This window comes from Nostoc sp., from assembly GCF_036917465.1.
GTDB lineage: Bacteria > Cyanobacteriota > Cyanobacteriia > Cyanobacteriales > Nostocaceae > Nostoc.
The window spans coordinates 1-219,636 of record NZ_JBALDL010000020.1; the positions used below are offsets into that span (position 1 = coordinate 1).

At 41.0% G+C, this 219,636-nt stretch carries 166 protein-coding genes, 1 tRNA gene, 13 pseudogenes and 1 CRISPR repeat array; of the genes and pseudogenes, 93 read left to right on the forward strand and 87 right to left on the reverse strand.

Features of this window, described 5'->3' with window-relative positions; genetic code table 11:
* Positions 1-345: 345 nt before the first annotated feature.
* Positions 346-702 carry a hypothetical protein gene (locus V7K38_RS03885; protein ID WP_334855599.1) on the forward strand — a complete coding sequence of 119 codons (357 nt, stop codon included), beginning with the start codon at positions 346-348 and terminating at the stop codon, positions 700-702.
* On the opposite strand, the gene V7K38_RS03890 is transcribed toward V7K38_RS03885, so the two are convergent.
* The 8 genes from V7K38_RS03890 to V7K38_RS03925 all read right to left on the reverse strand — a co-directional run bounded on the left by V7K38_RS03890 (position 688) and on the right by V7K38_RS03925 (position 6,813).
* Positions 688-903 (reverse strand): hypothetical protein, encoded by a 216-nt coding sequence (locus V7K38_RS03890; protein WP_334855601.1) that lies wholly within the window; start codon positions 901-903, stop codon positions 688-690. The two genes, V7K38_RS03885 and V7K38_RS03890, sit on opposite strands and share 15 nt — an antisense overlap.
* A 623-nt stretch (positions 904-1,526) precedes the next feature.
* Positions 1,527-2,255: an ABC transporter ATP-binding protein gene (locus V7K38_RS03895; protein ID WP_094332788.1), complete on the reverse strand. Its 729-nt coding sequence runs from the start codon at positions 2,253-2,255 to the stop codon at positions 1,527-1,529.
* An 86-nt stretch (positions 2,256-2,341) separates the two neighbouring features.
* Positions 2,342-2,566 (reverse strand): indolepyruvate ferredoxin oxidoreductase subunit alpha, encoded by a 225-nt coding sequence (locus V7K38_RS03900; RefSeq protein ID WP_334855603.1) that lies wholly within the window; start codon positions 2,564-2,566, stop codon positions 2,342-2,344.
* Positions 2,567-2,728: 162 nt separating this feature from the next.
* On the reverse strand, positions 2,729-3,937 hold the full coding sequence (locus V7K38_RS03905) for an ATP phosphoribosyltransferase regulatory subunit (protein ID WP_334855606.1): 1,209 nt from the start codon (positions 3,935-3,937) through the stop codon (positions 2,729-2,731).
* The gene (locus V7K38_RS03910; RefSeq protein WP_334855608.1) at positions 3,937-4,893 is read right to left on the reverse strand and encodes a J domain-containing protein; all 957 of its coding nucleotides are present in this window, start codon (positions 4,891-4,893) and stop codon (positions 3,937-3,939) included. Before V7K38_RS03910 ends, V7K38_RS03905 begins: the two co-directional genes overlap by 1 nt.
* Before the next feature lie 78 nt (positions 4,894-4,971).
* Positions 4,972-5,784, reverse strand: a complete 813-nt coding sequence (locus V7K38_RS03915; protein WP_334855610.1) for an inositol monophosphatase family protein — start codon at positions 5,782-5,784, stop codon at positions 4,972-4,974.
* A gap of 31 nt (positions 5,785-5,815) precedes the next feature.
* Positions 5,816-6,361 carry a thermonuclease family protein gene (locus tag V7K38_RS03920; protein WP_334855611.1) on the reverse strand — a complete coding sequence of 182 codons (546 nt, stop codon included), beginning with the start codon at positions 6,359-6,361 and terminating at the stop codon, positions 5,816-5,818.
* Between the two features lie 83 nt (positions 6,362-6,444).
* Positions 6,445-6,813, reverse strand: a complete 369-nt coding sequence (locus tag V7K38_RS03925) for a 2Fe-2S iron-sulfur cluster-binding protein (protein ID WP_334855612.1) — start codon at positions 6,811-6,813, stop codon at positions 6,445-6,447.
* Positions 6,814-6,920: 107 nt separating this feature from the next.
* Here V7K38_RS03925 and V7K38_RS03930 point away from each other — a divergent pair.
* Positions 6,921-7,007, forward strand: a tRNA-Ser gene (locus V7K38_RS03930).
* A 497-nt stretch (positions 7,008-7,504) separates the two neighbouring features.
* Positions 7,505-8,278 carry an AIM24 family protein gene (locus V7K38_RS03935; protein ID WP_334855614.1) on the forward strand — a complete coding sequence of 258 codons (774 nt, stop codon included), beginning with the start codon at positions 7,505-7,507 and terminating at the stop codon, positions 8,276-8,278.
* 58 nt (positions 8,279-8,336) lie between these two features.
* Here V7K38_RS03935 and V7K38_RS03940 read toward each other — a convergent pair whose 3' ends face one another.
* Both V7K38_RS03940 and V7K38_RS03945 read right to left on the reverse strand, forming a co-directional pair.
* Complete coding sequence (locus tag V7K38_RS03940; protein ID WP_334855616.1) at positions 8,337-9,176, reverse strand: LssY C-terminal domain-containing protein; 840 nt, start codon at positions 9,174-9,176, stop codon at positions 8,337-8,339.
* A gap of 497 nt (positions 9,177-9,673) precedes the next feature.
* Positions 9,674-16,267 (reverse strand): PAS domain S-box protein, encoded by a 6,594-nt coding sequence (locus V7K38_RS03945; RefSeq protein WP_334855617.1) that lies wholly within the window; start codon positions 16,265-16,267, stop codon positions 9,674-9,676.
* Between the two features lie 354 nt (positions 16,268-16,621).
* On the opposite strand from V7K38_RS03945, the gene V7K38_RS03950 reads away from it, so the two are divergent.
* From V7K38_RS03950 to V7K38_RS29545, 4 genes and pseudogenes are all read left to right on the forward strand, one after another.
* On the forward strand, positions 16,622-18,412 hold the full coding sequence (locus V7K38_RS03950) for an ATP-binding protein (protein WP_334855618.1): 1,791 nt from the start codon (positions 16,622-16,624) through the stop codon (positions 18,410-18,412).
* 12 nt (positions 18,413-18,424) lie between these two features.
* Positions 18,425-19,582, forward strand: coding sequence for a hybrid sensor histidine kinase/response regulator (locus V7K38_RS03955; protein WP_334855620.1), 1,158 nt, complete (start codon positions 18,425-18,427; stop codon positions 19,580-19,582).
* Positions 19,583-19,596: 14 nt separating this feature from the next.
* Positions 19,597-21,234 carry an ATP-binding protein gene (locus V7K38_RS03960; RefSeq protein WP_442940745.1) on the forward strand — a complete coding sequence of 546 codons (1,638 nt, stop codon included), beginning with the start codon at positions 19,597-19,599 and terminating at the stop codon, positions 21,232-21,234.
* Positions 21,235-21,304: 70 nt separating this feature from the next.
* Positions 21,305-21,457: pseudogene (locus tag V7K38_RS29545) on the forward strand (ISKra4 family transposase); the annotation flags it as partial.
* A gap of 387 nt (positions 21,458-21,844) precedes the next feature.
* Here V7K38_RS29545 and V7K38_RS03965 read toward each other — a convergent pair.
* The 7 genes and pseudogenes from V7K38_RS03965 to V7K38_RS03990 form a co-directional block, all read right to left on the reverse strand.
* Positions 21,845-22,138, reverse strand: a pseudogene (locus V7K38_RS03965) (transposase); the annotation flags it as partial.
* On the reverse strand, positions 22,051-22,482 hold the full coding sequence (locus tag V7K38_RS03970) for a diguanylate cyclase domain-containing protein (RefSeq protein ID WP_334855854.1): 432 nt from the start codon (positions 22,480-22,482) through the stop codon (positions 22,051-22,053). The gene V7K38_RS03970 and the pseudogene V7K38_RS03965, both read right to left, overlap by 88 nt.
* A gap of 9 nt (positions 22,483-22,491) precedes the next feature.
* Positions 22,492-22,689, reverse strand: a pseudogene (locus V7K38_RS03975) (response regulator transcription factor); the annotation flags it as partial.
* A gap of 97 nt (positions 22,690-22,786) precedes the next feature.
* A complete protein-coding gene (locus tag V7K38_RS03980) occupies positions 22,787-23,953 on the reverse strand; it encodes a hybrid sensor histidine kinase/response regulator (RefSeq protein WP_334855622.1) in 1,167 nt (388 codons plus the stop codon).
* Positions 23,946-24,077, reverse strand: a complete 132-nt coding sequence (locus V7K38_RS29550) for an ATP-binding protein (RefSeq protein WP_442940748.1) — start codon at positions 24,075-24,077, stop codon at positions 23,946-23,948. The genes V7K38_RS03980 and V7K38_RS29550 overlap by 8 nt, the downstream gene beginning before the upstream one ends.
* Positions 24,078-24,260: 183 nt before the next feature.
* The gene (locus V7K38_RS03985) at positions 24,261-24,425 is read right to left on the reverse strand and encodes a hypothetical protein (protein ID WP_334855623.1); all 165 of its coding nucleotides are present in this window, start codon (positions 24,423-24,425) and stop codon (positions 24,261-24,263) included.
* A gap of 53 nt (positions 24,426-24,478) precedes the next feature.
* Positions 24,479-24,703, reverse strand: a complete 225-nt coding sequence (locus tag V7K38_RS03990) for a hypothetical protein (protein WP_334855625.1) — start codon at positions 24,701-24,703, stop codon at positions 24,479-24,481.
* A 21-nt stretch (positions 24,704-24,724) separates the two neighbouring features.
* Here V7K38_RS03990 and V7K38_RS03995 point away from each other — a divergent pair.
* A pseudogene (locus V7K38_RS03995) lies at positions 24,725-24,947 on the forward strand (ABC transporter ATP-binding protein); the annotation flags it as partial.
* An 833-nt stretch (positions 24,948-25,780) separates the two neighbouring features.
* Here the strand turns inward: V7K38_RS03995 and V7K38_RS04000 are convergent.
* Positions 25,781-31,219: a trifunctional serine/threonine-protein kinase/ATP-binding protein/sensor histidine kinase gene (locus V7K38_RS04000; protein ID WP_334855627.1), complete on the reverse strand. Its 5,439-nt coding sequence runs from the start codon at positions 31,217-31,219 to the stop codon at positions 25,781-25,783.
* 340 nt (positions 31,220-31,559) lie between these two features.
* Entirely contained in the window at positions 31,560-32,543 is a 984-nt protein-coding gene (locus V7K38_RS04005; protein WP_334855629.1) for a hypothetical protein, read from the reverse strand.
* A 788-nt stretch (positions 32,544-33,331) separates the two neighbouring features.
* On the opposite strand from V7K38_RS04005, the gene V7K38_RS04010 reads away from it, so the two are divergent.
* A complete protein-coding gene (locus tag V7K38_RS04010; RefSeq protein WP_334855631.1) occupies positions 33,332-33,949 on the forward strand; it encodes a hypothetical protein in 618 nt (205 codons plus the stop codon).
* A gap of 116 nt (positions 33,950-34,065) precedes the next feature.
* On the opposite strand, the gene V7K38_RS04015 is transcribed toward V7K38_RS04010, so the two are convergent.
* The 5 genes from V7K38_RS04015 to ruvC form a co-directional block, all read right to left on the reverse strand.
* Positions 34,066-35,151 carry an ABC transporter ATP-binding protein gene (locus V7K38_RS04015; RefSeq protein WP_334855855.1) on the reverse strand — a complete coding sequence of 362 codons (1,086 nt, stop codon included), beginning with the start codon at positions 35,149-35,151 and terminating at the stop codon, positions 34,066-34,068.
* Positions 35,152-35,219: 68 nt separating this feature from the next.
* Complete coding sequence (locus V7K38_RS04020) at positions 35,220-36,083, reverse strand: carbohydrate ABC transporter permease (RefSeq protein WP_334855632.1); 864 nt, start codon at positions 36,081-36,083, stop codon at positions 35,220-35,222.
* A gap of 3 nt (positions 36,084-36,086) precedes the next feature.
* Positions 36,087-36,998 carry a carbohydrate ABC transporter permease gene (locus tag V7K38_RS04025; protein ID WP_334855633.1) on the reverse strand — a complete coding sequence of 304 codons (912 nt, stop codon included), beginning with the start codon at positions 36,996-36,998 and terminating at the stop codon, positions 36,087-36,089.
* Positions 36,999-37,067: 69 nt separating this feature from the next.
* Positions 37,068-38,381, reverse strand: coding sequence for an ABC transporter substrate-binding protein (locus V7K38_RS04030; protein ID WP_334855634.1), 1,314 nt, complete (start codon positions 38,379-38,381; stop codon positions 37,068-37,070).
* A 96-nt stretch (positions 38,382-38,477) separates the two neighbouring features.
* The gene (gene ruvC, locus V7K38_RS04035) at positions 38,478-38,969 is read right to left on the reverse strand and encodes a crossover junction endodeoxyribonuclease RuvC (protein WP_334855635.1); all 492 of its coding nucleotides are present in this window, start codon (positions 38,967-38,969) and stop codon (positions 38,478-38,480) included.
* A 175-nt stretch (positions 38,970-39,144) separates the two neighbouring features.
* Between ruvC and V7K38_RS04040 the strand changes: the two genes are divergently transcribed.
* Together V7K38_RS04040 and tsaE are read left to right on the forward strand one after the other, a co-directional pair.
* On the forward strand, positions 39,145-40,548 hold the full coding sequence (locus V7K38_RS04040) for a gluconeogenesis factor YvcK family protein (protein WP_334855636.1): 1,404 nt from the start codon (positions 39,145-39,147) through the stop codon (positions 40,546-40,548).
* Between the two features lie 74 nt (positions 40,549-40,622).
* Positions 40,623-41,084 (forward strand): tRNA (adenosine(37)-N6)-threonylcarbamoyltransferase complex ATPase subunit type 1 TsaE, encoded by a 462-nt coding sequence (gene tsaE, locus V7K38_RS04045; RefSeq protein WP_334855637.1) that lies wholly within the window; start codon positions 40,623-40,625, stop codon positions 41,082-41,084.
* Between the two features lie 844 nt (positions 41,085-41,928).
* Here the strand turns inward: tsaE and V7K38_RS04050 are convergent.
* The gene (locus V7K38_RS04050) at positions 41,929-43,113 is read right to left on the reverse strand and encodes a patatin-like phospholipase family protein (RefSeq protein WP_334855638.1); all 1,185 of its coding nucleotides are present in this window, start codon (positions 43,111-43,113) and stop codon (positions 41,929-41,931) included.
* A 379-nt stretch (positions 43,114-43,492) separates the two neighbouring features.
* On the reverse strand, positions 43,493-44,812 hold the full coding sequence (locus V7K38_RS04055; protein WP_334855639.1) for a dihydroorotase: 1,320 nt from the start codon (positions 44,810-44,812) through the stop codon (positions 43,493-43,495).
* Between the two features lie 488 nt (positions 44,813-45,300).
* Here V7K38_RS04055 and lepB point away from each other — a divergent pair, with 488 nt between their 5' ends.
* The gene (gene lepB, locus V7K38_RS04060) at positions 45,301-45,942 is read left to right on the forward strand and encodes a signal peptidase I (RefSeq protein ID WP_334855642.1); all 642 of its coding nucleotides are present in this window, start codon (positions 45,301-45,303) and stop codon (positions 45,940-45,942) included.
* Between the two features lie 181 nt (positions 45,943-46,123).
* The gene (locus tag V7K38_RS04065; RefSeq protein ID WP_334855856.1) at positions 46,124-46,909 is read left to right on the forward strand and encodes an MOSC domain-containing protein; all 786 of its coding nucleotides are present in this window, start codon (positions 46,124-46,126) and stop codon (positions 46,907-46,909) included.
* Positions 46,910-47,812: 903 nt separating this feature from the next.
* Here the strand turns inward: V7K38_RS04065 and V7K38_RS04070 are convergent.
* A pseudogene (locus V7K38_RS04070) lies at positions 47,813-49,511 on the reverse strand (IS1634 family transposase).
* A gap of 656 nt (positions 49,512-50,167) precedes the next feature.
* Between V7K38_RS04070 and V7K38_RS29555 the strand changes: the two are divergent.
* The 7 genes and pseudogenes from V7K38_RS29555 to V7K38_RS04105 form a co-directional block, all read left to right on the forward strand.
* Positions 50,168-50,587: pseudogene (locus V7K38_RS29555) on the forward strand (response regulator); the annotation flags it as partial.
* Positions 50,584-52,520 (forward strand): annotated as a pseudogene (locus V7K38_RS04080) (GGDEF/EAL domain-containing response regulator). The pseudogenes V7K38_RS29555 and V7K38_RS04080, both read left to right, overlap by 4 nt.
* 262 nt (positions 52,521-52,782) lie before the next feature.
* Positions 52,783-54,153, forward strand: coding sequence for a hybrid sensor histidine kinase/response regulator (locus V7K38_RS04085; RefSeq protein WP_334855647.1), 1,371 nt, complete (start codon positions 52,783-52,785; stop codon positions 54,151-54,153).
* 155 nt (positions 54,154-54,308) lie between these two features.
* Positions 54,309-55,481, forward strand: coding sequence for a circadian clock protein LdpA (ldpA, locus tag V7K38_RS04090; protein WP_334855649.1), 1,173 nt, complete (start codon positions 54,309-54,311; stop codon positions 55,479-55,481).
* Between the two features lie 155 nt (positions 55,482-55,636).
* Positions 55,637-57,370, forward strand: coding sequence for a R3H domain-containing nucleic acid-binding protein (locus tag V7K38_RS04095; protein WP_334855651.1), 1,734 nt, complete (start codon positions 55,637-55,639; stop codon positions 57,368-57,370).
* A gap of 220 nt (positions 57,371-57,590) precedes the next feature.
* Positions 57,591-58,067, forward strand: a complete 477-nt coding sequence (locus V7K38_RS04100; RefSeq protein ID WP_442940746.1) for a hypothetical protein — start codon at positions 57,591-57,593, stop codon at positions 58,065-58,067.
* 549 nt (positions 58,068-58,616) lie between these two features.
* The gene (locus tag V7K38_RS04105) at positions 58,617-59,129 is read left to right on the forward strand and encodes an ATP-binding cassette domain-containing protein (RefSeq protein WP_442940747.1); all 513 of its coding nucleotides are present in this window, start codon (positions 58,617-58,619) and stop codon (positions 59,127-59,129) included.
* Here the strand turns inward: V7K38_RS04105 and V7K38_RS04110 are convergent.
* Positions 59,023-60,216: a Coenzyme F420 hydrogenase/dehydrogenase, beta subunit C-terminal domain gene (locus V7K38_RS04110; RefSeq protein ID WP_334855653.1), complete on the reverse strand. Its 1,194-nt coding sequence runs from the start codon at positions 60,214-60,216 to the stop codon at positions 59,023-59,025. The genes V7K38_RS04105 and V7K38_RS04110 overlap by 107 nt on opposite strands.
* A 402-nt stretch (positions 60,217-60,618) precedes the next feature.
* Here V7K38_RS04110 and V7K38_RS04115 point away from each other — a divergent pair, with 402 nt between their 5' ends.
* Positions 60,619-62,259: an adenylate/guanylate cyclase domain-containing protein gene (locus tag V7K38_RS04115; RefSeq protein ID WP_334855656.1), complete on the forward strand. Its 1,641-nt coding sequence runs from the start codon at positions 60,619-60,621 to the stop codon at positions 62,257-62,259.
* Positions 62,260-62,340: 81 nt separating this feature from the next.
* Here V7K38_RS04115 and V7K38_RS04120 read toward each other — a convergent pair whose 3' ends face one another.
* Complete coding sequence (locus V7K38_RS04120; protein ID WP_334855658.1) at positions 62,341-62,964, reverse strand: Uma2 family endonuclease; 624 nt, start codon at positions 62,962-62,964, stop codon at positions 62,341-62,343.
* 239 nt (positions 62,965-63,203) lie between these two features.
* Here V7K38_RS04120 and V7K38_RS04125 point away from each other — a divergent pair, with 239 nt between their 5' ends.
* Together V7K38_RS04125 and V7K38_RS04130 are read left to right on the forward strand one after the other, a co-directional pair.
* A complete protein-coding gene (locus V7K38_RS04125; RefSeq protein WP_334855858.1) occupies positions 63,204-64,571 on the forward strand; it encodes an NAD-dependent succinate-semialdehyde dehydrogenase in 1,368 nt (455 codons plus the stop codon).
* A gap of 99 nt (positions 64,572-64,670) precedes the next feature.
* The gene (locus V7K38_RS04130; protein WP_334855660.1) at positions 64,671-66,314 is read left to right on the forward strand and encodes an acetolactate synthase large subunit; all 1,644 of its coding nucleotides are present in this window, start codon (positions 64,671-64,673) and stop codon (positions 66,312-66,314) included.
* A gap of 150 nt (positions 66,315-66,464) precedes the next feature.
* On the opposite strand, the gene V7K38_RS04135 is transcribed toward V7K38_RS04130, so the two are convergent.
* From V7K38_RS04135 to V7K38_RS04155, 5 genes are all read right to left on the reverse strand, one after another.
* Entirely contained in the window at positions 66,465-66,590 is a 126-nt protein-coding gene (locus V7K38_RS04135; protein ID WP_334855662.1) for a hypothetical protein, read from the reverse strand.
* 45 nt (positions 66,591-66,635) lie between these two features.
* A complete protein-coding gene (locus V7K38_RS04140; RefSeq protein ID WP_334855664.1) occupies positions 66,636-67,541 on the reverse strand; it encodes a polyphosphate kinase 2 family protein in 906 nt (301 codons plus the stop codon).
* Between the two features lie 218 nt (positions 67,542-67,759).
* Positions 67,760-68,224: a hypothetical protein gene (locus V7K38_RS04145; protein WP_334855666.1), complete on the reverse strand. Its 465-nt coding sequence runs from the start codon at positions 68,222-68,224 to the stop codon at positions 67,760-67,762.
* A 356-nt stretch (positions 68,225-68,580) separates the two neighbouring features.
* Positions 68,581-69,900, reverse strand: a complete 1,320-nt coding sequence (locus V7K38_RS04150; protein ID WP_334855669.1) for a proton extrusion protein PcxA — start codon at positions 69,898-69,900, stop codon at positions 68,581-68,583.
* A gap of 424 nt (positions 69,901-70,324) precedes the next feature.
* Positions 70,325-70,456 (reverse strand): hypothetical protein, encoded by a 132-nt coding sequence (locus V7K38_RS04155; RefSeq protein ID WP_334855671.1) that lies wholly within the window; start codon positions 70,454-70,456, stop codon positions 70,325-70,327.
* Positions 70,457-70,622: 166 nt separating this feature from the next.
* Here V7K38_RS04155 and V7K38_RS04160 point away from each other — a divergent pair, with 166 nt between their 5' ends.
* Together V7K38_RS04160 and V7K38_RS04165 are read left to right on the forward strand one after the other, a co-directional pair.
* Positions 70,623-70,817 (forward strand): hypothetical protein, encoded by a 195-nt coding sequence (locus V7K38_RS04160; RefSeq protein ID WP_334855673.1) that lies wholly within the window; start codon positions 70,623-70,625, stop codon positions 70,815-70,817.
* 290 nt (positions 70,818-71,107) lie between these two features.
* Positions 71,108-71,302: a hypothetical protein gene (locus V7K38_RS04165; RefSeq protein WP_334855675.1), complete on the forward strand. Its 195-nt coding sequence runs from the start codon at positions 71,108-71,110 to the stop codon at positions 71,300-71,302.
* Positions 71,303-71,340: 38 nt separating this feature from the next.
* Here the strand turns inward: V7K38_RS04165 and V7K38_RS04170 are convergent, their stop codons facing one another.
* From V7K38_RS04170 to V7K38_RS04180, 3 genes are all read right to left on the reverse strand, one after another.
* On the reverse strand, positions 71,341-71,592 hold the full coding sequence (locus tag V7K38_RS04170) for a hypothetical protein (protein WP_334855677.1): 252 nt from the start codon (positions 71,590-71,592) through the stop codon (positions 71,341-71,343).
* A gap of 241 nt (positions 71,593-71,833) precedes the next feature.
* Entirely contained in the window at positions 71,834-72,427 is a 594-nt protein-coding gene (locus V7K38_RS04175; RefSeq protein ID WP_334855679.1) for a thiamine phosphate synthase, read from the reverse strand.
* Positions 72,428-72,711: 284 nt separating this feature from the next.
* Positions 72,712-72,912, reverse strand: a complete 201-nt coding sequence (locus V7K38_RS04180; protein WP_094345289.1) for a hypothetical protein — start codon at positions 72,910-72,912, stop codon at positions 72,712-72,714.
* 416 nt (positions 72,913-73,328) lie between these two features.
* Between V7K38_RS04180 and V7K38_RS04185 the strand changes: the two genes are divergently transcribed.
* Positions 73,329-73,562 carry an EF-hand domain-containing protein gene (locus V7K38_RS04185; protein ID WP_152591366.1) on the forward strand — a complete coding sequence of 78 codons (234 nt, stop codon included), beginning with the start codon at positions 73,329-73,331 and terminating at the stop codon, positions 73,560-73,562.
* Between the two features lie 299 nt (positions 73,563-73,861).
* Here V7K38_RS04185 and V7K38_RS04190 read toward each other — a convergent pair whose 3' ends face one another.
* On the reverse strand, positions 73,862-74,053 hold the full coding sequence (locus V7K38_RS04190) for a hypothetical protein (RefSeq protein ID WP_334855684.1): 192 nt from the start codon (positions 74,051-74,053) through the stop codon (positions 73,862-73,864).
* A 96-nt stretch (positions 74,054-74,149) separates the two neighbouring features.
* Complete coding sequence (locus V7K38_RS04195) at positions 74,150-74,350, reverse strand: hypothetical protein (RefSeq protein ID WP_334855686.1); 201 nt, start codon at positions 74,348-74,350, stop codon at positions 74,150-74,152.
* A 228-nt stretch (positions 74,351-74,578) separates the two neighbouring features.
* Here V7K38_RS04195 and V7K38_RS04200 point away from each other — a divergent pair, with 228 nt between their 5' ends.
* Positions 74,579-75,217, forward strand: coding sequence for a glutathione S-transferase family protein (locus V7K38_RS04200; RefSeq protein WP_334855687.1), 639 nt, complete (start codon positions 74,579-74,581; stop codon positions 75,215-75,217).
* 117 nt (positions 75,218-75,334) lie between these two features.
* Here the strand turns inward: V7K38_RS04200 and V7K38_RS04205 are convergent, their stop codons facing one another.
* Together V7K38_RS04205 and V7K38_RS04210 are read right to left on the reverse strand one after the other, a co-directional pair.
* Positions 75,335-75,625: a hypothetical protein gene (locus V7K38_RS04205; RefSeq protein WP_334855689.1), complete on the reverse strand. Its 291-nt coding sequence runs from the start codon at positions 75,623-75,625 to the stop codon at positions 75,335-75,337.
* 49 nt (positions 75,626-75,674) lie between these two features.
* Positions 75,675-75,848 (reverse strand): annotated as a pseudogene (locus tag V7K38_RS04210) (transposase); the annotation flags it as partial.
* 595 nt (positions 75,849-76,443) lie between these two features.
* On the opposite strand from V7K38_RS04210, the gene V7K38_RS04215 reads away from it, so the two are divergent.
* The 5 genes from V7K38_RS04215 to V7K38_RS04235 all read left to right on the forward strand — a co-directional run bounded on the left by V7K38_RS04215 (position 76,444) and on the right by V7K38_RS04235 (position 87,407).
* On the forward strand, positions 76,444-81,897 hold the full coding sequence (locus V7K38_RS04215) for a trifunctional serine/threonine-protein kinase/ATP-binding protein/sensor histidine kinase (protein WP_334855691.1): 5,454 nt from the start codon (positions 76,444-76,446) through the stop codon (positions 81,895-81,897).
* Positions 81,898-82,402: 505 nt separating this feature from the next.
* The gene (locus V7K38_RS04220) at positions 82,403-83,677 is read left to right on the forward strand and encodes a DUF4331 domain-containing protein (RefSeq protein ID WP_334855693.1); all 1,275 of its coding nucleotides are present in this window, start codon (positions 82,403-82,405) and stop codon (positions 83,675-83,677) included.
* A gap of 5 nt (positions 83,678-83,682) precedes the next feature.
* Positions 83,683-85,095: a tetratricopeptide repeat protein gene (locus V7K38_RS04225; RefSeq protein ID WP_334855695.1), complete on the forward strand. Its 1,413-nt coding sequence runs from the start codon at positions 83,683-83,685 to the stop codon at positions 85,093-85,095.
* Positions 85,092-86,573 carry a nickel/cobalt transporter gene (locus V7K38_RS04230; RefSeq protein WP_334855697.1) on the forward strand — a complete coding sequence of 494 codons (1,482 nt, stop codon included), beginning with the start codon at positions 85,092-85,094 and terminating at the stop codon, positions 86,571-86,573. The genes V7K38_RS04225 and V7K38_RS04230 overlap by 4 nt, the downstream gene beginning before the upstream one ends.
* 60 nt (positions 86,574-86,633) lie before the next feature.
* Positions 86,634-87,407, forward strand: coding sequence for a hypothetical protein (locus V7K38_RS04235; RefSeq protein WP_334855699.1), 774 nt, complete (start codon positions 86,634-86,636; stop codon positions 87,405-87,407).
* A gap of 305 nt (positions 87,408-87,712) precedes the next feature.
* On the opposite strand, the gene V7K38_RS04240 is transcribed toward V7K38_RS04235, so the two are convergent.
* A complete protein-coding gene (locus tag V7K38_RS04240) occupies positions 87,713-89,893 on the reverse strand; it encodes an AAA family ATPase (RefSeq protein WP_334855702.1) in 2,181 nt (726 codons plus the stop codon).
* Positions 89,894-90,309: 416 nt separating this feature from the next.
* Positions 90,310-90,474: a hypothetical protein gene (locus tag V7K38_RS04245; RefSeq protein WP_334855704.1), complete on the reverse strand. Its 165-nt coding sequence runs from the start codon at positions 90,472-90,474 to the stop codon at positions 90,310-90,312.
* 128 nt (positions 90,475-90,602) lie between these two features.
* Between V7K38_RS04245 and V7K38_RS04250 the strand changes: the two genes are divergently transcribed.
* The 3 genes from V7K38_RS04250 to V7K38_RS04260 all read left to right on the forward strand — a co-directional run bounded on the left by V7K38_RS04250 (position 90,603) and on the right by V7K38_RS04260 (position 94,748).
* Positions 90,603-90,836 (forward strand): hypothetical protein, encoded by a 234-nt coding sequence (locus tag V7K38_RS04250; protein ID WP_334855705.1) that lies wholly within the window; start codon positions 90,603-90,605, stop codon positions 90,834-90,836.
* Between the two features lie 208 nt (positions 90,837-91,044).
* The gene (locus V7K38_RS04255) at positions 91,045-92,187 is read left to right on the forward strand and encodes an alkaline phosphatase family protein (protein WP_334855706.1); all 1,143 of its coding nucleotides are present in this window, start codon (positions 91,045-91,047) and stop codon (positions 92,185-92,187) included.
* A 647-nt stretch (positions 92,188-92,834) separates the two neighbouring features.
* Positions 92,835-94,748: an alkaline phosphatase family protein gene (locus V7K38_RS04260; protein ID WP_334855707.1), complete on the forward strand. Its 1,914-nt coding sequence runs from the start codon at positions 92,835-92,837 to the stop codon at positions 94,746-94,748.
* Positions 94,749-95,054: 306 nt separating this feature from the next.
* Here V7K38_RS04260 and V7K38_RS29560 read toward each other — a convergent pair.
* The 4 genes and pseudogenes from V7K38_RS29560 to V7K38_RS04280 form a co-directional block, all read right to left on the reverse strand.
* Positions 95,055-95,168, reverse strand: a pseudogene (locus V7K38_RS29560) (PEP-CTERM sorting domain-containing protein); the annotation flags it as partial.
* A 360-nt stretch (positions 95,169-95,528) separates the two neighbouring features.
* Positions 95,529-95,987, reverse strand: coding sequence for a hypothetical protein (locus V7K38_RS04270; RefSeq protein ID WP_334855710.1), 459 nt, complete (start codon positions 95,985-95,987; stop codon positions 95,529-95,531).
* Positions 95,988-96,072: 85 nt separating this feature from the next.
* Positions 96,073-97,725, reverse strand: coding sequence for an iron uptake porin (locus V7K38_RS04275; RefSeq protein WP_334855712.1), 1,653 nt, complete (start codon positions 97,723-97,725; stop codon positions 96,073-96,075).
* 134 nt (positions 97,726-97,859) lie between these two features.
* Entirely contained in the window at positions 97,860-100,883 is a 3,024-nt protein-coding gene (locus tag V7K38_RS04280; RefSeq protein WP_334855714.1) for a bifunctional YncE family protein/alkaline phosphatase family protein, read from the reverse strand.
* Between the two features lie 575 nt (positions 100,884-101,458).
* Here V7K38_RS04280 and V7K38_RS04285 point away from each other — a divergent pair.
* Positions 101,459-103,315: an aspartate kinase gene (locus V7K38_RS04285; RefSeq protein WP_334855715.1), complete on the forward strand. Its 1,857-nt coding sequence runs from the start codon at positions 101,459-101,461 to the stop codon at positions 103,313-103,315.
* Between the two features lie 205 nt (positions 103,316-103,520).
* Here the strand turns inward: V7K38_RS04285 and V7K38_RS04290 are convergent, their stop codons facing one another.
* Positions 103,521-104,396, reverse strand: a complete 876-nt coding sequence (locus V7K38_RS04290; RefSeq protein ID WP_334855716.1) for a hypothetical protein — start codon at positions 104,394-104,396, stop codon at positions 103,521-103,523.
* Between the two features lie 346 nt (positions 104,397-104,742).
* Here V7K38_RS04290 and V7K38_RS04295 point away from each other — a divergent pair, with 346 nt between their 5' ends.
* The 3 genes from V7K38_RS04295 (at position 104,743) to V7K38_RS04305 (ending at position 109,392) form a co-directional block, all read left to right on the forward strand.
* Positions 104,743-106,803 (forward strand): tetratricopeptide repeat protein, encoded by a 2,061-nt coding sequence (locus V7K38_RS04295; RefSeq protein ID WP_334855717.1) that lies wholly within the window; start codon positions 104,743-104,745, stop codon positions 106,801-106,803.
* Between the two features lie 14 nt (positions 106,804-106,817).
* Positions 106,818-107,798: a magnesium transporter CorA family protein gene (locus V7K38_RS04300; RefSeq protein ID WP_334855719.1), complete on the forward strand. Its 981-nt coding sequence runs from the start codon at positions 106,818-106,820 to the stop codon at positions 107,796-107,798.
* An 85-nt stretch (positions 107,799-107,883) separates the two neighbouring features.
* The gene (locus tag V7K38_RS04305; RefSeq protein WP_334855721.1) at positions 107,884-109,392 is read left to right on the forward strand and encodes an acyl-CoA synthetase; all 1,509 of its coding nucleotides are present in this window, start codon (positions 107,884-107,886) and stop codon (positions 109,390-109,392) included.
* Between the two features lie 287 nt (positions 109,393-109,679).
* Here the strand turns inward: V7K38_RS04305 and V7K38_RS04310 are convergent, their stop codons facing one another.
* Positions 109,680-110,618 (reverse strand): alpha/beta fold hydrolase, encoded by a 939-nt coding sequence (locus V7K38_RS04310; RefSeq protein WP_334855723.1) that lies wholly within the window; start codon positions 110,616-110,618, stop codon positions 109,680-109,682.
* Between the two features lie 81 nt (positions 110,619-110,699).
* Here V7K38_RS04310 and V7K38_RS04315 point away from each other — a divergent pair, with 81 nt between their 5' ends.
* Both V7K38_RS04315 and V7K38_RS04320 read left to right on the forward strand, forming a co-directional pair.
* A complete protein-coding gene (locus tag V7K38_RS04315) occupies positions 110,700-111,605 on the forward strand; it encodes a shikimate dehydrogenase (protein ID WP_334855724.1) in 906 nt (301 codons plus the stop codon).
* Positions 111,606-111,815: 210 nt separating this feature from the next.
* Positions 111,816-113,018 carry an alpha/beta hydrolase gene (locus V7K38_RS04320; RefSeq protein ID WP_334855726.1) on the forward strand — a complete coding sequence of 401 codons (1,203 nt, stop codon included), beginning with the start codon at positions 111,816-111,818 and terminating at the stop codon, positions 113,016-113,018.
* 298 nt (positions 113,019-113,316) lie between these two features.
* Here V7K38_RS04320 and V7K38_RS04325 read toward each other — a convergent pair whose 3' ends face one another.
* Positions 113,317-113,928: a hypothetical protein gene (locus V7K38_RS04325; protein ID WP_334855727.1), complete on the reverse strand. Its 612-nt coding sequence runs from the start codon at positions 113,926-113,928 to the stop codon at positions 113,317-113,319.
* Between the two features lie 134 nt (positions 113,929-114,062).
* On the opposite strand from V7K38_RS04325, the gene V7K38_RS04330 reads away from it, so the two are divergent.
* The 4 genes from V7K38_RS04330 to V7K38_RS04345 all read left to right on the forward strand — a co-directional run bounded on the left by V7K38_RS04330 (position 114,063) and on the right by V7K38_RS04345 (position 120,089).
* The gene (locus tag V7K38_RS04330) at positions 114,063-114,494 is read left to right on the forward strand and encodes a biotin carboxylase (protein WP_334855728.1); all 432 of its coding nucleotides are present in this window, start codon (positions 114,063-114,065) and stop codon (positions 114,492-114,494) included.
* A 576-nt stretch (positions 114,495-115,070) separates the two neighbouring features.
* Positions 115,071-116,354, forward strand: a complete 1,284-nt coding sequence (locus V7K38_RS04335; RefSeq protein ID WP_334855729.1) for a glycosyltransferase — start codon at positions 115,071-115,073, stop codon at positions 116,352-116,354.
* 108 nt (positions 116,355-116,462) lie between these two features.
* The gene (locus V7K38_RS04340; protein ID WP_334855730.1) at positions 116,463-118,226 is read left to right on the forward strand and encodes a hypothetical protein; all 1,764 of its coding nucleotides are present in this window, start codon (positions 116,463-116,465) and stop codon (positions 118,224-118,226) included.
* A 156-nt stretch (positions 118,227-118,382) separates the two neighbouring features.
* Positions 118,383-120,089 carry an N-acyl-D-amino-acid deacylase family protein gene (locus V7K38_RS04345; RefSeq protein WP_334855732.1) on the forward strand — a complete coding sequence of 569 codons (1,707 nt, stop codon included), beginning with the start codon at positions 118,383-118,385 and terminating at the stop codon, positions 120,087-120,089.
* A gap of 43 nt (positions 120,090-120,132) precedes the next feature.
* On the opposite strand, the gene V7K38_RS04350 is transcribed toward V7K38_RS04345, so the two are convergent.
* Positions 120,133-120,447: a helix-turn-helix domain-containing protein gene (locus V7K38_RS04350; protein ID WP_334855735.1), complete on the reverse strand. Its 315-nt coding sequence runs from the start codon at positions 120,445-120,447 to the stop codon at positions 120,133-120,135.
* 10 nt (positions 120,448-120,457) lie between these two features.
* Entirely contained in the window at positions 120,458-120,793 is a 336-nt protein-coding gene (locus V7K38_RS04355) for a type II toxin-antitoxin system RelE/ParE family toxin (RefSeq protein ID WP_334855737.1), read from the reverse strand.
* 99 nt (positions 120,794-120,892) lie between these two features.
* Between V7K38_RS04355 and V7K38_RS04360 the strand changes: the two genes are divergently transcribed.
* From V7K38_RS04360 to V7K38_RS04405, 10 genes are all read left to right on the forward strand, one after another.
* Entirely contained in the window at positions 120,893-121,666 is a 774-nt protein-coding gene (locus tag V7K38_RS04360) for a uracil-DNA glycosylase family protein (RefSeq protein ID WP_334855740.1), read from the forward strand.
* 399 nt (positions 121,667-122,065) lie between these two features.
* A complete protein-coding gene (locus tag V7K38_RS04365; protein ID WP_334855742.1) occupies positions 122,066-122,479 on the forward strand; it encodes an Mpo1-like protein in 414 nt (137 codons plus the stop codon).
* A complete protein-coding gene (locus tag V7K38_RS04370) occupies positions 122,463-123,467 on the forward strand; it encodes an aromatic ring-hydroxylating dioxygenase subunit alpha (RefSeq protein ID WP_334855745.1) in 1,005 nt (334 codons plus the stop codon). Before V7K38_RS04365 ends, V7K38_RS04370 begins: the two co-directional genes overlap by 17 nt.
* Positions 123,468-123,727: 260 nt before the next feature.
* On the forward strand, positions 123,728-124,468 hold the full coding sequence (locus V7K38_RS04375; protein WP_334855747.1) for a hypothetical protein: 741 nt from the start codon (positions 123,728-123,730) through the stop codon (positions 124,466-124,468).
* 5 nt (positions 124,469-124,473) lie between these two features.
* A complete protein-coding gene (locus V7K38_RS04380) occupies positions 124,474-125,559 on the forward strand; it encodes an aromatic ring-hydroxylating dioxygenase subunit alpha (protein ID WP_334855748.1) in 1,086 nt (361 codons plus the stop codon).
* 146 nt (positions 125,560-125,705) lie between these two features.
* Positions 125,706-126,611 carry a ferritin-like domain-containing protein gene (locus tag V7K38_RS04385; RefSeq protein ID WP_334855750.1) on the forward strand — a complete coding sequence of 302 codons (906 nt, stop codon included), beginning with the start codon at positions 125,706-125,708 and terminating at the stop codon, positions 126,609-126,611.
* A gap of 39 nt (positions 126,612-126,650) precedes the next feature.
* Positions 126,651-127,856 carry a P-aminobenzoate N-oxygenase AurF gene (locus V7K38_RS04390; protein WP_334855751.1) on the forward strand — a complete coding sequence of 402 codons (1,206 nt, stop codon included), beginning with the start codon at positions 126,651-126,653 and terminating at the stop codon, positions 127,854-127,856.
* An 18-nt stretch (positions 127,857-127,874) separates the two neighbouring features.
* Positions 127,875-128,165, forward strand: a complete 291-nt coding sequence (locus V7K38_RS04395) for a 2Fe-2S iron-sulfur cluster binding domain-containing protein (protein WP_334855860.1) — start codon at positions 127,875-127,877, stop codon at positions 128,163-128,165.
* Between the two features lie 41 nt (positions 128,166-128,206).
* Positions 128,207-128,452 (forward strand): type II toxin-antitoxin system Phd/YefM family antitoxin, encoded by a 246-nt coding sequence (locus V7K38_RS04400; RefSeq protein ID WP_334855753.1) that lies wholly within the window; start codon positions 128,207-128,209, stop codon positions 128,450-128,452.
* Positions 128,449-128,847, forward strand: a complete 399-nt coding sequence (locus V7K38_RS04405; RefSeq protein ID WP_334855755.1) for a type II toxin-antitoxin system VapC family toxin — start codon at positions 128,449-128,451, stop codon at positions 128,845-128,847. The genes V7K38_RS04400 and V7K38_RS04405 overlap by 4 nt, the downstream gene beginning before the upstream one ends.
* A 160-nt stretch (positions 128,848-129,007) precedes the next feature.
* Here the strand turns inward: V7K38_RS04405 and V7K38_RS04410 are convergent, their stop codons facing one another.
* Positions 129,008-130,132: a hypothetical protein gene (locus V7K38_RS04410; RefSeq protein ID WP_334855756.1), complete on the reverse strand. Its 1,125-nt coding sequence runs from the start codon at positions 130,130-130,132 to the stop codon at positions 129,008-129,010.
* Positions 130,133-130,268: 136 nt separating this feature from the next.
* On the opposite strand from V7K38_RS04410, the gene V7K38_RS04415 reads away from it, so the two are divergent.
* The 4 genes from V7K38_RS04415 to V7K38_RS04430 all read left to right on the forward strand — a co-directional run bounded on the left by V7K38_RS04415 (position 130,269) and on the right by V7K38_RS04430 (position 134,310).
* Complete coding sequence (locus V7K38_RS04415; RefSeq protein ID WP_334855757.1) at positions 130,269-131,303, forward strand: aromatic ring-hydroxylating dioxygenase subunit alpha; 1,035 nt, start codon at positions 130,269-130,271, stop codon at positions 131,301-131,303.
* Between the two features lie 135 nt (positions 131,304-131,438).
* Positions 131,439-132,188 carry a sterol desaturase family protein gene (locus tag V7K38_RS04420; protein ID WP_334855758.1) on the forward strand — a complete coding sequence of 250 codons (750 nt, stop codon included), beginning with the start codon at positions 131,439-131,441 and terminating at the stop codon, positions 132,186-132,188.
* Positions 132,188-132,796, forward strand: a complete 609-nt coding sequence (locus tag V7K38_RS04425; RefSeq protein WP_334855759.1) for a DapH/DapD/GlmU-related protein — start codon at positions 132,188-132,190, stop codon at positions 132,794-132,796. The genes V7K38_RS04420 and V7K38_RS04425 overlap by 1 nt, the downstream gene beginning before the upstream one ends.
* Positions 132,796-134,310, forward strand: a complete 1,515-nt coding sequence (locus V7K38_RS04430; protein WP_334855760.1) for a GH3 family domain-containing protein — start codon at positions 132,796-132,798, stop codon at positions 134,308-134,310. The genes V7K38_RS04425 and V7K38_RS04430 overlap by 1 nt, the downstream gene beginning before the upstream one ends.
* A gap of 611 nt (positions 134,311-134,921) precedes the next feature.
* Here the strand turns inward: V7K38_RS04430 and V7K38_RS04435 are convergent.
* A complete protein-coding gene (locus tag V7K38_RS04435; RefSeq protein WP_334855761.1) occupies positions 134,922-135,563 on the reverse strand; it encodes a glutathione S-transferase family protein in 642 nt (213 codons plus the stop codon).
* Between the two features lie 498 nt (positions 135,564-136,061).
* On the opposite strand from V7K38_RS04435, the gene V7K38_RS04440 reads away from it, so the two are divergent.
* Both V7K38_RS04440 and V7K38_RS04445 read left to right on the forward strand, forming a co-directional pair.
* Positions 136,062-136,325, forward strand: a complete 264-nt coding sequence (locus tag V7K38_RS04440) for a hypothetical protein (protein WP_334855762.1) — start codon at positions 136,062-136,064, stop codon at positions 136,323-136,325.
* Entirely contained in the window at positions 136,301-136,507 is a 207-nt protein-coding gene (locus tag V7K38_RS04445) for a hypothetical protein (protein ID WP_334855763.1), read from the forward strand. Before V7K38_RS04440 ends, V7K38_RS04445 begins: the two co-directional genes overlap by 25 nt.
* A gap of 675 nt (positions 136,508-137,182) precedes the next feature.
* Here V7K38_RS04445 and V7K38_RS04450 read toward each other — a convergent pair.
* Together V7K38_RS04450 and V7K38_RS04455 are read right to left on the reverse strand one after the other, a co-directional pair.
* Entirely contained in the window at positions 137,183-137,536 is a 354-nt protein-coding gene (locus tag V7K38_RS04450; RefSeq protein ID WP_334855764.1) for a hypothetical protein, read from the reverse strand.
* Between the two features lie 559 nt (positions 137,537-138,095).
* On the reverse strand, positions 138,096-138,332 hold the full coding sequence (locus V7K38_RS04455) for a hypothetical protein (protein ID WP_334855765.1): 237 nt from the start codon (positions 138,330-138,332) through the stop codon (positions 138,096-138,098).
* Between the two features lie 96 nt (positions 138,333-138,428).
* Between V7K38_RS04455 and V7K38_RS04460 the strand changes: the two genes are divergently transcribed.
* Positions 138,429-138,821 carry a hypothetical protein gene (locus V7K38_RS04460; protein WP_334855766.1) on the forward strand — a complete coding sequence of 131 codons (393 nt, stop codon included), beginning with the start codon at positions 138,429-138,431 and terminating at the stop codon, positions 138,819-138,821.
* Positions 138,822-139,102: 281 nt separating this feature from the next.
* Here the strand turns inward: V7K38_RS04460 and V7K38_RS04465 are convergent, their stop codons facing one another.
* The 3 genes from V7K38_RS04465 to V7K38_RS04475 form a co-directional block, all read right to left on the reverse strand.
* Positions 139,103-141,736, reverse strand: a complete 2,634-nt coding sequence (locus tag V7K38_RS04465; protein WP_334855768.1) for an ATP-binding protein — start codon at positions 141,734-141,736, stop codon at positions 139,103-139,105.
* Between the two features lie 249 nt (positions 141,737-141,985).
* Positions 141,986-144,832: a leucine-rich repeat domain-containing protein gene (locus V7K38_RS04470; protein WP_334855769.1), complete on the reverse strand. Its 2,847-nt coding sequence runs from the start codon at positions 144,830-144,832 to the stop codon at positions 141,986-141,988.
* Positions 144,833-145,011: 179 nt separating this feature from the next.
* The gene (locus tag V7K38_RS04475) at positions 145,012-145,305 is read right to left on the reverse strand and encodes a hypothetical protein (RefSeq protein WP_334855770.1); all 294 of its coding nucleotides are present in this window, start codon (positions 145,303-145,305) and stop codon (positions 145,012-145,014) included.
* Positions 145,306-145,533: 228 nt separating this feature from the next.
* Here V7K38_RS04475 and V7K38_RS04480 point away from each other — a divergent pair, with 228 nt between their 5' ends.
* From V7K38_RS04480 to V7K38_RS04500, 5 genes are all read left to right on the forward strand, one after another.
* On the forward strand, positions 145,534-147,126 hold the full coding sequence (locus V7K38_RS04480) for an FAD-dependent oxidoreductase (protein WP_334855771.1): 1,593 nt from the start codon (positions 145,534-145,536) through the stop codon (positions 147,124-147,126).
* Positions 147,127-147,358: 232 nt separating this feature from the next.
* Complete coding sequence (gene speB, locus V7K38_RS04485; protein WP_334855773.1) at positions 147,359-148,402, forward strand: agmatinase SpeB; 1,044 nt, start codon at positions 147,359-147,361, stop codon at positions 148,400-148,402.
* A gap of 1,012 nt (positions 148,403-149,414) precedes the next feature.
* Positions 149,415-150,866, forward strand: a complete 1,452-nt coding sequence (locus V7K38_RS04490; RefSeq protein ID WP_334855861.1) for a glycoside hydrolase 100 family protein — start codon at positions 149,415-149,417, stop codon at positions 150,864-150,866.
* Positions 150,867-151,045: 179 nt separating this feature from the next.
* Positions 151,046-152,446: a 16S rRNA (cytosine(967)-C(5))-methyltransferase gene (locus V7K38_RS04495; RefSeq protein WP_334855774.1), complete on the forward strand. Its 1,401-nt coding sequence runs from the start codon at positions 151,046-151,048 to the stop codon at positions 152,444-152,446.
* Between the two features lie 57 nt (positions 152,447-152,503).
* Positions 152,504-152,926: a tellurite resistance TerB family protein gene (locus V7K38_RS04500; protein WP_334855776.1), complete on the forward strand. Its 423-nt coding sequence runs from the start codon at positions 152,504-152,506 to the stop codon at positions 152,924-152,926.
* A gap of 40 nt (positions 152,927-152,966) precedes the next feature.
* Here the strand turns inward: V7K38_RS04500 and psb35 are convergent, their stop codons facing one another.
* Together psb35 and V7K38_RS04510 are read right to left on the reverse strand one after the other, a co-directional pair.
* The gene (gene psb35, locus V7K38_RS04505; RefSeq protein WP_322720528.1) at positions 152,967-153,194 is read right to left on the reverse strand and encodes a photosystem II assembly protein Psb35; all 228 of its coding nucleotides are present in this window, start codon (positions 153,192-153,194) and stop codon (positions 152,967-152,969) included.
* Between the two features lie 371 nt (positions 153,195-153,565).
* The gene (locus V7K38_RS04510; RefSeq protein WP_334855777.1) at positions 153,566-155,794 is read right to left on the reverse strand and encodes a transglycosylase domain-containing protein; all 2,229 of its coding nucleotides are present in this window, start codon (positions 155,792-155,794) and stop codon (positions 153,566-153,568) included.
* Positions 155,795-156,205: 411 nt separating this feature from the next.
* On the opposite strand from V7K38_RS04510, the gene folK reads away from it, so the two are divergent.
* Together folK and V7K38_RS04520 are read left to right on the forward strand one after the other, a co-directional pair.
* Positions 156,206-156,721, forward strand: coding sequence for a 2-amino-4-hydroxy-6-hydroxymethyldihydropteridine diphosphokinase (gene folK / locus V7K38_RS04515; protein ID WP_334855778.1), 516 nt, complete (start codon positions 156,206-156,208; stop codon positions 156,719-156,721).
* 68 nt (positions 156,722-156,789) lie between these two features.
* Positions 156,790-157,338, forward strand: a complete 549-nt coding sequence (locus V7K38_RS04520) for an NUDIX hydrolase (protein ID WP_334855779.1) — start codon at positions 156,790-156,792, stop codon at positions 157,336-157,338.
* A 122-nt stretch (positions 157,339-157,460) separates the two neighbouring features.
* Here V7K38_RS04520 and V7K38_RS04525 read toward each other — a convergent pair whose 3' ends face one another.
* Positions 157,461-158,330, reverse strand: coding sequence for a sulfurtransferase (locus V7K38_RS04525; protein ID WP_334855780.1), 870 nt, complete (start codon positions 158,328-158,330; stop codon positions 157,461-157,463).
* Positions 158,331-158,813: 483 nt separating this feature from the next.
* On the opposite strand from V7K38_RS04525, the gene V7K38_RS04530 reads away from it, so the two are divergent.
* Positions 158,814-159,836, forward strand: a complete 1,023-nt coding sequence (locus V7K38_RS04530; RefSeq protein WP_334855782.1) for a serine hydrolase — start codon at positions 158,814-158,816, stop codon at positions 159,834-159,836.
* A 191-nt stretch (positions 159,837-160,027) separates the two neighbouring features.
* Positions 160,028-161,032 (forward strand): 2-hydroxyacid dehydrogenase, encoded by a 1,005-nt coding sequence (locus tag V7K38_RS04535; RefSeq protein WP_334855784.1) that lies wholly within the window; start codon positions 160,028-160,030, stop codon positions 161,030-161,032.
* 298 nt (positions 161,033-161,330) lie between these two features.
* Here V7K38_RS04535 and V7K38_RS04540 read toward each other — a convergent pair whose 3' ends face one another.
* Positions 161,331-162,074 carry a M50 family metallopeptidase gene (locus tag V7K38_RS04540; RefSeq protein ID WP_334855786.1) on the reverse strand — a complete coding sequence of 248 codons (744 nt, stop codon included), beginning with the start codon at positions 162,072-162,074 and terminating at the stop codon, positions 161,331-161,333.
* Positions 162,075-162,696: 622 nt separating this feature from the next.
* Here V7K38_RS04540 and V7K38_RS04545 point away from each other — a divergent pair.
* Complete coding sequence (locus tag V7K38_RS04545; protein ID WP_334855863.1) at positions 162,697-162,918, forward strand: ferredoxin-thioredoxin reductase variable chain; 222 nt, start codon at positions 162,697-162,699, stop codon at positions 162,916-162,918.
* Between the two features lie 5 nt (positions 162,919-162,923).
* Here the strand turns inward: V7K38_RS04545 and V7K38_RS04550 are convergent, their stop codons facing one another.
* From V7K38_RS04550 to V7K38_RS04575, 6 genes are all read right to left on the reverse strand, one after another.
* On the reverse strand, positions 162,924-163,145 hold the full coding sequence (locus V7K38_RS04550; protein ID WP_334855788.1) for a hypothetical protein: 222 nt from the start codon (positions 163,143-163,145) through the stop codon (positions 162,924-162,926).
* Positions 163,146-163,360: 215 nt separating this feature from the next.
* Positions 163,361-164,152, reverse strand: coding sequence for a YdcF family protein (locus V7K38_RS04555; RefSeq protein ID WP_334855789.1), 792 nt, complete (start codon positions 164,150-164,152; stop codon positions 163,361-163,363).
* A 139-nt stretch (positions 164,153-164,291) separates the two neighbouring features.
* Positions 164,292-164,798: a hypothetical protein gene (locus V7K38_RS04560; RefSeq protein WP_334855791.1), complete on the reverse strand. Its 507-nt coding sequence runs from the start codon at positions 164,796-164,798 to the stop codon at positions 164,292-164,294.
* Between the two features lie 178 nt (positions 164,799-164,976).
* Positions 164,977-166,500 carry a bifunctional aminoglycoside phosphotransferase/ATP-binding protein gene (locus V7K38_RS04565; RefSeq protein WP_334855792.1) on the reverse strand — a complete coding sequence of 508 codons (1,524 nt, stop codon included), beginning with the start codon at positions 166,498-166,500 and terminating at the stop codon, positions 164,977-164,979.
* Positions 166,501-166,601: 101 nt separating this feature from the next.
* Positions 166,602-167,207, reverse strand: coding sequence for a 50S ribosomal protein L25/general stress protein Ctc (locus tag V7K38_RS04570; protein ID WP_334855793.1), 606 nt, complete (start codon positions 167,205-167,207; stop codon positions 166,602-166,604).
* 69 nt (positions 167,208-167,276) lie between these two features.
* Entirely contained in the window at positions 167,277-168,620 is a 1,344-nt protein-coding gene (locus V7K38_RS04575; RefSeq protein ID WP_334855794.1) for an adenylosuccinate synthase, read from the reverse strand.
* Between the two features lie 348 nt (positions 168,621-168,968).
* On the opposite strand from V7K38_RS04575, the gene V7K38_RS04580 reads away from it, so the two are divergent.
* Positions 168,969-171,158: a PAS domain S-box protein gene (locus V7K38_RS04580; RefSeq protein ID WP_334855796.1), complete on the forward strand. Its 2,190-nt coding sequence runs from the start codon at positions 168,969-168,971 to the stop codon at positions 171,156-171,158.
* A gap of 90 nt (positions 171,159-171,248) precedes the next feature.
* On the opposite strand, the gene V7K38_RS04585 is transcribed toward V7K38_RS04580, so the two are convergent.
* The gene (locus tag V7K38_RS04585) at positions 171,249-172,202 is read right to left on the reverse strand and encodes a Rieske (2Fe-2S) protein (RefSeq protein WP_334855797.1); all 954 of its coding nucleotides are present in this window, start codon (positions 172,200-172,202) and stop codon (positions 171,249-171,251) included.
* A 319-nt stretch (positions 172,203-172,521) separates the two neighbouring features.
* Here V7K38_RS04585 and V7K38_RS04590 point away from each other — a divergent pair, with 319 nt between their 5' ends.
* The gene (locus tag V7K38_RS04590) at positions 172,522-173,178 is read left to right on the forward strand and encodes a TetR/AcrR family transcriptional regulator (RefSeq protein WP_334855799.1); all 657 of its coding nucleotides are present in this window, start codon (positions 172,522-172,524) and stop codon (positions 173,176-173,178) included.
* Between the two features lie 28 nt (positions 173,179-173,206).
* Here the strand turns inward: V7K38_RS04590 and V7K38_RS04595 are convergent, their stop codons facing one another.
* Positions 173,207-173,782: a Uma2 family endonuclease gene (locus V7K38_RS04595; protein WP_334855801.1), complete on the reverse strand. Its 576-nt coding sequence runs from the start codon at positions 173,780-173,782 to the stop codon at positions 173,207-173,209.
* 124 nt (positions 173,783-173,906) lie between these two features.
* Between V7K38_RS04595 and V7K38_RS04600 the strand changes: the two genes are divergently transcribed.
* The 3 genes from V7K38_RS04600 (at position 173,907) to V7K38_RS04610 (ending at position 175,065) form a co-directional block, all read left to right on the forward strand.
* Entirely contained in the window at positions 173,907-174,152 is a 246-nt protein-coding gene (locus V7K38_RS04600) for a DUF4160 domain-containing protein (RefSeq protein WP_334855803.1), read from the forward strand.
* Entirely contained in the window at positions 174,145-174,600 is a 456-nt protein-coding gene (locus V7K38_RS04605; RefSeq protein ID WP_334855804.1) for a DUF2442 domain-containing protein, read from the forward strand. Before V7K38_RS04600 ends, V7K38_RS04605 begins: the two co-directional genes overlap by 8 nt.
* 213 nt (positions 174,601-174,813) lie before the next feature.
* Positions 174,814-175,065: a hypothetical protein gene (locus V7K38_RS04610; protein ID WP_334855805.1), complete on the forward strand. Its 252-nt coding sequence runs from the start codon at positions 174,814-174,816 to the stop codon at positions 175,063-175,065.
* An 81-nt stretch (positions 175,066-175,146) separates the two neighbouring features.
* On the opposite strand, the gene V7K38_RS04615 is transcribed toward V7K38_RS04610, so the two are convergent.
* The 5 genes from V7K38_RS04615 to topA all read right to left on the reverse strand — a co-directional run bounded on the left by V7K38_RS04615 (position 175,147) and on the right by topA (position 182,555).
* Positions 175,147-177,822 carry an HD family phosphohydrolase gene (locus tag V7K38_RS04615; RefSeq protein ID WP_334855806.1) on the reverse strand — a complete coding sequence of 892 codons (2,676 nt, stop codon included), beginning with the start codon at positions 177,820-177,822 and terminating at the stop codon, positions 175,147-175,149.
* Between the two features lie 139 nt (positions 177,823-177,961).
* Positions 177,962-178,906, reverse strand: a complete 945-nt coding sequence (locus tag V7K38_RS04620; protein WP_334855807.1) for an ADP-ribosylglycohydrolase family protein — start codon at positions 178,904-178,906, stop codon at positions 177,962-177,964.
* A 129-nt stretch (positions 178,907-179,035) separates the two neighbouring features.
* Positions 179,036-179,485 (reverse strand): type II 3-dehydroquinate dehydratase, encoded by a 450-nt coding sequence (aroQ, locus tag V7K38_RS04625; protein WP_334855865.1) that lies wholly within the window; start codon positions 179,483-179,485, stop codon positions 179,036-179,038.
* A gap of 22 nt (positions 179,486-179,507) precedes the next feature.
* Entirely contained in the window at positions 179,508-179,648 is a 141-nt protein-coding gene (locus V7K38_RS04630) for a hypothetical protein (protein WP_181154094.1), read from the reverse strand.
* A gap of 258 nt (positions 179,649-179,906) precedes the next feature.
* The gene (topA, locus tag V7K38_RS04635; protein WP_334855809.1) at positions 179,907-182,555 is read right to left on the reverse strand and encodes a type I DNA topoisomerase; all 2,649 of its coding nucleotides are present in this window, start codon (positions 182,553-182,555) and stop codon (positions 179,907-179,909) included.
* 447 nt (positions 182,556-183,002) lie between these two features.
* Here topA and V7K38_RS04640 point away from each other — a divergent pair, with 447 nt between their 5' ends.
* Entirely contained in the window at positions 183,003-183,296 is a 294-nt protein-coding gene (locus V7K38_RS04640; protein WP_334855811.1) for a hypothetical protein, read from the forward strand.
* Between the two features lie 268 nt (positions 183,297-183,564).
* Positions 183,565-183,881: pseudogene (locus V7K38_RS29565) on the forward strand (DUF6745 domain-containing protein); the annotation flags it as partial.
* A gap of 277 nt (positions 183,882-184,158) precedes the next feature.
* Here the strand turns inward: V7K38_RS29565 and V7K38_RS04655 are convergent.
* The 4 genes from V7K38_RS04655 to V7K38_RS04670 all read right to left on the reverse strand — a co-directional run bounded on the left by V7K38_RS04655 (position 184,159) and on the right by V7K38_RS04670 (position 187,467).
* Positions 184,159-184,599, reverse strand: coding sequence for a thermonuclease family protein (locus V7K38_RS04655; protein WP_334855815.1), 441 nt, complete (start codon positions 184,597-184,599; stop codon positions 184,159-184,161).
* A gap of 82 nt (positions 184,600-184,681) precedes the next feature.
* Positions 184,682-185,245 (reverse strand): HD domain-containing protein, encoded by a 564-nt coding sequence (locus V7K38_RS04660; protein WP_334855816.1) that lies wholly within the window; start codon positions 185,243-185,245, stop codon positions 184,682-184,684.
* 202 nt (positions 185,246-185,447) lie between these two features.
* On the reverse strand, positions 185,448-186,728 hold the full coding sequence (locus V7K38_RS04665; RefSeq protein WP_334855818.1) for an ATP-binding protein: 1,281 nt from the start codon (positions 186,726-186,728) through the stop codon (positions 185,448-185,450).
* Positions 186,729-187,077: 349 nt separating this feature from the next.
* Positions 187,078-187,467, reverse strand: coding sequence for a hypothetical protein (locus V7K38_RS04670; protein WP_334855820.1), 390 nt, complete (start codon positions 187,465-187,467; stop codon positions 187,078-187,080).
* Between the two features lie 304 nt (positions 187,468-187,771).
* On the opposite strand from V7K38_RS04670, the gene V7K38_RS04675 reads away from it, so the two are divergent.
* The 12 genes and pseudogenes from V7K38_RS04675 to V7K38_RS29575 all read left to right on the forward strand — a co-directional run.
* Positions 187,772-189,778, forward strand: coding sequence for an amylo-alpha-1,6-glucosidase (locus V7K38_RS04675; protein WP_334855822.1), 2,007 nt, complete (start codon positions 187,772-187,774; stop codon positions 189,776-189,778).
* Between the two features lie 217 nt (positions 189,779-189,995).
* Positions 189,996-190,562, forward strand: a complete 567-nt coding sequence (locus tag V7K38_RS04680; protein WP_334855823.1) for a hypothetical protein — start codon at positions 189,996-189,998, stop codon at positions 190,560-190,562.
* A 684-nt stretch (positions 190,563-191,246) separates the two neighbouring features.
* Positions 191,247-192,680, forward strand: a complete 1,434-nt coding sequence (locus V7K38_RS04685) for a sensor histidine kinase (RefSeq protein WP_334855824.1) — start codon at positions 191,247-191,249, stop codon at positions 192,678-192,680.
* Between the two features lie 52 nt (positions 192,681-192,732).
* A complete protein-coding gene (locus V7K38_RS04690) occupies positions 192,733-193,407 on the forward strand; it encodes a response regulator transcription factor (protein WP_334855826.1) in 675 nt (224 codons plus the stop codon).
* Positions 193,408-193,463: 56 nt separating this feature from the next.
* Positions 193,464-193,664 carry a CopG family transcriptional regulator gene (locus V7K38_RS04695; protein WP_334855828.1) on the forward strand — a complete coding sequence of 67 codons (201 nt, stop codon included), beginning with the start codon at positions 193,464-193,466 and terminating at the stop codon, positions 193,662-193,664.
* Positions 193,665-194,241: 577 nt separating this feature from the next.
* Positions 194,242-195,471, forward strand: coding sequence for a hypothetical protein (locus V7K38_RS04700; protein WP_334855830.1), 1,230 nt, complete (start codon positions 194,242-194,244; stop codon positions 195,469-195,471).
* A gap of 207 nt (positions 195,472-195,678) precedes the next feature.
* The gene (locus tag V7K38_RS04705; protein ID WP_334855832.1) at positions 195,679-200,409 is read left to right on the forward strand and encodes a GAF domain-containing protein; all 4,731 of its coding nucleotides are present in this window, start codon (positions 195,679-195,681) and stop codon (positions 200,407-200,409) included.
* A 258-nt stretch (positions 200,410-200,667) separates the two neighbouring features.
* On the forward strand, positions 200,668-201,330 hold the full coding sequence (locus tag V7K38_RS04710) for a hypothetical protein (protein ID WP_334855834.1): 663 nt from the start codon (positions 200,668-200,670) through the stop codon (positions 201,328-201,330).
* Positions 201,331-201,439: 109 nt separating this feature from the next.
* Positions 201,440-203,638: an OmpA family protein gene (locus V7K38_RS04715; protein WP_334855836.1), complete on the forward strand. Its 2,199-nt coding sequence runs from the start codon at positions 201,440-201,442 to the stop codon at positions 203,636-203,638.
* A 46-nt stretch (positions 203,639-203,684) separates the two neighbouring features.
* Complete coding sequence (locus V7K38_RS04720) at positions 203,685-204,209, forward strand: Rab family GTPase (RefSeq protein ID WP_334855838.1); 525 nt, start codon at positions 203,685-203,687, stop codon at positions 204,207-204,209.
* Between the two features lie 355 nt (positions 204,210-204,564).
* Positions 204,565-205,206 (forward strand): annotated as a pseudogene (locus V7K38_RS29570) (histidine kinase dimerization/phospho-acceptor domain-containing protein); the annotation flags it as partial.
* Between the two features lie 135 nt (positions 205,207-205,341).
* Positions 205,342-206,628 (forward strand): annotated as a pseudogene (locus V7K38_RS29575) (ATP-binding protein); the annotation flags it as partial.
* A gap of 31 nt (positions 206,629-206,659) precedes the next feature.
* Here V7K38_RS29575 and V7K38_RS04730 read toward each other — a convergent pair.
* The gene (locus tag V7K38_RS04730) at positions 206,660-207,076 is read right to left on the reverse strand and encodes an ATP-binding protein (protein WP_334855842.1); all 417 of its coding nucleotides are present in this window, start codon (positions 207,074-207,076) and stop codon (positions 206,660-206,662) included.
* A gap of 150 nt (positions 207,077-207,226) precedes the next feature.
* On the opposite strand from V7K38_RS04730, the gene V7K38_RS04735 reads away from it, so the two are divergent.
* Positions 207,227-208,417, forward strand: coding sequence for a SpoIIE family protein phosphatase (locus V7K38_RS04735; RefSeq protein ID WP_334855844.1), 1,191 nt, complete (start codon positions 207,227-207,229; stop codon positions 208,415-208,417).
* A 43-nt stretch (positions 208,418-208,460) separates the two neighbouring features.
* On the opposite strand, the gene V7K38_RS04740 is transcribed toward V7K38_RS04735, so the two are convergent.
* From V7K38_RS04740 to V7K38_RS29580, 5 genes and pseudogenes are all read right to left on the reverse strand, one after another.
* The gene (locus tag V7K38_RS04740) at positions 208,461-208,787 is read right to left on the reverse strand and encodes an STAS domain-containing protein (protein WP_334855846.1); all 327 of its coding nucleotides are present in this window, start codon (positions 208,785-208,787) and stop codon (positions 208,461-208,463) included.
* Positions 208,788-208,899: 112 nt separating this feature from the next.
* Complete coding sequence (locus V7K38_RS04745) at positions 208,900-209,598, reverse strand: PIG-L deacetylase family protein (protein WP_334855848.1); 699 nt, start codon at positions 209,596-209,598, stop codon at positions 208,900-208,902.
* Between the two features lie 208 nt (positions 209,599-209,806).
* Entirely contained in the window at positions 209,807-211,813 is a 2,007-nt protein-coding gene (locus tag V7K38_RS04750; protein WP_334855849.1) for a glycosyltransferase, read from the reverse strand.
* Between the two features lie 754 nt (positions 211,814-212,567).
* The gene (locus V7K38_RS04755) at positions 212,568-215,423 is read right to left on the reverse strand and encodes a DUF3131 domain-containing protein (protein WP_334855850.1); all 2,856 of its coding nucleotides are present in this window, start codon (positions 215,421-215,423) and stop codon (positions 212,568-212,570) included.
* Between the two features lie 57 nt (positions 215,424-215,480).
* Positions 215,481-215,627, reverse strand: a pseudogene (locus V7K38_RS29580) (phage integrase N-terminal SAM-like domain-containing protein); the annotation flags it as partial.
* 466 nt (positions 215,628-216,093) lie between these two features.
* Between V7K38_RS29580 and V7K38_RS04760 the strand changes: the two are divergent.
* Positions 216,094-216,417: a hypothetical protein gene (locus V7K38_RS04760; RefSeq protein ID WP_334855851.1), complete on the forward strand. Its 324-nt coding sequence runs from the start codon at positions 216,094-216,096 to the stop codon at positions 216,415-216,417.
* Between the two features lie 358 nt (positions 216,418-216,775).
* Positions 216,776-217,910: a CRISPR direct-repeat array (repeat unit 37 nt; unit sequence ATTGCAATTACCTAAAATCCCTATTAGGGATTGAAAC).
* Positions 217,911-218,217: 307 nt separating this feature from the next.
* On the opposite strand, the gene V7K38_RS04765 is transcribed toward V7K38_RS04760, so the two are convergent.
* A complete protein-coding gene (locus V7K38_RS04765) occupies positions 218,218-219,573 on the reverse strand; it encodes a DUF4419 domain-containing protein (protein ID WP_334855852.1) in 1,356 nt (451 codons plus the stop codon).
* Positions 219,574-219,636 lie beyond the last annotated feature (63 nt).

Sequence of the window (219,636 nt, forward strand, 5' to 3'; positions counted from 1 at the left end):
ATAGTGTTAAATTAGGGGGCATCGAACCCCCTAATTTAACCGTGCTTACATCCCCGCCCACGAGGGGACGGGGTTTTACACACGTTCAATAAACAGACTGCGACAGCTGCTTGGCAAACGGCACTGAATCAATTTGAGCAGATTCCTGGTCAAACCCTGGCAGGAAAAACTATTCAAAATCAACTAGATCATTATAAGCATGAGTTTCAGGAAGTTGTTGGATTAGCGGCGGGGAACGATCGCATCGGAGCCTTAATTACCGCAGCGCGGCAATTTTCTTGGCAAGCTGCTAAAGCTGGTCAAAATCCGCCGCATAGTGTTGCTGAATGGCGACAGATAGAAAATTTGTGGATAGAGGCAATTGAACGGCTCAAAGAAATTCCCTCAAAAGACGTGGCGGGTTATACCGAAGCACAAAAGTTATTAGCAATTTATGAGGCTAACTTGGGTCAGGTTAAAGTCAGACGACAAGCTGAGACAGATGCTGTGGAGGCTTTGGAATTAGCACAACGAGAAATCGAAAGCTTGTTGGCTTCAATTCCTGTTGATGTCCATGATGTGAGGCACAATCAGGTGTTGAGCCAATTGCAGAGTATTATTAATCAATTAGAAAAAGTGCAAAATGGCACAACAGCCTATCTTAAAGCTCAAGAGTTACTACTATCGGCAAAAAATAAACTTAGACAGCTACAGGTTCAATAAATGGTTAAATGGTGGCGATCGCTTTGGTATTGTTAATTTATCCACCAAAAATCTTTGCAATATAATGAATCGGCTGTACGCCCCTACATCTGTATCAGGATTTCCTGGTATCAGTCCATTTGTACTATGTGTTTTCTGTTTGATTTCTAGCCAGTTGTGGTGAAGCGGTGACGCTTGTACTTGTTTACTGCATTCCACCATTATCAGGTAGTTTACAGTACAGAGCATGAGCGTCAACAACTGGCCATTGGGTGGGATTTTTGAGACGGGAATCGATCCCTTGTAGAAGTTTCTCAATGTCCCAGTAACCCTGCTGATATATCAATTAAAACTGGAGCAGAAATATTTTGGATGCCAAATTGCCAAAAGCACTCAATCAATTTTGATTGGGATAAACATAGGTGTTTTTATACCATTAAGAAATACCCCAGATTCTCTCTGGAGAAGCTTTGCAGGAGTTGTTATGACTCAGGAGTATATCAAAAAGTAATGCAGAGCTTTATATATACGAAGTTTAGTTAGCCTTCTTCTTCAATTGGGATTCTGCCAAATCCAGTTAATTTGCATTTTTATAATTTTTTCATGAATGAATGTCCTGTTTTACCTTTTTACTCACTGTAGATGTGATTAGAAACGCAAGGATTATTGGGGAGAATTCTTTGAGCATCGAAAACGACGGTCGCGGCAGTGGCAGGAATCGTTATATTTTGTATTAGTTTATAGATAGCGTAGGCGCAGCCCGCCTTCGACATCGCTATCGGCTCGTGAAGTTTCCTTATTTAAAGTGGTGTTATGTTGAATAGGGGCAAGGGTAATTAAAGAAATTAATGTCTTTTACCTGCTCCTAAATATAGTTCACCCACTTTAGGATCGTTCAACAGTTCTTGACCAAGGCCAGAGATAGCATCGCGTCCCGACTCCAGTACATAGCCACGATTCGCCATCTCTAAGGCTTTACGGGCATTTTGTTCTACTAATACGATCGCAGTTCCCGCCTGATTAATTTGTTTAATCTGCTCAAATACTTGTGTCACCAAGATCGGGGATAAAGCAGCAGATGGTTCATCTAAAATCAGCAAACTAGGTTCCAACATCAAAGCTTTGCCCATCGCTAGCATCTGGCGTTCTCCTCCAGAGAGAGTACCAGCGCGTTGACGACGGCGATCGCTTAATCTTGGAAACATGGTAAATATTTTATCTTTAATTGGCTTCAGAGGAACGTTAAGCACAAAAGCACCCATCTCCAAGTTCTCTTCAACACTCAGAGAAGGGAAAACATTGGCGATTTGTGGTACATAGCACATTCCTCGTTGAACAATTTGATTGGACTTCAGCCCCACAATATTTTCACCTTTAAAGGTAATTGTGCCTGTGTGGGGGATCAAAAGCCCAAAAATTGCTTTTGCTAAAGTAGATTTACCCGCACCATTGGGGCCAATCACTGTCACTAATTCCCCTGGCGCAACCTGAAAATTCACTCCTTGCAGGATATCTACATCTTTGATGTATCCAGCGTGGACATTTTGAACATCTAGTAAATAGTCATTTGTCATTGGTCATTGGTCATTTGTCATTGGTCATTGGTCATTGGTCATTTGTCAACAGTCAAAAATAACTATTGACTGTTGACTATGGACTATTACGGGGTTTTTTGCAACTCCGGTCGTTCTTCTGGCAGAATTGCCCCTTCTACTGGGCAAACTTGGACACATATACCACAGTCGATGCAAGTGGCAAAGTCAATCCAGTACCAATCTGTTCCCTTGGCATTTTTGCCTGGGCCATCATGAATACAAGCTACTGGACAGGCTTCTACGCAGTCAGCTACGCCTTCACAGACTTCTGTAACAATTGTGTGCGGCATGTTCTCGATTCCCTCTTTTCTGTATCGGCTATTTCTAGCCTAGCAGGGGAGTGGGTAGGGAGCAGAGGGCAGGGGGCAGGAGGCAGGAAGCAAGGGGCAGGGAGAAATAATTAATTCCCAATTTCCAATGCCCAATTCCCAATTCCCAATGCCCAATGCCCACTAACGCAATGATTCGATTTTGGGCGAACCATCAGCTTTGATCCAAGCAATTTGGGCTATGCTGCGATCGCGTGCATATTGGCGAATAGCGTCTGCATCCCTTCCCCCTAAATCAATTTCTACCCGCACCAAATGGGTGGAATCTCGCAGTTTTTGCGCGTAGGCAAAGGCAGGGGCGTTAGCGCTGGCCGTCTCTGGTACTACTAACCAGTTACTCGGTGGGGTTACTTGCGGTAATTGCTGAGTAGACAACAAAACTTGGTATAAATCTTCGATATTGAGTCCAAAACCAATGCCGGGAATATTTTCTCCTTGAGGATGATATAACCCCAGAAGCTGGTCATAGCGACCACCACGCCCTAAAACTCTGGCTTGAGATTCGGTATCGTTGACGACTTCAAAGACAATACCAGTGTAGTAATCTATGGTCTGGATGAGGCTGAGGTCGAGGATTAAGGGAAATTTTCTCTCTGATTCTAGTAACTCTACTAGGGATTTGAGGTTATTCACTGCCTCTCGCTGTTCTTCGTCTAGATCCAAACTACTAACTTTTTGTAATACTTCTGCACTGGGGCCGCGAAGATCCAGCATGATTCTGGCGCGATCGCGGAGTTTGTCACTCAAGGGTAAAGTATCTATAGTAATGCAGTCGAGATGAGCGATCGCACTACGAACTTTATCCTGTAAATTAGCAGGAAATGCACTCAGGAGCGATCGCGTAATTCCTGCTTCACCTAAAATTAAGTGCCATTGCTGCAAACCCAATGCTGCTAGACAATCTGCGACTAATAACAGTACTTCCGCATTCGCCAGCAATCCGCCAGCCCCTAACAACTCCACTCCAGCTTGATAAAACTCTTGCTGGCGATTGTGTCTACTTTCCCAAGTGCGACGAAACACATTGGCGTTGTAGTACAACCGTTGCGGATAAGTTGTATTTGCCATCCGAGTGACAACGGTACGAGCAATGGATGCCGTTAATTCTGGACGTAGCCCTAATTCATCATCTTCACCTTGTAGTTGAATCACCATTTGGCGCTGAATTGCTTCCCCTGCCATCAGAGTATCCATGCGCTCTAAAGTTGAGGTGATAATTCTGTGATATCCCCAACGATGAAACACCTGCTGTAACCGATCTTCAATCCAGCTTTTTTTCTCCACATCCAAGGGCAATAAATCCCTGGCACCCAATGCTGGTTGATACACCATTATTTTTTCTTCCCACCAAACAAACCACCGAACAAACCACCACTACCAGATTTATCTGGTTGCTTATCTCCATTATTGGCGGATGAAGTCACCTTATGATCGTTAGGTTGTTGTCCTAGAGCTTTATCTATTTTAGGTTTCCATTGCAGAGCCGTTTCGTCATTGGGGTCTAATTTGAGAGCGTTGTCGAAGTGGATTTTTGCCATTTTTAGCTGATTTTGCTTCAAATACACCATTGCAATTAAGCTATGGCAGCGACTATTTTTAGGTTCCAGTTTCAGGGCATCTTGTAACTCTACCTTGGCTTGGGCAAATTGGTTTTTGTCAATCAAAGATTGAGCGCGACGAACATACTGTTCTACAACTGCGTCTTCTTTTGGTGGTGCTGGTTCTGGGGGTATATTTTGTGGTGTATTTGGCTGAGGCGTAGCTGACTGGACTTTGGGTTGAGCTGATGGCGGCGGCGCTGCGGATGGTTTGCTGGAACTCCGCATTAAATAGACTAAATTCAACTCACTAATTTGGGCAATGACTTGCTGCACTTGCTCTAAAGAATCATATTGGCTTTGGGCAAGTTTAGCGATCGCAGTTTTATAAACATGATCGAGATTAGGTGTCTGGGCTAACTGTTTAGCCAAGTCGGTGTTGAGAGTTACCGAAGTAGACTCTTGTACTAGCCGCTTGCCAATTTGCGACAAAATTAAAATGTATTCCGTGCGAGTGCGATCGCCAACGAGTTTTTCGTAAGCTGGGTTAACAAGCTTTGATAACAATTCGTTTCCTAGCTGTTTTTGTTCATCACTTTCAGTAAAACTACTATCCGGGTGTAAGCGGCGGGCTATTTGGAGATAGCGTTTCCGAATCTCTTTGACATCCGCATCAACTGGAACGCACAATACTGCGTGATGATCTATGAAATCATATTTAAATAGTCCCCGATCTATTTTTAAAGACATATAGACTTTTAGCACTAAAGGAGCGTTAGATTGCTTTTAGTTTACCCAAAGTCAGGGTGAAAGCCCCCATCCCACTTCCTATACCCAGGCTGATAGTGGCGGAACTTGTAAAAGTTCGCTACTGAGAGAGTCGTGAATATAACCATTTGTGGCCAGAATTCTACCTGACTCAATTTTGACAGGAGTGCCATCGTAGGCGGTAACTTTGCCCCCGGCCTCTTGTAACAAAATTATCCCGGCAGCAATATCCCAAGGAGAAAGCCCTCGTTCCCAGTAACCATCGACACGTCCACAGGCAACATACGCCAAATCTAGCGATGCGGAACCGCTACGTCTGACTCCCTGGGTAAGATGGGTGAGGTGACTAAATTCTGCATAGTTGTTATCAGAGGTTTCGCGGCGATCGTAAGCAAATCCTGTTACTAGTAGGCTTTTACTCAGTTCAGATGTTACCGAAACATTGATAGGACGACGATTTCGCGTTGCTCCCAAACCAGTAGCTGCACTGAATAGCTCATTGTGAAACGGGTCATAAATTACACCAAGTTCTGGAACGCCATTAATTAACAGCCCAATAGAAACGGCAAAAAATGGGTATTGATGGGCGTAGTTAGTTGTGCCATCTAAAGGATCGATTGCCCAGAGGTATTGATTTTCTTGATTACCTAATTTCCCTGATTCTTCAGCGAGGATAGAGTGCTGGGGAAAGTGGCGACGCAAAATTTCTAAAATCAACTCTTCTGAGGCTTTATCAGCAGCCGTGACTAAATCACCAGGGCGACCTTTTTCAATAATTGCGTCTTCTAACTTACCCAAGTAACCTTGCAAAATAGCACCAGCAGCCAAGGCCGCTTCTGTGGCAATATCTAGAAAAATTTGTATATTTGTCATTTGTTATGGGGCATTGGGCATTGGGCATTCTTTAAAGATTTTGGCGGCGAAACTCGGCGGGAGTGAGGCGCATGGGTTTTTCTGAGTTCCAGATGCCTTGGCCCATGAGTCTAGCCCATTGTTGGGCACGTTCTAAACGCTGGTCATATTTGTGGTTAGGCGATCGCCCAACAAACATTGCATTCCCTTGTTTCACTAATTCTTCATTCAACAACACCTTATTTTTCCATACATAAGCTAGAGTTCGTCCGATTTTGTCTTTTGTTTCTAAATCAAACTCTAGGGTTACTAATTCTTCTGCACCACCAATTAAATTCTCTAACTGTTCTTTTGCCCCTTCTCCCCAAGGTCTCTGTCGCAAATCTGGTGCATCAACGCCAACTAACCGCACTTGGGAAATCAAATTCGGTTGTTCAGCCATTCCTAACACTTCCAAACTTTGCCCACTAACTACCCGCGCTACTTTCACCTGAGCCTCATTATTTGGCAGCTGGTTTTTACTTTGGCAACTCACTAAGAGCAATAAGCAAAGCAAAATGGCTGTTTTTCGCACCCAGTTACTAAGACTCACAACCATCACAAATTCTCCTATGGTCGCTGAGAACCTCTTGCGCCCTCCTCCCTGCCCCCTGCCTCTTACCTCCTGCCTTCTCCAATTGTTTATTCCTCATCTAACGGTAAACCCGCTTTAACTTTCCCTCTAGCAAAATAACGTCCAAACTGGAGTTCGTAGACTTCATCTTCGTCTTGTGTCTCTACTTCTAAGTCAGAACGGGGATAACTGACACACAATAAGGCATAACCTTGCCGACGTAAATCTGGCGACAATCCGATCGCCTCTGGCTGGTAAATTTCTCCCGACAATACTCTGACAGCGCAAGCGGTGCAAGCCCCGTTGCGGCAGGAAAACGGTAGTTCTACGCCTTGTTTTTCGGCAGTGTGCAGAATGTAGCGGTCTTCTGGCACTTGTAGAGTATATGTTTCGCCAGTGGCGCGATCGCGAACTTTAATTGTGTATGTACGAGACATCTGGATTTGCGTTGTGGAATTAGGACTTTCAGATTTAATCTAAGAATATCTTTCTTTATCTTTGCATTTTCTGGGATTATATAGTACAATCGTAACTTGTGGCACCTGGAGAGGTGGCCGAGTGGTTTAAGGCGCAGACCTGGAAAGTCTGTAAGGCGGTAACGTCTTCCTGAGTTCAAATCTCAGTCTCTCCGTTAATCCTTACTATACAACGATTTCAGCTTACACGGTTGTGAAAAATACCGTTTTGTGAGATTAGAAGTGGAGCCGTAAGCTTTATGAACGAGAACTCAAACGGTTTTTGGCTTTGGACAAAGCAATCTCGGCTGTATTCCTCAAAGGTACGGTGCGTGGAACGGTAAAGTAGGCGATTTCCCAGATGAAGAGCGGGGTTTGTACCGAAAATACTCTTATTTTCTCTGCCCAAATGCCTTCTTATGAAAGTGGATTAACTGTTATAAATGCTGTCAGAACTTGTTACTTGACAGCAATGAATTACGTTTGTAACTGCTAAAAATAAGGTAATCAGATAATTCCGGGTTAGCATACCAGTAATGACAAAACTCTGCCCGATTGCAACCATCGATACCCTTTAGGTAACAAGTTCTGTAGTGCCTGCGGCAATCCTATTAATGATATTGCTTTTTGTCAGCCAACTGATCTATCCAAAAACTATTTACCACCTAATACTATGCCAGATTTCAGTAGCGAACCGACCCCGGAATTGAAAAATTCCCAGGAAAAATTTCATTCCGGTGACTTAATCTTAAGAATTGAAGGAGAAGTCGTGCCTGTAGTAGATGTCCATCTAGGGCAACAGCAATCGATTTACTTTGAACATCATATTCTCCTATGGAAGCACCCGAATGTTCGTCTTGGTGTCAAAGGCTTGAAAGGGGCTGCCAAACGTTTTTTTGCTGGGCTACAAATTTTTATCAGTGAAGCACATGGGCCAGGAAATATCGCTTTCTCCCGCGAGGCACCTGGACAGATTGTAGTACTACGATTGGAGCCTGGACAGACAGTAGATGTCCGCGAACATCAATTCTTACTCGCTACCAGTAATATTGAGTATAGTTTCTTTTTCCAGCGAGGGCTGGCAAACCTCTTTTTTAGTCGCAGTGGTGGTTTCTTTATTGACCGGTTTATTGGTCAGCAAGAAGGAGGGCTGCTTTTAATCCACGGTTACGGTAATGTTTTTGAAAAATACCTCGCTCCTGGAGAAGTGCTTGATGTAGAACCTGGAGCATGGCTATGGAGAGATTCATCGGTCAAAATGGAGACAGTGACAGCCTTACAATCCAGTGGCGGCATCTTCGGAGCAATTGGGGTAATGCTTGGCGGTATTTCATTCACTCTCAACCGTTTTATTGGCCCTGGTCGTTTAGGATTACAGTCTATGACTTATCACCCACCTGCTTCTGAGGGCGCAAGTCAGGTCGGTGGCAGTGGCAATCTTGGGTAAAGTTGTCAGCCATTCGCTTGAACTTCAAGTCTTTTGTAGGCTTAAACTTGATTTTGATTTAGCTTTTTAACAAGTGTCTTAGTAAAGACCACACTTGATTTTTAATCTCAACTGGTTGTGGATTGGGCGACTGACTATAGGGTTTGGTTTGTGCAATACTGTTGGTAGAAAGTACACAAATAGTTAATTCTCCGTCTGTGTAATACTTGTCACCTCCTCCATTATGAGCTTGCCATGTAGCTCCGACACCAGTCACTTGATATAAACTAACAATCTGATGTGTATAAGCAATACTTTTAATTAGGCTATCTCTTTCAAGGTCAATATTTGGATCAATGTGGTGAGTAATCTGTCCTGTATTGTGGCTAAGTTCAACGCTTTGATCAAATGTCGCTGAACCTAACCATAAAGGTCTACGATCGCTAGTCAAGTCCTTCGATTCCCACAATCGCAGATGATGTCGCTGTTTGGCACTATTGCCTACAGGGAGTTCAAAAGCCAAATCTTGCTTGCGTCTCCATAAATATAAACTACTCACAGGTGCAGTCGGGTAAGAATGTTTGAGGAGAACACTTTTAGCAATACCAGCACTTGAGCGTAAGGTGATTGGGTCTGCCGGATACCAACCTGCTGCCAGTAGCATTTGCACTACTTCTGCTGTTGTACCAACAAATCCAATATTTAGTGGATCTCCTGAGATCCCTTCTGCCGTTTGCGTCGTTTTTGGAGAATGTTCTAGCTTTGGGTTATGTTCGTAGTGATGCCACAGTGCTGGTAAAACGACATAACTCACCAGTCCATATAAGCCGAATAAACCAACTAACATTCCAAAAGCGTACCAAAACCAATGTCGATCTTTTGGACGTGTGTCATCATTCGAGTTAGAGGCTTGTTGCATTGCAATTCGAGCAAGAATTGGCAGTTTTATTTTTTAATTCATCATCCCATCATTGGAAACAATGTTTTAAAAAACTTTGAAATTGTTCATCATTTTGGCTTTTATATCTCTACATGAAGAAAAAAGACACTGATTTTTGTAGTAAACTTTGAGATTTTTTAGCCAAAACAGTAGTAGTTTCTCATGAGGTGAACTAAGAAGTTTTAAAAGTTAACTTCAGAAATTACAGCAGATTGCAGGTTTATGAGGTACAGTAGCAGCAGTTTGCAAACCAGTTTTTTAAATGTCTAGGATTGAACAAATCAAGTGGGGTTGCAATTAATGTATCGACCATTTTTGTTGTTTTTGGAGAAAACTGACGCTAATCAGGCTTTCATCGGTTAAATTACTCGCTTATGCTTCTAGACCCTGACAACTTTTGGGTCTGGTTACACTTAATGGAATTAATCTTTGCTCGCTAAATCAAAAGCGGGATGCTCCCGAAAAAACTTTATCCTTCACAGATATTTCTTCATCAAATTGATGAGATGAAATGGACTGAAGGGTTTGGTCAAATAATCATTCGCTCCAGAGGCTAAACACTTTTCTTTATCCCCCGACATGGCTAAAGCCGTGACCACCAGGATGGGAGTGCGCTTGTCTTGCTCCTGCGCTCGAATTTGGCGAATCGCTTCTAACCCATTCATATCTGGCATTTGAATATCCATTAAAATTAAGTTGAAGGAGTGCATCTGGGTCAGATGAATCGCTTGCAAACCATTGTGGGCAACCATAATTCTAAACCCTTTCAATTCTAAATAGGCTTTTAGCGTCTCAATGTTATCCAGGTTATCTTCTACAAGTAGAACGACAGGTTTCTCTGCTGTATTCCTTGTTTCTACGGGTAAGAATCGTGAAGCAGCAATTTGGTCAACAGCAACGGTGTCATCAAGAGCCTTATCTGAGTTGGGCGTGACTTGTTTCCAGGGAAGCACCACTGTAAATTGGCTACCTTGACCGACAGTGCTGCTAACCGTCACGGAGCCTTTGTGTAGCTCGATAATGCGCCGGACTAAGGCCAACCCTAACCCCGTACCAGCATAACGCCGAGACAAACTGCTATCGATTTGAACAAAGGGCTGAAACAGCTTGTCAATGTTTTCTGGATCAATCCCAATGCCTGTATCGATGACGCTGAAGCTGAATGTTTGTTCTGCTGCATTGCCTTGCAGTTTTAGGATGACAGCACCACCGTTGGGTGTAAACTTAACGGCATTGGTTAGTAGGTTGATCAATACCTGGCGGATGAGTCGTTCGTCTAACTCGATGTCAGCCAGATCAGGAGACGGCTCAAGAGTAAAACTAATTTGCTTTTTGAAGGCTTGCTGTTGGATAAAAGGAATTGTGCTTCGACAAAGTTGTTGAGCTGAAACGGTTGTCATTTGTAGATATAACTTGCCGGATTCGATTTTGGCTAGATCGAGAATGTCATTAATTAGCTCTAATAAATGCTGCCCGTTGGTTTGAATTGTGGTTAAGGTGTGGTATTGTTGCTCAGTTAAATCGCCATAGGTTCTTTCTTGCAAGACTTCAGATAGACCCAGGATGGAGTTGAGGGGAGTACGAAGTTCGTGGCTCATGTTTGCCAGAAATTCGTCTTTGAGACGAGTCGCACGGGCTAGTTCGGCATTGGCAATGGTCAGTCTTTCGTTAATCTTACGAAGTTTTTCCTCAGTCTGTTTGATTTCTGTGACATCAAAGATAATGCCAACGATATGCAGCGCTTGCCCAGTGTCGTCAGTTACGGTGCTGCCTTGCTCGAGCAAATATCGCTTTTCTGGCGTTGCGGGGATGTGAATGCAATATTCGACCTGAAAGGGCTGTTGATTGGCGATCGCAGCTTGAATTACTTCGATAACGCGATCGCGGTCTTCTGGCACAATCAACGAGTTGACTGGACAAAGATTGCCTTGATTGACGATATCTATCGGATCAAGCTGGAATAAAGTCGTTAGGCGATCGTTAAAAAAGACAAATGTATTATCTTGATCGGGATAAAGCTTGTAGACAATTCCCGGTAGGTTTTCAGCCAGGGTGCGATAGGAAAGCTCACTTGCTTGCAGCGCGATCTCAGCTTGCTTGCGGTGGCTGATATCCCTTATAGCTGCTAGAAAAGCTTTATTATCCTGCCAGGTAATTTCCTCAACGCGTATTTCAACCGTAGTCACCCCTGTTGTGGGATGGGGAATCTCCAGTTCAAATATCTTTTGCAGCGTGATGGGAATTCCCAAATCTCTACCCTGGTAGTATGGCTTTTGGTAATTGAAAATCTGATCGGCAGCTGGATTACTGAAAAGAATTTGTCCTTGGGGATTCAGAATCAGGATGCCATCAACTGTCTTAGAAATGATTTCTTTGAGGCGCTTTTCGCTATTTTGGAGTTGTCGCTCAATTTGCTTGCGATCGCTAATGTCTTCCACTACCGTTAGGTTACCGATGATTGTACCCGCAGCGTTATACAACATCGACACTGTAAGGTTGACCCATTGTAACCGACGATCTTTGCGGATATAGCGGATTTCAACGGTTATGGATGCCAACTCACCGCGATGTAAATGAGCCACCTCGCGTCGGGTTAATTCCAGATATTCTAGATGGATCAAGTCTTCCCAGGACATATCCACTAGCTCAGATTGAGTATAGCCAGTCAGATCGCAAAAGCGTTGATTGACTTCGATATAGCGTCCTGATAGGTGACATTGGCTCATGCCGACAGCTGCCTGTTCAAACAAAGCCCGATAGCGCGTCTCACTCTCACTCAATGCTGCTGTGCGTCGAGCAACTCTGGCTTCTAGCTCCTGGTTAAGCTGTTGTAGTGCCAGTTCTGCGTGTTTGCGATCGCTATCATCTGTGCCAATTGCCGTCACAAACCAGCAGCGATCGCTCTCATTCCAGCGAGACGTAAGCGTATCTAAAATCCATCGAGTTGAGCCATCTGGATGATGAAAGCGATACTCAAATGTGGTTTCGATCTCTGCTTTAATTGCTGCCAGCATTGGCTCATGGATAACTGCCAAATCTTCTGGGAAAATTCTCGATAACCAGACTTTTGCTAGAAATTCGTCTGGTCTATAGCCAAAGACTCGTTCGCATCCCCTAGAGTGATAGTCAGTTTCCCAGACACCGTTGGCATAATATCGAAAATGCCCGATTGACGCGCCCGCACTGTTCAACACATCATTCAGTTTTGCCTCTGAAGCTTGCAGAGCTAGCTCGGCTTGTTTCCGATCTTGAATATCTTGAATTAGACTAATGCAATAATTTATAGTGCCATTGGCATCACGAACTGGAGCCACAGTTACGTTGCACCAAAGGAACTCTCCGTTTTTGTGAAGTATACATTTTTTAAGCGCAAAGGAATCAATCTTGTTGGCGAGAAGCTGTTGCCAATAGCCTAAATATAGCTTGAAATCATCTGGTCTGGGTGTAAGACTCTCAAAGCTTTGCTCTAGCATTTCTGCTTCTGTATAGCCTAATTGGTCGCAAATACGGCGATTAGCCCGCAAACATCGACCCGCCACATCCATTTCTACAATTCCCACTGCTGCCTGCTCAAACACAGCACGGAAACGGGCTTCGCTCTCTTTCCGTGCTAGTTCTGCGCGTTTAAAGTCATCGATACCAGTAATTATGTTGACCCAGCCTGTAATTTTTCCTGCTAGGTTTTTGATTGGCACCCCCCGCGCTAGAAACCAGTGGTATAGTCCTTGATGATGACGGACACGATATTCGATCTGAAATAATTTACCAGTTGTAATGGATTGTACCCATTTTTGGATGGTGCGATCGCGTTCATCGGCATGAATCGCTGCCGCTCCACCCAATCCTGTTGCCTCAGCTTGACTTTGCCCCGTGTAGTCATACCAGCGCTGATTGAAGTAGTGAACGGCACCTGTTACATCTGCCAACCAGACCATCTGGGGCATTGCTTCTGCCAGGTCGCGGTAGCGCTGTTCGCTTTCTTGCAGGGCTTGTTCAGAGGATTTGCGATCGGTGATATCAGTCATAGTTCCGATATAGCCAGTCACGTTGCCAGCGATATCAGTTTCCGCGATCGCCAGACCGATCAGCCAGTACACCTTTCCATCTGCTTGTCGGGAGGGGAGGGAATGACCAGAAACCCATTTTAAACCCCCGCTAGCGCTTATCAGGCGAAACTCAGCCGTCCAAGGAGTGAGCATTGCAGCAGATTGGTCAATCAAACTCCGTACCCGCTCTCCATCCTCTGGAACGATCGCATTCCAAAGCACTTGCGCGTCGTTGAGGATTACCTCTGGGGTATGTTCGCAAAGTTTGATAATACCTTGGCTAATAAATCGAAACCTTTTTGTGCCATCCGCACAACGGCAACAATTATAAACCACTCCAGGAACTGTATTGACCACCTGACGCAAAGTTTGCTCGCTCGCTTCCAGAGCAGTTGCCATTGCTTTCTGTTCTGTAATATCTGCGATCGCTCCCACCATGCGAATCGGCTTACCAGTTTGATCGCGGATTGCCTCTCCCCGAGAGCGACACCAAATATATTCACCCGATTGCTTACGTCTGCGAAATTCTACCTCATAGGGCAAATGGTCTTCCAGGTGGCGGCGTAGTGCTGCTTGCATCAGATCGCGATCGTCTGGATGGATCTGTTCTTGAAGCACCTCATAGGCAAACTTGGGGGCGTTTTCGGCTGGGGGTAGGTAGCCTAAAATTTCCCAATAGCGATCGCTGGCAATGACGCGATTGCTGGCAATATCCCAATCCCAGACTCCTTCGCCGATACCGCGAATGGCAAGTTGATAGCGCTCTTTGACTGCGTTTAATTCCAGTTCCAGTTGTTTTTGCTCAGTAATATCGATGTTGACCCCGGCGAGGCGGTAAATCTCTCCAGTTTCGTTGCGAATCGGAAAAGTGCGATTCCAGAGCCAGCGAATAGAGCCATCCGGTCGGACAATGCGATAGCCAAGGGAGTCAACCTTTTCCCTTTGACCAGCTTGCTGGTTAAACGTGATTACGCGATCGCAATCTTCTGGATGAATGAAATCGAGCCAGGCTTGCGGATTGTCATAAGTTTGCTGCAATGGCGTTTGGTAAAGATTTTCCCAGGCTGGGCTGGTGTAAATCATCTGCTCGCCATCGAGGGATCTGAGAAAAAACACATCCTGACTGTTGTCAAAAATTTGTCGGAGTTGGGCTTCGCTTTCTCTGAGGTCAGTTTCTAGCTGGGTGCGTTCGGCTTCTAGCCGTTTTCTCTCGCTAATATCAGTGACATACCCGATAATCTGAGTTAAATTGCCGTTAGCATCTGCAAAAAACTGCGCCTGAGCTTCGATCCAGATGTAATGCCCAGCTTGATGCCGCCACCGATATTGCAAGTAGAGATTTCCCTGATGCTCAAAATACTCTGCGGCTGCCGTTTGCACTCGCTCCTCATCCTCTGGATGAATACTGGCAAACCAATCCGCCGATGTCTGGGGCATTTCCGAGGCGCTATAGCCAAACACCTGATCGGCATTGATGCCCCACGTCACATGATCGGCAGTAGTATCCCATTCATACAGTACTTGTTTAGTGGCTAGCTGGGCAGCGTGATGGCGGTTTTGCCACTCTAGCAAGATGTTGATATAGGCAACTTGTCTCGCTTGTGCTTGCTTTTTGTCAGTGACATTGCGCGCCACGCACAGAAACGATGTGATGCTTCCATCCAGATTATATTCTGGAACGACACGGGTTTGAAACCAGATGGAGCGCGAGTGAATGCAAAGTTGATGTTCAATCGTTGCTTCTTCCCCGGTTGCTACCACTTGCTGAGTTATAGTTTGCCACTCAGCAAAGTGTTCTGGGGCAAAGGTGGCAGCGAGCAGTGGTTGACCAATCAGCGATTCCGGCGCGTAGCCTAACTCCACCTCGATAGAGGCATTGAGATAGAGGTAGCGTAAGTCTCGATCTAGCCGAAAAATCACGTCAGGGGTACGATCTAGTAATGCGGTAAGCTCTTGCCGCTGTTGCCGGAATCTGGTTATCGTTTCGCTGTGTTGAATGGCGATCGCTACCTGAATGGCAAGTTGTTCTAAAAACGTGACCTCGGCCGGTTGCCAATCACGAGGTACAGCCGATTCACTGGCGCTAACGAGTCCCCAAAATTGGTTGTTAACGATCGCCGGAACTAGAACTTTGGCTCTAATCTGCAAACGCTCCAATAACTCAACATGGCAGGGGGTCATCTCTGCGGTATAAATATCAGAAACCACTTGCACTCGTCCTTTGCCATATTGCTCTGCCCAATCTGAAGCAAAGCAAGGATCGTAAATCGCTTCACTGACAAAGGAGCGTTGACCGGCGGCGAGGGACTCTGCCACAACCTGAAACTGCCCATTTTCCCAAAATTTATAGATCGACACGCGATCGCAGCCCAAAAACTGCCTCACTTCAGACACCGTAGCATCGAGTATTTCTGCCAAACTCAGCGAAGCTCGAATCCGCGTCGAGACTGCCATCAACAGCTGCGATCGCTCTGTCTGAAGTTGCAAAGCTATGATTGATGGCTCATCTGGCTGCCCACTTTCTCCAGGTTGCAGCAAACGGCATAAACTCTCGTAGGTCAGTAGCCCCAGCAATTGCCCATTGTCGTCTAATATAGGCAAGTGCTGAATGTGGTGGTGTCGTAAAAGGTTCAGGGCAATCTCAGGAGTAGTTAACTCAGATTGCCGTAAGGCGATCGCTGGCGGTTCAATCACCTCTGCTAAAGTGACTCCAGCGAGCGAACGCCCACTGGCGACTAGGCGTGTCACCGCTCGTTCGCTGAATAGTCCCACTAGTTGGTTTTCAATCACTACAGCTAAACAGTCTGTGCAGTTGGTCGTGGCTGAGTCGATCGCGGCCATTCCGGCATCATTGCAACTTGTAGGCAAAATAGAACTGGAGTTCAAAAGTGCGATCGCATCTGTCACCAGCACATCTGGCGCAACGATGATGGGCGGCGCGATCGTATTCTCTAAGGCTTGCCTTGGTAGAAATGAGTGGGGCAAGAACATAACATTTCCAACAATAGTGGGATTGATAAACATTGGGTTATTCAAGATAAAACCAGAACACCACCCAGGGATTACTCTACCGATTAAGTCTAGCCTATTCCGAAAAGGCAGTCTCTTGGCTTATACTCAAAATATCTAATTGCTTGACTTTTGCTTAGACCCTCTCTGAGTTTCTCAGTACTTCTACGAAAACAGTATTTAGCATCCAGTACTTCCCCCATTGCTAGTAAAAGCTTCCTCTTGATGCACTTAAGTAAACAAGGCAGCAAGGGCAAAATCTATTGCAAATTAAGGGATTATTCTGTTTTAAAAGCAATCTTCTCAGCCCTAATATTTAAAGAGTAGAGTTTTAAATTCAACTCCACTCTCATTGTTCAGGCTTTAACTATGACGGCAACCTACGATATTCGCCTTGTTATCCTTTCATTCTGCATCGCTGTCTTTGGTGCTTATACAGCACTCGACCTAGTAGGACGAATCATGGCAGCCATAAAACTTGAGGGAACGGCTCACTATAATTTACTCTTTATTATTGCCTCGATCCTGTTTGCCCTATGTGCTTCCATCATCGCTCTTTGGCTGACATTCAGAATTAAAGGGGAAGCAAATCCCATCAGCAAATTGCGAAAAATAAGTAGTAGCGTCGTTATGGGGGCTGCAATCTGCGGAATGCACTATACCGCAATGAAGGCTGTCTCCTTTCATCCAACAGTTCAGTCATCGATGGAGATTTCTACCAACGCGATCGATGTATCTAGTCTAGCTACTGCAATTGGTGCTGCAACGATAGTCATCTTAATCCTGGCATTAATTGCCTCATTTGTAGCCCAGCAAGTCAGCATTAAACTTGCAACTAAAGCTAAAGTACTACAGAAAAGCGAAGAACGATTCCGCTCTTTATTTCAAAATGTTTCTAACATCATTGCCACACTTGAAGCCAATGGACAAGTTACCTATGTCAGTCCCTCTATCACTCACATCCTGGGATGCAGCCCAAAGGATTGGGTGGCAGAAAATCTTGCTAAACTGGTGCATCCTGATGACCAATTTGTAGTCGAAAATCTCTTCTGCTATACCTTTAACAATCCAGCCCTTGATGTGACCACAGAATTTCGTTTGCGTCATGTAGATGGCTGCTGGCGAGACTTTGAGGTAATTTTCAAAAACCTTTTAGATGACCCTAATATAGCGGGCGTTGTCCTTACCTGTCGAGACATCACCAAGCGCAAACAAGCAGAAGCCGATATGCGTAAAGCATTAGAGAAAGAACGAGAGCTAAATGAATTGAAGTCGCGCTTTATTTCAATGGCTTCTCACGAGTTCCGCACGCCATTAGCGGTCGTGTCGTCTTCCATTGGCATCTTAGAAGACTATGGACACCGCCTCAATCCAGCCCAAAGCCAAAAGCAGTTTCAGCATGTCCAAAAGTCAATCAATCACATCACCCAATTAATAGACGATGTATTGATGATTAACCAGGCAGACCTGAACGGGCTGGAATTGAACCCAGCACCAGTTAATATCGTTCAATTTTGTCACAATCTAGTGGAGGAAATGCAGATCAGCGCCCCTGAGCACACCATTAATCTTTCTATCATTGATGAGTGCAAACAAGTTAATCGTAGCTGGTTTTATCTCACTTTGTGTTTGGCTCTCAAAACGGCGAAGTATTCGAGTCAAGCTTTGTGCGCTCCTGAGTTAATGTTTAATCCCTATACCCCGCTCTCTAAAGATTTGCTGATTCGACATAGAATCCGTCAGCATCAAAACCGTAGCAACCCTCAACTCGATGAAAAATTACTCCGAAGAATTTTGTCTAACTTGCTATCAAATGCAGTCAAGTACTCCGATCCAGGAAGCACAATCTACTTCAAATTAGTTTGGCAATCAGAAAGTATTAGCTTTCATATTCAAGATCGAGGTATTGGCATTCCCCTTGAAGACCAAGCCCATTTATTTGAGTCGTTTCACCGCGCCAAGAATGTAGGACGCATTCCTGGTACAGGTTTAGGGTTGGCGATCGTCCGCAAATGTGTTGATATACATGGCGGTGAAATCAAGGTAGATAGTCACGTAGGAATTGGCACAACCTTCACGGTTACGCTTCCCGTGAAGCAAATCAGAAAGGGTTATGAAACTAAGAACGAACCGATAAAACGTCTGGTTCTAGCAGCATAAGGAGAAATAATCATGCAATCTACTCTAAAAAAGATTCTAGTTGTCGAAGATGAACCTCAAGTTCGCGAGAATATTGCCTCAATTTTGGGATTTGAAGGATTTTATCGAACTGTGGCTGAGAATGGCTTGATTGGCTTACAAAGGGCAAAAGAAGAGATGCCCGATTTAATTATTTGCGATGTCATGATGCCTGAATTAAATGGCTACGAGTTCGTCGAATTGCTCCGTCAAGACCCGAAAATGGCAACTATTCCTGTCATTTTTCTAACCGCTAAAGCCGATCGAAGCGATGTGCGACAGGGAATGGAATCGGGCGCTGATGACTATCTCACCAAACCCTTCACTCCCTCTGAACTCCGACGAGCAATTGAGGTTCAGTTCAAAAAGCAAACGATGATTGCTCAAAAGAACCAGGTGAAATTTCAGCAGATTTGCAACACCATTACAGTGTCATTACCCCATGAACTGCATACGCCCTTGCAAAATATTATTGCAGTGCCACAGTTATTGATGGAAGACTGGGACTATACATCCGATACTGAGAAATTAGAAATGATAGAGTCAGTTTATAGATCCGGCAAGCAGCTTTATGGCTTGACCCAAAACTTTTTGCTCTATGCCAAACTGGAAGTAACCCTATCCGATGCCGAAAAAGTTGCTGGTATCCGAGAATATGCCCCTCAGACCTCTCTCAAAATGATAGTTGAAGAGACTGCATATCAGGAAGCCGAGAATGCACAGCGAAGATTAGATTTAGAACTCGATCTACAAGATGAAGCTGTACAGATTTCATCTGCAAGTCTCAAGAAAGTTATCAAAGAATTGATTAACAATGCTTTCAAATTTTCTCGGTTTGGTTCTAAAGTCAGTGTCATTGGCGTTTCGAGTAATAACCTTTATTCGCTCTATGTAATCGATTGCGGTTGTGGCATGACCTCTGAGGAAATTGCGAATGTAGGTGCTTATATGCAGTTTAATCATAAATTATACGAACAAAATGGTGCTGGGTTAGGGCTAATTATTTCTAAGCGCTTAATTGAATTGTATGGAGGAGAGTTGACGATCGAGAGTATACCTGACCAACAGACTATTATTCGGATTGCATTGCCAATCCCACTTACTTCTCAAGACGATAGCCAGATGCGAATTGAATCAGATTCAAGGAGTTAAAAAGAGGCTTCAAGATGCTAAATTTACTTCATCCCCTTTTGAATTCAAGCAGCTTTATTCCACATGGACATTGCTATCTCTGGAAACCAGCATTGGTCTCGCTGCATGTGCTTTCTGATAGTGTAATTGCATTGTCCTACTTCTCTATTCCCTGCTTGCTCGTCTACTTTGTCTCTAAACGACGCGACATTCCGTTTAACTGGATATTTCTGATGTTTGGTGCTTTCATTATTGCCTGTGGCACCGGACACCTGATGGATATCTGGACATTATGGTATCCGACTTACTGGTTGTCAGGTTTAGTCAAAGCCTTGACAGCCCTAATTTCAATGTATACAGCCTTGGAACTCATTCCTCTGATTCCTAAGGCGCTAGCGTTACCTAGTCCGGCTCAGTTAGAAGCAGCAAACCGAGATTTGGAACAAGCTCTCAAACAGTTGCAAGAGGCACAATCTCAACTGATTCAAACTGAAATTAAACTGGCCAAAACCGAGATATTACAGCAAAGCGAAGAGCGATTTCGCTCGTTGCTACAAAATGCATCGAATATCATCGCTACCTTAGAATCAGGTGGACGGGTCGTTTATGTTAGCCCTTCTTTGACGAACATTCTGGGATATCAGCCAGAAGGTTGGATTGCTAAAAATCTTCCTGAGTTAGTCCACCCAGAAGATGCTCTTTCTGCGGAAGCTCTGCTCTGTCGAGCATTTGATAATCCATCCCAAAAAACAATAGTAGAATTTCGTTTACATCATGCGGATGGTTCCTGGCATGATTTTGAGGCGATCGCTAAAAACCTCCTAGATGAGCCAAATATAGCGGGCATTGTGATCACTTGTCGAGATATCACCGAACGAAAACAGGCAGAATCCGATGTGCGTAAAGCACTGGAGAAAGAGCGAGAACTAAATGAATTGAAGTCGCGCTTTATTTCAATGGCTTCTCACGAGTTTCGCACGCCATTGGCGATCGTGTCATCTTCCGTTGGCATCCTGGAAGAATATGGACACCGCCTCAATCCAGACCAAAGCCAAAAGCAGTTTAAGCACGTCCAAAAATCGATCAATCATATCACCCAACTCCTAGACGATGTGTTGATGATTAACCGAGTAGAAGCTGGGACAGTGGAATTTATGCCAACTCCAATCAATGTCATGCAGTTTTGCCACGATCTAGTGGAAGAAATACAACTGAGTACCCCTCGCCATCAGATTACGCTGTTTATTACCGATGAACGGAACGCAGCCAGCAACAGTCATGTTCAACTCGACAAGAAGTTACTCCAATCTATTTTGACTAACTTGTTGTCGAATGCTGTCAAGTATTCGTTTGCGGGAAGCACAATTCACTTCAACCTGATTTGTCAAAATCAAGAGACGATCTTCAAAATTCAAGATCGAGGTATTGGGATTCCCGATGACGACCGAGACCACTTGTTTAAGCCTTTTCATCGGGCTAAGAATGTAGGGAATATTCCCGGAACAGGTCTAGGGCTTTCGATCGTCAAAAGATGCATTGACCTGCATGGTGGTGAAATCAAGGTAGATAGCCAAGTAAACATGGGTACAATCTTCACTGTTATCATCCCTACAAATCAAATGGAACTCATAGTTGGCAAGCCTCTGCTCCCGCCATTGCTCTGCCCACATTGAGTCCTGGGCTTGAGCAGGGCTGTTTCATTCGATATGGAAAATCTCTAGGATAAGTATTGTCAAAGCTTATCTCTGGGAACGAAGAGTTGATGATGCGATTGCCTGCTTTGCTGAGTACACGTTCAAACAAGCAGAGAATTTTTGTACTTATCTTGAAAAACATCGACACTGCATTGTCAATTATCAATATTATCAAGCCAAGCGAATTTGTTCTATTGGCTCTGATGAGATGATACCAAGAATTCTTTCGTCAACAATCCGTGTGTTCTATCACCGTCTGCTGAATTAGCTTTCTGGAGCTTGGCTAAAGATCCCATCGGCCATCAGTTGAGTAGCTGCTTGGCCCGGATTTCTCCCAAGCAGTAAAAAATCGATTTACATAACCTGATGTGAGACATTTTTTTGATACAGCATCAATTGAAATTTATGTGTGGAGGTAAAATAAGTCTAAAACCGTAGTTGTTAAGATAAAATAATCACTATATTTTTATTAGTAATGAAATCGAAATGCTCTGTTCATAACAATTTTGCATTACAAAACCAGACTTCGATAAAACCAAGCCCAAAATATCATTAATTAGAGATTCAGGAAATGCACATTGACTTGACATTAACGGGTATTCGATAGAATTTTTAAGCATCTGTAAGCCGCAGCGAAAATCTCTTTGTATGGACTTGAGCGTGTAATTACGATTAAAATCTGCCTTGGGCTTACAGTAATCAATGCTCCTAACTTCAATAACTTGGTACGAATAGTCCCAACTTGAGCATTTTGTAATTCTGTCTTCGCCAAACATTGTTTTCGTAATGCATTCATCAAAACGTAAGCAAGAGAAGAAAACCATAAACGCAATTGATTCCCGGCAAATGTATGGGTACTGGTTCTGTCACTAAAAAACTCCAAATGACAGCATTTTGCCCATCTGCTTCAATCTGGCTAATAAAAGAGCGCTCGACTTTCAGCGTATCAGTTGGGAACTGATGCAAACGGCTCAAGCAGGAGTAGCTGTTTGCAGCAAGCGATCGCTGTTGCCCAAACGCATCATTGATTTCCTTAAAGCTATCTAAGCCAACAAATAGCAGGGCATACTGAGAGGTTGTATTTATGGGTGTCTGTTGAATAAACCGATTGAGTTGCTCGATTAAGTACCGTTTGTTGGGTAAGTGGGTCAACGAATCCCAGAGTGCAGAGTTCTGCTGCGCCTGGGATGCCGCTTCCTGCTTGGCGAGTCGGGCGGCGATGGCGATCGCTGCTAATAATTCATGGACACTAAAGGGTTTCGTCAAATAATCGTCTGCACCCAGGTTCATACCCTGACGAATATCTTCATGGGTGCTTTTAGCAGTCAAAAAAATAAAGGGGACTAATACAGTATCTAGATTCTGCCTTAATGTCGATAGCACCTCGTAGCCATCTGCACCAGACATCATCACATCGCAGAGAATCAGTTCGGGATGCTGGGGTCTCGCAGAGAAGCCGAACCACTGCCTCTTGCCTTATCCCAACGACAAGTTTTTATGCCGACCTATTTATCTCTGCTATGGATTGCTCTCAAGAGTTGATCTCATTTAGTATAGTAGGAGCCAAAGCAACAGGCAGATTAGTCTCAATAGGCAGTTGAAGCGTAAACTGAGTCCAACCCGCTTTGCTACTGATTTGAACTTTACCGCTCAGTCGTTGAGCCAATTTCTCAACCAGTGTTAAGCCTAGACCATTGCCGCCTTGCTGCCATCGATCGATCTCTGGTGCCCGATAAAATGGCTGGAACAGATTGGGGATGAACTCATTCGGAATCTCTGCCTCGTTGCTAACAATAAACATAATCGTTTTACCATCTGGATTTGTTGCCTCAGATGTAGTCAAATCACAACGAGCTTCCAAAACAATCTTCCCACCGGGAGCCGTGTACTTACAGGCATTGTTGAGCAGTTCGCTCAAGATGCGCTTGAAATCTGCGGCATCGATTATGGGCATTGGTAAATAGGGTGGAATGTTGCTCCAGAGAGTTTGTTGGCGTTTTCGAGATTGGGTTTTGAACGGTTCAATGATCGCTGGAATCCAGGTTTGTAAATTCAGCTTTTCCGGTTGCAAGGGACGTTCGTTTGCACCCAAATAATACAAATCGAGCAAGTCATCGATCAGATTAATTTCGCGGGAACACTCCTGCTGCAAGCTATCGATATAGCGTTGCGTTTGCTCTGGGTTGGAGGCTTGTCGCAACAGTTTCAACGCCATTATAATATTGGTCGCCGGTCTTCGTAATTCCTGTGATGCAGTTTCGAGAAACTCGTCTTTGAGCAAATTGGAGTGCTGAAGCTGGGCAACTTTCTGATGGATCTGGACTATTGCTACTTGCTTAGTCAATCGACTTGTAATAGCGTTAAGCAACTCATCCGTCCTAAAGGGTTTTGTCAAATAATCATCTGCGCCTAAGTCCATCCCCTGCCGAACACTTTCACGAGCTGCTTTAGCGGTGAGGAAAATGAAAGGAATCAGCGCTGTGTCTGGGTTTTGTCGTAAGCTAGATAACACTGCATACCCATCAGCGTTGGGTAGCATTATATCACAGAGGATCAGGTCAGGGGGAGTTGTCTGAGCCAAATCAAGCCCCTGTACCCCATCTTCTGCTCCCATCACATCAAAACCCTCAGATTCTAATATATCGAGGATTTCTTCGCGTAGGGGTGGCTCATCTTCAATTACCAGGATCTTAGTCATGAATCTGCTCTACAAAAGCAATAGGCAAGGTTACTATGATTAGAGTACCCTGATTCTCCTGACTAGTAACATTGATTACACCTTGAAAACGATCTACACATTGCTTAACAATTGCTAGCCCTATGCCCGTCCACCGAGATTGCCAACATTGCTACCGCGATAAAACGGGATGAATAATTTGTCTTGGTCGTCTAGGGGAATACCAATGCCTTGATCTTAAATACTGGAGTTTAGACTAAGTAACACAAAATGACCCAGCCACGCTGAGTTGATAAAACACAAGCTTCAAGTATCAAAACCTTTGATATCAAGCAGATTTAGCTTGCTGTTTACGGCGCTTTGTTGTCGTTTTTTTGACTATCGGGTAGCGAATTCTACGCTGTCGTGGTTTTCCTCGTTCCCAACCTGGAGACTTTCCACGGAGTTTGGGCAAACAGGCAGGAGTACCAATACCCTCTAAAATGATCCTCATAGCCTGAGCAACCCTTCCAGGGGTCAACTTATCGACTGACTTTTGCCTTGGCGCTAGCCTCTCCCTTTGGGAGAAGGTAAAGGATTGTCAGCAACGATATCACGAGCCAACCACAATTCCCAAGTAATCATTGGCATTAAGTCGCTCCATCGCTCACACTGTTTGGGAGTACTTAGTTTAGGAAGAGTCCCGTGCAAGCGTTGCTTTAAAAAACGATACCAGTGGTCAACGGTAAATCGACGCAGATAAAGTCGCCAAACTTCAGATAGTGGAGGCATTTCTTCTCCTACCCAAGCCAAGAATCAGAGCGTTCTATTCAGCTAGCGATGCGCTCAATTTTGGGAAGCCGTACTATATACAATCATCATTGCCCACCGTCTCATTACAGTACGGGAAGCAGATAAAATTGTGATTCTGAATAAAGGTAGAATTGTAGAAATTGGTAATCACGATGAACTCTTGCGCTACAAAGGAATTTACCACCGCTTGTACTTGTACTCCTTGCAGCAAACAAACTCGTAAATAATCGGCGCTGTAGGGGCAATTCATGAATTGCCCCTACGACAGATGTGCTTTTTCGAGTTATCCATATTTAATCTTTCCTGTCAATGCGTAAATCCTAGTTTTATTACCTCAACCTTAAAAACTTCTAAAATAGTATAAATTTATACATATACATCTTTAGCAATTTCCTGAATAAATTTCTTTTAAATAAATGTCTCGACGGTTATTTAAAGGAAATATTTTTTGGTCAAATTAATTTCTACTTTAGAGTTTATTATTTATTGATAATAAAGCACAAACTATTGCACCAAGCATATAAACCATAGACACGTCAGCCTCCTTTAAAACTAGAATATAAAACATAGACAAGACAACAAAAATGAGTACTGTTATTTTTAACATAAAATGTAACAAATTCAGTCATAACACCAGGAAAATGCATTAAAGGTCTAGCTCACGTTTTTTACCATTATTGACTCTAGAAAAATATTTGAATTTCTAATAGCATTTAATACTTGAGTATGGGAAAATTATTTAATCACTGTTCTTAATATATTTCTCAAGTGCTTGTCTACCTGATTGCAACTATGACAGTTTTTTTTGTGGTAGTAACTGATCTAGACAAATGTACTCCTACCAAGTATTTTTGTAAAAACTGTTTCACAAATCTGAGCCAATTTTATTGACTAAGATTTTTCACCGAAACAGTGCTGAGTAAAAAGTAAAATTAATTGGACGGGCTAAAGCCCCGCTACCGCTAACAGCACAAAAGGTTTGTTCGCGCAGCATCCCCGATAGTTGCCCCTACCTCCAGGTATGGAAGAAAAAAAAGATTTATTTGTGGGAATTGTTCAACAAATAGGAAGAACAATCTCAAATTCAGTTCCCTCGGTGGGCTGAGAACGCACAGTTAAAGTGCCGCCATGTTGTTGGATAATGGAATAGCAGACAAATAACCCCAAACCTTGACCACGACCAACGGGTTTTGTGGTGAAGAACGGTTCAAAAATCCGCTCTTGCAGACTTACAGGAATCGTACTATTTGTATTTGCGATCGCAATTCGTAACCAATCACGATTTATCACTCCAGTACAAATCCGAATTTCTGGGTGTTCGCTGCTTTGGGGATTATCTCGAATCGCATCAATGGCATTGTTAATAATATTCAGGAAGACTTGATTCAACTGACTAGCATAGCAAGTCACCAGAGGTAGATTGCCATACTCCTTGATGATGCGCACTTCGGGTTGATTTTCACAACCTGGCAAGCGATGTTGCAAAATTAACAGCGTGCTTTCAATACCACTGTGTAAATCTACAGCTTTGATTTCAGCTTCATCTAAGCGAACAAAGTTGCGTAAACTCTGGACAATTTGGCTGATGCGATCGCTCCCCACTTTCATAGATTCTAAGATTCGATTGGTATCCTCAAACAGAAAATTGAGGTCAATTTCTTCCCGCTTATGTTGAATAGCTGGAATAGGTTGGGGATATTCCTGCTCATAAAGCATCAGCAAACTCATCATGTCTGCAATATAATTTTCTGTATGGGTGAGATTACCCTTGATAAAATTAACGGGATTGTTAATTTCGTGAGCAATACCAGCTACCAATTGGCCGAGGGATGACATTTTCTCACTGTGTATTAATTGCCCTTGAGTTTGTCGCAATTTTTTCAAGGTTTGCTCTAAATCTTGGGCTTTTTGGTTGAGAGCTTGGGTTTTGTGTTCTACTTCTGTTTTTAGGGTTTGAGAATAGTTTTCGGTTTGTTGATACAGACGGGCATTTTCCACAGAGATAGCGGCTTGGTTAGTGAGGAGTTGGAGAATCTCGATGCGATCGCCACTAAAAGCGCCTAAAATTAAGTTGTTCTCTAGGTACAAAATACCGATGAGTTTTCCTTGCCGACTAATTGGCGTACACAAAACTGATTTAGGCTGGTGAGTGATGATGTAGCGATCGCTGGCAAATTGCACTGCTTTACTCAAGTCTTCAAACACAGCTATCTCTTGAGTTCTTGCGACTGCATTAATCAAACTTTGAGGAATTTCTGAGTATTGCTCCAGGGGAATTTTTAAGGTTTTCACTTGTTCTTGATCGGCTTGAGCCACAACTAACCATTGTTCCTCTTGGCGAAGAACTAAATGACCGATTTGTGCGCCAGCATTGGCGATCGTAATCTGCATTAAGTTTGCCAACAGTTTGTCTAATTCAATTTCTTGAGAGATCGCTTGTGCAGCTTTCATCACAGCTTGGAAATCTAACCATAAATTTTGGTTGCTAGAGCTTTTAGTTACACCTCTCATCAAAGTTAAGGGGATGGTTGTCGCAGATGTCATGGCAAGATTAGCCGATTGGAGAAGGACTGTTAGTAATTGCGGATATTCTTGTTCTAAATGGACGATTTTTGCCGTTGCACCCCAATGGGCGTAGCCGTAGTAAGCTTGTTGCATATAGTCGGCGGCCACCTTCTCTTTGCCCCAAGCGAGGTAGAATTTGGCAGCCAGCTCATTGCTAAGTGCTTCTTCTTGGATATAGCCGTTTTCTTTTGCCCCCTGAATGGCTTTGTCATAGTAGGTCATTGCGTCTAAATGACCCAAAATTTTTGCCCGCTCTGCTTCAACTAAATCATATTTGTGTTGATGATTGGCAGGAGCGTGGAACGCCCACTGACTCATCAATTTCTGGTTTTCTGCAACTTTTTCTAGTGCCGATTGTTTCTCTGCTTCATTACCATTTGAACAGGTCGCCAGAAGAACGAGGGAGTAGTAGAAATTATGTTCCGCAAACTGCAAGAAGCCAACCATATTTCCCTGGTATTTTTCAGCTTCTTGAGCATGGATGAGTGCTTGCTGATAGTCCTTAAAAATGAATAGAAGAATCGTCTTTGTCAGATGCAGGAGAAACAGGAGAGTTCCGTTTTCAGTTTCAATTAAAATCGGTAGCATTTCTTGCTCATCGAAACTCTCCCCAACCAGTATTAGGGGATCTTCTGCTGCTCCCATCAAATTCAACACCAGTTGACGACAAATCTGCCCGAAGTAAATTTGATACTCTTGTTTGAATTTCAACAACAGATCGATGTATTTTTGCTGTTGCTGATTCACCTGCTCCAGTGTTTCGCCGACGAAGAAAAGATAGTTACAGTAGGAGGCGGCGTTGTAGCAGGCATATTCTACATCACCCATTTCTAATCCAACCTGAATAGCTTCACGTAGGGGAGCGATCGTTTTGCGAACGGGTTCCCGCCAGTGCCGCACAAACACATCAAAAATGTTAATCACTTTTGCATACAATTTCCTGTCGTTGAATAGCTCCAGCAATTTCAATCCTAATTGTCCAAACCGATAGCCTCTTTCAATTCCGGTTGGGCTACCACATAAAACCAGACCATAAAAGGCGTAGCCAAATGCCGAAAATGCCGAGTTGCCAAATTGAATCGATAAGTTCACTAGTGTGTAAGCAATCAGTGGTAACATCTCTGGTTTAGCGTTCAGGCTGGGAGTTACCATAGCGATCGCAATTCGCATGGCTGCTAACTTGTGCGGATCGAGCATCTCTGGCAGGTTAATTAAATCCTCGATCGCTAACTCCAGTGGGGGTTCAGTAAAGAGCGGTTCGCCCAAGAACTCCAGCACTTGCAGAGAAGTGTCGATCGCTGCCAGCATTTGATTCTGAGCAATGTAGAAATAAATCCTAATTTCATACATCTTGACCTTTTGCAGCAAATCCTGGGCGTGCTGAAGAACAATTTCGGAAAGCCGTTCTGCCTGCTGAAAATGGGCAGTCAGGTACTCAATTTCAGCCGCTTCTGTATGAAGGGCAAGGGTGAGGTCGTAATCATGTTGCCAACCGTTTTCTGGGAGCGCTGCCAACCCTGCTGTGAAGTATTTACTTGCCATTTCATAGGCGGTTGCTGCTTTGGCTTTTTGTCCTGCTTGCAGGTTTAGTTGAGCCAGATCCAATTCTTGCAGCTTGGAGATATCGTCACCATTTTGTGCATTCAATAATTCGGGAGAACTTTTTTGAGATGTCAATCTCAGACCGTAATTTAATTGATTGACAATTTCAAAAATTTTCCCTTCCCGCTTTGCTTCAGGCGTATTTGCCCACAGTTGTTGCCCGATTTGGAAGTGGGTAGACTGTTTTTGATCTTCTGGAATCAGACTGTAGGCAGCTTGTTGGACGCGATCGTGCAAGAATTTATAAGGAACGATAATCTCACTACTGCGATCGATGTTGTCTGAGTTATTGGATTGAAAGAACTTGTAGGTTTCACTAATTGGGAGAATCAGCCCTTCTTGTAACGCTATCCATAGGTTGGTCGCTATATCAACAAGTGATGTTTCAGAAACCATTGCCAAGGTCTTCAAATCAAATTGGTTGCCAATACAAGCCGCCAGTTTCAAAACCTCCTGTGTGTCCACCGGAAGTTTCTGCAACTGCAATGCCATAAACTCTACCACTCCATCGGTCAATGCTAACTGCCGCACCGAAGCCAGGTTACATTGCCAGTAACCCAGTTCTGGCTGGAACTGAATGCAACCCTCCTCGTGCAGTGCTTTGAGAAACTGGGTTGTAAAAAAGGGATTGCCTTTAGTTTTCTGATATACCAATTGTGTCAGGGGTTGAGCCAGTTCATTGGGACAACTTAAGGTGTCTGCCACCAACTGATTCACCGTTATTTCCACCAATGGTTCTAGGGTAATTGTATTGATGGTAGCTTGGGCTTGCTGAATCTGTTCCAGCGTCAGCATCAAGGGATGAGCCGGAAACACTTCATTATCTCGATAGGCACCCAGAATGAGTAAATATCCAGAATTGGCTTCACTCATCAATAATTGCAGCAAGTTGAGAGAAGCCGAATCTGCCCATTGCAAGTCATCTAGAAACATCACCAGTGGATGTTCAGGGGTGGTGAAAACCTGAATAAATTTCTGAAAGAGCAAATTGAAACGATTTTGGACAGCACTACCAGATAATTCTGGGACTGGCGGCTGTTGATCGATAATTCGTTCTAGTTCAGGAATCACATCAATGATCGCTTGTCCATTTTCACCCACAGCAGCCAAAATTTTCGCTTTCCACGCCGCCAATTGGACATTACTCTCACTCAGCAGTTGTGCCATCAAATCACGAAAGGCTTGCACAAAGGCACTGAACGGAATATTACGCTGTAATTGATCGTACTTGCCTTTGATGAAGTAACCGCGTTGTCTGACAATTGGTTTATGGACTTCATTGATCGCCGCAGTTTTACCAATCCCGGAAAATCCTGCTACTAGCATAATTTCTGAACTGCCATTAGCGACGCGCTCAAAAGCTTTGAGCAAAGTTGCAACTTCTGTTTCTCGTCCATAGAGTTTTTCGGGGATAATGAAGCGATCGCACACATCCCGTTGTCCCAGGACAAAGGTTTCTATTCTACCCGTTGCTTTCCATTGATTGAGACAGCATTCTAAGTCATACTTCAAACCCAAGGCGCTTTGATACCGATCTTCGGCATTTTTCGCCATCAACTTTAATACTATTTCTGAGGCGATCGCGGGAATTTCTGGATTAATGCTGTGTGGGGCGAGTGCGATCTTGGCTAAATGACAGTATATTAACTCCATTGGATCGTTAGACTGAAACGGTAATTGTCCAGTCAAAAGTTCGTACAATGTCACCCCGAAAGCATAGAAATCACTGCGGTAATCAATGCCGCGATTCATTCTTCCAGTTTGCTCTGGGGAAAGATAGGCAAGGGTTCCTTCCAAAACATTGGGATTTTGGATTTCCTGGGTTTCGCGCGGGAGAAGGGAGGCAATGCTGAAGTCAATCAGCTTGACTTGGTGCGATTCTGGATGAATCATAATGTTGGCGGGTTTGATATCTTTGTGGATCACTTGATGCTGGCAGATATCATGGAGAATATCGGCAATTTGTCTAGCAATTTCTAAGATTTCCCCTAAAGACAAGGAATAATTTTGGGTATAATCCCGTAGGGAAATGCCGCCAAAGTCTTCCATCACCAAGGCATAGCTGTTGCCGTAGGGTTCTAGGCTTAAGGGATGGGTGATGCCAGGAATATTGAGATTTTTGGTAATTGTATACTGGTTACGAAACTGTAATAATTCGCTAAAGGTGGGGTTGTCTAGCTGTAATAGTTTAATCACCACTGGACGCTGACTTGACTCCTGCACTGCTCGATAAACTATTGTCTGAGAACCTGCATAGAGTTCCTCAACAATGGCATAACCAGGAAGGTGCGGCAATGAATTTGAGTAGGGGATTGCTGCCAGTGTCATAGTGTCAAGTTAAAATGTCTAGAAGGTTACAAATCTAATATTTCCCAAGAATTTGGCAGACTAAACATTCCATAAATTATTTACATAATTGGTTAGCCAATACTTCACAAGAATGGTACGAGATAATGGCTCATGTAATTAATTGTTGATATATATCCTAGCCCCCAGTCCCCAGTCCCCAGTCCCCAGTCCCCAGTCCCGAAGCAGCGAACACCGCTACGGCAACGCTTATGCCGCGACAAGTTGAAGCCAGTAGGTTAGCCGTACCATTGATCCATCATAATTTGCTCACACCTTGCGATCGTTTCCTACGCCTCGGATAGTCCGAGAGCGATAAATATTAATTGCAGTTAATACCTTTTAAGTTGGGAAAAAATTCTAGAGCTGCACAAGATACCAGCATCGGATCTTCAATGGGAGGGTTTGTATGTGCAACAATGTGAGCAGCAGTAACTTGTTTCAGAATCCACGACAAATTCTCTTTTCTGGAATTAGCAATTCTTTTTACCTGAGTGTAAAAATATTCCCCACGATTCAAACGATTAGAACCTTGTTTTGCATCACAGCTATAAGTATCATGTTCATCTGAGAGAGATTTATTGTCTTTTGTACCCAAAATTATAGTCATTGGTGTGCTGAACACCGTTTTTAATTCCACAGGTGGTAGTTGATTTCCAGTCTCTTTTCTCAAGCCACAAGGATACTCCATATATTTATCAGGTATAGTATAAGAACCAGCTTCTGCAGCAACAGCTTTTCTGATCCGTGCATGAGGCATAAAAATAATCATCCGATGTACAAATTGCGCTCCAGCAGAATGACCGTATATATAGTAAGTACTTAACTGAAGTTTTTCCCTCTTCTTCACAAAATCAAAAATATTTTCAATATCTGAAAATGCCCATTGATCTTGAGATTTTAGTTGAGCAAGGGATTTTGTAAAAATATTTCCCAAATTATAACTAGCATATCCTGGAAAGTTATTTTGTGTAAATTCAGGGGCAAGTAATATCAAGTTTGTCTGCCTATCACTATAGATTTTTCTCCAATCATTTCTATAATCTCTAGCATTACGTTTTTCCCCATGCATAGCAAAGACTATTTGAGTATTTGAATCGACTTTACTCGGCAGAAAATAGTACACAGGAATAGAGAGTTTCTGAGCTTTAACTTGATACAAAAAACACCCTTCACCTTTTGTCAATAATCTTGAATGACAATTCTCTTGCTCAATTTTTGGTGAATCAGCCTGAGATACTTGAGCTAAATAAACAAAATAAAATAAAAGGAATATTTTAGTAGTAAGAGCAACAAATCGTTTCATAAATAACAATTATAAACTACGCACAACCTCTTAATTATCAAAACAAAATTCAGGAGTGAGGAGCAATGCCCTGACTTGTACTGAGCGCAGTCGGAGGGTTAGAAAATAGGCATGAATTTTGTCCGATTGGCGGACTAATAAATGGGTTTAAAACCCACGCCAAATCTACGAATTGGTGGTACAAGAATTCAGTCACGGGTCTGAATCGACTACTGAATTTATTCTGACTCCTGTTAGCAAAGTGGCGAGTAGCCCATTCTGACTTCTGAATTCTTATTCAATGCAGTCTTCTTGGATTTATTCATAGAGGATGTTTTAAAAGTGGTTGGCTGTAATTTTAGGCACTTGCTGATCCCCCCAACCCCCCTTAAAAAGGGGGGCAAAGTCTCTGAAAGTCCCCCTTTTTAAGGGGAGCCACTGCGGTCTTGGGGTCTCCCCAAGTGAAGCAAGTGGCGTGGATTTAGGGGGATCTAAAACGTTTGGCTACCAACCAGAGGACTTTTAAAACATCCTCATAATTAACACTTTTGGCGTACTTTGTAATTAGTAAGTAAATAGGCGTAATTAAATATAAGATCAAACATCACCCTCAATCCCTCTCTTTAGTAAAAAGAGGAAAGCCGGAGGCAGGGTGAGGTTTTATATTTAATTTGACTCACTTACTTAGTAATCAGTCATTATATGGTAGTTTAATGGTTAAAAATAATTTTTTAGGCTCTTTTAACGTCAGGGGTTATAAGTTCCGAATCTAATGTGCAGTCTTTCGTAAGTGATATTAAGGAAAAAAAGTGGAATTTCAGAAATTATTGTATGTTTTTACCTTAGTAAACATTGCTACCATAGCTCTAAGTGTTCCTGTATTCGCTCAAATCACACAGATTTCCTCCAATTCTTCACAGTCAAGTTGTCGTGTAACTAAAGTAGATACTCCAGTTTTCAAAGAACCTTCAACATCATCCACCGCTATCAGAATATTATCGGCAAAAACAAATATTTCTTTAGCATATATACCAGCTAGTGGAGATAAATTTGTCAGAATTAAATCTCCGACTTCAGGGTTTATTCAAACTGCTGCGTTGAAATTTTGTCAGACGAGTAACAACGCTCAAAACCTGTGGAGTAAACCTATTATTGGCAGTGTATGTCGGCAAATTGTACAAACTGAAACTATCCGTCGCCAACCAAGTACAAAAGGAGATTTTATTACGACACTTTATCCAAACACAATCGTGTTTGTGAACTTGGTTACAGGTAATGTAGTTAAGTCATACAAATCTGAAAATTACATTTGGGTAGAAATCGACCTTTCTAGAAGTTTCCCTGGAGAGTTATCCGGTAATGGTTGGATAGCCAATACTGACTTAGTAAATACTCCTAGATTAAGCAGTCTGGCTTATTGTCGTTAGTAGTTTATTTCGCTTAATATCTGCATTCGGTATGAGTTTATTGTTGAATCTCGCTCCCCAACGCTAGCTCTTAAGGGGCTGGGGGTTAGGTTTGTATTGGACTCAAGCGAGAAGCGCTATATTTGCCTCCTGACAAGAGCATCGCCAGATTGAACATCAAACCAGTGAATATCTTCAGGAGGCAATGTCAGTGTAATATCTTCACTACTCCAATTTTGGTCTGTTGGCAACAAAGCACGGACTGTAATGCCTCCAGTTTGTGAACCCTCAACCCTGACACTGACCAAATAGTGCATACCCAAGTTTTCTATTAGATACACTCGCCCTTGGATAGTTTGGATATCACCTGGTTGGGCAATGCGAACGTTTTCTGGGCGGATACCTAGCACAATCTGGGGTGGTACAGTTGGTATATCTGGCAGAGGTACTTGGAAGTTGCCTAGTATCGCGTATCGTTCCTTACAAGATAGAGTTAGCAAATTCATCTGAGGACTACCAACAAATCCAGCCACAAATAAATTAGCTGGATGGTTATAGATGATTTCGGGCGGGTCAAGTTGCTGGACATAGCCATCGTTGAGCAAAGCTACTTTCGTGGAGAGTGTCATTGCTTCTGTTTGGTCATGAGTAACATAGACCACAGGGACTTTTTGATCTGCAAAAATTTGCTTGAGGTCAGCTCGGACTCGTTCTCGCAACAGCGCATCCAAATTACTTAACGGTTCATCTAGCAGGTACACATCGGCATTACGCACTAAAGCACGACCAACCGCAACCCTCTGGCGTTGACCTCCAGACATTTGACCAGGCTTGCGGTTCATTAACTCTGCTAATCCTAAAATTTCTGCCACTTCTGCCACTCGCTGTTTAATTTCTGTAGGTGGTACTTTTTTCAGCTTGAGTCCAGAAGCGAGGTTTTCGTACACTGTCATGTGCGGATAGAGTGCATAACTTTGAAATACCATTGCGATGTTGCGATCGCCTGCTGACTTATATGTTACATCCACCTCGTTGATCTTAATCTGACCGCGAGTAGGTTCTTCAAGACCTGCAATCATGCGTAGAACAGTTGATTTGCCACAGCCAGAAGGGCCAAGTAAAGTCAGAAACTCATCGTTATCTACTGTTAAGCTAACGTCTTTGACAGGGACGACTTTGGAAGTATAGGTTTTATTCAAATTTTTGAGTTCGAGTTTAGCCATTTTTCTATTTGTCATTTGTCATTTGTCATTGGTCAATAGTTTTTCTTTCTCTGCCTCCCCTGCCTCCCCTATCCTTTAACAGCACCAGCAGTCAGACCTTGGACAATCCGACGCTGGAAAAACAAAACTAGTAAAACCAGGGGTAACGTTCCTATAACAGTAGCAGCAGCGATCGCACCGTAGGGAATTTCAAATACTGTCGCACCACCCAACTGAGCAGCAGCAACGGGAATTGTCTTCATTTCTTCACGGGTCATAAAGGTTAGAGCGAAGATAAACTCATTCCAGGCAAAAATAAAGGTGAGAATTCCAGTAGTCACTAAGGCAGGAAGGGTCATAGGTAGCACGATTTGCCACAGTAATTGAAAGGTGTTGTAACCATCGACCCTAGCAGAATCTTCTAAATCTTTAGGTAATTGTTGAAAAAAGCTTCTGAGTACTAGAATTGTCAGGGGTAAATTGATGGCAGTGTAGGGTATAATCAGCGCCAGATAATTGTTGCCCAGTCTGAGGGCTTGGATAATTTCTAACAGTCCCAGGAACAATAGAATTCCAGGAAATAAAGTCACCATCAGAATGCTAGCGAGGATAGTTTGTTCACCCCAAGGGCGTAACCGTGCTAGAGCATAAGCAGCAGGTGCGCCGATCGCTAAAGCTAAAGTTGTAGAAGTAATCGACACAAAGGCACTGTTGAAGATGTAGCGCCAAAATGGACGACGGGTGAATAACTCAATGTAATGACTAAAAGTGAATCGCGTGGGGAAATAGACAGTGGGAACGGCGGCAATATCTTCGTTAACTTTAAAGGAGGTCAGCAATTGCCATAAGGCTGGCGCTAGGCTGAATAACATTATTAATACAACCGTTATTAACAGCAAGATTTTTTTCAGAGAAAACCTAGTTTTTGCTATTGGTTGGGGAGTTGAACTCATAGCTTAAATAACTCCTGATGTTTTGGCACGGGATTTATTAAGTAAGAAACTAGCGATCGCCACCGCAGCAATTAATATTAAAAATGTCACTACTACCAGGGCTGCTCCATAACCAAAATCTAAGTAGCGCATCACCGTGGAGTAGATGTATAGCGACACCACTTCAGTTGCACCACCAGGGCCACCTCCGGTCATCACAGCAATCAAGTCGAAAATCCCGAAAGCTTGAGCAAATCGAAATAGGACTGCAATTAAGATTTGCGGTAGCAGCAGTGGCAGGGTAATATTGCGAAAGCTTTGCCAAGCATTTGCCCCATCAACAGAGTAGGCTTCGTAAAGGTCTGCTGATATCGATTGCAAACCAGCCAACAGCAGAATGCTGATAAAGGGTGTAGTTTTCCAAACATCAGCAAAAATTGCTGCACTCATCGCCAGAGTTGGATCTCCTAACCAGTTAATTCTAGTTTTAATCAGCCCTAACCGCCGCAGAATATCGTTCACAACCCCAAACTGATCGTTAAAAATCCAAGCCCATGCCAGACCAATTAGAGCGGTAGGCAAAGCCCAAGGTAGAATGGTAATTGTCCGCACTATGCCCCTTCCAAAAAACGCCTGATTGAGAACTAGAGCAATCAAGAGTCCTAGCAGGAGTTCCGAAAGCACAGATGCTGTTGTGAACACAGCCGTAGCCGACAAACTTTGCCAGAAACGGCCATCCCCTGCCATCCGCACATAATTGTCCAAACCAGAGAATACAGGTTGTAGTTCCGTTCCCAAATTCCTAGTGAATACACTTAACCAGAATGCTCGTAAAATCGGGTAGGCAAATACAAACAACAACAGCAATAATGCTGGTGTCAGTAATATCCAAGCAGTCCGTTGTTCCCGGCTTCGGAGTGTATGCGGATTAGTCATTAGTCATTAGTCATTAGTCATTGGTCATTGGTTAATTCTCCCATGTTCCCAGTCCCCAATCCCCAGTCCCTAGTCCCTAGCCCCTAGCAGTCGGCGCGTTTCATTAGCAGCAGCTTGCATTGCTCGTTCTGGCTTTATCCGATTGGATAGTGCAGCGCTGAGATAACGCTGCAAAATATCTGATGTCTGGGCATATTGGGCAACTGGCGAACGTAAAACTGCATTGTCCACAACCTCCAGTAACTGCGGATAGTGAGGGTATTTGGCAACAATCTCTGGGTCTGTAAATAAATCCCGGCGACTTGGCACATAGCCTGCACTTAAAATGAATCGGCGCTGTGCTTCCCGACTGGTAAAGTACTGAATTGCTTTCCAAGCTTCTTCGGGATGTTTAGAAGATTTAGCAATCCCCATACCCCAGCCTCCTAAACAAGCTGCACCAGTCTTACCGTGAGCATGAACCATCGGTTTAATTGCAATTTTGCCTTGGATTGGCGAATTCTTTGCTTGGGCTAAAGGCCATGCATAGGGCCAGCTACGTAAAAACGCTACTTGACCACTTTGAAATAAGCGTCGGGTGTCTTCTTCTTGGTAGGTTGTGACTCCAGGAGGAGAAACGCCCAGGCTGATAGTACTACGCAAAAACTCAATGGCTTGTAATGTTTCTGGTCTATCCAGCCCAACCTCCAACGTTTGGGGATTAACCCAGAAGCCACCAAAACCATTAAGGACTTCCACAAACATTGCCACGAGTCCTTCATATTGTCGTCCCTGCCAAACATAGCCCCAATTCACTCGGCCTTTCTTCTGCAAGGCAAGGGATATTCGCATCAAATCCTCAAAGGTTTCTGGCGGTTTCAATCCTGCTTCTTTGATTAAATCTTCTCGGTAGTAGAGCATTCCCACGTCAGAACGCACGGGAATGCGATACAACTTGTTCTGGTAACGTCCACCTTCTACATCCTTGGGTGAAAATACTGCCAACTCTTGCTTGGAAATGCGATCGTCTAAGGGTAGCAACCATCCAGCAGCAGCAAACTTGGGTGTCCAGATAACATCCATATTCACCAAGTCATAAGGGGATTCACCTAAGATAAAAGATGAGGTGTACAGGTCTTCGAGCAAATTTGTGGCATTCGGCCCCTCAACTAAGTTAATCCGAATGCCTGGGTTTTCAGCCTCAAAATCTCTAATTAAACCCTGCTTCCAAGGTTGGGCATCAGGGGCAGTAATTAACATATTGAGCGTAACTGGTTGCTGCGAGAGCGCTACCCAATTGAACAATACGATCCCCAACAGAATTGCCAAAAAAATCCCTATATGCAAAAAACTTTGTTTTTGGATGAATTTTTGCAACTTGTTTATTGGGTTTTGATACAACATTATCAATGTAGCGATCGCTAATGGTAATAATTATTATAGTTATCTATGAAGGCAACTGTGTTTATTGATTCTCTACAAGTGACAGTTAGTACAAACCTACAGCTGATACGAAGCTGTCAAAGCCACCGCCAAAGCATCCGCAGCATCATCCGGCTTGGGAATCTCATCTAAATCTAACTCCCGCGCTACCGCCTCTTGCACATCTAACTTATCTGCATTACCATACCCCGTCAAAGCTTGCTTAATTTGAGCCGGAGTAAACTCTACATAAGGAAGACGACGCTGGCCCAACACCAAAATCAGTACACCCCGCGCCTGTGCAACCACAATTGTATTTGACATTCGATAAAAGAATAGTTTCTCGATCGCAACTAAATCTGGTTGAAATTCCTCCATCACAGTATGTAAATCATCAAACAAGGTACATAGCCTCAGTCCCATTTCTACATCTGCTGACGTTTTAATTACCCCAAAATCCAGCATATTTACTGTAGTTTCTGGCACTTTCTTGGCAATTTGTGTGCAGGTAATCACCCCAAACCCTAAAGTTGCCAGTCCGGGATCTAATCCTAAAATTCGTTTTTCCATTCAATTCCACTTTTACAAAGCCAGGGTATTGTTTAACTAGAAATACTGGCAATTTTGACCACTAGCTCTTAGTCTAATGGGATAGACAAATATAATAGTTTCACGCCTAGTGTTTTAAACCAAGTGGTGTACATTTTCTGTTAATTATTGTTTGTAGCACTGCTGTAAATCAGGTATGTCAATTGGTTTTCTCAGACAAGCCCTCAACGCCCTGCAAAAGCAGTCGCGTTCTCGTACTTCCTATCGGGTTAACCAGTGGTTCAAATGGTTATCCCCTGGACTATCGGTAAAACGTTGGTTGTTGATTAGTGTTGGAGGTGTACTGCTAGCGAGTTTGGGGTTAGCTATCTGGATTAAGCTGACCCCAATTTTTTGGATAATCGAGTTGTTTCGGAATTTCCTGGGAGTAATCACCAACATCTTACCCAACTATATCAGTGGGCCTTTGGTGCTGCTTGGCGGCTTGCTGTTGGTGCTTTGGGGGCAAACTCGCACTGTAGGCTCAATTACTAAGGTATTAAGGGCAGAAGGGGGAGAAGAACTTATCGATGTCTTGTTAGCACATCATCGATTGTACCGAGGCCCGAGAATAGTGGTAATTGGTGGTGGTACAGGACTTTCTACGTTATTGAGGGGACTGAAAACCTACAGTGCTAATATTACTGCTATTGTCACTGTCGCCGATGATGGTGGATCTTCTGGGCGGTTGCGTCAAGAATTTGGAGTGCTACCACCAGGAGATATTCGCAATTGTTTGGCTGCGCTAGCAGATGAAGAAAAGTTATTAACAGAATTGTTTCAATACCGTTTTCGGGCTGGAGATGGGTTAACAGGTCACAGTTTTGGCAATTTGTTTTTAACGGCAATGAGTGATATTACTGGAGATTTAGAACAAGCAGTTGCAGCTAGTTCTAAGGTGCTAGCCGTGCGGGGACAAGTGCTACCAGCAACTCTCAGTGATGTTCGCCTCTGGGCAGAATTAGCCGATGGCCGTCGCATTGAGGGGGAGTCTAGTATTCCTAAAGCTGGGGGGAAAATTGTCAAAATTGGCTGCATTCCCGAGAATCCTCCGGCTGTACCAGCAGCAATTAAGGCAATTAAAGAAGCTGATTACATCATTATTGGCCCAGGTAGCCTTTATACAAGTCTCATTCCTAATTTATTAGTACCAGAAATTGCCGATGCGATCGCTCAAACAAGTGCCCCCCGTATTTATATCTGCAATATCATGACTCAGCCAGGAGAAACTGAAGGCTACACTGTTGCCGATCACATTAGAGCAATTGATGCTGCTTGTGGGCAAAGACAGCTATTTGATGCTGTGCTAATCCACAAAAAATCCCCCTCAGAACAATCACTCATCCGCTACGCCCAACAAAACTCCCATCCCGTTTCCCTAGATAGAGAAGCTGTAACTCAACTAGGGCGAAGGATTGTTGCAGCTAATGTTTTATATGAAGATGAAACGGGTTTTGTCCGTCACAATCCGCAGAAACTAGCACAAGTATTGTTGCGGTGGTACGGTAGAGGTCAGCCCCTCCGGGGAATTCAAAATTCAAAATTCAAAATTCAAAATTAGGGAAGATGAAAATTTGTTATTTGTCATTTGTCATTTGTGAATAAGCAATGCTCAATGACTAAAATAATTTTGCTATGAAAATTTTTCTTGCAGATACAGAGGCAACACTACGCTTAGGTATTACTCTCGGTGAATCCTTGACTCCTGGCAGTGTAATTTTACTAGAAGGTGATTTAGGCGCTGGTAAAACTACCCTAGTTCAAGGGATTGGCAAGGGTTTGGGAATCGCTGAACCTATTGTCAGCCCCACTTTCACCTTGATTAATGAGTATACTCAAGGACGGCTCCCCCTTTATCACCTGGATTTATATCGCTTAGAACCACAAGAAGTTGCAGCCCTAAACTTAGAAAGTTATTGGGAAGGCGTTGAAGTCATGCCAGGAATTGTGGCGCTTGAATGGGCGGAACGATTGCCCTACAAGCCAGATAGTTATCTAAGTGTGAGTTTAACTTATGAGGATGGGGGTACTCGTCAAGCCGAACTCACACCATTCAATTGTGTCATTAACGAACTCAAAGTAATTTGTAATGATTAATAAAATTGCTCTGTATTCTTCAATTACGAATTACGAATTAGCAACTATTTGGTCATTGCTGCCATTTAAGCTCATCTCCCAACTTAAGCAGGACTTACGCAAAAATAGCTAAAAAGTTTAATTTATCGTTCGCGTAGCGTGCCGGAGGCATACCGCCAAGTCCCCTTCTCTACGAGACACTACGTGAACGCGCAGCATCTCGTTAGAGAAGGACGCAGAGAATTCGTAGAGTGTGCGTAAGTCCTATTAAGTATGAGAAATCCCACTTTATTGAACACAGTACCATAAAATTTCTGTAAATAGTCGAGGGAGAAATCCATGCTCGTTCTATCTACCACTACCACGCTCACCACTGTCAATCACTAACATTGTTATCTAAAGCCAAAATAAATGAAAATTTTTGTAACAGTAGCTTTATTGCTGAAATAATCAGTTAAAAAACTGATTTAGATAGTGGATGAATTAAGAAAATGTAACCTGTTGTTGGGTTTAATGAGAGTTTTGCATAACTTAGTCAGCTTGGTTTAACCCGATTAATTCTCTACTGTCATTAAAAGAATAAATCTGGATTATTTAGCGGCCAAAGCTAGTAGAGAAAAGTTAAACAACATCAATGTCTAACTTTTCCTTATACTTAATATACCCAAACAAAAGTCATAATCTATACACAATAATACTGATTTATCAATGTCTAAAAATCAATTTAAGTAATTTTAGACATCTGTAATGAATACTGATGTTAACAATTTTAAATAAAACATCTCGTATTTTTACATAATTTTCGTAGAAACACGAGATGTTTTATCCTATATTTAGTTGACATTAATTCGCATAAGTGAATGCACTAGTTATCTTTAATGAAAGAAGCGATCGCTTCTTTTATTGGATAGCCAGAATCGTCTCTGGTATAGTAAGTAAGACCTTTATCAATGAATGCAGAGGTAGTATCTATTAACTGCTGAATAATCTCTGGACTAGTGTTATCTATTTCTTCAGTGACTTGTTTGCCTGTAAATCGGTTTTTTCGGTCTTCTGGAGGTAATACAATGCGAGGATCTTTATAAGTCTCTTTTGGCTTAGGCTTAAATGTCTCATTTAAGTCAAATTGAAGACGTAAGTAACGTTTAGACTCATATCCACCCATAATTTGTCGGCAAATCGTACTATCAATCTCAGATGTCGGTTCCATAAAGATATTAGTCAGATTTTGTACCCAGTCTAAGCCTCTCCATTTGCTTATTTGCTTATATTGATATGGTTCACCAGTTTGACCTGTACCAATAGAAAGGATAGAAATATCGTCTAATCGCAGATTATCCAGTTTATATTTTTGTTTGATTTCTAAAGATACTGAAGATAGTGGAGATTGACTAATCCTCATAACTAGACTCAATGCTGCAAGACAGGGGTTGTTAGCAGAAACTCCTCCATCAATGTGGGGAAATTCCCAATCACCAAATTTATCTTTATCTAGAGGTTCTAATTTATATGGTGGGAAAAAAGTAGGGGCTGAGGCAGAAGCGGTACATATTTCCCATAAATAACAGTCATCGTACCATCTGTCTCCTAAATCAGGATGACAGTTTGTAAAAAAGGTTGTATTCCGATATAGAGTATCGTAAGCAAGAATCAAGATAATAGGTTTTTCAATATCCTTTATTTTTGTGGATTTATACGCATCTTTAAGGACGCTAATAATTCCATCATGAGAATATTTAGATTCTGAAAATACCTCAATAATTGATTTGATAATAGATGGCAAGTTTTTATAGCGATCTTTTCTATCGGGCGGAAATATTTCTTGACCTCTATTTGTATACAGTTTAATAAGTTCATCACTCTCTTTTCCTACTGCAATCCCTCCTGCTAATATTGAACCAGTAGAAGTGCCAGCAATCAGGTCAAAGTATTCGTGTAAGAAGTTTCCTTTGCCCTGATTTCTAATTTCTTGTTCTACTTGTTGAAGTATTTTTGCTGCAATGACTCCACGAATACCGCCACCGTCTAAAGCTAAAATTTTGAAGGACATAGCAATTCTCCTTGATTATTTCTATAGCTATTAGGACTTACGCACTGTACAAAACAATCATGTTGTGAATCAACGTAAATAGGCCGTTTCAGGTTTTTAAGTAGGTAGGCGTAATTAAATATAAGATCAAACCTCACCCTCAATCCTTCTCCTTAGGAAGCCGCAGGCAGGGTGAGGTTTTATATTTAATTTGACCGACTTACTTATTAATCATTCATTGATGGTAAATAGATCCGTGTCGTAGGGGCAATTCATGAATTGCCCCTACGACGGATCTGGTGGTCTAATCTTGACCCTGGATAGATGAAAATCTTGCCCGTTTAAGTATGGCTTTGATGGATAATTATTTGTCTATTACGTAATATTAAATAAATATTTGCTACAAGAAAGTTAAAGCTTGACCCCGCACTTGCGTGTTTACTTGACCTTTATCATAAGCTATCTCACCACCAACAATGGTGGTTGTAGCCCAGCCGGTAAGGTTCCAGCCTTCAAAGGGACTCCAACGGCATTTGGTTAAAAGTTCCTCACGCCGGACTAGACGGTATGTGTTTAAATCTACAAGCACTAAATCGGCATCATAACCAGGTGCGATCGCTCCTTTGTTGGGAATACCATAAGCTACAGCTACATTTTTAGACATCCAGTTTACAACTTGGGCAACAGTACACTTTCCTTGCATTGCCGCAGTTAACATCAAAGCTAGGGAAGTTTCCACCCCAGGCATTCCTGAAGGACTATTGGGGTATTCTTGAGCTTTTTCTTCTAAGGTGTGGGGTGCATGATCTGTAGCGATGAAATCAATCACGCCATCGCGCAAAGCTTGCCAAAGGACTTGGTTATCGTGGGGCGATCGCAACGGTGGATTCATCTGTGCTAAAGTACCAATCTTTTCATAAGCACTAGTGTTCAATAACAAATGCTGTGGCGTTACCTCTGCTGTCACCCAACTAGGTTTATTCTGACGCAGTAAATCTGCTTCTTCGGCTGTTGACATGTGGAGAATATGCAGACGACGTTGATATTTTTCAGACAGTTTTAATGCTAGTTGAGTTGCCAACAAAGCCGCTTGATTATCTTGAATTTGCGAGTGAACGGCTGGATCGTGGATATTGGCAAATTCTTGGCGACGTTGGTTGATTCTAGCTTGATCTTCGGCGTGAACGGCTATCAAGCGATTACCTTTAGCAAATATAACCTCCAGTGCTGTTTCACCATCAACCAGCAATTGACCATGCATCGACCCCATAAAAATTTTAATTCCCGGTGTGGGATTGGCCAAAAGCAAGTCTGGGAGATTCTCTGCTGTTGCCCCAATAAAAAAGCCATAATTAACCAAGGACTTTTGTGAGGCGCGTTGTAGTTTGTCGTCTAAAGCCTGCTGTGTCGTTGTTAAGGGGCGCGTATTAGGCATTTCTAAAAAGGAAGTGACTCCGCCTTTAGCACAGGCACAACTGGCAGTGAATAAATCTTCCTTGTGTTCTAGTCCAGGTTCGCGGAAATGTACCTGCGGATCGATAACTCCTGGCAACAAAGTTAATCCTTCTGCGTCAATTTCAGTGGCTAGTGCTGTTTGGGAGATTTCTGGCGCAACTTCGACTATTTGGCGATCGCGCGTCAACACATCCCCAATCATTAGTTCACCATTGGGTAGAATTATGCGAGCGCGGCGAATCAGTAAACTTTTTGAAGATGACATAGGACTAACTTTGTTCACAGAGGGAGCTATATATTACAGACAACTATGATTTTAGGCTAAACTTAGTCGCGCTCTCAGTGTTAAATTTTTGCCGCCTGTTAAAAAAGTTTATTTTTAATCTATGAAGAACTTCGCCAATCAATTTTGGATTTCGGATTTGGGATTGACTTTATCCTACAGGACTTACGCAAAAAAGTTCTGAAGTAGTGGTAATTCATGAATTACCGCTAGGACAAATCAGGTTTTTGAGACAATTTTGCGTAAGTCCTATCCTAGAAAAGATACAGCTTGGGAATTTGAAATTGGTTTCGCCCACCAGAGGCGAGTTATAACCCAAATAAAATACCCCAAATCTAAAATCTACAATCTAAAATTGGTAGCCAAGATGCGAACATAACTAGAAAATTAAAGTTTTCTCGTTAAGATTAACAGATAAAGTCTCACTAGGCAGTTAATTACCTACATGTTTCCTTCAGTTAAGTAATTTCATGCAAAACAAAGTGTCTGATAATAACTCTAGTCAACAACCTGATAATTCCTGGATCGCAGAGCTAGGTAGAACAATTGTATTAAGTATTGTTCTAGCTCTGGGAATTCGTACCTTTGTTGCTGAAGCACGCTGGATTCCTTCTGGATCGATGGAACCAACTCTGCATGGTACGCCAAACCAGTGGGAGGCAGACAAAATTATTGTCGATAAGTTGAAATATAAATTTGCCGATCCGCAACGCGGAGATATCGTAGTATTTTCACCTACGAAAGAGCTACAAAAAGAACAATATCAGGATGCTTTTATTAAACGGGTAATTGGCTTACCTGGAGAACAGGTACAACTGAGAGATGGCAAAGTTTATATTAACAACAAACCGCTACCAGAAGCTAATTATCTCGCTTCTGGTCAAACCACAGTTATTGATGTTTGCCAGTCAGGGCCACAGCCACCTTTTTTGGCAAAACCCCAGACTATACCAAATGATTCATACTTAGTATTAGGTGATAATCGCACTAATAGTTATGATGGCCGCTGCTGGGGTGTTGTCCCCCGCCAGAATATTATTGGACGGGCTGTAGTTCGCTTCTGGCCTCTAAATCATATCGGGGGAATAGATAAATCGCCAGTATATCCATAAGTTAACAAAATTAGTAACAAGATAATTTTAGATTTTACAGGACTTACGCAAACAATGCCCGAAAAGAAAGATTTCGATGTAGGGGCAATTGATGAATTGCCCCTACCGTGTATAGTTTTGCGTAAATCCTATTTAGATTAGGGACTGCTAAATCACCAATCTAAAATCCAAAATCGCTATGATGCCTTACCTAGCCAAGATTTTACTATATCCAGTTAAATCACTTGATGGTATTGAAGTTGAGAAGGCTGGAGTTCTTGCCAGTGGCGCACTACAGCATGACCGCGAGTTTGCTATTTTTGACGAACGGGGTAAATTTGTCAATGGCAAGCGTCATGCTAAAATCCATTTATTAAGGGTGCAATTTGCACTCTTAAATAGAACTATCTCGCTGCAAATTCCAGGTGTTGACTCACAACAAACTTTTCATCTGGATGACGAACGGCAAGCGTTAGAAGCAACTTTGAGTAATTATTTTGAGTTTGCTGTCACATTTGGGCAAAACTCTCTGATGGGCTTTCCTGATGATACACACTCACCAGGCCCAACGGTAATTAGTACAGCAACGTTGGCAGAAGTCGCTTCTTGGTTCCCTGGTTTAAGTGTAGATGAAATCCGCCGTCGAATGCGTGCCAATATCGAGATTGATGGTGTACCAGCATTTTGGGAAGATCAGCTATTTAGTCAACAAGGTGATTTAGTTTCTTTTCGAGTCGGGGATGTGGATTTTTTTGGGGTTAATCCATGCCAGCGTTGTATAGTTCCAACACGCGATTCTTACTTAGGCGAAGCTTACCCAAACTTTCAAAAAATCTTTGCAACTCAACGACAAGCAACTCTACCTAATTGGGTTGTTGCATCACCTTTTAATCACTTTTACCGATTGAGTGTTAATACCCAATTGCCCCAATCCTCAGCCGGAAAAATTTTACGAATTGGCGATAAAATTGACACATTTATCCAATAAAATTAACATTTATTCATCAGAAAAATACTAAGTAAATTTTCTTGGATTTTTTTGTTTTTACTGTGTTATTTGCATGACAATTTTAAAATTGTTGTAGTTAAATATAGGTTTTTGTACAATTCCAGAGATTTTGAAACAAAAAATCAAGACCTCAGTAATTAGAAATTAAATTTAGGATTGGGTGTTAATGGCAACCTGAATTTTTGAATGGCATACTATACCTGATCGGTTAAATTTTGGTTTATCCACTGAAATGTACTGAATATATTGCCAGATAAAACTAAGCAAATTTAAGCCGCGATATCTACGACAGACTACGCCTACCGCAAAGTTTAAAATTGGGGGTTTGAGAAACTTAACTAGTCAGACAAGTATACGAACAAAATTCTTAATGCTTTTTTTATACTCAATTTTTTCAGGAATTTCACAATACTTCTTGGTTAAAGGGTAAGAGTTTAAATTCATTCTTTACCATTTTCTCTAAAATCAATTTCCAAATTGCATTAAAGCATCGATTCAGTAATCAAAAAATCTGACTCCCTAGCCCGCTTTCCGAAATTACTGAATTGAGGTTGTATGTAACCCACATTCCGCACCCCCTAGTGTCACAGGCGGTTATTACGGAGGTAAATTGATGAAGAAAGAGTAAAAAAATACATTTATCTATAAAAAAATAAATTTTAGGTAGGAAAGTTGATTCAGATGTGTTCTCAATAAGAAGCAATAAATAATGAGAGTGGTTTTTAGAACAATAAATAACATAATTTTATGTTTAAACTATTGAGACTTCATCATAACTTATGTCTCTCCAGAAATAAACTTAAAAACAGCATTATAAATTAAGCTCATTAATTTTATTAATGAGTCTAATTATATGATTAAAGTATTCATAATATCGATAAATTAACTTATATATCTGTAGTAATTACGGCAAGCTTCTGGGAGGAATAAGAGAATGTACTTCATCTCAGATGTCAAATTATAAAAGTCTGTTTCTTATTGAAAAGTAACAAGATGAACTGATTGAAAACATTGAAATATCCACCGCATTGTTGGATTGTTGATGGCTTTGCCCAATTGATTTTTTATACTAGAGTTTAAGGATTTTAAAGCAGCCCTAATTTCTCTTTGTGCTAGAGTATAGACTAGCAGACATAACCCCATTATCATTGCTAATGCCTCTATTCTTTCTGGGCTTTTCAGGAAAATACTATGTGCTAAAAATAAAGGATTTTTGAGAAAACTAAATCCTCGCTCACAGGATTGCTGCGCTTTATATTCAGACAGCATTTTCTCTTTACTCAGTTCTTTTTCTGATAAAACATTTGTGGCAATTATAAACCTTCCTGCACTTAATATTTCTTGGTCAATAACATCCTTTTTTTCATCAACAGTTGCTAAAATTTGATAGTCTTTAGACTGATTTTCTTCTTTGATATCGGATTTTTTTTCGATAACTTCGATATTTTCTATTTGATGATATTTAAATTCTTTACTTATTTTGGTTAATTCCTTTCTAGCATCAGCAGCACAAGCAAATTTTTCTTGCGACAGCTTTTTTAACTTAGTTTGAGTATTACTCAAAGCTTTTTCTATTTTCTTTGATAATTTCTTTAAGTCAGATTTTTTTCTATCTTGACTTTGCACAACTAACCATCTTTGCTCTATATCTCCATAAGTTATTTTCTTGTCGGCATAAGAATATCCGGCTTTTTCACTTTTCACAAATTCCGATTCTGCTAAACTCATTACTAAGCTTTTTGCTGACTTTATCGTCAATGGTACTCTAGTCAACCATTTTAAACTCGACATTAACTTGATATTTGATTCTGTATATAATGCACTATCTGCTACTATCAAACTATCAACTTGTATCCTTTTTTGATATTCGACTGCTATTTCTCCAAATTTTTTAGAATCAACTTCATTTCCTGATACTGATTTTATATATATTGGTATATCTCCATCTCCTGAACATACTAATTGTGTAATAAATTGTTTTAAATCTGGACGATGATCTCTAGAATAACCGTAGGTCAGCTTGATCGCTTGAGGTGATTGGCTCTCTTCATTTTCTAGTGAACCTGATTCTTTTTGATTCTTAAATATTACTGATGGTAAACTATTTTCATATTCTCCATCTACATGAAAGGATGTTGAATCCAAGTGTGATGATGAGAGTGATATCTGATATATTTTTACTGCATTTAAACTAATTGCTAAAAATACTGTATCTAGTCCTTTTATGAATAGTTTATCTAATACTCTACCCAATTTATCATCATTGAGATATTCGGCTTTTATTCCTTCACCAATTAAATGTTCACAGCGCAAAGTGGGCGGTGTCGGTTTCCGTCCCGTCCAACTTTGCAAGAGGAGCGATTAATTCAAAAAATTTTGGAAACATATATAACGGCTGTGACATCATACTTAAACCGTTTAAAATCATCGCTTTTACTACCTTACCTGCACTGACTTTTTCTTCAGACTCTGACCCTACTAAATTATTAATTATTTCTACAATCCCTATTGAATCAACTATTCCTGCTACTATCCCTAAATGGTCTATCTTCTTCAATTCCAGGTCTTTTGTACTAAACATGGCAACAGAAACTCCACCAAAGTATCTGTTAAAATTTTCTCATTTTTCTATTGATTCAAACCAGGTTTTTCTCTTTTTATAGTCATTGAGCATAAAGCTTTCAATGATTTTGAACCAAGTTTTCCATCAAAATAACCTAAAAACCAAAATTTTGCACAAAGTCCAAGTTTTTTGACTATATATCTAATTTAATAGCAATAATTCCTATTTAGATCTAATAAATTCTAGTCAATTCTCCCACTCATTAGTTCCTATGTACTAAATATATCCGTTTCCTTGGGGTATGACACTGGGGGGTGCGGAATGTGGGATGTAAAGATTAGTTATCCAAGAAGTATTGAGAAATGTCAGAGTCAAAGTGATGACACACCGTAAATTGTATCGTATAAAATGTAGCTGACGTAGCAAAAAAGCCCCGAATATATGCTGGGGAAGAATTAAACAACAATGTTATCCAAACTTCAGCCCATTAAATCTCTTAATTGCTTAGTTGACAAAGTTTAGGCCAAGATACCCCTAAAGTATGTTCTGATTGTCCCCTTTATATTGCAAATTTTTGGGGCGGTGGGACTTGTGGGCTATCTTTCGTATCGCCAACAGCCTTGGCTCTCCCTGCGGACATCTCTGAGGCATGGGAGAATTGTTACAAGCAACACACGATCGTTATTGCCCTCACAGCTAGCGCCTTTGAAAAAGATCGCCAGAAAATTTTGTCCATTGGCTGCGACGATTTTATTCGCAAGCCATTCACACAGGAAGTATTATTGGAAAAACTGAGCCAACATCTGGGTGTAAAGTATACCAATCAAGTAGAAAATCTAAACATAGCAGTTACCGAGCAAGCTACACAGATATTTGTCAGTATTGCTGAACTTTTAAGCCTTTTATCGCAAATGCCATCTGATTGACTGCAAAAGATCCACTATGCCGCAGCTAGTTGTAGTGATGAACTAATTTTACAGTTAATCCAGCAAATTCCCTCAGATCATGTTCAGATTGCCCAAGCTCTCAGGGATTTAGCAAATAACTACCAGTTTGAAAAAATTATGGAATTGACTAGAACAAACTTAGAATGAAGTACGAGCATTTAGACCCTAATAAAAAAGATATTTTGATCGTTGACGATATGGCGGATAACCTGCGGGTTTTATCCTCAATATTGACAAGGGAAGGGTATACAGCACTTACGGCAGCTATGAGGTACATTCTCAAAGCTGAAAGCTATGATAGAAGAGGGGCAAGAGGAAAACTGTATTGCATAATAGCCGGAAGCGCTGTAACGTTCGGAAAGCCTTAAACTGGCAAATGGCGCTGACAGCAACTCAAACACTGTTGCCCGACCTGATTTTACTCGATATTTTGATGCCAGAAGTAGATGGCTATGAAATTTGTCAGACCTTTAAAGCTTGGGAGCTAACAGCCGATATTCCGGTGATTTTTATTAGCGCTTTAGATGATGTTTTTGACAAACTTAAAGCTTTTAGGGTAGGTGGTGTAGACTATATCACCAAACCTTTTGAGTTTCAAGAAGTTTTAGTGCGGGTGCAAAATCAACTGGCATTGAGATCGGCACGATTAGAAATATTAAAACTAAATATTGAACTGGAATATCGGGTAAAGGAACGAACTGGGGAGTTAGAAAAAGCTCTGCAAAAACTTCAACAAGAAATCAATTCCCGCCAGAAGTTGCAAAGTCAACTGCTAGATATAGCGTTGCATGATTCACTGACTGGATTACCAAATCGAGTTTTGTTTATGAGGCGACTAGAGAACGCTCTCAACCGGGCAAAGCAAGAATCTAATTATCAGTTTGCGGTACTTTTTTTAGACTGCGATCGCTTCAAAGTTATTAATGATTCCCTTGGGCATTTGGTGGGAGATGAGTTACTGATAGCGATCGCTCGTCGCCTACAAGCATGTTTCATACCTATTGATACTCTAGCACGATTGGGCGGTGACGAATTTGGAATTCTCCTAGAAAATATCACAGATATTAACATCGCAATCCAAGTTGCTGAAAGGATTCTGCAACAGCTATCACTTGCTTTTAAACTGTCAAGATATGAAGTATTTATGAATGCCAGTATTGGCATAACATGGGGTAATAAAGATTACGAGCGCCCAGAGCATTTACTACGTGATGCTGATACGGCAATGTATCGAGCCAAGGCTCAAGGAAAAGCCAAATATCATGTTTTCAATCCAGCGATGCACGAGGAAGCTATTCAGCTTTTAGAGTTAGAAAATGACCTGCGAAGGGCTGTTAAAAGGCAAGAATTCGTTGTTTACTATCAGCCAATTATTTCTCTAACAACAGGCAGAATTTCTGGATTTGAAGCCTTAGTGCGCTGGCAACATCCGATTCGTGGTTTAGTTGCTCCCACAGAATTTATTCCTGTAGCAGAAGAAACAGACTTGATTAATGCTATAAATACTTGGGTATTAAAGTCAGCTTGTAATCAATTAAGCATCTGGCAAAATCATCCAGTGACACCAGAGCCTCTAACTATGAGTGTCAATTTGAGTGCTAAGTTATTTTTGCAACCGAATTTTGTAGAACAAATCGATCGTATAATTTATGAAACTAAAATAAATCCTGCATATTTAGAATTAGAAATTACAGAAAGTGTAATAATGGAAAATACTAATCCAATTAAAATAATTTTTAACCAATTAAAACAGCGAAAAATAAAGTTGATTATGGATGACTTTGGTACAGGATATTCCTCTTTGAGCTACCTGCACAGCTTTCCTTTAAATGCACTCAAAATTGATAAATCTTTTGTCAAACGTATGCAACATAATAAAGAGAATATGGGGCTAGTACCAGCAATGATTGGCATTGCCAACTCAATGGGCATGAGTGCGATCGCTGAAGGTGTCGAAACACAAGAACAGTTAGCCATGTTGAGAAGTTTAAATTGTAATTTTGCTCAAGGATATCTATTTTCTCAACCCATAGAACAACAATTAGCTATTAAGTTACTTGCCGCAGTACCTCAATGGTAGCTATCAAGTAGCAATTGGTGAAAATATACTTATTGACGATCGGCTAGATAATTTATACGTGCTATTTAATATACTGCTATAACTAGCCTATCAAGTTCGTAAAGTTCATCAATGGCCAAGAGTTTTGATTGTTGACTATCCTCTCAGCCACAGTGAGAGTTAGACTATAAATATAACTATTTTGGTGAAGTTAATCAACAAATATCAGGGTAATTTCAGCATTTACTATCCTCAGTCACTATACGCATAGCTTTTGATAATAATGCATTTTAATCAAACTAACCATCATAAAAGAAATGTTTTGGTAGTCGATGATACCCCAGATAATTTACGGCTTTTATCAGCAATGTTGACTGCACAAGGTTTTGAAGTTCGCAAAGCCTTAAACGGTAAAATGGCGCTAACTGCGTGTCAAATGGTTTTACCAGATGTAATTTTGCTAGATATCAATATGCCAGACATGGATGGCTATCAAGTTTGTCAACAACTAAAAGCTGACGATAAGACTTGCGAAGTTCCAGTAATTTTTATCAGCGCTCTGGATGATGTTGTAGATAAGGTAAAAGCCTTTGATGTTGGTGGTGTAGATTATATTGCTAAACCTTTTCATGGGGCAGAGGTTGTATTACGAATTGAAAATCAGATTAATTTACGTTTGCTCCAAGTTAAACTACAAGAAAAAAATTTTTTATTACAAGAGGCTCTGGACAACTTGAAATCTGCTCAAGTTCAACAAATTCAAAACGAAAAAATGGTAGGGCTGGGGCAGCTAGTGGCTGGGCTGGCTCATGAAATTAATAACCCCATTAGTTTTATTTATGGCAACCTCCAATATGCTGGTCAATATGTGCAAGACCTAGTAAATCTGATTGAGGCTTATCAACAAGAATATCCAAAACCTACATCCAAAATTCAGCAAATAGCCAAAGATATAGACCTAAATTTTGTAATTAACGATTTGCAAAATCTTATAGGTGCAATGTATAGAGGCTCAGATCGCATTCGGGAAATAGTCGTGGCGCTACAACACTTTTCTCGGCATGATGAAGCAGAGATGAAGCGGGTAAATATCCATGAAGACATCGAAAACACTTTGGTGATGTTACAACATCGACTTAGGGAAGCAGTAAACCGTCCCGCAATTATTGTAGTGAAAGATTATGGTAATTTACCCCTAGTCACTTGTTATGCAAGTGAACTAAACCAAGTATTTATGCATTTGTTGAATAATGCGATCGATGCAATAGAAGAGAAATTGGGGAATCAATCTTCTAATCCTTATTCGCTAATGCCACTTGATAATGGTTATGCGCCAATTGCTGCACTTGGAGAAACCTCAAAATCGCAATGGCTCCTCCCTACTCCTCAAATTAGGATTCACACAGAGGTGACATTGAATACGATCAAAATTGCGATCGCAGATAATGGCCCTGGTATAGAAGAATCGTTGCGATCGCGTTTATTTGACCCATTTTTTACCACAAAACCTGTGGGTAAAGGTAGTGGGCTAGGATTATCTATTAGCTATCAGATTATCGTCCAAAAACACCGAGGAAATATTACCTGTACTTCTGCTATTGGGCAAGGAGCAGAGTTTGCGATCGAAATTCCCATCGAGCAACCTGAGCGTTAGCCAACAGCAAATTCGGTAAATTGCCGTTTAAAGGGGGAATGAAAAGCCAATACCCAATACCCAATGCCCAATGCCCAATGCCCAAATTCAAGAAATCCGTACTTTTTCTAGATTACAGACGACTATTTTTAGTCGCATAAACGCATAATAGAAGTGTGACTGATTTGTTCGTCCCTTTACAATCTCTCAAACAAGGTAACTGGTTCAAGCTCATCTGCGGAGCTAGCTTCCAGCATTTACCGGCAGTCAGAAATTTAACCTTAGCCTATACTTTGGCGGGCGCTGACTGCATAGATGTTGCAGCTGATCCGGCGGTGATTGCAGCAGCGCAAGTTGGGCTACAAGTAGCTAAAACTCTTGCTAAGGATGCCCAAAAGCGAGGCTTTGACTACAAAGGCAACTCGCCCTTTTTAATGGTCAGCCTGAATGATGGAGAAGATCCCCATTTTCGCAAAGCAGAATTTAACGCTACTGAGTGTCCTAAAGACTGCCCTAGACCATGTGAACGGATTTGTCCAGCACAAGCGATCGTTTTTGACAGTATCAAAGAAGACTTTTCGGGAGTAGTTTCCGAAAAGTGTTATGGCTGCGGTCGTTGCATCCCAATTTGTCCATACAGTATAATTTATACAGCTTCGTATGTGACAACGCCAGGAGCGATCGCGCCATTAGTAATGTCAACAGGAGTAGATGCCGTAGAAATCCATACACAAGTAGGGCGGTTGGCAGAATTTCAGCGATTGTGGCAGGCAATTTTACCGTGGGCCGATCGATTAAAGGTACTAGCTATCAGCTGTCCCGATGGCGAGGGGATAACTGACTACCTAAGAACAGTGTATGACCTGATTGCCCCACTCAAAAGTGCTTTAATTTGGCAAACCGACGGTCGTTCCATGAGCGGTGATATTGGCGATGGTACTACAATAGCCGCAGTGAAATTAGGGCAAAAAGTTTTGGCAGCAAAATTACCGGGATATGTGCAGTTAGCAGGCGGCACAAATAGTTATACCGTTGCTAAGTTAAAGGCAATGGGACTACTGAAAGAGGCAGAGGGGCAGGGCGCGGGGGGCAGAGGAGAAGAGTTTTCCCCCCATCTCCCAGCTAAGAGCTCCCCTGCCTCCATTTCCGGGGTTGCCTACGGTAGCTACGCCCGTGTATTGCTGTCACCAATTCTCGAAAAGTTAGAGAATAAGGAGGTAACTAACACCAATGTGAAAGCAACTATTCGCCTAGAAGAAGATGAAGTATTACTTTGGCAAGCTGTAGAACTTGCCTATTCTCTCGTTTCCCAAATTAAATCACGGCAGAGAAGGGAAAGTGAGCATTAATTAGGCATAATTACTTAGTCATAAAAAATCCTGTAATTCATGTTTAATTTATGTTTGTATAGTCAAGGTAGGAGGTTTGAGCATTGAATGAGCGCTTGAGAACCGTTAGAAGCTGAAAGTATCGATTTACTGTTGTTTCCGTCACCATAGAAAGCATGACGATTACAGACGATCTCCAAAAGTTATTAGATATTTTGCCCCAAGACCTGCAACAAGTACTAGAGAGTCATCCCAAACGAGATAGTTTAGTAGAAGTAGTCTTGGATTTGGGTCGTCGCCCAGAAGCTCGGTTTCCGAATCAAGCTGAGTATCTGAGCGAAATACCTGTTACTCAAGAACAGATAGATGATTGCATTCAACGAGTCGGAATTTTTGGCGGAGATAATCGGGCAGGAATTGAGCAAACTTTGCATCGGATCAGTGCTATCCGCAACCGTACTGGTAAGATTATTGGCTTGACCTGTCGCGTTGGTCGAGCGGTATTCGGAACCATTGGCATGATCCGCGATTTGGTAGAAACTGGTAAATCGATTCTCATGCTGGGTCGTCCAGGTGTGGGCAAAACTACTGCCTTACGGGAAATTGCCCGGGTTTTGGCGGATGATTTGCATAAGCGAGTAGTGATTATTGACACCTCCAATGAAATTGCTGGGGATGGTGATGTTGCCCACCCCGCCATTGGTCGCGCTCGGCGGATGCAAGTGGCTCATCCAGACCAACAGCATCAGGTGATGATTGAGGCAGTGGAAAACCACATGCCAGAAGTCATCGTCATTGATGAAATTGGCACAGAACTGGAAGCTTTAGCGGCTCGGACAATTGCTGAACGGGGCGTACAGTTGGTAGGTACTGCTCACGGGAATCAAATCGAAAATCTGATTAAAAACCCCACCTTGGCTGATTTAGTTGGGGGTATCCAAGCTGTGACGCTGGGAGACGACGAAGCCAGACGGCGAGGCTCTCAAAAGACTGTTTTGGAGCGGAAAGCCCCTCCTACCTTTGAAATTGCTGTAGAAATGTTGGAACGCCAATGTTGGACAGTACACGAAAGTGTTGCTGACACAGTAGATAATCTACTGCGGGGTCGTCAGGCTACCCCACAAACGAGAACCGTTGACGATCAGGGCAAAATTGGGGTTTCAAGGCAGTTAGCTGTTGTCAACGGTCGCGGTGGACAGCTAGCAACAGTGGAAGATTCTTTCCCACCGGCACGACAGGCTAATGGCTGGCGTTCTTCTGGACAAATGGTTGCATTACCACAATTGCCTGTAGAACGGGTGACTGGACGCAGTGAGTTCGATCGATTGCTGGATGAATCTTTCAATTATTCTGAGAGCATTGATTTGGATGCTGTTACAAGAGCGCCAGGGCCAAATGGTGAAGATTTGCCACTGCACGTTTACCCTTATGGCGTTAGTCGCCACCAACTTGAACAGGTAATTAGCGTGCTAACTTTACCCGTGGTATTGACAAAAGATATAGATAGTGCTGATGCTATTTTAGCACTGCGATCGCACGTCAAAAACCACGCCAAATTACGCCAAATGGCCAAAGCCCGTCATGTACCCATCCACATGATTAAGTCTAGTACCATTCCGCAAATTACCCGTGGCTTACGGCGGTTGCTGAACATGGACGATCCAGAAATGGCCGATGACTTAGAATTGCAACTGTTTTTGCACAATGGTAGCGATGATGAGATGGATGCTCTTGAAGAAGCCAGACTTGCTGTTGAGCAAATTGTGATTCCTAAAGGACAGCCAGTTGAGTTATTACCGCGTTCTCCCCAAGTCCGCAAAATGCAACATGAGTTGGTAGAACACTATCGCCTCAAGTCGCATAGTTTTGGCGAAGAACCAAATAGAAGATTGCGGATTTATCCAGCGTAATCTCACCCTGATTTTACTACGTAAAACCTATCCCTCTCCTTACTAAGGAGAGGGATGTCCGACAGGACAGGGTGAGGTTTTTGTTTTGGGTAATTCAATAACTGATGTGTACACATCAGCGATAAATTGGGGGTAAGAACCTCTTCAAATCTCCCAATTTATTGGAGGATACAGTGTAGCTGTAGCCGAGTAGGAGAGGGGATTTAGATGGAGAGACTGAATGTCTTATAGAGAATTTTCTTTGAGAAAAGTAAAACAAGACTTTAACCTCACCCTAGTAGAAGGCGGGCGATTTTTGCCGCAGATAGAACCAATTTTGCCAAGTCCAATGCTGGCTGAATTTTTAGCAGAAAGTATCCACCTAGCTATTGCAATGGGTTCTGAGAAAGCTCGATCGGAATTGATTATCAGCCCAATCTTGTTTGAAATCCGAAAAATTCTGAACAGACAAATCAGTTTCTTTTCTGGAGAAGAATTTAATGTTGAGCCAGAAGTGGGACTAGCGGGATTTTGCGACTTTTTGATCAGCCTTTCGCTAGAACAGTTATTTATTGAAGCTCCAGCAGTGGTGATAGTGGAAGCTAAGAAGGAAAATCTCAAAGGTGGTTTGGGGCAGTGTATTGCAGAAATGATCGCCGCTCAAAGGTTTAAGAGGTTGTTTGAAAAGTATTTAGCTGTGATTTTAGGCACTTGTTGATCCCCCCTAACCCCCCTTAAAAAGGGGGGAACTGGAATCAAAGTCCCCCTTTTTAAGGGGAGCCACTGCGTTGGGCGGCTCTGCCGACTTGAAGCACGTGGCGTGGATTTAGGGGGATCTCAAACGTTTTGGTACTAAAAAAAGGACTTTTCAAACATCCTCTAATGCTAAATACGAAAAACCTATTGCTACTATCTACGGTAGTGTTAGTAGTGGCAATCTATGGACGTTCCTGAAGTTAGAGCAAAGTACTGTAACTATTGATTTAACTGAATACTTAATTCCCCCAGTAGAGCAAATTTTAGGTATTTTGGTGTGGATGATTCGATCACAATTAACTTAAGTTTCGGTTTTGCTTCTGATTGTTGTTAATTTACCCATGCCAAAAAACCCGGTCACGAAGACCAGGTTTTTGTGGGGCCATATTCCCCCAAGGCTAGTTATAGAAGTTATTTATAATTTAGTGTTCTGTTAATTACTACCAAACTTAGATGATCAATTTCGGAAAATTATCGCTCAATTCTCAAACTGAGAATTCACCCCAACGAGATGATTGTATTGGTGGGTGAAAATGGTGCTGGCAAAACCACTTTAACAAAGCTATTGTGTCGCCTGTATGACCCTAGTCAAGGTGCGATTATTTGGAATGGGCAAGATTTGCGATCGCGGATTGATGTAGTTATGCAAGATTACGCACGTTTTCCGACTACTGTGCGAGAAAATGTTGCCTTTGGGAATTTACCGAAAATGCAGGACGACAAAGCAATTACGGAAGCGATGCCTACGGCGAGGCTGGTTTGGCGAGATGGTGGTTTAGAAACCCTCTTAGGCAAACAGCTAGAGGGTGGTATCGATTTATCAGGGGGACATTGGGAGCAGGGGGACAAGGAGCAGAGGGAAAAGAGGCAATGTTATTCTCCCCAATTCCCAATTCCCAATTCCCAATTCCCAATTTTCAATCCGGTAACTTATATTGCCCAACAATACGCTTGGCAAACTCTGGAACGTGCGCTTCTAATTTCTCTGGATGATTTCGCTTTACATATAAATAATTCCGAGTAAAGTGAGAATCTATTGAAAATCGCGCATATTCCAAACCCTTGGGGCCGATTTTTTCGATCACCACACCCATAAGTTTCGCCGCCCACATCGGGAGAGTCACGCCTTTATCGTAAGCGGGAATACTTTGCTGTACAGCTTCCTTGCGATCGCCTTTAGACGTAACTGGTTGAGTGTCTAACTGGTCTTGCACCAAATCCAGCATTTCCTTACCAGTGTCATTTCTAACGACAATCCATTGCCAGCCGAAGGGTGCGCCCATGTAGCCAACAACTAAATCTGCTAGGGAATTGACGTAATCAAAGCAACTCATACAAGATGGGGCAAAGACATCTTTAAGTTTGTTGGTCTTCAAACCAAAGAAAGGCACTGTTTCTGATGAGCCATCCTCATGTTTGAAGTGAACCCGGAAGTCTTGCATAAATTCGTAATGCACAACTGTCTCTGGCGATCGGCTGGTGGTTTCTAAGAATTTTTGCAGTCCGGCGCGGTTAACATTATCTACGCAGGGTGTACCCAAAACATACAGCTTTTCTAAACCAAGTTGTTTTTCGACGGCTCGTAGCGCCTGGATTTGGCAACCAACACCAATTACCAACAGCCGCTTCATCCCCGATTTTTCTATCTGTTCCAATACAGAAAGGTTCGGGGAAAGTGTTGGTTTATTTACCCGCGCTGCTAGTATTTCTTCTGGAGTCCGGGCGATAACGGGCATGGGTTGAAAGCGGTCTTCTTTAGTATTTTGTACACACACTACACCTTCGACTAAGCCACGATTAAGCATTTCAATAGCAATGCTGCTAACAATACCCGTCCATTGTGCGCCTTCGATTGGTTGCTGTTTTCGCGCTGCTATCATGTCTTGATGGACACCAAAGTATAAGTCATCAGGATTGTCGAGATGGCGCGATCGCGTGTGTGTTTCAACTTCTAGTTCGCCTATTTGCTGATTAATAAAAGCGCAGGCTTCCTTGACATAGTGAATATAATATGTATCACATAGTCCGCACTCGCTACAAAGTTCTTTCGCAGGGCGGCGGCTAGTAGGTTTGAGAGCTTTTGCTTTTTTGTGAGGAGAAACTGAGGTCATATAAATTTTTTGTTTTATCCAGTAATCGCTTTTATTACAATACCTTTACTGGCTATGAATTTCACTTTAGCAATTTGTGGGAAGCAGGGACTAGGGCTAAGATAGAGCTATCCCTGATAAATGCAAAAGCTCTGTAACTTTTTTAAGCAGAATCCTTTCGCTAACGCCAATCTTAGAGATGCTACGCATAGCTTGCTTCTCGGTAGGAGTAGGCTTAGAGCGAGTCCACGTCCGCTTTTAGCGTCTCGTAGAGAGCATCATTACGAATTATTAGTGTAATATCTGTCACATGTAGTTGTCGGAATGCAGTTAACAGTGTCATAAACAAAAGGTGAAGGTTAACCTGTAGGGTATAACTTACCTGAGAGTTGCTTGCACCTCTAGCTTTGATGGATCACACTCATGACTGAACTCAGGCTACGCCTACAAGAGGGAGATACGGAGAGAACGATCGCAGTTGATCTAGATATATTCACAATTGGCCGTTTGCCGGAATGTAACCTGTACTTACCTTTTGCTGGAGTATCGCGCAACCATGCACGCCTAGTAAAAACGGCTGACGGTGTGTGGACTATTGAGGATCTGGGCAGCAAAAACGGGACGCAAGTCAACAAATATCTTGTTAACCACCCTCAAGAGTTATATCACGGCGATATCATTTGGCTGGGCAATGTTAGTCTGGTAGTCCTGCTCACAAGCCCTGTTTACCAACCGACACCTCAGTATCCCGGAAGTTCGGAAAATAATGACCAGAGAACAATCCTGCACAATGTCAAAGAGTTACAACAGCAATGGATCGCAGCTGAGAGTAAGGATGGCAACATCAATAATAAGGATCAAACCATTGCCCGTCTTAAAGACTTAGTGGATATAGCTAAAAATCTCTGTGGTGCGGCATCTATAGAAGAGATTTTTTCTCAGGTGCAGCAAGTCGTTTTTCGTTACCTTGATAGTATCGATCGCTTGGCATTATTAATTGATGTTAATGGTTGCGGTCAATTAGAGTTAGTGAATGCTGCCACCAGAAATATTTCTCAACAAAAACATCTCCCCTCAGATGGAAGTTGGATTAGTCGGAGTATCTGTCAAAAGGTATTTGACGAAAAAGTTATCATTCAAACTGCCGATACCCATCAGGATGAACGGTTTGCTAGCGAACAAAGTATTTTAGTTAAAGGCATTCGGAGCGCGATGGCAGTGCCTTTATGGGATGAAAATAAGGTTGTGGGCGTACTCTATGCCGATGCCAATCTTTCTTCTTATCATTGGGCAAATGAGGGCGAGGAAGAACTCAGCTTTTTTTCAGCTTTAGCCAACCTTGTGGCTTCGAGTGTGCAGCGTTGGCTATTAGTAGAAAAACTCAAAACTGAAGAGATGATTCGTCATCGATTAGAACGCTATCATTCTCCAGCAGTTGTGCAGCAGTTGATTTCTGTGGGTGGATTACCGGGTGGTCGTTTAGCTCCAGCAGAGAGCGAAATTAGTATTTTGTTTGCAGATTTGGTAGGATTTACAGCAATTTCTGAACGGTTAACACCAACTGCGATCGCTAAACTATTAAATAATTTATTTGAAGAAATGCTCAAAGAAGTGTTTAGTTGCGGCGGCACTTTAGATAAATATATTGGCGATTGTATTATGGCATTTTTTGGCGCTCCAGAACCACAAGCAGATCACGCCGATCGCGCTGTTACTGCTGCCAAAGGAATGCTGACTCGTCTGGAACATCTCAATGCCAATGGTTTTTGGCACGAACCTTTGCAATTACGGATTGCGATTAATAGCGGTAAAGCTGTTGTGGGAGATGTCGGTAGTTCCCAAAGGGTAGATTATACGGCATTAGGCGCGACGATTAATCTTGCGGCTCGGATGGAAGCAGTTTGCCCGCCTAGTGAATGCATCATTAGTCAAGCCACTCACAAAATGCTTTCACTGCCTGAAGATTTTCAGGAAATGGGAGATTATCGTTTCAAAGGTATTGAGCGATTAGTTAAGGTTTATCAGACAAATTTGCAGCAAGTAGCAACAATTATTGGTCCTTAGATTTGGTATTTTTGTTGCCCAGATCCCCGACTTCTTCAAGAAGTCGGGGATCTAATACTCAAACTTCGACTACAAATTATTTTAGCTCACCGAGCCAGCCCCAAAAATTTGCTCGGCGGTCAAATCCAACTCTGGAAAAGTTGGCGACTGGATACGGTCATCTCCTCGAAATTTACTAACGCGATACTCACCTTCTTCTAAAGAGCAAACCAAAATAGTAGGTTGTTTGGGCTTGCCAATAAATTCTCTACCGCCCAATGCGGCATAATCAATAATCCAATATTCAGGAATTCCCATTTGCTCATAATCGGCGTATTTTTTCAGATAATCATCACGCCAATTAGTACTCACTACCTCAATCACTAAAGAAATAGATGCTGCTTGACTAACAGTTGATTCTTTTTTCCATAGAGGTTCATTAACTAAATTTGGATGATTTAGGATCAGGACATCTGGGGAATAAGCAGATTCGTTCTCAATTGGTTTGACGAATACTGTTTTAGGGATGAAATAACGAAGATTTAAACGACTATATTCTAAAGTTATTTTTGTAGCTACAAATCCAATTACCTCCTCATGGTCGCCTGTTGGTTGGGGCATTTCTACTACTACTCCATCATATAGTTCATAACGTCTACCTGTGTTATCTGGATATTTAGCAACAAATTGGTCGAATGTAACTAGTTTGCGTAAGAGTTGAGTCATGGTTTAATTCCTCTATGGCTGGCATTGGGGGAAATTCTGTGCCAGTTTTGGCAATTTTACTCACTAATATTAATACTTATTTATTGGTATAATTTGATTCAATTTAAGTTTCAAAATTGTAATATTGAGCAGCTAATTTTTAACTAAAAGACTAGAATTTGGGTGGTAGCTATCCTCAAATTATATGTGTAACACTAGGAAGCCAACAGTCAAGTTATTTTTTAACGGGAGGTCAGGTAATGGCGATCGCCACCATTAATCCCGCCACTGGGGAAACTTGTCAAACCTTTGAGGCGCTCAATGATGCCGAAATTACCGCTAAACTCGATTTGGCAAATCAGGCTTTTGAAAAGTATCGCCAGACTAGTTTTTCTGAGCGATCGCAATGGCTGCAAAAGGCTGCCGATATTTTAGAGCAAGACAAAGCAGAATTTGCTAAGTTAATGACTCTAGAAATGGGTAAACCATTTAAAGCTGCGATCGCGGAAGTCGAAAAATGCGCCGCCGTCTGTCACTACTACGCCGAACACGCCCCTAGTTTTTTGGCTGATGTCAGTATAAAAACTGATGCCAGCCAGAGTTTTGTGCGTTACCAACCAATGGGTGCAATTCTTGCGGTGATGCCGTGGAATTTCCCCTTTTGGCAAGTCTTCCGCTTTGCTGCACCAGCACTCATGGCGGGAAATGTCGGCTTACTCAAACACGCTTCCAACGTGCCGCAATGCGCCTTGGCAATCGAAGATATTATCCGCCGTGCAGGTTTTCCTGAAGGTGCGTTTCAAACTCTATTAATCGGCGCTGCCAAAGTTGCTGATTTAATGGCTGATGACCGCGTAAAAGCTGCTACCTTAACTGGAAGCGAACCAGCAGGTATATCCCTCGCCGTCGCCGCCGGCAAACAAATTAAAAAAACAGTTTTGGAATTAGGAGGAAGCGATCCATTTATTGTGTTAGAAAGTGCTGACTTAGAGACAGCAGTTGTCACAGCAACTACAGCGCGGATGTTAAATAACGGGCAATCATGTATTGCAGCGAAACGTTTTATTGTCGCAGAAGCGATCGCAGATAAATTTGAAAAATTGCTTTTAGAAAAATTTGAGGCGCTAAAAGTAGGCGATCCTATGGAACCGGATACCGATTTAGGCCCCCTGGCAACACCTAGTATTCTCCAGGATTTAGATCAACAAGTGCAAGGTGCTATTAGTAGCGGTGGAAAAGTCATCACCGGCGGACATCCTTTATCAGATCGTCCAGGGAACTTTTATCCGCCAACGATTATCATAAGTATCCCGCCTGACTCACCAATTGCCAAAGAAGAATTTTTTGGCCCGGTAGCCTTGTTATTTCGGGTTCCAGATATCGATGCTGCCATTAAACTCGCAAATGACTCACCCTTTGGCTTAGGTGCAAGCGCTTGGACAACCAACGACCAAGAATGCGATCGCTTAGTTGAAGAAATCGAAGCCGGTGCCGTATTTATCAACAGTATGGTCAAATCCGATCCTCGGTTGCCCTTTGGTGGCATCAAGCGTTCTGGATATGGCAGAGAATTGAGTATCCAGGGTATACATGAGTTTGTCAATGTGAAAACCGTGTGGGTTAAATGATTAGTCATTGGTCATTGGTCAAAGAACAAATGACAAGGGACAAATGACTAATGACAAAAGACAAAGGATAAAGGACTAAATAAATAGTTAGGAAATAAAATGAATACAGCAGAATTATTGGTGCAATGCCTAGAAAATGAAGGAGTGCAATATATTTTTGGACTCCCTGGCGAAGAAAACCTGCACGTTTTGGAAGCGCTAAAACATTCTTCGATTAAATTTATTACGACTCGTCACGAACAGGGTGCAGCATTCATGGCCGATGTCTATGGACGCTTAACAGGAAAAGCCGGAGTATGTCTTTCTACTCTTGGCCCTGGGGCAACCAACTTGATGACTGGGGTAGCAGATGCTAACCTCGATGGTGCGCCCCTAGTGGCGATTACCGGTCAAGTGGGAACAGATAGAATGCACATTGAATCCCATCAATATTTAGATTTGGTGGCAATGTTTGCCCCTGTTACCAAGTGGAATAAGCAGATTGTGCGACCGAGTATTACACCAGAAGTAGTGCGGAAAGCATTTAAGCGATCGCAATCGGAAAAACCTGGTGCTGTTCACATCGATTTGCCAGAAAATATTGCTGCTATGCCTGTGGAAGGCAAACCTTTGCGTAAGGATAATAGTGAAAAAACTTATGCATCTTTTGCTAGCATTCGGGCAGCCGCCGCCGCAATTTGCCAAGCAGTTAACCCATTAATCTTAGTCGGAAATGGGGCAATTCGCGCTCATGCGAGTGATGCAGTTACGCAATTTGCCACCTTGCTGAATATACCTGTTGCCAATACCTTCATGGGTAAAGGAGTGATTCCCTACACACATCAATTAGCTTTGTGGTCAGTGGGATTACAGCAAAGAGACTTCATTACCTGCGGCTTTGATAACACAGATTTAGTAATTGCAATCGGCTATGATTTGATTGAGTTTTCCCCGAAAAAATGGAATCGTAACGGTGAAATTCCCATTGTGCATATTGGGGTAAGTCCAGCAGAAATTGATAGTAGTTATATTCCCAACGCCGAAGTCGTGGGAGATATTTCAGATTCTCTCTATGAAATCTTAAAATTAGCAGACAGACAAGGTAAACCCGATCCCTTTGCCATTAGCTTAAGGTCAGAGATTCGGGCTGATTACGAACAGTATTCCCATGATGACGGATTTCCGATTAAGCCGCAAAAATTAATTTATGACTTACGGCAAGTGATGGGGCCAGATGATATTGTCATCTCTGATGTTGGCGCACATAAAATGTGGATGGCTCGTCATTATCATTGCCATAGTCCCAATACTTGCATAATTTCCAACGGCTTCGCGGCTATGGGTATTGCCATTCCTGGCGCTTTAGCAGCAAAACTAGTTCATCCCAAGCGCAAAGTTGTTGCTGTCACAGGCGACGGCGGCTTTATGATGAATTCTCAAGAATTAGAAACAGCCTTGCGTGTCGGAACACCCTTTGTAACTATAATTTTCAATGATGGTGGCTATGGATTAATTGAGTGGAAGCAAGAAAATCAATTTGGCAAAGGAAACTCATCTTTTGTGCATTTTAGCAATCCTGATTTTGTGAAATTTGCCGAAAGCATGGGTTTAAAAGGCTACCGAGTTGAATCGGCTTTAGATTTGATTCCCACACTGAAAGAAGCCCTAGCTCAAAATGTACCCGCAGTGATAGATTGTCCTGTAGACTATCGGGAAAATCACCGCTTTAGCCAAAAAGCCGGCGAGTTGAGTTGTGCGGTGTAATAAAGGTTAGGTAGTTAAGAGTTAGGAGTTATGGCGTTGCATAATAGAGGGATGAATTGAGGTCATCTACTGTGCAATGTCCATACTGCAAAGCTAGGGAAATTCGTAAGAACGGAAAGCGAAGACTTGACACTCTCAGATATAAAGACACTAAGATTCTTGAATCTCAGACATAACTTGCTCAAACAGGTTTGCACCAACTAGAGTAGAGGTTTCATCTCCCCAAGCGTTGCTTGCATCAAGTCCAAAGGTTCCGGTATGCCCTACCGTACCCAATCCTCAACTAAAACAAGCGTTTCAATGAGCTTAATGTCGTGCATTTTATTTTTTTTTGCCTTTGTCTGTTGAGCTTGTCTGTTCATCTTCCTGCTCTAAAATGTGTTTTGCCTCCAAAAGTTGCTGCTTATGTTCATCACTAACTGTCGGGTATTGCAGATTTAGTTCTTCTAATTTTGTGCAGATGATATTGGCAACTACCAGGCGTGTAAACCATTTGCGATCGGCTGGAATAATATACCAAGGTGCCAATTTTGTACTAGTATTGTTGAAAATGTCTTCATAGGCATTCATATAATCATCCCAAAAAGTTCTTTCTTTGACATCGCTATCTGAAAACTTCCAATTCTTTTCAGGAAATTCAATCCGTTCTAAAAAGCGTTTTTTCTGCTCTGACTTGGAAACATTGAGAAAGAACTTTAGAACAATCACACCGTTGTCTACTAAATATTTTTCAAAGTTATTAATTTCTTCAAAACGTTGTTTCCATATCTTATTTCCATCAGGTAAGTCAGGAAGTTGTTGCTTTCTCAGCATTTCTGGATGGACACGAACTACTAGCGTTTCTTCATAATACGAGCGGTTGAATATCCCAATTCGGCCTCTTTCTGGCAAAGCCTTAGTTGTTCGCCACAGGTAATCATGGTCTAATTCTTCCGTACTGGGACTCTTGAAACTGAACACCTGAAATCCTTGCGGGTTCACCCCAGAGGTAACATGTTTTATTGTGCTATCTTTACCAGCAGCATCCATTGCCTGAAAAATAATCAGCAAGGAATATGTATTTTGAGCATAGAGAATATTTTGGTAATTTGCTAATCGCTCAATATCTGTCTGTAATTTAATTGCAGCATCAGCTTTTTGATGAAAATCAGTTTTATAAGCTGGGTCATAGTTTTTTTTCAGAGAAATCTTTGAACCTGGTGGAACAATGAAGGCATCGTAATTCATATATAAAGGTTCCTAACTGCTGCTTATACCGAAGCATATTGTGAAGTGCTAATTTCTGAAACTTATAATTTCTTAATTAAATAATTTTGATTCCAAATTTATAACTTTTAAGCAATTTTAGCCCCCTTTCTATCATCAGCAAGTTTTATAGCTTTTTTTAAATCCCCTCTATAAAACTTAGTTACAATAGCGTAGCGATCGCAAATCCGCAAATATAATTACGAATTAGGACGCATCGCTTCCCGCCCCAACATAAACATCCCCGCAACACCCAAGCTAACAAACCAAACATATTGATACCAGTATTGTCGAATCTGCTCACCAGTGCTGAGTTCTGGATGCAAGGTGTTCAAGTACAGCAGCAGCACTAATATCATCAGCGCCCCAAAACCAATAAAGCTTAAACCAACATGAATTCGCATAGGTCGCAGTTCAAAATCACTAATAGTATCTAGGTCAATTTCTACCAATTCCTTAAAGGAGTCATCTGCTAAAGATGAGGTTGCTTGGAATTTATTGCTCAGTTTTGGTGGCAAAATCGGCGACAGCGTTGCTACAGTAGGGCGGCGTAGTAAAGCCTCAGTATCTCGCAGCAATTGCAATGGCTTACGGCTAGTAGTTGGTTGAGCAAACTGTATATTGTCTGTAGAAGTTGGGATATTGGCTTTACTTTCAAAATCCATAGTGCGCTTCAAAAGAACCAGGATATAAATAGCCTAGCGAATCAAGAGAGAAATTCGTCAAAGTAAGTTGGTAGAAACAAACCAAATTATGTTACGAAACGTAAACAGATTAAAAGCCCTTAGAGGATGTCTGAGAAGTATCAAATATTTATTGATCCCCCCTAACCCCCCTTAAAAAAGGAGGAATAAGAGTGTAAAAGTCCCCCTTTTTAAGGGGAGCCACTGCGGTCTTAGGGTCTCCCCAAGTGGAGCATGTGGCGTGGATTTAGGGGCATCTATAAGCATTCGGTATATACAAAAAACTTTTCAGACTATCCTCTTACCAATGACCAATGATTAATGACTTCTGTTTTTAATTACTCGTCCATTTCTTTTAATGTAGCTAATGCCGATGGAGATAAACGACTGAGATAACGGAATATCCAGTATTTAAAGATGGTGTTTAGAATAACTGGAAATGTAGCAATAAATAAAAATACAGCATTTCTACTGGCTGGTAAACCTAAATGTTCTGCAAATCCTTCAAGAAGAACTTCCCACCCATCTGGTGAGTGAAATCCTACAAATATATCTGTAAAGAGAATAATTAAAAATGCTTTAGCACTATCGCTTAGTCCATAAACAATACTATCTATAAAAGATTTCACCACCACAATTTCTTTTTTGCTCAAAAAAATAAATATACTAAAAGAAATTAGTGATATCAAATCAGCCAAAACATTACTAATAGCATTATTGCTTTTTGTTCGGAATTCCTCAGCTATCTCAACTGATTTATCTCTTAATTTTTCTTGTATTCCTTCTGAAGAAAGAGGTAACGATTTATTTATTAAATATTCAAACCTCAAAATTTCTTGAAAATTAGATAATTCATGGAGAGCTTCTTTTTCCATATCAGAATTCATGAAAACTTGAGATATATTCTCTCCTCTCACCCTTTCTAATATGGGAATTACTAATAACTGTTTAGATAAAACATAAGTCAAAAGCGGGATAATAATTAAAGCTATAAAAAATCTAATAGCAATTTTTGTCCTATTTTTAGAAACTCGGTAATTTCTGACAAACTCTTCTTCTGTCTGTGGAAAAAATTCTCTTTTAATTTTATCAATATTTCTGCTAACAGGCCCAGATAAAGCTCCAGATTTTTGATTTAGAAGCAGAAGATTAAGATTAATATTAGATGAGTCTGACTGGTTGCTAATTTGATTCTGGTTAATTGGTAGTGATTGAGGATTGGATATTAAGGCGCTGTTAGTAATTATTTCATCTTTAATAGCGTATTTTTCTACAACTTCATCAATAAGTTTTAAGTTGTCTAATAAAGCAGAATTAGAGATATTGACAATTCCCCGACTAAGCCGAAACTCTGCAAGCCTGATCTTAATAATAGTTAAATTTTTATCAAGGTATCCTTGCCAGAAAGACATCACATTCTCAGTATAATTTTTTGATTCTGACGAGATTTTTTTGCCGCCAAAATGTTCTACTTCGATGTTTTTAATTCTCTGGGCTGCTTGTTGAGCTTCTAAGAGTGATCTTTGTGGTGTATCTAAAAACCAATTATTTAGCGATCGCAAATACTCTTGAAAATTTCGGCGGAGGTATTCTGCTGTTTTGGTAAATGAATTTTTCATTACATATATAAATAAACCTTGATTTTCCGGTACGGGCAATTTATGAATTGCCCGTACTGGTGTCGTTTTGCGCCAGTACGAAGTAATTTTTAACCACAGAGACGCAGAGAAGCCAGTGCGCCCTTGCGGTTTCCCAACTCGTAGCAACTGGCGCTACACAGAGTAAAGAGCTTAAAGAGGAATTTATTGACCAAAATTTTACCCGCTTTGAATGGGCTAGTCTTAGTTTAATCTGAAGTTGAAAAATTGATTCATCGTTGAATGATGGTGTTTCACCACTTTGCGTCTCCGCTCTAAACTAGAGCGGAATATCTACAAGCGATCGCAAACGCTACCCTAGAAATTAGCATCCCTCAAACTTGCAAGTTTCAACATGATAGCCCCAGGCTCACAATGATTATCATTCTTCTGTTTGGTGATTTTATTGCTTGGAAGTCCCTAAAATACGCTGTTGGATAAAAAGTCAACTGACGGCAACAGAAGTATCAATGGAAAAAATCGCACAGACATCGGCAGCAATCGATTCTGGTTCCATTGCTGTACCAACACAACAGACTTGTTGAGACTCGAAGAAAAAAACTGATAGGTCTGACATAGCTTTAACAAAGTTTAGGGGTTTAATTCCCCTGCCTAATTCGTGCAGCACGTTTTGTGTTGGGGTCTAAATCCCCAGACGCTCGAACGCCAGAGCGTGTCGTAGACAAGACTCGCTATCACAAAACGTAATTGCGAATTGTTTAAAAGCTGCAATCGATGCTGATTTGCCAATTGGATCGGGTGAAATTGAGAGCGCTCACCGCTACATTATTCAGGAGCGGATTAAACTTTCTGGTTCATGGTGGAAACTAGAAAATGCAACGACTATGCTGGCACTTAGAGGTTTACGTGCCAATGGAGATTGGGATAATTATTGGCAAAATATTCATCAACAAAGTGCTAATAACCACCACTTTTAATTACACCCTAATTACACCGTGTCCCAGAATTCGGAAAAAAGGCGTTTCCAGTTTCATTGACGGGAGTTGCCAGACCACAGTAAGCAGACATCTCTAAGATTTGCTTGTGCGCCCAATGATTGAATAAGATTTCATAATAAATTGAATGCTTATCTTTGTACACGTTGCTCTCTTTGCTCAGGTTTCTTCAAGTTATTAGTTGTACCTGAAATTCCGCTATTAATGCGTGGGTAGGGTCAAGAGTTACGACTATCTTCCCCCTGGCTGGAAGAATGTGGAAGTGATTGCAGATGTGGCGATGGCGTAACCGCCTGCCTTCGGCGATCGCTTCTCCAGTACAACTCTACAATCCTCGTTTCCCGGCAATGGCAACCGGGAGTGGTGAAAGACTACTGGGAACTAGGGGCATTTCTGGAGGTGCGCTGTGGCAGGCGGGTGCAGAAAGTGTTCAGTGGAGAGTTGGGGTGGGTGATTACTGTGACTAACCAGGGTATTGTTAAATAGTGAATAGCTTCAATCTCCTTTAATCACGCTTGAACTCCATTTGGACGAAGTGGTCTTGCAGCAGTTTATGGATGAAGCGGTAGCGTCCGCCAACACGCTGGAGGAATAATCGCTCGGTGCAGTAGTCAAGAAAGCGGGCGTAATTCCAGGGGATGTAACCGTTGAAGTAGAGGATTAGGCATCGGGTGAAATATTGAATACAGGTTATACCACCAAAACCAAGACTAGAAATAAACGCAGAAATGAAACCAAAAACTATTCCATAACTCAATCCGTATATCAAACCAAAAATTATTCTATAAATCAGCCCATAGAATACTCCTAGAATAACAGCATTATATGCATATTTGCAAATATATTTATCAGGATTAATTTTATTGTCCGTAGTTAAAAAATTAGCTAAAATCTTGTCGAGTCTGTCGTTAGTGTCCTTAGCAAGCTGAACACAACAGATTATTACTAAAACATCAGCAATATTTCATGTTTAATAAAATTAGGATAGGAAAAATATTTTATTTTTTAAACATACTAATTGCTGCAATACCAGACGCACCAGCATCAAGACATTTTTGATAATTTTTTTCGTTAATTCCCCCAAGAGCAAAAACTTTCATTTGTGTTGATTTGCAAGCTTGAGTGAGCATATCTAGACCAATACCTTTTGCTTCTGGATGAGTTAGGGTTGCAAAAATCGGTGAAAAAAATACATAGTCTAATCCCTCATACTCTGCCTCTTTTATAGATTTTAATGAGTGACATGATTTTCCAAACAGTATACTATTGCTTTTTGCCTCTGGCATTTTAATTTGGTCTTTTTCTCTAAAATGAAAAGCACTAACTAAAGAAGATTTATAATTTAGAGAAAATGGTAAAATAATTTCCAATTCTTTGTAGGATAAATTCTCAATAATTATATCTATATTTTCTCTATTTGCCTCATATAATCTTACATAACACGAATCTGCACCGTTGCTGATAGCTCTGTTTACCCATTTAGTAACTTGAGCAGCAATTTTTGATTTGTCAGAACAAATTATTTCGGAATTCTCTCCTGACGAAATATCAAATATGGCGATTTTTTTAAAAGGTTTTACTGTTTCTTTCATAGAACCCTTCTTTCATTTTACAGTAATGGTTGTAGCAGCATTTATATCATTAGAGAACTTTCTCAAAATAATTACTATTGGGGTAGTTAGTACAATAATTTAAGCCGAAACTGTTTCAGTTTACCAGAAAATTAATCAACGCAAACTACAAACATTACTTAACTTTAAAGTGCGCTTTCTGACGCTCGCGTTGCGATCGCAATGGTGGACTGAATAATAAGGTATTCAATCCACCATTGTTGAGTTGAGTTACTCAGTTAAACCTTGACTTGTCGGAGTCAGTTTTACTCCTGATCCTGATCAATTTTTTCGATATCATCAGGTGTACCAGTGGCAGAAATTTTTGATGTGCCAGATTTACCTGCACCCGAGTTGCCGCCAGAAGCGCCAGCACCGCCTGAGTGTTTAGAATCAGTGTTGCCTTGTTCATCTTGAAGCTGTTCAAGGCGGTTTTTTTCTTGAGCTTTATCTTTTTGGTCAGCCATATCTTAAAATTTTAGCGTAGCGATCGCTATATACTCTACCATTTTCCTTATTCTGGCGACACCACAGGGCAAACTCCTCATGTCAATAAGACCCTATTATTATCAATAAAATTAAAAATAGTCTCATTAGTCGATGCTTATTGACAAGGATTTAGGCATTGGCGTAGCCCGCCGCAGGCATCGCTGTCGTTGTCAAGTGCGTTACTAAAGATTAGCTATATCTCTTTTTGAGTAAGAACTTTGGCGCGTCCATGCCGATTTATTTTCATCGTCAGACTGTAGATCCTGTGATCCACAGCGTACACCCGATCTAAGCCCCAGCGATAGCCGTTTCTACGTCTTTGGATACAAGTTTATTTAATTTTGACAGATTAATGAGATATTAAGTTGAAAAACAGTTTTGCAGATAGAAACTTATGACAACCGAGCAAGAGCTTCAATCTCTTTTTAATACCTTAGATAGCGATCAAGACGGCAAAATCTCCATTAACGATCTTTTTTTAAGTCCTGGCTTAAGTGCAATCATTTCATCAGAAACAAATAGCACTAGTCCCCAGGAATTACTAGTAAATTATGATTCAGACAAAGACGGTAGTATTACCTTTGAAGAGTTAAAGGAAGCAGTTGAGAAAGCAAATAATTTAAACTAGCAGTCAAAAAACCCAATTCCTGACACCCAATCGACCCCAATCCCTCTCTATGTGTGTAGAGAGGGATTCGCCTTTATTTGCCTGGAGAGTAAGCCGTTTTCAAAATCCTAGCGGCTGAATCTTTGCTGACGTGTAAATGTCTTCAGTCAACTGTAAGAATGTTAACAGTACATTTGGACAATGCATTACCCATAAAATAACAAGTAAAGGTGGCGATCGCTTGCGGTGGGGAAAATTACCGTCTTGGTGATGCCAAGCTTAAAGCGATGGCGTAACCGCCACCGCTTTAAGCTTTTTAATTACTCCTGAACCACCAACTCTTGCATCAGGGCATTATTCACCTGCTGCGCTTCTTGGGGTGAACTTTCCCTAATGTCAAAAGCTTGCTGCACTATGGCTTGAATGTCATCTGGCAATGATTCAAATTTTTCAGAATTGAGTATGACGAGGCGGCAACCAGGGTAAGGCATAAAATCAGTAAACGAGAACATCCAGACCAACTACAGCAATGGCATGAAGGTATAAAAAATACCAACCGCAATAATATTTTTTGTCATTGTCGGACTTGCCGCTACGAGTGGATGAATTCAGTGTTTGACATTAAGTGTGTTGAATGCAACAGCAAAACAGATACCTGTTGTGTCACCTCTGACTACTAGAGTTTTAAAAACTTGCTCTGGGGGAAGACCAACTTTGTGTGCTGTACTTTCAGCAGCCAGATCATCAGGATCTACTTCATAACAGGGAATACCTAGTTTATCAAGTAGTCGAGCAGCATTGGTTTTCATTGCTCTTACTCCCAATCTTCAATTACCAGTCCACTAACGTGACTAAAGACTGCATCTACTGACATTCGGCAGGTAGATAATCGCAACACCTAAAGTCTTGCAATTCAATGGTTTACCATGCCTAAGAGTTTAAGATAAAACGGTTTTGGTGAGAGTCCATGAGATTGCTTCCTTCGTCGCAATCATGGGGTACTATTTTTGAATGCACTTTAGTATTAGACCCACTTTTTGAGTGAAAATAAATCTATGAATAGAACGTTATATTATCATCAGCAATCAAACTTTTCTCGAAAAATCCGAATATTGTTATTAGAGAAAAATTTAGATTGTGAATTCAAAGAAATTAATTTAGCCAATAAACCCCCTGAATTCCTTGAAATTTCTCCTATTGGTCAAGTCCCTGTGTTTGTAGATCAAAATGGCACGGTAATTTGGGACTCTACATTGATTGCGGAGTATCTAGACGAAACTTATCCACAGCCCAGCTTTTACCCAAGCGCTCCTCACATACGCCTTGAGTGCCGTAAATGGGAACAACTAGCAGATACTTTAGGCGACAATATTATAGGTTTATGGGTACTAGATTTTATGGGTGATCTAGCTCCTGCTTATTATCGAAAAAAATATGAAACATTAATTAATCGCCTTTTACCAATCTTTGATGGACAACTGCGTTCGGCTAAATATTTGTTAGAGGGTGAAACATGGACAGCAGCAGATGTGGCAGCGTTATGTTCCCTCGGTTACTACAGCTTTCGCTTAAATGAAGACTGGCTTCTTCAGTATCCTTATTTGAGAGGCTGGTTTAATAGATTACACGAGCGTGAATCAGTCAAGTCAACTATTCCAAAAAAGACCCCTACTTAGAGGTTGCCGAAAAAGTAATAAGAAAGCAAGATCAGGATTGATTAATTATTCAAGTAAACCATACTTAGAAGCCTTGCAAAAATAACTTTAACAATTTTGATGGGGAATGCATTCGTTCTACATGGCTCCAACTAACTGTGTCATGCCAACCTGGAATACCACATGCCCTTCGACTCGTCTACGATGTAGCTCCATATCTGAGCAAATTGTTTCAAGTCCATAGAATTCTGCATTATATGATTGCGCTAAATCCTGCCAGCTTTTTCTTTGTGCGACTGTATTAGCAGGAGTGTCCAAAATAGCTGATTGTCTTAACATTAGTTGTCTTTGGATTAGCATTGTCAGCAGTGCTTCAGCAGTCGTAACGTAAAATCCCTCTTGTTGAATACGCAACTGTGATAGCAGCATTGCCCCTAGTATCCAATCCAAAGAGAATACAGGGATATGCAATATCCGTACAATATCCTCGATAATAAGGATTGAAGAATGTTTCTTCTTGATTCCCATGTATCAAATCATCGGTAACATCTAAATCCAAAATTATCTGTCGTGGTGGCTTTCGATAAGATTCTAGAAATAGCTCAAACAAGAGTGTTTCTATTGCTGATCCATCATGTTCAATACGATGATATGTTTACTCGTTTACTTCAGAGTATTGCTAATACTCTGTATCAAACGAATGAGACAAAAAATAGACTGAACAGTTTAGTATAATAGCTCTGTCAGTATAACTTTGCTCAATTGGTGACAGATGCCCCACAGGGGACTCAATGGATGCGCGATCGCTAGAATGTAAGTTCTTCCCAAGCAAAAAGAACTAATTCTGATCCAGAACGATTTTCAAAATTTGAGAATCGCTCTGACACCCGAGAGCAATGGATATTTATTGTTTTTTACTAGTCATGATCCGAACTCCACCATCAGGAGCAAGGGTAAACCCGCGTCGTTAAAAAAGGTAATGCAATGTTGTATGCTCGATTTACTTGTTAGACTGACGCAAGTAGGTGAATTCGCCAGTTATTTAGCACAACTAGACTTAGACTATTACGTAGAAAAACGATTTGCACACACAGGATGAAAAAGTTTATAGTCCTTGCGTGATGGTAAAGATTAGCGAGGCTAATCTTTACTTAATTAGCATTTGAAGAGTTAACTTGACTTGAATTATGGGAACTATCATAGGAACTACCAAAATCTCTTAGAAAACAACATTCAGACAAGTATTAATGTTTAAATTAATTGCTCACATCCCTGACTATAGTATTACAAGTTTAATTTATGAAGCTGCTGCCACAGTAATTTATCGAGCAGACTCCAAGGCTAACAGACACTCAGTTGTTATCAAACTACTCAAAGCAGAGTATCCGACTATCAAAGAGATTGCTCAACTCAAGCACGAATACGAAATTATCCAAAACCTGAATATTGCAGGTGTAATTAAAGCCCATGAATTAATCAGTTATGACAACGGCTACAATAATGGCCTAGCACTGGTTTTAGAAGACTTTGGTGGAGAAACCTTAAAACATCAAATATCTACTACAGGAATTGAACTGACAAAATTTCTTAACATTGCCGCTCAAATTACTGAAACTTTGGGAGAGTTACATACCCACCACATTATCCATAAGGATCTTAAGCCCGAAAACATTCTTTATAACCCCAATACCGAAAAAATAAAACTGATTGATTTCAGCATCGCTTCGCTGTTATCAAAAGAAAGCCCAGAAATTACTAGCCTCAACCTTCTAGAAGGAACACTGGCTTATATGTCGCCAGAGCAAACCGGACGTATCAACCGAACCTTAGATTATCGTACAGATTTTTACTCATTAGGTGTCAGTTTCTACGAAATGCTGACGGGTCAGCTTCCCTTCCACAATGCTCAAGACTCAATGGAGTTAGTGCATTGTCACATTGCAAAAATTCCTGTAGCTCCTCACAAGATTAATCCTAACGTACCACAGGGAATCTCTGCGATCATCATGAAGCTCCTGAGCAAAACTGCTGAAGACCGCTACCAAAGTGCTTACGGGTTAAAGGCTGATTTAGAGCAAGCAGCGATACAACTACAAACAAAAGGCAGCATTGACCTTTTTACCTTAGGCCAGCAAGATTTTTCGCATCAATTCCAAATAGCTCAAAAACTTTACGGTCGGGAAGTAGAAGTGGCGGCTTTAATGGCTGCTTTTGAAAAAGTTAGCCTTGGTAAGAGTGAAGTTGTGTTGGTAGGAGGATACTCTGGTATCGGCAAATCCTCACTAATTAACGAAGTCCACAAACCGATTGTGCGGCAACGAGGTTACTTCATCGGTGGCAAATTTGACCAACTCAAGCGAGATATTCCTTATGCTTCTTTGATTCAAGCATTTCGAGAATTGATGCGACAGCTATTAGCTGAAAGCCAAGCTAGGGTTGAGGTTTGGAAAAATAAATTGCTACAAGCATTGGGAGTTAATGGTCAAGTTATTATTGATGTCATCCCGGAAGTAGAACTGATTATCGGGCAGCAAGCCCCTGTACCGCAGTTGGGGGCTGCTGAATCTCAAAACCGTTTTAATCGGATGTTTAAGCAATTTATTCATGCCTTTACAGCTGCTGAACATCCTTTAGTACTATTTTTAGATGACCTCCAATGGGCAGATGCTGCCTCTGTGAAGCTGGTCGAGAATTTGATGAGTGACCCAGAAAGTCAGTATTTATTATTGATTGGGGCTTACCGAGATAACGAAGTTAGTCCCACCCATCCACTGATATTAATGCTAGAGGCAATTCTAGCATCTGGGGCAACTGTTGAAGAGTTGCTCTTGAAACCATTAGCAACACCTCATATTACTCAACTGCTTAGTGACACTTTCAATTGCGAATTATTTCAGGCAGAACCTCTAGCCGATTTGCTGTTTCAAAAAACCCAAGGTAATCCCTTTTTCTTAACTCAGTTACTAAAAGTATTGCATCAAGATAATCTTTTGATATTTGATTACCGTTTGGGTTTATGGCAGTGGGATCTCAATAAAATTCAGGAACAAGCCATTACCGATAATGTAGTCGATTTAATGGTGAATAAAATTCAAAGATTGTCAGAACCAACGCAGCAAGTTTTACAATTAGCTGCTTGTGTTGGAAACCGTTTTAATTTAGAAATTCTAGCTGTAGTCAACGAAAAATCTCCATCAGCAACAGCAATTGATTTATGGTCAGCTTTGCGGGCGGGATTAATTCTACCCTTGACCGATACTTACAAAATTCCTCAGTTGTTGAATCAGTCGGAATTGGCAACATACTGCGATACTGCGGTACAAGTTGACTATAAGTTTTTGCACGATCGCGTTCAGCAAGCTGCCTATTCTTTAATTCCAATTGACCAGCAAAAACAAGTACACCTAAAGGTAGGTAAATTACTATTACACAATACTGAAAAAGCCCAGTTGGAAGAGCATCTTTTTGAGATCGTCAACCACCTCAATGCTGGCAGTTCATTGATTGTGGAACTAGCAGAAAGATATGAACTGGCAGAATTAAATCTGAAAGCAGGCCAGCGAGCAAAATCATCTTCGGCGTTTGTCACTGCACTGAAATTGCTAGAAACAGGGATGAATTATCTACCTAAAAATAGTTGGGAAGATAAATATTTACTTACATTAACTTTATATTTACAAGTTGGGGAAGCGGAATTTTTAAATGGTAACTATGAGAAAGCTTTGCTGATTTTTGAGCAGACTTTCAATAAGGTTCAAACTACTCTTGATATGTGCCAAGTGAATGAATATCGGATTATGTGTTATCGCATGGAGAATGATTTAAACTCCGCATATAAAATTGGGTTAAACACCTTGGAACTTTTAGGTTTTGAGTTTGCAGCTTATCCAAATGATGCATATCTGTTAGAAAAACTTAATCAAACCAAAAAAGTTATTGGCGATCGCCCAACTTTTAGTCTCGCAGAATTACCACAAATGCAAGACGAAGAGAAGCTAATAGCTCAACGCATCTTAAAAGAAGTTTGGCCCATTGCCTACTTTTTAGGATCTAAAGCGTTGCATATCACATCTATGAATATAACTCAACTTTCAGTTCAGTATGGCAACTCCCGAATTTCGGTATTTGGTTACATGCTGTATTCTTTCAACTTAGTATTTGAATATGGTGAAGTAGATTCAGGTTATGAGTTTGGTGAGTTATCTCTGCGTTTGCATGAAATTTTAAGAACGAAGGAATTGGAAGCGAATATTTTGAATATGTGGGGAGGTTTAATCTGTCATTACAAAGACCATATTAGCCAGGGTAAACCTTATTTATTAAAAGGATTTAATAGTGGTTTAGAAACAGGTTCTTATCAATGGTCTGGCTATTGCTCAGTTAATTTTTTATGGCAATGCTTATTTGGAAATGAATCTTTGGAAAAAACCGTAGAGGTAGCCGCAGATTTTATTCCTAGCCTCCGCAAGATTGACAAAAATATGTTGAACTACCATCTGCTGGCTATGGAAGCGATCGCTAACCTGACTAAGCCAGCAGGCAAGATTGACCAACTTGTGGGAACTTGGGCAGATGAACAACAAGTGCTAGAGTTTGCGTTGGCATCTTCGGATATGTTGAGTGCATTTGTAGTTTACATCTATAAACTGGCGCTCTGTAACTGGTATGGAGAGTATACCAAAGCTGTTGAGTATGCAGAGAATGCCGAAAAATTTGTTGGGGGAGCGCGAGGAATTTTTATTAATCCTGTTTTCTATTTTCACCAAAGTATTGCCTTAGCAGGGGCTTATGTGGAGGCAGATACCGCAACTCAAGTTATTTATCTGTATAAACTAAATGCCAACTTAGAAAAATTCCAGCAATGGGCAATGCACTGCCCAACCAATTATCAACACAAATTCCTGCTGATTCAAGCTGAAATTGCTCGGATTTATCAACAAGATTATCAGGCAATGGAACTGTATGACAAGGCGATCGCTTCTGCTGCCGAAAACGGTTATTTACAAAATGAAGCCTTAGCAAACGAACTCGCATTTCGATTTTACTTGGCCAAGGATAGAATAAACTTTGCCAAAGTTTATTTTAAAGAAGCTCGCTATCGCTATCTCAAGTGGGAAGCTACGGGTAAAGTCCGGCAAATGGATGAACAATATTCCCAACTTTTTACAGATTCAGTCGGGGAGGTAAATGGGCGAGGTACGGCTACAAAGCAGATTCGGGATATTTCTGAAGCCAAAAGCCAAACTCTAGATTTAAGCACAGCAATTAAAGCATCGCAGGCACTCTCAAGCGAGATGGAGCTAAATCCGCTAATGGAGAAAATGATGACGATCGCGATCGAGAATGCTGGTGCCCAAATAGGTTATCTACTTGTCAAACGGGAGAACCAGTGGGTGATTGAAGCCGAAGGAAGCATTGAGCGAGATCGAGTCACAGTGCGCTCGTCTAGTCTGGTGCAAGTAAAGCATAAAATGCCAGTTTTAGTGATTAACTATGTTGAAAGAACAAAAGAAAATTTGGTTTTAGACGATGCTAGCCACACAGAGCGTTTTGTAAATGACGACTATATTGTTGCCAATCAACCCAAATCAATTTTGTGTTTGCCTTTTGCTCATCAGGGTAAGCTAACCGGAGTTCTTTACCTGGAAAATAACCTTACCACCGGAGTCTTTACCGCAGAGCGATTAGAGGTACTGAACTTATTGACTTCGCAAGTTTCCATCTCTATAGAAAATGCTCGGCTCTACACAAATTTGCACATATACTCTCAAGAGTTAGAAATTTCGGAAACACAAGCGCGTGAGAAAGCAAGGCAGCTAGAGCAGACACTTGATGAATTGAAGCTTACCCAGTCCCAGATGGTGCAAAGCGAAAAAATGTCTAGCCTGGGGCAATTGGTGGCAGGTGTTGCTCACGAAATTAATAACCCAGTCAGCTTTATCTACGGCAACCTGACTTACGTAAATAATTATGTCAAAGACTTGATGAGTGTAGTAGAACTTTATCAACAGCAAAACCAGAATTTACCACCTAAAGTTCAGAATGAAATAGATGCGGTTGACTTAGATTTTTTGATGGAAGACTTACCTAAGCTGTTGGCTTCAATGAAAGTAGGAACCGATCGCATTCGCCAGATTGTATTATCTTTACGAAACTTTTCCCGCCTAGACGAAGCTGAAGTCAAAGCCGTTGATATCCATGAGGGCATTGATAGCACTCTGATGATTTTGCAAAATCGCCTCAAACCCCAACCAGATCATCCGGGAATTCAGGTAATACAGGAGTACGGCAATTTGCCACCCGTAGAATGTTATCCTGGGCAACTGAATCAAGTATTTATGAATCTAATTGCAAATGCGATCGACTCTTTAGACGAATTTAACGAACATCGGACTTATGCCGATATCGCACGTCACCCAAGTATCATTACAATTCGTACTACTGTTGAAGGTGATGTCGCCGTCATTCGCATTGCTGACAACGGTTCTGGTATCGGTGAAAATGTGCGGTCGCAACTCTTCACACCCTTTTTTACTACCAAAGCTGTTGGTAAAGGCACTGGTTTAGGGCTATCTATTAGTTACCAAATCATAACTAAAAAGCATCAAGGACAGTTGGAATGTGTATCCGTTTTCGGACAAGGGGCTGAATTTATTGTTTCTATCCCCCTTCAGGCAAGGCTAGAAGCAAGAAGTGTCTAATCAATCATTACAGCAGAAATATGGGCAGAGTTTACAGTCATGCAAGCCGAACATACAGTGTCGATTAGCAGCACAATTATTAAGGCAGAAAGAGAGAAGGCAACGAATAAGCTCCCAGGCCATCATCAAAGTCCAGTATCGCCCAAGGTATAATTGCGAAATTTTAGCACCCACTCTTGAATCCTTTTCTGGGGTCATTGGTCAGTAAATACACTCGTCTTACCTATCCTGACTGATTTCCCCCCCCCTCATAATAATTATCATTATTATTTAGATTTTGACTCTTGATTTTTGTTGAGTAATTTATTCCTTGGAAGTCCCTTAGCTGAAAATCAATATAGACAAGGGTGAGCAAGAAATGAGCAGGTTTTGGTCTGGAAAGTGAGTAGTAAGAGCAAATAAGCTGTGAAGCACTTCGGTAATAGCCCTAGTCTTTTTTGAAATCCAAATCAACTTGCTATTTTCACACCAACAGTAGAGGCTAAACACCTCAAGAAGGGCAACTATGAGAATAAATGCTCGGAGTATCACCTCTTTTATAGCAATTGAAAGCAGGTTACTCATAGATAAAGCAGTCCAAAATATGGTATTTTTCCCGCTCAAGCGATCGCTATCTTGGACTGAAGCTACTCGTTTTTTTCGTCCCTTAGTGGCATTTGTCGCTATTTTGCTCACAGTCTTAATCTATGCAACTCCTCCAGCTTTGGCTTCAGACCACCAAGACACAACTTTTCTTGCCACTAAGCTGACTGCTGCGGATCTCACAGATTTGTATGTGTTTGAAAGTCCGACAAACCACAAAAATGTTGTTTTGGTGATGGATTTCGACCCTCTCATTGTTTCTGGTGAAATGAGACCATTCGATCCAAATGTTCTTTATCAGTTCAAGATTGATAATACTGGCGACAGTATTGAAGATGTTGTACTCCAATTCAATGTAAATGGCACAGGCTCACAGCAAACTGTTACAGTCCGCGGCCCAAGTCGTCCAACCACACTAGGAACGGAGTCAGCTTTACTCCCAGTAAGTTGGACAGGGCAACTCAACCAAACATTCTCTGCATATAACGGCATGAAGTTTTTTGTTGGGACACGCAAAGACCCGTTCTTTTTTGATTTGGAACAATTCTTTAAAATCATCCCAGATCGGAACTATAGCCTTCAGCCTAATCCTAGTCCTCCCTTCCAAGTTCTTTCCTTTAGACCACCTGGAGAAGCAAAAGACACCTTAGCCCCATTCAATGTCCACTCAATTATTGTCGAACTACCCAGGAAACTGCTTGGTAAAGACAAGATTGGTGCTTGGATGACAACTAGTGTTAAAACTCCTAGACTCAGAAATGGGAATTTTGCTCAAATTGAGCGGTTAGCAGTTCCAGCCCTGAATGAACTTTTTATGGACTTTCAAGCTCATAATAATAGTAATCTTCAGACACCAACCAAAGACGCTAGCAATCAATCCCAATTCATTAAATCCTTTATAACAGCGATCGGTAGACCTGAAGGTATAGCGAATGCAGTGATCTCAGTAGCGATTCCTGATGTGATCCAAGCAGACCTTTCTAAACCTAGCGGTAGTTATTTTGGGACTCAGTTAGGCAAAAATTTTGGTGGTAGAAGACCAAAAGATGACGTAATCGATGTAACAGCATCCGTTGTCTTTGGTGATGCAGTTACAGGCATTTCTACTGGTATTATTCCGGGGCTGACTAGCGATAATGTTGGGCCTGATAATGCCAACTTTCTTCCTACGTTCCCTTATTTAGGTAATCCTTTGTAAGGTTTATGCATCTACGAACACTATGGGTGTTAGTGCTGACTAGCCTACTGGTTTTACTAAGACCCTGTGATACACAAGCGCTAAGTTTAGGCTACACCAATGGTAATTCAGGTACATATTCCTCTGCTATGCACCTGCTGACTGTTAATTCTAAACAGATATTACCAGTTCAGCAGTCAGATTTAGTCTTCCCCGATTATTTACAGCGATCGCATATTATCAGCGTCTATGAGGAGAAAGTTGCCCAATCTCCAGATTCCTCAATATTTTTACGTCTTTTAGCCGATCAATATTTGAGACGCTTTCGAGAACTGGCAGATATAGACGATGTGTTACGAGCAGAACAAGCAGCGCGTAGATCCCTGGCACTACAGCCGCGCCATAATGAAGTTTCTTCTATGCTTCTAGCATCAGCTTTACTATCTCAACATCAGTTTCGGTCAGCTTTAGATGTGTTAAATAATTCATCTGTTGATAATCCCAATATTGTCTCGTTGAGGGCATCGATTCAGATGGAGTTGGGTGACTATGAAGCAACTCATCAACTTTTGCAGAACCTTGCTAAGGAAGAATCTAACTCTGGTCATAACGCGGTTTTAGCTCGTTACTTAGAGTTAACTGGCAATCTAGCCTCAGCGCGACAACTGCTAAATGAGGCTATGCAGGAGATGGATTCTTTCTACACGACGAGCGCCGAAACTCGTGCTTGGTTTCATGTGCGGACTGGGGATCTGGCTTTTGCAGTTGGGGATTTTGCCCTATCTGAGCAGCGATATCGGGAGAGCTTTGACCTTTTTCCACGGCATATAGCTGCGTTTACAGGATTAGCCCGCCTCTATGCGGCACAGCATCGCTGGCAGGATGTTCTGAATATCGCCAACCAGGGTATAGAACTGATGCCCTTGGTAGAAACGCTGGGGTATAAAGCAGATGCCCAAGTAGCTTTAGGAGACCAAAAAGGTGCAACTGAAACTGAAGATTTAATCGGGGTAGTCGCTTACCTGAGCAAGGTTAAAGGAATCTACGATCGCGCAATGGCTGTCTACTACACCGAACACGGAATTCATTTAACAGAGGCGTTACAAATTGCCCGTGCTGAAGTAGCAGTGCGAGACGATGTATATGCAGAGGATACTTTGGCTTGGGCAGCTGCGGCTAATGGGCAATGGGAAGAAGCGCAACAGTCAGCACAACGGGCAACTCGCTTTGGGACAGAGGATGCTTTGCTGCAATTCCATGCTGGCATGATTGCGTTTCACTTAGGTAATCGTGAAGAGGCAATAAAGCGATTAACTCAAGCTGTTAGCCTCAATCCCCAATTTCATCACAAGTATGCTGATGAAGCTCGTCAAGTCTTGGCTAACTTAGTACCCTCTGTCTCTTCTCCCACTCCTAACTCTATAGGGAGTTCTTTATGAAAAAGCTGCTACATTACTTGGCTTGGAATACTGTAATTATCGCAATATGTTTATTTTGGATGCTCCCGGCGGATGCCCATCCTTTAGGCAATTTTACTATCAATCACTATGCGGGAGTGCAGGTAGCAACCGATGGTGTGGGGATTGATTATGTTCTAGATATGGCAGAGATTCCAGCTTTTCAGGAAATTAATCACTTAGATACTAATCGCGATCGCAAAGCTGAACCTGTAGAGACGGTTGGATACCCAGACCAAAAATGCCAGGAAGTCAATTCACATCTGGAACTGTTGATCGATAAACAGCCTTTAGCACTGTCTTTGATCAAATCAACAGTCGAATTTCCTCCAGGTGTCGGAGGATTATCTACACTGCGGCTTAGTTGTAACTTTCAAGGGACAACGGAGTTAGTAGGCGCGAATCAGTTAGTATTTGAAGATAAGTTTTATCCACAGCGCTTGGGCTGGCGTGAAATTACTGTTGCTGCAAATGGTGTTCCTATTCAAGGTGATTTCACTTCTTTGAGTATCACCAATCGTTTGAGAGATTACCCCAATGACTTACTCAGTAGTCCTCTCGACCAGCGTCGGATTTCTTTTAAACTCAATCCGTCTCTGACATCGCGTGAACAAGCGCCTCTACCGGGAGTTAAATCATCCAGCCGTTTAGATAATGCTTTGACAGGAAGAAGCAACGATCTCTTTACTAGCCTAATTACCCAAGAAAATCATAATTTCCTGACTATTTTGATAGCTTTAGCGATCGCCTTTTTATGGGGTGGTTTACACGCCCTGTCCCCTGGGCATGGAAAAACGATAGTTGGCGCTTATTTGGTGGGTTCTCGTAGCAATGCCAAACACGCCCTATTTCTGGGGCTAATTATGACGATTACCCATACTGCTGGCATATTTGCTCTAGGACTGGTCACTCTTGGCACATCCCAGTTTATTTTGACAGAGCAATTGTACCCTTGGTTAAGCGTCCTCTCTGGTGTAGTGGTAACTGTAATTGGTCTGAATTTGTTTATCAGTCGATTGCAAGGGACTCAGGTATCTCATTCACATGACCATGTACATAGTCATGAACACAGCCACGACTTGCACCATCACCATCACCATGTACACCATTCACATCTACCGCCTCACGATGGTGTAAGTTCCATGAAGTGGTCTAGCCTCCTAGCGCTGGGAATATCAGGCGGCTTGTTACCTTGTCCTTCAGCCTTAGTAGTGTTGCTGAGTGCGATCGCAATGGGGCGAGTTGGCTTTGGATTAGCGCTAGTATCTGCCTTTAGCTTAGGTCTAGCAGCAGTACTAACTGGAATCGGCTTAATACTGGTTTATGCCAAAGATCGATTTGAACATTTGTCATTCCAGATACCCAGGATCAAAATGTTACCTGTGGCAAGCGCTTTATGTATCACCATAATTGGCTTAGGTATTACTTCACAGGCTTTGCTAGCTCATCCGTGGAACTAAATGAAAGTGTTCAGACAAACATCACTCAGTTTTGTAAAAATAACCTTGAACAACTACTATATGTCACAAGCAATTAAAGAATCCATCGTTTCAGAAAACAATCTATCTCATCGCTCTACCAAGCTTTCACAAACAGCCAAGCTTAAGAGTTTGAGTAAGTGTTCATTTAATTTTTGGCAAGAATCGCTCTTACGTTCAATCCCTATTGCTTCTGTTACGATGCCTGCTTTCGGCGTAGCCATCGCTCTATCTGTAAGTGTTATCCTTCCATCTCAAGCATCCACCATTTCATATTCAGGTGATACAACAAACGCACCAACTTTTAACCGCCCAGAAACGGAAGGCTTTGAAGGTGGTACTAACCCACCCACGTCACTTTCTAGTAATGGTACTGCCGTCCCTTATTACAGTCAGCCTTTCTCTGTTAATACTACAGGCTCTTATGATGTTGTAGGTTCTCAAGATTTCCTGGGCATCCAATTCTTGTACCAGAACAGCTTTAACTCAGCTACCCCATTAGTTAATTTACTCAATGGGAATGATCCTTTTCCATATGAACGCACATCTGGTTTTAGTGGCTTGAGCTTAACTGCTAATAATCAATACTTTTTAGTTACTACTGGATTTGACAATAGCAATAACAGTTTTGGTACTTTTACCAATACCATCACAGGTCCTGGCAATATTACACTCGGTAGCAGTGCGGTAAATGTCCCAGAACCTTCTTCAATCGCCAGCACAATAGCCTTTGGTATTTTTGGTAGCAGCTTCATACTAAAGCGCAAACTGAGAAAGCTAAAATCTGTCAACGAACTTCTTAATGAATCACTCTAAATTTATCACTTAACGGGCGATCGCCCGTTAAGGACTTAATATAAACTGACAAAAATGGCAATAGCCAAAGATAGTCGCTGGACATTTAATTCATTGCTAATTGTATGTGATAAGTTTGTCAGTCAATGTTATTTTGAGGAAAATATGAAACGATTTGTCTTCATCTCTTTAATAACTGCTTTGTGCATAATAGGCTATTTCGAATTTAGCTTGTCACAGGCTGAAACACTTTTTTGGCTCAATCTAAGTCTTTGATATTATCCCTAATAAAAGGATTTCGCACTAAGACTCGTAATTTTAGCTGATTAGCTAATTTCTCTTTGCCATAAAATATCTGTAACTCTCGTTATCCCAGCTTTTAGATGACGGCGATAGGTACTGAAAGGCAAATTTAGTAACTCAGCTGCTTGTTCTTGGGTGGGGGCGGGATTTAAATAAGTTCGATAAACAGCGCGGTAGAGTTTTTCGTCACGTGGGGATGATTGTAAATATTCAACTGCTTGTTTCACCAGATTTTGTAAAGCGTTAACGTGTTCGCCTAATGTGTCCAAAGGATTCTCGTTTACATTTGCTTTTGTGGCAACTTGTTCTTTAACTAAGCCAGAAAGCATTTCATGCAAGCTTCGCGATCGCATTAAGGGATTATTCTGTAATGCATCAGGACAACTAAAGTTACGTAACGCATTCTGCACTGCCTCCGTAAATTCTGGCTGACTAAGAACTAACAGAGGTTCACCGACTGGAGTATTGTCTACAGATTCTCCGGCAGTTGTAACCTCTTTTCGTGCCAAAATTTCCTTCCATGCGGCAGGTGACACAATTCGCCAGTCATGGCCATAAACACCGTAGTGTTTTCCCCCAACTGTAAAATCAGTTTCAGAAACTCGTGTTAAGTCGAAGTAGTTTAACATTGCTGTCCAACTATCTGCTTGGGCACAAGGTAGAAAGGTGTACGCTAACCCCGGTGTATTCTGAAAATACTGCACAAAATTAGTGAAAATTAAACTTTGGGTGGGGGAAACAGCTTGATAGGTGTCCCGCGCCATCCAGAAGCGGAAAATAGTTGCGCCTTCGCTAGGGCGTAATGGTGCATGGGTTTGAAGATAGTGCCAAGATGCAAAAGCGCCCGGATCTGCACTCAAATCTTCAACAGTTGCTGTATGCAATGCTACCATCATTGCAAATCCCGCAGGTTCGGAGTGCGAGTCACGAAATACTACTACATTCTGCGGTTGGCGCTTCAACCAGCGAGCTGCTATTTTTGCTGATTCTTCACCTTCGTATTGTGACACCATCTCTAGCAGTGCGGTTTTGTCAGTTTCCCGTAGTGAGTCCGTTAATAAACTACTTTGCTCACCCCAGGTAAAACAGGAGCGAATAGCCGAGTTATCCCGATGCAAAAAAATATAATCAAGTAGCACTCGATGCTTTTCTTGCCCTTGGGTTTCTTCTAGTCGTTTAGTATAGTATTGACGCGCTCGGTGATGTAATTCATTGTAAAATTCCGAATTCCGCCAACGCAAGTCAGCAATTAATACTTCCCGTGCTAAATCGTGGGGAAATAAACCCCATTGCCCTGATTCGATAAACGACAGTCCGCGCAACCATTCAAATAAATCGTGAACATCAAGTATTTCCCCTAAAGATTGAGCCGATACAGCTAAAGTATTTTCAGGCACAGTCAATATTTGATTTAGTGCGGCTTCGGTAGTCAGCCTGATCGCTGCACAAGCTTCTAAAGCCATCCGGTGTGCCGGCGTTGGTACTTCTTTGATGAATCTTGACAACAGTGTTTTAACAACATTGGGAGCAGATTCTGCTTGAAAAGAGATTTCTTTTCCCTGAGCAAACACCTCAGCAACCAAAGATAATCCTAGAGGATGTCCGTGGGTAAAATCTAGAATCGCCTGGTGTTGTGTGGTGGGAATATCTCGTGTGGTGAGATAAGTTTGACTTTCTTCTGGAGTCAGGTTGCGTAGAGGTAAAGTCTGCATCAAAGCTTGCCAACCTGGATCGCTACACCAACCAGATGAGGGCGGGTTGCGTCCAGCAATCACAATTAAGGTATTAACAGACAAATGGGGTAAGAATACTTCTCGCAACCATTCATCTAGCTGGGTAATAGCTTCATAAGTATCAATTAAAATTACATGACGTTCTTGGCTTTGGGCTAGCAGATGCAAAGGAGAATCTGATTCATTCAATCCCATCAACGATCGCAACGTGCTAACAAAAGATTCAGGCGCAGCTTCTATATTACGTCCTTCTACGTAGATAGTTGATATTTTTGACTGTTCACAAAACCGCAAAAACTGCTGCATCAGGGTTGTCTTGCCCACACCGCCAGGGCCAAAGACGTGCAAAATGTGAAAAGGTAATTCTCTTGAGGCGATCGCATCAAGAAATAGCTCCACTTCCCGCTCACGTCCTACAAATCTGCGATTCCGTTCTGCACTTAGTCGCTGTAATAGAGATGTAATTGCCATCCCTTCCTTAAATTTTACGTAGGATTACTGTCTTAAAGTATGAAGGATATTTTTGATTTCTAAAATCTACTTTGACAAAATTTATAAATTTTATATACAAACTTAAAGGCGCAATAAGTAAGTCTGCGTTGAAAAATCAACCTATGTGACGAAATGCAAAATCAGTCAACAGCTTATAAATCAGTAATTCTAGAGTTTTTACAAAACTCAACGTACATGGGTTTTATCGTGCCGACCTACTTACTAACGAGCCAGTATTAGATAACCTTGTTAATAGCATTGGTTTAGCTCCCCCAATTGCGACTGGTACAACCCAGCAAAAGTGTTGCAAGGTCGCGCCTAAAAAAAACGGCAGTATATCAACTATTTGAGTGAGAGTTGTTAACTTCCTTTCTATTTTCCCCTGTGCATCACCTCTAGCGCTGCTGTCCTAGTCTGATTAGGTGGTCATTTAAGGCGATTCTTCCTAATTCAGAAATAACCTCAACTGGAACACCAACAGATGTAGCTGCTTCTGGAATTGTCGCTCTGCTATTTCGCAACAGAGATAAGGGACTTCCAAGGAATAAATTACTCAACAAAAATCAAGAGTCAAAATCTAAATAATAATGATAATCGTTATTAGAGGGGAAGAGGTGGGTGCTGGGGCATCGTTAACCAAGTGGGCGAATTCAGTTGTACAGTGACAATGTGGAATGGAGAATACACCGTGAGAATTGACCACCTAAAGCCGCTCAATTACTTGGAGTCAGAATGTCAGCAGATGCAGGTGATTTGCGATCGCATCAGTAGGCTACGGGACAGTGGCAAGCTAGAAGCGCCAGCAGAGGCAGTTTTGAAGTATTTGGGAGAGTTGAAGCGCCCTTACTTGACTGAGTTTGAGGAAAGGTTTTTGGGTTTTATAGAGCTTGAATGTAGAATTAGTAACTTACAAATAGACTGAATATTGACCCTACTTAAGCTAGCCGTATAAAGTTAATAGTTTGGGCAATCTGCACTAATTGTATAGGGGGTAGGAATATCTGATTTGAAGAACTAAAAACAGATTTAGCCTCAGAAGAAGCTCTGTATGAACAAAATTTCTGCCTTCTCTAGCAGGATTAACATTCTAGATAGAAACACTATATACTCAATATTTATTCTCTGTATTTATGTCATTAAACCCCAGACTTCAAATAATTCTTCATCATTTTTGCTTATTTGGTTTAAGTTTGATACTCAATAGTTGTTTATCCAAATCCCAAAAATCTAGCCAATCGGCAACAAAAGCACCACCATTAATTGAAAATAAAGCATTAGTTTCAACGGCGACACCAGATGACAAAGCCATTCCTAAATACGATCATATCTTTGTAATTGTTGCAGAAAATAAATTTTATGACCAAATTATTGGTAATCCCAATGCACCCATGCTTAATCAACTCGCAAAAAACTACGGATTGGCTAGTAATTTTTATGGAGAAGTGCATCCCAGCGAAGCTAACTACGTTGCCATTTTGAGCGGGAGTACTTTTGGTATTCATGATGATGATGCTTTTTATTGCAATGCTAGTAGTAATCAGCAATTCTGTAACAATTCTCATCAAGCTAATTATGCTAATCATACTATTACTTCTAAAAGCTTAATCGATCAATTGTCACAAAAGGGACTGACTTGGAAAGGCTATTTTGAAGATATTCCTGAGCCAGGCTCTAAGTCTGTTGTCGCTCCCAGCCTCAACCGTGCTTTGTATGCGGTCAAGCATAATGGTTTTATGAACTTCAAAATAGTCCAAGATGACCCCGATTTACCCAGTAAAATAGTTGGGATTACTCAACTTCAAAACGACCTGAAGAGTGGCAAAGTTCCTAATTACAGCCAGATCATTTTCAACCAATGCCATGAAATGCACGGCTTACCAGAATGTCCCCAATTGCAAAAACTGATTCAAACTGCTGATTCAATCATTGGCAAAGTTGTTAATCAAATAACTACTTCTAAGCTGTGGGCGGAGTCTGGCAATAATGCAATTATTATTACTTGGGATGAAGATAATAATCCTCCTCTCAAAGAGCAAATTCAAGGTTGTTGTGGTTTTGACCCTGATAGTCCCGCTAACTTTGGACGTGGTCACATTGCTACCATTGTGATTACTAACCACGGCTTACATGGCATTGTTGATAGCACGCCCTATAATCACTACTCATTGCTACGAACTACTGAAGATGCTTTTGGGATTTATGAATACTTAAACTCCGCCAATGAAACTACTAAAGGAGTTAAACCTCTGACCAATTTATTTATGAAAAAATAAGGAATCTCAAATTTGCGGTCAAAATTTTTGGGAAGCCAGCGTTCAATTTGGAAACCTGCTTGAGCTAGAGTCTGCGCGATCCCATCCTCGAAATTTTTCATTCTCCTATTGGTGCAACAACGCCATTTTTGATTGCATTATCAGATTATTTAAACATTAACAAAACCTTAACTTTGCTAATACTTTAAAAACCTAGGGAGAAAATTATTACCTAAAGTTGAAATTCCCTAACTCGGAAAGCCTTGTAAAAACAGGAATTAACAATTATTGAGAATCTGTGTGATTGCTGAAACGGGGTAAAATCCCTCTGAATTTATTTTTGCGACATCAGAAGTGATTATAAAGATTTGGTAAAGCAAGATTCAGTCTACTTGCGTTGCTTACGCTGTTATTGATTTAATAAAATTTATGCTTCCGAATAATCGGCAAAATCACGTAAGACCCACTGTCAGCATTTCCTCCCGTGCATATTTGTAATCAATACCTGTGAATAGATTTCGCTTCTATCTTTTCAATGCTCTCAGTGGGGTGATCCTGGGAGTCTTTAATGCTTGGCAAGAGCCATTGGCAAAAGAAGTAGCCCTTGAATCCCGGATTTTTACAGTTTTTTGAAATCATAAGCCATTTTTCCAATTTAGTTACACACAATGAAGAAAACGCTTTCTGGGGTGTTGACCGCGACGATTGTTAGCAACACCCTGATTCCTGGTGTCCAAGCAATCAGTCCCGGAAATACAACTGCCCGCTTTAGTCATGTTCTGATTATTTCGATTGATGGATTGCACAACTCGGATCTATCAGTTGCTAATCTGCAATCTTCTTTGAAAAATATCAAGCGTTTGCAGAGAGAAGGTGTGACATACACCAATGCTTTTGCTTCTGCACCATCAGATTCCTTTCCTGGGGAGCTAAACTATATCACTGGTGCTAACCCCGGTACGACAGGTGTATTTTATGATAAATCCTACAGTCGCGCCTTGTATGCCCCAGGTACCACTGCTGCCCAAATCACCGCAGGCACCGCCAAACCCGGTACTGTCATAGAATTTGCTGAAAACGTTGATGCATCTTGGAATAATGGTAAGGGTGGCACCTTAGATGGCGGTCAGGGATTTGATCAAACCCAATTGCCTGTTGATAGCAATGGCAACCCTGTTTACCCCAACCAGTATCTGAAAGTAAATACCATTTTTGACGTAGCTAGCGCGGCGGGACTACGTACTGCTTGGTCTGACAAGCATCCCGCAGCTTACACCATCCTCGCTGGAAATACACAAGACCCAACGAAGTTTAATTTGGCAACGGGTCAGGTCGGCAGCATTAGCGATTACTCTTCACTAGAAATTAACGCGGCAGTGGCAATTGATCCAACTAAGCCAGGACTTTTCCCAAGCACCCTTGGGGCTTTAGTCGATCAATCAACAGGTACTCCTTACTCCAACACCAACTCTCAAATCACGTCTACTTTCTTTAATGACGGGACAAAGGGTAATCCGGCTCTGTTTAAGGCTCCACCTGCTGGCTTTAGCGCCAACCAGTTCACAAGTGTAGCAACAACCTCAGCCTACGACGATCTCAAGGTTAAGCAGATATTAAACGAGATTGATGGATTGAACGATTCTGGTACGATAAAAGTAGGCACTCCGGCAATTTTTGGCTTAAATTTCCAAGCTGTGAGCGTCGGCGAGAAAGAAACTGCCTCTCAGTTTAATGGTGGCGGGATTGACAAAGATGGTAATGCCCGTCCTGATCTGGTAAGTGCAGTAGCCCATACTGATGCGAGCATCGGTCTGATTTTGAATGAACTGAAAAAGAAAGGATTAGACAGTTCAACTTTAGTGATTTTAACTGCCAAGCACGGGCAAAATCCTGTCCAAGATCCAACTGTTGGTTTGAGCAGTACATTTGATAGTGTTACAGGTGCTGCTGGTGGTGATGGAAACCTAACTGCTGTTGCTGCTCTGTTAGTAAGAAACGGCATCCAGATTGCTTCTGAGCGAGGTCAGGATACTTCATCGCTGATCTTTTTGAAAAATCCATCTGATGTCCGAAAAGCAGTAGCCCTGCTGAAATCCAAAAATTACTCATTTGATACTGCTGTTGATCAAGTCAGCGATCCCACAGGAAATACTTTATTTTCAACTGAGGATGCAGCTGCTCAGGGAAAAGTATTATATGGTCAGAGCATCATCAATGCCGGATTGGGAGATCCAAGGGCAAACGAACGCACCCCTGACATTATTGTTCCACTCAAAACTGGCTATTTCTTTGGTAATGCTACCAAGAAGCGTGCAGAGCATGGTGGATTTACTGATGCTGATACCCACGTAGCCTTAATTGCCGGCAGCACTGGATTTTCCCGCAATCTCCAAGGTAAAACTATCAGTCAAACCGTTTCTACCACCCAAATTGCTCCAACTACATTACAGGTTCTAGGTTTAAATCCTCAACGACTGCAAGGTGTTCAGATTGATAGAACCCAGACATTACCACTGGATTTTAGGAACTTGCAAATAGAAAAATACCGAATAGATAAAGAGCGCAGGGAGTACGAGGAATAAAAAAAACAAATGAAGAAACTGATGTGGTATTTAACACATCAGTTTCTAGTAATTCTTGTGCTTAGAGCGAATTGGTGTAGCGCAAAGATAACAAAATTTGTATCTCCTCAATACTTCAGGATACGCTTTACCTTGAGTTTAGTCGCCTCTGAAATGCGTTCTCCAAAGCGTTACCTTTCTTGTCAGAAACAAACCAATGATGCCAACAAGAAGTGTGCTATTTAAAGTACTAGGCTCTGGTACTTTTCGATAAGAAACTGTACCAGAATCGGGGGTTTCGGAGGATACAGAAAATATTGTTCCAGAAATTTCGTAGCTTTTAGAAGGATTAACTTTACCCTGGAAGTTGTACAGCAATCCAATCGATGCATTATCAGCTAAAGCTACAGTTGGAAATGCAAGGGGATAATCTGGATATTCAATATCATCCTTGGCGGTGTAAATATTGGAATCGTTATCGAATTGAAAAGTTAGCGACTGAAGTGGTGCTACTGGAAAATTATCATTACTGAAGGTTGAGTCATCAAAGCTAAATAAACCATTTCCCTTAGCTGTAGAACTATCAACACTGAAAGCATAATTAACAATTGCAGCCGATGCAGATTTAGTGCTTAAGGTAGCTAAACCTAGAACAAGACTAGTAGCGATCGCTAATTGGGGAAAGAATTTCATATCGATTATCCTCAAGATAGGTTTGTGTAAGTGATCTTGACAGCGAAGCAACGAAAAAAAATCAAGATTGAAGTCAAATTAGCTATTGGCAACAAACACCAGCAAGAGTTACCAATCAGGTGTTGTTACAAGTAATTCTGTCCAAGGGGTGCAATCTGGTTCTTTAGCAGTATCTTGAGTAGGACGGGCATTGCACCCACGAACTTTAAAGGTGTACTTAAGAAGATCCTTAGCTCCCACATAAGTCCAACTACGTGCTGTTGGATCATCGATTTGTGTCATATCATCTTTATCGTCGCCCCAACTCACTTGATAAAAATCATTTTTTTGACATACATCCCAAGCAATCTTAATTCTCCGTACTCTTGTAGTGTCTGCAACCAAGTTATATGGATTTCTAGAATCACAAGAAGAATTATCTGTTTTCTTCTCGCAGTTATTAGTACCAGGGGTGCATTGAGCTAGTGTTTTGACTGGGCGAATTAACTCGGCAGAAAGTGTTGTTAATAATATGACAGAGGTCAGACTATATCTGAAAAAAATGGAACTCAATCGTATTTTGTCCATAACAAATCCTCAAATTATCTTGACTAATGATTCCTTGACGACCAATCTAAAATCCAAAATCGTCTGACTAAAACCACAGCAGAATTTAGAAAGTAAAGGTAGTTCTAATAACTCCCAATACAGCATCACTGTTACGATCGTCGTGGTTGGGGGCAGTCAGCCAAATTAAACCAGGAGTGATGGTAATATTGTCTGAAAGTGCATAGCTGTAAAAACCTTCAATATGTAAAGAGGTATTTCTGTCTTGAGCAGAATCGCGGTTTTGGGGTGCAACTATGTCCGTAAAGACATTAGCGATCGCTCCATTAGCACCGGTCACTTTCGGTTCCATACCCACAACAATCCCCGCCAGATTGCCTTTTTTACCCAAATCCGGGAAAGCCAAAGCAACTGCATAGTTCCAAATATCGGCATCTCCTACACCCAAAACGCGGGTTTTGGCATAACCAGCCCAAGCATTAATAAAAAAGCGAGAATTTACTTGATAGGATGCTTCCAAGCCGTAAGCGTTGGTGGAAGTGGGCGAATCGGTAACTAAGCCCAAGTTAGCCTTTTGGCTACCCGTACCTGGAATGGCCAAATCTTCACCCTGGTTATTGTAGGCATTGACGTAAGTTAAACCGATGGTGAAGCGATCGCCTTGTTGGAAAGTCAACTGAGCGATCGCCCCATAAGAACCATTGAAAAAACCATTCCTAGAGTTGGGATTAGATGCTGTATTAGACAAATATCCTAAACTTAATTCCAATTGCTCAGATAGGCGATGTGTCAGCCCAATCCCTGCACCAGAAGGTACAAAATAGTAGACCGAATTGCGGCTACCAAACTTAGATAAAGCACCCCTGGCTCCCTCGTCACCATCTAAGAAGGGGTTGACTGTATCCATAAAGTCTTCAACTTCTCCTTCATTGGCAAAAAAAGTGACTTCGGTTTTTTTGCCTAGAGGAAATCTGTAAAACAGCGTCTCAACTCTAACTTGATTATTTTCAGGAGCTTCATCTCCAATTTCTCCATTAAAGGCTAGAGTCCCTTCTGGTAATCTAGTTCCGGTGCCACCGTCACCAGAAAAGGAATTGAAGTTGAGAGCCTGTAATCGAGTTCTGAGTAAATCTTTACCAGTAAAACTGGTGTCAAAGTTGAGGCGAACGCGATCGCCAAAAGTTGTATTTCTAGGAATATCAGCATTATCGGCATCTTGCCCAGCAGCAAACCCTGATATAGCAAAAATGGCCTCCCCATGAAGTTTTGTCGTGGTCGAAAACTGCTGTTTTTCCACAGCATCTTGGTGAGGTTCTAAAGCATCCAACCGATCCCGCAAAGTAGCCAATTCAGCCGCAAACTGTTCTTGTAATTTTTGCAGGGTTGTTAAATCTTCTTTTTTAACAATATCAGTTGTTGCAGTTGCAATTAGTTCATTTACCCGTTCTAAGCAAGCATTAATTCCCGCCGCAAATTCGTAACGAGTTAAAGCCCGATTACCCCGATAAGTTGCATTGGGATAACCAGCAATACACCCATAACGCTCCACCAAAGATTGCAATGCACCGAATGCCCAATCTGTCGGCTGTACATCCGCCAGTTGAGAAACAGATGTTACCTGTCCTGCTGATTCCTGAACGGTTCCAGTTTGAACTGGAAGTGCGTTAGCATTGCCCGCCGCAGTTGTGGTAGTGATTACCGAGAATAGCCCCAAAGCCACTGGAGAAATCGGCAGCCACTTCCAAAACATTTTGATCATTTTTCTATCATCCTCACACCATTTATTATCAATTGAAAAAACAGGTAAATCACACCAAAATTCACCTATTACAATCCTTGTAGAGACGTAGCAATACTACGTCTCTACATCCTTTTTCAGCAGATATCTAACACTTACTTCTTAGCTTCAGTAGAATTATCCCTTTGACTCAATTGCCAATGCTTTAACATCTGAGCGCGATTTTGCCGCAAATCTTTACGGTTACGTTCTTCAGGATAAGGGATATTATCACCCTTAATTCCTGTCCAGAGAATTTCGTTGAATTCTTCGGGATCGAGCTTATCTTCACCTGCAAAATCGAAGCCTTTAGTCATAGCAGCCCACCATTTTCTAGGATTTAGAATCGGCATAGCTGCTGTCTTTTCAACATTCCGGTCTTGGCAAGCTGGTACTAATTTTGGATCTACAGGAGCAGCACATAAGTTACCTGGCACAATCGCTGTGTAAGGCTCAAAGTTCGGTTCTGTTGTGAAGGCATCTGACATTGGTTCAGCATTAGCATCAGTAATTGCCAAATAGCCAATGTTTAACAAATCCTCCATTGTCCGCAATACGCTAATGGTGTTGTAGTTAGTGCTGACGAGAGTACCCCGTTTTGTGTAGGGCGAAATCACGTAGGCTAAGGAACGGTGAGAATCAACGTGATCTGGCCCATTTTGAGAATCATCTTCAATGATGAAAATGGCTGTTTCTTTCCACTCCGGCAGATGAGAAATTTTCTCTACTAGCTTGCCAATAGCATAGTCATTATCTGCCATTTGCAGTTCAGGAGTATTTAGCCCAGCCAAAGCAGTACCAAAAGAACCAAAATGATCGTGAGATAAACGCACAAGCATTAAATTTGGTAGTCCATTTTGCTTCAAATCCCTTTCCCATTCGCTGTACAAATAAGTATCAGCATTATTTTGATCGAATGAGCGGAAATAAAGATCGGTTTTATCCAATAGTACAGTTTTAGTAACGGGAGCTTGAGGAATCTTGTCAGCGTACGGGGTTGGAGAGATCGGGATATAAGCCGGGTTTTTGGGATCGGGTTTAGTCGGATCGGCTTGGCTAGTGGTGTAGGGAATTGCATTATCAACAAAGAAACCGTAATTACGTACAGTTTTTCCACCACGTAGCGCCGTATCCCACAGATAACCACCAATAGCATTTGGTTCAAGATTACCATCACCTTCGGGAGCATCAACATCCCTGTCTCCAGGCAGTATGGAAGACTGCCCAGAAGGATCTAAAATACCCGTTAAACGGGTATTAATTGGGGAGTTATTCGCGGAAGTTTGCCCTAGTGCGATACTGATATTGCGATTTGTACCTTCGTAATCGTAGGTTAAGCCGTTAAAGCCAGCGTTACCGTAAAGAACTGATTGAGTTTTTTCGGTGTAGTCTGTAGTCCGACCGTAGGTAGACCAGTTCCAGCCGACTCCACTGGATTCCCCACTGTCGTAGAAGTTATCAAAAGTTGCAAAGCCAAGGGACAGCTTGTGATGGTTGGGTGAAATACGCTGTGGGAATAAAGTGAGTGCTGGATCGCCATTACCAAGAGGTAAGTCACCGAGTACTTGGTCATAAGTACGGTTTTCTTTAAGTATGTAAATAACGTGCTTAATTTTACCTTGTAAATACCTCATTGTGCGATCGGGACGACGATTATAAAAACCGTTGTTTTTGTCTACCTGGGCTGAAAGGTTAGCCAAAGTTGCGCCTTTTGGCACTGGAATAATTGAGATGCCTGCTTTCTCTAATGCCCAAGTGTAGTCATTTTTAAAATTGGTGTTACGTCCTTGTCCGGCTGTTGTTGTTCGACTGTTTGATGGGTTGGGGCCAGAATTACTTTTGGCATTGACAACGTAGAGTTTTTGACCATCAGCACTAACACTTACAGAATTTGGATACCAACCTGTAGGGATACGTCCAGCCACTTGACTAGAACGCAAGTCTACAACAGCCACAGCGTTTTCACCACCCAAGGTGACGTAAAGTGTCTGCCCATCTGGATTGAGAGCTAGAGAATTAGGATTTGCACCTTTATACTTTTCACCAGGTCGAGATAAAGAAATTGTCTGCACTACCCGATTACTATTGGTATCAATGATAGAAACCGAGTCATTGTTACCGTTAGCTACGTACAATCGATTTTGGTCAGGTGAGAGCAATACCTTATTTGGCTGGCTTTGTACAAGTATGCGGTTAATTTGTCCTGTAGCAATGGTAACAGCAAGCACTTCGTTATCGCGCTGACTGCTGATGAAGACTTTAGCTGCTTTACCATCTCCTGTATTTTTGATGGCGACATCAAAAGGAAATTCCCCAGTTGCAATTTTATCCCCTGCCTTAAAAAACTTAATTTCTTTAGTTACCTGGCGGCTATTAGTATCAACAATTGATATGGAGTCATTTTCAAAGTTAGCAGCTACTAAAGTATTGCCGTCTTTACTAACTGCTAAACCTGCGACAACTGCTCCTGTTGACACAGCTTTAGCTGGTGTGTTTTTCAACAAACCACCATCATATTTAGGGAAGGGGTCTGTTGGGTTAGAATTATGTCCTAGTAAAATAAAGGGTGCTTGCGGTACGTACTCATTGCCATTAGAGCCATAAACATAGATGCGATCGTCAATACCGCCTGATACAAAGAAACGCGAGCCATCTTTAGCCCAAACTAAACCATTATAGGTATTGGGAATGTTGATCTGTTGTCTTTTAACTAACTTTCCATTAGTGACATCATAGACAAAAACCCATTCGGCTTTGGGGGTTGTTGTCCCACTTGGTTTACCAGTTAGTGGGTCTAATACAGGGTAAGTTAAATTACTACCTGTATTTTCATTCTTGAAGTTTTGGTTATAGCCACTGGTAAGTACCAGTAGAATTTTTCCATTTGGGCTAAGGGCTGTGCTTACAGCTTCAGCAGCATCAGCATTATCATCTGTACGCAAACCAGTTGCTAAAGGTGCAAAAGTTGAGCCTGGTGCTGCTGCGGGTGTGATGATTTGACCTGTGGGTAGCAAAGCACCTCCACCCGCTAAGTTACCAACGGCGCTGGTAGTCCGAGCGCTAACTGATTGTATATTTGCACTCAGCGTACTTAGAAGAAGGAGTCCTAATAAATACCTTTGGTTTTGGCAAATTTTCATTTGAGGTTTCTATATTAAATTTGAGCTTTAAATTAAGATATTTATCGTTCCTGGTTAAGTTGGGAATAATTTTTGGTTATATTTTACGCATTATTGTGAATTAAGCCGATGTTGTTCAAAATTAAGAACTTGGTTCTCTTGTATCGTCAATACTCAGGGCAATCTAGTTGAGGAATATTTTCAGGTAGCCGACGCGCGATCGCTCTGGCATATTTGCTGCGCTTGGAGTTTGCCATAAACTAGATCCGAATCTTATTTAACTTAGGTGATTTCTCAAAATAATTTTACCGATTAGGAGAGTGAATAGCCCTTTCCCTCTACGTTGGAATGATGTTGTGTGGTAATTTTTATTCTGGAAATCACCTTACAGCAGAACATCAATCATTTCGACTCAACAGCGTGGATTTTGAGGAAACAATGGCAGCACTTTACGAAGATGTAGTTTTTGAATAATCAACTGATGATTGGGTATACTACACAATTTTTAGTAAACTAAATATCTATTGATATGTTCAAAGCTTCCTAACCCGGCGGAGGCATTGAGCAAAACAGACACAATTGATTGCATAAAAGTTATGGCGCTCATAGTTCAGAAATACGGTGGTACATCTGTCGGTTCAGTGGAACGCATTCAAGCTGTTGCAGGGCGTGTTTATAAAACTGTCCAAGCTGGAAACTCTCTGGTAGTAGTCGTTTCAGCAATGGGCAAAACCACCGATGGACTCGTCAAACTAGCTAATGAAATTTCTCCCAATCCTAACCGCCGGGAAATGGATATGCTGCTTTCTACTGGCGAACAAGTAACCATCGCCTTACTTAGCATGGCTTTGCAGGAACTCGGACAACCAGCAATTTCGATGACTGGCGCTCAGGTAGGAATTGTTACTGAAGCCGAACACAGCCGCGCTCGGATTTTACATATTGATACTACTCGCCTCAGTCGCCATATAAATGAAGGTAAAGTAGTCGTTGTAGCAGGGTTTCAAGGCACATCGAACGCCGGGGAAATGGAAATTACAACTTTGGGGCGCGGTGGTTCCGACACCTCGGCAGTGGCGATCGCAGCCGCATTAGGAGCTAATTTTTGTGAAATTTATACAGACGTTCCAGGGATTCTCACTACAGATCCCCGCTTAGTTGCCGAAGCCCAGTTGATGGATGCCATCACCTGCGATGAAATGTTGGAACTAGCTAGCTTGGGCGCAAAAGTCTTGCATCCCCGCGCTGTGGAAATTGCTCGTAACTATGGTGTTCCCCTTGTAGTTAGGTCTAGTTGGACAGATGCCCCTGGTACTTGGGTGACATCAGCCAAACCCCAAGGGCGATCGCTAATTAATCTCGAAATTGCTCGTCCGGTGGATGCTGTAGAATTTGACACTGATCAGGCAAAAGTAGCTTTGTTGCGCGTACCCGATAAACCAGGGGTAGCAGCAAGGTTATTCGGCGAAATTTCTCGGCAAAAAGTAGATGTAGATTTGATTATTCAGTCAATCCATGAAGGTAATAGTAATGACATTGCCTTTACTGTCACCACACCCATTTTAAAACGAGCAGAAGCAGTAGCAGCCGCGATCGCCCCAGCACTGAGGAGTCAATCTCACCCCAAATCTGACGAAGCCGAGGTAATGCTAGAACATAACATTGCCAAAGTCAGCATCGCAGGCGCAGGAATGATTGGCCGTCCCGGTGTGGCGGCAAAAATGTTTGCTACCTTAGCCGAAGCTGGTGTGAATATCCAGATGATTTCCACCAGCGAAGTGAAAGTAAGTTGTGTAGTCAATGCTGACGAATGCGATCGCGCCGTCACCGCACTTTGCACCGCCTTTGAGATTGAAGCAGGGGAGCAGGGATCAGGGAGCAAGAGAGAACTCCTAACTCCTAACTCTTCTACAGACGCGATTAATCGCGTCTCTACTTCTCACTCTTCCCCCGTTTGCGGTGTTGCTTTAGATTTGAATCAAGCACGTCTTGCTATTCGCCAATTACCAGATCGGCCAGGGATGGCGGCGAAGCTGTTTGGATTATTAGCACAGCATAATATCAGCGTTGACATGATTATTCAATCTCAGCGCTGTCGGGTGATTGATGGTGTTCCCCGGCGAGATATTGCCTTTACAGTCTCGCGGATAGACGGGGAAAATGCCAAAAAAATGCTTACCCAAGTCGCGGCAGAGTTAGGATGGGGTGAAGTTGTTTTAGATAGTGCGATCGCTAAAGTGAGTATTGTCGGTGCAGGTATGGTAGGACAACCAGGCGTTGCTGCAAAAATGTTTGCAGCCCTAGCCCAACACCAAATTAATATCCAAATGATTGCCACCTCAGAAATTAAAATTAGCTGTGTCGTCGCCCAAGAGCAAGGTGTTAAAGCTTTGCAAGTCATTCATACCGCTTTTGAACTCGCTGGTAGTGAAAAAGTTGTCGTGCCAGCATAAAACTAAATTAGGACTAGTCCTTTCAAGGTGACTCATAAAATCTCTGCTTTCCTCTCTGTGTTGCGCCAGTTGCTTTAAGTCGGGGAACGGCAAGGGCGCACTGGCGCAACACAGAGAAAAGAGTAATTATTGTCCAAAAATTTTACCCACCTTGAAAGGGCTAGTCTTATAAATTTTGAATTTTGAATTTTGAATTGCTGATTATCTATTTTGGGAATGCCCATTTTTCCATCATGGCTACTATTTCTGAAAGTCGGCGTTCACCACACCAAACTAAATCAAGTTTTTTAAGTTGATTAAGACTGATACCACCCTCTTCTTCAGCAATGCGGTGATATTCTTTATCTCCCATTGCTGCTAATAAATGCCCAAAAATAATCGTTTCATCGAACTGGGGATTTCTCTCTGGATCGTTCAAAATTGCCATTGCTCGTTCTGGCGATAGTTCTTGGAGAGCATTGACAATAAATTTTGTAGGAAAATCAACATCTTTAAGTTCAGGATGACGCGATACTAATCCAGCTAACAGCACTCCTAGATAAGCCGCCGCTTGAGAATTACTCAATAACTCCATTTCTTGGATGGCAATCTCAGTTAAATTAGTAAAAAATGCACACCCTAACTGCTGTTCGATGGTGGTGACTGGATCTAAAACTAACGAGGATTCTAACTGGGACTCAAATGCTGCCTGATGCTCCTGTGGCACTTGGGTAATTAAGACAAGCTTTGCGCGATCGCTTATAATCAGACTGCGATCGCGCCCAGAGCTAAAGTCTTTGCCCGGTTCCAAACCTTTACTCACTAAAATTTTAAAGACGTTACTTTGAGCTTTTTCTGTCATCTGTTCATATTGGGCTTGTCCAAGAAAAATTTGACAAAACCAACTGTGGCTATCAGAATCGCATTCAACCATTAGCTCATTAACAATCAGATCGGTTAACTTTTCCGCTCCCAAAATTGTTTCCAACTCTAGAATTAAGCTATGAATAGCAGCTATGTCACGGAAATTGAGCGCCTTGAGCAATTGACGCTTCGCAGTAGCTACCAAGCCTTTTCTTCGCCCAAATACGTTGATTTTCAATTTTTTATCTGGGGTTCTAGATAATTTAAACTGCTATTTTTTTACCTTATTTAAGGATTATGTGTCATGAGTGAGATTGCTGAATAGTCCAGATCAAAATATCCCCGCCCTATGTATACACCTGTTTTCTCAAATTTTGTTAAACTCACAAAGTTGTAATATGTAAGCGGATTAAGCTTGTAACAATCTCTTAATGAATAAATATTACTAGCAATATGCAGCATTAGCTAATAATTAATACTTTTACTTGCCAAAATGACATAATTTTTCTATTGCTTTTTAACAAAAATAGCAGTAATAATACGTAAGCTATAATTAAAGAATTTATCAGACTATATTTATATTGATGCGTATTCATTTACTAGATGGACGTTACCGAATACTAAAAGTTCTGAATGATGGGGAAAAAACAAAAACCTATCTAGTTGAAGATGCTAATCTTCTTAGCGGCCAATTTATAGTGAGGCAGTTACCTAGTTCTAGTAGTAATCCTCAAGCTTTAACTATCCTGCGTCGCTTGTTTGCTAGTAAGACAGCAACTTTAGAAAAACTAGGGCAGGAACATGACCAAATTCAGAAGCTAATTGCTTATTTTGAAGAAAACGAAGAATTTTATATAGTTCATGAATTCATCCCTGGTAATCCTTTAACTGACGAAATTATCCAGGGAAAACCTCTGAGTGAAGATCAAGTAATTAATCTTTTATCAGAGATATTAGAAATTTTGGCGATCGTACATAGCTATGGCATAATTCATCGGGATATTAAACCAGCAAATATTATTCGCCGGGAATCAGATAAAAAGTTAGTTTTAGTTGATTTTGGGATTTTGAATGAAGGTAGAACTAATACTAATGATCATCTCGAATATATGCCTAGAGAACAAATTAATGGTAACGTAAAATATAACAGTGATATATATGCTCTAGGTATAGTTGCGATCGCAGCACTTCTCGGCTTACCAACAAACGATTTATCTAATTTGCAAAATCAGAAAAATCGGCTGACAGGTGAAATAGTTTGGTGGAACAAAAATCTCAAAATTAACAGCAAGTTAGCGAAAGTTATTAATAAAATGGTACGTCTTGATTATCGTAAGCGTTACCAGTATGCAACCGAAGTTTTAGACGACTTAAAAAATATCACAAATGTAAATCGCAATCAGCAAAAACAGGAGCATAAAAAATTATTATTAGTTTTGACAGGGGTAGTTAGCTCGATCGCAATTGGGGTTGTAGTTTGGCAATTGAGGCTGCCAAAACCTGTAAATGATGCTCAAAAACAATTATATCAAGAAGGAGTCAATAAATATAAGGCAGGAAACTATGAAGGAGCAGTTGAAGATTTAAATCAAGTTATTGAATTAGATCCGAAAAATGCTTTAGCTTATAATAAGCGAGGTGATGCTTATTATCGATTAGGAGATTATGAGCAAGCCCAAGCAGACTCTAGTCAAGCAATTGTACTCAATCCTGAAGATGGTAATGCTTATTTTGACCGAGGATTTGCTTTTTCGGAATTAGGCAAATATAAAGAAGCGATCGCAGACTATACCCAAGCGATTAAGTTAAATTCTCAAGATGCTTATGCTTACTATGGCCGGGGATTAGCCCGTGTTCAAGCAAAGGATAATAAAGGGGCGATTGGAGACTTTAGCAAAGCGATCGCACTCCAGCCTCAGTATACCGAAGCCTACTTACAGCGAGGGATTCTCCGCCGTCGCCTCAGACAAAGACTTGAAGCAATTGAAGATTTTGATAAAGTAATTAAGATTAATCCTAGCGATGCCAAAGCTTATTATCAAAGGGGTTTAACTCAATCTCTTAATAAACAAAAAGATGCAGCACTTAAAGATTATACAGAGGCAATTAACATTAATCCCAAATATATAGAAGCATATCTTAATCGAGGTGATGTTTACAGCGATCTCGGAAATAAAGTCGAAGGTACTGAAGATTACAACACTATTTTACAGATCGATCCTAAATTTATTGTTGCTTATATTCACAGAGGTATTCACCGCTTTTCTTTCGGAGACTATAAAGGCGCTATTGAAGATTATACCGAAGCCCTGAAACTAGATCCTAATAATATAGCAGCTTACAACAACCGTGGTAACGCCTATCTGGAACTGGGAAATAAAAAAGCTGCCAATCAGGATTATTCACAAGCGATCGCCATTAATGCGAACAATGCCTTAGCCTATTATAATCGGGGTGTGATTCGCACCAAGCAGAAAAATAAACAGGGAGCGATCGCAGATTTCAAAAAGGCTGCAAAACTGTTCCAGCAGCAAGGCGAAAAAGATAGTTATCAAGATGCACAGAGAGAAATTGCAATTCTGCAAAATAAGTCAGCACCAGTGAAAACTTCTCGTCCTAAATCAGGGAGAATGGAAAAGAACTGAGCTATGACTCAATTATGCTAATTCTCCTGACTTTTTATCCAGATAACCTGGAAATATTCACCCATCGGGATATCGATACGGTACTGAAAAGAATTGATGCTTCCCAGAATATTTGGTTGCGCTGTGTTCATTTCCGCGATCGTACTGGAACGGCTAAAATTATCAAGCATTTTCAACTCAATCCATCTCGTGTTAACATGATTTTCAACCATTCCCCTTTAGGAATTGATGAAAATGTAGAAGATTGTTTATTTGATAGTTATGAAATTCTAACTGCTCAAATAAAAAATCATCAATTTGAGGTTGCACGTGGCAATATTGTAGTCGGTAAAAATTTCATAATTACATTTGAAATCACTGAACTAAAAGTTTTAAGTATTTTAGCTAATAATCTCCAAAAGCACCCTTTAGATATTAAGAAGTGGGGAATGGACTATCTTTTTTATCTAATTTTTAAAGAAATCTTGCATAATTATCATACTGTATTTGACTATATTTCTAGAAAGCTTGATGATTTAGAAGATGAAGTTTTAGATGATTCTGGTGATGAATCAACCTACCAAAGAATTGCCACAATGAGGCAATCTACTCGTTCAGGGCGGCGTAATTTTCAAAGTATTAAATCGCTTATGGCTATTATGGATTACGAAGATTTGCAATGGATAGCCCAGCCAGTAAAAGAACTATTTCAAGAAGAATTGGCTCATCAAGTTGATAAATTATGGCAAGAATATCAAGCTTTGAGAGCCTGGATGTCAGAATTAATGGAAATTCAACGCGATAATATTGCTAGCAAAACAGGTGAACGAATTAATCGCCTAACTATCCTCTCGACGGTATTTTTACCAATTACTTTCATGTCTGGTTTTTATGGCATGAACTTCAAATATATGCCGGAATTAGAGCAACCTTGGGCTTATCCTGCTGTAATCGGTGTGATGGCATTAATTGTGATTTCTAGTATTGCTTATGCTAAAAAACAACGTTGGTTATAGCACTAGATCCCCGGCTTCTTGAAGAAGTCGGGGATCTGAACCTGTCGAAAAGCAAACTGAATCAACCCTAAATCGGTAAATAAACGTGACTCTACCATTGATTATTCGTGCTGAGGAACACAGCGAGAAAATAGCCATTGCAACAACGGATGGCTCCTTTACATATCGGGATTTGCTTCACACTTCCAGTCAAATAGCAACAACTCTTCTTCAGAATAGAGAAGATTTACAAGAGGAGCGAGTCGCCTTTCTCATCCCGCCTGGGTTTGAGTATGTAGCCACTCAATGGGGAATTTGGCGTGCTGGTGGCATAGCTGTACCTCTGTGTATTTCTCATCCGCGCCCAGAATTGGAGTATGTAATTACCAATTGTGGAGCATCGATTATTGTTGTTCATCCTAATTTTGAAGGTATAGTGCGATCGCGCAGCGTCTTTGCAGGAGAATCGCTAGCCGAAGCATTAAATTTGCGATTTATCCTTACCTCAGAAACCCTCCCATCTAATGTTACTCAGCTCCCAAAGGTAGATATCACTAGACGCGCCTTAATTCTCTACACTAGCGGTACAACAGGTAAACCCAAGGGTGTGGTTACAACTCATCAAAATATGCAAGCGCAAGTGACTAGCTTAATTACCGCTTGGGAATGGGGATCTAACGATTGCATTTTACATATACTGCCACTACATCATATTCATGGAATTATTAACGTACTGACGTGTGCTTTATGGGCTGGGGCGGAGTGTCATCTATTGAGCTTTGATACCGAAACCGTTTGGAGGCGAATTTGTGACGGTGACTTAACCCTATTTATGGCAGTACCAACGATTTATGTAAAGCTGATTGCTGCTTGGGAAAATGCCTCTAGGGAACGTCAAAAAACCATGTCAGAAGGCTGTGCTAAAATGCGTCTGATGGTTTCTGGCTCGGCAGCGTTACCAATTCAAGTTTTAGAAAAGTGGCAGAGTATTAGCGGCCATTTTCTGCTTGAGCGATATGGGATGACGGAAATTGGTATGGCACTATCAAACCCTTTACACGGTGAACGGTTGGGTGGATATGTAGGAAAGCCTCTGCCTGAAGTTGAAGTAAGATTAGTCGATGAGAAGGGAGAGTTAGTCCCAACAGGAACACCAGGAGAGATCCAAGTTAAAGGGGCTGGAGTCTTTCTCGAATATTGGCAAAACCCCGAAGCAACAACCAAAGCCTTCCAAGATGGCTGGTTTTGTACTGGAGATACCGCCGTAATTGAGAACACCAACTACCGGATTCTGGGACGAATGAGTGTGGATATCATCAAAACCGGAGGCTATAAAGTTTCAGCTTTAGAAATTGAAGAAGTATTGCGATCGCATCCAGATATTCAAGAATGTGCAGTGGTTGGGGTTACAGATATAGAATGGGGTGAACGGGTTTGTGCTGCATTAGTATTGCAAGGGTTACAACCTTTGACATTAGAATCTTTTAGGAGTTGGGCAAAAGAGCGGTTGGCTGTTTATAAAGTGCCAACCAAAATTTTGATAGTTGAAGAATTACCGCGTAATGCAATGGGGAAAGTGACTAAGCCGACAGTGGTTGAGTTATTTCGATTATAGCGATCGTCAAGGCTGAACTAGACTTGGAGTTACTTCGGGTTCGATTTATAGTTGTTGATTTTATTGAGATGATATCTAATATCATCTGAAAAAATTTAAGTATGTGTAGGGTGTGTTATGCCGGAGGCTAACGCACCATTCTAGATTTTCGGTGCGTTAGGAGTAACGTCCATAACGCACCCTACTAGATTGAAGCTACGTGGATCGTGTTTTTCGACTTGTGTGTACACCGTAGCCGAGTCGCAGAGGGACATTGAATTAAAGTTAAAGGCGGGGAGAGGTTTGTATTAATTGGTGATAGACAAAGCCCAATCAGCTAAAAGTTGGTTTACTTTATTGGGTACTTCATCGTGGGGACAATGACCGGCTGTTAAGAAGTGTTCTGTCAGTTTAGGATAATATTGACGAAACTTTTGGGAACGTTCTCTAGCATTCATCCAAGGATCGGCTTCTCCCCATAACATTAATAAAGGACAAGTTAATTGCTTTAGTAGCACATCAACTTTTTCCCCTTGAGGAGTACTAAAGACTGAAACAAACACATCCAATGCGCCAGGATCGTTAGCAGGGCGAGAAATTTCTTCTACTAATTGATCGGTAATGGCAGTTTTGTCAAGATAAACTTTTTCTAGGGTTTGGCGAATTACCCAACGTTGTCGCACGTATTGAAATAACAAAAACTGGGCTAAAGATTGTTGAAAAATCCACTTAGTACTGTCACCAAGAAGTTTCTGCAAATTAGCCGATTGTTTGGGAGGCTGGATTTCTGATTGTAAAGCTTCAGGCTCAGATGTAGGCTGGCTTTCACTAAAAGGCCCGGCGCTATTGAGCAAAACTAAACCAGCTGCACTTTCGGGACGTTGGGCTGCGACACACAAACCAGCGTAGCCACCAAGGGAATTACCCGCTAATACTGCTTTTTGACCAATTACTTCACTAATAAAATCATGGAGTTGGTCGCGCCACAAGTCGCCACTATACTGCAATTTTGGTTTTGCCGATCGCCCAAATCCCAAAAGGTCGATCGCAAATACTTCAAAATCTTGACACAATCCTGTGATATTCTTGCGCCAGTGGTCTGTGGAAGCACCAAATCCATGTATCAAAAGCAAAGGCGGACGTTGCCCTTGCTTCTCTCCCGCACGCACATAGTAAACGTTATGCCCGCGCCACTGCCAATATTTACCAGGAATTGGGGTTGTAGAGGGGGCTGTTGTTGCCTGCATGATTCAAAGAATTGTTAAGTAGCTTTAATAATTGTAGGCTAGTGCGAGAAGAGAGTCGGGGGAGATAAGGGAGAAATAACTATGACTAAAGAAAGATTAATTACAGGCAAAACTAAACTGCTAGCGGTAATTGGACATCCGGTGGAGCATTCACTCTCGCCTGTGATGCATAATGCTGCGTTAGCGCAGCTCGTCGTAGACATCGCTAATTTAGGATTAGATTATGTTTATGTTCCCGTAGCCATAGCACCAGAGAATTTAGAAGTAGCGATCGCAGGCTTTGCCGCTATTGGGGTTGTCGGCTTTAGTGTTACAATTCCCCACAAACAGGCAATCATGCCTCTGCTCTCAGAAATTACCCCTCTTGCCCAAACTATCGGCGCAGTAAATACTGTTAGTCGCCAAAATAATCGATGGGTGGGGACAAACACAGATATAGAAGGATTTATCGCCCCTTTGCAGACAACCTATAAGCAAGATTGGAGTCAGAAGGTAGCGGTAATTTTAGGTAATGGTGGTGCAGCCAGAGCAGTTGTAGCAGGTTGTCACCAACTAGGTTTTGTTAAAATTCACGTCATTGGGCGGAATGTGCAGAGATTACAAGAATTTAGCAATAGTTGGAGCAATTCACCCATAGCTGAGAATTTACAAGTTCATCAATGGGAGGAATTGCCAAAGCTAATACCCGAAGCGAATCTGCTGGTAAACACAACCCCCATCGGTATGTATCCCAAGGTTGATCAGTCGCCTTTGAATGGAGAAGAAATAGCAAATTTACCAACAGGTGCGATCGCTTACGATTTAATATATATTCCTAAACCAACGCAATTTCTAAAGCAAGCTGAAAAACAAGGTGCAATTGCGATCGATGGCTTAGAAATGCTAGTCCAACAAGGGGTAGCAGCCTTAAAAATTTGGTTGCAGCAGGAAAATATACCTGTAGAAGTAATGCGCCAAGCTTTGCAAAAGCATTTAGGCTTTGGTTGATAAAATCAGGAGAACCCCACCCCGCCAAAGCTGTGCTTTGTCTCCCCTCCTCGCCTGCGGGGAGGGGTTGGGGGTGGGGTTCTTTTATTATGTATGGGTAATCGCTATTAAATTTACAGCGTTTTTTAAGTAAATGAAGTACACAGGTAGGGGCACAGCAGTGCTGTGCCCTTAAGATCATCTGTACCTCACCAAATTCCAATCTGCTGTATGTTATCCAAACCCAAAATAGTTTTATTATGGCTTGTATTCTTACTAAGTTTTATAAGCCTATTTCTTAGTTCTTGGATTATTCTTCCGGCTCCAAATATGTTTTTACTCACCCTAGCAGTAGGAGCGCCAGAAGTTAGCCCTTGGTTATTTTTATTAAATTCACTCTCTCTGTTACTTTCTTTTTTCTACATCCGTCGCCGTAAAATACGGCGTTTATCTTTCATTTTCAACTTAATAGGATTGCTCCTTTGTGCATGGGTGCTAGTGAATATCCCACTAACTGAAATACAGATGGATAAAGACATGAAGCAAGGGTTAGGAGCAAATTATTTAGAGAAAATCCCAGTCCAAATAAGGGCTAAAATGCAAACCCATCCCTTTAACCTAGTTAATTTTTTCGGAGGTATTCCATTAGAAAAAACTCGTTATCAAAAAGATATTATTTTTGCTTCTCCTGCGGGAGTGCCTTTAAAAATGGAAGTTTACCAACCCCCAGAGGTAGGAAAATATCCAGCAGTGGTAGTAATTTATGGTGGAGCTTGGCAATATGGCAATCCTCATGCCAATTCTGAGTTTAATCAATATATCGCTCATCAGGGATATACAGTATTTGCGATCGACTATCGACACGCACCTAAATATCAGTTTCCAGCCCAGTTAGATGACGTGCGTACAGCCTTAAATTTTATTCGCAAAAATGCAGCAGCTTATGAGGCCGATCCAGAACGGATGGTACTTATAGGACGTTCTGCGGGAGCGCACCTAGCAATGCTAGCGGCTTATCAACCAGATGCACCACCCATTCGGGCTGTAGTCAACTATTACGGCCCTGTTAACTTACCTGGAGGATACAAAACACCGCCATTTCCCGATCCGATCAACACCCGCGCTGTTTTAAAAGCATTTATGGGTGGTTCTTTAGAAGAATTACCTAATCAATATAAAATAGCTTCACCGATAAATTATCTAACGCACCCTTTACCACCAACCTTATTAATTTACGGCAGTCGTGACCATTTGGTAGAAGCGCGATTTGGCAGACAGATGTATGAACGTTTAGATAACTCTGGTAATACTGCGGTTTTTCTACAAATTCCTTGGGCGGAACACGCTTTTGATGCCGTTTTCAACGGTGTGAGCAATCAATTAGCGTTATATCATACCGAGAGGTTTTTGGCTTGGGCGTTGTTTAAGCAATAATTTTATTAACATACAGCAGCAATCAGAGCATAAAGGCTCATTAATGAAGTTCAAAGGCTCATTAATGGAGTTCAAAGGCTCATTAATGAAGTTCAAAGGTTCATTAATGAAGTTCAAAGGTTCATTAATGAAGTTCAAAGGCTCATTAATGGAGTTCAAAGGCTCATTAATGGAGTTCAGAGGTTCACTAATGGAGTTCAGAGGCTCATTAATGGAGTTCAGAGGTTCACTAATGGAGTTCAGAGGCTCAATGAGATTTACTCAGCACGGGCTAAACGCCCTGCTACTGCTAACAGTGCTATTTCTGCGGCCAACGCCAGTTATAGCGATTCCATTCGTACATTCCTTGAATTTCATACTCAGCGCCGTTAAAGAAGCGGACGACGCAGTTAGTAGATGAATCATCATCATTGCTAATTTTATTGACTTTAATCACCATACAAGGAAACCATTCACGCTTACAAGGCCCATCTTCTTGCACCCATTCCCATAGTGCATTAGAAACTTCAATGCGATCGCCTACTCTTAACTTTAGTGCATCCTCAAAATAAGAATACTTATCAAAATGGCATGACTCAACCCGATTCAGCCACTGTAAACCATAACGTTGCCGAATAAAGTGTACTGTTCCAGAGTCATTGTCTAGCAGCCAGTCGTTGAGCAATTGCACTTTCCAAGTGCGGTTAAGTTGTTCTTCCTCTTTAACAAACTGTAAAAATGCTTCTAACTCCTCTGGGGTAAGTTCATCCAAGGGGTTAGCAATATCTGACACCCCGAAGGCGTAACTCCCCTGAATTTGCTCAATCACTTGCAATAATATCTGTTTCTGCGTGTCAGTGAGAGGACAGCTTGCTGCATCACAATCATTAAAGGCTGCGAGCATAGATGCTTCAATCTCATCTGGAGTCATAAGTTAATAGCAATTGAGGGTTATTTCCCTAATTATTACAAAGGTTAAATTAAAGTCTTCAATCCGTTGTAGTTAAATTCAGGTAAGCTGAGATTATAAGTTACATATTCTTGGATTCAGTAACGGGGTATTCTATGCGGTTGCGCTCACTCACGGTTGTTTTGATTTCCTGTGTCATCGTGTTTCTATCGTTGGCGATCGCTCCCCCTGCTGTAGCGTTGACACAGATTAAATTATTTGATGTTGGTTATAAGGATTGTCCCCCAGAACTAGCACAAGGGGCTGTAATCAGTAGTGGTAGCGCAGCTGCCAATTGCTTTATTGTCATTGGCAAGGCAGAAAATAGCACTAATAAAACAGTCTACGACGCAGATATTTTTGGACGTATCTATGATGCCAACAACGACTCGGTGATGCAAAACCGGACTCGCTTAGGTTCTATTGCTGAAGTACCAACAGGTATTAGCGATTTTGAGTTGAGAATTTCCGTACCTGCAAATCAGCCTACTCCGTTGAAGCTGAAGCAGTTTAAAGCAGCTGGATTTAGCGGTCAAGTGCGTAGGTAATAACAGTTTCAGCTATTTATACATAAAATTGCGAAGCTCTCAATTATATATATCGTCACCTGCCTGACCATTTATCACATCATTGGAGTTGTCAAAACCCGTAATGTTGTTATAGCGGTTCCCATTCAAATGTGGTACAACATCATTTCGTAAGGTGTATGGGCAATTCATCAATTGCCCCTAAGAGGTTGTTTGAAAAGTATTTAGCTGTGATTTTAGGCACTTGTTGATCCCCCCTAACCCCCCTTAAAAAGGGGGGAACTGGAATCAAAGTCCCCCTTTTTAAGGGGAGCCACTGCGTTGGGCGGCTCTGCCGACTTGAAGCACGTGGCGTGGATTTAGGGGGATCTCAAACGTTTTGGTACTAAGAAAAGGACTTTTCAAACATCCTCTAAGGGTGTACCTCACATAAATGAGAACCGCTATATCAAGGTCATTCATATTGAATGCTGCTCAACAATTGGGGCGGATTCTAGCAATTGCAGCAGCTGTAAGCGGTTTCCTGCTGGGAACTGTGACGATGTTATTATTACGTCGCAGGACTAAGCCACAAACCGAAAGGATATAGCAAATAAAGTGAGAAGAAGCACTTATCAGCCCAGTAAAAATACTATCTTTCATCGCCGGCTCAAAGCAACCCTAGTAGTTTTATTGGTTTGGGGTGGTGTGAGTTTGCTGCACTGGCTACCAGAAACACAATGGTTGATGCTGGGATTAACAACAATCCTGACTCTGCAAACATTACGGATGCTGTTAGCAAAACCAGTTGCGGCGGTAATGGAGAATGAGATTTATTTACCGCCAGTCTCGATTTTAGTTCCGGCTAAAAATGAAAGTTTAGTCTTGGCTAATCTAGTTTACAGCCTATGCCAATTGAATTATCCCAGCGATTCCCTAGATATCTGGGTTGTTGATGATGGTAGTACGGATGAAACTCCCCAACTTTTAAGGGAATTACAAACTCAGTTTCCAGCTTTGCAAGTTCATCGACGGGAATCAAAAGGTGGTAAATCAGGGGCGTTGAATGCGGTGTTTCCCTTTACTCAAGGGGAGATTATTCTAGTCTGCGATGCAGATGCTCAATTACCTACCAATTTTCTCCAGCAAACAGTACCTTTATTTCAGAAGCAAGCTATAGGTGCAGTGCAAGTGCGAAAAGCGATTTCTAATGCTAATACCAACTTCTTAACCCGTTGTCAGCAGATGGAAATGTTCTGTGATAGCTTTCTACAAACCCATCGGATTGCTATTGGTGGAATGTCTGAACTACGCGGTAATGGGATGTTAGTTCGGCGGGAATTATTAGAAAAGTGTCAAGGTTGGAATGAGAACACTGTCACCGATGATTTGGATCTTTGCTTCAAACTTTATTTAGCAGGTGCAGAAATTGAGTTTGTGACAGTTCCATCAATTCAGGAAGAAGGTGTAACTACTTGGGAAAAACTTTGGTATCAACGTTGTCGTTGGGCAGAAGGTGGCTATCAGCGTTATCTAGATTATTTTCCGCAAATTCTGACTTTAGGTTGGGCAAAAGAAATTGATTTACTATTGTTTTTTCTATTACAATTTCTTCTACCAATTGGGCTAATCCCCGACTTACTTTGGACAATATTTTATAGCCATCATCCCGTTCTATTTCCCCTGCAAACACTCCTCAGTATTATTCTGACAATTGCTTTTATTGCTGGACTTTACCAATTTCAAAATTTACGAGGATGGTCTTTGGTTTGGGCAACAATTCAAGGGTCATTATACATGGTGCATTGGATTCCTGTGATGATTGTGACAACTTTCAAGATGTGTGTGCAAAGGGAGCGATCGCGCTGGGTTAAAACTGAGCATCATGGTGAAAATGTCTGATAAAAACGAAGTATAACGTTGAATTTGCAGAATTGCGTGCGTACAAGCTAAAGTAAAAATAGTGTTCTCTGTTTTCGGCTTCAATAGTATCTAAATTAATAGAGCAAAATGCCAAAGTACCAGCATCCTAAAATTCTATTTATTGATATGGCTGAAGATGCAGCCAAAGTTTTAGAAGCTAAAGGTTACAACGTGTCAGTAGGTAGTCTGGGAGATCCTTACAAGGTTAAACAAAAAAACGATTTCTTTCCTCTGTGTCACACGTCGACTTTACCTCATGATTATAAAGAACAGGAAATTATAGTCATTGATATGTGTTATGACCTCAGCTATGCTTCTATAAAAGAAGATATAAAAGAGCCACAAGACGGCATAGATGAATGGTGGGTTGATCATAGACAAGGCTATGTCAACCCACGACCTTTTTGGAGTTATTTGGTAGAACGTGATTTTGACAGAATTTTAAACACAGGGGGAGTCTTTGTAATTTTTGCAGATGCCCTTAAAATCCAAAATTATTACTTTGGTTATAAAAATTACTCAGTATTTCAGCCTAAACTAGAAAGAAATTCTAATAATTGGAATTTTCTGACAATGCTTGGTGATCAAGCTCACCATAAAATTGGGAATGATCATGGTGCGATGCTCAACTTTCCTCAAGAGCTTCCTAAAAATTGGCCAATTATATTATTACTATCGGAATATTTAGAAGACGCAACTTATAATTGTACGCTTTCTTTAGGCTCATGGTTAAAACAAGAATGGCAACCATTGTTAAAAAATAAATTTGGTAATGATGTTGCCGGCTTAATGTTACCATCAGACGGAAGAGAAGGATGGATTCTGATTTTACCTAATCTGAAGAAAAAAGCGGCTTTTACTACTAAATTAATTGAGCAGATATTACCCGATTTAGTACCATCTCTATTCCCAGAACAAGAATATGTAAGTTGGATACATCGAATTGAATATACTTTACATCAAGTGAATAGATTACATCAAAAGATAGTTGAAATACGTGAGGAAGCAAATTTAAAGGTAGCAGTTTTAGAACAAGAAATAGAAAATGAGCAAAAAACTAATGCTTATCTATTTAATCTACTGACAGAAACAGGAGATGCACTAGTTCAGGCAATCATAAAAACTTTGCAAATACTAGGATTTCAACAAATTAAAGATGCTGATCAGGAATTAGCAGCGCAAGGTATCGAGAAGCAAAACAGGGAAGATTTGCAGATTCATGACTATGAAACAACGCTACTACTTGAAGTGAAGGGAATCAAGGGCTTTCCTTGCGATGATGACGCTCTAGCAGTGCAAAAGTACGTTGTACTACGGATGAGAGAATGGAAAAGGGTTAATATTCAGGGTCTAACCATAATTAACCACCAGAGACATATTCCACCTCTTGAACGGGATAATACTTTACCTTTTAGACAAGAAATTTTAGATGTAGCCAAAGAACAACAAATTGGACTTCTAACGACATGGGATTTGCATCGAATAGCAAGAAGTTTTGTTCAAAACAAATGGAATCATAAACAAATAAAGGATTTATTCTACCAAGTAGGACGAATAAATATTGTGCCAAGTCACTATGAGTTTATTGGGACAATAGAACGTTTTATAGAAAATAAAGGAATTTTGGGTATTAAAATTGAAGCATTGTCCCTCAGACTTGGAGATAGGATAGCTTTTCATCTTCCAGTTATCTTTGAAGAGCAAAAATGTGAGTCATTGGAGTTTGAAAAGAATCTTATTGAAGTTGCAGAAGTAGGAATGCTTGTTGGAACTAAAACTCATTTAACTAAAAAAGATGTTCGCATTGGTATTCACGTATATAAAGTTATCTACAACAAAATGGAAGAGTAATAAGTTCCATAACAGATGGAATGCACTCGCCAATTAACCACAGGTTATCGGCAAATTGATGATTATTTAAATACAAGTGATCGCCATTTACAATAAATTCCCAGCCTATAATTACCTTAAACAGATCCAATAACAACCAAAAGGCAACAAAGAATCATGTTGGATTTGCTGATTCAAAACGGATTAATTTTTGATGGTTTAGGATCTGCACCTGTTCACGGTGATGTTGGGATTGAAAATGGACGGATTGTAGAAATTGCTCCATCTTTACCTGTTGAAGCCTCTGAAGTAGTTGATGCTTCTGGGTTATGGGTGACACCTGGATTTATAGATATTCATACTCATTACGATTTAGAGTTAGAAATTGCACCAGGATTGAGTGAATCGGTTCGTCATGGTGTTACCAGCGTGGTTATTGGTAACTGTAGCTTGTCTGTTGCGATCGCAGAACCCCAAATCTTAGCTGATATTTTTCAGAGGGTAGAGACACTTTCCCATCGGCTGATTGCAAAATGGCTAGAAAAGTCGGTTTCCTGGCAGACACCAGCAGAATATTTACAGCATTTGCAACAGTTACCCCTTGGCCCCAATATTGCCCCAATGTTTGGACACAGTGCCTTACGCGCTCATGTGATGGGGTTAGAACGCAGCTTAACCTTTCAGCCGACAAAATTTGAACTAAATCTTATGCAGCGCATAGCCAGAGATGCTTTAGACGCTGGCTTTATTGGCATTTCTATTGATATGTTTCCCTGGCATCGGATGAGTGGAGAATGGCAAGGCTGCACAATTCCGTCTCAACACGCCAAATTTAAAGAATATGCTATGTTAGCAGATTTGTGTCGTCAAGGGAATCTAGTTTTTCAAGTCACACCCAATTTACAACGACTTACTTCCTTTGTAGAGATTCTGCGGATGGGTTCAGGCATTGGACAAAAACCATTGCGCCTAACAGTCCTCTCTGCTTTGGATGCCGTACACGATCGCAACCTATGGCGAATATTTTCTCCCCTACTTTTTATTTGGAATTGGCTGCTAAATGGGAATGTGCGTTTTCAAACCCTAACTGAACCCTTCACCATTTACTCAGATGGATCTGTGACTCCCTTATTTGAAGAATTCTCCACAGGCGCACAACTCAATGGCTGTCAGTCACGAGAAGAAAGACAACAACTATGGGCATCGGAAATATTTCGTCGTCAGTTTCTTAAAGAATGGCTGAGTAAACGGCAGAAATCATTCCATCGTCAGTTAGATTTGATGGAAGTTATTCATTGTCCCGAAGTAAGTTGGCAAGGGTTAAGTTTTGCAGAAATTGCTCGTCAAAAGCAACAAGAGCCAGTAGATTTATTTATTCACGCATTACAAAAATACGATACAGATTTACGCTGGGTGGCTACAGGAGCGAACGATCGCCTAAAACCCCGTTTAGCGATGATGAAGCATCCCTATATTTTGCCTGGTTTTACCGATGCTGGCGCTCACGTGCGTAACCTGGGCTACTATGATGGAGCTTTGTCTTTACTCAAGCAAGCAGTTACAACGAAATTCCTTTCACCAGAAGCTGCGATTTGCCGCGTTACCGGAGAACCTGCTGGTTGGTTTCGTCTGGATACGGGAGTTCTGAAAGTTGGTGCGAAAGCGGATATAGTTTTACTCGATCCCAATGCTTTAAATCAGCCAATTAGCCCGCAGGTGCAGATATCAGATCCCATTTTAGACGGTGAACCTCGGATGGTTAAGCGTGGTTCGGATGAGATTGTGCAAGCGGTTTATATTAATGGGGTTCGGGTTGTTTGTAGGGGTGAGGTGAGCGATCGCTTGGGGCGTGAAAAGTTGGGAACTGTTTTGTCTCCTTGTTGAATTATCTCATGCGGAGATTTGAGAGGCGAGCATTAAATTGCTTTTACCCCACACCAGCAATCACCTGCCCAATATCTTGGGGAGTTGCACCTGTTGCTAACATTGCCCGAATTAACAATTCAATTGATACTGAAGCATCGCCATTTTCAGCTTTAGCAATCCGAGGTTGGCTGGAACTAATCTTAGCAGCAAGTTCACTTTGAGTCATCAGTTTTTGCCGACGCTCCTTCAAGTTTTGGCTGAGAGCTAGCTTAATTTCAACCAAGACAGTTTCTTCAGATGTTAACTCCAAAAAATCTGAAACTGTGCCAATTTTCCAGCCTTTAGATTCCAAACGTTCTCTCTTAGCTTGATCCATCACATTACTCCTATTGATCGTTATCGTATTTGCTCAGACGCTTTTTGCAAACCTCAATTACTTTCTTGGATGTTGTTCTCGTTGTTTTATTAAAAACTTCAACAATCAAGATTGCATCGTCATCAATTCGATAAATGATTCTCCAGTTTTTATCTGTATCTCGAATACGCAATTCATGACAGTGAATTCCTATACTTGACATAGGGCGTGAATGTGGCAACGCAAGGGATTCACCTTCCTGTAATTGTCTGAGCAGAACACCCGCTTCAATGCGTGCTTCTTGAGTGAAAGGTGGGGTTTTAACTTCACCATGCAGCCAAACTAAAGGCTTACTTTGATCTCCCATCCTGTATTTATATCATATCTGATATATCGATCCATTAACTTAGAGATTAGATTATGGGCAAACTACATTGATGTTGTATTTGTCATAGCTTTTAAATTTATGTCAGATTATTTGTTTTCCCAATTTAAAGCCAACGAATTAGAAGCCCTGCATAAGGAGTTATCTCAAGTTCTGGATATTTCACAAAGTCATCTACAAGCTCTCTATGAAGTAATGCAGCAAGAATTTGAATTAGAGGGCTATCCCGAACATAGTCTTCCCAGAAATATTTTTCACTCTCACGATGAAAGCTTTCAGAAATGCTACGAAGAAGCTTTAGTTATTGGAGTAGATATTCCAAGTTTCCTTGAAAAGAATAATAATATTTCAAATAAGAAAACAGTTGTTATCGTCGGACAAGATCCTTTAAGAAAAAGTGAGAAAAAAGTAGAGGAAATTAGTATTGGAACACCCTACGCTCTGCATTTGAAAAATTGTCGTGAGGATTTGCCTAATACAAGGCTATATTTTGATTTGATCAAAGTCTTACTAGATGCAGGATACCGAGTCTACCTCACAGACATTTTCAAAGTATGGGTAAGTAAGGCTAGTTCTGATGACGGTATTCATCTGAACAAGCAAGATTGTACTCGCTTCATTCAAGTTCTGAAGGCAGAGTTAGAAATTTTTGAACCACTTGCGATCGTTACCTGGGGAAAAAAAGCAAGTAACGGCATTAAAAGTATAAAATTAGAAGTCAAACACCTTGAGTTTCCTCATCCTAGTCGTGCAGCACATCATGCTTGGAGTAAACTAATGGGTAAACCAGCAACACGAGAAAACCGGATTAATTTCTGGCAGGAAAAAGTTTTTCCCTACTTATCAGGGTTGTAGAGTAGAGTAGTTGCCAGTGCGATCGCTAATCTTATACGCTACCTGAAAAAATAAAAACACACCATTTTTATCAGATTGATACCTACGGCGGGTGGAGCGATCGCTTTATTCAGCAACTGTACCTCACCAATAATCACTCCTAAATAACTTGTAAAATTGAAACAGCGAAAATTCCTCTATGCTTATCCTTATGAGTGAAAAACTTCAGACCGACGAAGACAAGCTACAGTCAAGCACTAGTATAAAGACAAATGAAGAAACAGAAAACGAAAAAGTTCTATGTTCTCATTGTCAGCGCACTGCTACGAACGGTATTAAATGTAAAGGTATTTGTGTGGCTGATAATGACTATTGATGTATAAAATATATCGCTCTTTCAAACATCTTTTTGTGAGTGACATGAATTGTAACCCTCAACAAAGTTTGAGAAATCTAATTAATAGTCAAATTTTGGATCATCCTTTTACAGACTATTGGGATATTTTTATTCTTAAACATCAGCATCCAATTAATATTACTCTACACATTCTAGGAATATTCTTTTTTTACAGTTTAATTTTTTACACTTGGAAGTTGCAAAATTTTTGGTTACTCTTGGGCTTACCATTAACTCAGTTACTAGGATTAACTGGACATTTGTTATTTGAGCGTAGCCATATTGATTTACAAGATGCTGTATTTTCTTGGCGGGCTTCTTATTGTTTAGGTAAAATGTTATTTAGAATTTTGACGGGTAAATATCGAGATGATATTCGCCAACGACAAGAAATATTAAATAATTATCTATCAAACAATTATGCAAATATTCAATAATTGGAATGTAATTGCTAAGGGTTGGTATATTGCCTGTCCTAGTCATGAAATACCTAAAAAAACAGCAAAATCTGTAGAATTATGCAGTCAAAAAATTGCCATTTTTAGAGGCGAAGACGGGCAAGTACGGGCTTTAGATGCTTACTGCCCTCATTTAGGGACAGATTTAGGAATTGGGAAGGTTGATGGTAATTGGATTCGTTGTACATTTCATCATTGGGCATTTGATGAAACAGGGCTTTGTCAAAATATTCCCTGTCAATCAGAAATTCCTACTCAAGCTAAATTACAAGCTTATGCAACAGAGGAAAAGTATGGATTTATCTGGATTTATCCAGATGCTAAAGCACCAGAGAAAGTGGCTAATTTTGATGAATTGAATTACAAAGAACTTGTTACACAAGCTGATATTGCATTTGAAAGAAGTTGCCATCACCATATTTGTATGATGAATGGGATTGATGCTCAACATTTAAAAACAATTCATCATTTAGACATCAAAATGGATTTGTCGCTACATCGCAGCGAATTAGGGACGCAAATTGACTTTACAATGCGGGGACAATTCCCCAAAACTACATTTAGAGAAAAGTTAGGTCAAAGATTTCTGGGTTCTACATATCAGTATTCAATGCGTTATGCTCATGGTTGCATTGGTTTGTTAACAATGATGAAAGATGTTAGGCTTTTTCCGCCACTGTATATGATATATGCTTATACTCCCATTGCAGCAGAAAGAACGAGAATTCAACCGATTTATGTAACTGAAAAACGTAAAGGTATTGTGGGATATTTGCTGAGTCAGTTTTTGCTATTCTGTACTCGCTTGGCTTACTATATGCTCAGAGATGAAGATGGTAAGATTTACGACAATATTCGCTTTAATCCGAAGTTGCTTCTTAGTATTGATCGGCCATTAGCTCAATATATGGAGTATGTGAATCAGCTAAAACCGTCTCGATGGTCAAAAAATAGAGGTGTAGAATAGTAGGCTGCGTTAGCGACAGGATAAGTCAAGAAAAGGTTTGATGATGTTGCGTTTTGTTTCTCAATCTAAATACATCTTAATTATTTTGTAGATTAGGCGATTTCCATCAACTCTTATTGAGAAGGTGCAAGATGTGAATACGGAATTGTAGCGTAAATAACCATTCTGGAATCTGTCACATTACACCGTAAATTTACCATAATGGTCGATAAAGTTTTAATTAAATATAATACAAATCGAGTTTAGGTAATTTCCGCGTAATGAAGAGTTTGCTGATTCCTGTTGAAAATTTGCAACAAAGCGATCGCACTGCCATGTATGCGTTGCTGCAAAATCACTTCCAAGGTATAACCTGGGATGGGTTTCTAGTCGATCTAGAGCGCAAAAACTGGGTTTTGTTGTTGAGAGATGAGACATCCAACGCACTCAAAGGATTTTCAACTCTGATGTTATGCCAAAAGACTTTTTTGGGAGAAAAAATTAGTGTGGTATATTCTGGTGATACTATCGTCGATCCTAGTGCTTGGTCGAGTACGACACTACCACGTAGTTGGATTGCCGCTATCAATTTTCTGCGTCAACACTATGCAGAAAATAAACTTTACTGGCTGCTAATTTGCTCTGGTTTTCGCACTTATCGTTTTCTCCCTACTTTTTGGCAAGATTTCTACCCGCGTTATGATGTTACAACACCTGCGGATGTTAAAAATCTAATGGGGAATTTAGCACGCGAATACTATGGTAGTTTATACCAAGAAGCAACTGGTATCGTCCATTTTCAGCATCCTCAAATTCTCCGTGAAGGTTTGATTGAAATCCCCACACGAAGACAGACTAACCCCCATATCCAGTTTTTTGAAGAAAAAAACCCCGGCTATAGATTAGGGGATGAATTAGTTTGTTTAACTGAAATTAACTATGACAATCTCACTCGTGCTGGAAAACGGATGTGGGAGTCAGAATCATCGTTAGAATTTGTGCAAGATTGTGTTTTAATTTAAATTTTATGCCATCTACAAACCTACAATCAAACTTTAACAATCCAACTCAATTTATAGAGGGATGGTACTGGGCACTACCATCGAAAAAATTAAAAATTGGCAAGATAAAAGCTATCACATTGCTAGGTAGAAATATGGCAATTTATCGAGGAGTTAGTAGTCAGGTAATAGCTGTAGATGCTTATTGTCCACACATGGGCGCTCATTTAGCAGAAGGTAAGGTAGAAGGTGATGGAATTCGCTGCTTTTTTCATAATTGGAAGTATGACAGTCGCGGAATTTGTGTAGATGTTCCTTCTCTGGGAAAACCGCTACCTGTGTCTATTAAAACTTGGCACACGGCGGAAAGGTACGGCATGATTTGGGTTTGGGTGGGAGAAGAAAAGCCAAGTTTGCTGCCCTTTGTACCAGAATTAGAACAGGTAAATTGCGATTATATATTGGGGACTCGATTTGTCAAAAACTGCCATCCCAATGTCTTGCTAATTAATGCGATTGATGCTCATCATTTCAATACAGTACACAATCTGCCTTTAGAGATTGTATTTGATTCTCAAGACTTCAACTCCAACGCTATTACCTTCAGTAACACTACACGGGGAGGTGATGATTCTTGGTTAATTCGCCTGATTCGTCCTCTATATCGCAACGAAGTTACTTATAGTATGTGTTACTGGTATGGCAGCACTGGCACTGTGACGCTAGGGCCGGATTTTCTGCACTTCTACATTATATTTACGCTGCGAATGATAGAAGGTGGTAAAACTGAAGGGCAAACAATTCTTGTCACTCCTAATCGTCCGGGATTTTGGAGATGGATTTTAAATCGTGGTTTGTTATGGTTAACCCAGCAGGTTGGTAATTACTTTGCAAAAGGGGATACGCAGGTATTTCAAACAATTCAGTTTGATTTGAGGACTCCTACTAAAGCAGATCAGTCTATTATGGAATTTATTCAGCACGTTAATCAGCAGAAAGCTCTAACCTGGGGAAGTTGGGAAACTGTTAATTATCCAAACATTCAAACCCTATCAGAGGATGTTTGTAAAGTGTCGTATAGCACATCAAATTGTGACATTACCCCACCCTAACCCTCCCCTTTACAAGGGGAGGGGACTGGATTTCTAGTTTCCCCCCTTTATAAGGGGGGTATTAGATGCTTTCAGTAAAAAATATAGCTTTTAAAAAGTCCTCTCAAATTTTAATCATGAATTCACTTTAATTGAACAGGAAAAACATGGATTTTAAATATAATATTGTAGGTTTTGATCTACCACATATAGATTATTCTAATAGTTTACGACGTATATTAGCAGCAGCATTACCCAATCAGAATAATTATACTAATTACCCAAAATTAAATTATTGGGATACTGAATTTTTCAAGTTACATCAAGTCAAAATTTTTCAACAATCTAATATTACTGAACAATCTGCTATTCTGGAACTTGCCAACCGCAGTCTGCTAGAAGAATCATATTTCATTGAAAAAGCAGGCGTTGGCTATATGGCAAAAATGGTACTGTTAGCAGAAACAGTTGAAGAACGAATTCTTTATGGATTGTTTACGGCTGATGAAGCTACCCACCTTCACCAAATTAGCCATTTTTTACCAGAAATGGAAGTAACTAGCACGGACGATCCGTTTTTGCGCTTACTATCAGAAGTGGTTGAAAGTGCAGATAAAACAGTTTTATTGTTTGTGCTGCAAGTCGTTTTAGAAGGATGGGGTTTAAGCCATTATCGGCGTTTAGCTAAAGAATGTCGCCATCCAGTTTTAGCAGAACTTTTTTCCAGTTTTTTACAATCTGAATCCCGTCATCACGCTACGGGAACCACCTTGTTTAATCAAACTTCTCTTTCAGTATTCAGTCAAACAACAATTCTCGATGTGTTGGCACAGTTTTTGTTTATGGTACAGGTGGGGCCACAAAGCTTACTCGCAGCAGTCGAACAAGTAAAAGGACATCTGACGCGATCGCAAAAAATCCAAATTCTAGAAGAACTGGATACCGAAACCCATAGCGGAACGCGATTACAAATATTGCGATCGCTCATGGGGATAAAATCAGCCCAGTCTATCCTGCAAACCTTGGAAGAACGCGGAGCCTTTCAACCCCTCCCCGCCCATCAATGCGTGTAATCAATATCAATCTTATCTCTGCGTTAAATCAAAACGGATATGGAAAAAACTATTTATCGCAAATTACAAATTAACCACACTCGCAACAAACAGCAAGACCATACTGCTTTAATGGATGAAGCTGTCACCAATTTTCGCTATGAAGATTGTCAAAACGAGTATTGGAATCCAGAAGAATTTTCCCTGTTATATGGTACACCTTTATGGGAACAGTCCAGCCAACATCAGCGTATAATTTTGAACCAACTTTACTGGGTAGCTTACTACTCACAAATTGTTTCTGCTGAAATTGCCACTATCTTTTTCAATCAAACCAGTGCAGCCGGACTTTACGCTCAAGAAGATTTCCGCTTAATCTGCGACACCTTAGATTTGGAATCTTGTCAGGAGCGATCGCACATTAACGCCTTCCGCACGATTGCCAAAGAGGTTGAACAAGCGTTGTTTGGGGAACTTATCTTTACCTACCCCATGCGCGGCCCCTTTACAGAAACGATGGTTTATGCTGACACCAATGCTCTAAAAACTTGGTGGAAAAAAATTCAACTTCAATACTTTGGGCTAATTTCTGCGAATAATACTTTTTTGGCTTGTCAGTATTTCACAGTCCGGGGAGTGCGGACACTAAACGGCAAGTTAGTACAGCACAAACTCAGCAATTATTATCAAAAACATCCCCATCCTGAAGCTGCACCAATTCCGGCTAAAGTCTCCTATTATCACTTCATGGATGAAAGCTTTCACTTCAATAGTTCGACAATTATATCTCACGATGTTGTTACTTGCCTGAAGCCACCGACTGCTTTTGAGCGACTGGTAGCTAATTTAGGCTTATGGGGATGCCAGCGCGATCACTTTCATTTTTCAGCTGCGATAAACGGGATTTTTTGGTACGATCCGGCGCTGTATAGCAAGATTTATCAAGTGTTGCGATCGCCTATTTTTGAGATGAGTGATATGGATACTAAGGAAATGATGCGGCGTTGTTTTACAGAAGAATCGGAAGGATTACAGCGCAGTTTTTTAACTCATCAGGAAGCGATGAAATCTTATCAAGTCTATGTTGAAAACCTTGATTATCTTTGGCAACGTAATCGGGATATGTCACTGATGGCTATGAATTCAATTTCTCGATATTTGGCGACTCAAAAAAGGGCTTTTCAAGGTTTTGAATATCAAGAGGATTTATTTTTATCTCACGCAGGGATGCAAAGGCATAAAGAAGAATGGAAGAGTGTTGTTTAGATAAGACTGTTTTTTATGATGGCTGATTTATGTAAGATATCTTTTCCGGGAAGTGATTTTGTTTCTATAACTTTGGAATGTAATGAAAATTTGTCTGAATATCTTACGATTCAGAATTCACCTGTTTTGTTTGGTTGTCGGACTGGTATTTGTGGCACTTGTTTAGTTGAGATTATTGGTAATATTCCTCCTTCTCAACCTGATGAACAGGAAATGTTAGAGACTTTAGCACCTAATAATCCTCATGCGCGGTTAGCTTGTCAGGTTAATGTTATAGGTAATGTTGAAATTCGTATGATGGAAGGATAAATTTAGTTAAACTTAGTTTAAAGACTTAGTTGAATAAAATCGTGGAAACTGTAAATATCCATCAAGCTGAAACGAATCTCTCACAGCTTTTGTTACGGGTAGAGCATGGAGAAGAAATCATTATTTCTGACAGAGGCATTCCTATTGCCAAGTTGGTTCCGTTTCGCACCTCATCAAATCGCCACGATAGTTTAGGAAAGGATAAAGGGCGTTTTGTGGTGCCAGAAGACTTTAACGCTCCTTTACCAGATGAGATGTTGGCGGCATTTGAGGGCGATAATGAGTGAAACTTTTGTTAGATACGCAGTGTTGGTTATGGTGGTTTGCCCAACCAGAGCGTTTGAATGAGCAGGCAATCGCACACATTGCCGATGAAAACAATGAATTATGGTTATCAGTTGCCAGTATTTGGGAAATAGGTATAAAAGTTGCTATCGGTAAGTTACCACTGCCAGATCCTTTAGACAGTTATATTTCTAGTCGGATGGCACAGTTGGGAATGCGATCGCTAGAAATTACAGCGTCTCATGCTTTACAAGCGGCTGCTTTACCCTTGCATCATCGAGATCCTTTTGACAGAATGTTGATTGCACAGGCTCAGATACAAGAAATGACGCTTGTCAGTGCCGATTCAATGTTCAATAAATACGATATTTCCCTGCTTTGGGCTGCTAAATCGTGAGATTTTACTTCAATGGTTGTTGCTTATGGTACAACAACTTGCCACTATTTATACTATCAAACTGGCGATCGCACTTGTCAGTTTTTGGAAATGTTGGGTTTCCTAGCGTCAAAGCAACATACTCACTTTAAAATATTACATTAGGTTTAGATTATAAATGTCAACACTCAACTTGATAATCTCCCTCGTCAATATTTTTAGCAATAAGAAAAGCTATTGACTTTAATATTAAACTAGCTCTTAAGTAGTAATCCCGATCTATAAAAATAATCCCATCTCGAACTGATAAGTGGGGGTACTTTTTAATAATTTCGCTAGACGCTGTACCACCATCATGAATTAGAGCATTGCGTACTTCTTTTAATTCTAGAAGATCATTGTAATGAGTTGTGTATTTTGTTCCATTCCAAATATACCAAGCTTTATAAGGATCATTTTTAAACGAAAATTCTCTGTTGAGAAAGTTTATTAAACCATGTACTGATTCCCCTTCTTCTTGTTGATTTTTAATTTCTTTTTCTACGATTTTTTCTCTAAGTTGATCAATAGAGGAAAAATTTTCACTCAACTTAGCAACTTCGCTATAGCTCAATGTTGCTTTCTTCCCTCTATTTGTATTTCCTAATTTATTAGGATGTTTTCTAAATAATTCATGAATTGTACTGCGAAGAAAAACTTCAAAAATAGTCCACTTGAGTAGAAAACAACTGCGAAAAAGCATTGCTTCTGTATTATCATGTACCTCATCCAGTTTCCCAACCGAATGGGCTAACATTAAAAAAGTATTTTGAAGCTTTTCAAAATCTTCTTCTATTTCTAGATCAAATGGAAGATGAGCTTCTATTTTTCTTTTTATAGAAACTGTAAATATACTCTTTCCTACTTCAGGCAATTCTGAAAGAGGTCTAGACTTCATTTCTGGAGGCCAAATAAGCATATCTTTCCCAGTTTTAGGATCTTGAGTAACTAGACCAAGCTCTCCATTTATCGCACGTTTTTGTATACTATCAATTTCGTCTTGGCACTTTTCTGCATAATCTTCAAATGTTAACCAAGTACATGTAATTTCAACCTTATCAACTTCTTGATCCGCCATACTAAATGAAATATCCTGTTTTGCTACTTCAGGTAAAGTAATTTTTGGTAATTCAGACTTTGGCTTTTTTATTAAAAGTTGATAAGTAAGACCATAAGCAAGTGTTGATAGGTTAGAAAAATCTTCAATGTATTTTAGGTTTTCAAGATAAATTAGGTAAGGATTAAAATTTATTGTTAGTTTCGTCATATTATGTACATTTTGGTAAGTTTAATGTTTGAATATACAAAATTTAAATAAAAATTATACCTAGATTTTAAGCAACACGCAATGCCGTTCCACTCAAGACATTGCCATAATTTAAATACGATCGCTCTCACCCACTATGCAATTTGCAGATTTCTGGTATATTGTCGCACTCAGCGAACAGTTACAACCTAACAAGGTATTACCACGCACCGTTTTAGGAGAATGGTTAGCAATATTTCGCGGTGAAGATGGACAACCCGTAGCTTTGCGCGATCGCTGTTTACACCGCAATAGCCGTCTATCAACAGGTAAAATCTGTAATGGTGCTTTACAATGTCCCTATCATGGTTGGGTATATGACGGGGTTGGAAACGTTATTGCAGTTCCAGCCGAAGGAGATGATTTCAAACCTTCCCCACAGCGTCGAGCCAAGTGTTACGCTACCAAAGAACAAGATGGCTATGTTTATGTGCGGTTAGCTGATACCCCAAGTGTTGCCCCAAGTATTGAGACTGAACCCTTTTCTATGCCTCACTACGGACAAACCGGATGGGAGACGGTGCGGGTAATTAACCGTTTTGCTAACAATGTGACTAATTGTGCGGAGAACTTTATTGATATTCCCCATACGGCTTTTGTTCATCCTGGTGTTTTCCGTACCTCCCGCCAACAAAAGTTAGAGATGACTGTAGAACGCTGCAATGGTTCGGTTTTGGTGGAGTATCGCAACGAAAACAGTAATTTGGGATGGTACAGCCGTTTTCTGAATTTGCAGAATGCAGAGATTAAACATAGCGATCGCTTTTATATGCCAAATATTACCTCTGTAGAGTATAGAATGGCACATAATCGCCATTTGTTCATTACCAGCCAATCTATTCCAGAAAATGATAATTCAACTCTCGTTTACACAGATGTCACCTATAACTACGGTATCTGGAATAAATTAGCACGTTCGTTTGTGCGGTGGACTGCTCAACACATTATCCGCCAAGACGTGGAAATTTTGGGTATTCAAGGGGAAGCGATCGCTAAATACGGGACACAATTTTATAATACGCCTGCGGACACAATTCATATATTTGTAGAGTCAATTATAGCGGCTATATCTCGTGGAGAAGATCCGCGTTTATTGCCAAATCAATCAGTAGAAGTTACATTTTGGGTTTGAAAATAATTTGTAATTACCCCCCTTAATCCCCCCTTTACAAGGGGGGAGATCGGAAAATCCAGTTCCCTCCCCTTTATAAGGGGAGGGTTAGGGTGGGGTAAAACCCTGGTTTAAAATCAGTGTGAGCTATCAAAAGTGGAAATACAAAGCTTTGCACAACTACTAATTTTTGGTACTTTTATCGGATTAGTTGGTTGGACTATTACCAATCAGGTTGGACGAACTCAATTTAAACTTAAAAGTCGTGAAGATTGGTTGCTAGATGGTACAGGATTAACGATTCAAGGAATTTTGATTCCCTTACTACAAGCTACTTTAGTTTATTCGCTTTATCAACATTTTTTACCTGTGCAACAAGGAAGTTTAAAAATATTATTAATTCTGGCTTTTATTATCAGTTTTGTTGTAGCTGATTATTTATATTATTGGAATCATCGATTATTACATACTAAATTGTTGTGGAAAGTTCATCAAGTCCATCATACTGTTACTCAGATGGATGTATTAGGAACTTCTCGCAACACAATTTGGACAAGTTTGTTAATTATATATTTATGGATACACACTTTATTTGTATATCTGTTAGCCGATCCCACAGGTTATTTACTTGGAGTCAGTCTAACTTCTGCCTTAGATTTATGGCGACATAGCCGCTTGATGATTCCTGCAAATACCAGACTATATCAATTTTTATCTTCTTGGTTAATCTTACCACAGGATCATGCTTGGCATCATTGCCGCGAAATCCACAATTATAACTATGGGGCTAATCTGAAAATTTGGGATAAGTTACATGGAACATATTATGAAAGCGAAAAGTTGCCATCTATAATTGGAATTCCTAGCTCATTAAACTTGTTCCAAAAACTTTTATTCCCATTTTAATGACAGTTATCAGCAAAATCCTTTCGTTTTTTCCTACCTTTATATTATTGCTAACTGGTGCAGCAATAATCTACCTCGCTTATTCACCCAATATCTTCAGCATTCTGGCGGTGTTTCTTTCTATTTATGGGCTACCAGTGCTAGTTTACCGCTTGCATGAATGGGTTTATCCTGTGCGCGAGGGTATTAGTTATCTACTAGGTGAAGAATATAGTCCTTGGTGGGGTAGTCATCAAATACAGGTAATTTATATTGCAATTCCAGTGTTGGAAGCAGTGCTGCGACTGATTCCGGGGGTATTTTCCTGTTGGTTGCGATTGTGGGGTGCTAAAGTGGGGCGAGATGTATACTGGACAACAAGATTGGAGATTGCCGATCGCAGTTTATTAGAAATTGGCGATCGCGTCGTTGTCGGGCATGGTGTCGGTATCTATTGCCATATCATTAAACCCCGCAAGCAAAATTTAATGCTGTATGTCAAAAAAGTCCAGATTGGCAGCAATGTTTTTGTGGGAGCCGGATCTAATCTTGCTCCCGGTGTAGTCATTGGTGATGGTTCTTATTTACCAGCAGCCACCAAGCTTTATCCTAATCAAAAGGTGCAATAATGCGTCCGATTATTCAGCTTTTTGAGCAAATCCTCGCGCCAACTGCGAGGCTATTTTATCGAGCTTTGGATAACCCAGAGTTAATGCAGACATCTGTAAAAAGGGAAATTTGCGATCGCCTCATCAAAAGTGAGTATGGTAAAACTTTGGGAATTCATTCTGTAGATGATTGGCAGCGTGTACCAATCGTAGATTATGATGCACTCGAACCCTGGTTAAACGCCAAACAGCAGCAAATTGCCCTCACACCAGAACCCATTTTATTCTATGAAAAAACCTCTGGTAGTAGCGGGGCTGTAAAATGGATTCCTTATACTCAATCTTTGCGGCGATCGTTTAATCAGATGTTCTGTGTATGGGCGCATGATTTGATTGTACATGGCCCGAAATTTTCCACAGGCAAGATTTATGCTTGTATCTCGCCGCAATTAGATGTAGCTGATAATCAAACTTTACAGAACGATTTAGATTACTTAGATGGCTGGTTACGTTGGTTTTTACGTCCTTGGTTGGTGATGCCCAATAAACTTAATCGGCTGCATGACGCGAACTTATTTAAACATCAATTGGCTTTGGCATTATTAGAGGCTGAAAAACTAGAAATTATTTCTATTTGGAGTCCTAGTTTTCTCCAAGTACATTTAAAATATATTCAAGAAAATCAGGATTTATTGCGTTCAGAATTACACAACCGAATTTCACATCATCGACTGCAATTCCTCAGTGAAAAAAATATTCCCTGGATGCAACTCTGGCCAAATTTGAAGCTGATTTCTTGCTGGGATAGTGCCAATGCAGCAGATCAAGCTCAGGGATTAAGATCGCAATTTCCAGATGTATTAATTCAAGGTAAGGGACTACTAGCAACGGAAGCCCCAATGACCATTCCCTTGATTGTCGCTGGGGGATGTGTGCCGGTTCTCGATGAAGTTTTTTTCGAGTTCGAGGATGAGACTGGTTCCTTGTATGGTTTGCATGAACTCAACACTGGCAAGGAATACACAGTTATTTTATCGCAAAAAGGGGGATTGTATCGTTATCGAATTGGCGATCGCATTCGGGTAACTCATTACTATCGCCACACTCCCTGTTTAGAGTTTCTCGGACGACATCAAGCTATTAGCGATTTGGTGGGCGAAAAGTTGCAAGAAACTTTTGTAAATAATGCTCTGACTCTGTTGAACTTGCAAGAAACTAATTTTAAAAGCTTGATGCCAATTGCCGATCCTCCCCACTATATTTTATTATTAGATTCGGCAAAAGAAACCCCAGAAATTATTGCCGAACAATTGGATCTGGCTTTATCAGAATCATATCATTACCAAAGAGCTAGAGCCATCGGTCAACTTGCACCACCACAGGTTTTAATCTCTAATCAAATTCCTGAAGTGTTAGTTTCCCATCGTATCTGCACTGGAAGTATTTGGGGAGGGATTAAGCATCCAATTCTGGCAACATCACCCATTAGCAATGAACTTTTACAAGAATTGAAGTTGCAAATTGCCCAGAAATAGCTAATTTGCAACAAAGTATTAATATCAAATCCTTTTGTAAGTAAGTGGGTCAAATTAAATATAAAACCTCATCCTCAATCCCTCTCCTTACTAAGGCTACGGTGCATACACAAGTCTTTGAGAGTGGCCTCATAGGCTTTTTATCCCCCCAACCCTGATACCTTTGGTAGAATAACCGGATGCTTGAAGTCTTTGAGAGTGGCCTCATAGGCTTTTGATCCCCCCAACCCCCCTTAAAAAGGGGGGCAAAAGTCTCTTAAAGTCCCCCTTTTTAAGGGGGATTTAGGGGGATCTCCAACGTTTTTCGGTTTGTACAGACTTGTGTATACACCGTAGCCTTACTAAAGAGAGAGATTGAGGGTGAGGTTTGATCTTATATTTAATTACGCCTACCTACTTATCGCAATTATTTCTCTTTCCTTTCCCTCTGCGCCGCGCCAGTTGCTTCAACGGGCGGAACCCCCGCAACGCACTGGCTTCTCAGCGTCTCTGCGGTTCGGTTTTTTAATCATAAGACTTACGCAAAATTGTCTCAAAAGCCTGATTTTTCGTAGCGGTAATTCATAAATCACGGCTACTTCTTTTTTGCGTAAGTCCTGGGGATATGATAATTATTGAATGCTCTTAGCGTAGTCGTATTTACCGCCACGTTCAAGAGCGCGTTCATAAGCAGGTCGTGCATGGATGCGCTCGATAAATTGCTTAATCTGGGGTCGGCTTGAAATAAGTTCGGCTTGCGTAGCGACTATTTCCAGAGGAAAGCTCATTTGGATATCGGCGGCGGTGAATTCTTCGCCTACAAACCACGTACTCTTGCCAAGTTCACCTTCGATATAGTCAAAGTGAAGCTTGATTTGGGGTGCAATAAATGCATCTTTTACGCTGCTGTCTCCTGTACCAAAATGGCTGAAAACGAGGTTCATCACCAAAGGAGGCATTGCCGAACCTTCAGCGTAATGTAGCCAATAGGTGTAACGTAGACGTTCTGGCGTACCAGATGGCGGGATTAGCCGACCATTGCCGTAGCGATTTACTATGTATTCGATGATAGCTCCCGACTCAGCAATAGTCTCTTCTCCATCCGTAATCACTGGTGACTTGCCGAGTGGATGAACTTCGCGCAGTGATGCTGGTGCTAGCATCGTTTTCTGGTCGCGTTCGTAGAACTTAATTTCATAATCGACACCTAATTCTTCAAGCAGCCATAGCACACGCTGCGATCGCGAGTTGTTAAGATGATGGACAATAATCATAAGAGCTACTTTTTTACAATTGGGTTGACAAAAGTTTTTGCTTATCTTAACCAGGACTTACGCAAAAAATAACCCAAACCTAATTTTCTGGTAAGGACAATTCATAAATTTCCCTTGCCGCGTCTAGTTTTGCGTAAGTCTTAATTAACTTATCATCATTTCCTCAACTCTTCATCTATCTGGTGGTTTAGGGCTTTCCAAGAAATAAATTATCCATTTTGTGGGATGGGCATCTTGCCCGTCCTAATATTGGGGACGGGCAAGATGCCCATCCCACAAGAAAATTTGGGATATTTTTTTTTGGAAGTCCCTTAAGCCCAAACTAACACTAAGACAACTAGCCAAAAAGTGATCGATAATTCAGATTTTTGTTGGCTAAAAATCCACAATCATAAGTAGGGGTTGCTACTGCATTTCCTGGTGATTCCAGCTTTAACTTGCAAGAATTAGCTGGCATCAGCTTTGTTGCGGACAACATTAGAAAGTTTGATGGTATAGATGAATATAGGAATAATTGAGTCTTACAGTAACGGGTTTTTAGAAGTTGTACCAGAAAGCGATTATTGGCAGATTGTAGCTATACACATCAATGGCCAAGCCTATTGCCCTACTGCTCGACTTTATCGTTCAGAAAAAGTAGCATTAGCAAAAGCTGCACAAATTTATGATTGGCTAGCTAACCACGAAGGAGAAATTAGTGATGGGGCTTGTAATTGCTCTGAATTGAAACTCATTTTATGGCAGCAACCAAAAGTATCTTAATTTTTAATTGCAGCAAAGCGATAGTCAATAACCTATTAACAGGTTTAGTTTTAGAGGATGTAGGCAATGGAACAGGGCGCACAGATGTTATTGGTGTCAACTTAAGCTTAAAGATTTATCCCACAGCCGTTTTACCCCCTTATAAAGAAGGAAATGATATTTCCGGTTCCCTCCCTTTATAAGGCTACGGTGTACACACATCTCTGTACAACACCCAAAATCGTTGGAGATCCCCCTAAATCCCCCTTAATAAGGGGGACTTTAAGAGATTTTTGCCCCCCTTTTTAAGGGGGACTTTAAGAGATTTTTGCCCCCCTTTTTAAGGGGGACTTTAAGAGACTTTTGCCCCCCTTTTTAAGGGGGACTTTAAGAGACTTTTGCCCCCCTTTTTAAGGGGGACTTTAAGAGACTTTTGCCCCCCTTTTTAAGGGGGGTTGGGGGGATCAAAAGGCTCTGGGGCAACTTTAGAAGACTTGTGTATACACCGTAGCCTTTATAAGGGGAGGGTTAGGGTGGGGTAACGCGGTAAGTCAGTGATGAGTGAAGTCAATATCTAGTTTTTACAAGGGTTTTACATTAAGTTGACACCAATGCACATCTGTGCGCCCTTAAAGGTTGAATGAACAAGTATTTCGCTGTGATTTTAGGCACTCTTAGATCCCCCCTAACCCCCCTTAAAAAGGGGGGGATTAGAATCAAAGTCCCCCTTTTTAAAGGGAGCCACTGCGTTGGGCGGCTCTGCCGACTTGAAGCACGTAGCGTGGATTTAGGGGGATCTAAAACTTTTAATACCGACAAGAGGACTTTTCAAACAACCTCCTACGGGAAATCTATATGTCTAAAGATTTTAAGGCTGATTATTCTCTGCTTAAATCTAACTGTACTTGGAATCCATCATTGTCACTACCAGACTGAGCCGGTGTTAAGAAAACAGATGTGTCTGGCTGTGATAATGATTCGTTAAAACGGATTTTGACTGGAGTTTTATTGTCTCTTCTATTATTGTTAGAGAGACTTGCTGGATTAGTTCGCTCAAAAAACCTTCCAAAGTCATCTTGGGCAGTTCTATTATAAATTCCAACTAGGGAATTACCTGTTGATCTGTATTGTCCTGGATTTGGGCTTAATCGTGGTGACTGTGCGTACACCTGGCTTCCTAAGCTTGCAAAGGCTGTAGTAATTGCGAACAAAGCAATAATTTTGGCGTTCATTTTTTTTGTCCAAATTATCTTTAATGTTGCTTGTCTATTATTGTCTGGGCAAATTATTTTAATTCACTCTATCGTTAGGTTCTACTAAAATAATTTTATTGCGTATATACTTAACACGTGAATGATTCTTGCTCTGTATTGCGAAAAATAAATAGATAAATGCCAAGCTATAACCTTGGCATTTATCTAGTTTAGTTTCTAAGCGATCGCACTTAAGGTTGCCTAGTCGCGCTCACAAATATCGGCACGTAGAAGATTTAAGGTTGCCATTTGAGCAATTACAGCCTAATAGTCATTGAAAAGCAATAGAACTCCCTGTAAATATTGTGACAGAAGGACTCCTACAGGACTTACGCACTGTACAAATTAGTCATAGTATGCTTTCACCGAAATAGCTTGTTTCAGACTTTGACTAATTATATTTTTACCGATAAATTAACCGTGGAGTAGGGGTTTAGCATTCGGATTACTTCACATCTAAAATTCTCTTAAAATTGGGACGGCAAAAAAAGGCTGTAGACGCGCTCAATCGCGCTATTGGCCTTGCTAGAGAGATTCCCTATGAAATCTTTGTAGAAGATGCCACAGGTAAACTCCGAGAAATCCAACAAAAAAAATCACGACTTTCATTCATAAAATCACGACTTTCATTCATAAAATCACGACTTTCATTCATAAAATCACGACTTTCATTCACAAAATCACGATTTTTATTCATAAAATCACGACTTTCATTCACAAAATCACGATTTTCATTCACAAAATCATAATTTTTGCGATAAATACTGAGTGCCACATTTTATTAGATACTAATTTATGAGGATTTTACTGGAGTAAAATACGGCTTTAGTAAGCCAAACTAGCTCTAAAGCAGATTGAAACCAATACATTTATGACTCGTCAAAAACGTACATACCGGGTTCTAGAAAAAGCTGAATTGAGAGCGGCGGGACTTAAAGCAATTGATCCCAGCATGGATTTTGGAGATACACGCAACTTGCAGAATATGATACAGCTAATTGAGCAGTATCGTACCAAGATAGATGCTTATAATACTGCTCTAGCTGTGATTGACTCTTCTAAAACTCAGATGGATGAATTGGATAAAAGCTTAGGCGATCTAACTGAGAAAATGCTGATTGGAGTTGCTTTTAAATATGGCAAAGATAGCAGTGAATATGAAATGGCGGGTGGTGTTCGTAAAAGCGATCGCATTCGCAAAAGCAGAGCAACGCGCTTAAAGGGCGCAGACGAATCAAGCAGTGAAAACACTAAAACTGCATAGCATTAGGTGCAAAATTTTATTTACAGCAGTTTTCATGTATTTGAATGATATCTATTGTAAAAGCACAGCATTGCTCATAGGTGTGAACTTAAGAGGATGTTTTAAAAGTGATTGGCTATAATTTTAGGCACTCTTAGATCCCCCCTAACCCCCCTTAAAAAGCTACCGTGTATACACAAGTCGAATTACCCCCCTTAATCCCCCCTTATAAAGGGGGGAAACCGGAAAATCCAGTTCCCTCCCCTTTATAAGGGGAGGGTTAGGGTAGGGTAATTTGACTATTACTCTACCTTTTTCCACGGAAGTTTGACTGTAAATCGACTACCTTTCCCTAACTGACTTTCAGCATGAACAGTACCCCCGTGCAACTCGACAATTTTTTGCACCATCACTAATCCTAAACCCATACCTGCGGAACGACGGGTAGAGGCATTTTCAACTTGGATAAAAGGTTGAAATAATTTAAACAGGTCATCGGAAAGCATACCAATACCTGTATCTACCACACTAAAAAAGATATACTCATTTGTAGAAGTTGGCTGGACTTCAATCCAAACTTTGCCGCCGTCGTGAGTAAACTTGATAGCATTGCTCAACAGGTTGATAAATACTTGACGGATGCGGCGCTCATCAACTTGGATTGGTTCGAGTTCTTCAGGGATTTGTACGCTCAGTTGAATATTTTTCTGTAACGCTAAATTTTTGACGAAACTGAGACTAGAGTCACATAATTCTGGAATCGAAGTAGCAGCTAGTTGCAGTTGGATCTTGCTAGATTCAATATCGGTAAGTTCAAGGATTTGGTTAATCAATTCTAGTAAGTTCTTACCGCTAGATTCGAGAGTATTTAGAAACTGGCGCTGTTCTGCGGTTACAGTACCGTAGACTTCATTTTGGAGTGCTTCTGCGATCGCAATAATAGAACTTAAGGGAGTCCTCAGTTCATGGCTCATATTTCCTAAAAATGTTTTTTTGGCACGATTTGCAACTTCGGCAGCTTCTTCAGCTTCACGCAAGGCAGATTCTGCACTTTTGCGATCGCACACTTCTATACTCAAAGCGACAAATTGCGCAATTGAGCTAACAAAGTTTTGCTCGCTCAGTTCCCATATTCGAGGATTATCAATCTGTTCGTACAATACCGTTCCCACCACTTCGCCCCCAATCCAAATGGAGGTATTAATTAGGGATACAATATTCTTCGGTTCTAGCTGTTCATCCCATAATTCTTGTATCCGTAAATCGGTGCGAGTATCGGTAACGGCGATGATTCGGGCAGATGTGAGCGATTTAAAATAGATGGGATAATCTGCACGGTTGCGTTCTACACCCGCCGAATGTTTCTGATTGCTACGTTCGTAGAGACTTAGACATTGTAGTTTGGTGCGTTCTCTATTAAATAACCACACACCCACTCGCTCTACTTCTAAAGCATTTGCGGCTTTCTCCGTGATGACTTTAAATGCCGTTTCTAGATTTCCTTCTGAAATTGCCTTGTGATTTGCCAGTTCCGCCAATGCTCGATTATGCTGTCCTAGTTTTTGTTCGCTGTTAATCCGTACTTGAATCTCTTGCTGTAATTCTTGAGTTCGCTGCTTAACTTGCAATTCTAACTCTTCATTTTTAGTAATCTGTGCAGTAAAGGTTTTGCGTAAATGTTGCATCATCTCGTTGAAAGATTCACCCAGCACCTCGACTTCTTTAATGCCTTGGATCACTAATAAGTCTTCACCGTTAGCAAAATCGGCTAAATCTTTTGTCGCCGTGGTGAAGTAGATAATTGGCACAGTTATCCAACGGGCGGCGATAATTCCTAATAAAGTGGCTAATCCTAATGCTCCCAGACAGAGAAAAATTGTACTTTGAGTGTTGCGATCGATTTGTCCCATAAAGTCTGCTTCTGGGACAGCTACTACAATCAACCAGTTGATATTTGGTTCGCCCTGTAACGGTCTAATTTCTAAAAATTGTTGTTTGCCGTCAAAAGAGAAATCTAGTTGCTGTAAACTCTGAATCTGGTCAAAGTTACTAAATTTAGTTTCTAAATATTTAGCGCTGGCTTGAGTCAAAGCATTCCCGCTTTGGGAAGCTGCTAACCGAATCGGTTTACCATTTTGGAGGCGGAATGGTTCTTCGGTTGTAGAACTTGCGACTAATAGCCCCGATCGCTCGATAATAAAAACTTGCCCAGATTTGCCAACTTTAATATTTTGTAGCAAATCCCCAATTTGTGATATATGAGTTAGAGTGCTATTGACTCCGAGTAACTCACCTTGGGAGTCATATATAGGTTGAGATGCGCTAATTAGCAGGGTTGGTTCGGTGATGGAAGTAAAAATTGGACTAAAGCTGAATTTTTTGGCAGTAACTGCTGCTTGATAACTAGGACGCGATCGCGCATCATAGTTTTTGATCACCTCTGGTAGTTGGGTACGTTCACCAAGAGAGTCAATTTTGTAGGTGTAAAGGTCGTAATCAGTTGACTTATCGGCTTTTCTGAGTAAATATTGGCGATCGTTGAGCTTTTCTACCCCTAAGTGTTCTTGCTGTTCGTTACTTGCCGTTAAAGCGACAGCATCAGGAAAAATCTCTAACTGCTTGATTAAATATGACTCCCAAGTTGCCAGATTTTCCATCTTCAGCAACCCGATGTCAATGATATTTTGATTACCGCGCAGTACTTGACGCGGGGTTGAGAGATAAGCCTGTAAATTTTGCTCTACTCGATTAGCAACTTCATAACGCAACTCGCTAGCTACCTCATTGACTGCCATTTGCCCATTGCGGATTGATAAGTATGCAGTCAATCCCACAGCTAGGAAGATTTGCAGCACAAACAACACTACGAGGATGAGACGTAGGGGTACGCCTTTAAACAGAGGAAAAACACCACTTTGCCCAGTATTTTTGTTCATAAGCCCACTCTCCCTTCCTGTCCTTTAGTAGTGAGTACAACACCTCGACTTCTTTGGCCTACGGGCTTATGCATAGTTTGTACTGGGTCAGATCAAGTGCCAATATACCACTTCTGGTAAGAGAACAAAACGTTAGGGACTTTCAATAAAAAAAATACTCTTAACCCAGGTTGGTGGGTTTTGTCTGTCTAGCCGCGACTTCGAGTTGCCAGAGGTAGTAATAAATCGATCAAGCCTTAAGTCTATTTTCTACCCAAGAACTGCTGCTTTAATCTTCTTACAAATATCCACCCAAGCTTTATTTTGTTGTGCTGACTCCAGGCTGTCTAAAGGTTGATTAGGAGAGTGCGCTGACTGATACCTTTCAATTTCTGTTTCGTCATAGCTGCTAAAACTCAACGGTATCCAAATAATCGTGAGTCCTTCGGCTTCAGCCGCATCTAACAATGGGGGTAACTCATTATCAGCAATAAAGTCTGATGCTAGAAAATCTGGACTAACTAACAATACTGCCACTTTTGCTGCTGCTAAAGCATTTTCAATTTCTTCGCGCCATTTAGCACCAGGCTGAATCTTGGTATCGTCCCACGCCAGCAGCTTTTGGTTACGAATCATTGGTTTGAGGTGTTTCTGGAGTTTGGTAAGCCACTCTTGATCTTGATGACTATAGCTAATGAAAACTTGATTTCTCGTTACGGGTTCAGACATGGATTTTTCCAAATTGGGTGAAGTCGATAAAACATCGTCAATCAGTCTGCGGACATCTACCATATCACCACTATTCTGACACTGGATTTGGTTGCGATTGTTGTCCCGGAATTTGTACAATACCTCTCGGCTATAAAAATGAGGACTTTGACTATCCTTACAGATTTCACAGTTACAAGGAATAAGTGTTTGATATTGCAGACGTTCGTAAGACTTATGGATTTTGTCCAGTTCATGAGTGATAACTGTTAGCAAGTCTTTCTTGCGGTTTCCTGCAACGCGGACTTTAATTTCTCGTTGATTGTAGTTTTCAATCACTTCCGCGCGGGTTTGGCCTTCACTGAGAACAACGCCTGTTTTCCAAACGAGGGTTTGTTCTTCAATTAAAGAATGCATTTCGACAATAAAGCGAGTAATAATACCTTTTGGCATAAAATCGTAGGTGTAGCGCAAAATCAGATTGTTAGATTCATCCCAATTAAACTTAGGCTGATTGGTAGAAAGTAGATGAGGTGCAATATAATTTTTTGGATTACTTGGAATTTCATAGCACAGCTTAAATCGCATCATCAAATGTAGCAATTCGTCTTGCATATCGGCATACTCTACGTCTTGCCAGATATTTACGAGATCGTGTTTAGAAAAACGACCTTTCTTTTCTATGACTTGCTTATTGTCTAGAACTTTGTAGACAGCAGTCGTCCCCCATTCTGGTTTGAGAATGACGTAGTGTTTGAGTGTAGAATCGTCTTGAAAGTGCAGACAAACCCCAAGGTCATGTAGATAGCGGCTGAGTAGCAGCATATCTTTCTTATCAGTTAAACTATTTGTTCGGCAAAGGCTGTAATATTCTTCGAGGCTGATGTAATTGGGGGAAGAGTTCTCTATCGCGGCTCGAACTCTCACCCAGAGTTTTGGTAAAGGAATACCAACGTGGGGAAGCTCACAGATGTATTTCCCAATAGCCTCTTTAATTTCGGTTAAACCTCGATTGGTGGCTAGGTTAGTTGCAAGAGTTTCCTTGAGGTTAGTAAATTCTCCCCGCAATTGCCGCTCATTGACTTCGCACTGACGGTCTTGTTTTTCATTTTTGATAATCAGGACGGGGCTATTGTCGCTCAAGAGTTCCACAACCTTGAGCCAGTAAGAAAAATCTGTGTTTTCTTTACGAGTATCAGCAACTAATACATACAGAGAACGTTTAGTAAGAAAAAACTGGTGTGTGTGGTGGTAGATTTCTTGTCCGCCAAAGTCCCAAATATTGACACGAAAATCTTTGCCATTGGGTTGTGTAAATTTCCATTGGATAACATCAATCCCTTCAGTTGATTTCTCTTCTTGCTGAAGTTCGTAGGTTTCATCTTTGATTTTCTTGGCTAAAGAAGTTTTACCGGCTCCTCCTTCGCCAATAATTAAGAATTTTGCTTCGTAGAAAGGTTCGGTTTCGGCTGGATTTTGCACCCGAAAATAGAAATTGAGAATTTCATTCACATCACCCGGCTCTTGGTTTAAATCCTTCGACCCCAAAATCTCTGGTGGAATGGGGAGTGGATTTCTACGAAGATCGAGCTTGTTCAGGTTTGACAGTTGGCCAAATTCCGGTGGCAGACTGCTCAGTTGATTACTGCTGAGGTCGAGGGATTGCAGGTTGGTGAGTTGGCCAAATTCTGGTGGCAGACTGCTCAGTTGATTACTGCTGAGGTAGAGGGTTTGCAGGTTGGTGAGTTGGCCAATTTCCGGTGGCAGACTGCTCAGTTGATTACTGCTGAGGTAGAGGGTTTGCAGGTTGGTGAGTTGGCCAAATTCCGGTGGCAGACTGCTCAGTTGATTACTGAAGAGGAAGAGGGTTTGCAGGTTGGTGAGTTGGCCAATTTCCGGTGGCAGACTGCTCAGTTGATTCCTGTCGAGGTGGAGGGTTTGCAGGTTGGTGAGTTGGCCTAATTCCGGTGGCAGACTGCTCAGTTGATTACTGCTGAGGTAGAGGGTTTGCAGGTTGGTGAGTTGGCCAATTTCCGGTGGCAGACTGCTCAGTTGATTACTGCTGAGGTAGAGGGTTTGCAGGTTGGTGAGTTGGCCTAATTCCGGTGGCAGACTGCTCAGTTGATTACTGCCGAGGTAGAGGGTTTGCAGGTTGGTGAGTTGGCCAATTTCCGGTGGCAGACTGCTCAGTTGATTAATGAAGAGGTCGAGGGTTTGCAGGTTGGTGAGTTGGCCAATTTCCGGTGGCAGACTGCTCAGTTGATTATCGATGAGGTGGAGGGTTTGCAGGTTGGTGAGTTGGCCAATTTCCGGTGGCAGAGTTATTAAGCCTTTGTCAGAAAGGTCTAGTTCTGTCACCTTGTCTCTGGCAGCTTGTTCAATTATTTGCAGCAGTTCTTCGTTAGTCATTTGGGGTTTTATAGAGGCGATACCTGACGACGAGTTGCTGCTTGGACGCGCAGCAGAGAAATTGAGCTAATTAATAATGTACCCTGTATCAAGAATTGCATTGAGAGAATATATGATCGCAGTTTCCCCCGCCTCTATGCTCGACCTCAAAACCTCACCATTCCACCTCTGAACACCAACTATCGAGTCAAAAGGGCGATCGCTCCACCTCTGAACACGAACTGCCGAGCAAAAAGGGCGATCGCTCTACCTCTGAACACGAACTGCCGAGCAAAAAGGGCGATCGCTCCACCTCTGAACACCAACTGTTGAGCAAAAAGGGTGATCGCTCCACCTCTGAACACCAACTGTCGAGCAAAAAGGGCGATCGCTCCACCTCTGAACACCAACTGTCGAGCAAAAAGGGCGATCGCTCCACCTCTAAACACCAACTGTCGAGTAAAAAGTGCGTAAGCGTAGCCCGTCGTAGACATCGCTCCACCTTTGAACACCAACTGTAATAATTTATAAACTTTCCTGTTTCTTCTCTTGGCGCTCTTGGCGACTTGGCGGTTCGATTATCATAATTTGCTTCAAATAATAAGTGCGATCGCGGCAAAATATCTAACTTTTTGTATTTGATTTTAATATTGTTGTGTGGTGCTAACTTACTTGATAGCTATAGCTTTCCACATTGCCCAGCTTCTATCCAATATATAAATATGCCAGAAACTAAATCAAGCCCTCATACACATACAGACACATCAACCGAAGCTGATACCTTAGCTGCATCTGCGATCGCCTCTTCTACTTCTCAAGAAATCTACGATGTTGTAGTGGTTGGCGCTGGGCCTATTGGGTTAGCAACTGCCATTGGCTTACGTAAACGTGGGATTAAAAATATCCTTGTCATCGATCAAACTCGCGCCTTTCGTCAAATTGGACAAACATTGGATCTTCTCCCCAATGGATTACAATCTCTCAAATATTTAGATCCTAACGCTTACGAAGAAGTCAAACAAACTGGACTTGGTTTATTGAATCCCAAGCAGTCTAATGGCCAAAAAACTCTTGAATCTACTCCAGAGCGACAATCTCCAAAGATTTCACCCCAATGGATTTACAAAAACTTACAAGGGCAGATAATTCAGTCAATCCCGCTTAGTTTTGATGATTGGTTTAAAGATTATGGCGAGGGTCGAGTATCAATTCCTTGGTACAATTTACAGACAACCCTCAGACAACTACTTCCAGAAGACCGAGTTAAAGCTAATCACCGTTGTATTAATGTTGTAAATGAGCCGGAAAAAGGTTGTGTCCGCATAGATTGTGTAGGTGATACACAAATAGAAACCAACCCCTATGCGTATTGGACAGATGGGCAGAAACATAATCACACACAGCCCCAAGACTCAGATATTTCTCCCCAAGAATTAGTAACAAAATCCATTAGAGCTAAACTAATTGTTGCAGCAGACGGCATTAATTCTACAGTTCGTAGACTGCTTTACACAGACACTCAGTACCATGATTTTGCCCGACCTGAATACTCTGGGTTTGCAGCTATATTTTGTAGAGAAATAACTGAAGTACCAAAAGAACTATTCACGAAACTAGAAGAAGATTTCTTGCAAGGCTCATCACTTGTAACAATCACTAATGATGAAATAACTGGAAATTCTATTTGTATAAATAATATTAGGATAATATTATATTCCAGACCAACTGGTGAACTAGGATACATAATACATCTTGCTTTGCCTTTAGACTCCTTACAAGGAAAGTCAGAAAGTTCTTTAATTGACTTAGCTTTGCAGGAATTGGAAAAAGCAGGTTTTCCTGATCCGCTCAAGCAATTAGTACGTTTATCTCCTCCTGCCAAAATGCAGCAGCGTCCCTACTACATTCACCACGCCACCACTTCGGACTCTTTACAAGTTTCTAACCCAACTGACCTCAATACTAAAGCTAATCCTGCCAAAATTTCACCAGCCTGGAGTGTAGGGCGAATCGTCTTAGTTGGCGATGCCGCACATGGAATGCCTCCCTTCCTGGCTCAAGGAGCTAATCAAGGTTTTGAAGATGCACTAATAGTTACAACACTCATTACTAAAATTGCTGAAGATAATAACTGGGATAATCTGCAAGCTATAGCCAAAGCCTTTGAAAAATACGAACATCTTCGTCGTCCATTGATGGCATACGTCCAAGAAGCAACATTAAAGCGATCGCCCCACTCCTCAGACACAGAGTTGCAGGAGTTCAGTCAACAGGTGTATCGCCGCAATTTCGACCAAATAATAGAGGCATTGTAGTTTACCGCCGATGAAAAATTTTGATTAGAATGCAGATGTCCACTAGACGGCAATACTGCGTAGGTTTTGAGTCGATCCCCCCACAACCCCCCTTTTAAAGGGGCTAAGAATGTCTTATTTTCCCCCTTTTTAAGGGAGACTAAGGGGGATCTCCAATGACTATGCACCTTAACCTAAGTAGTATTGCACTAGGCGGCGTGCTGTCTATCCACGTAAATCCAGAAGATAATCGATGAGTAATCAACTACAAGACTACAATCCTAGCGGCGTAGGTGAAATAAATGGCAACCTCTTAGGTTTGCCTTGCGATTATGAATCTGCAAACCTGATTGTCTTTGGTGTGCCGTGGGAAGTCACTGTTTCCTATGGTGCAGGCACTGCTAACGGCCCCCAGCGAATTCTTGATGCTTCAACTCAACTAGATTTGTTCGATTTCGATAACCCTAATGGTTGGAAGCAGGGAATTTTCATGGTGGAAATTTCCCAAGATATATTAGAAAAAAATACATACTACCGCGCCTTGGCAGCAAAAATTATTGAGCGATTAGCCCAAGGCAAAGAACTCTCAGATGCACCAGATTTAACACCTGTCCTCACAGAAATTAATCAGGCTGGGCAACAGGTTAATCAATGGCTGTTTGAAAATTGTCAAGAAGCAATTAACAAGGGTAAGGGAGTTGCAGTTATTGGAGGAGATCACAGTTCGCCGTTGGGTTATTTCCAAGCATTAGCGGCTAACTACACCAACTATGGCATTTTGCATATTGATGCCCACGCAGATTTACGCGATGGCTATGAGGGATTTGAATTTTCCCATGCGTCTATCATGTTTAATGCGATGAAAATACCGCAAATTTCCAAGCTAGTGCAAGTCGGTTTGCGTGATATTAGTCATGATGAAGTGCAAATGATAGACCAATCTGATAGTCGCATTATTGCATATTACGACCCAGCCATTAAACAAAAGCTTTACTCTGGAACAACTTGGCTTGATTTATGCCGAGAAATTATCAGTCATTTACCTGAATCTGTTTACATTAGCTTTGATGTCGATGGTTTAGATCCAAAACTCTGTCCCAGTACAGGTACTCCTGTTCCAGGTGGGCTGGAATTAGAGCAAACATTTTTTCTATTTCGGGAATTAGTCAATAGTGGTAGAAAAATTATTGGGTTTGATATCTGTGAAGTTGGTGATGCCGAGTGGGATGGTAATGTTGGAGCGCGGGTAGTTTATAAGCTGGCAAACTTAATGGATTTGTCAAAACAGAATTCGTAATTGGAACACTAATTTTCGAGTGAAAAGCCTGAAAATTGGAGTTCAGAAATCGATAGTTCCACCTTTTAATGACGATTTGCCAATTGCTTTAATCTAGCCCTACTTAATCATTTGTGAGAGATAATATCCCCGACTTCTTAAAAAGTCGGGGATGTGTGATTTTAATCCAGGGTATTAATCTTAAATGAGTAATGAGTAATGAGTAAATACCCATTACTTGTTACTTATTACTCATTACTTCAAAATTAAAGACAGTTGGAGTTGGGGATTTAACCCTAACTCAGGGTAATTCTCTAGTTAGACACTCAGTAGCAGTTTCGTCTGTTGCCATCAGCCACGATGGAAAACCCCTCGCCACTGCCATTGCCTATCGTCGATTCTGCGTAGGCGTAGCCCGTCGTAGACATCGCAAAAGCTAATTAATCAAGCTTATAAAAAATTCCAGAAATAGTTCAACTCTCATCAATATCAAATAGGGTACAATATATAACTAAATCTTCAGAAGTATTGACATCTTCACTTTTTAAACTATTCATCTTGCATATTCTGAAAGAAAGTTATAAATTATTATAATGTAGGGGAATAATCTGACCTCTTAGTGTCAAAAACTAATCCTGATCAAGTAAATATACTGCACTAGTTTTAACTTCATGCAAACCCTAAACAGCACTGAAGATATGTCTTTATTTGGTAAAGCAAAGATTCCGGGCATGAAACGGAACAACAAATAATTTAAAAATATATCTTGTGTGACTTTTTTGAAGAATCATGTTACTGCTTGCGGTGAAGAATAAGAACTATAACTCACCAAAAGAGTAATTGATTATAAACAAATTAACAATAAATAAAGCTGCTTAAATGTCAGCAGATTTATTCATTGTTGGTTGAGTAATTTTCTTCAAAATTATATTTGCTATTCCAAGAATCGTTTTTGTTATGCTGAGAATAGCAAAAATCATAAATGAAGACGCATCTACCACAAATTCACAACCTAAATGGAGCTATTCTGGCGATGCACTTTAACGAATTGGAAACTACTGAAAATTTAAAAGAAGTGGAAGAAGCGTGGCAAACACTAGAAAAATCAATTCTCTATTATCAAGGTCGCCCTGTTGGTACGATAGCCGCTTATGATTCGTCTGTAGAGGCGCTCAATTATGACCAGTGCTTTGTTCGGGATTTTGTCTCTGCTGCTCTAATTTTTCTAATCAAAGGTAGAACAGATATTGTTCGCAATTTTTTAGAAGAAACCTTAAAGTTACAGCCTAAAGAAAGGGCATTAGATGCCTATAAGCCGGGAAGAGGATTAATACCAGCTAGCTTCAAAGTTGTATCAGAAAATGGACAAGAATATTTAGAAGCAGACTTTGGCGAACATGCGATCGCTAGAGTTACACCTGTTGATTCTTGTTTATGGTGGATTATTTTATTGCGTGCTTATGTAGTCGCCACAGAAGATTTTTCTCTGGCTTATGAACCTGAATTCCAAAATGGTATCAGGTTAATCATGGAAATCTGCTTGGCGAATCGCTTTGATATGTACCCAACGCTGTTGGTTCCAGATGGTGCTTGTATGATTGACCGTCGTATGGGCATTTATGGACATCCTTTAGAACTGCAAGTTCTTTTTTACACAGCATTGCGTGCATCTCGTGAACTGCTAATTTGTCAAGGGAATTCTGATATTGTTGCAGCCATTGATAACCGATTGCCTCTTTTATGTGCCCATATTCGCCAGCATTATTGGATAGATATTAATCGCCTGAATGAAATTTATCGCTTCAAAAGTGAAGAATATGGTAAAGGCGCTGTGAATTTGTTCAATATATATGTAGACTCTGTTCCTTATTATGAATTAGATAAGTGGCTACCCAAAAAAGGGGGTTATTTAGCCGGTAATGTTGGGCCATCGCAACTAGACACTCGCTTCTTTTCACTCGGAAACTTAATGGCGATTATTTCAGACTTAGCCACCGAAGAACAGTCACAAGCGATTATGACTCTCATTGAGAAACGATGGGATGATTTGGTGGGAGATATGCCGATGAAAATTTGTTTCCCAGCTTTGGAACATGAAGAATACAGAATTGTAACTGGATGTGACCCCAAAAATATCCCCTGGTCGTATCATAATGCTGGTAGTTGGCCAGTTTTAATGTGGATGTTGGCAGCTGCGGCTGTGAAAACTAACAAAATAAGTCTTGCACAAAAGGCTATTGAAATTGCCCAAGGACGGCTGAGTACAGATCAGTGGCCAGAATATTATGACGGTAAAAAAGGCCGACTGATTGGGAAACAAGCTAGAAAATATCAAACTTGGACAATTACTGGATTCTTATTGGCAAAAGAACTAATGGCAAACCCCACTTATTTACCATTAATCAGCTTTGGTAAATTACCAGCAGAACAGGTTTCTAGAGCATGTGAGCTTGAAATTGCCAGTCTAGAGGGTTATATGCAATAATTCGTAATTTATAATGGGCTAAACGCCCCGCTCCGCTAACGTAATTCGTAATTAAAGACAATTCCAAACAGGAATTTAGACTAAACAAAGGTGATTCAACCCAAAAATTACGAATTACGAATTACTAATTAATGGGGAGTTAGAATACAAAAGCTTCGTGACTCCTGATTCATGTTTCCATGACAAACCCCCGTCAACTAGCTTTTATCGCCCTGCGAGATGTTCATAAGGGGGCTTATGCTGATTTTGCCCTAGATAGAGTGCTGCAAAAAGTTAATTTGCCTGATAACGATCGCCGTTTGGTGACAGAATTGGTTTATGGGAGCGTCAGAAGGCAGCGCACTCTTGATAGTCTCATCGATCAACTCGCTAAAAAGAAATCTCACCAACAACCCCCAGACCTTCGTAGCATCTTGCATTTGGGTTTTTACCAGCTGCGCTATCAAGAACGTATTCCGGCTTCAGCTGCTGTTAATACTACTGTCCAACTCGCTAAAGAAAATGGTTTTGCGGGACTCACGGGTTTTGTTAACGGTCTATTACGCCAGTATCTTAGAAGAGTAGGGGGGGATGAGGGAGTAGGAGAAGAAAACACTCCCTCATCTTCCTCATCCCTCCATAGAGATCCGTTACAACTTCCAGAAAACCCAGTGGAACGCTTGGGTATTTTACACAGCTTTCCTGACTGGATTATTCAAGTTTGGTTAGAACAATTGGGTTTATCTGAGACAGAACAACTGTGTGAATGGATGAACCAGTCACCAACAATTGATTTACGTATCAACCCACTTCGCACTTCCATCGAAGAAGTTGAGGCGGCTTTGCAATCTATTGGTATTTTAGTGAGACGGATTCCTCATTTACCCCAAGCTTTACGATTTATTGGTAATACTGGGTCAATTCAAAAACTACCTGGTTTTAAAGAAGGTTGGTGGACTGTACAAGATAGTAGCGCTCAATTGGTAAGTCATTTGCTCGACCCCCAACCAGGTGAGGTGGTAATTGATGTCTGTGCTGCACCAGGGGGTAAAACAACCCATATTGCTGAGTTAATGGCAGATAAGGGGAAAATTTGGGCTTGCGATCGCACTTCTTCTCGTCTTCGTAAACTCCAAGAAAATTCTCAACGCTTAAATTTACAATCTATTCAAATTTACACTGGCGACAGCCGTCATTTCAACCAATTTCAAAACACCGCAGACCGGGTATTATTAGATGCTCCATGTTCTGGGTTAGGAACCATGCACCGTCATGCTGATGCGCGTTGGCGACAGACACCAGAATCTGTCCGGGAACTTTCGGTGCTGCAAGAAGAATTGTTAACACATACATCAAGTTTTGTCAAAGCTGGGGGTGTACTAGTTTATGCCACTTGTACATTGCATCCAGCAGAAAACGAAGAAGTTATTTCGGCATTTTTAGCTAAGTCACCTGATTGGCAAATTGAGTCTCCAAGAGGCGTTGAGTTGCCTGTTTCTGCATATAGCACCCCTCAAGGTTGGTTTAAAGTCTGGCCTCATAGACAGGACATGGATGGCTTTTTTATGGTTCGCTTAAGAAAAACCAATAATTCCGAATGAATACTGTTTGGGATTGTACTATTTGGTGGAGGTCTTAATCTACCAGAGGAGGCAGCAATGGTTAGCCCTTCCAATGTCAAAAACTTAGTTAAAATCCTGATTGGAGCCGCATGGATTGATGGCATAATCCAGCCGGAAGAACGGCAATATCTCCGCGAAATAGCTCAAGCAAAAGGTTTAGCTAACGACCCAGAAATTAAACCTTGGCTATACGAATTAGTTCCTGTACAGCCAAAAGAATGCTATGACTGGGTGCGGGAGTATTTAGGCGATCGCCCCAGTCTCGAAGATTGTGAAAATCTGATTGAAGCGATCAGTGGCTTAATTTATAGCGATGGTGAAGTTGCCGTCGAAGAAGCTAGACTTTTGACGGAATTGCAGGATATAGCGAAGCCGAATGATTCAACTCAACCGACTCAGGCTAAACTTCTCAAACAAATTCAAAAGCTTTACCGTCGTTGGGTTGACGTGCAAAATTAATCATAGTCAAAAGTCCATAGACTAATGACTAATGACTAAATTATGACTTCGGTTCACCCAGACCCGGAGTTTCTTCTTTATCAACTTTAGGCACAAAATCAGGACGCTCTTTGCTTTCCCAACCTGCGGGGCGTTTAGAGTTGTACCAAGCTATTGAACCAATGGTTACAGCAGCAATAAAACCGACGACATACACCAAAGTGAAAGCAAAAGGAAACTGCCCACCACCTGTTGCGACTGAATCTGCTGCCTGCATCAATATATGCATGAGTATATTCTCCAATGTTAAGTAACACTACTTGACACACTATAGAATGAGCCTATCACTTGACATCCTCCCCTAGTTTAGTTTGAGCAACTTCATATTGCATAGAAAAGGGCAGGGGGAGCAGGGGAAGAAGAACTATTGATTATAGGACTTACGCACTGTACAAATTAATCATCGGATGAATTTACCAAAATAGGTCGTTTCAGACTTTGATTAATCGTTCTTTGATACCCGCACTGTAGGGGTTTAGCAATGCTAAACCCCTACGATCAATGTGGTTTTTCCTATCATCCATATTTGGTGTTTTCTGTCAATGCGTAAGTTCTAGATTATTACCTAATTCCCAATGCCCAATGCCCAATACCTCATAATTAATTAGAAGGTCTAAGTCTCTCGCGCCAGGATGGTTGTGGTGATGAAGAACCTGAAGAACCTGAACTACTGTCGGGAGAGGAAGATCGCCGACTTCTTCGAGGCGGGGAAGAATCAGATTCTACTCTTCTAGAACGCTGTCGGGGAGTAGATGATTCTGAAGAAGAGTTGGTGGAACTTGATTCTTCGGTGCGCTCGCGCCTTCTCCGTCTTGGGGTAGAATCGCTCGATTGCTGTTCTTCTTGAGAATAGCTCCTCCTCCGCCGTCTTTTAGATGAACCACTATCCTCAGAATTTCTAGCACTTTCTCCTTCTGAATCATCATTAGAGTCAAGAGAACGATTCAGCACTTGTTTCGGCTTGATGGACTGAGCCTTGATAGTACCTTTACGACCTTCTAACTTGGGGCGTTTGGGAAATTTTTCTACAGGCATCCCCTCTACGGCTTTTTCCATAAATTCGTGCCAGGTGTAAGCGGCGCTGCCACTGCTGCCGTCTGTGGGGTGGTTATTATCATTACCTAACCACACCCCTGTTACCATCTGGGGAATATAGCCAATAAACCACAAATCACGGGCTTCATCGGAGGTGCCGGTTTTGCCAGCAACTGGTCTATTATCTAATTGAGCAGCAGCACCAGTCCCTTCTTCTACGACGTTGCGTAGCATCCAAGTCATGATGGCGGAACTTTCAGCGTCAAGGGCGCGTTGAGACTTGAAATTAGCTGACCAAATCACCTTACCTTGGCGGTTGAGGATGCGGGTAATACCATGAGGCTCTGTGTGCAATCCCTGAGTTGCAAAACTGCCATAGGCGCTGGTTAATTCTAGTAAATTCACTTCATTTGAACCGAGAGCCAAAGAATAAGTGGGTTTAAGTTCAGATTTTATTCCCATATCATGGGCAAGTTTAATCGTTGGCGTAAATCCCACATCAATCAACACCTTCACCGCAATGATATTGACAGAACGGGTGAGGGCATCTCGGATGCTCATTGAACCGTGGAACTTTTCACTATAGTTTTTCGGTTCGTAGCCATCTACAACAAAGGGTGCATCCTCGTAGCTATCGTAGGGGCTTTTGCCGCTAGCGATCGCAGTGGCATATACAAACCCTTTAAATGTCGATCCTGGTTGCCGTTGTGCCTGTGTAACTCGATTAAACTGGTTTTTACCAAAATCTTTTCCCCCAACCATCGCCTTAATTTCACCGCTCCGGGGGTCAATGGCAACCATTGATGCTTGTTTAAAGTTCTCCCAGCGTCCTTGATTTCGCAGTGTTTTGGCAACCGCCTCTTCTGCGGCTTTCTGCCAAGCCGGGTTCAGCGTGGTTTCCACTACTAATCCGTCACTTGCCAGCACCTTAGCAGAAACGTATTTCGGTAATTCTTTTTGAATGTAGCTGGTAAAGTAGGGTGATTCTACTTGGACTCGCTTAGGTAAACTGCTTTTGAGGGTTAATGGTTCCTGAAGGGCTGCTTGCCTTTGCTCTGGTGTAATAACTCCATCCTCTTGCATCCGTTGCAATACCAGATTTCTTCGCCGGATTGCCGCTTCGGGATTCTTGTCTGGGGCGTATAAACTAGGCGCAGGAGCTAATCCGGCAATCGTTGCCATTTCTGCAAGAGAAAGCTGATCTGGTGATTTACTAAAGTATACCCAGGCGGCATCTGCCACACCATAAGCTCCACCTCCCAAATAAACCAGATTTAGGTAACGCTCTAGAATCTGATCTTTGGTTAATTCATGCTCCATTTTTTGAGCTAGGCGGACTTCCTTGAGTTTGCGCCAAATTGTCTGTTCTTGTTTCAAAAACAGAATCCGCGTTAGCTGTTGGGTGATGGTGCTACCACCTTCTACCACACCTTGCGATCGCAAATTATTCAAGCCGGCTCTAACAATCCCCTGCGGATCAAATCCGTTGTGTTGTTTAAATCTTCTATCTTCTGAGGCGATGAAAGCTTTTTTTAAATTATCTGGTATTTGTTCTAACTTTAGCTGTTCTCTAGTCGCTTCACCTTGTTGTTGTAATATGGTGCCATCAGCAGCTTTAATGGTCAGTGTTTGCTCTCTTAACACAGCGTTTAGCTCGGTCTGATTTGGCAAAGTGCGGTCTATTAAACTGATGCCGTAGATGAAGGCAACTATCCCACCACCTACACCCAAGCCCGCCCAAAACCATAAGCGACGATAGAGTGGTTTACCGCCAGTTGCCCGATTGGCCTTCATCCTAGATGGTAAAATTTTCATTTGCTCAGTAACTGCCTCGCCTGCGCCAGATGTGCCGGTGGTAAGCTCTCATTTGTTCCTCCTCATCCAGAGTCACTCCAATTAGTTGGTCTTCGCTTGAACCAGGAGGTAAGCTTCCCCACGTCAGTTCCTCGCTCAAAGTAGTAAATATATAACCACCATCAATCAGTTTTGGGGTTACAGCACCACCATTGTGTTAGTATAATATCCCATAAATAATTAACTATATTCACCATAAAATAATGTTTTTTAGATTTGGTTAATTTAGTTTTGTAAAAATATTGCAATTTTGCTAATTATTCAGAATATAAAGCTATTGGCATTTGCTGGAACAGTGCAGCGAAGTATCAGCAAAAACAGCCAAAAAACAGGTTATTTCAGGAGAGTACGATGCCTGGGTTGGACTACACGTACATTAAGCCCAGAATCAGCGCTATTGCCCTTGGTAGTAATATCGGCGATTCCCAGACAATTTTAGAAGCAGCGATCGAAACTTTAGTCCAAACGCCAGGTATTCTCTTAGAAGCCAGATCCAATTGGTACAAAACTAAAGCTGTAGGGCCACCACAGCCGGATTATCTAAATGGCTGCGTCACATTGCGGGTAGAGATGCTACCCCAGCAACTATTAGAAATTCTGTTAGGAATTGAACAACAATTTGGGCGTGTGCGTCAAGAACGCTGGGGGCCACGCACCCTAGATTTAGATTTGTTATTATTTGATGACTTTATTGTGGATACACCAAATCTCCAGATTCCCCATCCACGAATGCGGGATCGGGCGTTTGTGTTAGTACCACTGGCAGAAATTGCCGCAGATTGGATAGAACCACTATCCGGGTGTGTTATTAAAGAACTGCTGAAAGAGGTAGACTGTTCTGATGTGCATTTATTGATGGGCAATTAAAATTACCATCCTTAAAAGCAGGAGAACGCTGATTTCACCTCTGTATTCTCAGATAATCAAATTTTACTATGCCATTAGGTAGAGAATTACCACAACTGCTGAAACAACGCTTGTTTCATAAAGGACGCAAGTTTGATTTTGAAGTTAATCGCTTGCGTTTGCCGAATAAATCGGAGGGAGAATGGGAATGTATTCGTCACCCTGGTGGCGCTCTAGCTGTGCCGGTGACACCAGAAGGCAAACTTGTATTGGTGCGCCAGTATCGTTTTGCAATTCAGGGACGGATATTAGAATTTCCGGCAGGAACTTTGGAAGCAAATGAACAGCCTTTAGAGACAATACAGCGCGAAATCGAAGAAGAAACTGGCTATAGTGCCAAAAAATGGGACAAATTAGGCGAATTTTTCCTAGCGCCTGGTTATTCTGATGAGATTATCTATGCTTTTCTGGCGCGAGATTTAGAAAAGCTGGAGACACCACCAGCACAAGATGGAGACGAGGATATCGAAACCGTATTTTTTACTCCCGAAGAATTAGAGAAAGCTATTCTGGAGGGAGAAGCGGTAGATGCTAAATCAATTGCTAGCTTTTTTCTGGCGCGTCCATTTTTAGTTTAAGGGACTTCCAAATAAAAAAATATCCAACTATTTATTGTGGGGTGGGCAACATGAGCGCCTTAGATTCCGGGCGCTCATGTTGCCCACCCCACAAGATTGAATAATTTATTTATTGGAGTTCTCTAACTATCTGTTGCTTGCATAACTCTACTATCAATAGGTAGTGAAAAGTCACGCGACCATTCATTCCACGAGCCAAAATAATTTCTGGCAGAAATTCCTGCTTCTTCCAGAGCTATCAATGTATTAGCAGCCCTTGAACCCTTAAAGCAGTAAATGTATACAATAGACTCTGAAGTAATACCTACAGACTGACAAATTTCGAGAATTTCACTTGGCGATTTGAACGTGGGGATTTCCGATTCCGAATTCATCAGCCGATGCCATTCTAACCAGACTGAGTTAGGAATTCTACCTTTGCGAGGACAAAAATCAGCATGGTAGGGAGAAGAACTCAGTCCCAGCCATTCATTGCGATCGCGCACATCTAATTTTATAATTGCTGGATTGGTAATTGCTTGCAACATCTCGGCGGTAGTCACCATTATGTCAGCATTAGGATGCAATCTAAATATGCTGCTTTCAGGTAACGGAACTTCATCGGTAGTAAATAATCCTTCTGTCAGCCATGCTCTATATCCTCCCTGTAAAATAGATACCTCAGTGCAACCCAAATACTTTAGCAAAAAAGCTGCTCGACAAGATTGACCATAACCTTTATTTAAGGCATCTTCATAGACAATTAATCGTTCTACACCCGATATTCCCAGCTTGCTCATAATTTCTGCAAAATACTCTTGTAATTCCTTTAAACCTGCTGGGTTGGAATTCTCTAAAAGATAGGTGAAAAAATCTCTAATATTTATGGATGTAGGAATATGAGAAATAGCATAATCTTCAGGAGTTCGCGTATCGATAATGACAGCCCGTGATGACTTTTCTGCTAACAGGGACGTGACTTCTTGAGGAGAAATGAGGAGTTTTGTATTCACGCTTTCATGCTTCTGTTATCGTCCTATTAGGGATTATCGCGCTCGATAGATTTGCATTTTGGAATGCAAATCACAGAAGAGTGAATGTTGAATGTTACGAGGGAACTTTTGTGCCTGTGTTGTTTTAAAATCAAGGTGAGGATCTAAAATTTACACATATAGGATAACCATCACTACCACATTCTTCTGAAACCAGTTATGATGAGGCGCTTACAACGGAATGCTTTCCCGATCTCGATTGCTATGTATAAATAATTGCTAGAAAAATGAAACCTATAATTATCAATTCTTACTACTTTTATAATTACATAATTATTTGATTGTACCTTGTGCCTTTTTAGCATAATTCTTGCCAATGAATCTATGTATTCATCTCTCTTGACATACAATATTTTAGTAATTACTATGTCAATCAATCCGGATCTGATTAACTTATTCGGAAAATCTCTGTAAATAAATCCAACACTATCCTCACACCACTCCATGAAACTACGCTGGTTGTTACTAAGCCTTACGAGTATTCTTCTACTGTCATCCCCAGCAAAAGCGAATCCCAACACAAATCAAGTTGACAATATAAATGACTGGAGTGCAAATCAATCTAATTTACAACTCCCAAAACTTAAATTTATTCCTCCGGTTCCTCTGAGCGAGCCTGTCAACCCTATACATAATTCTAGATTCACTGGTATAGTTCCTCTAGGACGCGAGATATCAGAACTAAAAACTCCTATTAAAGCATTAATGGCTCGCTATAGATTCCTCACTCCCGGAATCTTTTTTATGGACTTACAAACAGGGGATTATTTTAGTTTTAACGGTGATAAAGCTTTTTCTGCTGCAAGCACAATTAAGTATCCGATTTTGATTGCTTTGTTTCAGGAAGTAGATGCAGGAAGAATCAAACTAGATGAAACTTTGGTAATGCAACGCAAAGAAGTCGCTGGTGGTTCTGGAGATATGCAGTATCAACGAGTGGGAACTAAGCTTAGTCTCTTGCAAACTGCAACTAAGATGATGACTATTAGCGATAACACCGCTACAAATATGATTATCGATCGATTAGGTGGTGCATCTAAATTAAATCAAAAGTTTCGTACTTGGGGATTGCAAAGTACTGTAATTCACAATATGCTCGGAGACTTTAAAGGAACTAATAAAACTAGTGCAAGAGACTTGGTAAGATTGTCAGCTTTGGTTACAAATAATCAGCTAATTTCTGATACAAGTCAATCCCAAGTTTTAGGCATTATGGTTCGTTGTCATAATAAAAGCTTGCTACCATCAGGCTTAGGTTATGGTGCAAATATTGCTCATAAAACAGGTACTCTGCGGTTTGTACTAGGTGATGCAGGTATCATTGAAACGCCATCAGGTAAGCGTTATTTAGCAGGAATTTTCGTGCGTAGACCGAATAATGACAATAGAGCAACGGATTTTATTCGTCAAGTTTCTCAGGTGATGTATGGCTACTTCGATCAACCAAAAATCAGTCATCTACCTTAATTATTTGTTAGGCATGAAGCATAAATTCTAAATTTTTACTTTAGTTATAGATTTGCTTACACAAACATCAATCCTGAAGACTGGCAATATTGAAAATTGGGATCTTAAATAGCCCGTTATAGACATCGCTTCTTGAACTGCCAAGGTATTATGTAGTCGAATACCGTGCAGCATACAGCTTGAGGTTTTGCATGAAAGTAGCAGTCTTCAGTACAAAAGTCTACGATCGCAAGTTTTTGTCAGATGCAAATTCTCCCACACAACACGAATTAGTATTTTTTGAACCCCGTTTAAATCGGGATACAGCTATCCTCGCCGCCGGATTTCCGGCGGTTTGCGTATTTGTACACGATCAGGTTGATGCCCCAACTTTAGAGCTTCTCGCCTCACGAGGAACTCGGCTGGTTGTCCTTCGTTGTGCAGGGTTTAACAATGTAGATTTACAAGCCGCAACAGATTTAGGAATTACCGTTGTACGTGTTCCTGCCTATTCACCTTATGGAGTAGCAGAACATGCTGTGGGATTGATTTTAAGTTTGAATCGCAAAATTCACCGGGCTTATAACCGTGTCCGAGAAGGCAATTTTTCCCTAGATGGACTATTGGGATTTAATTTACACGATCGCACAGTGGGTATTGTCGGTACTGGCAAAATCGGTCTGATTTTAGGACAGATTATGAAAGGTTTTGGTTGTAACTTACTTGCCTATGACGTTTATCGCAATCCAGAATTAGAGGCGCTAGGTGGAAAGTATGTAGAATTACCTGAGCTATTTGCCAACTCTGATATTATCTCTCTACATTGTCCCTTGACTCCCGAAACGCATCACTTGATTAATTCTGAGGCTATAGAACAGATTAAGTCAGGCGTGATGTTAATTAATACTAGCCGAGGAGCGCTGATTGATACCCAAGCAGTGATTGAGGGATTGAAGTCTGGTAAGATTGGCTATCTCGGTGTAGATGTCTACGAACAAGAATCAGAATTGTTTTTTGAAGATTTATCTGGCGAAATTATTCAAGATGATATTTTCCAACGTCTGACAACGTTTCCCAATGTACTCATTACCGGACATCAAGCTTTTTTTACCGCAGAAGCACTCCACAATATTGCAGAAACAACTTTTGCTAATATTGCTGATGTTGAAAATGGTCGTCCTTGTGCTAATGAAATTCGCGCTCAACCGTCAGCTTAGGTAATGATTGGCGATCGCCAATACTTTAATCTAAAATCACAGTCAATCCCGATCATCAGGCAAATTCTCCATTTTCTCAACAATTAGCATCTGAAATCTTGATTACAATGATTATGCAGATGAACAGCAGCAGCTAGAAGTTCTGCGAGAATTTCAGCTTGTTGGTTAGCAGTTAAACTAGGTAACTGTAACTGGTTAACGAAGGCTTATACTTTCAGGCACTCTGTACTTAATTCAGCAATCAAGGTACTGAGGGTTGAATTCGTGACTGCAAGAGAGCGATCGCTCATCTGTATTTTCATTCTGAACGATAGGCAACGCGCAGACTTTGGACTAAAATCACCAGAGATGCGATCGCCATCAACCCGCCCCAAAACCAGTAAGGTAAAAGCAAATATCGCTGCATTTGCGCTGTATCAGAGAGTCCAAGGGGGCCAGCAGAGCTACTAAATAGATAATCAAGCTGATGGTAGGTACTCACACAAGCTTGTACACCCAAGAATTGAATAGCAAATCCTTGCGCCCAACGAGGGGCTTTCAGGGCGATACCCAAGATTATTAAACCTAGTAAGGGTATTGCTATCAATCCAAACCAGGAACGTATCCAAATTAATGTAGAAAATAGCAGAAAACTTCCTAAAATTTTTAAACTTAGAGAAGCTGCTGTAAAACTGCGGGAAGCCAAAATCAATGCTGCACCAGCAAGAGGTGGCCCCATTGGGCCTGCTGCTGCGATTATTGCCGGGCCAATTGGCCCCAATGACGACTGGATGCCATAAGTTGCGACACCGGAACCATTGCTAGAAATCTGTAATTTCTGAAACTCTCCCCCTAATAGGAGTGCCATTAAGCCGTGACCCATTTCATGGAACCAGGTTGCCAGAATTGTAAATGGGTATAAGATATAATCACCTCCTGGTAGTTGCCATAGTAAAGCAGTTGCGATCGCTGCTGCAATTAGCCAGGTTAGCCCCATGCGTTCAACAACTGGCGGGGCTTCTTTGGTAAGTAAGGGTTTAGAATTCTTGCTTGGTTCCCTCATAAATCACTCTATTTTGGATTTTCTAGAAAATTCAAAATCTAAAATTGACATTCTATTTTATCTATCCTAATGCACTTAACCTTATAAGCATTTAAATTACATATAGTCAATAGCTAAAATAATTGCTGCGCTTGGATTTATTTATTTTTTAATCCAAGCCAATATCAGCAAGCAAGGTGAGAAACTGCTAGGCGGTAAACTCTTGAATAAAATCATGAACCTGTTGTTCCAGGAATTGTGTAAAATATTCTCTTGGCCAGATATTAAAACTCTTCTTACAAATGAAGGGTTTTAAAATGCCCCGAAAACTTTCAGTTAATCTGAAGATGATAGGGTTATATCTCTTGCCAAAGTACTAGCACATCTGATATCGCTTCGTTTTGTTTCTTTTCCCTGATTTTCGGGTAAAACGGAGGGTAGGAGCGATAAACATTAACACGGCAAAAACTTGTAAAAGTATGCACGGATAGCTAAAACGTGCCTGGACGCAGAGGGTTAAATGCGCTATCGCACCCCTGTGAAGCGTCAAGAAATAGCTGATTAAATCAAATTTGAAGCGATTTAATCATATATTTTGTAGCAGATACTTGTGGAAAAGCAAATGCTAGGTGTAAATGTTGTTATGAAAGTTGGCGATCGCGTCCGCGTTAAAGATTCGGTAGTAGTGTATCATCATCCTGAACACCGGAATCAGGCTTTTGACATCAAAGGTACAGAAGGTGATGTAGTAAATATTGCCACCCAATGGCGAGACAGACCCGTAAGCGCTAATTTCCCGATTGTAGTCCAGTTTAGTAAAAAGTTTAAAGCACACTTACGTGAAAATGAGTTAGAAGTCATCTAAATCACTTATCGCCGGCGAAACCACTGAAAAATATTCAGTTCGCCGCGCATTCTTTTAAGTTCTTGGCGGTTCTGTTCTGCTGTTGTATAATACCACTCACAATAACGCTGAAACTCTGCTCGTGACCGAACTTCATGGTAGAATTGGTGGGTTGTTTGGTAAGCAGCAAAACCTTCCTCAACTTGGTGTTGAGGGGATGGCATAATATAGGGTAAGTTTTTAGACATAAAATTAATTTAGTTAGTCATTTGTCATTCGTCATTTGTCATTAATAATTAGAAGTTTAAAGTTTAAAATCAGGTAATTATTACAATTAATATAGCAACAGCCAAGGTGGTTAGGACATCAACAGATGATGAAACTTAGACATAAAAAGACTTTTCACCCAGTCCCCAGTCCCCAGTCCCCAGTCCCCAGTCCCTTGCCATAACTCATAACTTTATTAAAGCCAACCGCGTAAGCGATAAACTAAAGAACCAATGTACTCTTTTAAAGCAGTGGTAAATTGGTGCAAGTTATCGGTATCAGGTAATAAATTCAGTATAGCGGCTTTGGGAGTGGAACCAAGTTCTTGCAAGTCACCCTGAGTAACTAAAAAGTCAGTGGGTGTAGGAATGACATTAATTCCTTGACGCTGGAAAATGTTAAGCGATCGCGGCATGTGCATTGCCGAAGTAATTAATAATACCTGCTTAATGTTACGAGATTCTAAAATTTTTCGGACATTGACAGCATTTTGATAAGTATTGAGAGATTCAGGTTCCTGAACAATCGCGTCAGATGGAATACCAATAGATGTAAGTATTGTTGCCATATCTGCCGATTCTGGTGAACCGCTACCACGCCAATCAATGCGCCCTCCGCTAAGAATGATTATAGGTGCTTTTTTTTGGCGATATAGTTGGGCGGCATAAATTACGCGATCGCCTGATTCACTCAAATCAACGGTAGGTCTAGGAAAAAAAGCTGATTTAGTTGCGCCACCTAAAACCACAATTGCTTCTGCATTTGGTATTTGGGCGAGTGGAAGATTTTGCCATTCTAGCGATCGCACTAACGATTTAGCGATCCAAGCATTACTACAAAATAGCAATAAAGTTAGGGCAAAAGCAATTGCGATCGCCGCAGTACGCGGTCGTTTCCACAACGTTACTAATGCTACTACCAAACTGACACAGGCTAATCCTAGTGGATAAAAAAATAGTGGCAGTAATTTGGATAGATATAAAAACATATTGGGAATGGGGAATTGTGAGTGGGGAATGGGGAATGGGGCATGGTAACTGAGAAAGAAGCAGGGGAAAGATAACTATTAATTATTGATTATTGACTAATGCCCAATGCCCAATTCCCAATGCCCAATGCCCAAATTACTACCTTTCCCAAAACCTGAAATTGAAACTACTTCCAGGAGCGCGACGGTAACGGCGGGCGGTTCTTCTTGTTTGCCGTTTGTTGATCCTGTCATTCGTTGGTTCAACTTCGCCCTCTTCTGATTCTTCAACTTGCAACTGAGTTCTAGTTTCTTCTTTACTTCCCCACCAAGCAGTAATCCAGCCTCCAGCTAAACCGCCTATTCCACCTAGCAAGATACTCATGGGTGGTGGATACCCCAAATACACAAAGCCAAGCATAAAAAATAACCAGTATTTAAGTCCGGCATCAACCCCATCAGAGGAGGCTACATTTGGTGCTTGGGGGCTATTATCAGTTACATTAGCGATCCAGCTTAAGATGAAACCGCCCATGATTCCTAAGAAGATGCTCAGGGCTGGTGCGGAGCCGGTCATTATTAATATAAATGTTAAAAATGCCCCAAATAACAACTGAGAAAAGAAGCTGGGAGAAATACTGAAAAAGTCGTTCTTTTTGTCTGCCATATAGTAAAAAAGGCTATTAACTACTAGTCTGTCAAGCTAGTAATGAAAAGTTCTGTAGTCAGCACAAAGCGTGCTTATAAAATAAGGACTGAAGTCCTTACTACCAACTTTCTTACCCATCAATTTAAACTTGACAGACTACTACATACTAATTCGTAGTTCGTAATTTTCGATTCAATTACGAATTACGAATTACTTGAGTTGTATCCAAAATCTTTACGTAGACTTGTTCCTCTTCAGTGAAAGGTTCAGCTTGTTTGACTTGTGAGGCTAATAAATCGGCGGTGGCATCAGCGATATCACCAGTGCGGTTGTTCAGACGCTCTTTTATAACTTCTAACGGTGCTGTGCATTGGATAATCTGAAGGGGAATTTCATGCTTTGTAGCTTGAGCGATCGCTTCTTGCCGCAACTGCTGTTTATCATACTTGGCATCCAAAATCACTGAAAATCCTTGTTTAGCCAGGATAATACCCAATTCCAACAGCCGTGTGTAAGTTTTCTCAGTCATCTCACGTGTATACAAATCATCGCCACCTTTTTCCCACAGGGGAATTCCCCCTAAATGTTTCCGCACCGCATCAGAACGTAGATGAATCGCTCCCTGTTGACGAGCTAAATGCCTTGCTGTGGTACTTTTACCAGAACCCGACAACCCCGACATCAAAATTAGCTCTCCAACCTTTGGTTTAGTATACTCCCAAGCCTGTTTGTAATACTCACTGGCGGTTTTTGTTGCCTCTTCTTTTACCGTCGCGGGTACACTGGGATCGCCTAGCAAAAACGATGTCACCTTCGCCCTAACATAAGCCTGACGACTTAAATATAAAGGTAGCACCTGTAAGCCTTCCCAGTCTCCAGTTTGCTCTATGTAGGCATTCAAAAACGCATTAGCTAAGTCTTGGCGCTGCCGTGCTTCCAAATCCATCACCGTGAATGCCACATCGTACATCACATCGACAAAGCGAAACGGCTCGTTAAACTCAATGCAATCAAACAGCAAAATTTTGTCCTGCCACAGGGCAATATTTCTCAGGTGTAAATCCCCGTGACATTCACGAATATAATCGTTGTGAATTCTGCTAGCAAATAATTCTGGACGTTCGGCAAAAAAGTTATCTGTATATTGCTTTGTTTCTGTAAATTGTTTCTGAGTCTGGGGGCCACCAATATAATTCTCAGTTTGCTGATAATTTTCATCAAATGCAGCCCGGACTTTTGGAACTTCACCAAAACTACGAATATAATCATTCGTCTGTGCTTCGGCATGATATTGAGCCACTACCCGTCCCAACTCATCTAGGAGTGTCTCATTTAACTTACCCTGTTCAAAAAATGTACTCAATAGCGACTCTTGAGGAAATTGCCGCATTTTCAGTACGTATTCTACAGCTTCGGTAGTTCCCCCTAACTGGTATTGCTCATTTACCAGAGTTATGGGCAAAACTTCTAAATATAGTTCACCAGCACCCCTCTGATTTAACCGCAACTCTTCCTGACAAAAATGCTGCCGCTTCTCTAAGGTGGAAAAGTCCAAAAAACCAAAATTCATCGGTTTTTTCAGCTTATAAGCGTAATCCCCAGTCAGCAGCACATAAGAAATGTGAGTTTGAATTAGTTCAATGGGTTCTGTTACCGCATGGGGATAAAATCCAGGCTGCAACATTTGCTGAATTAAAGCTGGAAGAGTCGCTTCTGTCATGTCTGTCCTCTGCGCTCTCTGCGCCTCTGCGGTTCAAATAACAAAAAAAACCAGGAGTTCCCCCCTGGTGTCATCAAAAATTATTACACAGTTTAACTAGCTTAAGAAGCTGCCTCAGTTTCAGTTTCTATCCCAGCATCTTCAGCACTAATTTGTGGTGGCAAAACGCTAACAACAAGTCGCTCTGATTCAGCTAGAGGTGTTACACCTTCAGGAAAGGCTATATCACTAATACTCAAACTGTCTCCAATTTGCAAGTTAGTGACATCGATTTCAATTACATCTGGGATGTTTTCTGGCGCACAACTTACTTGCAATTCGGTGATTACGGTGTCTAACACACCACCCTCTTGTTTAACACCAATAGCAGTTCCCACAAAACGCAGCCGCACTTCTACAGTGGTGTCGCCGTGACCAGCAACCGCGAAAAAGCTGAGGTGGTAGGGTGTACCTTTTGCTGGATGGATCTGAAGTTCCCGCAGTAGAGTTTTGCCGCGCCAAGGTGCATCAGCAATGTTTAATTCAATCAATGTGTTATTAACTGAAACCCTTTTGAGCAAGCGCTCAACGGTTTTAGCATCAATAGTCAAAGAAATTGACTCTGTACCCTTGTGACCGTACAAATTTCCAGGTATCAATCCAGAACGGCGCAAAGCTCTTGGCTTGCTGCCTTCTGGACGTTTTTGAGATTCGACTGTAATAGCCATAGAAGTTGTCCTTTGTCAGTTGTTATTTGTCATTTGTCAGTTGTCATTTGCTAATGACCAATGACTAATTCACGCACTTAGCAAGGTAGCAGGTGTGCCATCGGCCTGCAATAAAGCGCGTTTTGGCCCGTGGATGGGGTCTTCTACGATTATTGTTTGATCGCGGCTTGCTCCTAGTGAGACGATCGCGATCGGGACTTCCATTAATTCGGCAAGGAATTTTAGATAGTCCAGTGCTTGCTGTGGCAAGTCTTCCAGGGTGCGGCAGTCAGTTGTTGACACTTTCCAGCCTGGTAAGGTTTTGTAGATGGGGCGACATCTAGCAAATTGACGAGAACTGGTGGGGAAGTGTTCGCTGCGTTGACCATCTATGTCATAAGCTACGCAAACTTTAATTTCCTCTAATTCATCGAGGACATCCAGTTTGGTGAGCGCCATGCAATCCATGCCGTTAATCCGCACGGCATAGCGACCAATGACCGCATCAAACCAGCCGCAACGGCGTTTGCGGCCGGTGGTTGTGCCAAATTCGGCACCGCGATCGCACAACAATTCACCCAACTCTCCATCCAATTCCGTGGGAAATGGCCCCTCTCCCACCCGCGTTGTGTAGGCTTTCGACACGCCAATTACCCGGTCAATCGTTGTCGGCCCTACGCCTGTACCAACGCAAGCCCCACCCGCCACAGGGTTAGAGGAGGTGACATAAGGATAAGTTCCATGATCTAAATCGAGGAGCGTACCTTGTGCGCCTTCAAACAAGATATTGCGCCGTCGCTGAATCGCATCGGATATTTTTAACGATGTATCAACAACGTGAGGTCGCAAGCGTTCTGCATACCCCAAATACTGTTCAATCACCTCTTGGGCATCTAGAGGCGGCAAGTTGTAAAGCTTTTCTAAAATGACGTTTTTATAATTAATCGTCCACTCTAACTGCTCACGTAGCTCATCCGGGTTCATCAAGTCTAAAACCCGAATCCCTGTACGTTCAGATTTGTCAGCATAAGTCGGCCCAATGCCCCGACCTGTTGTGCCGATCTTATAGCTTCCCCGTCGTTCTTCAGATGCCTGGTCAATCAACCGATGATAAGGCATTGTTACGTGGGCTGTCTCAGATATCAGCAGGTGGTCAGTGGAAATATTTAATTCTTTTAGTTGGTCGATTTCTGCGATCAAAATCTGTGGATCGATGACTGTTCCACAGCCGATAATGCAATCAGTATTTGGGTACAAAATACCAGAGGGAATCAAGTGCAGTTTAAAGGTCTGACCTTTAACTACAATCGTGTGTCCAGCATTGACACCCCCTTGGTAACGAACCACAACATCTGCGGAGCGACTGAGTAAGTCAGTTATTTTACCTTTTCCTTCATCGCCCCATTGGGCACCTATGACAATGACGTTAGCCAAGAGCTTATATTAAGAAGTAAAGTTTCCACAAACTATAATTATTAACATATTGTTTGAATCATGTCAAGCTATTCATCAAATAACCATATTGCTTGGTTAAGGAAAGAAAGTAGGGTGAAATAAATATTATGGATAGGTAACTTATTTGATCCAAACTGCACTGACCAGATTACTGCTAAAAATGAATTTATATTAAAAACTAGCGGATTTATTTATGACTATTATGTATAAATTATCATCCCAAACAATCCAGATATTTACAGCTAGAACAGATTGTATTTTATTACCTGTGTTATCAAAATCCTTAAAATATTCTCAGTATTTGTTTTTAATATTTAATTGTAACTGATGGAGGTAATCTGCGGCAGAAGGGGCGATCGCATGATCAAAAAATGGTATAGAGTGCAAAAGCTAAAAGTAATATTCTTCCTAGTATTGGCAGTTGTATTTACTAATGCTGTAGTGTCTTATAGCAACACTGTTAAGCTGATTCACAATCAGCAATGGGTGACATCCTCTTATGAAGTCATTACCCAAGTTGAAAGTATCCAATATAAGCTCAAAGATACTGAAACAGCACAACGTAATTATCTAATTACAGCAGATGCTGACGATCTCAAAACTTATCTTGCAGCTTATCGACAAACTAAGCGCAATATTCAGATTCTCAGTAAGTTAACTGCTAATAACCATCAAAAACAACAATGGATTTATTTGCTGGAGCCGAAAATTACCAGTAGGCTCAGTATTCTGCAACAAGAGATTTCCCTCAGACAAAACCAGGGATTTGAGGCAGTTCGGCAGCGAATCTTATCTGATAAGGACAACCCAAGTAGCAAAGAAATCCAACAGCTTATTCACGATTCTTTAGAGGTAGAACAAAATTTATTACAGCAGGTGCAAGCAAGTTCCCAAAAAGCGATAGTTACATTTTTTATCGCTGGTATTGTGGATTTGGTATTAGTGGCGCTGCTGTATGATTTGTTGTGGCATTATATCGGACAACTTCAGCAGACGGAACTGGCCTTACGCCAAAGTGAAACCCGTTTACGAGCCATGATAGATGCAGAACCAGAATGCATCAAGTTAATTGCTAGGGATGGCACCCTTTTAGAAATTAATGCCGAAGGATTGGCAATAATGGAAGTGGAAAGTGCTGATGTATTGATTGGTAAACCAATTGATGCCGTAATTGTGCCAGAGTATAGAGCAGCTTTTGCCAACTTCCATAAAAGTATCTGCCAAGGTAACAAGGGGACTTTGGAGTTTGAAATTGTGGGATTTAAAGGTACTCGTCGCTACATGGAAACTCATGCTGTACCACTGCATAACGAATCTGATGGTACGTTTATTCATTTGGCACTGATGCGGGATATAACCCAGCAAAAACAGGCAGAACAGAAAATCCGCGAACAAGGGTTGCTGCTGGATGTATCAACTGAGGGGATTTTAGTACGAAATATCCACAACCAAATCTTGTTTTGGAATCAAGGTGCTGAACGTCTGTATGGCTGGAAGGCTGAGGAAGTTGTAGGTAAGAATGTTTTGCAACTTTTGTATAAAGATATTTCACCACAGCTAGATGATGCTTACTTGAAGGTGATGAATACAGGTGAGTGGCGGGGTGAGTTGCATCAACTGACAAAGGAAGGTAAGGTAATTATCGTTGAAAGTCGGTGGATACTGATCCGAGATGATAATGGACAAACTAAGTCCATTTTGAGTGTGAACACCGAGATTACGCAGCAGAAACAACTGGAAGCTCAACTTCTGCGATCGCAACGTTTGGAGAGTATCGGCACACTAGCTGGCGGTATCGTCCACGATCTCAACAATATACTATCCCCAATTTTAATGTCAGTTCAACTCTTGCAGAAGAAATTGCCCGATTCGCAGAGTCAGCAAATACTGCAAACTTTAGAAAATAATGTTAAACGCGGTGCTAATTTGCTCAAGCAAGTGTTGTCTTTTGCACGGGGGATTGAAGGCAAACGGACAATTATCCAAATTCCGCCTTTGATGGCAGAAATTGAGCAAATTATCGCTCAAACCTTCCCCAAATCTATTATTTGTCAGGCAGATATCCCCAAAAATCTCTGGTACATCCGTGGAGACATAACTCAAATACATCAGGTGCTGATAAATTTAGTAGTTAACGCCCGTGATGCCATGCCCAATGGCGGTATATTGAGGATTGTGGCAGAAAATCTGGTGATTGGCGAACATTCTGCACAGATCAATATTGACGCTAAAGTGGGTTCTTATATTGCGATCGTGGTGACAGATACTGGTATGGGGATGTCGCCGGAAGTCCAGCAACGGATTTTTGAACCATTTTTTACCACCAAAGAGGTAGGCAAAGGTACAGGTTTAGGACTTTCCACTGCGTTGGGTATTGTTAAGAATCACGGTGGTTTTGTCAATGTTTACAGTCAGGTAGGCAGAGGGACTCAATTTACAGTTTATTTGCCTGCCTCAACATTCAGAGACACACATTCGCTGTGTCCAGAACTGCAATTAGTTATAGGAGATGGCTAATTTATTTTGATGGTGAAAGTATTACAGACTAGAAAAAATCCTATTAACCAAAACTTTCTGCTGACGTTGGAAATTCTTTATAAATCCAAATTACCAATCGCGGTAAAGTTTTTCTGCGTAGAACATAATCTCTTCATTTGGTAATCTAATCTTTGATTTTTTCCGAGGATACAAACTTTCAACTGCACCTGTATCCTGTTCAATAACAGTCGCTGCTGCTTGTAAAACTGAATTTTTAAACAGAAACTTCATCAAAGGATTGACAACTTTGGCATACATCAAAATAAACGTCTTGGTGATTTTTTCTGTTTCAGGATAGAGAATATGAATTTGAGCAATATCACCAATGGGCGTTTTAGCAAAAAAACCAGTAGTTGAAGGAAAAGCGTATTCGAGTGTGTTATTGAGATTTTTTGGAAAAATGCCTAAAATTGGGTTTTTGATAATTTCTGCTAGTGTATTATCATCTCTCCTTAAATCTTGTTTAATTGTGGTATAATATCCTTTTTCTTCAAAAGAAGTAACATGACAATATTTAATTTTAAATAGTTCTTTATGAGTCCCATTTTGATGGTTGTAGTCATAGTTAACCATCAGGTTACTCAAAAAGTCACCCTGAATACTTTTATCCCCTGTTACTCCAAGAAACTCGTATTCATCAACAATTTTTTGATGCAAATCTGGGATGGGTAATCTTGGCTCAAATCCAGCATAAGTCCAGATACAATTATTACTAATAATTAGCTTTAATGGTTTGGTAATAGGTTGATTTTCCTTGTTTTCTGATTGCTGTAGTCTGCCTTCTCCATCAAATTCTAGTGCATGAAAAGGGCAAGTAATAGTATTTCTCTCTTGACAAACCCAGCCATCTGATAAGGGGGCTTGCATGTGTGGGCAGATGTTATCAAGGGCAAAAACTTCACCTTTGTGATTTTGCCAAATAACATAATCCTGTCCATTTAAAGTAAGTTTATTAGGTTTATTCACTCCTAATGTAGATTTGTGCGCGATTAACCAAGGCGCACCAGGTAAAACTGGTTCCATTTTTCCTCCAAAATATTGATAATTGATTTAAAAATTGCTAGATGTGTTAGTAAAAGGTAACGAAATTTTGAAACTTAAAAGTTGTAGACAAGTTGATGTCACCTGTCGGAATGTGAATTGAGATGATTAAAGTCTTATCTGCAATGGACGAACTGACAGTACCGAGCATTGACTCGGCTAACTTTGGCTACTACATAGATGAGTTAGATAATTAACTAATTGTTTAGTTAATAGATATTAATGTAATAAATTTCATCTTCTATGTCAACTACTAAGCAATTTTTTAGTTAATATATTTTGGTTATGATCGTGGAGAAAAGTGGGTCGTTCAACGGAGTCAAAATTCTCATCTGGAAAGCCGCGTCAGGTGCGCGATGCAGAAGCGACGAAAAAGCAGATTCTCGATGCGGCGGAAGCGGAGTTTGCCAGAAATGGACTCAGTGGGGCGCGGACAGAAGCGATCGCTAGAGGTGCAGGTGTCACCACAGCGATGATTTACTACTACTTCCAGAGCAAGGAAGGACTATATCAAGCTGTTTTGCAACGTCCGGCGGTGGAGATGCACGAAGGGTTGGGGCAGCTAAATCTGGATGAGTTCCCACCAGAGGAGGCGTTGAAGCTACTTGTTAAAGAAGCGATCGCTTACGAAGCTGCTCATCCACACCGGGGAATGCTTTGGTTTCAAGAAGCAAACCAAAATCAGGGAAAGTATTTCAAGCAGGCGAATTGGCAAGAAAATTTTAGCTATCTCATCAAGATTTTAGAGCGGGGGATGGCGGAAGGTTGTTTCCGTCAAATTGATCCATTTCTTACCACTCTGCATATTATTGGGGTTTGTAATATGTACTTCAATGCTTACGAAAATATCAAGCATACTAGACCTGATTTGCAACTGCTGAGTCCAGAAATGATTGAGCAGCATACTCAAGCAGCAGTTAATTTTATTTTGGCTGGTGTGCGACAGATTGGGAATTAGGGGATGAATATTGGGAAACTGCGATCGCTTAACTCAAAATCTCTGCCAAATCCAGTAGAAATCCAGGCAATACATCCTCCCCTGATAAGCTAGTAGGCGATTGTAAAACCTCAACATCCTGTCCTTGGCGGTAAATTTCTACCTGTTGGTTTTGCGGATCAATCAGCCAGCCTAAACGCACACCATTATCGATATACTCCTGCATTTTTTGTTGCACAGTCTTTAAGCTGTCTGAAGCAGAGCGCAATTCTACCGCAAAATCGGGAGCCAGTGGTAGGAATTTTGCAGGGTCTGGATTTAGGGCTTCTAATCGCTTGCGACTCACCCAGGATGCATCAGGAGAACGATTTGCACCATTGGGGAGCTTGAAACCCGTTGAGGAGTCAAAAGCCAAACCTGTGCCATCAGCGTCAGCCCAATTGCCTAAACGCTGTGTCAGTCTACTATTGCGATTTCCGCTTTCCCATCCAGTTGGGGGCATAATAATTAATTCTCCCTCTGCCGTGCGCTCAAGTCGCAAATCTCGATTATTTTGACAAAGTTCAAAGAACTGCTCATCTGTTAACTCAATGGTGGGGCTAAGGTTTAGAATCAGGGCAGTCATAGTTGCCTTTCAATGTTGCTAATTGTAGCGTAGCACTTGGTCAACCTAGTATGTTAACCTTCATGCTTATTCCTTTAATAAACCCAAGCGCTTAGGTTATATTTAAGAAATAGTAAAATATTAAATGCCAACAATTTTAAGAAAACGCGGTTTTGAGGTTCGTATCTACCTTAACGATCATATTCCTGCTCATGTCCATGTTTTTAAAGGGGACGGAGACGCAAAAATCAATATAGGAGATGAAAACCTAGCTCCAGAGTGGGTTTGGGTATCCCCAGGAATGAGTGATAAAGATGCGGTGAAAGCCTTACAGTTAGTTGCGGATCACCAATTGGAACTACTAAAAAAGTGGCGAGAATATCATGGTTAAAAAAATTGCGGCTACAGAAGAATTAAAAGAAAAGTTATTTAATGCGAGAGCAAAATCAGATGCGATCGCCACATCTGAACCACGAGCTACTCGTGCTTTTTATGACGCTTATTTAGGAATGATTATAGTTATTTTGTCCAACAAATGTATGTTTGGGTTCCCTTCAGAGGTAGGAGAAGGATTGGCGGGTGCTTCGGTCAAAAATTTAGCAGAAGTAGAGGTAACACCTTCGGGTGAAGGATTACACTGGAAAACCCTAGATGTAGATTTGAGTATTTCTGCTTTGATGAATGGAATATTTGGAACTAAAAAATGGATGGCTGAACTTGCCAGAAAGGGTGGAAGCTCAACTTCTCCTGCAAAATCTGAAGCATCTCGACTTAACGGGACAAAGGGCGGTCGCCCTGGAAAAGAAATTATACTGGCTATTGATGAAGATGAAGCTTGACTTAATTAAAACTGACTGTGGCGTTCGCTACTCACTATATTTTCTTTAAAGGACTTACTTGTTATGCTGAATTGCAGACACATCATTAACGCATATTGCAACAATTCTGAATGTGAATAGGTTTTATATTAGCTAGAATTTCTGTTAAAAGTTAAAATTATGAATTATATAAAAAGACTATTGAATAATGGCTTAATATTTATAAACAATAGATTGTCAAGATTTGAAAAAATCATATATTCTGTTTTAGGTACATCGTTGATTGTTGTAACGTTAATTTCTCTAATTCAGGCGATCGCAACAGAAGCATTAGCACGAATTGAAGATGATAAGTCTTTGTCAGAGCGTGTACTGAGTGCTTTAAAAGCAGGTGGTGTCTCTGCTTTTGAGCAATTACTCAACCATCCATCTGCCAGCTTTGTTATTGGAGCCTTAGAAGATTGGCAAAAGACTAAAGGAGCCTAAGTATAATATTAAACCTATTAATTAATCAAATTTATTATTAACAGATATGCGTAGGCGCAGCCCGTCGTAGACATCGCATTACTAATTCCGCACAGTGCTACTAGCCTTTAACTTCGGATAAGCAATGCGTTTGTGATGAAATTGCTGCCAAACATCCACAAATATCTGAGCAATTTGTGACATCTCTTCCCGTTTTAGTCCTGAATCGACGAGTTGATTGTCTTGCCATTTCGCACGCAGAATATTATTTAGCATTGCCAAAGCTTGTTCAGTAGAGACTTCTTTAAGTAATGGCTTCTTTCCCATAGGTTTAGCCGATACTTGCAGCGATCGCAGCGCTGCTTCGCAAGAATCTGCTAACATGACAATTCCGGTTTCCCGCGATTGGGGAATTGGCCCATCGTAGCGAAAATCTGCGTCGTCCACTGTTAAGCTTGGATCTTCCTGAGCCAATTGCTGGGCTTGATGATGGAAATAAGCAATTAGCATCGTTCCCTGATGCTCTGGAATAAAAGCTTGAATCGCTGTCGGTAAAAGGTGTTTACGCGCCATCACCAACCCTTCTGTTACGTGCTTTTTGATAATCTCTGCACTCTTCCAAGGGTCTTGAATCTCTGTATCGTGTTTATTTGGCCTCCCCATTTGATTTTCAATAAAGCCAAGGGGGTCGTGCATTTTGCCAATATCGTGGTATAGTGTCCCAGCCCTGACCAATTCAACATTGCATCCTAATTCTTTGGCAGCAGCTTCGGCAAGGGTAGCGACAAATAGCGTATGTTGAAAAGTTCCGGGAGTCTTAGTAGCGAGTCGTTTTAATAACGGGCGGTTAGGGTTCGCCAACTCTGCGAGGCGGATGGGAGTTACTAAATCAAAAACTTTTTCGAGATAAGGACTCAACCCTAAAGCTACAACACTCCAGCCGAAACCGGATAAAGCAAACAATCCGGCTTCTCGGAGGACGATATACCAGGTTGAACCAAATGCTTGACCAATTAAGATTTTAACAAGCAGGTAAATACTGCCTTGAGTTAAAGCGATCGCAACCCCTAATAATGCCAATTCTTCACGCGATCGCAATCGTTGTGCTATGTAACTACCTAATATTGCCCCACCAGCACCAGCTAAAAGCGCACCCTTGCTCATATCCAAGCTAATAGCTAATATCGGCAACAGCAGCCCGACAACTGTTAACCCCAAAGTCGGACCATAAAAGCTTCCCAACAATAAACCAAGGGCGCTCCAGGTGGTATAAGGCAATCCCATTGTTACTAATCCTGGCACACTCAGAGTCAGCAATAACACCAATAAGCGATCGCGTTGTCGCAATTCGTAATCAATATGTCGTTCTACCCAGACAAAAATACTAATGGCGATCGCAATCACCCATGCTAACTTTACTAACCCCCGCCATTTTACCTCTCGGCGAACCAGGTGATAATGCTCCAGCACCTGAAAGTTCCATGCAGTAATTTGCACTCCTTTTTTGACAATTACCTCACCATGTCGTACGTTTACCATCACCAGTGGCACTCCAGCAGCAGCCTTTTGAGCGTTTTCTCTGGTTTGTTCTTCATCTTTTTGCAGATTCGGTTTGAGTACAGCTAACAACAGATTCTTTGCCAAAGGTTCGGCGGATTCTGGTACAAAGGACTGCAATTGTAAACTCACCGCATCCTGTAAGATATTTTTTGGCAGTCCCTGTGGAATGCCTTGGCTGAGAATCCGTTCTGCACTTTGATGGATTCCCATTTGTGTTTTTTCCCAGTCCATATCTGATAAATCCAAAAGCAGGGATGCTTCGTATACTGCTTCTGGGGTAACACTGGCTAACTGTAAAAGTTTGGCGGTGGCTTGGGTATATCTTTTGCGTGTTTGGGAAATTTGGGCAATCAGTAAAGACAAGTTTTTCTCAGAAGTTGTGACGCGGTAAGATTCTAGCTCTGCAACTGCTTGAGTAAAGTCAATATTTTGAGAAAAATCAACTGGTGTCTTCTCTGGCGTTGTACGCGGTTGACGTTCCTGATTAGGTGCAGTTGATAAGGCGGCAGCTTGTCTTGTTCCTTTCTTGTGTTGATTTTTCGTATTTTCTACAGCTACTAGCACCGCTTGCCATTCTGACTCAGGACAAGAGCGGAGATAACGCTGGGTAGAGATGGGCAAAACTACAGAATCAAAAAAAGGAAAAGCCCCAGTAACGGCGCGAATTTCGTTGCCATCATCCAGAAGTTGTTGCAAATTCTCGTTGATTTGTTGGTTCATTCGCGCATCCATCATCAACACTTGTAAGGAGCTAGAACTGACGGCTTGGCGCTCGGCTTCTGTTTTCTTCTGATCTTCGATGCTAGCTGTATAAGGTGCTGTAATGGTTTGGGGCGCGGGGTATCCTACTTGGAGTTGAGTTTGGTTGGAGAATTTTTGCCCAATAATGCCTGTAAGGGATAGGATAGCGATCGCTAAAATTACCCAGGAACGCTGTTCATGCACCCAAGCTAAACAGACTGTATAAATAGTACTCTTAGTTTTGACTGATTTTGCCTTTAACTGGAGCGCTCTTTTTTGTTTTCGGCGATCCCTTTTCTCATTGGTTTTTGATAAAAATAAAATTATATTCTTAAAGATAGTTCTTAGAAGTTCTCTTCTATGGTTTTTGCTTTTCAGACTTCTCATTAACTTTCCCTTACGGCGTAGCCCTTTGTACTGTCGCCGCCAGTGAGTCAATTGCTGGGTTAAGAACTGCAAAAATTGCTTTATTTTCATTATTTCTGCCTGTAATTGCCTACTTTGATAGCTCAAAAAAAGACAATCATCAGGCAAGTTTAATCTCCTACTTGCAACTAGGGTGGCGCGAGCTAATTTGTAATAGAGCCTCCGGCACGCTCCGCGAACGTAATTATTGTTAACGCGATCGAATAACGCGAGGAGCTGCGTAAACTGAAAGCAAAGCTACCTCACATCCCTCCTCTGTTAACTCTCTTAGATTTAGACCTACATCATACATTCCTGACCACACCGCCACAAATGCATCGATCAATTTTAACATTTGGGAAAAGCTAGTTAGTCCCCATGCTGGAGAATTCCTTTGCAAGAGCAAGACTTGCCAATTTACGGGAATTCCACCTATACCGTTATATACTCCTGATAAAGCACCTGTAATGATACCTGTAGCCTGTAAGCTTAGAGGTGTAGCATCTTGCACTTTCAAATTGCCATTGTGAGTAGCCTGCAAAACTGCAAGGCGAAAGTCTTCTAAGGTACTCAAAAAGCAGTAAAATGCCATAGCAATAGTGTTACTGAGTTTTTCTTCTTTAGCCAACTCAGCTTGCACCCTTGACAATCCCGCCCCTTGCTCTAATAAATTCTGAACTGTTAATAATTTTTTTGGTATAGATGTCGGTGTTTCACCGAGAAAAGCAATTGTTTGCGGGATGAGGGTTAGAGGATTGAGTTTTTCCGTTAAGGCAAGAGATATCGCATAAGCTACTGCTAGTGTTCCATCCCTTACTACTGGGTCATCTTCCCAAATTTTTAGGACACGCAGCAAGTTTTGCCGCAGCTTAATCGGATTTTCGTGAAAAAAAAGTGCTACTGGTAGTGTGGCAATAATTATTTTTATCGATATATCATCAGCTACTGCTAAATGAAGAGATTCTTGTTGCTGACACGCTATCCAATCATCTAAATCTAATCTACCCAACGAAATCAAACTTTCAGTACCCAGAATCGCCATTCTACCCAAATCCAGGTAACTCTGAGACTGCATTTTACTACCAGGGGCTAAACTTCCTCCCAGAAATGCTCCGACGAAAGTACCTCTAAACCGACTTATAGGAGAGTGGCGCATACAATTTTAGATTTAAAAGTGAGGAGTGAGGAGTCAATGAAAGATTGCTAATTCCTAACTTTACTACAGACGCGATTCATCGCGTCTCTCCTCCTAACTGTTGTACAGACGCGATGAATCGCGTCTCTCCTAACTCTTAACTCTCAAATGATTCACCAAAGCTTGTAAGCCCAACAAGTAACTTTGAACACCAAAACCACTTATTTGCCCGATCGCAACTGGGGCGATGTACGAATGATGGCGAAAATCTTCCCGCCGATATATATTACTCAGATGGACTTCAACTGTGGGCAAGTTAACAGCCGCGATCGCATCTCGCAATGCCACACTGGTGTGAGTATATGCCCCGGCATTAATCAAAATCCCTTGATGTAGTCCTAATGCGCCATGAATGCTATCTACCAAAATTCCTTCATGATTTGACTGCAAAGAAAAAACTTTCGCCTGTAACTTGAATGCTTCTTCGTCTAACAGGCGGTTAATTTCGGCTAGTGTCAACGAACCATAAATTCCTGGTTCTCGCTGTCCTAGCAAATTTAAGTTTGGCCCATGCAGTGCCAGAATGCTTAAGGGTTGCAATGTCGAGTTCAGCACTTTGGGTTTAGTGGCGACGACGCGTGCGATCGTTCACAGGAATCGGAATCAGTTCCGGTTCCGGTTCAGCCTCCGGCCCTAACAGACTTTCAATTAGCCTGCGAGCTAATTCCTTAAGCTTTTCCAGCACCTTTTCTATATAGTCCATGAACTGAACGCTCCTGAGATACTACCTCAATTTTTGATTAACAGGTACGCATAAAATGGCATATTCTCGCACCTCTGGCTTCCAACCGGGCTGAAACACAATCCCGTATTTGGGACATAAGCCACTTCTAAAATTTGGCGTTGTGTTCTCCCTTACTTTTTAGAGTATCACACTTGCAACCTACCGAACTGCATCCTATCAAGGATGGATATCAAGGGTCAAGAGTTAAAGATTGGACTTTAGACTCTTGACTTGGAATTAACCTTCTGTTGCCTTTTTTTTCGTAGCCGTCGTTGATTTAGTAGTTGACTTAGATTTGGAACTTGTTGATTTAGTCGTTTTGCGAGTCGATTTCGCTGTCGATGCCTTAGCTAGCAACAAGTTCAGCGCCTCAGTCAGGGTTATATCTTCTACCGTTTGACCTTCTGGAATACTCACATTAGTTTTGCCATATTTAATGTAAGGGCCATAAGGGCCATCGTAGATGTTAATTGTTTCTCCGTCTTCTGGATGTGTACCCAATTCGCGTAAGGCTGCCTTGGACTTGCTGTTGGTGGAACTGCGTCCCTTTTTTGGTTCGGACAATAATTCCAATGCACGTTCTAGGCTAATTGTCAACACATTGTCAGCAGCTTTTAGGGAACGGTAATCTTTCCCCTCCTTACCCTGGTCATGAACCACATAAGGGCCAAAGCGCCCCAAACTGGCTTGGATTTTGCCGCCAGTGACTGGATGAACTCCCAATGTTCGGGGTAGTGCTAACAGACCAACAGCCATTTCCAGGGTAACGGTTTCTGGGGTAACACCTTTGAGTAGGGAGGCTTGTTTCGGTTTGGGGTTTTCGTCGGTTTTATCACCCAATTGGACATAAGGCCCATAAGCGCCAATTTTCACATAAATCGGTTCGCCAGTTTCGGGATGGCGACCTACCTGATCGGGCCCAGTGGTTTTTTGTCGCAGCAATACTTCTACCTGTTTGGGGTCGAGGTCAGCTGGTGTCAAGTCTTTGGGAATTGAAGCGGTGATCACCCCGTCACCATTTGCGACTTCAATGTAGGGGCCATATTTACCAATACGGACTTTGGCATCTAGATTTTCCAGTTCTACAGTTCTAGCTTTGGTGGCATCAATTTGGCTTTCCCTTTCTTTTACGAGGGTTTCCAGCCCTTTTTCTCCGAGATAAAAATTCTGCAAGTAGGGCAGCCATTTCACCTCACCTGTAGAAATGTCATCAAGGGTTTGCTCCATCTTCGAGGTAAAACTAGGATCAACGATGTCTGGGAAATGTTTTTCCAGTAAGTCGGTGACGGCGAAAGCGGTGAAGGTAGGAATAAGAGCGTTACTCACCAAATGGGCATAACCTTTGTCGATGATTGTGCCAATGATGCTGGCGTAAGTGCTGGGACGACCGATACCTTCGCTTTCTAAGGTTTTCACTAAAGTTGCTTCGGTGTATCTAGCTGGCGGTTGAGTTTCGTGTCCAATAGCTTCCAGTTCTGTGCAATTTGGGCGATCGCCTACTTTCAGATTCGGCAAAATTACTTCCTGGTCTTCCAGTGCTGCTTCTGGGTCATCTGAACCTTCAACGTAGGCGCGTAAGTATCCAGGAAATTCAATCCGTTTGCCAGAAGAACGGAATCCAGCGTCCTCGACTTGCAATTGCACAGTAATTTGAGTTTGGCGGGAATCAGCCATTTGACAGGCGACAGTCCGCTTCCAAATCAAATCATAAACGGCAAGTTCTCGACCGCCCAAAGCAGTTTCTTGAGGCGTGCGAAAGGTGCTACCTGCTGGACGAATTGCTTCGTGCGCTTCTTGTGCGCCTTTGGATTTAGTGGTGTATTGCCGGGGTTGAGGGCTGAGGTATTGTTGACCATAAAGCTTTTCTACAGAACTCCGAGCAGCTGCGATCGCTTGATCTGACAAATGCACCGAATCTGTCCGCATATAGGTAATATACCCTTGTTCGTACAAATTCTGGGCAACGCGCATTGTGTCACGAGCTGACAGGCGCAATTTCCGGTTGGATTCTTGTTGCAGCGTCGAGGTGGTGAACGGTGGTGACGGCTTGCGCGTCACAGGGCGTTCTTCCATCTCAGTAACACTCCAGGTTTTCCCTGTTAAGCGTTCCTTGAGGGCGATCGCTTGGTCTTCGTTTAGCAACAAGACATTGCGACCTGCGGTAATTTGTCCGGTCGTTGCGTCAAAATCGCTGCCGTTAGCAATTTTGGTTCCTGCCAATGTTACCAACTGGGCAGCAAAGGGGGTTTTTTCCTTTGACAAACTGGCTTTCAAATCCCAGTATGTACCTTCATGGAAAGCACGACGTTGGCGTTCTCTAGTGACTAAAAGTCGCACAGCTACAGATTGCACCCGCCCAGCAGATAATCCCCAGGCGATTTTTTTCCATAGCAGGGGAGACAGAGTATATCCCACAAGTCGATCTAAAATTCGCCGCGTTTCTTGGGCGCGAACCAACTGCTCATCGATTTGGCGGCAGTTTTTCAAAGCTTTTTTGATCGCCTCTTGGGTAATTTCGTGAAACACCATCCGCTTAGTTGGAACTTTCGGCTTCAGCAATTGGTATAAATGCCAACTAATGCTTTCACCTTCCCGGTCTTCGTCCGTTGCCAGAATTAGTTCATCTACATCTTTAAGGGCTTCTTTAAGCTGGGTGACAATTTTCTTTTTGTCTTTCGGGACAACATATACCGGTTCAAAGTCGGCGTCCACATTTACCCCTAGCTGCGCCCATGTTTCCCCCTTGACGGCAGCAGGAATTTCACTAGCCGACTGGGGTAAGTCACGCACATGACCCATAGACGCTTCCACCCGATAGCCTGCTGGCAAGTAGTTGCGAATGGTACGAGCTTTGGTTGGAGATTCGACGATGACGAGAGTTGACATGGAAATTTTAATAAAAAGAATAGCTACTAAGCTAAACAGTCAAATTGAGGTAATTTTTGCAAATTGTCAAGATAAGTCGCGCTTAGGGCGGTGATTTAATCCTCACATAAACTGTCTGCTTAGGAGAAAACCCTGTGAACTTATGCCCCAGTCTGTCCCAGAGGATAGATGAGGCTACGCTGGGTGTGAACTTCCAGCTATTTCAATCTTTAACTTATCTAACGCATAATTGGCGACTACAGTTTTGAAAATATCTTTCTTTGGGAATGGGGAATGGGGAGGAAAAGGGGAGTATTTTTCTCCTTAGCAAGACCAGCATCTCTGCCTCTTGTCAATTCGCAATTCGCAATTCGCAATTCCCAATTCCATATAGCTTGTGCCAAAATTAAACCAAACTTGAGAGCAAAAGCGAAGTGGGGTTTGTACCCATGTCAGGAAAGCAAAACCATGAAACCGATTCGTCAAGGTGATGTTATCTTACTGCCTGTGCAGCAAATTGAAGGACAAAAAATACCTCACTTAATTTTGGCAGAAGGCGAAGTTACGGGACATAAGCATCGCATTACTGAGGGTAAAGCAGAATTATACGAGAAAGATAGCACACTTTATCTCCGTGTGTTTTCAGAGTCGGCATTGCTAGCTCATGAGGAGCATAAAGCTATTTCTATTTCCCAAGGTGACTGGATGGTGAAAATTCAGAGGGAATACGAACCGGAAGGGTGGCGTTATGTCGCTGATTGAAAATTTAACGCCTGAGCAAGAGGCTCTGATTCCAGTTAATCGGGAAAATTGCGTTTTCAACTGAGCGGATTGATAAAGATAAAGCTGCCTATGTTGCAATTGACTTTGGCTATAAACAGCCTGAAATCCTTTTTCAAGACAGTCCTTATGCAGCTTGTAACTGGCTGCTAAAACGATTGTCACCAGAATTTATAGACAGTTATCTCAATAAACCAAATAGTTTAGGTAGCTTGTTTTCAGCTCATTTTTTAGCTTTCGAGTAAAATAAATCCACCCGCAGCAATGGCAAGCTAATTGGCTTTTGACAGAGTAAAATGCTGAACTACGCCGAGTGTTAATTCAGGGTATTGGTTACGCCCAAATTTGCCAAGAACTACAAGCTATTGAATTAGATACTTGGCAAGAATACACTCTATTAAAAATTGATGCTGATGTTGATGAAGAACCAATTTATTAAAAATGACTTGTCATAGCACAAGCTTTATTCACGCTTTGCGAGTTCCACCGACAATTAAATCAGCGCGTGAGGGAATATGCTGGGTAAATTGGGGTGTAGATCCAGAAGAATTTGGTGTGCAAACATAGGTGCTTCAGAGATTTTTACCATTTATAAGCATACTAAATAAAGTATAAGATTATATAGGGGTTCTCATTCAGATGCGGTACAAGATTAATCGCGAAGTGTAAGGGCACGGCAGTGCCGTGCCCCTACGGGTGTACCTCACTCAACCGAGAACCGCTATAGCAGTTATCAATTTTATGAAATACAAACCTTACCTCATCCAATTGAAAATGGCTAAATCCTCCCTAACCATTTTTAAAAAAGAAATAATTAATAATAAATCTTCAACCGGAATTGATATTACTTGGCATTCAACTTTAATTGCACCTTTGATTGCTGCCACAATCCCAGATGCTTATTTTTAGCATTACCTTCTGCAATTAAAAATTGGGTTTTAGTTTCGTAGCAGTTTTGTAAAGATTCTCGGTCAACGACAGCATTACCAGACTCTACTAAAAGGAGATTTACTGACCGATTATCTACAAATACTTCCCCAACTGTGCGACCATTTTCAAGCTGTTCTGTGCTTCTAATCACGACAGGAGTTTTAGGTGGTAATAGCTGTTTTAATCTTTGTGTTGCTCCTAAAGTAAAGGCCTGTCCAGGTATCTTTGGTGCATTAATACACGCTAGCCTCACTGGAATTGTTTTTCCAGCATTATCTTTAACCAGAATTGTGTTCCCATTAGCAACACTAACTACTGTAGCTAGCACCAACATTAGTTCAAGTAATTCCGTCATTTTCTATGTAATAATTTATGCTTGAATATAATGTTATTGTAGTACTTAATTGACTAGTGTGATTTAACTCACAAAAGGCTATCTAATTGATAAACGCTTTGTAATCTTCAATTAATTTTGCCAAGCGAGAGGCAAGAAACGGACTTGCATCCTGTAAAACTTCGTAAATCTGAATACCTTCTTCTCGATATCGAATAATTTTGTCTTGAGTCCAATAATGTGGTGGTGCTTGTAGATTGGTGATTCTATCTGCTAATTTCACCATCCATATTTCTTGTGGTTGCTCCTTTATCCTTTCTAAACTATCTGCCATTTGCAGATGTTTTGCTAAACTTTCGTCTTTCGTCAGTGCAAGTACACCATTAGCTACTGATTCACCAAATTCGTTTTTTATATCCTCAAATGTTGTATTAGTATCTTCAATTGTGTCATGCAAAATAGCACATTGAATAGCCAGATTTCCGTCATGTTCGGTTTCCACACTTAGGGCTGCAATTACTTCTATGCTCACAAGATTCAAGTGCATAATATAAGGTATTTCTGAACCTGGTATTTTCTGACCTAGATGTGCGTATGCTGCTTTCTTTAAAGCTTTAATGTAAGTTTCTTGTGACCAGATTTTTTGACTGAGTTGATATTGTTCCATTTATCTATTTTTCTGACGAAGTGATGTAATCATGTATATCATAAGTAGGTAGGCGTAATTAAATATAAGATCAAACCTCACCCTCAATCCCTCTCCAAAGTATCGGAGAGGGAAGCCGGAGGCAGGGTGAGGTTTTATATTTAATTTGACCCACTTACTTAATCCAAAATTAGAATTGCTGTAGTAGAAGAAGCACTTGATATCAATCAAATCTTTGAAAAGTAACTATAGGTAATTGAACACTTACTATAGTACCTGTTAAGAGGTCAGAAGATATTAACAGTTCTCCATTATGAGCATTGATGATGCGTTTGGTAATAGCAAGCCCTAGCCCAGTGCCACCAGGTTTTGTAGAGAAAAATGGCTGAAAAATCTTGGTGAGAACTTCTGATGGAATTGGCTCACCGCCATTGTGGACATTAATGGAGATTTTATTTATATGAGAACAATGCACTTTCCACTTAACAATATCTCCTGGTGCAACTGCCTCGCAAGCATTACGAATAATGTTGAGAAATACTTGTTTAAGTTTGTCTTTTTCCCCTAAAACTTTTACCGTAGGTAACACCGGAATAAATTCAATTTGTCGTTCCAGAGCTTCTGGCATTTCATGAATGCATTCGAGTAATTCGTAAATGAGTTCATTCACATCTAATTCACAAAGCTGCAATACTTGGGGTTTGGCATAGAGCAAAATTTCACTTAGCAAACGCTCCAGACGACTAGCTTCGCTCAATGCCAACACTAATCTTTCTTGAGCAGATTCAGTTAAAACAGTTTTTCGGAAATACTTTAATCCCATAATCATTGTAGTCAATGGATTACGAATTTCATGCACAATCATGGCAGCAAATTCACCGATAGCTGCTAGTCGCTCCTGTTCTAAAAGCTTGGCTTGGGTTGTTTGTAATTCTATGGTACGTTTTTCTACCTCAGCTTCCAAAATATGATTGAATTTGCACTGTTGTTGATAAAGATGATAGTTGTCAATTGCTGTTGCAGCTCGTTCAGCAAATAATTCTACAATTTGGATGTCTTCTTTTGTAAAATCACGTGGTTGGTGACTAAATGAACAGATAGTACCAATGACTTTATTTTCAGCAGTTCGCAATGGTATCCCTAAATATGCACAATAACCTTCTGGAGCCTGTCCATACTCTGGGTTTTTTTGAGCGTCTTTCACAGCTAATGATTGACCCATTTGGATAACAGTACCAGTTAGTAAACCATGTAGTGAATAAACATGTTCGCCTTCGCCCATTTCGAGACTACTGGCTAGAACAGTTTCAAACCCTTCTTGGCAAAAGGTAACAACTGTCCAATCAACTTCAATAAGTTCGCTGACTCCGCAGGCAATATTGTGCAAATAGCTACCCAGTTCGCCAGTTCGATAGTTTAAAGAAGACAAACGTATTATGATTTGCCGCTCACGTTGCCAAGTTTGGTTGTGCAACAATATTTCGTTATCACTAGTTTTGCTCATGGATACTTATTACATGGGTTATGAAAATAATTTCAAAAATAAGCTGTTCTATTTCGAGAGAAAGATTCTACATACAACAAACTGATTATTTCAGAGAGAATGCAATTACCTAGCCTTAGTCCCGCAGATATGGAAAAAGTGTTGGCGGCTGCTTCAAAATATGGTCTGGAAATTATTCAGCCGTCTGCTGCATTTTTGCAGGTATAAGCTAATATTACAAGCGATCGCAGTTAGACACCAAATAATAGTACTGGAAAGTCTCAGAGGTGCGATCGCTAACTAAACGAATCAACCAAATTGCAATAATTCGTTATAGAAATTCTGGCTCTAGCCTGAAAATATTACAATATTAAGATTTATATTGGATTTCAATATGAAAACGATTAAAGGCTCTCGCGGCTTCAGGAATTAGCTCAATATACCAATACCCATTTATTTCATCTGGAAACCAACTAACTATTGCAAGTGCTGGTTGCCCAAATTCATCATCTTTTACTCCAAAAAATTTGCAGAACTTTTCACCTAAATTACCAATTTGACCAGAAGAGTCACCATCATATCCCGCCGCTTCAGATAATTCCCAAGTGCGTAATCTGCGATTGTCTTTCATAAAGTAACAATGCTGATATAACTTATTCAATATAGCTTTGTGTCCCGGAGTCAATTCTTCATAAATCGAATGAAATGCCTCTAAATATTCTTCTTCTGAAGGAATATAACGTTTAACATCTTTCAACACTTTATTTTTCCCCTTTTGATGTGAAAATTCGCTGGTATTGAGTGAATATTATCGTTTGCCATCCCTACTTACTTGAGGGTGGAGACTTGTGCAATAACGTTAAAAAATCGTTTAGAGGCATTTTAGCTTCTACTTACAGAAATCTCTTAACAAAGATACTAGTGTTTAATATTACTTCAGGTAAAAAATTTTATTTAAGCGCGATCGCCAGTTAAGATTTTAGAATTCTTAATACCATTCCCAGCACACCAGAGGATTCATAATCGATAATCCAAATATTGCTCCCAAGGAAAAGTGTTGACTTATGTCTATAGAATTTGGGCGGGAAATCTGCGGCAATCTTAACACGGCAGAGTCACGAGAATGGTTAGTTACTAACGGTATTGGTGGTTACGCTTCTGGAACTGTGGCTGGTTTATTGACGCGTCGCTATCACGGACTACTGGTAGCAGCATTGAAACCACCTTTAGGTCGTACTTTACTGCTGACAAAACTAGATGAAACTGTCCTGTATGACAATCGCTCTTATTCTCTAGACACCAATCGTTGGGCAGATGGGACTGTTAGCCCCCACGGTTATCAAAATATTGAACATTTTTCTCTGGAAGGTACAATTCCCTTATGGCGTTTTGCTGTTGCTGATGCCTTGTTAGAAAAACGGGTGTGGATGCAACAAGGTGTTAACACAACTTATGTTCAATATACTCTGCGTCGGGCCACGCAACCTCTGAAGTTGACGCTTAAAGCAATGGTCAACTACCGTGACTATCACAGCGACACCCAAAGCAATGGCTGGAAGATGTCTGTTGAAGAAGTAGAAGAGGGAATTTGTGTAACTGCTTATCCGGGTGCTGTACCAGTCTATCTACTGAGCGATGGCGGTAGTGCATCTGTTGCTGATGATTGGTATTATGGCTTTGACTTGGCTGTTGAACGCTATCGGGGATTGAGAGATAGAGAAGACCATCTCCACGCTGCGACTTTTGAGGTTACACTGAATCCTGGAGAAGCAATCGCATTTGTAGCTAGTACAGAAAAGCAAACAAATCTCAATGCCGAAGCTGCACTTAAGTTACGTCGCACTCAAGAGCAAAAGCTAACGGGATTTTGGAATAGTAACCTACCCCTCAATACTAAGGAATCACCTATCTGGATTAAGCAACTAATACTAGCTGCTGACCAGTTTATTGTTGACCGTCCAATGCCAGAAGAACCCAACAGCAAAACTATCATCGCTGGTTATCACTGGTTTAGCGACTGGGGACGCGACACCATGATTAGTCTACCTGGTTTGACAATTTCCACTGGTCGCCCAGAGGTAGCACGCTCAATTCTTCGCACCTTTGCCAGATACGTAGACCAAGGAATGTTACCGAATCGCTTTCCCGATGGCGGCGATCGACCAGAATATAATACTGTCGATGCCACTCTCTGGTATTTTGAAGCAGTCCGCGCCTACTACAGCGCTACGGATGATGATAATTTGCTTGCTGAACTCTTTCCAGTACTTGCAGACATCATCAATTGGCACTGTCGCGGTACACGCTACAACATTCATCTCGATCCGGCGGATGGCCTACTTTTTGCAGGTGTTGCAGGTGTACAACTGACTTGGATGGATGCCAAAGTTGACGATTGGGTTGTTACGCCCCGAATTGGTAAACCGATTGAAGTTAATGCCCTCTGGTATAATGCTTTACGGACAATGGCCAAGTTTGCCCGTCACCTTGGTAAACCACACCAAGAATATGAGGCAATGGCAGATCGGACGAAGTATAGATTTTCTCGCTTCTGGAATGACGAGACAGGTTATTGCTATGACGTTCTAGACAGTCCTGATGGTGATGATGCGGCATTGCGACCTAACCAAATATTTGCTGTTTCATTGCCAGAAAGCCCGCTCACACCTGTCCAGCAAAGGAGTGTAGTGGAAGTTTGCGGGCGATCGCTGGTAACTTCTCATGGGTTGCGATCGCGTAGCGTGTCCGAAGGACTCTCGCTAGCCCCCGACCATATCCAATACAAGGGTAAATACGGAGGTAATCAGTATCAACGCGATGGAGCTTATCACCAAGGGACAGTTTGGGGTTGGTTGTTGGGGCCTTTCGTTTTAGCACACCTGCGTGTCTATAAAAATCCTGAGCAGGCTCGTCAATTTTTAGAACCAATGGCTAATCATCTCACAGCACACGGTCTTGGTAGTCTCAGCGAAATTTTTGATGGTGATGCCCCGATGACTGCACGCGGATGTATTGCCCAAGCGTGGACAGTAGCAGAGGTTTTACGCGCTTGGTTGGCAACAGAGAGTTGATGCGAGGAATAACTATTGACTACTTACCTGTCACCCCAGCCAAATTTCAGCAAAATATTTACAAAAAGGAAACCATAATACACAACGTGTTCAATTTAACTTCAATAGCTTTGATTAACTTTTAGTTACATACTTGTAAATTTCCCCACCAACTTACTTATCAATATTGAGATATCAAGTAATTCGCACTTCATCAACCATTGTATAGTTATTAACTATGAAAATATTCAAATACTCAGTTAACCTTATTTCCTCTTGCATTGTCGCCTGTTTTATCGCTTCTATAGCTGCGGTAATTGCTCAACCAAAACCTTCACAAATCAATTCGGTAATAAAATTAACACCGACTCAGTTAAAAATTTTGCGATCGCTGGGGTTAAAAGTAGCATTACCAAGTTATGTACCCGCAAATTTCCGTGCGGACAAAGTATTAGTTGAGGCTGGGCGCGAAAATGTTGATAGCTTGCGTTACTTAGTTGTTTACCAAAATTTAAGTGCAGATAAATGCTTTGCAATTGAGTCAGCATCTGGTGGTATTGGCGACTTGCCCTCTGGATCGCGCAGTTACCCGATAAATTCTCCGATATTTGGAAAAAGCGTCTTAGAGCTAGGATTATATGGTAATGCCAAACAACCAACATTGCTATCGCAGTGGTTGGGTTCGCAAAATGGCCCTTTTTACAGATTTGTTGGTACGGGAGTAGTACCAGAATTATCTAATTGTAGTAATCTTACTCCTCAAGAAGCAGTCAAAGTTTCGCAGTCGATTGAATACTTAAATTAATCAAATACGGCTATTAAACCTCAGCTTATTGATTTCTTGGAGTCCAATTAAAAACTAATAAGCTAAGGCAATTATCTATTCGGGAATTTGCTGCGCCATTTGTAAAAAAGTTATGTGAAAGGTTTCTGCATATCCACCCTATTTAGAATGACATAAAAGTTTTCTTACTATGTCTAGCAAATAGTAATAGCTACTTTCAGTCATTGTCTTCATACAAAAGTAGAAAATTTCAGGTAATTCTCATCTGAAATTAATTTAACTACTAGTAAATTAACTTATGATTAGAAAATAAGTTGCAAAGTTTAAAAGTAGTAGGACTTATGCATTGACAGGAAAGATTAAATATGGATAACTCGAAAAACTACATCTTTCGTAGGGGAAATTCATGAATTGCCCCTACAACATCGGTTATTTACCATCAAAGAATGATTGATAAAAGCCTGCAACGACTTATCTACGTTGACACACAAGAGAATTCTTTTGTAAAGTGCGTAAGTCCTAAGTAGATGAAATAAAAAATTTTACGATGTTTTTAAAATGGCTGCACTTTTCACTGTAGGTATGCAACATAGGTAAGTTCAAATCAGCTATAAATAAAGATGTAGCCGTTGATAATAATTTTATATTTAGCAATCTAATTTTATTACTATAACCTTATTTAATATCTAAAAAGTAATCATAATAGTGAAGCAAATCAGAAAAATTTGGATAAATATAGACCCATTTTCATTACAGTCACGCCTCACGATTGGTATTGCTACATTTTCAGCTTTGATATTAGGTAGCCTTGCTACATGGATTAGTTGGGAAATGCAGCAAATATTAGTTGATAGTCAAAAATATAATATAGAACAAATTGCCAAGCGCTTGCCGCAAGATGTACAAATTTATAGTGAAATGATGCAACCTGAAACTGGCTTGCAAAAGGCTATTAATAATTTGGCAAATACTAATATATTGTTATGGTTAAAAAATCCTGATAATAAAATTATAGTAAAATCTGCCACTTTAGATTTATTATCTGATACGACTGTAGCTGAGTTAATGTCCCTGACTAAGATGCCGATTAAACCACAGGTGTATAAAATAAACCAAAGATATTTTGTTTTATGTAGTACTTCTGTGCAAGTTCAAGGTAAGGTACTCGGTGAGTTATTTGTAGTCAAGGATATTAGCCGCGAACAAAAAATGTTTGTGGCAACGGTGCAGAATTTAGGTATTACTACTATTTTGGCAATTATTATTTTAACTGCTGCGATCGCACTTTACATTAAACATTCTCTGCAACCTCTTCGCCAGCTAAATCAAATGGCTTCTGTGATTTCGGCTGAGGATTTAGGACAATCGCATCTATCTGTTGATAATGCACCCAGCGAAGTTAAAGAATTAGCTCAAACTTTAACCATGCTTTTATCTCGCTTATCCCAATCTTGGCAGCAAGAACGAGAATTTGTAAGTAATGTTTCTCACGAATTACGTACGCCCTTAACAATTGTACATGGTTACTTGCAAAGTGTCTTGCGAAGGCAAAATAACTTAACCCCAACCCAACAAGAAGCTTTAGAAACTGCGGCATCGGAAGCTGAACGTACTATCCGTCTGCTACAAGACTTACTTGATTTAGCCCGAGCCGATAATGGTTACTTATATTTTCAAATGAAATCTTATGTGCTAAATGATTTGGTTGAAGAAGTAGTCATAATGGCAAAAAAATATAGCGATCGCATAATTAAAATCGAGCCAAAACTCGATCGAATTGAAGTGAAAGCAGACTACAACCGTCTCAAACAAGTATTATTGAATTTGATTGATAATGCCATTAAATATTCTGAAGCTGATACACCCATAGTTTTGAAATTAAATCAAATTCAAGAGCAGGCAATTCTTGAAGTTTGTGACAAAGGTTATGGCATTCCTTTACAACACCAAGCACGGATATTTGAGAGATTTTACCGTGTAGATGAATCACGTTCTCATACTACTGGGGGTTGTGGTTTGGGTTTATCTATTGTCAAGACACTTATAGAAGGTATGGGAGGTAGTGTAAGTGTGCAGTCGAAGTTAGGGGAAGGGAGTACATTTACAATAAGTTTACCTACGCATAGTAGTTCTATCTGATTAGGAAAGTGTGGGTAGTTCAGAATTGCACCATAAACCAATACACAAACTTATGACAATACATATTCTTTTGGTGGAAGATGAAGTCAAACTGGCGCGATTTATCGAATTAGAGCTTAGTAGTGAAGGATACAAAGTAAGTGTAGCCCATGATGGTATTGCTGGTCTAACCCTGGCGCGAGATTCATCACCAGATTTAGCGATCGTGGATTGGATGCTACCAGGTTTAACAGGTTTGGAAATTTGTCGCCGTTTGCGAACAACGGGTAGTACAGTACCAGTGATTTTACTGACAGCGAAAGATGAAGTGAGCGATCGCGTCGCAGGTTTAGACGCAGGAGCCGATGATTATGTAGTTAAGCCCTTTAGCATAGAGGAACTTCTAGCTAGAATTCGCGCTCATCTGCGCCGCACGCAAGAAACAGAAGAAGATTTGTTGCAATTTGAAGATTTAAGCTTAAATCGCCGCACTCGTGAAGTTTTTCGGGAAAAACGAAGCATTGAGTTAACAGCAAAAGAGTTTGACTTATTAGAATATCTCCTCTCACATCCCCGTCAGGTGTTTACTAGAGATCAAATTTTAGAGAAAGTTTGGGGTTACGATTTTATGGGTGATTCTAATATCATTGAAGTATATATTCGTTATCTCCGACTCAAATTGGAAGAGAATAATGAAAAGCGTGTGATTCATACAATCCGTGGTGTAGGTTATGCACTGCGGGAGTAATTTTAATGACTTGGTGATTTCGGCACAAAGCAACACTTTAAAGACACAAGACGATTATGAACAAAAAATGGGCTGTTAAACGACTAACAGTAAATCTGACAACCGAGGAAATGAAGAAACTTGAACAGTACTGTGCTTTGACAGGAAGACCAGCAACAGATGTAATTCGAGAATTGCTCCGAACTCTTGAGGTTCACAATTCTGAAAACTCTGAAATAGGAACAGCAGACTCAAGAATGACAGTTGGCAGTTCGTAAAAATCACAGTAACTATTCACCAGAATATCCTGCCAAATCTCATAAATCTGCTATCTTGACTTACCCATAGGACTAAAAGCAATACTTCTCGGTTCAAGGGAAAAGGTAAGGGATGAATTTAAACCCCTACCCTTTTCCCTTTTACTTTTCCGAGATCGCTCTCTTAAACTAGCGCGGGCAAAGACCTCGATTTTCAATGCAAGGTGCGTTAGCTTACGACAAAACACACCTTACTTATACTTACAATTTATATTTCTTCATATACATTAAATTTTTTCCGCAGACTTACTTACTCGCAAACAATACTAATTAGGCATTCAGGGGACAGCCTTATACCTTTAACAATTCAAAATTCAAGACAATTTGAGACAGGGATTTAAACCCTGACTGAAATTGAAGCTACGTGTAGACTTAGGGGTCTTAAACCCTTCGATTTCCTATAAAAGTAAACCTTTTTTCTTGGCTATGTCTTAACAAGCATATATTTTGGGCATCATAATCCCAAGCAGAATACATTAGCTAGCTGCCAGAAACTTTTTGGTAGGGAGTTTTTATTTACAACTATAAGTAGTGACCGATGGTAAATAATTTTATAGTATATCTCTTTATTTCTCGACACATTTCGTACACTAGGTTAATTTGGGGATGCCTACAGGTTCAATTAGGAGTAATCTGTAGCATCAGTATTTGGACATTCTCAGAAGCTAAGTTACAAGCTACCCAAGCACATCAGACCTGGAAATCACTTTCAGGATTCACCGAGGGAGCCACCAAAGTAAATCCCGCACCAACGCCTATTTTGATGGCAGCCCCCGAAAACTTCAATCCTGATTTGCAAATACCGCCAGTCATACCCAAACCACCGCAGAATTCTAGTCCACCAACAACTTCCACCAAACCGAAAACGCCCGATGCCGTTTTGGAAAGCATTGATACAGACTATCGCTATGACACAGATAACTTTGGGCAAACCAATTTCTTTTTTGAACCAACGGCTCAGTTTCGGTTGAGGAATGGCAATAAAATATTTTTCAAGACAGGTTTTAACTTCTTTGAGCAACCTGGTGTTGAATCAATTACGAATTTTCCCTTGCAAGTTGGATGGCAAGGGAAAATTGGGAAAGCAACTCTGCAAACAGCAGCCGGAGTCGATATCTTTAATCGTTTACCTACAGCTATTAATCTCAATGCAAAAGTGGAGGTTCCCATTGTGCCACCGCGAGTTTCGTCATCAGGTCATTTGCTATCGGCAGTAGTACTATCAGGTAATTTAGAACAAGGGGCTTATAAATCCAATGCTCGAACTTTAGAAAATCAAATTACTGCTTGGCGATTTGGGCCTGATTTATATTGGCAGATTGACCGTAAAACCAGCTTGTTTTCATCATTGCGTTTGGGTAGTTACAACGATGGTAATTTCGAGGTACAGTCATTTAATAGGCTAGAGCGCAAGTTTGGACAGTTTTCTCTGGCAGCTAACTTATTCACTTGGAGTTTCGATCGCAATTTAGAACGTACAAGTGGTTATTTTTCCCCACAAGATTTTCTAGTTTACAACGCTGAGGTGGGTTGGGAAGGAGATATTGTTAATTTTTTACGCTGTCGCTTCGCTGCCAACTTAGGACAGCAACGACTTAACGGAAAATTTGACAACGCCAATACCTATCAAACGCGCTGTACGGTAAAGTTTTCACCCGATGTAGAGGCAGACTTTGGCTATACCTTTAGTAATGTCCGCAATCAAGAAACTGGGGGAAGTACCTACGGTGGTAATTCCTTGGCAGGACAGTTGCGGGTCAAGTTTTAGGGGGTACTAAAGTAATTCGTAATTCGTAATGGGCTACGCCCCGCTACGCTAACGTAATTCGTAATTCTGTAACAACAACTTTAGCCGTAGATAATGCCAAGTTGAAAAATGATTACGACAGATGAATTCACATCTAGCCAGATGCACCAAGGCGATTCCCAATCCAAAATCTAAAATCTAAAATCCAAAATGGTATAAGGCTCAAGAATGAAAGCACCATTACCTGATAATGAAAAACAGCGAATCGAATCTCTTTTGGAGTATAAGGTTCTTGATACTCCTTCGGAAGCTGCTTTTGACGATCTCACCCATCTAGCCTCATATATTTGTGGAACTCCTATTGCCTTAATTAGTTTAGTTGATAGCGATCGCCAGTGGTTCAAATCCAAGGTTGGTTTGGATGCCCTAGAAACACCGCGAGATGTGGCATTCTGCGCCCATGCGATTCTGCAACCGGAAGTTTTTGTTGTGCCTGATGCAACACTTGACGAAAGGTTTGCCTCAAACCCGCTAGTCACCTCTAATCCGAATGTTCAGTTTTATGCTGGTGTACCCCTAACTAACCCTGAAGGATATGCACTCGGAACCCTTTGTGTAATTGATAATGTACCAAGAAACCTCTCGTCAGAACAAGTTGAAGCGTTACGAATTTTAGGTCGCCAGGTAATTAAGCAACTAGAAATGCGGCGCAACTTAGCAAGTTTGGTATTGGCGAGTCATAGTCACAAACAGACACAAAAGGTAAGCAAACAATTTTTCAAAAAAGTTGCCGCCGGGTTTGGGCTGGCGTTAGCAATTTTAGTTCTGATTGCCACGCTCTCGTATCAGAGTACAGAAGTGTTGATTAATACGAGCAAAGGGTTGAACAATACTCAATTAACAATCAACAGCTTGCATGAACTGCTGTCTAATATCAAGGATGCTGAAACGGGACAACGTGGTTATATACTCACCGGAAATGATGCGTATCTCAAACCATATCAGACAGCACTTATTAATCTTCCTCCAGAAATTAAGCAGCTAAGAAAATTAACAGTAGATGCTCCTAAGCAACTGAGTCAACTCTATACCCTTGAATCCCTAATACTACTAAAACTGAAAGAACTGAAAAAGACTATCGACCTCCGCCAGAATATTGGGTTAGATGCTGCATTGGAAGTAATAAATGCAAATCAGGGAAATAACTTAATGAGTGATATTCGCAATATCATTCGTGAGATGGAAAACGAGGGGAGGGACGAGCTTCAGCAGCAGTTAACAATCACAAAAACCAGTGCTAACAATACTATTTTGATGCAGGCGATCGCTATTTGCCTAAGTTTTCTGATTTTGACCATAGTCTACTACTTCATTTATCGTGAAGTAAAAGAACGGAAATTAGCAGAGGAAACACTGAATCAAGAACGCAACTTTATCTCAGCAGTCCTTGATACAGCCAGCGCTTTGGTAATAGTTCTGGACACACAAGGGCAAATCGTTCGCTTCAATCAAGCTTGTGAACAAACAACTGGTTACTCATTTGATGAGGTGAGAGGAAGGCATTTCTGGAACTTATTGCTAATTCCTGAAGAGGTAGAGCCGATTAAAGCAGTTTTTGAACAGTTGCGAACTGGTGAAGCACCCAGAGAATATGAAAACTATTGGGTAGCAAAGGATGGCACTCGGCGGTTGATTTCATGGGCTAACGCTATTTTGCAAGACGATGAGGGTAGCCTTGAATACATTGTTGGCACTGGTATTGACATCAGCGCTGTCTCCGACGAGCTTCGCTTACGCAAACGAGCAGAACAGCATCTCAAAGCCCAGTATTCTACAACGCGCGTCTTAGCAGAGTCAACTACAATTAACGAAGCCATGCCCCAAATCTTGCAAGGAATCTGCGAGAGTTTAGGATGGGATTTAAGTGAAATTTGGATGGTAGATCGGCAAGTAAATATACTGTATTTCCTAACATCCTGGTATAAAACATCTTCCAAAATCCAAGAATTTGAAATCCTCAGTCAACAGACCACCTTTGAACGAGGAATTGGTCTGCCTGGTCGTGTTTGGGCTAGTGCTGAACCTGTTTGGATCGTTGATGTAGTTAAAGATAACGATTTCATCCGCTCTCAAATCGCTGCCCAAGCAGAACTGCATGGAGCTTTTGGTTTTCCAATCCATAGTGGTAAAAAGATTTTTGGTGTCATTACCTGCTTTAGCCATGAAATCCAGCAACCTGACCCAGATTTGGCAAAAGTTATGAATTCTATTGGTGAGCAAGTAGGGCAGTTTATTGAGCGCAAGCAGGCAGAAGAAGAACTCCAACGCCAAAATTTGCGATCGCAACTATTTACTGAAATCACCCTGAAGATTCGTCAGTCTCTGCAAATCAAAGAAATTCTCCAAATCAGCGTTACAGAAGTCCAAAAAATTCTCCATAGCGATCGAGTTTTGATTTATCAACCCTTGACAGATGGATCTGGAAGCACTGTAGTTGAGGCAGTAATTTCTGACTGGCTAGCAATAAAAGACAAAAAACTCACGGATACTTACTTTCAAGCGGAATATACACAGCAGCACTATTTACAGCAGTATCGTCAAAAACAGAATCTAGAGCTTCCTGACTTAGATATAGTGGAAATTCAAAAATGGCATATAGAATTACTAAAACAATTAGGGGTCAAATCCAATTTGGTTATACCCATTCTTGTCAAAGAAGAACTCTGCGGTTTGCTGATTGTCCATCAGTGTAGCAGTTCCCGCCAATGGTCTAGTTTTGAAACTCATCTTTTACGGCAAATAGCCGATCAAGTAGGCATTGCCTTAGCCCAAGCCCAAATGTTATACGCAGAAACTCAACAGCGAAGAGAACTGGAAGTTGCCCGTCATCAAGCTGAATTAGCTTCTAAAACCAAAAGTGCTTTTTTAGCAAATATGAGTCATGAAATTCGGACTCCGATGAATGCTGTGTTGGGCATGACAGGCTTAATGTTAGAAACTCCGCTAAACTTCGAGCAACGGGATTTTATGGAAACCATTCGCATTAGTGGAGATGCTCTTTTAACCCTAATCAACGAAATTTTGGATCTTTCTAAACTTGAAGCTGGGGAAATGGCACTAGAAACCCTAGATTTTGACTTATCTACCTGTGTGGAAGAAGTATTGGAATTATTGGCTCCCCCAGCCCATAATAAGGGATTAGAAATTGCCGCGTTAATCTATCCCAACGTCCCTACCCAACTCCAAGGCGATGCTGGCCGCCTGCGGCAAATTCTGATGAACCTGATCAGCAATGCAATCAAGTTCACTAGCAATGGAGAGGTAATATTAAGAGCGGAATTGCGTTCGCTTTCTTCTAATACAGCCACCATTTATTTTGCCATTACAGATACCGGTCTTGGGATTACTCCTGAAGACCAATGCAAACTCTTTACGCCATTTACCCAAGTAGATGCTTCCATCACCCGTAAGTATGGTGGTACAGGTTTAGGATTAGCCATTTGCAAGCAACTCATCAATTTGATGGGAGGAGAAATTGGCGTAGAAAGTCAGTTGGGAAAAGGATCTAAATTTTGGTTTGAAGTAACTTTTGCCCAACAACTTCACCCGATTTCCTCACAAGTTAATGGCTTTGCCAACGCTAAGGGCGAAACCGAACTTTTGCTAAATCGACGCTTGTTAGTGGTGGATGATAATACCACTAATCGCAAAATCATCTACCATCAAGCTACCCGTTGGGGAATGGTCGTAGATCAGGCTGCTTCGGCTGCTATTGGCCTTAAAGCTATCGAAGAGGCTGCAAAGCAAAAAAATCCATATCACATTGCTGTGATTGATATGCAGATGCCAGAAATAGATGGCTTGACTTTGGGAGAACAAATTAAGGCAAATTCAGCGATCGCTAGTCTACCTTTGATTATGCTTACCTCTACTAATCAACGCGATGAAATCCAACGAGCGCTAAAAATAGGATTTGCAGCTTATTTGGTCAAACCTGTTAAGCCGTCCCGATTCCTCGATACCATCATAACTATCTTAGGAACGGAGGAGACAGGAGACAGGAGTCAGAATTCAGAATTTAAAAGTCAGAGGTTACAACTAAAAAATTATGAAAACAATAGCAACGATCATTCTCCTAGCTCCCGCTTCCCGACTCGTGACTTCCATAAATTGAGAATTCTTTTAGCTGAAGATAATCTAGTGAATCAGAAAGTAGCTTTGAAGCAACTCCAAAGCCTGGGTTATAGTGCTGATGTCGCTGGTAACGGTAAAGAAGTTTTGCAGTTATTAGAAAAAATCCCTTACGATTTAATTCTGATGGATTGCCAAATGCCAATTCTTGACGGTTTAGAAACTACAAAAGAAATTCATCGTTGGCAAGAAAGCAGCTTTATCAGTAGTCGTCGTCCTGTAGTAATTGCGCTGACAGCTAATGCCATGAAAGAAGACCAACAAATGTGTCTAGATGCCGGAATGGACGACTATCTGAGCAAGCCAGTAATTAAAGAAAAATTGGCTGCGGCACTACAGCGTTGGGGAAGTGTAATATTCAAAGCAAAAGAAACAGATGTCTTGGAGCAGAAAGCTTCTACAACTGATGTAGGTTCACTTAACCTCCCAATTGATTGGGAACGCTTGCATCAACTTTCAGAAAACAACTTAGAATTTGAATTGGAACTTCTGCAAATATTTGTTGAAGATATTGAACCTCGGCTAGAGGTAATTAAAATAGCGATCGCAACTCATGATTTTGGGCAAATAGGTCAAGAAGCTCATCAAATTAAAGGTGCTAGTGCCAATATTGGAGCTACAGCCATGCATCTGGCAGCAGAAAAACTAGAACAACTAGCATTCAATCAAGAACGTCGAGGTAATGCTAACTTAATCTTGGAATTAGAAGAGTTTGTAAAACGCATCCAAGAATTTTTGGAGTGTAAAGATCATAACTCCAAAATCTGAAAAATCAATAATATTTATTAACAAATTAAAAATGATAGCTTTTTAGGAGTAAGCATGAAAAATACTTATTCTACATTTATCATTACCCATTTACTCTTTTTAAGATAGAAATTCTGAATAATTGGGAATAATAACTTTGATGTACTAAAAGTAGGTTAGGTGAGTTAGCTGCATCTGATGCTGAGAATATTTAGCCTAAATGCCAGTTAAATCCGTACCTCCTATCCCCAATAAATTCCCGAAAAGTGAGGTTTTCTGATGAGTCAGATGAGTAAAGACGATGTACGAGAACGGCTTGGTAATATCGATCAGATCCGCGATATTATTTTGGGAACGCAGCTAAGAGAGTATGAAAATCGATTTAACAAGCTGGAGTCAGACATATCTCTCCTACAACAACAAATGCGATCGCATGTCGAACAACTCAAGTCCAACTTTTCAGCTGAACTAAAAGCAGGATTTGAGGCGCTGGATAAAAAGCTGAAATCACTCAACCTGACAACTCAAGAAGAAACTCTTGACTTACGGCAACAGGTTGATAAACTCAATAAAAAGTTCTCTAGCAGTGTTCAGTCCCTTGATGAAACATTAGATAACCAAACTACCTCCATTCGAGATGAAATCTTTCAAACTAAAGTCCATTTACAAGATGATGTCACGGCGTTACGCGATCTGATTTTAGAAGAGATAGATCGCCGCTTCTCGCAGTTAACAGACACTAAAGTTTCTAAAGACGATATGGCTGAAACTTTATTTGCCTTGGGAATGCGTCTAAAAGAAACTGAATTTATTCCTAAGTTACGAGAAGCGGCCGATGAACGCAACGACAACTATACTGCTGTACCTGTACCACTTCTAGAAACTACAAAGTTGTCAAAAGTGTTAACTCACTCTAACAGCACCGCAGAATTACATTCTTAATAAACTCAGGAGGCAAAGGGACACAGACACGATTTATCGCCTCTCTCTTGTACAGACGCGATTAATCGCGTCTCCTAAATCAGCACATTTAAAGACAAGAATTACTGATATGACTCAGGTGAAAAATTTGATTTCTCAAGATGTTGAGTTCAAGCCAGAAGAAGCTGTACAGCTTGACAATTTAGTGGATCTACTTGTCGAACTGAAAATTATTGAACCACCTGAGCAATCTTTTTCTTCATTTCCATCCGAAACTGCTCCTAGTAATGACTCTATTACAACAGAAAATGAGGCATTGCAACTTACTCCAGTGACAATAGAAATATGTGAAGCTTATTTAGAGTCGGCTTTTAATTCTCGTCAAAATGCAGCTTATTCAGCGAAACTTGTCGAAGAAGAATTAGAAAAAAACATTGAAATGGTTGCAAGTTTTGAGGAAAATATAGACAACTCAGAAGATATATTGCAAAAATTAAAAGATATATTAATTGGATATGAATTATCACAAATTAACAATCTTGTAGATAAACTTGAACAAAATTTAATAAAACTAGAGCATCAAATTTACGATCCTAAAGAGCTAATAAATCTACTCCTTCCGTATATTTCTGAGCTTTTAAGACTGAAGATTTTAGAGTCTAAAGAAGAATTTGTACAGATAATTGCCCCAATTATCGATCATACTATCCGCAGTCGCACTGAACAGGATAGAAGTAGCATGAGTTCTGCGATCGCACCTGCTATACCCTTAGCGATTAGTCAGCAGATTATTGTTGCTCCAGAAGAAGTTTCAGATGCGATCGCTCCTGCAATGGGACGAGCGATAAAAAAGCAAATTGAAATTGAACAGAATATTGTTGTGGATGCACTCTACCCAATTATTGGTAGTACCATAGCCAAATATATGGCAGAGACAATCCGTGCGATTAACCGGCAAGTTGAAGAAACTCTTAGCGTTGAAGGGATAAAACGTAAAATTAGTGCCAAATTACAAGGAGTTTCCGAGGCAGAATTAATTCTTAAAGAAGCTCTACCATTTACAATTAAAGCTATTTTCTTGATTCATAAAACATCTGGTTTAGTTATCTCAGACATTCAGCGTTCTGATGGACAACAGCTAGAAGCTGATATGGTAGCAGGAATGCTAACGGCGATTCGCAGCTTTGCCAATGATTGCATCAATCAATCTGGAAGCGTGACAGAATTAGACGCAATTCAATACGGTACATCCAAAATAATTTTAGAAGTTGCAGGATACTGTTATTTAGCGATCGTTGTGCAAGGAGAAATGAGTAAAAAATTTCTTTTGCAAATGCGACAAACCTTTAGAAAAATCGTGAAGAATCATGGTGATTTAATTGAAAAATTTGACGGAGATCCAGATACAATCCCGGCTGAAATTCATACAATATTGGAAGAACTTAAAGGTACAGATATTCCGCAAAAAAAGAAAAGTAATCAATTATCACCGTTACTGATATTAGCCTTAACCATTATTAGCGCAATTTTCATTCCTTGGGGTATTTGGCAACACCATATTGGAGCGATCCGTTCTATTGAAAATAAAACTTCCTTGGCTCTAACTTCTGTTCCAGAACTAGCCGTATATCGGCTCACCGTGCAGGTAGAACACAATAAATTAAAATTAACAGGACTATTACCTAATCAACTTCTTCGCCAGAAAGCCGAGCAAATTGTTAAAGTAACCTCCCCCAATTGGTTGATTGACAATCAAATCTTATTAGTAGAACTACCAGCAGATCCTGTATTAGCTGCTGCTGAAGTCAAACGAGTCACAGCAGTTTTAAATCAGACGGATGGTACAGCCATTTCCGCTCAATACAGTGTTGGTAAAGTAGTTGTCGAAGGTAGTGTCAAGCGGATTGCAGATGCTCAGATTATTACTCATGCATTTGAGCAAATTCCAGGCGTAAAATTTATATCTAGCGCGGTAAAAGTGCAACCTCTGCAAATTGAAGTTCGATTTTACTTTCAACCAGACTCGGCGAATTTAATCAAAGCAAATTTAGGGTACAAGGTTCAACAGGTCAAATTTTTCCTCAATCAGCATCCAAATAAACATTTAAAAATTATTGGTTATAGTTATAACCATACTGGTACGAACACATCTCAAAAATTAGCACTGACGCGAGCAAAAACTGTACAACAAGCACTTATTAATTTAGGTATCGCGCCATCTCGTTTACAAGTAATTGCTAGGACAAGTTTACCACCAGTAATTGATGAAACTCACCCCTTATGCTTAAGCCGTTGTGTAGTTCTAGAAGCGATAAACAAGCAATTTTAACTTTAAAATACCTCTGATATATACAATACTAATTAGTTTTTAAAATATGTCTATAATTTCTAAAAAAATCTGCTTATTTGGTGATTTTGGTGTTGGCAAAACAAGTCTAGTTCGCCAATTTGTAGAATCTCAATTTAGTGATGAATATCTTTCGACTGTCGGAGTCAAAATTTCTCGTAAATCAGTGAATATTTCTTCTAAAGACCTGGATGATGGGCGAAACTTACAGTTACTAATTTGGGATATTGAAGGTAGCAATAAATTTAAGGCAGTTGCTCAAAACTATTTTCAAGGTTCTAAAGGTGCTGTGATAGTTGGTGATGTGACACAACCAGAAACGCTCAATCATATCCGGGAGCATATTCAAAGTTTTTTAGCTGTTAATCCTAAAAGCTATATTGTTGTCGCACTCAACAAATCAGATATGATTGCAGCCGAATATTTAGAAAATATCCGCCAAATGTATCAATTTAACGATTTAAATAATATATTAGACACATATATAACCTCAGCTAAAACTGGCAATAATGTTGATGAGATATTTCAAACTTTAGCGACTCATTTAATTTAGTAAAATGAACTCATTGTTGACAAAGATATTATCTGTATGTCGGATTGAATATTTGATAATTGACGAAAACTTGAAGGTTGTAGAGACATCTCTGGGACTAAATCATTTTGCTAACATTTCTGATGAAGTCAAGCAAGGTGAGGATGTTCGGATTGCCTTTCCAGAATTAGAGGGACTTGAAGATATTTTTGATGCAATTCGACAAGGTGAGGGAGATAACTTTGAATTAAAGGGAATTATGCGCTCCCTAGATGCGGCTTCTCCTTTATATATTGATATTCGTATTACTAAGAATATACAAGAAAATTCTTCTAGCAATCCATTCATCATTCTTGTGGAAGACTCAACAGAAAGGATGGTTCTTGAGCAATCTTTGTTTCAAGGTGCAAATGAAGCAAATCTTTTGTTACGCAATTTAAAAGCTTCTAAACAATATATTGACCAAATTGTGACATCAATGCCAGATGCATTGTTGGTAACAACGCTGTCAAAGAAGATAAAAAAACTAAATCCAGCTGCACAAGTATTGTTAGAATATGACGAAACAGAACTCATCGGTCAACCTATTAGTAAAATTCTTAGAGAAGTCAATAGCTATAAATTAGAAATAGAAAATACTGAAAGTATTGATATTTTCCAGAATCAAGACATAAATCCTTTAATCCAAGAGATAGAAACTGTTTGTTATACCAAAAGTAGTAAAAAAATTCCTGTAGCTTTTTCATCCTCAATTGTGAAGACAGAAATTGAGCATTTCCAAGGTTATGTCTATATTTTGCGAGACATGACTGAACGGAAACAAGCAGAACTTGCTAAACAGGAATTCTTAGCAATGATTAGCCATGAGGTTCGGACTCCAATCGCATCGATAATTGGTATGTCCAGTTTGTTAATAGATTGTGGATTGACTATTGAACAGCAAAAATTTATTGAAATCATTTACACCAGTGGAAATTCCTTACTCAAAATCACTAACGATTTTCTTGACTTCTCTAAAATACAATCGGGCAACTTGGAACTAGAAGAGGAACCTTTTATTTTGCAAACTTGTATTAATGAGGCTTTTTATTTACTTACGCCTCAAGCTAGAGAAAAAGATTTAAAACTAATATTTTTAGATACTCTTAAATTTCCGACTACGATTGTGGCGGATATCACCCGACTACGCCAAATTTTGATTAATTTACTTAGTAATGCGATTAAGTTTACCGAAACTGGAAACATAGAAGTTTCAGTTATAATCCACAAGAATAGGAATATTAATCATTCTTCTGCTGCAAATACTGACGAGATTCAGTTTAGTATTAAAGATACAGGCATCGGGATTCCCCGCGATCGCGTTGAACGTTTATTTAAAGCCTTCAGTCAAGTCAACTCCTCAACTACTCGACAGTATGGCGGTACTGGCTTAGGTCTTGCCATTTGCAAGCAACTTTGCGAGTTAATGGGTGGCAGAATTTGGGTTGAAAGTGAACTCAGTGTAGGTAGTACATTTTACTTTACGATTGCTGCTTCTATTATTTTAGAGGAATCAGCAGAGGCGGAAGTCTTTGCACCCATCGAGGAGTTCCCAGTAAGAAATTCTGAAAATAACTGTGATTATCGTGTTTCTGATTTACCTAAATTAAGAATTCTCTTAACTGAAGATAATCATGTGAATCAGGTAATAGCCTTGAAGCAACTCAAAAGCCTGGGTTATAGTGCTGATGTTGCTAATAATGGCAGAGAAGCTTTACAACTATTAGAAAAACTTCCCTACGATTTAATTCTAATGGATTATCAAATGCCAGTCCTCGACGGTTTAGAAACCACAAAAGAAATTCATCGTTGGCAAGAAAGTAGATTTCTCAGTGGTCGTCGTCCTGTAGTAATTGCGATGACAGCTAATGCCATGAAAGAAGATAAACAAATGTGTCTGGATGCAGGAATGGACGATTATTTAAGCAAGCCAGTAATGAAAGAAAAATTGTCTGCGGCACTACAGCATTGGACAAGTGTGATATTCAGAGTAGAAGAAACAGATGCTAAAGAGCAGACAGTTGCTACAACATATGGAGATTCACTTGACCTCCCAATTGATTGGGGACGCTTGCATCAACTCTCGGAAAACAACCCAGAATTTGAATTGGAACTATTGCAAATATTTATTGAAGATATCCAATCTCGTCTAGAAGTAATTAAAATAGCGATCGCAACTCATGATTTTGGGCAAATAGGGCAAGAAGCCCATCAAATTAAAGGTGCTAGTGCCAATATTGGAGCTATAACAATGCATCTGGCGGGAGAAAAGCTAGAGCAACTAGCTTATAATCAAGAGCGTCGAGGTACTACTAACTTAATTTCAGAGTTAGAAGATTTTGTTAAACGCATCCAAGAATTTTTAATCATAACTCTTAACTCTGCCAAATCTGAAATCTAAAATTGAATTACTCCTAACTACTGCCGTAACTTCAATAAGATTTACTAATAAATAAACACCAACGATTATCTACTGTCGGCTTATAACTCAATTTGTCAGCAATAGCTGACATAATTTTTAAACCCCGCCCACGCTCTTGCTCATTATCCTCAAATTCAGATATTTGCCGTAATTGCTGCTCTAAGTCAAAGGGTTCACCTTTAGACCAAATGCGAATTTCTATATATTCATTGAATCGCACAGCTTCTATCTCAATAGGAGTTTCAATCGGTAAATTTCTGTGAGCGTGTTCAACAATGTTTGTAAAACCTTCCATCATCAGTGTTTGACATTGCCACCAAATTTGTTTATCGGCAATAGGCGGTTGATTCATCTGCTCGAACCAAGATAACACTTGAGGCGACGCTGTAAGGTCTGTGTTGACTTTTAGACAAATTTTATTTTTCACTTCTTAACCAAGAAAATATTTTGAAACGATCGTATTCGGTAAGTAATTTATTTAATTTGAGTATTTTCACTATACATTTCAAACTAAATTGCATATAAGTTGAATTAGAGCTATTAGTTCCTTTTGATTTTACTTAGTAAACTTTAATTCATGTTTAAAATTTTAGTTATTGATGATGACCCTATAGTGCGAACAGTACTGAAAAGAACCCTCCAAAATCAGGGTTATGATACCAGTATCGCCAAAGATGGAGAGGAAGGAATTGCACAAGCACAATTACTACGTCCTGCTCTGATTATCTGTGACTGGATGATGTCCCAGGTAGATGGGTTAGAAGTTTGTCGTCGAATTAGAACAAATCCAGAGTTGGCAACTACTTTTTTTATTCTATTGACGGCTAGGGGAGCAGCTAGAGGAGAGGAAGAAGATCGAGTTAGGGGACTTGACGCTGGAGCAGATGAGTTTATCTCTAAACCAATAGAGATGAATGAATTGAAAGCACGGGTAAGAGCAGGACTAAGATTACACCAGGTAAATCAGGATTTACAAAGTCAAAAAGAAGTTTTGCAGAGACTAAATCAAGATTTACAAACCCAAAAGCAAATTTTGGAAGCAGAATTAGCTGAGGCTGCTGATTATGTGCGATCGCTTCTACCTTCACCGCTTGTAGGAGCAGTAACTACAGAAAATCTGTTTATTCCCTCGGCACAGCTAGGGGGTGATTGCTTCGACCATCATTGGATCGACGAAGATAATTTGGCAATTTATTTGTTAGATGTATCAGGTCATGGGGTGGGTTCAGCCCTCCTATCTGTATCGGTGTTGAATGTTTTGCGATCGCAATCTCTCCCGAACACTAACTTTTGTCAACCCAGTAAAGTCCTAAGAGCACTCAATCACGCTTTCCAAATGACGAAGCACGGTGATAAATACTTCACAATCTGGTATGGAGTTTATCACCGCCTTAAACGTCAACTTATTTATGCCAACGCCGGACATCCACCAGCTTTACTCTTATCTAAGACCTCTACAACAAGCATCCAAGTTAAACAGCTAAGTTCTTTAGATTTACCAATTGGTTTTTTACCAGATGTTCAATTTGAGGATGCTGTTTTGGAGATCGAAGAGAACACCACTTTATACATTTTTAGTGATGGTGTTTATGAAATTAATCAGTCAAATGGCGAAATTTGGGGAATTGATGCTTTCATTGACTTGCTAACTAAATATAGCTGGGAAAATACCTGTAATTTAAATCAACTATTAGCGAATATTCTCACCTTAAATGCTCAAAACAATCTTGATGATGACTTCTCTTTGGTAAAAGTTAACTTTGGTTAGTATAGCCAAATATGCACATCCAAATTTTGTATTATCTAACAGCCTATTGCGTTGCCAATATTTGGCTATTGAATTCATCTCGATCCGCAAAAGTTTGAAAAATTCTATCCATTTTAGTCAGTTCAAACAACATCCTGACTTGAGCGCTGATGGAACAAACAAAAAGTTTAGCATTAGCATTTCGCGTCATTTGCATTGCTGATACTAAAGCACCTAAACCAGAGCTATCGATAAAGTTTACTCCTTTCATATCAATCAATAATATCTCAGTTCCGTTTGCCAGAGCATCGCTTACTTCACGACGCAGTTCATTACCTCTAATACCATCCAAAATGCCCGACAATTCTAGTATTTTCACACTTGAACTCATTGTTTTCTCCTATTCTTTGCTTGAAAAAGATGTATTTATATTTTGGCACTGACATCAGGTAAACTGCAAGATAGATAGCAAGATTTTTGTGATTATTATGCAATCAGCTAAGTTAAATTGCTTGTCGGTTATTAGCTATTGCAGTAAAAAAGCTAGCATCTACGCATTGACGAGAAATTTCAAAAGCTTCAAAATAGCCATCTTTCTGACCTAATTCTCGCGCCCAGAAACGAGATAAAACTAGGATGGCATCAAGTTGCATAAATGCTTTATTCATCTCTGACTCATAACAACCGATAGCAGCAACTTTTTCCTCAATTACAGAAGTAATATCTACAAAAAAGTTGGGTTCAAAACCACGTAAAAAAACAGGTGGGGCTGAATACCATAAAGTTATATTTTTGCGGGTGGCAACATTAGAAACTGCGATTGCACATACTTCATGATCTCTATGTCCATATTTTTCAGGTTGTGGTGCATGAGTAATAATTAGATCCGGTTGCCAACGCTTAATAGCTTCTTCAGTAACTTTAATTACTGCTTGGGTTGAAAAATTGTACTCCTCAAGTGCATAAAATTCGTAAGTTGCACCGATAATTTTACCTGCTGCATCCGCTTCTTGATGACGTGTACCCTTAATAGATGAACTAGAAAGACTACCATCAGTCAAAATTAAGCAACGAACATTCCATCCTGCCTTGGACATCAGACTGAGAGTGCCAGCAGCAGGTAGAACTTCATCATCAGCGTGAGCATAAATTGTTAAGACAGTTCGCCCTGCAAAGTTTTTTGAATTTGAATCAGTATTCATTGTTGTTTGATTTTGAGATTCGATTTATCAGGAAGTTAAAAGTTATTCTTTTTCCTCCGTGTCCCTGTTTGAGGATGTTCTACAAGTTGCTAGTGATGTATCAAATACTTTTAGCTCCTCCTATATCCTCATTAAAAAGAGGGACTTTGACTCCCCATACCCCTCCTTTTTAAAACAGGGAATCAATAAGTGCCTATAAAAGCTCCTCTTATACTTCTTTTGGAGGCTGCCAAACAGATGCGCGGATGATGGCTGATAAAAGTAACAAGTTATAGATAGCCCACGCACTATTGAGTAGGTGAACCCAAGGATTATTTAGATCGCCAATTGCAAAGTGATAAAGGCTCCATAATATTCCCAAAATAGTGAGAACAAAGACAACTAACTGTGGCCAAACCAACCGGAGATAAATACCGGATTGCCTCTGCTTAGGTGTGACTTGAAAATTGAGTTTTTGTCCTGAAAACACACTCCATACGGCTTGGATGAGCAACGGAAATAAAGCTATCGCATATTGTTCAGAGCGCCAAACTTCTCTAGCTGGAATGCCCCAGGTAGCTGCTAAGAACGTGAGACGGTTGATAATGAAAGCTGGGAAAAAGTGGATGGCAAAGTCAGACCCGTAGGTTTTAACTGGAACAATATCTGTGAAAAAATAGATAATTGGACAAGAAATAAACACTACAGTTGCAAAACCAGAGAAATAACTATACATCGTCTTAAAATATTGCAACCTTTGCCAAAAGGTTAGCCCTGATTTGGTTAGTGGATTTTCTCGAACTAGTACTTGGATAGTTCCTTGGGCCCAGCGTAGTCGCTGCTTAAGAGTGGAACTTAGGTCATCTGGCGCTAAACCTTCTGCCAAAAGTTCATTATGATAAATCGATTTCCAGCCAGCACTATGCAGACGCATGGCTGTATTCATATCTTCTGTAATGCTATTACTCGATACGCCACCAACTAAATCAAATTCATCTAAACGTTTTTCATCTTTGGCAAATTCATCAGCAAAGTTTTGCAGTCCTACACTAACTAATGCCTCACGCCTCAATATGGCATTTGTACCTGTATAGAAAGCTGCATTCATGCCATCTTTTCCTTGTTGAAGTGGCCCATAAAATAAATTTGCTCGATGTCCAAAAGGATCGCCTGGAGGAATATTGTAAAAATCCTGGCGAGTCTGGACAAAAGCAATTTTATTCTGGTCGTATTTTCCGGTTGAAAGATTATAAGCGTAGAAATAAGGCAGAACTCGCTTGAGAAAATTTGGCTTGGGAATGTGATCGGCATCTAAAGTAACAATAAAAGTTCCTGCCGTTTCTCCAGAAAAAATTGCGTAATTAATGTTACCTGCTTTAGCATGATGCGCTACGCCAGGAGTCTTGGGACGAGCAATGTAACGAAACCGGGAGAGTTCCAACAGTTCTAGTTCTTTCTTACGAATACTTTCTTCTAAGGCTTTGCGTTCGGTAGTGAGGCGTTCGCGTAGCGTCTCCCCAGGAGAATCGCTAATACTTTGATGAGTCGGAGGCAGCCAAAGAATAAACTGTTGTAGACTTTGCACAAGTTCTGTAGCAAACTGGTTAGCCACTGGTTCTGATGATGCTTGCAGCCATTTTTCTGCGGCTTGAGTACTAGGTGTGAGATTTTCCAGTTGCTTTAAGCGCTGCAACAAATAAGAGTGTTCTGCATCAATCCGACTTGCTTCTTGTTGTAGTTGTGGTGATTGCAAATCCTCAATACACAACTTTTCTGTCATAGCCCGCATATCAGCCGAGTTACCATCATCTAAGATATAAACACGTAACTTTGTTGGCGGATAATCCATTGCCAAAGCACCTTTAGCAGTTTCTTCGACAATTTCCGATGGTTCGTTGTAACAAGTCACAAAGACATCGACTGTTGGCCAGTCGGATCTGGGTAGAGGTGGGATCATCTGGTCGAGAGACTTAACCTGTCGCACTAAAGGTCGCCATAACCCAATTACAAACATCACGCCGCCGAAATAACTATAAATTTCTGCTATCAGCAAAGGAATAGAGATCCACAGTGCATCAAAATTAATGGAATGGGTGATGCGCCATTGCAAATACCAGATCCCAAAAATTAAATTTATTTCTGCTAAGTAACGAAATAACAGCGTCCTTTTTTTGAGTGATGAGCGACTGTTACCAGAGAAGTTTGAGGAATGATCGCTAATAGAAACTGAACTCATCTTAGTAGTATTTTAGATTTTGGATTTTGGATTTTGAATTCGATTCTGCGCAGTAACTATCAATGCCATAAGCAAAAACCAAGCTGATAGGTATATGTTGCAAGAAAAGTTTGGGTCTTGGGAACCAAAACTCCTGCCGTTGGAAGGAATATTAGACCAATAGAACTACGGAGTTCTGAAGGCTATTCCTGATGATGTGAACTGCCCCATCTGTCTATAAGTTGGGGCAGTTCACATCATCTGCATTCCCTCAGCATAAGTATTCCCTAGTTGAATTCATTACTAACAACTTATTGGTAGAGGTAGTTAAAGAGGACGCAGGGACGCATTTTATCGCTACGTTTCCTTAATAGCGCTTCCCGATCTATTGAAATACATCTTAAAACCTCACCCCTAACCCCTCTCCTTGCTAAGGAGTGGGGAGATAAAGCTTATTCTTTATCGGGTGAGGTTAAGCTGTACCTCAGTTGCTTATAGCGGTTCTCAGTTGAGTGAGACAAGAACCCCACCCCCAACCTAGGGTGTTGACTCTGAACCCTTTACCCTATAAGACTTCATGCAAAAAATGTGTCGCCTGTTTTTGTTGCAAAGCGGCTGTTCCAGCCGCTTTACAACAAAGAAAAGTAGCATAAATAATTTTCTCTGAAATTGACTCAAAACACCCAAAGTCAACAGCCTACCCCCAACCCCCTCCTCGCTTGCGGGGAGGGGGCTATGATGTACCTTGTATGATTAGGAAACGCTATATTTAGTGTCAGTTACTCCCTGAAACCCAGTAATTTCCAGAATTATCAGAAATTAACTTGGTTTGTTGTCTGGCAGCGTTGGGTAAACCTCGCCCAGAATTTCCCTTTGTAACTTCTTGCCACCAAGGAGATTTCATATTGTTGGTGGGACGAATTAGGGGTTGTTGATTTATCACCTTGTAGAGCAAGGATTGCAAAATCATACTGTTGGTGCTGCTGGTGAAACCAACTGCTGTTTTACCCGTGGTTTCATAAAAACCCTCATAAAATCCGGCTAATGGGTTATATAAGTCAGTCGTTCCTTGCAGTAACACTTGACTATACTTATTTTCTGGAAGCAGAGCATGATAGGCAAAAGCAACTGCTGTACTTACTAATCGCCCCTTTGGTAAAGGTTGACCATCATCTCCTAAAGCTACCCAAGACTCACCTTTTCCAGTAATTGTGGTGTGGACAGTGTAAGGTTTATGATCGATTAAGGTGGTAGCTGAGGCTGTGAGAGTGCCGGTGCGACGGTAACGTTCAGCTTGCGCCTGGAAAATTGGCTCAAAAAGCGATCGCATTTGTGGATCTAGTCCAAATTCCAGTGCGTAGAGTAAGAAAGGATTGCTAACTGTGTATTGGTTTTTTGAGTTGGTATCCGTGCGGCGGCGTTGAATTGGCACTTTCACTCCCTCTACTAAGGTAGTTTCATATTCACCGCCAACAGCAGAACCATTAACATTAAATCCCCATAGCTGAAAAGCCCTAGCTGCATATTCTTCATATCCCAAGCGGGTTGCGGGCTTAACGCGGGTAAGCGATCGCCCATCTTGCTCTTTGGTAACGCTAGCACTGGAGAGAATACCCTCCCGCACCACACGCAAGTATGACCAATCCAGCACAATTTTATCTACCGCAGCCGTGTATTCTGGATGAGAGGTTTTTAAGTTATAAAGCGCTGCCAGCATTCTACCTAAATCTAAAGCTGACCAGCCGTTACCTTCTGCAATTGGATTTCCACCATAATCTATTGATTGCAGCGATCGCGTATCATAACCCCGACTTGGCAATTCTCCAGCAAATAATGGTAATTTTGTCAATGCTCCTAAAAGATGTCGGGTGCGTTGGTCAAATTCCTTGGGGGTAATTATATCGAGCGATCGCGCTGCATGGAGTGCTGCAAGATAATCTCCTAGTCCCCAGAGGGTTGCACCTTTGAAATCACTGCGATCGTCAATTAGCCCATTTTTGGAGTGATAATTCGCTTGAAAGTATCGCCAAGCCGCCTCTGCATAACGCCCTTCAATCACCGTCAGGGGTCTATTTAGTTTCAGGTTTGATGGCTGGGGACTATCCACCGGTGGAATAGGTGCAACAGCGACTTCTGTAGGTTTAGAAGTATTCGCAGGGGTTGCAGGCAAAGTTGTAACAGTAGAATTTGTTTGATTTGAGGGTGTTGCAGGTGGAGTTGTAACAGTAGAATTTGTTTGATTCGAGGGTGTTGCAGGTGGAGTCGTAACAGTAGAATTTGCTTGATTTGAGGGTGTTGCAGGAGAAGCATTTTCACTGGGCTTACCAGTAGACACACTCGCAGAACTAGAACCAATTAAAGGGTGATTTCCCTTAGCTTTGTAATATAAAATCTCCAAAATCAGCCCATTAGTATTACCTGTCAAAGCTTTATTGGGTTGCTTGGATTCTTCATAAATACCAGCATAGTAACCACTATCATCAGGACTGCGGAGATCCTTGACAGCATCAAAAACTTTTTGAGCATAAGCATTATCTGGAAAAAGATAGCGCCAGCCAAAAGCTGCTTTGGTACTGATGCTGCGAAACTGGGGATAAGGTTGATTGGCATCCGTGATTGTTGCCCAGTTTGCACCGTTGGCGTAGACAGTGTTGTAGAGAAAATAAGGCGCTTGATCGATATTATCTTCTGTGACAGCAGTCAACTGGCCTGTGCTATCGTAACGCCGTTTTTGGACATCTAAAACCCTGGCAGCAAAATCACCTAACTTACCTTGTAAACCAAATTCAATCCCATCCAGGATATAAGACTCACTAAGAACGTAATTATTAGCATTAGTGCTTTGAAAGTCACGGCTATCAACGGGAATTTGCACACCATTAATTTCGACTAACTTAAACGGTTCTAAAGCGATCGCTTTTGGTGCAGCGAAACCCCAAAGTTCATAACCTCTGGCACCATATTCTTCATAGCCGAGTCGTCCCTCTTGCACTAGTAGGGTTTTGTTGTCTGGGAGAACAGTAGCGCCAAAAAGTTGTCCATCTTTGAGCGATCGCGCCACTTGCCACTTTGCTACAATTCCTTTGAGCCAATCATTATATTGCGGATGGCAAGTGCGGATAACATCAAACGCCGCCAGGATTCGCCCGACATCCAAAGCAGACCAGCCAATACCCCGCTCAAGGGGATTATTGCCATAGTCAACCATTTGTCCGTTGGCTGCGTTATAGACTTTATTGGGCAAAGCATCCTCAAATAACTTCAGGCTGCTGAAAGTCGTCAAAAACTTGTTGAGACGAGCATCAAAGTCTGTTTGATCAGTCAGATTCAACCAGCGTGCAGCATTCAACGCCATCAGGTAATTGCCCATATCCCAGAGTGTACCAGAAGGATAACCCCCAGTAGAATTGGTAAATCCCGTTGCTGGCTGATAATTTTTGACAAAATACTGCCAAGCCGCGCGAGCGTAAGTTTGTTCATCTGCTGTCAGAGGGGCTGTAATATTGCTACAGCTATTGGAATTTTGGGATAAGACTGGTGTTGGGATGTAAAACAACAATTGCAGAAATGTTCCAACTAGGAATAATGCAATCCATCTCAACAGCTTGTGTTGATGGGGTTTGTATCTCATAATAATGCGAGGCTCTTTAATACTTGAATTTGAGTTGATGCAGCGACGTTTTTTTACAGCTAAATGTCTTAAGAAGGCTCTTATTTGCACACTCACCATATATTTGGAATAGCGCTGATTGTGAAAACAGATGTAACGCCTAATCAAGTCAATGTAGCTTTTTTCTGTTTGGTAACAATAATCCTGAAGCCGAATTTTCTTCAGAAAAACATTTCGACGTTAAAAGGGTATTCCATGTTTGGTAACAATAATGCTGAAGCCGAATTTTCTTCTGTACGCTTTCTAGTAGGTTTTTGGAATATTTTTCCATAGAGTAATATCTAGAAAATTTACGTATAATGTCCTGATTCGGATATTACCTGTAAAAATCTTGAATATCACCAAGGAATATACTTAAAGTGAGATGTTTAAAAGCAAAGTCGGGTATTTATACGGGTATTTTCGGTCTAATATCTAAAAGAGGTTATGGATGGAAAATTTTGGATAACTACACCAAATCAGATACTCTTGACGAGATAATATCTCAAAGCCTTCTGTCTATATTCCACGCCAATCATTCGTTTCTAACCTACGGTAGTTGTTGGAAATGGTGCAAAATATGAGATTTTTCCGGTTGAGCCAAAATATAAGTGAATAATTACTTTACATTGAATATGTATAGCTAAAACTCATGGATATACCCCAGCGCGTATCAGTACGCTACAAAGATGCGTCTTTCAATAGCAACGAAATCCGCTTAAGAACCTTCCGGCTTGGGTTACAAATATGGGAAGAACAAACCAAACCTAGAAAAACAGAGCTTTATCAGTTTATATCCTCTTGCTTGAAGCAAGTTGACCGTCAAGATCGTTTTATGTTTTCTCTGTTATTCATAGAATTAACAGACCTCATACGCAATTCTTCCCTAGAAAGGGGAACGAAAGAGGTTTTGATTAAAACAGCTTTTAGGGAATTTGCTTGTGCAATAACAGACTTTGAAGACGTTACCAAATAAAGTTAGTCATGAAGTGCTGGTATTGGGTAGGCGTAGCCCAATCGAAGCATCGCCTTAAAGTTAGGTAACTGAATCGAGTAGGATATCTATAAAGTAAACAGCTTTCCGATCTGATTAGTTTTTTCGCTAATTGCGCGGATAGGTAGGTGTTGGATAAGGGGGGACTAGAAAAATGGCTGAATTCTCCTATATGCAAGAGCTTGAGAGCGATCGGATTTCTAAACCATCCGCGCACCTTATGGAGACTAGCTTTCAGCCATTTGCCTCTAGCCAAATTACAACTCCTCGTGTTATGCTTTCTCTATTCGCGCAACCGAACCTTGAAAACCAAATGAAGCAAGACTTTCAGAAGCCAGCTATTGCAATTACCTAAAATCCCTATTAGGGATTGAAACAATTTCATTGAGAACATCAGTCATTGCTCGACCACCCCATTGCAATTACCTAAAATCCCTATTAGGGATTGAAACTGTTTTCCGTAAACTTCCTTGGTTGGGGGTACGACTGGATAATTGCAATTACCTAAAATCCCTATTAGGGATTGAAACACTAATTGATGCTCAAGCGCAATTTCGCAAGTGAGATTGCAATTACCTAAAATCCCTATTAGGGATTGAAACAATGCTGTAACAAGTTGTTATACTACTTGCTTCTAATTGCAATTACCTAAAATCCCTATTAGGGATTGAAACCAATTATTGTGCGGCTCTCTCCCTCGTATTGGTAAATTCCCAAATTGCAATTACCTAAAATCCCTATTAGGGATTGAAACATGATTAAATAGTTCCTTCCAATTGCGGTGTGAAATTGCAATTACCTAAAATCCCTATTAGGGATTGAAACAGTAAGCCTGTGCTTATCTATTACTTCCTGGTTATTGCAATTACCTAAAATCCCTATTAGGGATTGAAACTACAGCAACACTAATTGAATCAGCTAGTGGAATTTATTGCAATTACCTAAAATCCCTATTAGGGATTGAAACCTGAAATATTGTCACGAAAACATTCCTTAAAAATTGCAATTACCTAAAATCCCTATTAGGGATTGAAACAAAACATAGTACTTAGAACAGATTCTAAAAGCGTATTGCAATTACCTAAAATCCCTATTAGGGATTGAAACATATTCATTCATGGGTTTGGATTGCTCTAGCACATTGCAATTACCTAAAATCCCTATTAGGGATTGAAACTTGAAAATTACTATCAGTTGAAATATCTTTAATAAATTGCAATTACCTAAAATCCCTATTAGGGATTGAAACAGGGTGGTAATTGAGCCGTTTAAATTCGATGTAGCATTGCAATTACCTAAAATCCCTATTAGGGATTGAAACTTAAGGACGATAGTCTTACTACCTTTACTCAAGCCGCGATTGCAATTACCTAAAATCCCTATTAGGGATTGAAACGGAGCATAGACGGAATGCAATAGATGCATCGATTCATCGCCCATTGCAATTACCTAAAATCCCTATTAGGGATTGAAACAAGCTTGGCTACAATTTACTCACTGATGGCTAACCATCAGTTAATCATACGTAAATAACTGAACATTGTTACAATCAAGGCACTTACGCGCCCGCATCTTTTCCCCTTCCCCCCACCCAGCCCCATCAGCCCGGAAATACACCCACTGACTTGCTGATTCTCCAACGGTACGACCGCAAAATTTTGTGAACCGCAGATTGGACATGGCGTTTCTTGTGGCGTGTAGCTTTTTTGATCTGGTTGGTTGTTCATAAACTCGACTTTAATAATTAAGGAAAAATCTCTGTGAGTTGCTCATGTAGGTGTTTCAAGACTCCCAGACGCAATTGGAATCGTCAAAATAGTATCGCCCCTGGACTTGAAATATGCGTTCAAAGAGTTCTGGAATGCTCTTAGCAATAACTATGGGATTTTGAAGCACATTTTGATCTAAAGTCTGCTTGCCCAAAAGAATCAAACATTCGCTCTTGCGAAAGTTAAAAACATAGGCAATAGAGCGCCCATCTTCGAGATCAATTAGGTGGGTTGCATCAGAGCAGAAAGAATTTGGCTCAGGGATTTCGTAGGTTTTACCAGAATTAAACTTTGGAATTTGCCAAGAATGACCGCTATTAGCATAAAGTATGGCTCCATCAAATCGCTCCAGGATTTGAATGTGTTCTTTGGGAACTGCATCATAAAAGTTATGAGAAAATTCCGACCAATTAATAGGCGCTTGTGTGATGTGCTGCTGTTGAATTTTGTCGAGTAACTCTGCAAAGTTATTATTACGTTCACGCACAGCCCAGCCAATTTCGGGTTGTAAAGTTTGCTGTAATGAATCTTGATGAACGCCAATGAAACCAGCAAGTAGTTCTAGAGAATGTTCTTGTCCATCTGGCGTTATGAGCTGGAATGGAGTTTGAGAGAGTCCCAAAGGCAAGCATTCAGGAGAAATACCATGAGCAATTTGTTTGAAAAATAATGGTTCAGATAATGATGCGTTCTCCAGTTCGCAGCGATCAATTTCCAGAACGGGATTCTTCACCGAGGGAGCTTTAGTTACTGAATGCGTAATATAAGGGAACAAATCTGTCAACCAGCCAGTAATTAGTTCAACACCATAAACAGGTTCAGGTTTGTAGATACAGCGCCAAAACTCTAGTGATGGTCTTCCTGAAGCTGTTTCCACAAATTCTCGACAAATTGGCATTAAACGAGCAGTCCACCAATCTAAATCATACTCAGCCATCATTTGAACGCGATCGCTGATCCTTTGCCAATCTTCTACAGTACCTAACAGCGTCATCTCAGGAATGCCACACACGCAGTACATTACGTAGTCAAAATATTTTTGGAAGGCATTCATCATTACGACATGACTAGCTGTGTGAGTGATGGGTGTTGTAGTACTGAAGTTACACTCTAGCAATCGATATAGATCCGCTCCTACATAATTGCGGATATGCAATACCCATTCTTGAACTGCTTGACTCCAGTGCTGGGGATGGCTGGGTATTTGTCGAGTTTCAATTATCAGTTGTTGTTTCCCCTGGTGATTAACTAAGCGCGATCGCAAACTTTCTGCATGATTGTTGATATGTTGAGCAAATCCTTGTGATAATGTTATCCAAATAATGTCAGGTGTTAACAATACAGCACCTGCGTCTATTATGAGGTACACTAAATTAAAATACAAATACTTTTAAATGAAGTCATATTCTGTCGATCTTCGAGAAAAAATAGT

Excerpts from the sequence above, each read along its gene's own strand:
- V7K38_RS03905 (WP_334855606.1), bottom strand. The coding sequence starts at position 3,937 with ATGGTGTATCAACCAGCATTGGGTGCCAGGGATTTATTGCCCTTGGAT.
- V7K38_RS04410 (WP_334855756.1), bottom strand. The coding sequence starts at position 130,132 with ATGACGAAACTAACAATAAATTTTAATCCTTACCTAATTTATCTTGAA.
- topA (WP_334855809.1), bottom strand. The coding sequence starts at position 182,555 with ATGTCAACTCTCGTCATCGTCGAATCTCCAACCAAAGCTCGTACCATT.
- V7K38_RS04740 (WP_334855846.1), bottom strand. The coding sequence starts at position 208,787 with ATGAGTTCAAGTGTGAAAATACTAGAATTGTCGGGCATTTTGGATGGT.
- folK (WP_334855778.1), top strand. The coding sequence starts at position 156,206 with ATGCCTGGGTTGGACTACACGTACATTAAGCCCAGAATCAGCGCTATT.
- V7K38_RS04175 (WP_334855679.1), bottom strand. The coding sequence starts at position 72,427 with ATGAAAGAAACAGTAAAACCTTTTAAAAAAATCGCCATATTTGATATT.
- V7K38_RS04705 (WP_334855832.1), top strand. The coding sequence starts at position 195,679 with ATGAAAGCACCATTACCTGATAATGAAAAACAGCGAATCGAATCTCTT.
- V7K38_RS04360 (WP_334855740.1), top strand. The coding sequence starts at position 120,893 with ATGTCAGATTATTTGTTTTCCCAATTTAAAGCCAACGAATTAGAAGCC.
- V7K38_RS04310 (WP_334855723.1), bottom strand. The coding sequence starts at position 110,618 with ATGCAGGCAACAACAGCCCCCTCTACAACCCCAATTCCTGGTAAATAT.
- V7K38_RS04490 (WP_334855861.1), top strand. The coding sequence starts at position 149,415 with ATGCACTTTAACGAATTGGAAACTACTGAAAATTTAAAAGAAGTGGAA.
- V7K38_RS04300 (WP_334855719.1), top strand. The coding sequence starts at position 106,818 with ATGCTAATTCTCCTGACTTTTTATCCAGATAACCTGGAAATATTCACC.
- V7K38_RS04130 (WP_334855660.1), top strand. The coding sequence starts at position 64,671 with ATGAATACAGCAGAATTATTGGTGCAATGCCTAGAAAATGAAGGAGTG.
- V7K38_RS04750 (WP_334855849.1), bottom strand. The coding sequence starts at position 211,813 with ATGAGTTCAGTTTCTATTAGCGATCATTCCTCAAACTTCTCTGGTAAC.
- V7K38_RS04450 (WP_334855764.1), bottom strand. The coding sequence starts at position 137,536 with ATGAACGCCAAAATTATTGCTTTGTTCGCAATTACTACAGCCTTTGCA.
- V7K38_RS04600 (WP_334855803.1), top strand. The coding sequence starts at position 173,907 with ATGCCAACAATTTTAAGAAAACGCGGTTTTGAGGTTCGTATCTACCTT.
- V7K38_RS04205 (WP_334855689.1), bottom strand. The coding sequence starts at position 75,625 with ATGCTGCTATCACAGTTGCGTATTCAACAAGAGGGATTTTACGTTACG.
- V7K38_RS04190 (WP_334855684.1), bottom strand. The coding sequence starts at position 74,053 with ATGTTCTCGTTTACTGATTTTATGCCTTACCCTGGTTGCCGCCTCGTC.
- V7K38_RS04350 (WP_334855735.1), bottom strand. The coding sequence starts at position 120,447 with ATGGATCAAGCTAAGAGAGAACGTTTGGAATCTAAAGGCTGGAAAATT.
- V7K38_RS04445 (WP_334855763.1), top strand. The coding sequence starts at position 136,301 with ATGGCAGCAACCAAAAGTATCTTAATTTTTAATTGCAGCAAAGCGATA.
- V7K38_RS04570 (WP_334855793.1), bottom strand. The coding sequence starts at position 167,207 with ATGGCTATTACAGTCGAATCTCAAAAACGTCCAGAAGGCAGCAAGCCA.
- V7K38_RS04545 (WP_334855863.1), top strand. The coding sequence starts at position 162,697 with ATGAAAGTTGGCGATCGCGTCCGCGTTAAAGATTCGGTAGTAGTGTAT.
- V7K38_RS04105 (WP_442940747.1), top strand. The coding sequence starts at position 58,617 with ATGATTGTATTGGTGGGTGAAAATGGTGCTGGCAAAACCACTTTAACA.
- V7K38_RS04240 (WP_334855702.1), bottom strand. The coding sequence starts at position 89,893 with ATGGCAATTACATCTCTATTACAGCGACTAAGTGCAGAACGGAATCGC.
- V7K38_RS04355 (WP_334855737.1), bottom strand. The coding sequence starts at position 120,793 with ATGGGAGATCAAAGTAAGCCTTTAGTTTGGCTGCATGGTGAAGTTAAA.
- V7K38_RS04595 (WP_334855801.1), bottom strand. The coding sequence starts at position 173,782 with ATGACTGCCCTGATTCTAAACCTTAGCCCCACCATTGAGTTAACAGAT.
- V7K38_RS04520 (WP_334855779.1), top strand. The coding sequence starts at position 156,790 with ATGCCATTAGGTAGAGAATTACCACAACTGCTGAAACAACGCTTGTTT.
- V7K38_RS03980 (WP_334855622.1), bottom strand. The coding sequence starts at position 23,953 with ATGACTAAGATCCTGGTAATTGAAGATGAGCCACCCCTACGCGAAGAA.
- lepB (WP_334855642.1), top strand. The coding sequence starts at position 45,301 with ATGCAAAACAAAGTGTCTGATAATAACTCTAGTCAACAACCTGATAAT.
- V7K38_RS04165 (WP_334855675.1), top strand. The coding sequence starts at position 71,108 with ATGTGGCGATGGCGTAACCGCCTGCCTTCGGCGATCGCTTCTCCAGTA.
- V7K38_RS04395 (WP_334855860.1), top strand. The coding sequence starts at position 127,875 with ATGGCTGATTTATGTAAGATATCTTTTCCGGGAAGTGATTTTGTTTCT.
- V7K38_RS04365 (WP_334855742.1), top strand. The coding sequence starts at position 122,066 with ATGAATTGTAACCCTCAACAAAGTTTGAGAAATCTAATTAATAGTCAA.
- V7K38_RS04140 (WP_334855664.1), bottom strand. The coding sequence starts at position 67,541 with ATGAATTACGATGCCTTCATTGTTCCACCAGGTTCAAAGATTTCTCTG.
- V7K38_RS04715 (WP_334855836.1), top strand. The coding sequence starts at position 201,440 with ATGACTCAGGTGAAAAATTTGATTTCTCAAGATGTTGAGTTCAAGCCA.
- V7K38_RS04370 (WP_334855745.1), top strand. The coding sequence starts at position 122,463 with ATGCAAATATTCAATAATTGGAATGTAATTGCTAAGGGTTGGTATATT.
- V7K38_RS04260 (WP_334855707.1), top strand. The coding sequence starts at position 92,835 with ATGAAGAAAACGCTTTCTGGGGTGTTGACCGCGACGATTGTTAGCAAC.
- V7K38_RS04620 (WP_334855807.1), bottom strand. The coding sequence starts at position 178,906 with ATGCGCCACTCTCCTATAAGTCGGTTTAGAGGTACTTTCGTCGGAGCA.
- V7K38_RS04195 (WP_334855686.1), bottom strand. The coding sequence starts at position 74,350 with ATGAAAACCAATGCTGCTCGACTACTTGATAAACTAGGTATTCCCTGT.
- V7K38_RS04690 (WP_334855826.1), top strand. The coding sequence starts at position 192,733 with ATGACAATACATATTCTTTTGGTGGAAGATGAAGTCAAACTGGCGCGA.
- V7K38_RS03925 (WP_334855612.1), bottom strand. The coding sequence starts at position 6,813 with ATGTCTCGTACATACACAATTAAAGTTCGCGATCGCGCCACTGGCGAA.
- V7K38_RS04380 (WP_334855748.1), top strand. The coding sequence starts at position 124,474 with ATGCCATCTACAAACCTACAATCAAACTTTAACAATCCAACTCAATTT.
- V7K38_RS04180 (WP_094345289.1), bottom strand. The coding sequence starts at position 72,912 with ATGGCTGACCAAAAAGATAAAGCTCAAGAAAAAAACCGCCTTGAACAG.
- V7K38_RS04700 (WP_334855830.1), top strand. The coding sequence starts at position 194,242 with ATGGTAAATAATTTTATAGTATATCTCTTTATTTCTCGACACATTTCG.
- speB (WP_334855773.1), top strand. The coding sequence starts at position 147,359 with ATGAGTAATCAACTACAAGACTACAATCCTAGCGGCGTAGGTGAAATA.
- V7K38_RS04755 (WP_334855850.1), bottom strand. The coding sequence starts at position 215,423 with ATGAGATACAAACCCCATCAACACAAGCTGTTGAGATGGATTGCATTA.
- V7K38_RS04555 (WP_334855789.1), bottom strand. The coding sequence starts at position 164,152 with ATGTTTTTATATCTATCCAAATTACTGCCACTATTTTTTTATCCACTA.
- V7K38_RS03900 (WP_334855603.1), bottom strand. The coding sequence starts at position 2,566 with ATGCCGCACACAATTGTTACAGAAGTCTGTGAAGGCGTAGCTGACTGC.
- V7K38_RS03955 (WP_334855620.1), top strand. The coding sequence starts at position 18,425 with ATGCAATCTACTCTAAAAAAGATTCTAGTTGTCGAAGATGAACCTCAA.
- V7K38_RS03920 (WP_334855611.1), bottom strand. The coding sequence starts at position 6,361 with ATGGTTGTGAGTCTTAGTAACTGGGTGCGAAAAACAGCCATTTTGCTT.
- V7K38_RS04720 (WP_334855838.1), top strand. The coding sequence starts at position 203,685 with ATGTCTATAATTTCTAAAAAAATCTGCTTATTTGGTGATTTTGGTGTT.
- V7K38_RS04285 (WP_334855715.1), top strand. The coding sequence starts at position 101,459 with ATGGCGCTCATAGTTCAGAAATACGGTGGTACATCTGTCGGTTCAGTG.
- ruvC (WP_334855635.1), bottom strand. The coding sequence starts at position 38,969 with ATGGAAAAACGAATTTTAGGATTAGATCCCGGACTGGCAACTTTAGGG.
- V7K38_RS03985 (WP_334855623.1), bottom strand. The coding sequence starts at position 24,425 with ATGAGGATCATTTTAGAGGGTATTGGTACTCCTGCCTGTTTGCCCAAA.
- V7K38_RS04710 (WP_334855834.1), top strand. The coding sequence starts at position 200,668 with ATGAGTCAGATGAGTAAAGACGATGTACGAGAACGGCTTGGTAATATC.
- V7K38_RS04655 (WP_334855815.1), bottom strand. The coding sequence starts at position 184,599 with ATGACGGAATTACTTGAACTAATGTTGGTGCTAGCTACAGTAGTTAGT.
- tsaE (WP_334855637.1), top strand. The coding sequence starts at position 40,623 with ATGAAAATTTTTCTTGCAGATACAGAGGCAACACTACGCTTAGGTATT.
- V7K38_RS04225 (WP_334855695.1), top strand. The coding sequence starts at position 83,683 with ATGCATCTACGAACACTATGGGTGTTAGTGCTGACTAGCCTACTGGTT.
- psb35 (WP_322720528.1), bottom strand. The coding sequence starts at position 153,194 with ATGCATATATTGATGCAGGCAGCAGATTCAGTCGCAACAGGTGGTGGG.
- V7K38_RS04100 (WP_442940746.1), top strand. The coding sequence starts at position 57,591 with ATGTCTTATAGAGAATTTTCTTTGAGAAAAGTAAAACAAGACTTTAAC.
- V7K38_RS04540 (WP_334855786.1), bottom strand. The coding sequence starts at position 162,074 with ATGAGGGAACCAAGCAAGAATTCTAAACCCTTACTTACCAAAGAAGCC.
- V7K38_RS04220 (WP_334855693.1), top strand. The coding sequence starts at position 82,403 with ATGAGAATAAATGCTCGGAGTATCACCTCTTTTATAGCAATTGAAAGC.
- V7K38_RS03950 (WP_334855618.1), top strand. The coding sequence starts at position 16,622 with ATGACGGCAACCTACGATATTCGCCTTGTTATCCTTTCATTCTGCATC.
- V7K38_RS04005 (WP_334855629.1), bottom strand. The coding sequence starts at position 32,543 with ATGAAACGATTTGTTGCTCTTACTACTAAAATATTCCTTTTATTTTAT.
- V7K38_RS04020 (WP_334855632.1), bottom strand. The coding sequence starts at position 36,083 with ATGAGTTCAACTCCCCAACCAATAGCAAAAACTAGGTTTTCTCTGAAA.
- V7K38_RS03910 (WP_334855608.1), bottom strand. The coding sequence starts at position 4,893 with ATGTCTTTAAAAATAGATCGGGGACTATTTAAATATGATTTCATAGAT.
- V7K38_RS04630 (WP_181154094.1), bottom strand. The coding sequence starts at position 179,648 with ATGGACTATATAGAAAAGGTGCTGGAAAAGCTTAAGGAATTAGCTCGC.
- V7K38_RS04055 (WP_334855639.1), bottom strand. The coding sequence starts at position 44,812 with ATGTCATCTTCAAAAAGTTTACTGATTCGCCGCGCTCGCATAATTCTA.
- V7K38_RS04255 (WP_334855706.1), top strand. The coding sequence starts at position 91,045 with ATGTCATTAAACCCCAGACTTCAAATAATTCTTCATCATTTTTGCTTA.
- V7K38_RS04580 (WP_334855796.1), top strand. The coding sequence starts at position 168,969 with ATGGAGGTAATCTGCGGCAGAAGGGGCGATCGCATGATCAAAAAATGG.
- V7K38_RS04155 (WP_334855671.1), bottom strand. The coding sequence starts at position 70,456 with ATGTCAGACCTATCAGTTTTTTTCTTCGAGTCTCAACAAGTCTGTTGT.
- V7K38_RS04425 (WP_334855759.1), top strand. The coding sequence starts at position 132,188 with ATGACAGTTATCAGCAAAATCCTTTCGTTTTTTCCTACCTTTATATTA.
- V7K38_RS04695 (WP_334855828.1), top strand. The coding sequence starts at position 193,464 with ATGAACAAAAAATGGGCTGTTAAACGACTAACAGTAAATCTGACAACC.
- V7K38_RS04465 (WP_334855768.1), bottom strand. The coding sequence starts at position 141,736 with ATGAACAAAAATACTGGGCAAAGTGGTGTTTTTCCTCTGTTTAAAGGC.
- V7K38_RS04280 (WP_334855714.1), bottom strand. The coding sequence starts at position 100,883 with ATGAAAATTTGCCAAAACCAAAGGTATTTATTAGGACTCCTTCTTCTA.
- V7K38_RS04675 (WP_334855822.1), top strand. The coding sequence starts at position 187,772 with ATGTCTATAGAATTTGGGCGGGAAATCTGCGGCAATCTTAACACGGCA.
- V7K38_RS04275 (WP_334855712.1), bottom strand. The coding sequence starts at position 97,725 with ATGATCAAAATGTTTTGGAAGTGGCTGCCGATTTCTCCAGTGGCTTTG.
- V7K38_RS04665 (WP_334855818.1), bottom strand. The coding sequence starts at position 186,728 with ATGAGCAAAACTAGTGATAACGAAATATTGTTGCACAACCAAACTTGG.
- V7K38_RS04660 (WP_334855816.1), bottom strand. The coding sequence starts at position 185,245 with ATGGAACAATATCAACTCAGTCAAAAAATCTGGTCACAAGAAACTTAC.
- V7K38_RS04585 (WP_334855797.1), bottom strand. The coding sequence starts at position 172,202 with ATGGAACCAGTTTTACCTGGTGCGCCTTGGTTAATCGCGCACAAATCT.
- V7K38_RS04535 (WP_334855784.1), top strand. The coding sequence starts at position 160,028 with ATGAAAGTAGCAGTCTTCAGTACAAAAGTCTACGATCGCAAGTTTTTG.
- V7K38_RS04640 (WP_334855811.1), top strand. The coding sequence starts at position 183,003 with ATGAAACCGATTCGTCAAGGTGATGTTATCTTACTGCCTGTGCAGCAA.
- V7K38_RS04495 (WP_334855774.1), top strand. The coding sequence starts at position 151,046 with ATGACAAACCCCCGTCAACTAGCTTTTATCGCCCTGCGAGATGTTCAT.
- V7K38_RS04085 (WP_334855647.1), top strand. The coding sequence starts at position 52,783 with ATGCATTTTAATCAAACTAACCATCATAAAAGAAATGTTTTGGTAGTC.
- V7K38_RS04440 (WP_334855762.1), top strand. The coding sequence starts at position 136,062 with ATGAATATAGGAATAATTGAGTCTTACAGTAACGGGTTTTTAGAAGTT.
- V7K38_RS04340 (WP_334855730.1), top strand. The coding sequence starts at position 116,463 with ATGCCAAAGTACCAGCATCCTAAAATTCTATTTATTGATATGGCTGAA.
- V7K38_RS04330 (WP_334855728.1), top strand. The coding sequence starts at position 114,063 with ATGCGGTTGCGCTCACTCACGGTTGTTTTGATTTCCTGTGTCATCGTG.
- V7K38_RS04460 (WP_334855766.1), top strand. The coding sequence starts at position 138,429 with ATGACTCGTCAAAAACGTACATACCGGGTTCTAGAAAAAGCTGAATTG.
- V7K38_RS04125 (WP_334855858.1), top strand. The coding sequence starts at position 63,204 with ATGGCGATCGCCACCATTAATCCCGCCACTGGGGAAACTTGTCAAACC.
- V7K38_RS04120 (WP_334855658.1), bottom strand. The coding sequence starts at position 62,964 with ATGACTCAACTCTTACGCAAACTAGTTACATTCGACCAATTTGTTGCT.
- V7K38_RS04500 (WP_334855776.1), top strand. The coding sequence starts at position 152,504 with ATGGTTAGCCCTTCCAATGTCAAAAACTTAGTTAAAATCCTGATTGGA.
- V7K38_RS04470 (WP_334855769.1), bottom strand. The coding sequence starts at position 144,832 with ATGACTAACGAAGAACTGCTGCAAATAATTGAACAAGCTGCCAGAGAC.
- V7K38_RS04375 (WP_334855747.1), top strand. The coding sequence starts at position 123,728 with ATGAAGAGTTTGCTGATTCCTGTTGAAAATTTGCAACAAAGCGATCGC.
- V7K38_RS04560 (WP_334855791.1), bottom strand. The coding sequence starts at position 164,798 with ATGGCAGACAAAAAGAACGACTTTTTCAGTATTTCTCCCAGCTTCTTT.
- V7K38_RS04095 (WP_334855651.1), top strand. The coding sequence starts at position 55,637 with ATGACGATTACAGACGATCTCCAAAAGTTATTAGATATTTTGCCCCAA.
- V7K38_RS04565 (WP_334855792.1), bottom strand. The coding sequence starts at position 166,500 with ATGACAGAAGCGACTCTTCCAGCTTTAATTCAGCAAATGTTGCAGCCT.
- V7K38_RS03935 (WP_334855614.1), top strand. The coding sequence starts at position 7,505 with ATGCCAGATTTCAGTAGCGAACCGACCCCGGAATTGAAAAATTCCCAG.
- V7K38_RS04320 (WP_334855726.1), top strand. The coding sequence starts at position 111,816 with ATGTTATCCAAACCCAAAATAGTTTTATTATGGCTTGTATTCTTACTA.
- V7K38_RS03990 (WP_334855625.1), bottom strand. The coding sequence starts at position 24,703 with ATGCCTCCACTATCTGAAGTTTGGCGACTTTATCTGCGTCGATTTACC.
- V7K38_RS03945 (WP_334855617.1), bottom strand. The coding sequence starts at position 16,267 with ATGTTTATCAATCCCACTATTGTTGGAAATGTTATGTTCTTGCCCCAC.
- V7K38_RS04030 (WP_334855634.1), bottom strand. The coding sequence starts at position 38,381 with ATGTTGTATCAAAACCCAATAAACAAGTTGCAAAAATTCATCCAAAAA.
- V7K38_RS04325 (WP_334855727.1), bottom strand. The coding sequence starts at position 113,928 with ATGACTCCAGATGAGATTGAAGCATCTATGCTCGCAGCCTTTAATGAT.
- V7K38_RS04605 (WP_334855804.1), top strand. The coding sequence starts at position 174,145 with ATGGTTAAAAAAATTGCGGCTACAGAAGAATTAAAAGAAAAGTTATTT.
- V7K38_RS04115 (WP_334855656.1), top strand. The coding sequence starts at position 60,619 with ATGACTGAACTCAGGCTACGCCTACAAGAGGGAGATACGGAGAGAACG.
- V7K38_RS04510 (WP_334855777.1), bottom strand. The coding sequence starts at position 155,794 with ATGAAGGCCAATCGGGCAACTGGCGGTAAACCACTCTATCGTCGCTTA.
- V7K38_RS04480 (WP_334855771.1), top strand. The coding sequence starts at position 145,534 with ATGCCAGAAACTAAATCAAGCCCTCATACACATACAGACACATCAACC.
- V7K38_RS03915 (WP_334855610.1), bottom strand. The coding sequence starts at position 5,784 with ATGACAAATATACAAATTTTTCTAGATATTGCCACAGAAGCGGCCTTG.
- V7K38_RS04315 (WP_334855724.1), top strand. The coding sequence starts at position 110,700 with ATGACTAAAGAAAGATTAATTACAGGCAAAACTAAACTGCTAGCGGTA.
- V7K38_RS04435 (WP_334855761.1), bottom strand. The coding sequence starts at position 135,563 with ATGATTATTGTCCATCATCTTAACAACTCGCGATCGCAGCGTGTGCTA.
- V7K38_RS04345 (WP_334855732.1), top strand. The coding sequence starts at position 118,383 with ATGTTGGATTTGCTGATTCAAAACGGATTAATTTTTGATGGTTTAGGA.
- V7K38_RS04110 (WP_334855653.1), bottom strand. The coding sequence starts at position 60,216 with ATGACCTCAGTTTCTCCTCACAAAAAAGCAAAAGCTCTCAAACCTACT.
- V7K38_RS04065 (WP_334855856.1), top strand. The coding sequence starts at position 46,124 with ATGCCTTACCTAGCCAAGATTTTACTATATCCAGTTAAATCACTTGAT.
- V7K38_RS04145 (WP_334855666.1), bottom strand. The coding sequence starts at position 68,224 with ATGGATTTTGAAAGTAAAGCCAATATCCCAACTTCTACAGACAATATA.
- V7K38_RS04215 (WP_334855691.1), top strand. The coding sequence starts at position 76,444 with ATGTTTAAATTAATTGCTCACATCCCTGACTATAGTATTACAAGTTTA.
- V7K38_RS04015 (WP_334855855.1), bottom strand. The coding sequence starts at position 35,151 with ATGGCTAAACTCGAACTCAAAAATTTGAATAAAACCTATACTTCCAAA.
- V7K38_RS04230 (WP_334855697.1), top strand. The coding sequence starts at position 85,092 with ATGAAAAAGCTGCTACATTACTTGGCTTGGAATACTGTAATTATCGCA.
- V7K38_RS03890 (WP_334855601.1), bottom strand. The coding sequence starts at position 903 with ATGGTGGAATGCAGTAAACAAGTACAAGCGTCACCGCTTCACCACAAC.
- V7K38_RS03960 (WP_442940745.1), top strand. The coding sequence starts at position 19,597 with ATGCTAAATTTACTTCATCCCCTTTTGAATTCAAGCAGCTTTATTCCA.
- V7K38_RS04415 (WP_334855757.1), top strand. The coding sequence starts at position 130,269 with ATGCAATTTGCAGATTTCTGGTATATTGTCGCACTCAGCGAACAGTTA.
- V7K38_RS04530 (WP_334855782.1), top strand. The coding sequence starts at position 158,814 with ATGAAACTACGCTGGTTGTTACTAAGCCTTACGAGTATTCTTCTACTG.
- V7K38_RS04680 (WP_334855823.1), top strand. The coding sequence starts at position 189,996 with ATGAAAATATTCAAATACTCAGTTAACCTTATTTCCTCTTGCATTGTC.
- V7K38_RS04760 (WP_334855851.1), top strand. The coding sequence starts at position 216,094 with ATGGATATACCCCAGCGCGTATCAGTACGCTACAAAGATGCGTCTTTC.
- V7K38_RS04390 (WP_334855751.1), top strand. The coding sequence starts at position 126,651 with ATGGAAAAAACTATTTATCGCAAATTACAAATTAACCACACTCGCAAC.
- V7K38_RS04050 (WP_334855638.1), bottom strand. The coding sequence starts at position 43,113 with ATGTCCTTCAAAATTTTAGCTTTAGACGGTGGCGGTATTCGTGGAGTC.
- V7K38_RS04735 (WP_334855844.1), top strand. The coding sequence starts at position 207,227 with ATGTTTAAAATTTTAGTTATTGATGATGACCCTATAGTGCGAACAGTA.
- V7K38_RS04385 (WP_334855750.1), top strand. The coding sequence starts at position 125,706 with ATGGATTTTAAATATAATATTGTAGGTTTTGATCTACCACATATAGAT.
- V7K38_RS04000 (WP_334855627.1), bottom strand. The coding sequence starts at position 31,219 with ATGACACTGGCAGCAATCCCCTACTCAAATTCATTGCCGCACCTTCCT.
- V7K38_RS04295 (WP_334855717.1), top strand. The coding sequence starts at position 104,743 with ATGCGTATTCATTTACTAGATGGACGTTACCGAATACTAAAAGTTCTG.
- V7K38_RS04040 (WP_334855636.1), top strand. The coding sequence starts at position 39,145 with ATGTCAATTGGTTTTCTCAGACAAGCCCTCAACGCCCTGCAAAAGCAG.
- V7K38_RS04430 (WP_334855760.1), top strand. The coding sequence starts at position 132,796 with ATGCGTCCGATTATTCAGCTTTTTGAGCAAATCCTCGCGCCAACTGCG.
- V7K38_RS03895 (WP_094332788.1), bottom strand. The coding sequence starts at position 2,255 with ATGACAAATGACTATTTACTAGATGTTCAAAATGTCCACGCTGGATAC.
- V7K38_RS04270 (WP_334855710.1), bottom strand. The coding sequence starts at position 95,987 with ATGGACAAAATACGATTGAGTTCCATTTTTTTCAGATATAGTCTGACC.
- V7K38_RS04025 (WP_334855633.1), bottom strand. The coding sequence starts at position 36,998 with ATGACTAATCCGCATACACTCCGAAGCCGGGAACAACGGACTGCTTGG.
- V7K38_RS03940 (WP_334855616.1), bottom strand. The coding sequence starts at position 9,176 with ATGCAACAAGCCTCTAACTCGAATGATGACACACGTCCAAAAGATCGA.
- V7K38_RS04185 (WP_152591366.1), top strand. The coding sequence starts at position 73,329 with ATGACAACCGAGCAAGAGCTTCAATCTCTTTTTAATACCTTAGATAGC.
- V7K38_RS04475 (WP_334855770.1), bottom strand. The coding sequence starts at position 145,305 with ATGTCTACGACGGGCTACGCTTACGCACTTTTTACTCGACAGTTGGTG.
- V7K38_RS04615 (WP_334855806.1), bottom strand. The coding sequence starts at position 177,822 with ATGAAAATAAAGCAATTTTTGCAGTTCTTAACCCAGCAATTGACTCAC.
- V7K38_RS04745 (WP_334855848.1), bottom strand. The coding sequence starts at position 209,598 with ATGAATACTGATTCAAATTCAAAAAACTTTGCAGGGCGAACTGTCTTA.
- V7K38_RS04235 (WP_334855699.1), top strand. The coding sequence starts at position 86,634 with ATGTCACAAGCAATTAAAGAATCCATCGTTTCAGAAAACAATCTATCT.
- V7K38_RS04550 (WP_334855788.1), bottom strand. The coding sequence starts at position 163,145 with ATGTCTAAAAACTTACCCTATATTATGCCATCCCCTCAACACCAAGTT.